The sequence below is a fragment of the Variovorax atrisoli 110B genome, from assembly GCF_000382045.1.
GTDB lineage: Bacteria > Pseudomonadota > Gammaproteobacteria > Burkholderiales > Burkholderiaceae_C > Variovorax > Variovorax atrisoli.
Genome location: NZ_KB907450.1, coordinates 111,143 through 335,889 on the forward strand (window position 1 = coordinate 111,143; position 224,747 = coordinate 335,889).

Annotated in this window: 208 protein-coding genes, 1 tRNA gene and 1 riboswitch (2 of these 210 running past the window's edge); of the genes, 103 read left to right on the forward strand and 106 right to left on the reverse strand. The window is 68.2% G+C overall.

All coding sequences use genetic code 11. The features are described from left to right. Nucleotides 1-200, forward strand: partial view of a 3-oxoacid CoA-transferase subunit B gene (locus tag G369_RS0100530; protein ID WP_019652014.1) — the end only. It extends 439 nt beyond the left edge of the window; the window shows 200 of its 639 coding nt (coding positions 440-639); the start codon falls outside the window, past its left edge; the stop codon is at nt 198-200. A 79-nt stretch (nt 201-279) separates the two neighbouring features. After that, nucleotides 280-1,662: a CoA transferase gene (locus G369_RS0100535; protein ID WP_019652015.1), complete on the forward strand. Its 1,383-nt coding sequence runs from the start codon at nt 280-282 to the stop codon at nt 1,660-1,662. On the opposite strand, the gene G369_RS0100540 is transcribed toward G369_RS0100535, so the two are convergent. Together G369_RS0100540 and G369_RS0100545 are read right to left on the reverse strand one after the other, a co-directional pair. Next, on the reverse strand, nt 1,659-2,828 hold the full coding sequence (locus G369_RS0100540) for a pyridoxal phosphate-dependent aminotransferase (RefSeq protein ID WP_019652016.1): 1,170 nt from the start codon (nt 2,826-2,828) through the stop codon (nt 1,659-1,661). The genes G369_RS0100535 and G369_RS0100540 overlap by 4 nt on opposite strands. A gap of 41 nt (nt 2,829-2,869) precedes the next feature. Then, nucleotides 2,870-3,829: a LysR family transcriptional regulator gene (locus tag G369_RS0100545; protein WP_019652017.1), complete on the reverse strand. Its 960-nt coding sequence runs from the start codon at nt 3,827-3,829 to the stop codon at nt 2,870-2,872. 160 nt (nt 3,830-3,989) lie between these two features. On the opposite strand from G369_RS0100545, the gene G369_RS0100550 reads away from it, so the two are divergent. The 4 genes from G369_RS0100550 (at nt 3,990) to mmsB (ending at nt 8,968) form a co-directional block, all read left to right on the forward strand. Beyond that, nucleotides 3,990-5,513, forward strand: coding sequence for a CoA-acylating methylmalonate-semialdehyde dehydrogenase (locus G369_RS0100550; protein ID WP_019652018.1), 1,524 nt, complete (start codon nt 3,990-3,992; stop codon nt 5,511-5,513). Nucleotides 5,514-5,616: 103 nt separating this feature from the next. Next, a complete protein-coding gene (locus tag G369_RS0100555; RefSeq protein WP_019652019.1) occupies nt 5,617-6,771 on the forward strand; it encodes an acyl-CoA dehydrogenase family protein in 1,155 nt (384 codons plus the stop codon). A 64-nt stretch (nt 6,772-6,835) separates the two neighbouring features. Then, nucleotides 6,836-7,951 (forward strand): enoyl-CoA hydratase/isomerase family protein, encoded by a 1,116-nt coding sequence (locus tag G369_RS0100560; RefSeq protein WP_019652020.1) that lies wholly within the window; start codon nt 6,836-6,838, stop codon nt 7,949-7,951. Nucleotides 7,952-8,071: 120 nt separating this feature from the next. Further along, the gene (mmsB, locus tag G369_RS0100565; RefSeq protein ID WP_019652021.1) at nt 8,072-8,968 is read left to right on the forward strand and encodes a 3-hydroxyisobutyrate dehydrogenase; all 897 of its coding nucleotides are present in this window, start codon (nt 8,072-8,074) and stop codon (nt 8,966-8,968) included. Between the two features lie 24 nt (nt 8,969-8,992). On the opposite strand, the gene G369_RS38385 is transcribed toward mmsB, so the two are convergent. Together G369_RS38385 and G369_RS0100575 are read right to left on the reverse strand one after the other, a co-directional pair. Continuing rightward, nucleotides 8,993-9,157 (reverse strand): hypothetical protein, encoded by a 165-nt coding sequence (locus G369_RS38385; protein ID WP_157773606.1) that lies wholly within the window; start codon nt 9,155-9,157, stop codon nt 8,993-8,995. Beyond that, a complete protein-coding gene (locus G369_RS0100575) occupies nt 9,154-10,431 on the reverse strand; it encodes an MFS transporter (protein WP_157773607.1) in 1,278 nt (425 codons plus the stop codon). The genes G369_RS38385 and G369_RS0100575 overlap by 4 nt, the downstream gene beginning before the upstream one ends. A gap of 154 nt (nt 10,432-10,585) precedes the next feature. On the opposite strand from G369_RS0100575, the gene gcvA reads away from it, so the two are divergent. The 3 genes from gcvA (at nt 10,586) to G369_RS35245 (ending at nt 12,974) form a co-directional block, all read left to right on the forward strand. Beyond that, complete coding sequence (gene gcvA, locus G369_RS0100580) at nt 10,586-11,569, forward strand: transcriptional regulator GcvA (protein ID WP_019652024.1); 984 nt, start codon at nt 10,586-10,588, stop codon at nt 11,567-11,569. A gap of 29 nt (nt 11,570-11,598) precedes the next feature. Then, nucleotides 11,599-12,237: a DUF1345 domain-containing protein gene (locus G369_RS0100585; protein WP_019652025.1), complete on the forward strand. Its 639-nt coding sequence runs from the start codon at nt 11,599-11,601 to the stop codon at nt 12,235-12,237. Nucleotides 12,238-12,395: 158 nt separating this feature from the next. Then, a complete protein-coding gene (locus tag G369_RS35245; RefSeq protein WP_019652026.1) occupies nt 12,396-12,974 on the forward strand; it encodes a hypothetical protein in 579 nt (192 codons plus the stop codon). 24 nt (nt 12,975-12,998) lie between these two features. On the opposite strand, the gene G369_RS0100595 is transcribed toward G369_RS35245, so the two are convergent. Continuing rightward, nucleotides 12,999-13,925, reverse strand: a complete 927-nt coding sequence (locus G369_RS0100595; RefSeq protein WP_019652027.1) for a LysR family transcriptional regulator — start codon at nt 13,923-13,925, stop codon at nt 12,999-13,001. 109 nt (nt 13,926-14,034) lie between these two features. Between G369_RS0100595 and metE the strand changes: the two genes are divergently transcribed. From metE to G369_RS0100615, 4 genes are all read left to right on the forward strand, one after another. Beyond that, the gene (gene metE / locus G369_RS0100600; protein ID WP_019652028.1) at nt 14,035-16,380 is read left to right on the forward strand and encodes a 5-methyltetrahydropteroyltriglutamate--homocysteine S-methyltransferase; all 2,346 of its coding nucleotides are present in this window, start codon (nt 14,035-14,037) and stop codon (nt 16,378-16,380) included. Nucleotides 16,381-16,497: 117 nt separating this feature from the next. Further along, the gene (locus G369_RS0100605; protein WP_244164261.1) at nt 16,498-17,310 is read left to right on the forward strand and encodes a hypothetical protein; all 813 of its coding nucleotides are present in this window, start codon (nt 16,498-16,500) and stop codon (nt 17,308-17,310) included. Nucleotides 17,311-17,411: 101 nt separating this feature from the next. Beyond that, a complete protein-coding gene (locus G369_RS0100610; RefSeq protein WP_019652030.1) occupies nt 17,412-18,380 on the forward strand; it encodes a Bug family tripartite tricarboxylate transporter substrate binding protein in 969 nt (322 codons plus the stop codon). A 328-nt stretch (nt 18,381-18,708) separates the two neighbouring features. Continuing rightward, entirely contained in the window at nt 18,709-19,062 is a 354-nt protein-coding gene (locus G369_RS0100615) for a hypothetical protein (protein WP_019652031.1), read from the forward strand. Between the two features lie 86 nt (nt 19,063-19,148). Here the strand turns inward: G369_RS0100615 and G369_RS0100620 are convergent, their stop codons facing one another. Then, the gene (locus G369_RS0100620) at nt 19,149-19,733 is read right to left on the reverse strand and encodes a DNA-3-methyladenine glycosylase I (protein ID WP_019652032.1); all 585 of its coding nucleotides are present in this window, start codon (nt 19,731-19,733) and stop codon (nt 19,149-19,151) included. Between the two features lie 64 nt (nt 19,734-19,797). Between G369_RS0100620 and G369_RS0100630 the strand changes: the two genes are divergently transcribed. Further along, entirely contained in the window at nt 19,798-21,537 is a 1,740-nt protein-coding gene (locus G369_RS0100630) for a dipeptidase (RefSeq protein ID WP_019652033.1), read from the forward strand. Here G369_RS0100630 and G369_RS35250 read toward each other — a convergent pair. The 9 genes from G369_RS35250 to G369_RS0100675 all read right to left on the reverse strand — a co-directional run bounded on the left by G369_RS35250 (nt 21,491) and on the right by G369_RS0100675 (nt 29,723). Continuing rightward, nucleotides 21,491-22,006, reverse strand: coding sequence for a MerR family DNA-binding protein (locus tag G369_RS35250; protein WP_019652034.1), 516 nt, complete (start codon nt 22,004-22,006; stop codon nt 21,491-21,493). The two genes, G369_RS0100630 and G369_RS35250, sit on opposite strands and share 47 nt — an antisense overlap. Nucleotides 22,007-22,133: 127 nt before the next feature. Then, entirely contained in the window at nt 22,134-22,451 is a 318-nt protein-coding gene (locus G369_RS0100640) for a chaperone modulator CbpM (protein ID WP_019652035.1), read from the reverse strand. A 2-nt stretch (nt 22,452-22,453) separates the two neighbouring features. Continuing rightward, a complete protein-coding gene (locus G369_RS0100645; RefSeq protein ID WP_019652036.1) occupies nt 22,454-23,416 on the reverse strand; it encodes a DnaJ C-terminal domain-containing protein in 963 nt (320 codons plus the stop codon). Between the two features lie 59 nt (nt 23,417-23,475). Next, complete coding sequence (locus G369_RS0100650; RefSeq protein WP_019652037.1) at nt 23,476-24,123, reverse strand: histidine phosphatase family protein; 648 nt, start codon at nt 24,121-24,123, stop codon at nt 23,476-23,478. Between the two features lie 23 nt (nt 24,124-24,146). Then, on the reverse strand, nt 24,147-26,549 hold the full coding sequence (locus tag G369_RS0100655) for a penicillin acylase family protein (RefSeq protein WP_019652038.1): 2,403 nt from the start codon (nt 26,547-26,549) through the stop codon (nt 24,147-24,149). Nucleotides 26,550-26,643: 94 nt separating this feature from the next. Next, a complete protein-coding gene (locus G369_RS0100660; RefSeq protein ID WP_019652039.1) occupies nt 26,644-27,225 on the reverse strand; it encodes a glutathione S-transferase family protein in 582 nt (193 codons plus the stop codon). 34 nt (nt 27,226-27,259) lie between these two features. Further along, a complete protein-coding gene (locus tag G369_RS0100665; protein ID WP_019652040.1) occupies nt 27,260-27,898 on the reverse strand; it encodes a CDP-alcohol phosphatidyltransferase family protein in 639 nt (212 codons plus the stop codon). A gap of 148 nt (nt 27,899-28,046) precedes the next feature. Continuing rightward, on the reverse strand, nt 28,047-28,790 hold the full coding sequence (locus G369_RS0100670; protein WP_019652041.1) for a glutamine amidotransferase: 744 nt from the start codon (nt 28,788-28,790) through the stop codon (nt 28,047-28,049). A 33-nt stretch (nt 28,791-28,823) separates the two neighbouring features. Next, entirely contained in the window at nt 28,824-29,723 is a 900-nt protein-coding gene (locus tag G369_RS0100675; RefSeq protein WP_019652042.1) for a LysR family transcriptional regulator, read from the reverse strand. A gap of 129 nt (nt 29,724-29,852) precedes the next feature. On the opposite strand from G369_RS0100675, the gene G369_RS0100680 reads away from it, so the two are divergent. From G369_RS0100680 to G369_RS0100705, 6 genes are all read left to right on the forward strand, one after another. After that, nucleotides 29,853-31,013 (forward strand): CaiB/BaiF CoA transferase family protein, encoded by a 1,161-nt coding sequence (locus G369_RS0100680; protein ID WP_019652043.1) that lies wholly within the window; start codon nt 29,853-29,855, stop codon nt 31,011-31,013. Then, the gene (locus tag G369_RS0100685; protein WP_019652044.1) at nt 31,006-31,950 is read left to right on the forward strand and encodes a hydroxymethylglutaryl-CoA lyase; all 945 of its coding nucleotides are present in this window, start codon (nt 31,006-31,008) and stop codon (nt 31,948-31,950) included. Before G369_RS0100680 ends, G369_RS0100685 begins: the two co-directional genes overlap by 8 nt. A gap of 58 nt (nt 31,951-32,008) precedes the next feature. Continuing rightward, nucleotides 32,009-32,983, forward strand: a complete 975-nt coding sequence (locus G369_RS0100690; RefSeq protein ID WP_019652045.1) for a Bug family tripartite tricarboxylate transporter substrate binding protein — start codon at nt 32,009-32,011, stop codon at nt 32,981-32,983. Between the two features lie 102 nt (nt 32,984-33,085). Continuing rightward, complete coding sequence (locus G369_RS0100695) at nt 33,086-33,556, forward strand: DUF4124 domain-containing protein (protein WP_026346114.1); 471 nt, start codon at nt 33,086-33,088, stop codon at nt 33,554-33,556. A gap of 11 nt (nt 33,557-33,567) precedes the next feature. Then, nucleotides 33,568-34,041, forward strand: coding sequence for a ribonuclease HI family protein (locus G369_RS0100700; RefSeq protein WP_019652046.1), 474 nt, complete (start codon nt 33,568-33,570; stop codon nt 34,039-34,041). A 56-nt stretch (nt 34,042-34,097) separates the two neighbouring features. Beyond that, nucleotides 34,098-34,346 (forward strand): DUF3297 family protein, encoded by a 249-nt coding sequence (locus G369_RS0100705; RefSeq protein WP_019652047.1) that lies wholly within the window; start codon nt 34,098-34,100, stop codon nt 34,344-34,346. Between the two features lie 13 nt (nt 34,347-34,359). Here the strand turns inward: G369_RS0100705 and G369_RS0100710 are convergent, their stop codons facing one another. After that, nucleotides 34,360-35,382, reverse strand: a complete 1,023-nt coding sequence (locus G369_RS0100710; protein ID WP_244164262.1) for a DUF2272 domain-containing protein — start codon at nt 35,380-35,382, stop codon at nt 34,360-34,362. Nucleotides 35,383-35,425: 43 nt separating this feature from the next. Then, nucleotides 35,426-36,655 carry an FAD-dependent oxidoreductase gene (locus G369_RS0100715; RefSeq protein ID WP_244164263.1) on the reverse strand — a complete coding sequence of 410 codons (1,230 nt, stop codon included), beginning with the start codon at nt 36,653-36,655 and terminating at the stop codon, nt 35,426-35,428. Nucleotides 36,656-36,709: 54 nt separating this feature from the next. Between G369_RS0100715 and G369_RS0100720 the strand changes: the two genes are divergently transcribed. Next, nucleotides 36,710-37,549 (forward strand): AraC family transcriptional regulator, encoded by an 840-nt coding sequence (locus G369_RS0100720; protein ID WP_026346115.1) that lies wholly within the window; start codon nt 36,710-36,712, stop codon nt 37,547-37,549. A gap of 21 nt (nt 37,550-37,570) precedes the next feature. Here G369_RS0100720 and G369_RS0100725 read toward each other — a convergent pair whose 3' ends face one another. The 6 genes from G369_RS0100725 to G369_RS0100750 all read right to left on the reverse strand — a co-directional run bounded on the left by G369_RS0100725 (nt 37,571) and on the right by G369_RS0100750 (nt 44,285). After that, nucleotides 37,571-38,347, reverse strand: a complete 777-nt coding sequence (locus tag G369_RS0100725; protein WP_019652051.1) for a DeoR/GlpR family DNA-binding transcription regulator — start codon at nt 38,345-38,347, stop codon at nt 37,571-37,573. Between the two features lie 154 nt (nt 38,348-38,501). Further along, nucleotides 38,502-40,709 carry a phosphocholine-specific phospholipase C gene (locus G369_RS0100730; protein ID WP_019652052.1) on the reverse strand — a complete coding sequence of 736 codons (2,208 nt, stop codon included), beginning with the start codon at nt 40,707-40,709 and terminating at the stop codon, nt 38,502-38,504. A 49-nt stretch (nt 40,710-40,758) separates the two neighbouring features. Continuing rightward, on the reverse strand, nt 40,759-40,956 hold the full coding sequence (locus tag G369_RS37425) for a hypothetical protein (RefSeq protein ID WP_019652053.1): 198 nt from the start codon (nt 40,954-40,956) through the stop codon (nt 40,759-40,761). Between the two features lie 52 nt (nt 40,957-41,008). Then, a complete protein-coding gene (locus G369_RS0100740; RefSeq protein WP_063827398.1) occupies nt 41,009-43,114 on the reverse strand; it encodes a LamG-like jellyroll fold domain-containing protein in 2,106 nt (701 codons plus the stop codon). A gap of 249 nt (nt 43,115-43,363) precedes the next feature. Beyond that, nucleotides 43,364-43,900: an SRPBCC family protein gene (locus G369_RS0100745; protein WP_019652055.1), complete on the reverse strand. Its 537-nt coding sequence runs from the start codon at nt 43,898-43,900 to the stop codon at nt 43,364-43,366. 37 nt (nt 43,901-43,937) lie between these two features. Then, nucleotides 43,938-44,285, reverse strand: coding sequence for an ArsR/SmtB family transcription factor (locus G369_RS0100750; protein ID WP_019652056.1), 348 nt, complete (start codon nt 44,283-44,285; stop codon nt 43,938-43,940). Between the two features lie 174 nt (nt 44,286-44,459). Between G369_RS0100750 and bla the strand changes: the two genes are divergently transcribed. Next, entirely contained in the window at nt 44,460-45,347 is an 888-nt protein-coding gene (bla, locus tag G369_RS0100755) for a class A beta-lactamase (protein ID WP_019652057.1), read from the forward strand. A 12-nt stretch (nt 45,348-45,359) separates the two neighbouring features. Here bla and G369_RS0100760 read toward each other — a convergent pair whose 3' ends face one another. From G369_RS0100760 to G369_RS0100795, 8 genes are all read right to left on the reverse strand, one after another. Beyond that, nucleotides 45,360-46,247 carry an amidohydrolase gene (locus G369_RS0100760; protein WP_019652058.1) on the reverse strand — a complete coding sequence of 296 codons (888 nt, stop codon included), beginning with the start codon at nt 46,245-46,247 and terminating at the stop codon, nt 45,360-45,362. Between the two features lie 58 nt (nt 46,248-46,305). Further along, nucleotides 46,306-46,734 (reverse strand): hypothetical protein, encoded by a 429-nt coding sequence (locus G369_RS0100765; RefSeq protein ID WP_019652059.1) that lies wholly within the window; start codon nt 46,732-46,734, stop codon nt 46,306-46,308. Between the two features lie 60 nt (nt 46,735-46,794). Next, nucleotides 46,795-47,712: a bestrophin family protein gene (locus G369_RS0100770; protein ID WP_019652060.1), complete on the reverse strand. Its 918-nt coding sequence runs from the start codon at nt 47,710-47,712 to the stop codon at nt 46,795-46,797. Between the two features lie 37 nt (nt 47,713-47,749). Beyond that, the gene (gene trhA, locus G369_RS0100775) at nt 47,750-48,373 is read right to left on the reverse strand and encodes a PAQR family membrane homeostasis protein TrhA (RefSeq protein WP_019652061.1); all 624 of its coding nucleotides are present in this window, start codon (nt 48,371-48,373) and stop codon (nt 47,750-47,752) included. 43 nt (nt 48,374-48,416) lie between these two features. After that, nucleotides 48,417-49,874, reverse strand: coding sequence for a glycerophosphodiester phosphodiesterase family protein (locus G369_RS0100780; RefSeq protein ID WP_019652062.1), 1,458 nt, complete (start codon nt 49,872-49,874; stop codon nt 48,417-48,419). Nucleotides 49,875-50,025: 151 nt separating this feature from the next. Continuing rightward, nucleotides 50,026-50,796 (reverse strand): class I SAM-dependent methyltransferase, encoded by a 771-nt coding sequence (locus G369_RS0100785; protein ID WP_019652063.1) that lies wholly within the window; start codon nt 50,794-50,796, stop codon nt 50,026-50,028. Nucleotides 50,797-50,814: 18 nt separating this feature from the next. Then, nucleotides 50,815-52,563, reverse strand: coding sequence for an IlvD/Edd family dehydratase (locus G369_RS0100790; RefSeq protein WP_019652064.1), 1,749 nt, complete (start codon nt 52,561-52,563; stop codon nt 50,815-50,817). A 39-nt stretch (nt 52,564-52,602) separates the two neighbouring features. Then, complete coding sequence (locus G369_RS0100795) at nt 52,603-53,118, reverse strand: O-acetyl-ADP-ribose deacetylase (RefSeq protein ID WP_020722898.1); 516 nt, start codon at nt 53,116-53,118, stop codon at nt 52,603-52,605. A gap of 165 nt (nt 53,119-53,283) precedes the next feature. Between G369_RS0100795 and G369_RS0100800 the strand changes: the two genes are divergently transcribed. Further along, nucleotides 53,284-54,270, forward strand: a complete 987-nt coding sequence (locus G369_RS0100800; protein WP_019652066.1) for a sialic acid TRAP transporter substrate-binding protein SiaP — start codon at nt 53,284-53,286, stop codon at nt 54,268-54,270. On the opposite strand, the gene G369_RS0100805 is transcribed toward G369_RS0100800, so the two are convergent. The 3 genes from G369_RS0100805 to G369_RS0100815 all read right to left on the reverse strand — a co-directional run bounded on the left by G369_RS0100805 (nt 54,271) and on the right by G369_RS0100815 (nt 58,094). Then, on the reverse strand, nt 54,271-55,695 hold the full coding sequence (locus tag G369_RS0100805; protein WP_019652067.1) for a GTPase/DUF3482 domain-containing protein: 1,425 nt from the start codon (nt 55,693-55,695) through the stop codon (nt 54,271-54,273). Next, nucleotides 55,692-57,104 (reverse strand): DUF2868 domain-containing protein, encoded by a 1,413-nt coding sequence (locus G369_RS0100810; protein WP_019652068.1) that lies wholly within the window; start codon nt 57,102-57,104, stop codon nt 55,692-55,694. The genes G369_RS0100805 and G369_RS0100810 overlap by 4 nt, the downstream gene beginning before the upstream one ends. Before the next feature lie 384 nt (nt 57,105-57,488). Then, nucleotides 57,489-58,094 (reverse strand): TetR/AcrR family transcriptional regulator, encoded by a 606-nt coding sequence (locus G369_RS0100815; RefSeq protein ID WP_019652069.1) that lies wholly within the window; start codon nt 58,092-58,094, stop codon nt 57,489-57,491. A 70-nt stretch (nt 58,095-58,164) separates the two neighbouring features. On the opposite strand from G369_RS0100815, the gene G369_RS0100820 reads away from it, so the two are divergent. Beyond that, nucleotides 58,165-58,593, forward strand: coding sequence for a VOC family protein (locus G369_RS0100820; protein WP_026346116.1), 429 nt, complete (start codon nt 58,165-58,167; stop codon nt 58,591-58,593). 110 nt (nt 58,594-58,703) lie between these two features. Here the strand turns inward: G369_RS0100820 and G369_RS0100825 are convergent, their stop codons facing one another. Continuing rightward, nucleotides 58,704-60,560 carry an ABC transporter ATP-binding protein gene (locus G369_RS0100825; RefSeq protein ID WP_019652071.1) on the reverse strand — a complete coding sequence of 619 codons (1,857 nt, stop codon included), beginning with the start codon at nt 60,558-60,560 and terminating at the stop codon, nt 58,704-58,706. An 82-nt stretch (nt 60,561-60,642) separates the two neighbouring features. Continuing rightward, nucleotides 60,643-61,563: a LysR family transcriptional regulator gene (locus tag G369_RS35255; protein WP_038113894.1), complete on the reverse strand. Its 921-nt coding sequence runs from the start codon at nt 61,561-61,563 to the stop codon at nt 60,643-60,645. A 117-nt stretch (nt 61,564-61,680) separates the two neighbouring features. Between G369_RS35255 and G369_RS0100835 the strand changes: the two genes are divergently transcribed. Next, on the forward strand, nt 61,681-62,508 hold the full coding sequence (locus G369_RS0100835) for a DODA-type extradiol aromatic ring-opening family dioxygenase (RefSeq protein ID WP_019652073.1): 828 nt from the start codon (nt 61,681-61,683) through the stop codon (nt 62,506-62,508). Between the two features lie 31 nt (nt 62,509-62,539). On the opposite strand, the gene G369_RS0100840 is transcribed toward G369_RS0100835, so the two are convergent. Next, on the reverse strand, nt 62,540-64,006 hold the full coding sequence (locus G369_RS0100840; protein WP_019652074.1) for a glycosyltransferase family 2 protein: 1,467 nt from the start codon (nt 64,004-64,006) through the stop codon (nt 62,540-62,542). A gap of 147 nt (nt 64,007-64,153) precedes the next feature. Here G369_RS0100840 and G369_RS0100845 point away from each other — a divergent pair, with 147 nt between their 5' ends. Next, complete coding sequence (locus G369_RS0100845) at nt 64,154-64,714, forward strand: cytochrome b (RefSeq protein WP_019652075.1); 561 nt, start codon at nt 64,154-64,156, stop codon at nt 64,712-64,714. Then, nucleotides 64,705-65,550: an alpha/beta fold hydrolase gene (locus G369_RS0100850; protein WP_019652076.1), complete on the forward strand. Its 846-nt coding sequence runs from the start codon at nt 64,705-64,707 to the stop codon at nt 65,548-65,550. The genes G369_RS0100845 and G369_RS0100850 overlap by 10 nt, the downstream gene beginning before the upstream one ends. 39 nt (nt 65,551-65,589) lie before the next feature. Here G369_RS0100850 and G369_RS0100855 read toward each other — a convergent pair whose 3' ends face one another. Both G369_RS0100855 and G369_RS0100860 read right to left on the reverse strand, forming a co-directional pair. Further along, nucleotides 65,590-66,606 (reverse strand): Bug family tripartite tricarboxylate transporter substrate binding protein, encoded by a 1,017-nt coding sequence (locus G369_RS0100855; RefSeq protein WP_020722899.1) that lies wholly within the window; start codon nt 66,604-66,606, stop codon nt 65,590-65,592. 5 nt (nt 66,607-66,611) lie between these two features. Continuing rightward, the gene (locus G369_RS0100860) at nt 66,612-67,607 is read right to left on the reverse strand and encodes a Bug family tripartite tricarboxylate transporter substrate binding protein (protein WP_019652078.1); all 996 of its coding nucleotides are present in this window, start codon (nt 67,605-67,607) and stop codon (nt 66,612-66,614) included. A gap of 155 nt (nt 67,608-67,762) precedes the next feature. Here G369_RS0100860 and G369_RS0100865 point away from each other — a divergent pair, with 155 nt between their 5' ends. The 7 genes from G369_RS0100865 to G369_RS0100895 all read left to right on the forward strand — a co-directional run bounded on the left by G369_RS0100865 (nt 67,763) and on the right by G369_RS0100895 (nt 75,974). Then, on the forward strand, nt 67,763-69,223 hold the full coding sequence (locus G369_RS0100865; protein ID WP_019652079.1) for an FAD-dependent oxidoreductase: 1,461 nt from the start codon (nt 67,763-67,765) through the stop codon (nt 69,221-69,223). Nucleotides 69,224-69,316: 93 nt separating this feature from the next. Then, nucleotides 69,317-70,162, forward strand: coding sequence for an IclR family transcriptional regulator (locus G369_RS0100870; RefSeq protein ID WP_019652080.1), 846 nt, complete (start codon nt 69,317-69,319; stop codon nt 70,160-70,162). Nucleotides 70,163-70,215: 53 nt separating this feature from the next. Further along, entirely contained in the window at nt 70,216-71,511 is a 1,296-nt protein-coding gene (locus G369_RS0100875) for an aconitase X (protein ID WP_019652081.1), read from the forward strand. A 61-nt stretch (nt 71,512-71,572) separates the two neighbouring features. Next, on the forward strand, nt 71,573-72,028 hold the full coding sequence (locus tag G369_RS0100880; RefSeq protein WP_019652082.1) for an aconitase X swivel domain-containing protein: 456 nt from the start codon (nt 71,573-71,575) through the stop codon (nt 72,026-72,028). Continuing rightward, complete coding sequence (ilvD, locus tag G369_RS0100885; protein WP_019652083.1) at nt 72,025-73,734, forward strand: dihydroxy-acid dehydratase; 1,710 nt, start codon at nt 72,025-72,027, stop codon at nt 73,732-73,734. Before G369_RS0100880 ends, ilvD begins: the two co-directional genes overlap by 4 nt. A gap of 129 nt (nt 73,735-73,863) precedes the next feature. Then, nucleotides 73,864-74,997: a porin gene (locus tag G369_RS0100890; RefSeq protein ID WP_019652084.1), complete on the forward strand. Its 1,134-nt coding sequence runs from the start codon at nt 73,864-73,866 to the stop codon at nt 74,995-74,997. 14 nt (nt 74,998-75,011) lie between these two features. After that, nucleotides 75,012-75,974, forward strand: a complete 963-nt coding sequence (locus tag G369_RS0100895; protein ID WP_019652085.1) for a Bug family tripartite tricarboxylate transporter substrate binding protein — start codon at nt 75,012-75,014, stop codon at nt 75,972-75,974. On the opposite strand, the gene G369_RS0100900 is transcribed toward G369_RS0100895, so the two are convergent. Next, entirely contained in the window at nt 75,961-76,899 is a 939-nt protein-coding gene (locus G369_RS0100900) for an aldo/keto reductase (protein WP_019652086.1), read from the reverse strand. The two genes, G369_RS0100895 and G369_RS0100900, sit on opposite strands and share 14 nt — an antisense overlap. Before the next feature lie 90 nt (nt 76,900-76,989). Between G369_RS0100900 and G369_RS0100905 the strand changes: the two genes are divergently transcribed. Further along, nucleotides 76,990-77,904, forward strand: a complete 915-nt coding sequence (locus tag G369_RS0100905; protein WP_026346119.1) for a LysR substrate-binding domain-containing protein — start codon at nt 76,990-76,992, stop codon at nt 77,902-77,904. Here the strand turns inward: G369_RS0100905 and G369_RS0100910 are convergent. Next, the gene (locus tag G369_RS0100910) at nt 77,893-78,501 is read right to left on the reverse strand and encodes a 2-hydroxychromene-2-carboxylate isomerase (protein ID WP_019652088.1); all 609 of its coding nucleotides are present in this window, start codon (nt 78,499-78,501) and stop codon (nt 77,893-77,895) included. The two genes, G369_RS0100905 and G369_RS0100910, sit on opposite strands and share 12 nt — an antisense overlap. Next, nucleotides 78,498-79,334: a CmcJ/NvfI family oxidoreductase gene (locus tag G369_RS0100915; RefSeq protein WP_019652089.1), complete on the reverse strand. Its 837-nt coding sequence runs from the start codon at nt 79,332-79,334 to the stop codon at nt 78,498-78,500. Before G369_RS0100915 ends, G369_RS0100910 begins: the two co-directional genes overlap by 4 nt. 184 nt (nt 79,335-79,518) lie before the next feature. On the opposite strand from G369_RS0100915, the gene imuA reads away from it, so the two are divergent. The 4 genes from imuA to G369_RS0100935 all read left to right on the forward strand — a co-directional run bounded on the left by imuA (nt 79,519) and on the right by G369_RS0100935 (nt 86,035). Continuing rightward, a complete protein-coding gene (imuA, locus tag G369_RS0100920; RefSeq protein ID WP_019652090.1) occupies nt 79,519-80,325 on the forward strand; it encodes a translesion DNA synthesis-associated protein ImuA in 807 nt (268 codons plus the stop codon). Next, nucleotides 80,294-81,667, forward strand: a complete 1,374-nt coding sequence (locus G369_RS0100925) for a Y-family DNA polymerase (RefSeq protein ID WP_019652091.1) — start codon at nt 80,294-80,296, stop codon at nt 81,665-81,667. The genes imuA and G369_RS0100925 overlap by 32 nt, the downstream gene beginning before the upstream one ends. Continuing rightward, nucleotides 81,660-85,031: an error-prone DNA polymerase gene (locus tag G369_RS0100930; RefSeq protein ID WP_019652092.1), complete on the forward strand. Its 3,372-nt coding sequence runs from the start codon at nt 81,660-81,662 to the stop codon at nt 85,029-85,031. The genes G369_RS0100925 and G369_RS0100930 overlap by 8 nt, the downstream gene beginning before the upstream one ends. 77 nt (nt 85,032-85,108) lie before the next feature. Continuing rightward, entirely contained in the window at nt 85,109-86,035 is a 927-nt protein-coding gene (locus G369_RS0100935) for a hypothetical protein (protein WP_019652093.1), read from the forward strand. 36 nt (nt 86,036-86,071) lie between these two features. Here G369_RS0100935 and G369_RS0100940 read toward each other — a convergent pair whose 3' ends face one another. The 4 genes from G369_RS0100940 to G369_RS0100955 form a co-directional block, all read right to left on the reverse strand. Beyond that, nucleotides 86,072-87,103 carry a phosphotransferase enzyme family protein gene (locus G369_RS0100940; protein ID WP_019652094.1) on the reverse strand — a complete coding sequence of 344 codons (1,032 nt, stop codon included), beginning with the start codon at nt 87,101-87,103 and terminating at the stop codon, nt 86,072-86,074. Nucleotides 87,104-87,139: 36 nt separating this feature from the next. Next, complete coding sequence (locus G369_RS0100945; protein ID WP_019652095.1) at nt 87,140-87,661, reverse strand: 2'-5' RNA ligase family protein; 522 nt, start codon at nt 87,659-87,661, stop codon at nt 87,140-87,142. A 21-nt stretch (nt 87,662-87,682) separates the two neighbouring features. After that, nucleotides 87,683-87,910 (reverse strand): hypothetical protein, encoded by a 228-nt coding sequence (locus G369_RS0100950; RefSeq protein WP_019652096.1) that lies wholly within the window; start codon nt 87,908-87,910, stop codon nt 87,683-87,685. A gap of 102 nt (nt 87,911-88,012) precedes the next feature. Beyond that, complete coding sequence (locus G369_RS0100955) at nt 88,013-89,293, reverse strand: SGNH/GDSL hydrolase family protein (RefSeq protein WP_019652097.1); 1,281 nt, start codon at nt 89,291-89,293, stop codon at nt 88,013-88,015. Nucleotides 89,294-89,400: 107 nt separating this feature from the next. Here G369_RS0100955 and G369_RS0100960 point away from each other — a divergent pair, with 107 nt between their 5' ends. Beyond that, on the forward strand, nt 89,401-90,300 hold the full coding sequence (locus G369_RS0100960; protein WP_019652098.1) for a LysR family transcriptional regulator: 900 nt from the start codon (nt 89,401-89,403) through the stop codon (nt 90,298-90,300). 16 nt (nt 90,301-90,316) lie between these two features. Here the strand turns inward: G369_RS0100960 and G369_RS35260 are convergent, their stop codons facing one another. After that, nucleotides 90,317-92,566 carry a DUF6351 family protein gene (locus G369_RS35260; RefSeq protein ID WP_157773608.1) on the reverse strand — a complete coding sequence of 750 codons (2,250 nt, stop codon included), beginning with the start codon at nt 92,564-92,566 and terminating at the stop codon, nt 90,317-90,319. An 85-nt stretch (nt 92,567-92,651) separates the two neighbouring features. Here G369_RS35260 and G369_RS35265 point away from each other — a divergent pair, with 85 nt between their 5' ends. Further along, complete coding sequence (locus G369_RS35265) at nt 92,652-93,431, forward strand: Crp/Fnr family transcriptional regulator (RefSeq protein ID WP_244164264.1); 780 nt, start codon at nt 92,652-92,654, stop codon at nt 93,429-93,431. Here G369_RS35265 and G369_RS0100975 read toward each other — a convergent pair. Both G369_RS0100975 and G369_RS0100980 read right to left on the reverse strand, forming a co-directional pair. Then, a complete protein-coding gene (locus tag G369_RS0100975; protein ID WP_019652101.1) occupies nt 93,417-94,022 on the reverse strand; it encodes a hypothetical protein in 606 nt (201 codons plus the stop codon). The two genes, G369_RS35265 and G369_RS0100975, sit on opposite strands and share 15 nt — an antisense overlap. Before the next feature lie 123 nt (nt 94,023-94,145). Next, a tRNA-Gly gene (locus G369_RS0100980) sits at nt 94,146-94,219 on the reverse strand. A gap of 231 nt (nt 94,220-94,450) precedes the next feature. Here G369_RS0100980 and G369_RS0100985 point away from each other — a divergent pair. Continuing rightward, nucleotides 94,451-94,798, forward strand: a complete 348-nt coding sequence (locus tag G369_RS0100985) for a hypothetical protein (RefSeq protein WP_019652102.1) — start codon at nt 94,451-94,453, stop codon at nt 94,796-94,798. 6 nt (nt 94,799-94,804) lie between these two features. On the opposite strand, the gene G369_RS0100990 is transcribed toward G369_RS0100985, so the two are convergent. The 4 genes from G369_RS0100990 to G369_RS0101005 form a co-directional block, all read right to left on the reverse strand. Next, nucleotides 94,805-95,380, reverse strand: a complete 576-nt coding sequence (locus G369_RS0100990) for a hypothetical protein (RefSeq protein ID WP_157773610.1) — start codon at nt 95,378-95,380, stop codon at nt 94,805-94,807. Between the two features lie 120 nt (nt 95,381-95,500). Then, nucleotides 95,501-95,998 (reverse strand): hypothetical protein, encoded by a 498-nt coding sequence (locus G369_RS38390; protein ID WP_157773612.1) that lies wholly within the window; start codon nt 95,996-95,998, stop codon nt 95,501-95,503. Between the two features lie 116 nt (nt 95,999-96,114). Further along, nucleotides 96,115-96,849 carry a hypothetical protein gene (locus tag G369_RS0100995; protein WP_020722901.1) on the reverse strand — a complete coding sequence of 245 codons (735 nt, stop codon included), beginning with the start codon at nt 96,847-96,849 and terminating at the stop codon, nt 96,115-96,117. 250 nt (nt 96,850-97,099) lie between these two features. Beyond that, nucleotides 97,100-97,408 (reverse strand): helix-turn-helix domain-containing protein, encoded by a 309-nt coding sequence (locus G369_RS0101005; RefSeq protein WP_157773613.1) that lies wholly within the window; start codon nt 97,406-97,408, stop codon nt 97,100-97,102. A gap of 243 nt (nt 97,409-97,651) precedes the next feature. Between G369_RS0101005 and G369_RS0101010 the strand changes: the two genes are divergently transcribed. The 3 genes from G369_RS0101010 (at nt 97,652) to G369_RS0101020 (ending at nt 99,959) form a co-directional block, all read left to right on the forward strand. Then, complete coding sequence (locus G369_RS0101010; RefSeq protein WP_019652107.1) at nt 97,652-98,578, forward strand: SDR family oxidoreductase; 927 nt, start codon at nt 97,652-97,654, stop codon at nt 98,576-98,578. A 362-nt stretch (nt 98,579-98,940) separates the two neighbouring features. Further along, nucleotides 98,941-99,378, forward strand: coding sequence for a hypothetical protein (locus tag G369_RS0101015; protein ID WP_019652108.1), 438 nt, complete (start codon nt 98,941-98,943; stop codon nt 99,376-99,378). A 281-nt stretch (nt 99,379-99,659) separates the two neighbouring features. Next, nucleotides 99,660-99,959: a hypothetical protein gene (locus G369_RS0101020; protein ID WP_019652109.1), complete on the forward strand. Its 300-nt coding sequence runs from the start codon at nt 99,660-99,662 to the stop codon at nt 99,957-99,959. A 492-nt stretch (nt 99,960-100,451) separates the two neighbouring features. Here G369_RS0101020 and G369_RS0101025 read toward each other — a convergent pair whose 3' ends face one another. Together G369_RS0101025 and G369_RS0101030 are read right to left on the reverse strand one after the other, a co-directional pair. Further along, complete coding sequence (locus G369_RS0101025) at nt 100,452-100,766, reverse strand: hypothetical protein (protein WP_019652110.1); 315 nt, start codon at nt 100,764-100,766, stop codon at nt 100,452-100,454. 186 nt (nt 100,767-100,952) lie between these two features. Continuing rightward, on the reverse strand, nt 100,953-101,777 hold the full coding sequence (locus tag G369_RS0101030) for a ferritin-like domain-containing protein (protein WP_019652111.1): 825 nt from the start codon (nt 101,775-101,777) through the stop codon (nt 100,953-100,955). 263 nt (nt 101,778-102,040) lie between these two features. On the opposite strand from G369_RS0101030, the gene alaS reads away from it, so the two are divergent. The 20 genes from alaS (at nt 102,041) to G369_RS0101130 (ending at nt 124,509) form a co-directional block, all read left to right on the forward strand. Next, complete coding sequence (gene alaS, locus G369_RS0101035; protein WP_019652112.1) at nt 102,041-104,665, forward strand: alanine--tRNA ligase; 2,625 nt, start codon at nt 102,041-102,043, stop codon at nt 104,663-104,665. 35 nt (nt 104,666-104,700) lie between these two features. Then, nucleotides 104,701-105,717: a 2-dehydropantoate 2-reductase gene (locus G369_RS0101040; RefSeq protein WP_019652113.1), complete on the forward strand. Its 1,017-nt coding sequence runs from the start codon at nt 104,701-104,703 to the stop codon at nt 105,715-105,717. Between the two features lie 51 nt (nt 105,718-105,768). Then, the gene (locus G369_RS0101045; RefSeq protein ID WP_019652114.1) at nt 105,769-107,028 is read left to right on the forward strand and encodes a D-amino acid dehydrogenase; all 1,260 of its coding nucleotides are present in this window, start codon (nt 105,769-105,771) and stop codon (nt 107,026-107,028) included. 180 nt (nt 107,029-107,208) lie between these two features. Then, entirely contained in the window at nt 107,209-108,192 is a 984-nt protein-coding gene (locus G369_RS0101050) for a Bug family tripartite tricarboxylate transporter substrate binding protein (RefSeq protein WP_019652115.1), read from the forward strand. A gap of 31 nt (nt 108,193-108,223) precedes the next feature. After that, nucleotides 108,224-109,039 carry an SDR family oxidoreductase gene (locus tag G369_RS0101055; RefSeq protein ID WP_019652116.1) on the forward strand — a complete coding sequence of 272 codons (816 nt, stop codon included), beginning with the start codon at nt 108,224-108,226 and terminating at the stop codon, nt 109,037-109,039. 45 nt (nt 109,040-109,084) lie between these two features. Further along, a complete protein-coding gene (locus G369_RS0101060) occupies nt 109,085-109,633 on the forward strand; it encodes a cupin domain-containing protein (RefSeq protein WP_019652117.1) in 549 nt (182 codons plus the stop codon). A gap of 113 nt (nt 109,634-109,746) precedes the next feature. Beyond that, nucleotides 109,747-110,604 carry an alpha/beta fold hydrolase gene (locus tag G369_RS0101065; protein WP_019652118.1) on the forward strand — a complete coding sequence of 286 codons (858 nt, stop codon included), beginning with the start codon at nt 109,747-109,749 and terminating at the stop codon, nt 110,602-110,604. A 40-nt stretch (nt 110,605-110,644) separates the two neighbouring features. After that, nucleotides 110,645-111,490, forward strand: coding sequence for an IclR family transcriptional regulator (locus tag G369_RS0101070; RefSeq protein WP_019652119.1), 846 nt, complete (start codon nt 110,645-110,647; stop codon nt 111,488-111,490). Nucleotides 111,491-111,500: 10 nt separating this feature from the next. Then, nucleotides 111,501-112,337, forward strand: a complete 837-nt coding sequence (locus G369_RS0101075; RefSeq protein ID WP_019652120.1) for an SDR family oxidoreductase — start codon at nt 111,501-111,503, stop codon at nt 112,335-112,337. Further along, nucleotides 112,330-114,030 (forward strand): thiamine pyrophosphate-binding protein, encoded by a 1,701-nt coding sequence (locus tag G369_RS0101080; protein ID WP_019652121.1) that lies wholly within the window; start codon nt 112,330-112,332, stop codon nt 114,028-114,030. Before G369_RS0101075 ends, G369_RS0101080 begins: the two co-directional genes overlap by 8 nt. A gap of 14 nt (nt 114,031-114,044) precedes the next feature. Next, the gene (locus G369_RS0101085) at nt 114,045-114,848 is read left to right on the forward strand and encodes an aspartate dehydrogenase (protein WP_019652122.1); all 804 of its coding nucleotides are present in this window, start codon (nt 114,045-114,047) and stop codon (nt 114,846-114,848) included. A gap of 14 nt (nt 114,849-114,862) precedes the next feature. Further along, nucleotides 114,863-116,341 carry an aldehyde dehydrogenase gene (locus G369_RS0101090; protein ID WP_019652123.1) on the forward strand — a complete coding sequence of 493 codons (1,479 nt, stop codon included), beginning with the start codon at nt 114,863-114,865 and terminating at the stop codon, nt 116,339-116,341. Between the two features lie 150 nt (nt 116,342-116,491). Beyond that, nucleotides 116,492-117,463: a VOC family protein gene (locus G369_RS0101095; RefSeq protein WP_019652124.1), complete on the forward strand. Its 972-nt coding sequence runs from the start codon at nt 116,492-116,494 to the stop codon at nt 117,461-117,463. Between the two features lie 17 nt (nt 117,464-117,480). Continuing rightward, nucleotides 117,481-118,476, forward strand: coding sequence for a Bug family tripartite tricarboxylate transporter substrate binding protein (locus G369_RS0101100; RefSeq protein ID WP_020722903.1), 996 nt, complete (start codon nt 117,481-117,483; stop codon nt 118,474-118,476). Between the two features lie 28 nt (nt 118,477-118,504). Continuing rightward, nucleotides 118,505-119,668 (forward strand): FAD-dependent monooxygenase, encoded by a 1,164-nt coding sequence (locus G369_RS0101105; RefSeq protein WP_019652126.1) that lies wholly within the window; start codon nt 118,505-118,507, stop codon nt 119,666-119,668. A 34-nt stretch (nt 119,669-119,702) separates the two neighbouring features. Beyond that, nucleotides 119,703-119,927, forward strand: coding sequence for a recombinase-like helix-turn-helix domain-containing protein (locus tag G369_RS0101110; protein ID WP_019652127.1), 225 nt, complete (start codon nt 119,703-119,705; stop codon nt 119,925-119,927). An 18-nt stretch (nt 119,928-119,945) separates the two neighbouring features. Continuing rightward, entirely contained in the window at nt 119,946-121,001 is a 1,056-nt protein-coding gene (locus G369_RS0101115) for a Rieske 2Fe-2S domain-containing protein (protein ID WP_019652128.1), read from the forward strand. Between the two features lie 19 nt (nt 121,002-121,020). Then, nucleotides 121,021-121,989 carry a PDR/VanB family oxidoreductase gene (locus G369_RS0101120; RefSeq protein ID WP_019652129.1) on the forward strand — a complete coding sequence of 323 codons (969 nt, stop codon included), beginning with the start codon at nt 121,021-121,023 and terminating at the stop codon, nt 121,987-121,989. Between the two features lie 44 nt (nt 121,990-122,033). Next, on the forward strand, nt 122,034-123,140 hold the full coding sequence (locus G369_RS0101125; RefSeq protein ID WP_019652130.1) for a porin: 1,107 nt from the start codon (nt 122,034-122,036) through the stop codon (nt 123,138-123,140). Nucleotides 123,141-123,174: 34 nt separating this feature from the next. After that, nucleotides 123,175-124,509, forward strand: a complete 1,335-nt coding sequence (locus tag G369_RS0101130) for an MFS transporter (protein ID WP_019652131.1) — start codon at nt 123,175-123,177, stop codon at nt 124,507-124,509. 213 nt (nt 124,510-124,722) lie between these two features. Here the strand turns inward: G369_RS0101130 and G369_RS39685 are convergent, their stop codons facing one another. Beyond that, entirely contained in the window at nt 124,723-124,857 is a 135-nt protein-coding gene (locus G369_RS39685; RefSeq protein WP_019652132.1) for a hypothetical protein, read from the reverse strand. Between the two features lie 309 nt (nt 124,858-125,166). Between G369_RS39685 and G369_RS0101140 the strand changes: the two genes are divergently transcribed. Both G369_RS0101140 and G369_RS0101145 read left to right on the forward strand, forming a co-directional pair. Beyond that, on the forward strand, nt 125,167-127,407 hold the full coding sequence (locus G369_RS0101140) for a M1 family metallopeptidase (RefSeq protein ID WP_026346128.1): 2,241 nt from the start codon (nt 125,167-125,169) through the stop codon (nt 127,405-127,407). A gap of 79 nt (nt 127,408-127,486) precedes the next feature. Beyond that, the gene (locus G369_RS0101145) at nt 127,487-127,900 is read left to right on the forward strand and encodes a hypothetical protein (RefSeq protein WP_019652134.1); all 414 of its coding nucleotides are present in this window, start codon (nt 127,487-127,489) and stop codon (nt 127,898-127,900) included. Between the two features lie 10 nt (nt 127,901-127,910). Here the strand turns inward: G369_RS0101145 and G369_RS0101150 are convergent, their stop codons facing one another. Continuing rightward, the gene (locus tag G369_RS0101150; protein WP_019652135.1) at nt 127,911-128,663 is read right to left on the reverse strand and encodes a transporter substrate-binding domain-containing protein; all 753 of its coding nucleotides are present in this window, start codon (nt 128,661-128,663) and stop codon (nt 127,911-127,913) included. Nucleotides 128,664-128,962: 299 nt separating this feature from the next. Between G369_RS0101150 and G369_RS0101155 the strand changes: the two genes are divergently transcribed. The 4 genes from G369_RS0101155 to G369_RS39315 all read left to right on the forward strand — a co-directional run bounded on the left by G369_RS0101155 (nt 128,963) and on the right by G369_RS39315 (nt 134,929). Further along, a complete protein-coding gene (locus G369_RS0101155) occupies nt 128,963-129,592 on the forward strand; it encodes a biliverdin-producing heme oxygenase (RefSeq protein WP_019652137.1) in 630 nt (209 codons plus the stop codon). A 103-nt stretch (nt 129,593-129,695) separates the two neighbouring features. Then, nucleotides 129,696-131,951 (forward strand): ATP-binding protein, encoded by a 2,256-nt coding sequence (locus G369_RS0101160; RefSeq protein ID WP_244164266.1) that lies wholly within the window; start codon nt 129,696-129,698, stop codon nt 131,949-131,951. Beyond that, nucleotides 131,944-132,402 carry a response regulator gene (locus G369_RS0101165; RefSeq protein ID WP_019652139.1) on the forward strand — a complete coding sequence of 153 codons (459 nt, stop codon included), beginning with the start codon at nt 131,944-131,946 and terminating at the stop codon, nt 132,400-132,402. Before G369_RS0101160 ends, G369_RS0101165 begins: the two co-directional genes overlap by 8 nt. Next, entirely contained in the window at nt 132,395-134,929 is a 2,535-nt protein-coding gene (locus G369_RS39315) for a response regulator (protein WP_157773615.1), read from the forward strand. Before G369_RS0101165 ends, G369_RS39315 begins: the two co-directional genes overlap by 8 nt. Before the next feature lie 42 nt (nt 134,930-134,971). On the opposite strand, the gene G369_RS0101175 is transcribed toward G369_RS39315, so the two are convergent. The 3 genes from G369_RS0101175 to G369_RS0101185 form a co-directional block, all read right to left on the reverse strand. Continuing rightward, on the reverse strand, nt 134,972-135,838 hold the full coding sequence (locus G369_RS0101175; RefSeq protein WP_019652141.1) for a substrate-binding domain-containing protein: 867 nt from the start codon (nt 135,836-135,838) through the stop codon (nt 134,972-134,974). 99 nt (nt 135,839-135,937) lie between these two features. After that, the gene (locus G369_RS0101180; protein WP_019652142.1) at nt 135,938-136,150 is read right to left on the reverse strand and encodes a type II toxin-antitoxin system antitoxin; all 213 of its coding nucleotides are present in this window, start codon (nt 136,148-136,150) and stop codon (nt 135,938-135,940) included. Nucleotides 136,151-136,190: 40 nt separating this feature from the next. Next, nucleotides 136,191-137,090 (reverse strand): SPFH domain-containing protein, encoded by a 900-nt coding sequence (locus G369_RS0101185; RefSeq protein WP_019652143.1) that lies wholly within the window; start codon nt 137,088-137,090, stop codon nt 136,191-136,193. A 224-nt stretch (nt 137,091-137,314) separates the two neighbouring features. Here G369_RS0101185 and G369_RS0101190 point away from each other — a divergent pair, with 224 nt between their 5' ends. Then, entirely contained in the window at nt 137,315-137,809 is a 495-nt protein-coding gene (locus G369_RS0101190; protein WP_019652144.1) for a Spy/CpxP family protein refolding chaperone, read from the forward strand. A gap of 13 nt (nt 137,810-137,822) precedes the next feature. On the opposite strand, the gene G369_RS0101195 is transcribed toward G369_RS0101190, so the two are convergent. The 3 genes from G369_RS0101195 to G369_RS0101205 form a co-directional block, all read right to left on the reverse strand. Then, nucleotides 137,823-138,593 carry a TIGR04325 family methyltransferase gene (locus G369_RS0101195; protein WP_026346132.1) on the reverse strand — a complete coding sequence of 257 codons (771 nt, stop codon included), beginning with the start codon at nt 138,591-138,593 and terminating at the stop codon, nt 137,823-137,825. A gap of 90 nt (nt 138,594-138,683) precedes the next feature. Beyond that, nucleotides 138,684-139,580, reverse strand: a complete 897-nt coding sequence (locus G369_RS0101200) for a response regulator transcription factor (RefSeq protein WP_019652146.1) — start codon at nt 139,578-139,580, stop codon at nt 138,684-138,686. Then, nucleotides 139,558-142,962, reverse strand: a complete 3,405-nt coding sequence (locus tag G369_RS0101205) for a hybrid sensor histidine kinase/response regulator (RefSeq protein ID WP_019652147.1) — start codon at nt 142,960-142,962, stop codon at nt 139,558-139,560. Before G369_RS0101205 ends, G369_RS0101200 begins: the two co-directional genes overlap by 23 nt. Before the next feature lie 241 nt (nt 142,963-143,203). Between G369_RS0101205 and urtA the strand changes: the two genes are divergently transcribed. From urtA to G369_RS0101250, 9 genes are all read left to right on the forward strand, one after another. Further along, complete coding sequence (urtA, locus tag G369_RS0101210; RefSeq protein ID WP_019652148.1) at nt 143,204-144,469, forward strand: urea ABC transporter substrate-binding protein; 1,266 nt, start codon at nt 143,204-143,206, stop codon at nt 144,467-144,469. A 152-nt stretch (nt 144,470-144,621) separates the two neighbouring features. Next, on the forward strand, nt 144,622-145,536 hold the full coding sequence (gene urtB, locus G369_RS0101215) for an urea ABC transporter permease subunit UrtB (RefSeq protein ID WP_019652149.1): 915 nt from the start codon (nt 144,622-144,624) through the stop codon (nt 145,534-145,536). 94 nt (nt 145,537-145,630) lie between these two features. Further along, the gene (gene urtC, locus G369_RS0101220; protein ID WP_019652150.1) at nt 145,631-146,830 is read left to right on the forward strand and encodes an urea ABC transporter permease subunit UrtC; all 1,200 of its coding nucleotides are present in this window, start codon (nt 145,631-145,633) and stop codon (nt 146,828-146,830) included. Nucleotides 146,831-146,845: 15 nt separating this feature from the next. After that, nucleotides 146,846-147,589: an urea ABC transporter ATP-binding protein UrtD gene (gene urtD / locus G369_RS0101225; protein ID WP_019652151.1), complete on the forward strand. Its 744-nt coding sequence runs from the start codon at nt 146,846-146,848 to the stop codon at nt 147,587-147,589. Between the two features lies 1 nt (nt 147,590). Further along, a complete protein-coding gene (gene urtE / locus G369_RS0101230) occupies nt 147,591-148,292 on the forward strand; it encodes an urea ABC transporter ATP-binding subunit UrtE (RefSeq protein ID WP_019652152.1) in 702 nt (233 codons plus the stop codon). 39 nt (nt 148,293-148,331) lie between these two features. Next, nucleotides 148,332-149,564, forward strand: coding sequence for a formamidase (fmdA, locus tag G369_RS0101235; RefSeq protein ID WP_019652153.1), 1,233 nt, complete (start codon nt 148,332-148,334; stop codon nt 149,562-149,564). A 22-nt stretch (nt 149,565-149,586) separates the two neighbouring features. Beyond that, the gene (locus tag G369_RS0101240; RefSeq protein WP_019652154.1) at nt 149,587-149,928 is read left to right on the forward strand and encodes a zinc ribbon domain-containing protein; all 342 of its coding nucleotides are present in this window, start codon (nt 149,587-149,589) and stop codon (nt 149,926-149,928) included. 200 nt (nt 149,929-150,128) lie between these two features. Further along, entirely contained in the window at nt 150,129-150,479 is a 351-nt protein-coding gene (locus tag G369_RS0101245; RefSeq protein ID WP_020722905.1) for a hypothetical protein, read from the forward strand. A gap of 141 nt (nt 150,480-150,620) precedes the next feature. Then, complete coding sequence (locus tag G369_RS0101250; RefSeq protein WP_019652156.1) at nt 150,621-151,916, forward strand: aspartate carbamoyltransferase; 1,296 nt, start codon at nt 150,621-150,623, stop codon at nt 151,914-151,916. Nucleotides 151,917-151,946: 30 nt separating this feature from the next. Here G369_RS0101250 and G369_RS0101255 read toward each other — a convergent pair whose 3' ends face one another. Continuing rightward, entirely contained in the window at nt 151,947-152,297 is a 351-nt protein-coding gene (locus G369_RS0101255; protein ID WP_019652157.1) for a VOC family protein, read from the reverse strand. Between the two features lie 189 nt (nt 152,298-152,486). Here G369_RS0101255 and G369_RS0101260 point away from each other — a divergent pair, with 189 nt between their 5' ends. Next, on the forward strand, nt 152,487-152,846 hold the full coding sequence (locus G369_RS0101260) for a hypothetical protein (RefSeq protein ID WP_019652158.1): 360 nt from the start codon (nt 152,487-152,489) through the stop codon (nt 152,844-152,846). A 19-nt stretch (nt 152,847-152,865) separates the two neighbouring features. Here the strand turns inward: G369_RS0101260 and G369_RS0101265 are convergent, their stop codons facing one another. From G369_RS0101265 to G369_RS0101305, 9 genes are all read right to left on the reverse strand, one after another. After that, nucleotides 152,866-155,172, reverse strand: a complete 2,307-nt coding sequence (locus G369_RS0101265; protein WP_019652159.1) for a glycoside hydrolase family 3 N-terminal domain-containing protein — start codon at nt 155,170-155,172, stop codon at nt 152,866-152,868. A 249-nt stretch (nt 155,173-155,421) separates the two neighbouring features. Continuing rightward, nucleotides 155,422-156,375: a T6SS immunity protein Tli4 family protein gene (locus tag G369_RS0101270; RefSeq protein ID WP_019652160.1), complete on the reverse strand. Its 954-nt coding sequence runs from the start codon at nt 156,373-156,375 to the stop codon at nt 155,422-155,424. Nucleotides 156,376-156,412: 37 nt separating this feature from the next. Further along, complete coding sequence (locus tag G369_RS0101275) at nt 156,413-158,272, reverse strand: esterase/lipase family protein (RefSeq protein WP_026346134.1); 1,860 nt, start codon at nt 158,270-158,272, stop codon at nt 156,413-156,415. Beyond that, complete coding sequence (locus G369_RS0101280) at nt 158,272-160,863, reverse strand: type VI secretion system Vgr family protein (RefSeq protein WP_019652162.1); 2,592 nt, start codon at nt 160,861-160,863, stop codon at nt 158,272-158,274. Before G369_RS0101280 ends, G369_RS0101275 begins: the two co-directional genes overlap by 1 nt. A gap of 199 nt (nt 160,864-161,062) precedes the next feature. After that, the gene (gene tcuB / locus G369_RS0101285) at nt 161,063-162,289 is read right to left on the reverse strand and encodes a tricarballylate utilization 4Fe-4S protein TcuB (RefSeq protein ID WP_019652163.1); all 1,227 of its coding nucleotides are present in this window, start codon (nt 162,287-162,289) and stop codon (nt 161,063-161,065) included. Continuing rightward, nucleotides 162,273-163,700, reverse strand: coding sequence for an FAD-dependent tricarballylate dehydrogenase TcuA (gene tcuA / locus G369_RS0101290; RefSeq protein WP_019652164.1), 1,428 nt, complete (start codon nt 163,698-163,700; stop codon nt 162,273-162,275). Before tcuA ends, tcuB begins: the two co-directional genes overlap by 17 nt. Before the next feature lie 82 nt (nt 163,701-163,782). After that, nucleotides 163,783-164,709 (reverse strand): LysR family transcriptional regulator, encoded by a 927-nt coding sequence (locus G369_RS0101295; protein WP_019652165.1) that lies wholly within the window; start codon nt 164,707-164,709, stop codon nt 163,783-163,785. Between the two features lie 128 nt (nt 164,710-164,837). Further along, on the reverse strand, nt 164,838-165,605 hold the full coding sequence (locus G369_RS0101300; protein WP_019652166.1) for a class II aldolase/adducin family protein: 768 nt from the start codon (nt 165,603-165,605) through the stop codon (nt 164,838-164,840). Between the two features lie 159 nt (nt 165,606-165,764). After that, nucleotides 165,765-166,358: an HD domain-containing protein gene (locus G369_RS0101305; RefSeq protein ID WP_019652167.1), complete on the reverse strand. Its 594-nt coding sequence runs from the start codon at nt 166,356-166,358 to the stop codon at nt 165,765-165,767. A gap of 143 nt (nt 166,359-166,501) precedes the next feature. Here G369_RS0101305 and G369_RS0101310 point away from each other — a divergent pair, with 143 nt between their 5' ends. Next, nucleotides 166,502-167,224, forward strand: a complete 723-nt coding sequence (locus G369_RS0101310; protein ID WP_019652168.1) for a Crp/Fnr family transcriptional regulator — start codon at nt 166,502-166,504, stop codon at nt 167,222-167,224. Between the two features lie 15 nt (nt 167,225-167,239). Here the strand turns inward: G369_RS0101310 and G369_RS0101315 are convergent, their stop codons facing one another. Together G369_RS0101315 and G369_RS35270 are read right to left on the reverse strand one after the other, a co-directional pair. Then, nucleotides 167,240-168,415, reverse strand: a complete 1,176-nt coding sequence (locus G369_RS0101315; protein ID WP_019652169.1) for an ABC transporter substrate-binding protein — start codon at nt 168,413-168,415, stop codon at nt 167,240-167,242. Between the two features lie 86 nt (nt 168,416-168,501). After that, nucleotides 168,502-170,250 (reverse strand): ATP-binding cassette domain-containing protein, encoded by a 1,749-nt coding sequence (locus G369_RS35270; RefSeq protein WP_019652170.1) that lies wholly within the window; start codon nt 170,248-170,250, stop codon nt 168,502-168,504. A gap of 116 nt (nt 170,251-170,366) precedes the next feature. On the opposite strand from G369_RS35270, the gene G369_RS39320 reads away from it, so the two are divergent. Next, nucleotides 170,367-170,669: a hypothetical protein gene (locus G369_RS39320; RefSeq protein ID WP_244164267.1), complete on the forward strand. Its 303-nt coding sequence runs from the start codon at nt 170,367-170,369 to the stop codon at nt 170,667-170,669. A 301-nt stretch (nt 170,670-170,970) separates the two neighbouring features. Here the strand turns inward: G369_RS39320 and G369_RS0101325 are convergent, their stop codons facing one another. From G369_RS0101325 to G369_RS0101350, 6 genes are all read right to left on the reverse strand, one after another. Beyond that, a complete protein-coding gene (locus tag G369_RS0101325) occupies nt 170,971-171,381 on the reverse strand; it encodes a VOC family protein (RefSeq protein ID WP_019652172.1) in 411 nt (136 codons plus the stop codon). A 35-nt stretch (nt 171,382-171,416) separates the two neighbouring features. Then, nucleotides 171,417-171,872: a helix-turn-helix transcriptional regulator gene (locus tag G369_RS0101330; RefSeq protein ID WP_019652173.1), complete on the reverse strand. Its 456-nt coding sequence runs from the start codon at nt 171,870-171,872 to the stop codon at nt 171,417-171,419. A 70-nt stretch (nt 171,873-171,942) separates the two neighbouring features. Then, nucleotides 171,943-172,698 (reverse strand): tRNA (guanosine(46)-N7)-methyltransferase TrmB, encoded by a 756-nt coding sequence (gene trmB, locus G369_RS0101335; protein ID WP_019652174.1) that lies wholly within the window; start codon nt 172,696-172,698, stop codon nt 171,943-171,945. After that, entirely contained in the window at nt 172,698-173,660 is a 963-nt protein-coding gene (gene gluQRS, locus G369_RS0101340; RefSeq protein ID WP_019652175.1) for a tRNA glutamyl-Q(34) synthetase GluQRS, read from the reverse strand. The genes trmB and gluQRS overlap by 1 nt, the downstream gene beginning before the upstream one ends. Nucleotides 173,661-173,670: 10 nt before the next feature. Next, on the reverse strand, nt 173,671-174,798 hold the full coding sequence (locus G369_RS0101345; RefSeq protein ID WP_019652176.1) for an NAD(P)/FAD-dependent oxidoreductase: 1,128 nt from the start codon (nt 174,796-174,798) through the stop codon (nt 173,671-173,673). A 149-nt stretch (nt 174,799-174,947) separates the two neighbouring features. Further along, the gene (locus tag G369_RS0101350) at nt 174,948-175,901 is read right to left on the reverse strand and encodes a LysR substrate-binding domain-containing protein (protein ID WP_019652177.1); all 954 of its coding nucleotides are present in this window, start codon (nt 175,899-175,901) and stop codon (nt 174,948-174,950) included. 161 nt (nt 175,902-176,062) lie between these two features. On the opposite strand from G369_RS0101350, the gene G369_RS0101355 reads away from it, so the two are divergent. The 4 genes from G369_RS0101355 (at nt 176,063) to G369_RS0101370 (ending at nt 179,037) form a co-directional block, all read left to right on the forward strand. Then, a complete protein-coding gene (locus tag G369_RS0101355; protein WP_019652178.1) occupies nt 176,063-176,764 on the forward strand; it encodes a pirin family protein in 702 nt (233 codons plus the stop codon). Nucleotides 176,765-176,851: 87 nt separating this feature from the next. Then, nucleotides 176,852-177,271 carry a DoxX family protein gene (locus tag G369_RS0101360; protein WP_019652179.1) on the forward strand — a complete coding sequence of 140 codons (420 nt, stop codon included), beginning with the start codon at nt 176,852-176,854 and terminating at the stop codon, nt 177,269-177,271. A 139-nt stretch (nt 177,272-177,410) separates the two neighbouring features. Continuing rightward, nucleotides 177,411-177,962: a flavodoxin family protein gene (locus tag G369_RS0101365; protein WP_019652180.1), complete on the forward strand. Its 552-nt coding sequence runs from the start codon at nt 177,411-177,413 to the stop codon at nt 177,960-177,962. Nucleotides 177,963-178,113: 151 nt separating this feature from the next. After that, a complete protein-coding gene (locus tag G369_RS0101370; RefSeq protein ID WP_019652181.1) occupies nt 178,114-179,037 on the forward strand; it encodes a pirin family protein in 924 nt (307 codons plus the stop codon). 78 nt (nt 179,038-179,115) lie between these two features. Here G369_RS0101370 and G369_RS0101375 read toward each other — a convergent pair whose 3' ends face one another. From G369_RS0101375 to G369_RS0101395, 5 genes are all read right to left on the reverse strand, one after another. Continuing rightward, on the reverse strand, nt 179,116-180,684 hold the full coding sequence (locus tag G369_RS0101375) for a tripartite tricarboxylate transporter permease (RefSeq protein ID WP_019652182.1): 1,569 nt from the start codon (nt 180,682-180,684) through the stop codon (nt 179,116-179,118). A 4-nt stretch (nt 180,685-180,688) separates the two neighbouring features. After that, nucleotides 180,689-181,219, reverse strand: a complete 531-nt coding sequence (locus G369_RS0101380; RefSeq protein ID WP_019652183.1) for a tripartite tricarboxylate transporter TctB family protein — start codon at nt 181,217-181,219, stop codon at nt 180,689-180,691. A gap of 155 nt (nt 181,220-181,374) precedes the next feature. Then, the gene (locus G369_RS0101385) at nt 181,375-182,979 is read right to left on the reverse strand and encodes a sensor histidine kinase (protein ID WP_019652184.1); all 1,605 of its coding nucleotides are present in this window, start codon (nt 182,977-182,979) and stop codon (nt 181,375-181,377) included. Then, nucleotides 182,930-183,646 (reverse strand): response regulator, encoded by a 717-nt coding sequence (locus G369_RS0101390; protein ID WP_019652185.1) that lies wholly within the window; start codon nt 183,644-183,646, stop codon nt 182,930-182,932. Before G369_RS0101390 ends, G369_RS0101385 begins: the two co-directional genes overlap by 50 nt. Before the next feature lie 33 nt (nt 183,647-183,679). After that, a complete protein-coding gene (locus G369_RS0101395) occupies nt 183,680-184,465 on the reverse strand; it encodes a sulfurtransferase (RefSeq protein ID WP_019652186.1) in 786 nt (261 codons plus the stop codon). Nucleotides 184,466-184,600: 135 nt separating this feature from the next. Between G369_RS0101395 and dnaE the strand changes: the two genes are divergently transcribed. Together dnaE and G369_RS0101405 are read left to right on the forward strand one after the other, a co-directional pair. Further along, nucleotides 184,601-188,119, forward strand: coding sequence for a DNA polymerase III subunit alpha (gene dnaE / locus G369_RS0101400; protein ID WP_019652187.1), 3,519 nt, complete (start codon nt 184,601-184,603; stop codon nt 188,117-188,119). A gap of 104 nt (nt 188,120-188,223) precedes the next feature. Continuing rightward, nucleotides 188,224-188,634 (forward strand): YgiW/YdeI family stress tolerance OB fold protein, encoded by a 411-nt coding sequence (locus G369_RS0101405; RefSeq protein ID WP_019652188.1) that lies wholly within the window; start codon nt 188,224-188,226, stop codon nt 188,632-188,634. Nucleotides 188,635-188,656: 22 nt separating this feature from the next. Here the strand turns inward: G369_RS0101405 and G369_RS0101410 are convergent, their stop codons facing one another. From G369_RS0101410 to ribD, 11 genes are all read right to left on the reverse strand, one after another. Then, the gene (locus G369_RS0101410) at nt 188,657-190,387 is read right to left on the reverse strand and encodes a peptidoglycan D,D-transpeptidase FtsI family protein (protein WP_019652189.1); all 1,731 of its coding nucleotides are present in this window, start codon (nt 190,385-190,387) and stop codon (nt 188,657-188,659) included. An 86-nt stretch (nt 190,388-190,473) separates the two neighbouring features. Continuing rightward, complete coding sequence (gene tolA / locus G369_RS0101415) at nt 190,474-191,391, reverse strand: cell envelope integrity protein TolA (protein ID WP_019652190.1); 918 nt, start codon at nt 191,389-191,391, stop codon at nt 190,474-190,476. A gap of 3 nt (nt 191,392-191,394) precedes the next feature. Continuing rightward, the gene (locus G369_RS0101420; protein ID WP_019652191.1) at nt 191,395-191,832 is read right to left on the reverse strand and encodes an ExbD/TolR family protein; all 438 of its coding nucleotides are present in this window, start codon (nt 191,830-191,832) and stop codon (nt 191,395-191,397) included. A gap of 15 nt (nt 191,833-191,847) precedes the next feature. Then, nucleotides 191,848-192,567, reverse strand: a complete 720-nt coding sequence (gene tolQ, locus G369_RS0101425; RefSeq protein ID WP_019652192.1) for a protein TolQ — start codon at nt 192,565-192,567, stop codon at nt 191,848-191,850. After that, nucleotides 192,564-193,022, reverse strand: a complete 459-nt coding sequence (ybgC, locus tag G369_RS0101430; RefSeq protein WP_019652193.1) for a tol-pal system-associated acyl-CoA thioesterase — start codon at nt 193,020-193,022, stop codon at nt 192,564-192,566. Before ybgC ends, tolQ begins: the two co-directional genes overlap by 4 nt. Next, complete coding sequence (locus G369_RS0101435) at nt 193,019-194,215, reverse strand: pyridoxal phosphate-dependent aminotransferase (RefSeq protein ID WP_019652194.1); 1,197 nt, start codon at nt 194,213-194,215, stop codon at nt 193,019-193,021. Before G369_RS0101435 ends, ybgC begins: the two co-directional genes overlap by 4 nt. Nucleotides 194,216-194,267: 52 nt before the next feature. After that, nucleotides 194,268-194,822 carry a transcription antitermination factor NusB gene (gene nusB, locus G369_RS0101440; protein WP_019652195.1) on the reverse strand — a complete coding sequence of 185 codons (555 nt, stop codon included), beginning with the start codon at nt 194,820-194,822 and terminating at the stop codon, nt 194,268-194,270. Further along, entirely contained in the window at nt 194,819-195,286 is a 468-nt protein-coding gene (gene ribH, locus G369_RS0101445) for a 6,7-dimethyl-8-ribityllumazine synthase (RefSeq protein ID WP_019652196.1), read from the reverse strand. The genes nusB and ribH overlap by 4 nt, the downstream gene beginning before the upstream one ends. A 5-nt stretch (nt 195,287-195,291) precedes the next feature. Next, nucleotides 195,292-196,449, reverse strand: coding sequence for a bifunctional 3,4-dihydroxy-2-butanone-4-phosphate synthase/GTP cyclohydrolase II (ribBA, locus tag G369_RS0101450; protein ID WP_019652197.1), 1,158 nt, complete (start codon nt 196,447-196,449; stop codon nt 195,292-195,294). After that, nucleotides 196,446-197,102 carry a riboflavin synthase gene (locus G369_RS0101455; RefSeq protein WP_019652198.1) on the reverse strand — a complete coding sequence of 219 codons (657 nt, stop codon included), beginning with the start codon at nt 197,100-197,102 and terminating at the stop codon, nt 196,446-196,448. The genes ribBA and G369_RS0101455 overlap by 4 nt, the downstream gene beginning before the upstream one ends. A 44-nt stretch (nt 197,103-197,146) precedes the next feature. Beyond that, a complete protein-coding gene (gene ribD / locus G369_RS0101460; RefSeq protein WP_019652199.1) occupies nt 197,147-198,268 on the reverse strand; it encodes a bifunctional diaminohydroxyphosphoribosylaminopyrimidine deaminase/5-amino-6-(5-phosphoribosylamino)uracil reductase RibD in 1,122 nt (373 codons plus the stop codon). A gap of 204 nt (nt 198,269-198,472) precedes the next feature. Here ribD and G369_RS0101465 point away from each other — a divergent pair, with 204 nt between their 5' ends. The 6 genes from G369_RS0101465 to G369_RS0101490 are packed head-to-tail and all read left to right on the forward strand — an operon-like array spanning nt 198,473 to nt 204,695. Further along, entirely contained in the window at nt 198,473-198,973 is a 501-nt protein-coding gene (locus G369_RS0101465) for a GspH/FimT family pseudopilin (RefSeq protein WP_019652200.1), read from the forward strand. Then, nucleotides 198,967-199,524, forward strand: coding sequence for a type IV pilus modification protein PilV (pilV, locus tag G369_RS0101470; RefSeq protein ID WP_019652201.1), 558 nt, complete (start codon nt 198,967-198,969; stop codon nt 199,522-199,524). Before G369_RS0101465 ends, pilV begins: the two co-directional genes overlap by 7 nt. Next, nucleotides 199,521-200,327, forward strand: coding sequence for a PilW family protein (locus G369_RS0101475; RefSeq protein WP_019652202.1), 807 nt, complete (start codon nt 199,521-199,523; stop codon nt 200,325-200,327). Before pilV ends, G369_RS0101475 begins: the two co-directional genes overlap by 4 nt. 2 nt (nt 200,328-200,329) lie before the next feature. Further along, nucleotides 200,330-201,031: a pilus assembly PilX family protein gene (locus G369_RS0101480; RefSeq protein WP_019652203.1), complete on the forward strand. Its 702-nt coding sequence runs from the start codon at nt 200,330-200,332 to the stop codon at nt 201,029-201,031. Nucleotides 201,032-201,049: 18 nt separating this feature from the next. Continuing rightward, a complete protein-coding gene (locus G369_RS0101485) occupies nt 201,050-204,223 on the forward strand; it encodes a PilC/PilY family type IV pilus protein (protein ID WP_019652204.1) in 3,174 nt (1,057 codons plus the stop codon). Nucleotides 204,224-204,233: 10 nt separating this feature from the next. Next, nucleotides 204,234-204,695 carry a type IV pilin protein gene (locus G369_RS0101490; protein WP_019652205.1) on the forward strand — a complete coding sequence of 154 codons (462 nt, stop codon included), beginning with the start codon at nt 204,234-204,236 and terminating at the stop codon, nt 204,693-204,695. A 39-nt stretch (nt 204,696-204,734) separates the two neighbouring features. Here G369_RS0101490 and nrdR read toward each other — a convergent pair whose 3' ends face one another. The 3 genes from nrdR to G369_RS0101505 all read right to left on the reverse strand — a co-directional run bounded on the left by nrdR (nt 204,735) and on the right by G369_RS0101505 (nt 207,511). Beyond that, nucleotides 204,735-205,178, reverse strand: a complete 444-nt coding sequence (nrdR, locus tag G369_RS0101495; protein WP_007836918.1) for a transcriptional regulator NrdR — start codon at nt 205,176-205,178, stop codon at nt 204,735-204,737. A gap of 42 nt (nt 205,179-205,220) precedes the next feature. Beyond that, a complete protein-coding gene (glyA, locus tag G369_RS0101500; protein WP_019652206.1) occupies nt 205,221-206,465 on the reverse strand; it encodes a serine hydroxymethyltransferase in 1,245 nt (414 codons plus the stop codon). Between the two features lie 41 nt (nt 206,466-206,506). After that, nucleotides 206,507-206,630, reverse strand: a riboswitch (ZMP/ZTP riboswitch). 41 nt (nt 206,631-206,671) lie between these two features. After that, nucleotides 206,672-207,511, reverse strand: coding sequence for a lytic transglycosylase domain-containing protein (locus G369_RS0101505; RefSeq protein WP_019652207.1), 840 nt, complete (start codon nt 207,509-207,511; stop codon nt 206,672-206,674). 670 nt (nt 207,512-208,181) lie between these two features. Here G369_RS0101505 and G369_RS0101510 point away from each other — a divergent pair. Both G369_RS0101510 and G369_RS0101515 read left to right on the forward strand, forming a co-directional pair. Further along, nucleotides 208,182-212,018 carry a DUF748 domain-containing protein gene (locus G369_RS0101510; protein WP_026346138.1) on the forward strand — a complete coding sequence of 1,279 codons (3,837 nt, stop codon included), beginning with the start codon at nt 208,182-208,184 and terminating at the stop codon, nt 212,016-212,018. Between the two features lie 254 nt (nt 212,019-212,272). Further along, entirely contained in the window at nt 212,273-215,125 is a 2,853-nt protein-coding gene (locus G369_RS0101515) for a DUF349 domain-containing protein (protein WP_019652209.1), read from the forward strand. Nucleotides 215,126-215,210: 85 nt separating this feature from the next. Here the strand turns inward: G369_RS0101515 and G369_RS0101520 are convergent, their stop codons facing one another. The 6 genes from G369_RS0101520 to G369_RS0101545 form a co-directional block, all read right to left on the reverse strand. Next, nucleotides 215,211-215,807, reverse strand: a complete 597-nt coding sequence (locus G369_RS0101520; RefSeq protein ID WP_019652210.1) for a hypothetical protein — start codon at nt 215,805-215,807, stop codon at nt 215,211-215,213. Between the two features lie 94 nt (nt 215,808-215,901). Continuing rightward, nucleotides 215,902-216,693 (reverse strand): M90 family metallopeptidase, encoded by a 792-nt coding sequence (locus G369_RS0101525; RefSeq protein WP_019652211.1) that lies wholly within the window; start codon nt 216,691-216,693, stop codon nt 215,902-215,904. Between the two features lie 17 nt (nt 216,694-216,710). Then, entirely contained in the window at nt 216,711-217,493 is a 783-nt protein-coding gene (locus G369_RS0101530; protein WP_020722910.1) for a UDP-2,3-diacylglucosamine diphosphatase, read from the reverse strand. Nucleotides 217,494-217,539: 46 nt separating this feature from the next. After that, complete coding sequence (locus G369_RS0101535) at nt 217,540-218,052, reverse strand: peptidylprolyl isomerase (RefSeq protein ID WP_019652213.1); 513 nt, start codon at nt 218,050-218,052, stop codon at nt 217,540-217,542. 54 nt (nt 218,053-218,106) lie between these two features. Beyond that, nucleotides 218,107-218,700 (reverse strand): peptidylprolyl isomerase, encoded by a 594-nt coding sequence (locus tag G369_RS0101540; RefSeq protein ID WP_019652214.1) that lies wholly within the window; start codon nt 218,698-218,700, stop codon nt 218,107-218,109. Nucleotides 218,701-218,786: 86 nt separating this feature from the next. Beyond that, the gene (locus G369_RS0101545) at nt 218,787-219,377 is read right to left on the reverse strand and encodes a tetratricopeptide repeat protein (RefSeq protein ID WP_019652215.1); all 591 of its coding nucleotides are present in this window, start codon (nt 219,375-219,377) and stop codon (nt 218,787-218,789) included. 216 nt (nt 219,378-219,593) lie between these two features. On the opposite strand from G369_RS0101545, the gene cysS reads away from it, so the two are divergent. The 5 genes from cysS to G369_RS0101570 all read left to right on the forward strand — a co-directional run. Then, nucleotides 219,594-220,970 carry a cysteine--tRNA ligase gene (gene cysS, locus G369_RS0101550; protein ID WP_019652216.1) on the forward strand — a complete coding sequence of 459 codons (1,377 nt, stop codon included), beginning with the start codon at nt 219,594-219,596 and terminating at the stop codon, nt 220,968-220,970. 17 nt (nt 220,971-220,987) lie between these two features. Then, nucleotides 220,988-221,638 carry a DNA-3-methyladenine glycosylase family protein gene (locus G369_RS0101555; RefSeq protein WP_020722911.1) on the forward strand — a complete coding sequence of 217 codons (651 nt, stop codon included), beginning with the start codon at nt 220,988-220,990 and terminating at the stop codon, nt 221,636-221,638. A gap of 153 nt (nt 221,639-221,791) precedes the next feature. Beyond that, a complete protein-coding gene (locus tag G369_RS0101560; protein WP_019652218.1) occupies nt 221,792-222,772 on the forward strand; it encodes an acetyl-CoA carboxylase carboxyltransferase subunit alpha in 981 nt (326 codons plus the stop codon). A gap of 19 nt (nt 222,773-222,791) precedes the next feature. Further along, nucleotides 222,792-223,769 carry a tRNA lysidine(34) synthetase TilS gene (tilS, locus tag G369_RS0101565; RefSeq protein WP_019652219.1) on the forward strand — a complete coding sequence of 326 codons (978 nt, stop codon included), beginning with the start codon at nt 222,792-222,794 and terminating at the stop codon, nt 223,767-223,769. Between the two features lie 55 nt (nt 223,770-223,824). Beyond that, nucleotides 223,825-224,747 carry the 5' portion of an aspartate kinase gene (locus tag G369_RS0101570; protein ID WP_019652220.1) on the forward strand. 346 nt of this gene lie beyond the right edge of the window, so 923 of the gene's 1,269 nt are visible here — the first part of the coding sequence; it begins with the start codon at nt 223,825-223,827; its stop codon lies beyond the right edge, outside the window.

Below are 224,747 nucleotides of genomic sequence, written 5' to 3' on the forward strand. Positions count from 1 at the left end.
AGAAGAAGGACGGCACCGAGGACTTGAAGATCCTCGAGAAGTGCACCCTGCCGCTGACCGGCGTGGGCGTGGTCGACCGCATCATCACCGACCTGGCCGTGATGGACGTGGTGCCCGAGGGCCTGAAGGTCGTCGAGCTGGCGCCGGGCGTCACCTTCGACGCGCTGCAGGCCAAGACTGGGGCCAAGCTGATCCAGTAACTGGGCGGACGGCAAACGCAACGACAACAAGAGGCAGGGTCGCGCAAGCGGACCTGCCTTTTTGCCTTGGAGCATGGAAATGGTGAATTCGAGCGAGGTTCTGGGCGGCATCTGGCGGCAAGCCGGCTTGCCCGAAGAGGCCTTGCAGTTCGCGCGGTTCACCGGTGCGGAACCTGTGCTGCCGTCTTCCTTCGCGGTAGGCACTGCAGCGCAGGGCACCATCGCTGCTGCGGCCCTCGCGGCCTGCGAACTGGGGCACCTGCGGGGAACGCCACGGCAGCAGGTGGGCGTCGACATGCTTCATGCGGCCCTGGAGAGCACGGGCTGGTTCAGCCTGGACGGCCAGGTACCACCGCAATGGGACGAGTTCTCGGGGCTCTATCGCTGCGCCGACGGCTGGGTGCGCTTGCACGCGAACTTCGCGCATCACCGCGACGGCGCGCTGCGGCTGATGAATCTCGACCCGGCCACCGCCACCCGCGCGGACGCGGAGCGGGCGATGGCCGCGTGGCCCGCGCTCGACTTGGAAGATGCCGCGGCTGCGGCCGGGCTGGTCGTGACGGCGCTGCGGCGCTTCGACGAATGGGACGCCTCGCCTCAGGGCCGCGCAGTCGCCGCGCAGCCTCTCTTCACCATCGAGCGCATCGGCGATGCGCCGCCGCTTGCACTGCCGCCCCTGCGCGAAGACGAGCGCCCCCTGTCGGGCCTGCGCGTGCTCGACCTCACGCGGGTGCTTGCCGGGCCGGTCGGTGGACGCGCCCTTGCGGCCTATGGCGCGGAGGTGATGCTCGTGAACTCACCGAACCTGCCGAACATCAGTGCGATCGCCGACACCAGCCGGGGCAAGCTCTCGGCGCATGCCGACCTGCAGACCGAGGAGGGGCGGACGGCCCTGCGGCGGCTGGTGGTCGATGCGCATGTGTTCGTCCAGGGCTACAGGCCGGGCGGCATCGAGGCGCGCGGCTTCGGACCGGCAGCGCTGGCAAGCATGAGGCCCGGCATCGTCTGCGTATCGCTCAGCGCCTACGGCACCAAGGGGCCGTGGGCAAGTCGCCGGGGTTTCGATTCGCTGGTCCAGACCGCGATGGGCTTCAACCACGCCGAGGGCGAGGCCGCAGGCGACGGCAAGCCCAGGCCGCTGCCCATGCAGATCCTCGACGAGGCCACCGGCTACCTGATCGCCTTCGGCGCAGCCGCGGCACTTTGGCGCCAGCAGCGGGAGGGTGGAAGCTGGCACGTGCAACTGTCGCTGGCGCAGACGGGACAGTGGCTGCGCAGCCTCGGGCGCGTGCAGGACGGGCTCTCGGCTGCGAAGCCCGATCTGAAGCCGTATGTCGAAACCTCCGACTCCGGGTTCGGCCGGCTGGCGGCGCTGCGACACAGCGCGCAACTGCAACGCACGCCCGCCGAATGGGTGCGGCCTTCGATGCCGCCGGGAAGCGATCCGCCGAGGTGGCCTTAAGCCCCGAGCGCCGACCGCACCTTGTCTCCCAACCCCCGCAGCCGCTCCACCGGCTCGTTGGAAAACACGAAGCGCAGGTACTGCGCCCCATGCGTCTCGCCCCAGCCCTTCATCGCGGTGGCGCAGACGCGCTGCGCGAGCAGGCGCTCCGACAACGTCTGCCCGTCGATGCCGAAATCGCTCGTGCGCAGCAGCAGCGACCAGCCACCGCCCGGCACGCCGACCGGCAGGCCCTTGAGCTCCTCCAGCACCGTGTCGCGCCGCCGCTCCAGTTCCGCCACGTAGGGCGCGAGCGTGCGCGGCGATTGCTCCAGCGCGGTGGCCACCGCGTCCTGAGCGATACCGACGGGCACCACCACATTGGCGAGCGACACGGCCACGAGGTCGGGCATGTAACTCTCGGGCGCCACGGTCCAGCCCACGCGCCAGCCGATCATGCGCAGTTCCTTGGCCGACGAGCCCACCGTGATGGTGCGCTCGGCCATGCCGGGCAGGCCCGCGGGATGGATGGGCTTGCGGCCGTCGTACAGCAGGCGCTCCATCGCGGTGTCGAGGATCAGCGTGATGTCGTGCTGCACGCACAGCGCGGCGATGGCGCGCCAGTCTTCCTCGTCGAAGCAGCCGCCCGAGGGCATCGAGGGCGACATCAGCAGCATGGTGCGCACGCGCGGGCCGACTGCCTGTTGCAGCGCTTCGCGGTCGAGCTCCCATTCACCGCCGGGTGTGAACCTGAAGGGCACGTACTTCGGTGTGCCGCCCGCAAGGCGGATGCGGTTGAGCAGGCCTGCGTAGGTCGGGTCGGTCACCAGCACTTCGTCGCCGACCTCGACGGTCGCGAGCAGCGCATTGAGGATGCCCGAGAGCCCGCCCGCCGAGATCACGCAGTTGCGCGCGCCGCTGTACGCCACGCCCGAGAGCGCCGACACATGCCGCGCCGCCACGTCGCGCAGCCGGGACTGGCCGACGAAGGGCAGGTAGCTGTTGTCGGGGTCGAACGATGCGGCCTGCACGGTGCGCGCGACGGCTTCGGGGTCTGGCGGGATGTCGACGTCGAGGTTCTCCAGCCGCAGGAACGGCGGGCCGCTCGCGTCGTCTGCGATGGCGCCCATGCGGTCGACGCCGATGCCGGCGATGTGTTCGAGTCGGGCGGGGCGGTGGCGTGGCATGGGCGTTTCTCCTGTCTCCGTCTGGGGGAGCGGGTCGATCGTTATGGGGTGGGCTTGCGCTGGCGGGCCGGCCGTTGTGGCGGGCCGCTCGACTCATTCTCTTCGCCAGGCGGCTGCAGCAGCAAGAGCGACTGCCGCTCCTGCACCGTCTCGCGCAGGAAGTTCCACACCGCCTGCATGCGCGCGAGATGCTTGGTCTCCGCCGGCATCGACATCCAGAAGGTGCGCGTGAAGTTCGCCTGCCCGGGCAGGACGGGGCGCAGCGCGCTGTCGTGTTCGGCGAGGAACGCCGGCAGCACCGCGATGCCCGCGCCCGCAGCCACCGCGCTGTGCTGCGCGAGCACGCTGGTGCTGCGCAGCGCGAAGGCGTCGGGGCGGTGCAGTTCGTCGAGGTACTGCAGCTCCTTGCTGAAGAGCAGGTCGTCCACGTAGCTGATGAAGGTGTGGCCGCGCAGGTCCTCCCGGGTGCGGATCGGCTTGTGCGCCGACAGGTATTGCCTGGATGCGTACAGGCGCAGCGTGTAGTCGGTGAGCTTGGCGACCACCACCGGCCCGCGCGCCGGGCGTTCGAGCGAGATCACGATGTCGGCCTCGCGCCGAGACAGGTGCACGAGACGCGGCATCGCGAGCAGGTCGATGGTGAGCTTCGGGTGCCGCACCGCGAACGACGCGAGCTGCGGCGCCAGCACCACCGTGCCGAAGCCTTCGGTCGCGCCGATGCGCACCAGGCCCGAAAGGCCTTCCTGCGATGCCGGCGCGGTGCTCTCCACCGCCAGGAAGGCGCTCTCCATCGCCTCGACCTGCGGCTGCAGGCGCCGGCCCGCCTCGGTGAGCCGGTGGCCGCCCGATTCGCGCGAGAAGAGCGGGGCGCCGACCTCCTTCTCGAGCGCCTGGATCCGCCGCGCCACAGTCGTGTGGTCGACCTCCAGCCGCCGTGCCGCGCTCATCAGCGTGCCCGAGCGGGCCAGCTCCAGGAAGTACCGCAGGTTGTCCCAGTCCATGTGCTTTCGTGCTTCAGGTCGTATCGGGTGGAAGGCTTTGCATTTTTGCAAAGTCGTCGCGCAATTTTGTCTATTGTCATGGCAAATCTGCAAAGCTAGGATGCGTGACCGACCCGGTTCGCCCGGCGCCGCTTTCACAGATTCACAGGAGACAAAACCCATGGACGCCACCACCACGCCCTCGACCCAGGTCGCCACCGTCAAGCTGCTGATCGGCGGAAAGCTGGTCGAATCGAAGACCACCGAATGGCGCGACGTCGTCAACCCGGCCACGCAGGAAGTGCTGGCGCGCGTGCCCTTCGCCACGCAGGCCGAGCTCGACGCCGCCGTCGCTTCCGCCAGGGAAGCCTTCAAGACCTGGCGCAAGACGCCCATCGGCGCCCGCGCGCGCATCTTCCTGAAGCTGCAGCAGCTCATCCGCGAGAACATGAGCGAGCTCGCCGCGATCTTGACGGCCGAGCAGGGCAAGACGCTGCCCGACGCGGAAGGCGACGTGTTCCGCGGCCTCGAAGTGGTCGAGCACGCCTCGAACATCGGCAACCTGCAGCTCGGCGAACTGGCCAACAACGTGGCCAGCGGCGTCGACACCTACACGCTGCTGCAGCCGCTGGGCGTGTGCGCCGGCATCACGCCGTTCAACTTCCCGGCCATGATCCCGCTGTGGATGTTCCCGATGGCCATCGTCACCGGCAACACCTTCGTGCTCAAGCCTTCCGAGCAGGACCCGATGGTCACCATGCGCCTGTGCGAACTGGCGCTCGAGGCCGGCGTGCCCCCCGGCGTGCTGAACGTGGTGCATGGCGGCGAGGCCGTGGTCAACGGCATCTGCGACCACAAGGACATCAAGGCGATCAGCTTCGTCGGCTCCACCAAGGTCGGCACGCACGTCTACAACCGCGCCACGCTGGCCGGCAAGCGCGTGCAATGCATGATGGGCGCGAAGAACCATGCCATCGTGATGCCCGACGCCAACAAGGAGCAGACGCTCAACGCACTGGCCGGCGCGAGCTTCGGCGCCGCGGGCCAGCGCTGCATGGCGGTGTCGGTGGCGGTGCTGGTGGGCGAGGCGCGCAACTGGGTGCCCGAGCTGATCGAGAAGGCGAAGACGCTGAAGGTCGGCGCCGGCACCGACAAGGGCGTGGACGTGGGCCCGCTGGTCTCGTGCGCCGCCTACGACCGCGTGAACAGCCTCATCGAGCGCGGCGAAGCCGACGGCGCGAAGCTGGTGCTCGACGGCCGCAAGCCGACGGTGCCCGGCTACGAGAAGGGCAACTTCGTCGGCCCGACGATCTTCACCGGCGTGAAGCCCGGCATGACGATCTACGACCAGGAAATCTTCGGCCCCGTGCTGTGCGTCGCGGACGCCGAGAACATCGACGAGGCCATCGAGCTGATCAACAGCAACCCGAACGGCAACGGCACTGCGATCTTCACGCAGTCGGGCGCGGCGGCGCGTCGCTTCCAGGAAGACATCGACGTGGGCCAGGTGGGCATCAACGTGCCGATCCCGGTGCCGGTGCCGATGTTCTCGTTCACCGGCTCGCGCGCTTCGAAGCTCGGCGACCTGGGCCCGTACGGCAAGCAGGTCGTGCTGTTCTACACGCAGACCAAGACGGTGACGGCGCGCTGGTTCGACGACAGCACCGTCTCGCACGGCGTGAACACGACCATCAGCCTGAAATAAGCTCGCCCCCAGGCTCCCGGGGCCACATCTGCGATCCGGCAAGGCCGGCTGCGCGATGTCCCCGGAAAGAGGACTCGAGAAATGATCTGCTGTGGGGCATCAATTGGACTTTGAACTTTCCGAGGAGCAGCGCGCCTTCGCCGAGACGGCGCGCGATTTCGCTCAGGCTGAATTCGCGCCGCATGCGGCGCAGTGGGATGCGCAAGCCATCTTCCCCAGGGAAGCGATCGCCAAGGCTGGCGAGCTGGGCTTCTGCGGCCTCTATGCGCCCGAGCGCATCGGCGGCCTCGGCCTTCCGCGCCTCGACGCCGCGCTGGTGTTCGAGGAGATGGCGGCGGTCGACCCTTCGACGACGGCCTTCATCACCATCCACAACATGGCGACGTGGATGCTGGGCACCTGGGCGACCGACGAAGTGGCGCAGCAGTGGGGCGAGGACCTGACGAGCGGGCGCAAGCTGGCGTCGTACTGCCTGACCGAGCCGGGCGCCGGATCGGACGCGGGTTCGCTCAAGACGCGCGCCGAACTGCAGGGTGCCGAGTACGTCATCAACGGCGGCAAGGCCTTCATCTCGGGCGCAGGCTCGACCGACGTGCTGGTGCTGATGGCGCGCACGGGCGGCGCGGGAGCGAGCGGCATCTCGGCCTTCGCGGTGCCGGCCGACGCGCCGGGCATCAGCTACGGCAAGAAGGAACACAAGATGGGCTGGAACAGCCAGCCCACGCGCACCATCAGCTTCGACAACGTGCGCATTCCCGCGCAGAACCTGCTGGGCAAGGAGGGCGAGGGCTTTCGCATCGCCATGAAGGGGCTCGACGGCGGGCGCATCAACATCGCGACCTGCTCGGTGGGCGCCGCGCAGGGCGCGCTCGATGCGGCCCGCCGCTACCTGCACGAGCGCCAGCAGTTCGGCAAGCCTCTGGCCAGCTTCCAGGCGCTGCAGTTCAAGCTGGCCGACATGGCGACCGAGCTGGTCGCTGCGCGGCAGATGGTGCGGCTCGCAGCCTCGAAGCTCGATGCCGGCCATTCCGACGCCAGCACCTACTGTGCAATGGCCAAGCGCTTCGCGACCGACGCCGGTTTCAACGTCTGCAACGATGCGCTGCAGCTGCACGGCGGCTACGGCTACCTTGGCGAATTCCCGCTGGAGCGCCTGGTGCGCGACACGCGCGTGCACCAGATCCTCGAAGGCACCAACGAGATCATGCGCGTGATCGTTGCGCGAAAATTGCTGGAAGGGGACAGCGACATCCGCTGAAACCTGCGCGTTCTCAGCGTGCTGTCCCCGCATCCGATCCAGCCCAGTCTCACCTCAGCTTCACATGACCGACTCAGTAGTTCTTTTCGACGAAATCAAGACCGCCGGCGGCCAGCGCTTCGCCGTTGCCACGCTCAACGCGCCGGCTTCGCTCAACGCGCTGTCCGTGGACATGGTGCGGTTGCTCACCCCCAAGCTGCGCGAATGGGCGAGCGACGCCGGCATCGTCGGCGTGCTGCTGCAGGCCTCGGGCGAGAAGGCCTTCTGCGCCGGCGGCGACCTGCGCCAGCTCTACCAGACGCTGCTCGACTGCGGCCCCGAACGCAATACCTACGCCGAGGACTTCTTCCGCGAGGAGTACGAGCTCGACTACCTGATCCACACCTTCCCCAAGCCCTTCCTGTGCTGGGGCCACGGCATCGTGATGGGCGGCGGCGTGGGCCTGCTGGCGGGCGCCTCGCATCGCGTGATGACGCTGCAAAGCCGCATCGCCATGCCCGAGATCAACATCGGCCTGTACCCCGACGTGGGCGGCAGCTGGTTCCTGCGCCGCACGCCGGGCCGCACCGGGCTGTTCCTCGCGCTCACTGCCGCGAACATCAACGCGGCCGACACCATCTTCTGCGGCCTTGCCGACGTGCTGGTGCCGCAAGAGCGCAAGAGCGAAGTGCTCGAAGCCATCGCCGCCACCCAATGGGCCGGCGAGAACAAGTCCGACCGCGCCACGCTGTCGCGCATCCTCGCCAAGGCGGGCGAAGGCGCCGAGATGCCGGCATCGAAGGTGCGCGAGCACTACGACACCATCAACGCGCTGATGGCGGGCGACGACCTGCTCGACATCGCCGGGCGCCTGCGCGAGCTGCAGAGCGACGACGCGTGGCTGCAGACGGCAGCCAAGACCTTCGCCAAGGGCGCGCCCAGCTCGGCTGCGCTGAGCTTCGAGCTGTGGCAGCGCGTGCTGCGCATGTCGCTGGCCGAAGTGTTCCGCCTCGAGTACTGGGCCTCGCTCGGCTTCTGCGCGCACAAGGACTTCGCCGAAGGCATCCGCGCGGTGCTGGTCGACAAGGACCGCAATCCGCGCTGGAACCCGGCCACGCTCGAGGAGATCACGCCCGCCTTCATCGAAGACCACCTGCGTCCGCGCGGGGAGATGCCGCCGGAGCTGGCATCGCTGGCCTGAGAGAGAAAGAAGCGGACAGCCGGGCGCAGAGGGAGCGAAGGTTCCGCGAAGGACGCGAAACCTTCGCGTCATCTGCGTCCTGATCCGGCATTCGTGTTCACGCAACCCAGGAGACATCAAATGAAGATCGCATTCATCGGCCTAGGCAACATGGGCGGCCCGATGGCCATGAACCTGCACAAGGCCGGCCACACGCTCGCCGCCTTCGACCTCTCGAAGGAGGCCTGTGCGAAGTTCGGTGCCGACGGCCTGCCGATCGCAAATTCGGCCGTCGAGGCGGTGGTGGATGCCGAGGTCGTCATCAGCATGCTGCCGGCCAGCGCGCACGTTGAAGGACTGTTCCTGGGCGGCGCTGGCAAGCCCGGGCTGCTGGAGAGCATCCGCGCAGGCTCGCTGGTGATCGACAGCAGCACCATCGCGGCCGCGACCTCGCGCAAGGTGGCCGAGGCGGCTGCGGCGAAGGGCATCGCGATGATCGATGCGCCCGTATCGGGCGGCACCGGCGGCGCCATCGCGGGCACGCTGACCTTCATGGTTGGCGGCGAGACGCAAGACCTGGAGCGTGCGCGCCCGGTGCTCGAGAAGATGGGCGCCAACATCTTCCATGCCGGCGCGGCAGGTGCGGGGCAGACCGCGAAGATCTGCAACAACATGCTGCTGGGCATCCTGATGATCGGCACCTCCGAGGCGCTGGCGCTGGGCGTGGCCAACGGGCTCGATCCGAAGGTGCTCTCGGAGATCATGCGCCGCAGCTCGGGCGGCAACTGGGCGCTGGAAAAGTACAACCCGATGCCCGGCGTGATGGAGACGGCGCCCGCTTCGAAGAACTATGCCGGCGGCTTCGGCACCGACCTGATGCTCAAGGACCTGGGGCTGGCCCAGGAAAACGCCACCGCCGTGCGTGCGGCCACGCCGCTGGGCGGGCTGGCGCGCAGCCTGTATGCGGCCCACAGCCTCGCCGGCCATGGTGCGCTCGATTTCTCGAGCGTGCTGAAGCTGGTGCAGAAGGCTTCCTGAGCCCGCTGCGTCGATCGATCCGGCTCAGCTGTAGCGCGACTGCAGCAGCCACAGCAGGCCGAGCACCACCACGAGCAGCACGGCGAAAAGAACCCAGGCGCGGGTGAACGCCTGCGTTTCGGTGAGTTCGGCCTGCGAAGCCATCGCGGGAGGCGCGCTGGCGGTTACGTCGGGTTGCGGTTGTGTCATTTCCCCACTGTACAGCGCAGTCCGCCGGCCGGGGCCAGCTTTGCATTGGCATCCATCCGCGACATCGACCACATGATGGCGGCTGCCACCAGGTTGGCTCCGACGCTGAACAGGATCGGCAGCAGGTAGCTGCGGCTGATGTCGAAGGCATAGCCCGCCGCGGCCGGACCTACCAGCGTGCCGAAGGCCACGCTGGTGTAAAGCACGCCGATGATCGCGCTGATGTTGCGCCCGCCGAAGTAGTCCATCACCAGCGCCGGCAGGAGTGCGACGAAGCCGCCATAGAACGCGCCGTAGAAGAAGGCGAACACCGCCAGCCCCCGGAAGCCGCCGGACGTAGCCCACACGAGCAGCGACAGCGCCATGCCGGTGGACATCAGCAGCATGGTCTGCGCGCGCCCCATGCGGTCGGCCAGCCCGCCCAGGAAGAAGCGCCCGGCCGTGCTGCCCACGCCGATCGCGCCCAGCAGCAGTACAGCGGACGCGTTGGGCACTCCATGGTCCAGCGCATAGGGCACCAGATGCACGAAAGGCACGAACAGGCCGAACGAGCTGATGAGGCAGGTCACGTACAGCCCGGCGAAGCGCCGGGTGCGCACGGCATCGCGCACCGTGAAACCCTCGGGACGGGCCGTCGCGGCCTGCGGCAGCGGCGAATCGCCGTCGGGGCCCAGCCCTCGGTCGCGCGGATCGTTCTCGATCAGCAGGGCCATGCCGACGCCCACCACCATCGCCAGTGCGCCCAGCGCCAGGTAGGCGTTGCGCCAGCCCAGTGTCTCGATGAAGAGCGATGCGAGCGGCGGCATCGCCAGTGTGCCGACGCCGATGCCGCTCACCGCCAGCCCCGAGGCGAAGCCGCGCCGCCGGACGAACCAGCGCTGCACCGCGCCGAGCACCGGCACGTACGAGGCGCCCACTCCAAGGCCCACGCCCAGACCGTAGGCGAGATAGATCTGCGTGAGGCTGCGCGCCTGCCCCGCCAGCGCCAGCCCCAGCCCAACCAGCACCATGCCGGCGACGGCCAGCCGCCGCGAACCCCAGCGGTCGGCCAGCGGTCCGCTGACCACCCCGAGGCCGAAGTAGAGAAAGCCCGCGAGCGAGAACACCAGCGAGACCGAGCCGCGCGAGGCGCCGAAGTCTTTCTGCAGCGAATCGAGGAAGGCGCTGAAGGTGTAGGCGCAGCCGAAGCCGACGAAGGTCACGGCGAAGGCGCCCGCGACCACCAGCCAGCCACGGAACAGGCCTGCGCCTTGCGATGGGGAAGGGGTGTTCATCATGTGGATGTCTGGATCAGAATATCTAATGCCGTGGTCCCGGGCATTCGAGGCCGGGTGCTCTCTTTCGGCGAAGCCAAGATGGATGTTCCGGCTTCCAGGCCTCCACGGCAAACCAGAATTTCTGCCTCTTTCAGTTCAGAACGGCTAAACGATGGAACACCAGCTCCCTCCGCTCAACGCGCTGCGCGCCTTCGAGGCCGCTGCCCGCCATCTCTCGGTGAAGAACGCGGCGGACGAACTCTGCGTGACCCCGGGGGCAGTGAGCCAGCTCGTCAAGACGCTGGAGCTGCACCTCGGCGTGCAGCTGTTCCGCCGCGTCAACCGGGGCATCTTCCTGACCGATGCGGGACAGGCCTACCTGCCACCCGTGCGCCATGCGTTCAGGCAGATCAGCGACGCCACGCAGAAGGTGGCCGTGCCCCCGCAGACCGGCCTGCTCACCGTGAGCGCCACGCCGTTCTTCGCTTCCGCCTGGCTCGTGCCGCGCCTCAAGTCCTTCCAGGATGCGCATCCCGACATCGACCTTCAGGTGCTGACGGGCAATGCGCTGGCCGATTTCTCGCGAGACGGCGTGGACGTCGCCATCCGCCATGGCATGGGCCAGTACCCCGGGCTTGCCAGTCAGCGCGTGCTGACGGTCGAGATGGTGCCGGTCGCCGCACCCGCGCTGGTCGCCGGGCACGGCAAGCCGAAGCAGCCGGCCGACCTGCTGCGGTGGCCGCGCGTGAACGACGCCGATCGCAAGGGCTGGCGCCTGTGGTTCGAGGCGCAGGGCATCCTTGATGCCGGCCCGGCGCGCGGGCCTTCCTTCGGCGATGCCGGCCTGCTGCTGCAGGCGGTGCTCGCGGGGCAGGGCGCGGCCCTGCTGCCCGCCGCCATGATGGCTCCCGAGATCGCGCAGGGCCGGCTCGTCCAGCTCTCGAACGTGACATGGCTCGAAGACTTCGCGTACTACCTCGTGTGCCCCGAAGCCAGCCGCGACTGGCCGAAAGTCGCGGCATTCCGTGACTGGCTGCTCGATGCGGTGCGCGAGAAAGGCGCTTCGTCAGGTAGCCGCAAGAGAGGATCGCCCACAGTCGCGGGTCAGCCCATCGCGCCGCCACGTCGTCGGCGCGCCGCGGCCGGTCCTTCATGAAGCTCCAGCGACACAGATTCCTCCGCCAGATGGCCGCCCGGCCGCGCCTGTTCATTGCTACCGCCATCGCCATCGCGACCGGCGTGCTGTGGCCTCCGTCCATCGAGGCCCACCTCGTCACGCGTCTGCTGATCGCCTGGAACACCGGCGCATGCCTTTACGTGCTGCTCGCCGCGATCATGATGACGCGCTCTTCGCAGCAGCACATGCGCTACCGCGCGCAGCTCCAGGACGAGGGTCGCATCGTCATCCTCGTGCTGGTGGTGGTGTCGGCCATTGCCAGCCTGGCGGCCATCGGCGGCGAACTGGCGGTGGTGAAGGACATGCACGGCATCGAGAAGATCGCGCACATCGCGCTGGCCGGGCTCACGGTGATGTCGTCGTGGGCCTTCACGCAGGTCATGTTCACCTTGCACTACGCGCACGACTACTACGCCGGCACGGCGCGGGGACGCAATCCCGGCCTCCAGTTTCCGGACGACGAGCCTCCCACCTATGGCGATTTCTTCTACTTCTCCGCGGTGATCGGCACCTCGGGGCAGACGGCGGACGTGTCCTTCGTGTCCAAGCCCATGCGGCGGATCGGCTCGGTGCACTGCATCCTGGCGTACCTCTTCAACACGACGGTGCTCGCGTTGCTCATCAACATCGGCGCGAGCATGTTTTGAGCGCACGGGCACGCCATCTCAGATTCGCCGCTGCGGCACTCCTGTGCGCCGCCGCGACCGCGTGGGCGGACGAAGAGCCGGCCGAACTGCCTTTCAAGCTCACTGTGGGGGCCTACCGCGTTTCCGGCGGGGGCCTACCCCCGGGGCCGGGGCTGGACATGAACCTGCGCTACACCTACGGGGACGGCACCGTCTGGATAGGCTGGTTTCGCTCGCCGGTACTCGATTTCGCGCAGCCGCGCGTGGGCTGGGACCACACCTTCACGCTGGGGCCGGTGCGGGTGCTGCCTTCGCTGCAGGCCGCCTCGGGCGGATTCGTGGGCGGCAGCCTGGCGGTGGAAACAGGCGACAGCTGGTTCGCCGGCGCGGGCCTGGGCCGCACCAACCTGCGCAACTATGCGAACCTGAACTTTGATCCGAACGACTCGTACACGGTGTATGGCGGCTACAAGTGGACGGACGGAAAGGCGCTGTCGCTCTCGCTGATCCGCGACAACCGGCTGAACCCCGATCAGCAGGACGTGCATCTCGTCTATCGCATGCCGCTGCCCGATCGGCAACGCCTGACCGTCGACCTGCTGGCCAAGCAGGGCACGGTCGAGGGCCGATTCATCCGCCGTGCCGGCCTGACCGTGACCTACGACTGGCCGCGGTGGTTCGTTCGCGCAGCCTATGACCCGAAGGTGAACTTCACGTCGCAGAACATGGTGCGGTTGTCGGTAGGCACGCGATTCTGAAGGGCGCAGGAGCGACCGAACTGTTCAGAGCAGCTCGATCCCCGGCAGGCTCTTGAAGCAGCTCTCGCGTGTGATGCGCACGAAGTCGGCCAGCCAGGGCCGTGCCGAGGTGGCCTGCGTGCAGGCCATGTAGAGCCGCCCGGTCAGCCCCTTGCTGCCCACGCGGCGCGCGGTGACGTAGCCTCGGTCGAGATAGTTCTGCACCGCCCACAGCGGCAGCGTCGCCACGCCGCGTCCGCTGGCCACCAGCTGCAGCATCGCGACCGTGAGTTCGGTCGTGCGGCGGTGCGCGGGCTCCACGCCAGCGGGGTCCAGCACCTGGCGAACGATGTCGAGCATCTCGTCGGGCACCGGGTAGGTGATGAGCGTCTGGTCGGCGAAGTGCCGCGCCGTGAGGTACGGCTTGGCCGTCAGCGGGTGGTCGTTGGCGAGCAGCGCCATGATCTCGAAGCGGAAGAGGGCGTGGTAATCGACGGTTTCGCCGGGGTCCTGCTCGGACACGATGGCCACTTCTGCGCGGTTCTGCATCACCAGCGCGATCGGGTCGGGGTGGAAGCCCGAGACGATGTCGAGCTCGATCTCGGGCCAGCGCTGGCGGAAGGCGTCCATGGCCGGCATGAGCCAGTCGAAGCAGGTGTGGCACTCGACCACGATGCGCAATTGGCCGCTGCGCCCCAGCGCGAGCCGTGCCACGTCGCGCTCGGCTTCCTCGATCAGCGGCAAGGCGGTGTCGGCCAGTTGCAGCAACCGCAGGCCGGTGGTGCTGAACTGCGGCGGCACCGACTTGCGCTCGAAGAGCTGGGCGCCGTAGCGGTCTTCGAGCAGCTTGACCTGGTGCGACAGGGCCGACTGGGTGAGGTTGAGCAGCTGCGCCGCGCGCACGAGGCTGCCGGTGTCGCGCAGCGCGACGAGCGTGCGCAGGTGGCGGATTTCAAGTATCGATTGCTGCATGAAAAATATTCAATCGAAAGAGCAAAAGGTTTCGTTTGAATCATATGCCTCAAACGCCGACCATCGCTGGCTCACAAGATTTCCAAGATCAGCGACCGGATTACCTGAAATGACCACCCGTACCCACACCCTCGGCTTTCCGCGCATGGGCGCCCACCGGGAACTCAAGTTCGCCCTCGAGAAGCACTGGCGCGGCGAGATCGACCGTGCCGCACTCGAAGCCGTCGGTGAGCAGCTGCGCGCCCGCCACTGGCAGGCCCAGCGCGACGCGGGGCTCGACTTCGTGACGGTGGGCGACTTCGCCTACTACGACCACGTGGCCAACCACATCCAGCTGCTTGGCTGCGAGCCGGAGCGCTTCGGCTTCCATGGCGACGAGCCCGAGCTCTCGCGCTATTTCAAGATGGCGCGCGGCGTGGAGAGCGAAGCCGGCCACGTCCACGACGAGAGCTGCAACCACGGCACCGAAGGCACTTTCGCGCTGGAGATGACCAAGTGGTTCGACACCAACTACCACTACCTCGTGCCCGAATTCAAGGCGGCCACGCAGTTCAGGCTCGCGTCGACGCGCCTCTTCGACGAAGTGGCGCAGGCGCAGCAGGCCGGCCACGGGGTCAAGGCCGTGCTGCTGGGGCCGCTGAGCTTCCTGTACCTCGGCAAGGAAAAGGAGGCCGGCTTCGACCGCTTCTCGCTGCTCGATTCGCTCCTGCCGGTGTACGAACAGGTGCTGGTCCGACTGAAGCGGCAGGGCGTGGAGTGGGTGCAGATCGACGAGCCCATCCTGGGCCTCGACCTGCCCGATGCATGGCGCAACGCCTTCGAGCGCGCCTATTGGCAGCTGGCCCGCAGTGCGCCGAAGCTGCTGCTGGCGACGTATTTCTCGCCGCTGTCGGACAACCTGCGCCTGGCCTGCCAGCTGCCGGTGGCAGGCCTGCACGTCGACGCGGTGCGTTCGCCGCAGGAGCTCACCGGCGTGGCCGATTGGCTGCCGGCGCACAAGGTGCTGTCGGTCGGCGTGGTGGACGGGCGCAACATCTGGCGCACCGATGTCGATGCCGCGCTCGCCAGGCTCAAGCCCGTCGCCGAGAAGCACCAGGGCGAGCTGTGGATCGCGCCGTCGTGCTCGCTGCTGCACGTGCCTTTCAGCCTCGCGGCGGAGACGAAGCTCGATGCCGAGCTGAAGTCGTGGCTCGCCTTCGCCGTCGAGAAGCTCGACGAGCTGCGCGTGCTGCGCGCGGCCATCGATGGCGGCGAGGCCTCGGTCGCGGCCGAGCTGGCGGCCGCCCGCTCGGCGGTTGCGGCACGCCGTGCCAGCCCGCGCGTGCACCGTGCCGACGTGGCCCTGCGCCTCGCGCGCAGCGTGGCCGGCGACGACAGCCGCGTCTCGTCCTTCGGGATGCGCCAGCTGGTGCAGCGCACGCGCTTCGCGCTGCCCGCGCTGCCGACCACCACCATCGGATCGTTCCCGCAGACCGCCGACATCCGCGCCGCGCGCGCCGCCTTCAAGCGAGGCGAACTCGACGCGGACGGCTACCGCGAGAAGATGCGCGCCGAGATCGCGCTGGCCGTGCACAAGCAGGAGGAACTCGGCATCGACGTGCTGGTGCATGGCGAGGCCGAGCGCAACGACATGGTCGAGTACTTCGGCGAACAGCTCGACGGCTTCGCCTTCACCGCCAACGGCTGGGTGCAGTCGTACGGCTCGCGCTGCGTGAAGCCGCCGGTGATCTACGGCGACGTGGCGCGTCCCGCGGCTATGACGGTCGAGTGGACCGCCTACGCGCAAAGCCTCACGAAGCTGCCGATGAAGGGCATGCTGACCGGCCCCGTCACCATCCTGCAATGGTCCTTCGTGCGCGACGACCAGCCGCGCGCCACCACCTGCGAGCAGATCGCATGGGCGATACGCGACGAGGTGGTCGACCTCGAAAGTGCGGGCATCGGCATCATCCAGATCGACGAGCCGGCCATCCGCGAGGGACTGCCGCTGCGCCGCGCCGGATGGCCCGCGTACCTGAAGTCGGCCACGCGCGCCTTCCGCATCAGCGCCTCGGGCGTGCGCGACGAGACGCAGATCCACACGCACATGTGCTATTCGGAGTTCAACGACATCCTGCCGGAGATCGCGGCGATGGACGCCGACGTGATCACCATCGAGACCAGCCGCTCCGACATGGAGCTGCTGCGAGGCTTCGGCGGCGACGGCAACGTGGGCGGCTTCCGCTATCCGAACGAGATCGGCCCGGGTGTCTACGACATCCACTCGCCGCGCGTGCCCTCGGTCGAGGAGATCGTGCGCCTCATGCGCAAGGCTGCCGACGTGGTGCCGCCCGCCAACCTGTGGATCAACCCCGACTGCGGCCTCAAGACCCGCGGCTGGCCCGAGACCGAGGCGGCGCTGTCGAACATGGTGGCGGCGGCGAAGCTGCTGCGTGAGGAACTGGCGCAGGCCTGAGAAGTGTGGAAAAGACCGGGGCAACCGGGGCCGGCAGGAGGGTGAGGGGAAGGCCGGCGCGCCAATAATGGCGCCATGCTTTCCCCGAAACGTCTCCTCTTCTTCCGTTTCTCCCTGTTGCTTCTCCTGCTCCCGACCCCCCTGATGGGCTGGGCCCAGAGCCGCGCGGAAGCGCTGCTGCAGTTCGAAGGCGTGCAACAGCGCTACCAGGCCTCCTACGGGCCCGGTGCCGTCTCGCGGGGCGCCAGGGAACTGCTCGATCCCGACGATCAGGCCATCGCCGACAAGGCGCTCAAGGCGCTGGATACGGCGGCGGCCCGCGCATTCAACACGAACGCGTCGGTGGCCGCCATCCAGCAGGAAGTCGCATCGGCGGGCACCGGAGGTGCGGCACCCGGCCCGCAGCTGCTCGCGGCCGTAGCGCACTTCGTGAAGCTGCGCACCGACTATGCGGCGATGAGCGATGCCGGAAAGGCGGAGTTCTTCAACCGCGAGCGCGCCAAGCCCGTGGACCCGGCGCGCGCCGAGCTGCTGGAGCGAATGGCCGTGGCCGACGTGCGCGAGATCGACTTCTCCAGCCAGTTGCTGATGAGCGCCGTCGTCAAGCAGCTGGCGCGCGGCAATGGCGGCCAGTTCAGCTCGCTGCCCGACCGCACGCTCGACATGGCCCTCGACACGCTCTGGTCGCGCGGCGTGACCTCGACGCGCCCGCGCAACCTGATGCTCGTGGCGCGTGAATTCGAGAGGCAGGTGACGCAGGCGCAGCTCGCCGCGCTGCCCGACGCCGACGTGGCCGCGTTGCTGGCATGGCGCAACGATCCGCAGGCCGCCGCCGAGCGCGAGGCGCTGGTGGGCACCTACCGCGCCGAGGTCAAGGGCAGCGGCGGCGTCGCGCTGCGCACCCTGATCCGAGCCTGGCCGCGCTCCTGACCGACAGGCCGCTGGGAGAAATCCCGAGGCCAAAGCCGCTCCGGGAGCGTGCAATGTGCGATGTATCCGACAACGACTCACAACACACAGGAGAACTTCGCATGACTTCCAACCGCATCGCATCGCTCGCCGTCGGGCTGGCCGTGTCCGTCCTCGCCCAGGGGGCCGCTGCGCAGGCCTGGCCCACCAAGCCGATCAGGCTGGTCGTTCCCTTTTCCGCAGGAGGCGCCAACGACCTGATGGCGCGAGCGGCGGCCGAAGGCGCGTCGAAGCAACTGGGGCAGCCGGTGATCGTCGACAACAAGCCCGGCGCGGGCGCGGTCCTCGGCGCCGACGTGGTCGCCAAGAGCGCTCCCGACGGCTACACCTTCCTGGTGAGCGCGGCAGGCGTGGTGTCGAACAGCATGATCAAGAAGAGCATGCCGTACAAGGACGAGGCGCTCGTGCCGGTGGCCATGATCGGGTTGGCGCCCTCGGTGATCGTGGTGCCGGCCAATGCGCCCTACAAGGACCTGAAGGAGTTCGTCGCCGCCTCCAGGAAGTCGGCCAACGGCTTCCACTGGGCCACCGCCGGCACCGGCAGCACGCCGCACTTCGTCGAGGGCATCCTGCAGACGAAGTACGGCGGCAAGCTCGACGTGGTGCCCTACAAGAGCGGCTCGGAGTCGATCACCGCGGTGCTCGGCAACCAGGTCGAGGCGACCTCGGAGGCCAGCATCGTGGTGCTGCCCTACGCGAAGAGCGGCAAGCTCAAGGCGCTGGCGGGCACGTGGACCCAGCGCATCTCGGCCTATCCCGAGCTGCCGACGGCGGCGGAAGAGGGCTTCCCCGAGATCCGCATCGCGCACTGGGCCGGCGTGCACGCGCCGCGCGGTACGCCCGACGCGATCATGGACAAGATGGCCGCGGCCGTCGACGCCGCGATGAAGTCGCCCGAGATCGCGAAGCGCCTGAAGGACATGGGCATCGAGCCCATCGGCGGCACGCGAGCGAGCTTTTCCAAGTTCGTCGACGAGGAGCGCGCGCGGCTCGCAAGCGTGGTCAAGGCCACAGGCATGAAGGAAGACTGAGCCGGGCCGGCTGCCCCGGAAGTGAGCACGGTCGCTGGCATGCAACGTGCATGTGATTCGCGAGTCTCTAAAGAGCGCCGCCGCGTCGGTACCACCTTTTATTGAAAGATGAAGGGCACCGAGGGGGCTGTGCTTGACGGTCTAGTGACAAAGTATGCAAACTGCCGTGGTTTTCGGCCGTTGAAAGGACACTTGGATTAGCGTCGACAAAAAGTTCCGGTCTATTGTTTCAATTTCGTGAACACTGCGATTCGTTCTCCATAGGGTTTGCCCTAGGTTTCGTGGTGCACACTAGCGGCACCAAAAGCCCAATGAAGAAGGAATTGAAATGAAGACCTCGAACATCCTCGCCGCCGCCGCTCTGTCCCTGCTCGCCGCCGCTGGCGCCCACGCAGAAACCTACGAAGGCGTTCAGCCCCTGACTTCCGGCTACAGCCGCGCCGACGTGGCGCCCCAAGCCGCAGCAGCCGCCCGTGCCGGCAACGCCTACGGCGACAACGAAGGCGCCGCTTCGACCGCCACCCCCGCTCTGGCCGCTTCGGTCGACCGCGCCACCGTCCGCAGCCAGGCCGTCGCCGCCGCAAACGCTCCGGGCCAGAACCTGCGTCCCGAAACCTTCGCCGGCAGCGTGATCCCCGCGCAAGCCAAGGGCCTGACCTTCACGCGTCAAGCCGGCCTGTAATTCGAAGGCGGCGCAAGCCGCTTTTCATCGAATCACAAGTCACACATCAAGAGAAACCGGACCTGCGAAAGCAGCGTCCGGTTTTTTCATTGGGGCTTCGGTTTGTGCTTCGCCCCGTGGCGATGGCAATCGTGCGCATGGTCGTCCACGATGCCCGTGGCCTGCATCCATGCGTAGACGATCACCGGCCCGACGAACTTGAAGCCGCGCTTCTTCAGTGCCGCCGAGATGTCTTCCGACAGCGGCGTCTTCACCGGCACGCTTCCGGTGCGGTTCACGATGGGCTTGCCGCCCGCCATGCCCCAGATGAATTCAGAAAAGTCCTCGCCCTTGGCCTGCATCGCGAGGTAGGCGCGGGCGTTGCCGATGGTGGCCTCGATCTTCGAGCGCGAGCGCACGATGCCGGCATCCTGCATCAGCCGCTCGACGTCGGCCTCGGTGAACCTGGCGATCTTCTCGGGCAGGAAGCCCTTGAAGGCCTTGCGGAAGGCATCGCGCTTTCGCAGGATGGTGAGCCACGAGAGCCCGGCCTGGAAGCCGTCGAGCATGAGCTTTTCCCACAGCGCGCGGCTGTCTCGCTCGGGCACGCCCCATTCGGCGTCGTGATAGGCCATCAGCAGCGGGTCGGTCTGGGCCCAGGCGCAGCGGATCTTGTCGGTGCTGTTGCTCATTGTTCGTTCGATTCTTCGCTCGGCTATCGTCGCGGGATGTTTTCAGAATGAGGGGGAGACCCTGATGCAGCAATCTCGATTTTCATTGTCGGCGCTTTCGCTGGGCCTTGCGCTCGCGCTCGGCTCGCCGGCGCATGCCGACACGATCAGGAAACCCGAGCTCGATCAGCTCGCCGCCGCGTGGCACGCCGGCAAGGCTCCCGCCGACTTCGATGCCTTCCTCGTCCAGGCGGCGAAGAGCCAGCCCACGCTGCAGGGCAGCGTGGATGCCTACCGCGGCAGCAAGGCATCGCTGGCGGGTGACGATCTCGTCAACGTCGCGCGCCTGCTCGGCCTCTACAACCGTCTTAAGAACCAGCAGGCCGTGATCGCGAGTATCGGCACCATGGTGGCGATTCCGACGGTGCGCAACGTACAGGTGCCGCCCCACGAAAGTGCGCCGATCATCGAGTTCGGCCAGCTGGTCGAGAAGATGTCGCGCGACTTCGGGCTTGCGTACCGCAACGTAGACAACCGCATCTTCGAAGTCAGCCTGAAGGGCAGGGGCTCGGAGGAGTTCGGCATCCTCACCCATGCCGACGTGGTGCCCGCGGTGCTCTCCGAATGGGTGCTCGACGACGGCACCCGGCTCGACCCTTTCAGGATGACGCGCGTGGGCGACTTTCTCTACGGCCGCGGCACCATCGACGACAAGGGCTCGATCGCGGCGGTGCTCTACGCGATGAAGGCCGTGAAGGAAAGCGGCCTGCCCATCGAGCGCAGCATCCGCCTGATGATCGAGACCACCGAGGAGACCGGCGGCGACGCGATGCAGTACTACCGCACGAAGACGCAGCTGCCGGCCTACAACATCGTGCTCGACAGCAAGTACCCGGCGGTGGTGGCGGAGAAGGGCTCGGGCGCGCTGAAGGTGCTGTTCCCTGCTGAAGCGGCCGACCCGGCATCGACCGCGATCACGGCGATGACGGGCGCCGCGTCGGCCAATGCGATCTCGCAGACGGCCACCGCCACGCTCAAGGGCGGCGACCTGGCCGCCGCGCTCGCGAAACTCGAGGCCGCGAAGCCCGGCTTTCTTAAGAAGTACGAGGGCCAGGGCGGCAAGTTCGCCATCGACATCGCACGCGGTGCCGACAGCATCGAACTGAAGGTGACCGGTGTATCCGCCCATGGCTCGCGACCCGAGGAGGGCGTGAACCCGCTGCCGCGGCTCGCGCTGTTCCTGCAGGAATCGGGCGTGCCGCTGGCCTCCAACCACTATCTGAAGGCCGCGAGGTACATCGATGCGCTCTACGGCACGGGCTATCTCGGCGAGAAGCTGGGCCTCGGCTATGCCGACGACTTCATGGGCCCCCTGACCTTCTCGCCCAACCTCGTGCGCATGGGCAGCGACGGCCGGCTCGAGGTGACGGTCAACGTGCGCATGCCTCGCGGGCGCACGCCCGAGGAGCTCAAGGCCCAGGTCACGCGGAAGATCGATGCCTGGGCCGGCGCGAGCGACGTGAAGCTCGAGATCGCGTACGACCAGGGCAACTGGATGGCGCGCGACCCCAAGGGCGCATGGCTGTCCACGCTGCTGAACATCTACGGCGACACCACCGGCCTCGAAGCCAGGCCCGTGCCCACGGCCGGCAGCACCACCGCGAAGCTGATGCCCAACGCCATCAACTTCGGTCCTGCGATGCCCGGCAAGAAGTACACCGCGCACAACGCCAAGGAGTACAAGGAAGTGCCCGACCTCGATGCCGACATGCAGATGTTCACCGAGATGCTGGTGCGTATCGGCAATCTGAAGCAGATGCAGTAGCCGGCCCGAAGGCGAAGCCCCTGAGCTCCAGCAGCTCGTCGAGGATGGGGCAGGCGGGCTGGTGGTCGCCCAGGCACAGGCCCGCGAGGCGCTCCAGCACGCGCTTCGTTGCCTGGAGTTCCTCGATGCGCGATTCGAGCTCCTCGGCGCGCGTCAGCGCCACGCTCTTGACTTCGGCGCTCATGCGGTGCTCGTCCTGTCTCAGCGCGAGCAGCCTGGCGATGTCGCCCATGCCGAAGCCCAGTGCGTGCGCCCGGCGGACGAAGCGCAGCACGCCGATGTGCTCGTGGCTGTATCCGCTGCCGAAGGCGCCCAGGACCAGCCCTCGGGCTTCGCACTGGCGCAGCAACCGTTCGGAGATGCCTGCACGGGCGATGGCCTCTTCCATGCCGAATCGCGGTTCGGGCTGCGCTGCGGTTGCCGATGCCGATGCCGAATCCGGCGTGCCTTGGTGGCGAGGGTTCTTCATGCGAGCTCCTTCGTGTCGAGAAGGCTCGCAGTCTTCGGCTTCGCACGGTGTCAAGGTCAAGCGGGCGGGCCGCTTTTCCCTTTGGACGGGAGGGCGAAGCGGCCTCCCGCCGGGCTGCCTGCGCCGCCTATCGAAGGCCGTGCGCGTGCAGGGCCGCCTTGAGGCGCCGCACCTCGTGCTGCAGGTCGAGGATCAGCGCGGCGGCATCGAGGTTCACGCCGAAGTCGCGCTCCAGCCTGCGCGCCTCGAGTGCGCACTGCAGGTCGGTGCTCGAGAACTCCCAGCGCTCGGGCGGCGCCTCGGCTGCTTCGATGCGCAGGATGCCGACTTCGACCAGTTGCACGACCCAGGCGGTGTCGGCGCCGACGGCATGCGCCAGTTCGCTCGCCGCGAGCGGCTGCGATGCACTGATGGCGGTGGTGCTCGTGAGGGTGAAATTCACCATGCTCAGACTCCCAGATGCTGGCGTGGGTTGAAGGATGAGGTGGCCTGGGCCAGTTGCTCGTAGGCCTTCCGGGCGTCGTCGCTGTCGGCGGGCGGCACCGCGACTTCGATCAGCAGGTACAGGTCTCCCGGCGTCTTGCCTGCAAGCCCGCGGCCCTTCAGGCGCAGCTTCAGGCCGCTTCGCGCGTTGCGCGGCACGGTCACCTCGACCACGCCGCCGGTCGGCGTCGGCACCTGAACCTGCGCGCCCAGCGCGGCCTCGGTGGGCGTGACGGGCAGCGTCATGTACAGGTCGCGCTCCTCCACGCGGTAGAGCTTGTGCGGGGCGATGCGCACTTCGAGGTACAGGTCGCCCGGCGGCTCGCCTCCGTGGCCGGGCATGCCTTGGCCGGCCAGTCGGATGAACTGGCCCGGGTGGACGCCTGGCGGGATCTTCACGCTTAGCGTGCGGTTGTTCCACTGCGGGTGGCCCTGCGCGTCGATGGTCTGCGCGCGCAGCGTGATCTCGCGCTCGGCGCCGTTGAGGGCGTCTTCCAGGGTGATCTCGATCGCCGCATGGTGGTCTTCGCCGCGCGCGCGGAAGTTCTGCCGCGCGGCGCCGCGTCGCTCGGCCTCGCCGAAGAGCGAAGAGAAGAAGTCGCTGAAGTCGGCATGGTCGGCCGGACCCTGGCGCGGGCCGCGGTGGAACTCGAAGCCTTCGTCCCAGCCCGGCGGCGGACGGAAGTCGCCCTCGGGGCTGCCGCCGCGTGCGACGCGGTCGGCCAGCGCGTCATAGGCGGCGCGCTTCTCCTTGTCGCCCAGCACGTCCTTGGCCTCGTTGATGTCGCGCATGCGCTGCTCGGCATCGGCCTCGGTGCTGACGTCGGGGTGGTACTTGCGGGCGAGCTTGCGGTAGGCCTTGCGCACCTCGTCGTCGGACGCGGTGCGGTCGATGCCCAGTGCGCTGTAGTAGTCCTTGAATTCCATGGTGCGTGGTGGTTCGTTGGGTGGACGGCATCGAGGTGGGGAAAGATCCCCGGCAGCTACTAGGCCAGGGCCGCGTCGCCGTCGGCGTGCCGCAGCAGCGGCGTCACGGCCCATATGGGGCCGCGGCGCTCGAAACGCAAGGGCTGGGCGTTGCCGAGCAGGCCGAGGTCGACGGGCACGCCCAGCAGGGCGGCCAGCGCGTAGAGCGTACCGCCGTGCGCCACCACCAGCACCGGGGCCGGCAGCCGCAGGGCAGTGTCGATGGCCTCTCGCGTGCGTGCGATGAACTGCGAAAGCGTCTCTCCGCCCTCGGGCTCGCAGGCCCAGTCGATGTTGGCGGACGAGGTGCCGATGAGCGCGCCGAAGTTGCGCTCGCGCAGCGTGGCCTGCGCGGCCGGCACCAGCTTGAGCGCGGTGGCCACCGCATAGGCGGTGTCGTTCGCGCGCCGCGCGTCGCTGCACACCACCGTGCGGATCGGCTCGCCCGCCAGCAGCGTGGCGGCGCGCGCGGCCTGCTGCAGGCCGAGCTCGCTCAGCGGCTCGTCCACCGCCTGGAAGATGCGCAGCGCGTTGCGGCCGGTCTGCCCATGGCGCAGGAAGTAGAAATGGTCGCAGTCGGGCGAGAGCGGCTGGTCCGCGGCGATGCGGATCAGCTGGTCGAGCCCGCTGGGTCGGGTGTGGGCGGGGGTAGCGGTCTGTGTCGACATGGATGGAAGGTGGTATCGATCGGTCAGTAAGCGAGCTGCAGCGGCGCGCCCACGCGCTGCGCCTGCACATCGGCGCGGTGGAAGGGCAGCGGATGCCACTGCTTGGCCGCGAACAGCGGCAGCTGGTCGTAGGCGCGCGGCGAGGCGGGGTCGCTGCTCTGGCCGTATGTCAGCAGGCCCTGGGCGACGGGGCCGTTGGCGTCGAAGCTCACGACCTGCATGTAGCTGCTGCCGTAGTTGACGTTGTAGCCCTTCGGGTCGATCAGCGACTGGCCCTGCGACTCCAGCTTGTTGAGCACGCCCTCGAACTCGTCGCCGCCGTGCAGCGCGATCTTCTGGCCGCGCACCAGGCGCGACTGCGGCACGCCCAGCGGCACGTCGGCCGCGAAGCCGGCGGTGCGCAGGATGCCGACGGCCTCGCCCAGCGCCTTGAACACGGCCTCGCGCGTGACCGGCGTGGCCATGTCGAGCCCGGCCGGCGTCGCCACCGGCTGCGCGGGGTCGAAGGGCAGGCGCCAGACCTTCGGGATGTCCTTGGCCTTGCGCCAGAACTCGCGGAAGAGCGGTGCGCCCTTCGAGTCGGCGTTGCTGGTGCGGTCCCAGGCTGAGAGCACGCGGCAGCCCAGCGCCTGGTCGGTGTCGAGCGCGCTGCCGGCGGCGCGGCAGGCTGCCTGCAGGTCGTCCATCACCAGCATGCCAGCGAGGTTCCTGTCGCGGAAGATCACGCTGCGCAGCTCGGCCGCGCCCATGCGGTTGCCGGGCAGGCCGTCGGTGCCCGCCAGGCGGCTGCGGATCTCCAGGATGCCGCTGCGCGTGCGCAGCCGCTGGGGCACGCCGACGGGGCCCACCAGCGGCGAGATGCCCGCCGCCGGTGCGACGTCGGGGTTGCTGAGCCAGAAGCTGTCGTTGCTGTTCTGCACGTAGTCGGGCGTGACGAGCACCGGCATGCGTGCCGGCGCGATGATGCCGGGCGCGGCGGCGGCGCTGTCGCGGTTCCAGGCGCAGGCGCTGCGCGAGCCGTCGAGCACCGCCAGACCGGCCGCGTTGAGCAGCGCCGCGGCGGCGGGCGAGGGCGCGCAGCTCCTGAGCATCTCGGCCGACACGTCGGGCACCACCGACAGGTCTGCGTACATCGCGTTGCCGTCGCGGTCGGCGGCGATGGTGTTGATCCACGGCATGCCCTGGTTGCCCATGGCGGCGCGCAGCTCGGTGACGTTGCGCGCCAGCGCCATCTTCATCCACGCGTCGGCCGATCGCACGTTGAGCGTGTTGGCGTCGCGGATGGCGTAGGCCTTCTGCGCGGTCCAGCCCAGGCCGGCGCGCGGCAGCGAGATCACCGGGCCCCAGTCGGTGGAATAGAAGGTGTGCTGTGCCTGGGGCGCGCTGCCGCCCGTTGCGGCGGCGGGCAGGGTCACGGTGCGCGCGAGCATCTTGCGCGGCTGCCCGTCGACCAGGTACGTGGTCGGATCGGCGGGGTCGAGCTTCAGTTCGTAGAGCGTGAAGCGCTTGCCGGTCGAGACGGTATGGGTCCAGGCCACGTCCTTGTTGAAGCCGATCGCCACCACGGGGCTCAGGCCGCCGGTCGCGCCCATCACGTCGAGCTTGCCGGGGATGGTCAGGTGCATCTGCCAGAAGCGGTTGGTGCCGTTCCACGGGAAGTGCGGATTGCCCAGCAGCAGGCCGCTGCCGTCCGGCGTGGCGTTGCGCCCGAAGGCCCAGCCGTTGGAGCCGAGCTCGCCGCCCTCGGGGTTGGCGTTGAAGCTGTGGCGGCCGATCTCGGCGACGGCTTCCTTCAGTTCGACCGGCGCGGCGCCGGTCTTCGCTCCGGGCGCGGGCGGCACTGCGGCCAGCACGGCGCCGGCCAGTGCGCCCAGGCCGCCCTGGATCATCGACATCTCGGTGGCGCGCGACAGGTCGGCGGCCGTCATCGGGCGCACCCAGGGCTTGCCGCGGCAGGCTTCGGGCAGGCCATTGTGGCCGGCGTCCTGCAGGTAGCGGTTGTAGCCGGCCACGTAGCCGCGCAACGCGGCCTGCACCTCGGGGCTGGTGGTGGCGCCCGCGCGTGCCAGCGCGGCGTCGTCCATGTGATAGCGGATGAACAGGTCGATCTGCGCGTTCGGCGCGCGGCCCAGGCCCAGCTCGCCGGTGTTCTGCGCGCCGAGGAACTGCGAGCGCTCGCCGCGCAGCGTGAGCAGGTGCTCGGCCGTCTGGCAGACGTTGTCCTGCGCATGCGCGTAGGCGCTGCCGTAGGCCAGGCCCTCGTAGTCGGGCGCGGTGATGTGCGCGATGCCGAAGGTGGTGCGCTCGATGGTCACGCTGCGCCCGCCGGGCGGCGGCGTGCTCGCGCAGGCGGTAAGCAGGGCGGCCAGGCCCAGCGAAAGGGCCGTGAGCGGAAACCGGGAGGGCGTTGCGTTCTTCGATGTCATGCGGGCGTCTCTCTTCTTGGATGGGAACAAGCAAGCCGATTAAAGGACGTGCCTTCGCCGCGCGTTGTCACCAGCGCGGCACGCCGCGCCGGGTTCAGCCGAACTTCATGCCCTTGGGACGGGCCTGCAGGCGGTGGATGTACGCATCGATCTTCGGGCGGTTCGAGCGGCCGCCGAATGCGCGGTGCCAGATGAACATCGAGCCGATCATGACGTCGGCCGCCGTGAACTGTGCCCCGAAGAGGTAGGGGCCGTCGCCCAGCTCGCGTTCGACCGCGTCCTTGGCCGCCTCGAAGTCGGTCCAGCCGCGCGCGCTGTTGTTGCTGCGGATCTTCAGGATGGCGTCGCCCATCGCGGGCTCGAGCTGCGAGGTCGAATAGACCATCAGCGACAGGTAGCGGCCCCGCTCGGGCGAGCCGACGGGCGGCGCCAGCCGCTTGCCGGGAAACTTCTCCGCCACGTACATGCAGATCGCCGCGTTCTCGAAGATGCGCGTGCGGCCGTCGACCAGCGCGGGCAGCTTGCCGGCCGGGTTGATCTTGAGGAACTCTGGCGTCTTGTGCGCCTTATCCCGGATGAGGGTGGGCACGATCTCGTAGTCGACGCCGGCTTCGTCGAGCATCCACTTCGCCACCTGCGCCCGGCTGTGCGGGTCGAAATACAGCTTCATGGTCATGAGTGTGTCTCCTGCGGCCTCGACGGGCGAACGGTCAGAACTTGGGAATGCGCAGCGTCTTGCTGATCATGAGCGTGCCCGAGAGCGCGAACAGCAGCGCCAGCGGATGCAGCTGCCAGGGCCCGACGACCCATGCGCCGCCCCACACGTCGGCGCCGATGCGGCCCTGCCATGCGGCATACGCCAGCACGGCCACCAGCACCACGCTGGTCGGGATGGGCGTGCCCTCGAAGTACTTCACCTTGTCGGAACCGGCCGAAAGCGTCTCGGCCGTCACGTTGAAGCGGGCGAGCCGGCTCACGCCGCAGCAGACGAAATAGACCAGGATGGCGCAGTCCCAGCCGCCATCGAGCCCCGCCGCGAAGCCGAGCGCCGCGGGCGCCACGCCGAAGGAGATCACGTCGGCCAGCGAGTCGAGCTCGCGCCCGAGGGCCGACTGCGTCTGCCGCCAGCGCGCGATGCGGCCGTCGAGCACGTCGAAAACGAAGGCCGTGGGCGCGAGCGCTGCGGCCCACATGAACTGCGCGAGCGAATGGCTCGCCATGAAGGCCATCGCCAGGAAGACCGCCCCAACGCCGCACGCCGCATTGCCGAGCGTGAACACGTCGGCGAGGTGGAACTCCCGGATCATCGAGAAATGCTTGCGGCCCGGCACGGGGGATGGTGTGGTCATGAAGAGCGAAGGAAGAAATAGGACTGGCTGGCGGCCGATGGACCGCACCTTAACCGAAGCGGCGGGCGCAGCCTGTAGTCGCGGTCCGACGCGCGGGCGCCACCTGTCGGACAGGCCGGGGCAGGCCGGGACAGGGCAGGACAGGCGTTCAGGCCTGCCGGTGCGCCTCGACGATGCGCGCGAAGCGGCCGAGCACGCTGGCGGCCGCATCGGTGTCGACCACGCCATCGCGCAGCGCGGCCGCGTCGGCGCCCTTGGCGGCCAGCTCGCCGGCCAGCATGCCGATGTAGCCGCGCATGGCGTCGGCGCTGAATTCGGGGTGGAACTGAACGCCCCAGGCGTGCCGGCCGACACGGAAGGCGTGCACCGGCTCATGGTCGTTGCGGGCCAGCGGCACGGCGCCTTCGGGCAGGCGCAACGCGCTCTGCCAGTGCACCGCATGCGCGGGGAACTGCGCGGGCAGGCCCTGCAGCAGCGCGTCGGTGGCGGCGGCCTCGCCGAGCGTGACGGTGACGGTGCCGACTTCGGCGCCCTGCGGATGGTCGCCGGCTTCGCCGCCCAGGGCATGCGCGAGCAGCTGGTGGCCGTAGCAGATGCCCAGCACCGGCGTGTCGCGCGCGACCAGCTGCGCAAGCCAGGCGGCGGTGGCTTCGCTCCAGGGCTCGCGGTGCGACACCATCGAATGCGAGCCGGTGACCACTGCGCCGGCCACGCCGGCGGGGTCGGGCAGGGCGTCGCCCCGGCGCGGATCGATCACCAGCAGCGGCAGCGCGTGTTCGCCGAGCCCGTCGGCGATCCAGTGTTCGAAGTCGCCGCCCTGCTGCGCGCGCAGGGCCTCGAAGGTGCTTCCCAGCTTGACGATGACGAGGGGACGCGGTCGGGAGATGTCCATTCCGCGATCATGCCGCAGAGCGAAAGCTCGGTTTCAGCGGGCGGCTTCCCGGCTGTGCAGCAGGTCCATGAAGGCCCGGCTCACCGGCGAGGGCGAGCGGCCCGCCCGCGTCACCAGCCCGATGGGCCGCGACATGACCGGCCTCTGCAGCGGCACCGTCACCAGATCGTCGTTGTGCGCGAGCTGCAGCGCCAGCCGGGGCAGGGCTGTGATGCCCAGCCCTGCCGCGACCAGCGCGCCCGCGGCAGCCACGCTCGGGTACTCCAGCGCCGGCACCACCTGCAGCCCGCGCTGCAGGAAGGCCGCGTCTGTGATCGGGCGGATGCTGCTGCGGAACCCACTGGCGATGAAGGGCCGCGTCGCGAACACCGACCACGCGACCGAGGCTCGCGACGCGAGCGGGTCGTCGCGCCGGCACAGCAGCATGAACGGGTCGTCGATGAGATGTCGATAGAGCATCGGCTCCTGCGGCCCGGGACGCACGCTGATGCCGAAGTCGGCCTTGCCTTCGTCCACCGTGGAGCGCACCAGCTCCGCCGGCCCCTCGACGAACGAGAACGCCACCTGCGGATGGCTGCGGCGGAACTCGGCGATCGCATTGGGCAGCAGGGCCACGCCGGTCGATGGCAGCGCCGCGATGGTCAGGTGCCCGCTGCGCCCCTCCAGGAACTGCGACAGCTCGCTGAACGAACTGTTGAAGTTCTCCAGGATGCGCAGTGCGATCGGCAGCAGCTCGCGCCCGGCGGGCGTGAGTTCGACATGCCGCGTGTCTCGGTCGAAGAGCCGTGCGCCGGCCAGGTCCTCGACGATGCGGATGGTGCGGCTCAATGCCGGCTGCGACACGTGCAGCGCCGATGCGGCGGCGCGGAAGTTCGAGGTCTTCGCGACCTCGGCGAAGGCCTCCAGCTGCTGCAGCGTGATGTCGACTCGCAAGGCACTTCCTCGGGAATTGATCCGCTCAAGTTATCACAGATATAGAAACATTCGTCTTCCCAGATCAGTGAGCGGAGGCCAGACTTCGAGCCATCTACAACGGAGACAACCCCCTGCGGGGCACGAGTCATGCAAGGAATTCTGGAAGGCATCCGGGTGCTCGAACTCGGACAGGTGCTGGCCGGCCCGTTCGCCGGCGCCATCCTCGCGGACCTTGGCGCCGACGTGGTGAAGCTCGAACGCATCGAAGGCGGCGACGACGCGCGCCACATGGGCCCGGCGTTCCGGCACGGCGACGCGCTCAACTTTCACGTGTTCAACCGCGGCAAGAAGTCGGTGGCCATCGATCTCAAGAGTGCCGAGGGCATGGCCGTGTTCGAGCGGCTCGCAGGGGAGGCCGACATCCTCATCCACAACCTGCGCCCGGGCGTCACCGAGTCGATGGGCATCGACGGGCCATCGCTGTGCGCGCGCCATCCGCGCCTCGTCTACTGCGGCATTTCCGCCTTCGGCCATACCGGGCCGCTCGCAATCCAGCCGGGCTACGAGCCGCTCATCCAGGCCTTCAGCGGCCTGTCGAGCATCAACGGCGGACCGGACGACCCGCCCATGCGCACCGGTGCCTCGGTGTGCGACCAGGGCACCGGCATGTGGGCGGTGATCGGCGCACTGGCGCTGCTGCAGCGGCGCCATGTCACAGGCAGGGGCGGCGTGGTGAGTGCCTCGCTGCTGGAGACCGCGCTGGTCTGGACCGGCCAGAAGTCCGACGCCTATGCCAACGAGGGCCGCCAGCCCGATCGCCATCGCTCGGGCCACCCAGGCTTCGTGCCCTACGAGGCTTTCGACACCGCCGACGCGCCGCTGCTGGTGTGCTGCGGGAACGACCGGCTCTTCGCCAAGTTCGCGCACGAGCTCGGCCGCGACGACTGGATCGCCGACGAGTGTTTCGCCACCAACCGCATGCGGCTGCGCCACAAGGCCGAACTGCTCGCACAGATCGGGGCGCTGCTGCGCGCAAGCACCCGCGACGAGTGGAGCGCGCGTTTCGCCGCGGCCGGCGTGCCCTGCGCGCCGGTGCACACGCTGCCCGAGGCCATCGCGCATCCGCAAGTCGAGGCGCTCGGCATGCTGCAGGGCGTGCCGGGAGAAGACTTCAGGCTCACCGCGCTGCCGTTGTCGATCGATGGCCAGCGGCCGTCGCACCGCTCGGTCGCGCCGCGGCTGGGCCAGCACAATGCGGAATTCGGCGCGCCCGCCGTGCCGTCGAAGGAAGGGAGCACGCATGCCTGATCTGCCGCGCCGCGTCCATCTGCACGAGGAAGGCCCGCGCGAGGGCTTCCAGATCGAGGCCGGCCCCATCGCATCCGCCGACAAGGTGCGCTTCATCGAGGCGCTGGCCGAAACCGGGCTGGAGGAGGTGCAGTGCGTCTCCTTCGTGAACCCCGAGCGCGTGCCCGGCATGGCCGACGCCGAGGAGGTCGCCCGGGCCATCCGCAAGCGCGAGGGCGTGCGCTACACCGGCCTGTGGCTCAACCTGCGCGGCATGCAGCGCGCGATGCGCACGCAGCTCGACATCGAAGGCACCATCGGCACCAGCGCGTCGGAAGCCTTCTCGGTGCGCAACAACGGCAAAGGCCTGGACGCGCTGCGGGAGTCGCAGCGCGAGACGCTGGCCTTCTGCGTCGACCACGGCGTTGCGGTGACGCGCGGCATCGTCACCACGGCCTTCGGCTGCAATCTCGAAGGCGCGATCGCCCCGGCCACCGTGGTGGAGCGCGTGGCGCAGATGCTCGAGGTGATGGCCGAGTTCGGCCTGCACCTGCCGATCCTGCGGCTGGCGGACACCGTGGGCTGGGCCCAGCCCAACGCCATCGCCTCGGTGGTGGGCGCGGTGCGCGAGCGCTGGCCCGATCTGCGGCTGGGCCTGCACCTGCACGACACGCGCGGCACCGCGATGGCCAATGCGCTCATGGGCCTGCAGATGGGCATCGACACCTTCGACAGCGCCTGCGCCGGCCTGGGCGGCTGCCCGTTCGCAGGCCATACCGGGGCGGCCGGCAACATCTGCACCGAGGACCTGGCCTTCATGTGCGAGGAGATGGGCATCGAGACCGGCGTGGACCTCGATGCGCTCATCGGCTGCGCGCGCATGGCCGAGGAGATCGTCGGTCACCCGCTGCCGGGCAAGCTCATGCGGGCGGGCACGCTCGGGCGCTTCCGCCACTGATCGCTGCCGCCATCCGGCGAGCCGAAGAAGAAAACAAACCACAGAAAGAGACAACACCGTGCCGACCTTCGCTTCCCGACTCCGCGCAGCCACGGCGCTCTGCGCGGCCGTGCTGACCATCGCCTCGGCCCATGCCCAGCCGTACCCCGCCAAGCCCATCACCATCGTCGTGCCCTTCGGCGCGGGCAGCGGCACCGACCAGCAGGCGCGCAGCATGGCGCAGGCGCTGGGCGCCGAGTACAAGGTGCCGGTCATCGTGGACAACCGCGCCGGCGCCAGCGGCTTCATCGCCGCGCAATACGTGGCCAAGGCCGCGCCCGACGGCTACACCGTGCTCATGACCACCAACACCACGCACGCGGCCAACGAACACCTCTTCAGGAAGCTGCCCTACGACCCGGTGAAGGATTTCACGCCGGTCACGCTGCTGTCCAAGGGCCACATGCTGCTGCTGGTGAATGCCGATTCGCCGATCAAGTCGGTGGCCGACCTCATCGCGGCCGCAAAGAAGTCGCCTGGAAAGCTCAACTTCGGCAGCGGCAGTTCGTCCAGCCGTGTGGCCAGCGAACTGCTCAAGCAGATGGCTGGCATCGATGTGGTGAACGTGCCCTACAAAAGCAATCCTCTGGCCATCACGGACCTGCTGGGCGGACAGGTCGATTTCATGTTCGCCGACGCGCCGACGGCGCTGCCGCAGGTGAGAAGCGGCAAGCTGCGTGCGCTGGCCGTCAGCGGCAGCAAGCGGCTCGAGGCCGTGCCCGCGCTGCCCACCGTGGAGGAGGCCGGCGTGAAGGGCTACGACATGTCCTACTGGACGGCCGTTTACCTCCCGCCAGGCGCACCGGCCGCCATCACGCAGAAGCTCAACGAGATGATGGTCAAGGTGTCCGCTGCGCCCGCCGTCGTCGCCTATCAGGCCACCACCAGCGGCGAAGCAGCCACCAGCACGCCAGAGGGGCTGGCCCGGTTCCAGGCGGCGGAATCGCAGAAGTGGGGGCAGGTGATCCGCGCGGCCGGCATCCAGCCGGAATGACGACGCCACGGGTGGGGCCGGGTGCCGGGGGGCTCGCAAGCGGATCGGGGTAGGGCTACAGTCGGCCTGTTTCCAATCCTTTCCGGGCAACCGACCCATCCGATGCGTTCCCTGGCCATCTTCCTGTCGATCTCCGCCGCTGCGCTCGGTGCGCACGCCGCCGAGGTGGTGCGCTGCACCGATGCCAGCGGGGCCGTGTCGTACACGAACGTGGCCTGCCCGCCGGGCAGCAAGCAGTCGCGGCAGGTGCCGATCCTCGAATCGCCTCCGCCCGACCCGGCCCGGCGCGACTACACGCCGCCGCAGGCCTCGCCGACACCTCCGGTCGCGCCGCCGAGCCGGGTGGCGGGCAATCCGCCCTCCGGGCCGGCCATCATTCCGCGCTATCCGGAAGAGAGCCTGCCGCAGGCCGCGGCGGATCCGCCGGGTGTGGTCATCCTGAGCCCCGACCCGTACTACGACGGCGTGCGCCCCATCCGCAGGCCGCGTCCGCCGCATGCGCAAGACCCCGGTCCGCCGCCCGGCCAGCGGCCTTGCCAGAACCTCGCCGGCATCAAGCGCAACAACTGCTGAAGACCGACCGGATGAGTGCTGGGGACGAACAGGAGGCCGGCAGCGCGCCGTGGGTCGTGCATTGCGACGGCAGCGCCATGCCCAATCCGGGCCGAATGGGCATCGGTGCCGTCATCACCGCGCCGGACGGCAGCCGCCACACGCTCTCGCAGGCCACGCACACCACGGGCTGCAACAACGAGGCCGAACTGCTGGCGCTGACGCTCGCGCTGCGTGACCTCCGCGAGCGCGGTGCGACGGCGGTGCGGGCCTACAGCGACAACAGCATCCTGGTCGAGCAGCTTGGCGCGACCGGGCCCGAGCCCGCACCCATCGTCCGCCTGGCCGGCCTCTTCGACGAAGCCCGTGCACTGCTGGGCAGCTTCGACGACGTGCGCCTGCACTGGATTCCGCGCCATCGCAACGGCGAGGCCGACGCACTGGCGCGCGCCGCCTTGGGGTTCGGCCCCAAGCCGCCACCGCGCCGGCACCGCAAGCGCCGGTAGGCGCCGACGGGTTCCGGAAAAGGGAACCCGTGCCGGAGCCCCTATCATCACGCGCCATGACAGAAGCCACCTCCCGCCCACCTCTCCCCGACCATCTCTCCATCGACCCGCGCAGCCCGCACCACGTGGCTGCCGCCTTCGAGCACGACATCGGCATCCGATTCAACGGCAAGGACCGCCTCGACGTCGAGGAATACTGCATCAGCGAAGGCTGGATCAAGGTGCCCGCCGGCAAGACGCTCGACCGCAAGGGCAAGCCGCTGCTGATCAAGCTCAAGGGCGCCGTCGAGGCGTACTACAAGTAAGAGACACGGCCGCTCATCGCCACTGCAGAAGCAGCGACCAGGGCTGCCGGCTCATGTGGCGATCGATGCAGCCCGGCGTGCCCGAAGCGCATCCCTCGGGCAGGTAGCTCGGGTCCAGCCACCGCGTGCCCGGCGCGAAATCGAGCCGGCGCCGCGTGACCGACTGCAGCACGTTGCCGCCCACGGTATCGAAGCCCGTGGCATCCACCGCCACCACCACGTCGCAATGCATGGGAAGCGGCTCGCCGCCGGTGGTCCGCGCGGCCAGCACCTCGCCGATCTTGTCGAAGGTGTCGAGCTCGGCGCCTGTTCCGCGCGCCTGGCAGACCAGGTCGCCGACGCGCGGCGGCGTGCGCCTGAGGTCACAGGCCCGCAGCGCATAGCGCGTGCCGCGGCCGAAGCCTTCGTCGACACCGGCCTGCCACGCGGCTCCCGCGTAGTCGGCATGTGCTTCGGAGAACACGAATTCCTCTTCGGCCAGTCCGGCCTGCCGTGCCAGCCAGCTGATGAAGGCTGCGGACCAGGGCGTGTCGATCACCGCGGTGCGTGCCAGCGCTGCCTGCACGGCGCGCAGTTCGGATGAATCCAGCCCCTCGTCGGGACCCACGCCCATGCCTTGCAGGCGTCCGGCCGTCGCCTCGTTCAGCGCCTGCATCAGCAGATGGCGGTCGGCCGGCCGCAGGGCGCCGAAGCGCACCTGCGAGGGCAGCCGCGGGTCGACCGCCTTCCAGTAGCCCAGCACGCGCTGCCACGGCGCGAGTCCGGGCACGGTGCGGCGCGTGTCCTCGGCTTCGGAGTCGCCGGCCTCGGTCATGCGGCCTTCGGCATCCATCGCCTGGCCGCCGAACGCTTCGTGCTCCTGCATGGCGAAGCTGGCCATGGCGAGGGCGCGCGCGGGTGGCGGGTCCTGCGTGGCGGTGTCGAGGCAGACCGGCGCGGCGAGTGCCGGTACAGGCATCAGGGCGCCGCACAGCAGCGCTGCACGCAGCGAAGAAGAAAAAGCTGGGAGCTTGGCGGAGGCGTCGTGTCGCGGCATGTGGTCGCGCAGCATAGCCCGGCGACCGCGTGCCGGCATGCCTTCAGTTGCCGTGGAGCGTGCCGGTATCGAACAGGCTGCGCGCACCGTCGTTGGAAGCCGTGATGGCGGCCCTGGCCCATGCGCGCATCGCGGTCTCGTAGGCGGAAACGGCAGTGAGCGACGAGCGCTCGCCGGCCATGGCACGGGCGAGCGCCGCGGCGTCCCGCAGCGCCGTGTTGGCGCCGACGCCTCCGGCGGGGCTCATGGCGTGGACCGCGTCGCCGAGCAAAGTGACGGGACCGGGGCTCCATGCCGCGATTTCCGGCGGCGAGCTGCGCACCGGCAGCACCGCGAGGGTGCGGATGTCGCCCTGTGCGAACAGCGTGCGAAGCCGGGGATGCCATTGCCGCACGACCGCCTCGACGAGCGCGGGCAGCCGTGCCTGATCCGGCAATTGCCCGGGACCCAGCCCGAGCCTTGCGCGAGGACCGATGAACGCCCAGTAGAGATAGTCGTCGACAGGCTCCAGCGAGCAGGCGGGTGCAAGCGTCGCCGCCATGGCTGGCAACGGCTGCTGGAACAGCATCGGGTCCAGGATCACCGCGAAGCCGTCGGCGAAGACCACGGAGGTGCCCGCCCAAAGGTCCGCGCCGAGGCTCTCGCGCAATGCGGCTGTCGCGATGGTCTTGCCGTAGATGCAGGCTGCGCCGGTGTCGACGGGCTCGGCGCCGGGAGCGAGCTGTCTGCGCACGGCCGAGTTCGCTCCGTCGGCGCCGACCAGCAGCGTCGACCTCGCTTCCCTGCCGTCCTCGAAGACGATCCGCGCGTCGTTGTCGTCGAGGGCCTCGAAGCGGCGGAAGGCCTTGCCGAAGTGCACGCGGCCTTCCAGTCCGCACAGCAGGATCTCCCGCAGCGTCTGGCGGTTCGCGCTGAGATCGTGGGGTCGGGAAGGCGCATTGCCGGAGTCAGTGGCGCGCCAGCTTCTGGCGGGGCGTCCTGGCACCGGCTCCAGGTCGCTGCCGACAAAGCGGACGCCGCCCGAGCTGCCGCCACAGCTGCGCCGGAACAGTTCGTAGAGCTCCGGCGACAGGCACCGTGCCAGCGCGGCCTGCCCGTCGGCGTCGATCCTGATCCGGTAGCCCTGGCTGCGGCTGGCGGCAGCCGGATCACGCTCGTAGACGTCGAAAGCAATGCCCGCGCGCCGCAGGCCCTGGGCGAGGCAGAGGCCGCCGAGGCCCGCGCCGATGATCGAGACATGTGATTGCTGGTGCATCCGTTGTTTCTCCTTCATTCGAGGCTAAGTGCCGGATGCGGTGGCCTGATAATTTCATCGGGACGAAAAACAATGAGAAACGGCCAACATCGACCAACGTCGGCCCGAGCGGGCACGAGCGCATCTCCCGACCCCAGCGAGCGTGCCGACGGGCCGGTGCTCTTTGCCTTCTGGGGCAGCGACGAGCCTGAAAGCGAATTCCGGCTCGGCACCCGCGAATACGACTGGCACAGCCACGTACGCGGCCAGCTCTTCTGCATCGATCGTGGATTGGTGCGCGTGCGCACCGCGCGCGGCGCATGGCTGCTGCCGCCGCACCGCGCCGGATGGATTCCGCCCGGTGTCGATCACAAGGTGAGCGTGAGCGGCGCCCTGAGCGGCTGGGGCGTGATGCTCCGGCCCGACGCCGGCACCGGCCTTCCGGATGAGCCCTGCGTGATGGGTGTCGGCGAGGTGCTGCACGCCCTGGTGCGCCGCGCCGCCAGCTGGAGCGGCAGCGAACATCTGCAGCCCGAGCAGGAGCGCCTGGTCGCGGTGCTGCTGGACGAGATCCGGCTCGGTCCGCGCGAGCCGCTCGGCCTGCCGATGCCGACCGAGCGCCGTCTCGTGACGATGGCCAATCTCCTGATCGAGCATCCTGAAGACCCGCGAACGCTCGACGAGCTCGCGGCATGGGCAGGCCTCTCGGCACGAAGCGCGCGCCGCCACTTCGTTGCGCAGACGGGCATGAGCTTCATCCAGTGGCGCCAGCAGGCGCGGCTTGCGACGGCACTCGAGAGGCTTGCCAACGGCGAGTCCGTCGCGGGCGTCGCCGATGCGCTCGGCTATGCGACGCCGAGCAACTTCATCGCGATGTTCCGCAAGGCCTTCGGGGAATCGCCCGGCCGCTATTTCTCGCGGCGAGGCGGCTGAGCTCGCCGCTCAGCGCCGGCATCAGGCCAGGATCACCCGCTCGCAGGCCTTGCGCAGCCCCGAAAGGCCGGGCAGTTCTCGCGCCTTGGCGTCGGTGACGACCACGTCGACGTCCGCCGTGCGCGCGTACGTCACGCGGCTGGCCTGGCCGATCTTCGCGTGGTCGGCCAGCAGTACCAGCTGCTGCGCCTGCTCGGCCATGGCGCGTGCGACGGTGGCCTCGTGGTGCTCGAAGCTCATGGCCCCGTGCTTCGCATGCAGGCCCACGGGCGACAGCAGCGCGATGTCGGCGCGGTAGCGGTGGATGGCTTCCACCGTGGTGTCGCCGAAGGTGGCCTGCGCCTTCACGTCGATCTGGCCGCCCAGCAGGATGGTCTGGTTGCCGGTGAGCCGGCCTTCGCCCGCGCCCGCGAGCTTGAGCGCGATGCTCAGCGAATTGGTGATGACCGTCATGCCGCTGAGCGTGGCGATTTCTTCCGCGCAGATCGACATGGTGCTGCCAGCGTCCATGAAGATGGTCTGGCCCGGCTGCAGCAGGGCGACAGCGGCCTTGGCGATGGCGCGCTTCTCGCGCTGCCGCGCCACCAGCCGTACCGCCAGCGGCGGTTCGGGCTCCGCCTTGACCGCGACTGCGCCGCCGTGCACGCGCCGCAGTTCGCCCAGGCTCTCGAGTTCGACCAGGTCGCGCCGCACGGTTTCGCGCGACACGGCAAGGTCCTGGACGATGCGCTCCACGCTCAGCCGCGAGAAGGTGGCCAGCAGGCTGCGGATACGCAGGAATCGTTCTTCTTGGAGCATGGAAACGCGGCTTGAGGGAAGAAGTGAAAAAGGCGGCGTCGCGAGACGGCCGCCCCGGGCAGGCGCGAAAGCCGCGCCATTGTGCCCGTGTGCCCGAGTACGCCCATGCGGATGCGCGATCAACCGACCGCACACCCGCACGCCTATGCCGCCCTCAGAGGTCGATCAGGCCCATGGCCGGGTCGCTCACCGAGTGCCTGCCGGTTTCCACGCGGCCGGCGAAGCGGCGGTAGAAGGCCGGGTCGGAGTCGCAGGTGACGGCGAAGTCGTACCACTGCCCGCTGCTGGCCAGCACCCAGGCCTGCTCGGCCTTGGCGCCGCCGTTGACCGTGGCGGTCCACGGGCCGTCGTCGCGGTAGGCCTTGGCGCGCACCGTGAACTTCGCGGCACCGCTGCCGCCGTTGAGCATCTCCACCGAGACGTTGCCGTTGGTCACGTCGTAGCACACGCGCACCTCGGGGTTGGGCGAGCCGCCGGCGCGCAGCTTGTTGAGGTCGCCCTTGAAGTGGCGGTGGAAGCCGTTCGGACCGAGCACCCAAAGGTCGTAGAAGCCGCTGTTGTCGCTGGCGGGGCTCCAGGTGTCGTCGAGCTGCTTGCCGGGTTCGACCATGTAGCGGCGGGGCAGGCGGTCGAGGTTGAGCTTGTCGTAGACGTGGAACACGGCAGCGGCCTTGCCGCTGTTCTTGAAGATCAGCCGCATCTGGCCGTTGACGGCATCGGCGCGGCCGCTCACGTGCAGCTCGTAGGGCAGGGCGCGCGAGGGGCGCGTGCCGGTGGCCTGGCGGGGCAGTTGCGGGTCGAGGGGCAGCGCCACCTGTGCGAGCGCCTGCTGGTCGGCACGCAGCTTGTCGGCTGCGTCCCTGGTGGTGCGCCCTGCCAGCGTGGGCAGCGCTTCGCTGTTGGGCGTCGCGAAGTTGAACGCGCTCGTGAGGTCGCCGCACACCGCACGGCGGAACGGCGAGATGTTCGTCTCCTTCACACCGAAGCGCGCCTCGATGAAGCGCAGCACCGAGGTGTGGTCGAAGGCCTGCGAGTTGACCCAGCCGCCGCGGCTCCAGGGCGAGATGACGTACATCGGCACGCGCACGCCGGGTCCGTAGACGCGGCCGTCGGGTGCGGGCTGACTGCTGGTGCCCGGCGGCTTCGGGTGGGTGAAGCGTTCCACGGCGAGGTCGGACTCGGGCAGCGTGGTCTTGCCGGCCATCGTGCCGTCGGGGTTGAGCGAGGGCGCTGCCGGCGAGGGATAGTGGTCGAAGTAGCCGTCGTTCTCGTCGAAGTTGATGAGCAGCACGGTCTTGCTCCACACCTCGGGCACGGCGGTGAGCGCGTCCAGCGCCTGCTGGATGTACCAGCCGCCTTGCACGGGGCTCGACGGTCCGGGGTGCTCGGAGTAGGTGGCCGGCGCGATGATCCACGACACCTGCGGCAGCTTGCCGTTCTTGATGTCCTGGCGGAACTGCTCGAGGAAGCCGCCGTCGGGCATGGTGTTGGCGATGCCCTTGTAGAGCGGGTTGCCTGCATCGTCGCTGGCCGGGTCGTAGGCGGGTGACGCCGTGTCGTTGCTCACCGGCTTGCCCGAGGCCTCGTTGGCCTGGCGGTATTGCTTGAAGCCCGCCAGCGGGTTGTCGGTGAAGTTGTCGGGCATGTTCTGGTAGATGAACCAGCTGACCTTGGCCTCCTGCAGGCGCTCGGGGTAGGTCTTCCACTCGTAGCCGCTGGTCGAGGGGCCGATGTCGTCCCATTCGTTGACGACCGAGGCCACGCCCGCGACGCCCGTGCCGACCTGGCCCGAGGGGCCGTTGGTGCCGGTCCAGTGGAACATGCGGTTGGAGTTGGTGCCCGTGTGCATGCTGCAGTGATAGCCGTCGCACAGCGTGAAGGCGTTGGCCAGCGCGAACTGGAAGGTGACTTCCGCTTCCTTGAAGTAACCCATCGACGCGTTGTTCTTGTAGCGCGGCCACTGGTAGGCGCGGCCGCCGTCCCAGGCGTTCTGGCCGTCGCTCCACGAATGCGGCGTGCCGCTCACGCGCTGGGCGTTGCCTTTGCGGCTGTCGAGGTGGTAGGGCAGGATGACCTTGCCGTTGGCATCGCTTTGCTGCCACACGTTCAGGCCCTTGGGCAGCGGAATGGTGAAGCGGTCGCCGAAGCCGCGCACGCCCATCAGGGTGCCGAAGTATTGGTCGAAGGAGCGGTTCTCCTGCATCAGGATGACGATGTGCTCGACGTCCTTGATCGTTCCGGTGGCGTTGTTGGCCGGAATGGCCAGCGCGCGGCGGATGCTGGGGGGAAAGGCCGAGAGTGCGAGGGCGGCGGCGCCGGTGGTGGCGGTGCCGGTGAGGAACTTGCGACGTGAATTCGTCATGGGTTTGTTCTTCTCTTGTTGGGGCATGGCTTGGGGCTGGATGTGGGGCTCAGGGTGCGCAACTCTTCACGGGAGCGGCGCCGGTATCGGGTTGCGTGGGCGTGGCAGGCGTGGTGGGCGTGCCTGGAGTCGTCGGCGTGCCGCCGAAGAAGCCGCTGCCGCCGCTGCCGCCACCGCAGGCGGACAGGACGCAGGCCAGGACGAGCGCGGGTGCGAGTCGCGCGAGGAGAGACGAGTGAAGTTGCATGGTTGATGTCCTCTGTGGGCGTTGTTGTCTTGGGGCTGAAGGTGATCTGGGCTCAGGGCAGGCTCGACAGCGGCTGGCCCGACTTGAAGATGCTGTTGAGCTCGGCGCTCGTGAGCGCACGGTTCCAGATCGCGAAGTCGTTGAAGTCCATGGCGCCGCGCGGCGAACTGCTCTCGCGCTGGTAGTAGAGGCCGGTGCCGTCCTCGTTGAGGCCCAGGCCGTTGCCGAGGCCGCCGAGCTTGTCGACCAGCGCGGTGGTGATGGCGGTGCTGTTCGTCTGCACGCCGCGCACGGGGTCCATCACGTAGCCGCGCATGGTGAGCGCCGCCTTGTCGACGACCACCGCCACGTAGGCCCACTGGCCTGCGCTGAGGCTGTAGCCGTTGCTGTCCGCGCGCGCGCTGCCCGTGCCGACGTTGAAGCGGATCTCGCAGCTGCCGAACAGGCCGATGGCCAGGCCCGCGTTGCCGCCGGTGGTGTAGTTCTTGTTGCCGATCACCGTGCCGCCGTTGCTCACCCCCTGGCTGCAGGTGGCATCGGTGCGCACCCAGAACCCGATGGTGAATGCCGTGACCGCGGCGTTGGTGGTGACGTCGTTGTTCTGCACGAGCCGATAGCCGGCCATGCCGCTGGCGTTCTTCACCGTGCTGTCGACGCGCAGCGCCTTGGCCTTGTAGGGCGCGCTGTATCCGTCGTCGACCAGCGAACCGCCGTTGGCGTCGGACGCCCACGGCGCTAGCGTGGAGGCGTTCTTGGTGTCCACGCCGGGCAGGGCGTCGAGCGGGTAGTAGTTGACCAGTCCGTTCGCCAGCGTGGGTGCAAGCGTCACCGGCGCCTCGGGCGCGACATACGAGATCTGAGCGGCAAGCGCCACGCTGGCTTCGCCCGCGACGACCGTGTACTGGAAGGCGTAGAGCCCGTCGCTCGCCGCGACGATGGGATCGGTGTAGGCGGTGGAGCCGGCCGGCAGCGTGGCCACCACCTTGCCGTCGCGCAGGACCTGCACCGCGGCGCTGGTGTTGCCGGCAAGGGTCCACGAGAGTTCGATGCTGCGCTTGTCCGCGCCCGTCTTCGCTGCAAGGCTGCGCAGCGAGGTGCTGGCCTGCAAGGCCTGGCCGGCGAAGCGGTAGTCCGTCGCCGCAGGCAGCGCGCCGAGGTGGCGCAGCACCGTCGGCGCGATGTCGGTGGCGGCAGCGAGTGCGAGCAGCGTGGCATCTGCCGGAGCAGAAGCGCCGACGCCCGGCAGGGCTGCCAGGGTCTTGTTGCTCGCGATGAAGACCGTCTTGTTGCCGTTGTCCTGCACGCCGGTGGCGCTGTCGAAGGCATCGAGGCCATGGCCCGTGGTGAGGATCACCAGCCAGTCTTCCTTCGGGTCGTTGGCAGAGCGCTGTGCGACGCGTGCGAGCAACTGGCCGATGCCTGCCGCGGTGTCGGCGATCGAGCGCTGGTAGGCGTCGCTCTTCAGCCCGTTGCCCGCGGCTGCTGCCGGTGCGCCGTACTGTGCCACCAGCAGGTCGTAGCCGGCGTCGATGAGCTGCGAGGTGCGGTCGGTGACGCAGGCGTCGGCACCCGCGCAGTCGATGGCGCTGTCCACCGTGCCGGCTTCGTTCGCCAGCAGCAGCGGGTACAGCAGGCTCGAGGTGACCGATGCCGTCCTGTAGCCGGCCGCCTTGTTGTTCTGCCTGGCCAGCGCGAAGACGGAAGGTGCGAGCTTGACGTCGATGCGCTGGTCGGCCGTGTCCCAGCGCACGCCGTGGCGCTGTGCCCAGGTGCCGGTCATCAGCGTGGCCCAGCCGGGGCCGTCGGTGGTGCGCTGCTCGCTCGGTGTGCCGTTGGCGCCGCCGGTCCAGGCCGGCGCAACGCGCAGCGATTGAAGGGCCGGGACCTTGTTCTGCGCCATCGCATCGCGAAGCGCCGAATGCGTGAGGCCGTCGATCTCCACGACCAATGCCTTCGGTCCGCTCTTGCCCTGGTTGACCGGCGGCGGCGCGTTGCTGCTGCCGGCGCTGCCACCACTGCCGCTGCTTGCCGGTGGGGTACCGACGAGCGGGAAGCTCGCGCCGCCACCTCCACCACCCCCACCGCAGGCCGCAAGAAGCAGCAGCGTGCAAGCGCTTCCCCACGCACGCGCATGGCGAGCGTTCAATCCTCTGATCATGATTCCCCTCGAAGTGTTGAGATGCCGGCCCGTGGCTCCGACCATGGGCTTGCGTGTTCCCGCATGTGGTTGTGCAAGGAAATGCATTTGCAACAAAACGCACAAATGCTCCGAATGCCTCAGATATTGAGCTTCGCGGGTGACAACGGTTTGACAGGACCGTGAAGGTCGACGGCCAAGAAAAACGGGGCCCGAAGGCCCCGCGGAGAGAAACGCAAGAGAAGGGAGTGGGCGAAAGAGCGCGCAGCCTCAGTCGATGTGCGCCTCGTACTCCTGCCCGAGCGCGAGCAGATTCGTCCAGAAGCCCTGCGGCTTGCCGCCCGCCAGGGTTTCGATGAGCACGTCGACATGCGCGTGCCAGCCGCTCGCCACGCTGAGCATGCCCTTGCGGTTGGCCAGGCGGCTGTGCGTGAGCACGAGCCGCGTGGTGTCGCCCTGCGGCGTGAGTTCGAAGGTGACTTCCGATGGTGCCGCGCCTCCCTCGTTCCAGCTGATCGCCAGCAGCCTGGGCGGCTCCATGCGCAGGAGCCGCGACTTCTGCAGGATCGGTTCTCGGCACTCGGCAAAGCGATCGGGCGCCACTTCACCGGTGAGGCTGGTGTGGTCGAAGCGCAGTTCGAAGAGTTCGCCTGGCGCCGGAGGCAGCGCGCCGCCGGCCAGCCAGGTGGCGCGCTTGTCGGAGTCGGCGAGGTAGGCCCATACGCGCTCGATGGGCGCGGGCAGGATGCGCTCCATGCGCAGGGTGGTGGCGTCGACCTGGGCGCCCAGGTTGTGCTTGGTCGTCATTTGCTGATGCTCCTTGGGTTGGATGGGGGAGAAACGCTCACTTTCGGGCCTGCGAATCGCGCCGCAGCTCCTGCTCCAGCGCATCGAGGCGATTGCTCCAGAAGCCTTCGTAGTAGCGCAGCCATGCATCCGCCATGGCCAGCGCCTCCGGCTCCAGCCGGCAGACATGTGCGCGGCCCTGCACGGTGCGCGACACCAGGCCCGCGCGCTCCAGCGTCTTCACGTGCTTGGACGCCCCGGCGAAGGACATGTGGAAGGGCGCGCCCAGTTCGCCCACGCTGCACTCGCCATGGGACAGCAGTTGCAGCATCGTGCGGCGCGTGCTGTCGGCGAGGGCGTGGAACACGGCGTCGAGCCGTTCGTCTGCGAGTTCTAGTTCAACCATGTGGTTGAATATAGACGCGATCCCGCTGATGTTCAACTAAATGGTTGAATAAAAATGTCAGTTACACCGGATACACCCGGGACGGGAAACGCCGGCATCAGGCTGGATCGGAGCAGAGGGCACTCCTAGGATTCGTCTCGTTCCATCCACTCGCAAAAAGAAAGAGAAAACGAAATGACATCTCCCATCCAGCGCCGCACCCTGTTGCTCGCCGCCTCCGTCCTGCCGCTTGCCGGCGCCTGCACAGCGTGGTCGGGCGCGGGCTCCCAGTCTTCCGCCGAAGCGCAGCTCGCAGAGCTGGAGCGCGCATCGGGCGGTCGCCTGGGCGTGGCCGGTTTCAACACGGGCAGCGGCGTGCGCCTGCAGCACAGGGCGCACGAGCGCTTTCCTCTGTGCAGCACCTTCAAGCTGATGCTGGCCGCCGCGGTGCTCGAGCGCAGCACCAGGGACAGCAGCCTGCTGTCGCGCAACCTGAGCTACGGCAAGGGCGACCTGATCGACCATTCGCCGATCACCGAGAAGCATGTCGCCACCGGCATGACGGTGGCCGCCATGTGTGCTGCCACCATCCAGTACAGCGACAACGCCGCGGCCAATCTGCTGCTGAAGGAGCTGGGCGGCCCGGCCACGGTCACCGCCTTCGCGCGCGGCATCGGCGACCAGACCTTCAGGCTCGACCGCACCGAGCCCGAACTCAACACCAGCATCCCGGGCGATCCGCGCGACACCACGACGCCGTCGGCCATGAGCGACAGCATCCAGCGCCTCGTGCTCGGCGACGCCCTGGGCGCGGCGCAGCGCGATCAGCTCAAGACCTGGCTGCTGGGCAACACCACCAGCACCGAGCGCTTCCTGGCGGGCGTGCCGGCGGGATGGAAGGTGGGCGACAAGACCGGCTCGGGCTCCTATGGCTCGACCAACGACGTCGGCGTGCTGTGGCCGCCGGCCGGTGCGCCCATCGTGCTGTCGGTGTACCTGACCTTCCCGCAGAAGGATGCGAAGGGCCGCAACGACGTGATCGCCTCGGCCGCGCGCATCGCTGCCACCGCGCTGGCCGGTTGAGGACCCGCGGCGTCAGCGCAGGCCGAACAGTCCGGCCGCGTTGCTCCAGGCGATGCGCTGCGCCACGTCCTCCGGCAGGTCGCCGAGCCAGACCCGGTAGCCGCGCATCGTTTCGTCGTAGTTGCTCCAGCGCTGGTTGATCCAGGTGTCGGAGCCGACCATGAAGCGGCCCGGGTGCTTGAGGATCAGCGCGCGCCATTCGGGGCAGAGCCTGCCGCCTTCGCAGGTCAGCCCCGGCCTGTACGAGAGCTCGCCCATCAGCAGCGGATAGCGCTCCAGCATCGCCTGCACCCGCTCCACCGGCGTGCCGCCGATGCCCGTGTGGGCCCAGATGAGGCGCAGCGACTGTCCCTTCGAAGGCGCATTCGCCATCAGCAGGTCGACCGCCACGTCGTCGACGTGCGCGAGCACCGCGAGCTTCTCGCGCTCCGCCAGCGCGACCAGCTTCTTCGCGACCGGACCGTTGGCGTTGGCGCTCTCGTAAAGGTGGAACTCGCCCAGGCCGCGATAGGGGCCGCTGGCCGTGCCGCGCGCAAGCTCGGCTTGCACCATCTCGTAGATGGTCTCGTCGCGGAACCAGTTGGTGTAGTCGTCGCGGTTGCGGTAGAGCCGCACGAAGGGAACCACCGTCACGCCCGCCGCACGCGTCTCGCGAGCCGCCGCCAGCGTCTGCGTGCCGGCATTGGGGCGCGAGTTCGCGATGATCGCCTTCACGTCGTTGCGCTGCATGCGCGCCAGCGCCTCCGAGGGGGGGAAGGGGCCGGTGTTGCCATCCCAGGCTTCCTGGTTGTAGTGCAGGTGCGTGTCGAACAAAGGGCCCTTGTACGGAGCCGGCGTCCCCTGCGCGAACGCCGTGCCGGCGGCCAGGAGCATGGCGATGGCGGATGCGGCGGCTCTCATGCGTACCCCTCGTGATGAAAGGAGCCGGATTATCCGGGCCTGGAGGCGATGCCGGGCACTAGAGCTTCTTCCAGGTGAGGCCATCGGCAGAGCGATAGGTGCCGCCGCTGGCGCAGCAGCCGCCCGCGCCGAAGGCACGTCGACCGAGCCTTGCCGTGACCTGCCCCGCATCGAAGCTCAGCGACTGGCGCTCGCACGCGGTCGGAAGCGGATACGGTTCGGGAGCCAGCATGCTCGTCCATTCGAGCCGGCCCTGCGGGCCTTGCCGCACGCGAAGCACTTCGCAGTCGTGCACCACCAGATGGACCGGCTGGCCGGCGAGCGTGCCCTGGAACACCTGCTCGGCAGGCGCGGTGCGGATGGCGATTTCTTCGGCGGTGGGTTGCGCGGCGGTGTCGACGCGCTCGCATCCGCCGAGGAGCGCGACCACGGCGCCCGCCACGATCGCGAGCATGGCGTGCAGCGGATGCCGGGGCTTGGACAGCATGGGAGGTTCCGGGAATGTGCTCGAGGAATTGCAGGCTGCAGGTGACAGGCCGCTCGCTCCTCAGGTCTGGATGTACCCCGCGGGCCCGGCCGTGGGAGACGGCGCCACCTGCGGCTCCCCCAGCATCTCGCGCACCGTCGATTCGATGGTGCGGGACATCGCATCCAGCGCCAGATCGTTGGGCTGCGTGCCGAAGGGCTCCTCGATCTCCGCGCCCAGCGCCTCCAGCGCGAAGAAGGTGTAGGCGATGAAGGCGACCACCACCGGCGTCATCGGGCCGATCGCGTCAACCAGCCCGAAGGGCAGCAGCACGCAGTACAGGTAGATGGTGCGGTGGATGATGACCGAGTACGTGAACGGTATCGGCGTGCCCGCGATGCGCTCGCAGCCGCCCAGCGCTTCGGTCAGTCGGCCCAGCGGGTGCTCCATGGCCTGCGCCAGCGTCGGGTCGAGCCGGCCGTGGCGGCGCTGCTCGCGCAGCCATTCGCCCACCATCAGCAGGAGCACGGCGGGCTTGAAGCGCGCGGCCCGAAGGCGTGCGCAGTCTTGTGCGGGCAGCAGCCGGGCGAGGTCGGCCGAAGCGTCGGTGCCGCGCAACTGATGGCGCAGCGCGTGGACGAAGGCGACCAGGCGCATGGCCGGCGTGGATGCCTCAGCGGGCGCATCCGTCAGGGTGAGCACTTGCCGGACCAGCGTGCGCGTCTCGTTGAGCAGCGTGCCCCAGAGGGTGCGCGCCTCCCAGTAGCGCGAGTAGCTCGTGCCGTTGCGGAAACCCAGGAAGATGGCAAGCGTCAGCCCGATGAGCGAGAAGGGCACGAAGTTCAGCGGCACCTTCCACTGGAAGAGCCGGCCGTGCAGCACCGTCACCAGCACCGCGAAGGCGGTGGTCCACAGCAGCTGGGGCGCGATGTCCGACAGGACGGAGCCGCGCCATACGAAGAGCATGCGCAGCCAGTGGGGGCGGGGTCGGACGATCATCGGTGGGGGATTATCCCCGCGCCCGCCGACTCGAAGCTCAGAGCACGAACCAGCCCACCGCCACGTAGTGGCTCGTCGTTCCCGCCAGCACGAACAGGTGCCACGCCCCGTGCGCGTGCCTGAAGCCCGAGCGGTTGCGATAGAACACCGTGCCCGTCGTATAGAACACGCCGCCGATCAGAAGCCACACGAGGCCTGCCGTATCGAGCCTTGCAGCCAGCGGCACGGCAGCCAGCACCACCAGCCAGCCCAGGCCGATGTAGATCGGCAGCGACGGCTTCTTCGGCGCGCCATTCCTTGCCGGAACCAGCTCGCGCCGGATGCCGAAGGCGGCCGCGGTCCAGATCGTCGCGAGCAGCAAGAGCCCCCACGGGCCCTGCATCGTGACCAGCGCGAAGGGCGTGTAGGTACCGGCGATCAGCAGGAAGATGGCGCAGTGGTCCGCGCGCTCCCACATGCGCTTGAGGCGCCCGCGCGTGCTGTGAAAGAGGGTGGAGGCGGCATACAGCGCCACCGCCGAAAGGGAGAACACCAGCGCGCCCACGATGCGGGCGGGATCGCCGGTGGGCAACGTCTTGGCGAGCAGCAGGGCCATTGCCGGCAGCGCGAGCAGCAGGCCCAGCAGGTGGCTGTATCCGTTGAGCCGTTCGCCCGGGTACATCGTGCCTCGCCGGAATTCGCCTGCCTGCCTCGCGTGCCTTGCTTCAGCGCCCCGTTTCCTTGAGGTAGGTCTTGCGCGCCGCGAAGGCGGTGTTCGCGAAGTCCGAGAACACGCCGTCGACGCCCGCGCGGAAGAACGCCAGGTACTCGGCCGTCGGGTCGCCCTTGTAGACGCCTGCCAGGTACTTGGCCTCGTTGCGGAAGGTGTAGCTGTGCACGAAGAGGCCGGCCTTGTGCGCGTCGGCGATCAGGCTGGTGGGCTTGACGGTGTTCACGTCGGCCAGGCCCTTGCCTGCGACGAAAGGCACGATGGTGTGCGCCATGACCTGCGGCTTCCACGGCCCGATGCCGTCGGCGTAGGTCTTGACCTCGGCCAGGCCCGCCGGCGTGAGCATCTCGCCGAACCACTTCGGGTTGCCGGCCAGCGTCCAGCTGTACGGGCGGCCGTCGACGAAGGTGTAGACGTCGTTGGTGACGTAGATCATCTCGCCCGTCTGGTAGTTGACGTCGTTGCCGTCGATCAGCTGCACCGCGCGCGCCTTCATGCCGGCCGAGCGCAGGTACTTCAGGCTCTCGGGCTCGAAGCTCTGCACGAAGATGGGCGCATCCTTGCGGTTGAGGTCGTTGAAGTTCATGACCTTCAGCAGCGCGTCTTCCAGCGGATGGCTGCCGGCCGGTCCGCAGCCGTTGGCGATGGCCTGGGCGTTGTTCCAGATCGGGTTCTTGGTTTCCGGGTACACGGTGAGCGTGCGGCCGGTGGCGGCGCTCTTGGCCTTGGCGATGTCGATCAGTTCCTGGAAGCTGATGATGGGCAGCTTGCCGTTGAGGTCGGTGGGGCGCTGGTCCCGGGCGTCGTAGGTGGTGCCGCGGATCCACTGGCGCAGCTCGTCCATCGTGAAGTCGGTGATGGACCAGTCGTTGGTGTGGTCCTCGCCGTCGACGATGAGCGACTTGAGCACCGACTTCGGATCGCTCGGGTCGGTCAGGTCGCTCAGGTATTGCGCCGGGCCGTTGGCTGCGATGGGCGGGTACTTCACGTCGACCAGCACGCCCGGCACGGTGCGCTTGCGGCCGGCGACGGTGGTGTTGGTCTTGGCGACTTCCGCGATGTTGGTGTTGTCGCTCAGCCAAGGGTTGTGGCGCGCGACGAGCACGCAGTCCTTGGTGAGGTGCAGGTCGGTTTCGAGCGAATCGGCGCCGGCGTCGGCGGCGGCCTCGTAGGCGGTCTTCGTTTCTTCCGGATACAGGCCTGGCAGGCCGCGATGGCCGATGACCAGGGGGACGGAACCGTCGAGCGTGCCCAGCGGCGCTGGCGCGGGCGGAGCGGGCGTGGGAGCCGGTGCAGGGGCGGGCGCCGGTGCCGGCGGAAGCACCGGCAAAGAGATGCCGCCGCCGTTGCCGCCGCCGCAGGCCGTCATCAGGATGCTTCCGCCGATGGCGGTGATTGCGGCGATGGTCGCGAGGACGGGACGGTTCGCAGACGCGGGAACGCTCTTTTTCATATGTGGTTTTCAGGTGTCTGTTGATGAAGAAGCGAAAGCCGGCGGATGCTAGGTTTGCCCCGTGACGGGACAGTGACCGGCATGCGCCCCCGCGACTTCCCCTGCAACAGCCTGAAAACCAGCGTCGGATCGACGCCCGGGCGGCTTCTTGTCAGGGCCGCGTGCCCACCAGCACGGGCTGGAAGAAGGCACCGTCGATGCGCCGCACGTCCTTGAGGCCTGCTTCCTGCATGAGCTCGCACAGCCTCGCCGTCGAGATGGCGTAGTAGCGCGATCGCATCACGCGCGTGCTCACCGCCTGCGTCGCGAGATCCTCGGTGACGAAGAAGAAGCCGAGGTCGTAGTGATCGCCACTGCCGCCGTCGTCGAAGTCCCAGACCTGGAAAAGCACATGGCGCCTGCCGTCGTCCAGGCGGGCGCCGTAGTGCTTCACGATGTTGCTGCCGCGCTCTTCCTTCGCGTAGTCGCGCACGCTGACCACGCAGCCACCGCCGGGTCGCAGGCAGGCGCTCATCTGGCGCAGGGCCGTGAGCAGGTCGGCGTCGGTCTGCAGGTGCGGCATGGAGTTGTCGCACGACATCACGATGTCGAAGCCGCCGCCGTGATGCGTGTGTGCCTCGCGCATGTCGCACACCGAGAAGGCGATGTCGAGGCCGCGCTGGCCGGCTTCCCTTTTCGCGCGCTCGATCTCATCGGGCGACAGGTCCGACGCCGTCACTGCATGGCCCAGCGCCGCGAGCCCCAGCGCCTGGGTGCCGATGCCGCAAGACACGTCGAGCACCCTGCGGCGCGCTTGGGTGCAGGGCCATTCGGCCTCGATGAGCTGCGAGAGCTTCTCGCCCTGTACGCGGATGCTCTCGTTCCAGTCCGGATAGATCAGGTGATAGAGCGGTGCGAGTTCGTCGTAGAAGTCGTTGGTCATCCGCGCATTGTGCGGTGGCTAGCGCGGCACCTTGCCCGCGTTGCCCGGCGCGCGGAGGAAGTCGAAGTCCACGCCCTTGTCGGCCTGCGTCACGGCCTGCAGGAAGAGCTTGCGGTAGCCGCGCTCGGCGGTCGGCACCACGGCTGGCGACTCCTTCGCGCGGCGTGCCAGTTCCTCGTCGCTCACCAGCAGCGAGATCTCGCGGTTCGCCACGCTGAGCCGGATGCGGTCGCCGTTGCGCACATGGGCCAGCGGCCCGCCGATGGCCGACTCGGGCGTCACGTGCAGCACGATGGTGCCGAAGGCGGTACCGCTCATGCGGCCGTCGGAGATGCGCACCATGTCCTTCACGCCGGCCCGCGCGAGCTTGCGCGGGATCGGCAGGTAGCCCGCCTCCGGCATGCCCGGCGCGCCCTTGGGGCCGATGTTCTTGAGCACCAGCACGTCGTGCGGCGTGACGTCGAGCCCGTCGCCGTCGATGCGGCGGGCCAGGTCCTCGGCGTTCTCGAAGACCACGGCGCGGCCTTCATGCTCCATCAGCGCCGGGTCGGCGGCCGACTGCTTGATGATGGCGCCGCCCGGTGCCAGGTTGCCCCACAGCACCGCGATGCCGCCCTGCGGGTAGATCGGCTGCGCCGCCGGGCGAACCACGTCCTGCGCGAAGCCGGGGCCGGCGGCCTCGATCTCCTCGCCCAGCGTGCGGCCCGTGACGGTGAGGGCGTCGAGATGCAGCAGCGGCCTGAGTTCGCGCAGCAGCGTGGCCATGCCGCCCGCGGCGTGGAAGTCTTCCATGTAGTGCCGGCCCGAGGGCTTCAGGTCGAGCAGCACCGGCGTCTCGCGGCCCATGCGGTCGAGCGCGTGCAGGTCGATGTCCAGGCCCATGCGGCCGGCGATGGCCGCGAGGTGGACGATGCCGTTGGTCGAGCCGCCGATGGCCAGCAGCACGCGCATCGCGTTCTCGAAGGCGGCGGGAGTCAGCACCTGGTCGATGGTGAGGCGCTCGCGCGCGATCCGCACCGCCTGCGCGCCGGTCTGCTCGGCGATGCGGATGCGGTCGGCCGTGACTGCGGGCGGCGAGGCCCCGCCCGGCACCGTCATGCCCAGCGCCTCGGCGATGCAGGCCATGGTGCTGGCCGTGCCCATGACCGAGCAGGTGCCCACGCTCGCCACCAGCTGGTCGTTGACGTCTGCGGTCTCCTGCGCGTCGATCTCGCCCGCGCGATAGCGGGCCCAGTAGCGCCGGCAGTCGGTGCAGGCGCCCACGCGCTCGCCGCGATGGCTGCCGGTGAGCATCGAGCCGGTGATGAGCTGGATGGCCGGCAGCCCGGCCGACGCCGCGCCCATGAGCTGTGCCGGCACGGTCTTGTCGCAGCCGCCGATGAGCACGACCGCGTCCATGGGCTGCGCGCGCACCATCTCCTCGGTGTCCATGGCCATGAGGTTGCGCAGGTACATGCTCGTCGGCGCGGCGAAGCTCTCGTGCACAGAGATGGTCGGGAACTCCATCGGCAGCCCGCCCGCGAGCATCACGCCGCGCTTCACGGCCTCGACGAGCTGCGGCGCGTTGCCGTGGCAGGGGTTGTAGGCGCTGCCGGTGCTGGCGATGCCGACCACCGGGCGGTCGAGCGCGGCGTCGGTATAGCCCGCGCCCTTGATGAAGGCCTTGCGCAGAAAGAGCGAGAAGCCGCGGTCGCCGTAGCTGGTGAGGCCCTTGCGCATGCCGGCGTTGTCGTCGCTGTCCTCGGACTGGAGCTTGGATTCGGACATGGGGTGTGGGGTTGGTTTTTCTTCAGGGCCGATGCCGGATCAGGCCAGCACCGCTTCGTAGATGGCAAGGTCCCCGGCGGAGAAGCAGCAGAAGACCACTTCTTCCACCGGCGATGCGGCATCCGCCAGGGCTTCCCGCACCGTGCTCACCGCGAGCCTTGCCGCCGGCTCCACCGGGTAGCCATAGATGCCGGTGCTGATGCCCGGAAACGCGATGCTGCGAACGCCCTGTGCCGCCGCGAGCGCCATCGACCGCCGGTAGCACGAGGCCAGCAGCTCCGGCTCGCCCGACCCGCCGCCGCGCCATACGGGTCCGACGGTGTGGATGATGAAGCGGGCGGGCAGCCGGTAGCCCTTGGTGAGCTTCGCATCGCCCGTCTTGCAGCCGCCCAGCAACCGGCATTCGTGCACCAGTTCGGGCCCGGCCGCGCGATGGATCGCTCCATCCACGCCGCCGCCGCCGAGCAGCGAGGAGTTGGCGGCGTTGACGATGGCGTCCACCCGCAGGGTCGTGATGTCGGCGCGGATGGCGCGCAGCTTGGTCGTATCGGTCATGTGCAGAGGCATCGTAGGCGCGTCGGCCGCAGTCGGGCAAACCCGGTTACGAATAAGGTTTCAAATACTTACGATCCCCGCGCCGGACATGCTGCCCGGCACCGCCCGCCGCCATGGCGTCGATCTTGCATGGGGCCGGGCTGTTTTCAACCCGAGGGAGAGTCGATGAAAAGCTTGTTGCCGTGGCGCCGCGCCGGTGTTTTTCTTTGCATGGCGTTCGCGGGCGCGGTGGCTGCGCATGCGCAGACGCTGCAGTTCAAGTGGGGCCACGTCTACGAGCCCATGAGCATCTTCCACCAGCAGGCCGAGCTGGCGGCGCGCAAGATCGCCGAGCAGTCCGAAGGCAAGATCAAGATCGAGGTGGTGCCTTCCTCCAAGCTGGGACAGGAGGGCGACTATCCGCTCATGCTGGCCAACGACTCGATGCAGATCGCCTACGTCGGCCAGGCCACGCTGGCCGAGGGCTATCCGCCGCTGAGCCTGGCGAGCTATCCCTTCGCCTTCAAGGACCTCGACCACATGCGCAAGTACCTGGCGAGCCCGCTGCTGGCCGAGCTCATGAAGGGCTACAACGAGAGAAGCGGCAACCGCATGGTCGCCTCCGTCTACTACGGCGCGCGCCAGGTCACATCGGCAAAGCCGCTGGCCAGGCCCGAAGACTTCCGCGACCTGCGCCTGTACGTTCCCACTGCCGCGGCCTACCAGCTCTTCGCCACCGCGGTCGACGCCAAGCCGGTGACGCTGCCCTTCATGAGCCTGTATGGCTCGCTCAAGAAGAACGAGGTCGAGGCGCAGGAAAACCCGCTGGACATCGTCAAGTCGAAGAAGCTCTACGAAGTGCAGAAGTACGTGCTGCTGACTTCGCACGTCTACGACACGCTGGGCATCGTCATCGGCAAGGCGGCGTGGGGCAGGCTGAATCCGCAGCAGCAGGCGATGGTCGAGAAGGTGCTGGCGGACACCGCGAAGTGGACCAACGTCGGCGTGATCGCCGGCGAGCTGGAAGACGAGAAGTTCCTGCGCGACAAGGGCATGACCGTGTCGCCGGCCAACCGGCAGCTGTTCCAGGAGCGCGTCGTCAAGCGTTCCACGCCCGAGCAGCTGGGCGCGCGGCCGGGCGACTATGCGCGGCTGCAGGCGCTGGTGAACTGACTAGGGCTGGGGCGCCGCTTCGAAGGCGCGCTGCAGCGCCGTCGACAGCTGCGCCACCAGGGCCTCGCGCTGCGGCGAAGGACGCCAGAAGCTGCGGGAGGTGATACCGGCGGCTTCCCATTCGGGATGGTTGCGCGCCGGCTGCGCGGCGCGCACCGCGGCGGCGGCAGCGCGCGTGGGCGCATCGCCGTCCTCGGGCGATTCGGCGGTGATGCGCTGCGTGGCTGCGTGCCCGCGCAGTTCCAGGGCCTGGGTCAGCTTCAGCTGCCACGCGGCCAGCGTGAAGAGCACGCCGTCTTCCACGGTGAGCTCGTGCACGTCGCGCAGCTTGTTGGCCAGCTTGCGCCCGAGCGGCCCCAGACCCTGCGACACCGCGCCGCCGATGGCGCCGCCGAGCGCCGCGCCAGCCCCGAGCGAGATGCCGGCCACCGCGAGGTCGGCCACCACGCCCACCGCCGCGCCGATGACGGCACCCTTGCCTAGGCGCAGGCCGGCATCCTTCATCGCCTCGGGGCTGAAGAAGTCCAGCGTCCAGCGGCCTTCGATGATCGGAAGCGGCGCCTCGTCGGCATCGCCCTGGCGAAAGCCGTAGAGCGCGAGCAGGTCGTCGGTGCAGCGCTGGGCCTTGTCGAACACCTCCTTCTGCAGCGCGGCAACGAGGGCCTTGCGGCGCGCGTCGTCGGCGAACTCGGTGGACGGCACCGTGCGCCGCACCGCCGCGGCATCGACCAGCAGGCTGGCGATGCGCGAGCACGCCGATTCGCGCCGACGTGCGGCTTCGGCAGCCAGCGAATCGACCACGCCGCGCAGCAGCTCGCGGCGATCGCGCAGCAGCGTGGCGAGGTCGCCGTACAGGTCGCGCTCGGCGCCCACGAAGGGGGCCGCCGCGTCGAAGCGCACCTGCACGTGCAGGCCGTAGGCCGAGAGCAGTTCCTTCCACGCCGGCTCGCGGCTGGCGGCGTCGCGCACGAAGTTGAGCACCGGCAGCACAGGTCGCGCGCAGGAGTTGAGCAGTTCGATCTCGTCGCGGAACTTGGGCAGCACCGGCTCGCGCACGTCGATGACCAGGAAGGCGGCGTCGATGTCGAGCATGGTGCGCAGAACCTTCGCCTCCTGCTCGAACACGCCGTGCGCCTCGGGCCCGCGCAGGAACTGGCGGATGCGCTCCGGCGGCGTGGCCTGCGCGTCGAAACCGGCGGCCAGGTGCTCGCGCAGCGCGACGGCGTCTTCCAGGCCCGGCGTGTCGAAGAAGCGCACGGCGGCTTCGCCATCCACGTCGAGATCGACCGACTCCACATGGCGCGTGGTGCCCGGGCGCTGCGACACCTCGCCGAAGTCGACGCGGCGCGTGAGCGTGCGCAGCAGCGAGGTCTTGCCCGCGTTGGTGTGGCCGACGACGGCGATGCGGATGGGCTGCTGCGTCATGGGGCGATGGCGCTTTCGGGCAGGGCGGCTTCGAGGCGTTCGCTGGCGGCGACGCGCTCCAGGCCGGTGTCGCGCAGCCAGTCGAGCCAGCGCTGCGTGGCGTCGGCCCCGGGCGAGTCGGCCAGCCACAGGCGGCATTCGCCGCAGTGCGCCAGCAGCTCGCGAAGGAAGCGCTCGGTGCCGCGGTCGGGGCTCGAGGCTGCGTGGCAGACCATCAGCACGGTGCGCGGATGGATTCGGGCCAGTTGATCGAGCACGGCGCGCCGCGCGGGGGCGCTGCCGTCGATGCGCTGCGCCTGCGCTGCAATGGCCGCGGGCAGCGCGGCCGGCGGCCAGGGCATGTCGGGCGGCAGCTCGAAGCCGAGGACGAAGAGGGCGTCGTGCAGTTCCGAGGCCGGCAGGCCCGATGGCGTGGCGCTGCGCAGGCGGCCCGGGTCGGCATCGACGATGGCTGCCGGCGCCATCGCGGCGAAGCGGGCCAGCAGCTTGCGGTAGTAGGGCTCGCGCCAGTCGGGCTGCAGCGCCTTGCGGCGGCTGTGCAGGATGGCGCCGCTCAAAAGGGTCAGCACCAGCCGGGGCAGAAAGCCGTAGACCAGGATGCAGCCGGTGAGCCACAGCGCCCAGGTGCGCTGCCCGGCCGCATTCACCGAGCCAGGGGAGCCGGGGGCGGCCATCACGGTCGCGGCATCGGGCACCGGAAAACCCAGCTTCGCCGGAGCCCAGCCGAGCGCCTGCACCGCATGCACGAAGAATTCCGGCTCCAGGATCGTCGTCTCCCAGCTCAGCGTGTAGCTGCGGAACGCGAGCGCGAAAAGCATCGCGGCCAGCACCACCGCGAAAGACAGCGACCAGATCCCGTGGCTCACGAGTCCGAAGGCCCAGGGCAGCAGCCTCGCGCGCGAGAGCAGCCCGGTGGCCGCGCGCACCAGAACCGGCGCCTGCCCGCGCTTGCCGCCGGCCACGCGTGCGGTGAGAGACAGCCAGATCCAGCCCAGCGAGGCGGTGCTGAAGGAACCCAGCGGCAGCCACAGCCCGGCGAGCCACAGCACGAGCGTCAGCGCATGCAGGCCGAGCAGGCTTGCGAGCGCGACGATCACGTTGATGTGGCGCTCGCCCCCGCCGACCACGTTGCCCGCGAGCCCGAGGCCGGCGATGACGATCAGCGCCGAAAGGCCGATCAGCACCCAGGGCGCCCACTGCCGCGCACGCGCGAGTTCAGGCTGCAGGCCGATGCGTTCTCCGAGCAGCAGCGCGCGCTCGGTGACCTGGCGGTGCGGATCTGTCGTGCGGGAGGCCGCGGTGCGCAGCGCCTGTGCATCGTCGAGCGGCCCGCTCTGCTCGGTCCATCGGATGGCCTCGGTGATCACCGCGTCGGTAAAGGCGGGGTCGCGCAGCGCGGTGTTGGTCAACAGGGTCCCTTTGAAGCCGATCTGTATCCGGATGAGTCGATGAGGCCCTGCGCAACGGGCGCGACACGGTGGTCGAGCGGGGCGGGGCCGCGCAAATTATGCCCGGCGGGTTCCGGCGGATTCCCGCGAGGGCACGACGAAGAACGGGGCCGCGAACGGCCCCGTTTGAAGGGATGAGCAGGGCTCGTGGATCAGCGCAGGCCGAAGAACGAAAGAACGGCAACGACCACCACGACCAGACCGACGATGTAGATGATGGAATTCACGCGATTACTCCTCAGTGTTGACGATGGCTTCAGCATCGCGCCGGTATCGCGGCGCCACTGTCGGCAGGGGGCGGCGGGTGGTGTAGGCGGGTGTGAAGCGCCGAGCCGGAGCGAGCCGTCAGGGTTGACGAGCGGGCCCGAGCGCGCGCTCCAGCAGCCACAGCATCGCGGTGCGGGTTTCCTCGGCGTCCGCGCCTGCGTCGATGGCCAGCGCGGCGCGGTCGAAGGCGGCCGAGAGCAGTGGGGTGAGCGCGTCGAGCGAGGCCTCGTCCCTGCCCACGCCGGCGCGCTCCAGGCCCTGGCGCAGCGACGCGGCCGAGGTGGTGTCGTCCAGCGCCATGATTTCTTCCATGCCGAGCACGGCGGGCCCGTCGATCAGCAGCAGCCGCGTCCGGCCCGGCGCCGTCATCGCGTTCAGGTAGGCCTTGCTGCCTTCGAGCAGCGCCTTGCGCGGCGAGAGCTGCTCGGGCGCGGCCGCCTCGATGTCGGCCGCCACGGCTTGGCTTTCGCGCTGCAGCACCTGGCGGAACAGGTCGCGCTTGTCCTCGAAGTGGTGGTACAGCGCCCCGCGCGTAATGCCCGCGGCCACCGCGATTTCGGGCGTGGAGGTGTCGGCGTAGCCCTTGCCGACGAACAGGGCACGCGCCGCGTCCAGCAGGGCGAGGCGGGTGGTTTCCGTGCGCTCGCGGTTGGTCCTGACGGTCGCCGATGTGGTCTTGCTCATTTACATGCAGCCTGTCTGTAAGTTATATTCAATTTACATGCAGTCTGTATGTTAAATGAAAGGGCCCATCGTGAAAGTGACGAGCTACTACCCCGTTCTCATGACCGCCGACGTCGCGGCGACCGCGGATTTCTACAAGACGCACTTCGGCTTCATGCCGCTCTTCACGAGCGACTGGTACGTGCATCTGCAGATGGCGGATGAGCCCTCGGTGAACCTCGCCGTGCTCGACAGCCGCCACGAGACCATTCCCGCAGCCGCGCGCGGCCAGGTGGCAGGCGGCACGCTGCTGAACTTCGAGGTGGACGACCCCGACGCGGTGCACGACCGGCTGAAGGCCGCCGGCCTGCCGATCCTGCTGCCGCTGCGCGACGAGGCCTTCGGCCAGCGCCACTTCATCACGCGCGATCCGAACGGGGTGCTGATCGACATCATCAAGCCGATCCCGCCGAGCGGGGAGTTCGTCGCCCAATACGAGGCCGGTGCCTTGCCGGGCTAGGTTCTCCCCCAGGCTTCGCGCACTTCGTGTCGCTACGCCAACCCCCTTCCGGGGGGCAACACCTGTGGCCCGGCAAAGCCGGTTCCACGGTGTTTCGCGGAGAAGGCTCCTCAGGCGCGCAGCGCCTCGTCCTCTTCGAGGCTGTCGCCCAGGAAGCCACCGCTCTGGTGGGCCCACAGCCGCGCATAGAGACCGCCTTGCGCCATCAGCGTGCGGTGATCGCCTTCTTCCACCACGCGGCCTTCGTCGAGCACGATGAGGCGGTCCATCGCTGCGATGGTCGAGAGCCGGTGCGCGATCGCGATCACGGTCTTGCCTTCCATGAGCGTGTAGAGGCTCTGCTGGATGGCGGCCTCCACCTCCGAGTCGAGCGCGCTGGTGGCTTCGTCGAGCAGCAGGATCGGCGCGTCCTTCAGCATCACGCGCGCGATGGCCACGCGCTGGCGCTGGCCGCCCGACAGCTTCACGCCGCGCTCGCCCACGTGCGCCTCGTAGCCGCGCCGGCCGGTCGCGTCGCCCAGGGTCTGGATGAAGTCGTGCGCCTCCGCGCGCCTGGCCGCAGCCTCGATCTGCTCCTTCGTCGCATCGGGCCGGCCGTAGGCCACGTTGTCTGCCACCGAGCGGTGCATGAGCGACGTGTCCTGCGTGACCATGCCGATGTGGCTGCGCAGCGAGTCCTGCGTGACGTGCGCGATGTCCTGGCCGTCGATCAGGATGCGGCCGCTCTCCAGGTCGTGGAAGCGCAGCAGCAGGTTCACCAGCGTCGACTTGCCCGCGCCCGAACGGCCGACCAGGCCGATCTTCTCGCCGGGCCTGACCGTCAGCGTCAGGTCGTCGATCACACGGCGGCCCGCATCGCCGTAGCGGAAGCTCGCGTGCTCGAAGCGCACCTCGCCGCGCGGCACCTCCAGCACCCTGGCGTCGGGCGCGTCGAGCACTGCGCGCGGGCGCGAGAGCGTCTTCATGCCGTCCTGCACCGTGCCGATGTTCTCGAACAGGCTGGTCATCTCCCACATGATCCAGTGCGACATGCCCTGCAGCCGCAGCGCCATCGCCGTGGCCGCCGCCACCGCGCCCACGCCGACCGCGCCGTGCGACCACAGCCACAGCGCCACGCCCGCCATGCCGGCCGTGAGGCCCATGCTCAGCGTGTGGTTCACGATCTCGAAGGCGCTCACCAGTCGCATCTGGCCGTAGCCGGTCTTCATGAACTCGCGCATCGCGTCGCGCGCGAAGCCGGCCTCCCGCTGGGTGTGCGAGAACAGCTTGACGGTGGCGATGTTGGTGTAGGCGTCGGTCACGCGGCCGGTCATGAGCGCACGCGCGTCCGCCTGCTCCTTGCCGACCTTGCCCAGGCGCGGCACGAAGTAGACGAGCGAGCAGACGTACAGCACCAGCCAGATCAGGAAGGGCCAGACCAGCTGCGTGTCGAGCAGGCCGACCAGGATGATCATCGTGGCCACGTACACGCCCATGGCCACCAGCACGTCGGCCAGCACGAAGATGGTGTCGCGCACCGCCAGCGCGGTCTGCATCACCTTGGCCGTGATGCGGCCGGCGAACTCGTCCTGGTAGAAGGCCATGCTCTGGCCCAGCATCAGCCGATGGAAGTTCCAGCGCAGGCGCATCGGCAGGTTCACCGCGAGCGTCTGGTGCTTCACGATGGTCTGCAGCGCCACCACCACGATGCTGATGACGAGGAAGGCGGCCAGCCACATGAGCGTGCCGCCGCGGTCCTGCCACAGGCGCGAGGGCTCCTGGCCCGCGAGCCAGTCGACGATGCGCCCGAGGATGGCGAACAGTGCCGCCTCGAAGATCGACATCGCGGCGGTGAGCACCGCCATCACCGCGATCTTGCCGCGCACGCCGTGCGTGCAGGCCCAGAGGAAGGCGAAGAAGCCCTGCGGCGGCATCGCGGGCTCGGCGGCAGGGTAGGGGTGGAGGAGTTTTTCGAAGAATCGGAACAAGGGCGCAGTCTCCCGGAGAGCTCAGGACTTTAGCCGCGCATGCATGACCTTGCCCCGAAAAGGTGCGTTCTTCAGCAAGCGTTCAGCGGGCCGCGCGGCCTCCCTGGGCGGCCGCCGGCGGGCCCAGCCGCTCGCCCAGGAAGTCGATGAAGGTGCGCAGCTTGGGCGCCATGTACTGCCGGCTGGTGTAGACCGCGAAGAGCGTCACCGGCGTGGCCTCGAAGTCCGGCAGCAGCCTCAGCAGCCGGCCCTGCGCGATGTCCTCGTCGATCAGCCAGGTGGGCATGTAGGCGATGCCCATGTCCGCGCGCACCGCGTGCAGCGTGAGCGTGGTGTCGTCCGAGCGCATGGCCGGCGCCAGCCGCAGCGGAAACATCCGCCCGCCCGGGCCCCTGAGTGCGAGGTTGTCCAGGTTGACGTAGCTGGGCACGATGGCGCCGAGCTTCGCGAGGTCGGCCGGCACGGCGGGCACGCCGCCCATGCGCTCGAGATAGGAGGGGGTGCCGGCGAGGAAGAAGGGCACCTGGCACAGCGGGCGCGCGATCAGCGCGGGCGAGGGCTCCTGCGTGGCGCGCAATGCGAGGTCGTAGCCGTCGGCCGCGAGGTCGACCTTGCGGTTCTCCAGGTGCATGTCGACCAGCACTTCGGGGTATTTCTCGCGGTAGTCGGCCAGCACCCGGGCGAAGCGCGGCGTGGCGCACCACACGGGCGCGCTCACCTTGAGCAGGCCGCGCGGCACGTCGCTGGTCTGGCCGATGGCGGCCTCGGCCTCGTCGAGCAGGTCGAGCGCGCGGCGGCTCTGCTCGTACCAGGCGGTGCCGGCCTCGGTCAGGCTCAGGTGCCGGCTGGAGCGGTGCAGCAGCCGCGCGCCCAGCGACTTCTCCAGCTGCGCCACGTGCTTGCTCGCCATCGGCGGCGACATGCCCAGCCGTTCGGCCGCCGCCACGAAGCTGCCCGCCTCCACGACTTCGCGGAACACCCGCAGGCTGGTCATCCGGTCCATGTGCGCATCCTTGTCGAAGATTTCCTGGCAGGAACTGATCCGATGCATCGTAGCCTGTCGATTTCCTCCAAGGAAATGTCTACAGTCGATCCAACGCTTTCATCGAGGAGCATCGACTTGACCCACGACAACACTTCCGCTTCGCCCCGCCTGCCCACCTACTTCATCTCCCACGGCGGCGGCCCCTGGCCCTGGATGAAGAAGGAAATGGGCCCGACCTACGACCAGCTCGAGGCCTCGCTGGCCGACATGCCGCGCCAGATCGGCCGCACGCCCGCCGCCATCCTCATGGTCTCGGCGCATTGGGAGGCACCCGTCTTCACCGTGCAGGGCAGCGCGAAGCCGCCGATGATCTACGACTACGGCGGCTTTCCCCCGCACACCTACGAGGTGCACTACGACTCGCCCGGCTCGCCCGAGCTGGCGCAGCGCGTGCAGTCGCTCATCGCCGCCGCCGGCCTGCCGGCGCAGATCGACCCCCAGCGCGGCTACGACCACGGCATGTTCTCGCCGATGGCGGCCATCTATCCCAAGGCCGATGTGCCGGTGGTGCAGCTGTCGCTGCGCCGCGGCCTCGACCCCGCCGAGCACCTCGCGCTGGGCCGCGCGATCGCACCGCTGCGCGACGAGAACGTGCTGATCGTCGGCAGCGGGCTGAGCTACCACAACCTGCGCAACTTCGGTCCGCAGGCGCACGGCGTGTCGAAGGCCTTCGACGACTGGCTCGACGCTGCCGTGGTAAAGAGCTCCCCCGGCGAGCGCAGCGCGCAGCTGCTGCAGTGGGATTCAGCTCCCGCGGCGCGCATGGCGCATCCGCGCGAGGAGCACCTGATTCCGCTGATGGTGGCCGTGGGCGCGGCCGAGGGCGAAGCCGGCGAGCGCGTCTATCACGAGGACGCCTTCATGGGCGGGCTGGTGGTGTCGAGCTTCCGGTTCGGGGCCTGACGCCAGAAATAAGAGACAAGGGGACGGGCGCTCAGCCGCGCCGAGCCCCGTCGGCGTCGACCAGCCCCACCCGCGTCTGCCGGCCCCAGGTGCCGCGCCCCGTCAGGAACGTCCACCAGCCCCACGCCGCACCCGTGTGCCGCAGGATCTGGAAGGTGAAGGGCTCGACCAGCGCGGCCGCGAAGGCCTGCGCGAATCCGACCTTGGCGGCCTCGCCGGCGGCGCCCAGCCAGCGGCGGTACAGGTGCACCGACCACAGGTGGAAGACGAGGTCGAGCACGATCTTCGCGCCGATCACGCCGGCCACGGGCGCCAGCACGCCGAGGTTGCCGCGCACCAGGTACACCAGCAGCAGGCCGAACGCGGCCAGACCGTAGAGCGGCTGCAGCGTGTCGACGGCCTTCACCGGCAGCATTGCGACGCCGAGCCAGCCGTAGCGCCGGTCGCCGACCATGGCGCGGTACCAGAACTGCGTCTGCAGGAAGCCGCCGAACCAGCGGCGGCGCTGGCGCAGGAAGGCGCCGGTGCTGCTCGGCGCGTCGGTGTGCGCCTGCGCGTCGCCGAGCACGCGCACCGTCCATGGCAGGCCATGGGCCTGGGCGTGGCGGTGCAGGCGGTGGATGAGTTCGTAGTCCTCGACCAGGCAGTCGGTGTCGAAGCCGCCCACCGCGCGCACGGCCTCGGTGCGAAAGCCCGCGAAGGCGCCCGAGATCAGCAGCAGGCCGTTGACGCGCATCCATGCGTAGCGCGAGAGGAAGTTGCGGATGTACTCGTAGGTCTGGAACCACTGGAAGCAGCGGCCGGCCAGCGTGCGGCTGCACACGGGCGTGATGACGCCGGTGGCGGCGACGAGCTCCGGCTCCTGCGAGAACGCACGGCGCACGGCGCCGATGGCGCGGCTGTCGAGCAGGGTGTCGCCGTCGACCGTGAGCACGATGTCGGTGTCGATGCACAGGATGGCCGCGTTCAGCGCCACCGCCTTGCCGCCGTGCGGCAGCCGCAGCCAGCGCAGCGACGGATGCAGAGAGCTGGGAGCGCTCAGCTCGCCGAGTCCGGGAGCGACGAGGCCGTAGCGCGTGGTGAGCAGCTCGGCCGTGCCGTCGCTCGAGCCGTCGTCCGCGATCACGATGCGGTCGGGCAGGTCGGTCTGGGCGAGCAGGGCGGCCAGCGTCACCGGCAGCACGGCGGCCTCGTTGTGCGAGGCGACGATCACGCCCAGGGAGTCGCGCCGCGCGGCTGCCGCGGGCGAAGGCGCCGGCCGTGGCCGCAGGATCGGCAGCGTCATCCACGCGACGAACAGCAGCAGCACCGTGTCGTACAGCACGTAGGCCACGCCCACGGACCACGCCCCGACGTCGACGGCCTTGAACGCCATGGCGAAGAGCAGCACCCACAGCACAAGCACGCCCCCGTGGATGAGCCAGCTGCGCAGCGGCGTGGCGGGGGGAGACAGGCGCGGCGACGCGGCCAGGAAGGCGCTTTGTAGAGGATCGTTCAAGGAAAGTGGGCCAGGGCGGCTGTCGATCGGTCGGTCGGAGGTTCGTGATACGCAAATACTCGGCCTGCGGTTTCGAAAAGCCCGGGGAATGCCCGGACAATCGCACGCGCTTCCGACTGAGTCGGCACCCGCCCGAAAATTCCCCGCATGCTCGCACAAACCCGCTACACCCGAACCGCGATCGCGCTGCACTGGCTGATCGCGGTCCTCATGATCATCAACATCGCGCTGATCCTGCTGGTCGACCGCTATCCCGACGAGTGGGTGCGCCCGGCCGTCGACACCCACAAGTCCATAGGCATCACGGTGCTGGGCCTGGTCATCATGCGCATCCTCTGGCGCGCCACGCACAAGCCGCCGGCCATGCCGGGCTCCTACGGCGCCTTCGAGCGCTTCGCGGCCCACCTGGCGCACGGTGCGCTGTACGTGCTGATGATCCTGCTGCCGCTGTCGGGCTGGATGCACGACTCGGCCTGGAAGGACGCCGCCACGCACCCGATGCAGCTCTTCGGCCTGTTCGAATGGCCGCGCATCGGCTGGATCATGGCGATCGAGCCGACGGTGAAGGAGACCTGGCACACCGTGCTGGGCGGTGTGCACGAATGGGCCGGCTACGTGCTGTACGTGCTCGTCGGCCTGCACGTGCTGGCCGCGCTGAAGCACCAGTTCCTCGACGGCGAACGCGAACTGCAGAGGATGTGGCCTTGAACGCCGACCTCATCGCGCGCATCGACGCGCTCTCGACCCATCACGACGCGGTGCACGAGGGCGTGCGCGTGCGCTGGCGCCGCTTCGGCTCGGACGCCAGCCGTCCGCCGCTGGTGCTGCTGCACGGCGGCCACGGCAGCTGGATGCACTGGCTGCTCAATGCCGAGGCGCTCTCGGCCGGCCGCACGCTGTGGCTGCCCGACATGCCCGGCTTCAACGAATCGGACGCACCGCCGCGCGCGGCACCCGGCGAAGACCCGCTGCGGCCGCTGCTCGCCGCGCTCGGCGGCACGCTCGACCAGCTCGTCGGCGCGGGCACCGTCATCGACCTCGGCGGCTTCTCCTTCGGGGGGCTCACGGCGGCGCGCTTCGGTGCCGGACGCGGGGCGGTCCGCCGCCTCGCGCTGATCGGCAGCGGCGGCCACGGCACGCTGCGGCGCATGACGGCGCAGATGATCAACTGGCGCGCCGCCCCCGACCGCGAGGCCGAGCGCGCGGCGCTGCTGCACAACCTGGGGGCGCTGATGCTGCACGACGCCGCCGCCATCGACGAGCTGGCCTTCGCCATCCACGACGTCTCCTGCCATGGCACGCGCTTCCGCAGCAAGGAGGTGTCTCAGTCGGGCGGGCTGCAGCAGGCGCTGGCCACGATGGGTGTGCCGACGCTGCTGCTGTGGGGCGAGTTCGACGTCACGGCCGATCCGCGCCCGCTGGTGGCGCAGCTCGCTGCCGAAGGCCCGGGGCGCGAAGGCGTGGTGATCGACGGCGCGGGGCACTGGGCGCAGTACGAGCGCGCCGACGAGGTCAACGCGCGGCTCGTGGAGTTCTTTCGCTGAGCCTCGCTGCGGCCGCGATGGCGGCTGCCATTGAAGCTGCTATTGCTGCTGCTTCACCAGCCCCAGCTTGCGGATGATGTCGCCCCACTGGTCGTAGGTCGAGCGCGTCAGGTCGGCCAGCTGCTTCGGGCTCGACGATTCGGCTTCGTATGCGCCCTGGCGGAAGAAGTCGCGCGTGGCCGGCATCGCCAGCACCTGCGCCAGCGCGGCGTTGAGCTTCTCCACCACCGGCGCCGGCATGCGCGCCGGCCCGTAGAAGCCCAGCCAGCTCGGCATGTCGACGCCGCTCACGCCCTGTTCGCCCATGGTGGGCACGTCGGGCAGCATCGGGCTGCGCTTGGGCGCGGCCACCGCCAGCATGCGGACCTTGCCGGTGGCGGTGTTCTGGATGGCGTTGGGCGCGGCATCGAAGTAGTACTGCACGCGGCCCGCGAGGAAGTCCTTGGCCGCGTCGGCGCCGCCCTTGTACGGCACGTGCACCACGTCCAGCCCGGCCTGCCGCGCGAAGGCCTCGCCGTAGATGTGCGAGGAGGTGCCGGTGCCGAAGGAGGCGTAGCTCATCTTTCCCGGGTTGGCCTTGATGTACGCCACCAGCTCCTGCACCGTGCGCGCCGGCACGCTCGTGTGCACGGTCAGCACCAGCGGGCCGCGCGCGCCGAGCGAGATCGGCGTGAGGTCCTTGAAGGGGTCGTAGCGCACCTGCGCCAGCGTCTGCGGGTTCTGCGCCACCACGGAGGAGGGCGCGTACATGAAGGTGTAGCCATCGGGCGCGGAGCGGATCACCTCCTCGGTCGCGAGGATGAAGCTCGCGCCCGGCCGGTTCTCCACGATCACCGGCGTCTGCAGCACCTCGCCGAGCTTGTTCGCTACGAAGCGCGCCTGCGCGTCCGAGGCGCCGCCGGCCGCCAGGCCCAGCACGATGCGGACGGTGCGGCCCTTTTCCGGGAAGGGCGCGGCGGCGCGGGCCGGCAGCAGGGGGCTTGCGGCGCCGAGCGCGAGCCAGGCCGCGAAGCGCCGGCGCTGCAGCGAAGAGGAGAAGGAGGAAGAAGCCGTCATGTCGCTCATTGTTTGACCAATCCGACCTGCTGCACCATCGCGCCCCAGCTGTCGTAGGTCGAGCGCGTGATGCTCGCGAACTCGGCCGGCGTGGTGGCGCCAGCCTCGTAGCCGCCGCTTCGATAGAACTCCTGCACCTGCGGCATCGCCAGCACCTTGGCGAGCGCCGCGTTGAGCTTTTCCACCACCGGCGCCGGCATGCGCGCCGGGCCGTAGAAGCCCAGCCAGCTCGGCAGGTCGAGCCCGGCGTAGCCCTGCTCGGCGAAGGTGGGCACGTCGGGCAGCGCCGCGATGCGCGAGCCGGCGGCCACCGCGAGGATCTTCACCTTGCCGGTGGAGGCGGTGATGATGGCCGAGGAGGCCGAGTCGAACATGTACTGCACGCGCCCGCCGATCAGGTCCTTCGCCGCGTCGGAGCCGCCCTTGTACGGAATGTGCACCGCGTCGATGCCGGTCTTCTTCACGAAGGCCTCGCCGTAGATGTGCGAGGAGGTGCCCGCGCCGAACGAGGCGTAGCTCACCTTGCCGGGGTGCGACTTCACGTAGGCCACCAGCTCCTTCACGTTGTTCACCGGCACGCTGGTGCTCAGCGACAGCACCAGCGGCCCGCGCCCGCCCATCGAGATGGCGGTGAAGTCCTTGAACGGGTCGTAGGGCACCTGCGCGAAGGTGTGCGGGTTCTGCGCCATGGTGGAGGAGGGCGCGTACAGCAGCGTGTAGCCGTCGGGCTGGGCGCGCGACACCTCGTTGGCCGCCAGCATGGTGCTGGCGCCGGGCTTGTTGTCGACGATCACGCTGGTGCCCAGCACCTCGCCGAGCTTCTGCGCAACGATGCGCGCCTGCGCGTCGGTGCCGCCGCCGGGGGTGAAGCCCACGACGATGCGGATGGGCTTGCCGCGCGCCGGGAAGTCCTGCGCCATGGCCAGGGGGGCGAGGCCCAGAAGCACTGCGGCGCCGATGGCCGAGCCGAAGGCACGGCGGGTGCCGTGAGGTTTCTTCATCGATGTCTCCGTTGGAATGCTTTTTAAATATTGATCTTCAAATCCATAAAAATCCATATTTACTAGGGAATACCCCGAACAATCGGCTTTTGAGTTTGACAAAATGGAAAGTGAAATCAAAATACGACGAAACAAGCCAAGCCGAGAACGCATTCATGAAAACTGTCGTCCGCACCGACGAGCGCATCCTGACCTCCGACATCTTCGACCGCGACAGCCGCGTCAAGCGGCCTGACCACGGCAGCTGGGCCGAGCCCGGCAAGAGCATTCCGGTCTATCACCGCTGCGGCGTGCTGGTGGTGGGCGGCGGCCCCTCGGGCACCGCCGCCGCGGCCGCCGCGGCCCGCGCGGGCGCCGACGTTGCGCTGCTGGAGCGCTACAACCACCTGGGGGGCCTGTCGACCGGCGGCCTGGTCATCTGGATCGACCGCATGACCGACTGGGAGGGCAAGCTGGTGATCCGCGGCTTCGCCGAAGAGCTGTTCGACCGCCTGCCGGCCGAGGCCATCGCCGGCCCGGCGCGCGAGGACTGGGGCTCGCAGGACACGGCCAAGGCCGCGCACTGGTCGCAGCGCACCGCCGCCTACCACGGCGTCGTCACCTGGTCGCCCACCATCGACCCCGAGCGGCTGAAGCTGCTCTCGCAGGAGATCGTGCTGGAGCGCAAGGTCAAGCTCATCTATCACTCGTGGGCCGCCATTCCCATCGTGCAGGACGGCGCGGTGAAGGGCGTGGTGTTCGAGAGCAAGGAAGGCCGCATGGCCATCATGGCCGACGTGGTGGTCGACGCCACCGGCGACGGCGACCTGTTCGCCCGCGCCGGCGCCGAGTACGTGAACGACATCGAGGAGGCCGACGTGCATCACTGCATGAACACCTCCTGGCTCTTCGGCGGCGTGGACATGAACCGCTGGATCGAGTTCAAGGCCGGCCAGCCCGAGGCCTTCACCGCCTTCATGGCGGGCGGCCGCGAGCAGTGCGGCCTGTTCGAGCGGCCCTTCGTCTCGTGGCGCAACGACGTGGCGCTCTTCATGGGGCCGCGCCAGTCGGGCTACTCCGCGCTCGACGTGGACGACCTCACCGCCGTGGAGGTGCGCTCGCACCGCGCCATGGCCGCGCACCTCGACTACTTCCGCGCCCATGCGCCGGGTTTCGAGAACGCCTATTTGATGCTGAGCGCGCCGCAGATCGGCGTGCGCCATGCACGGCGACTCGTCGGCGTGGGCTCGGTGCTGCGCAGCCAGTGGCCCGACGGCGTGCCGCTGGCCGACGAGATCGGCGTGTCGCCTGCCGTCTCGCCCAAGTTCCCGAACATCTCCATCCCCTACGGCGCACTGGTGCCGAAGCAGCTCGACGGCCTGCTGGCCTGCGGGCGCCACATCTCCTGCGACCGCAACTCGCACGGCTTCATGCGCGAGATCCCGCAGTGCTGGATCACTGGCCAGGCGGCCGGCGTAGCCGCGGCGATCGCTTCGCGAGGCGGCATCGCCCCCCGCTTCGTCGACGTGGGCGCGCTGCAGTCCGCGCTGCTGGAGCAGGGCGTGTACCTGCGCGCCGGTGCAGGCCAGGGCCAGGGCGCGGCGGCTTCGCCCGCCACGGCCGAGGCCGGCGCCTGATGGCACTGCGCGGCCATGAACCCGGCAACCCTCCGTCCGCGAGCCTCTACATTCTGGAGTCCCGATCCTGAGAGTCTTGCGAAGGGTTCCTCCATGTCCACCGAAAAGAACGACACCTCTTTCCCCCAGGCCGAACAGCAGGCCGACGCGCGCGGCGAGCGCTCCGACACCGTGAGCGCGCTGGAGCGCGGCATCTCGGTGCTGCGCTGCTTCAGCGAAGACCGGCCCGTGCTCGGGCACGCCGATGTGGCGCGCATGACCGGCATTCCGCGCGCCACCGTCAACCGGCTGGTCGCCACGCTGCTCTCGCTGGGCATGCTCAAGCCGGCGCAGGCGCCCGACCGCTTCATGCTCGGCCCGGGCGTGGTGTCGCTGTCGCGCGTGTTCCTCGGCAGCCTCGACGTGCGCGCCGCCGCACGGCCCAGCATGCAGGCGATGGCGGAGGAGGTCGGCGCCTCGGTCTACCTGGCCGTGCGCGACGGCATGGAGATGGTGCTGATCGAAGCCTGCCGCCCGCGCTCGTCGATGCTCTCGGCGCGGCTCGACGTCGGCTCGCGCGCACCCCTTGCCAACTCGGCGCTCGGCCGCGCGTACCTCTCGGCACTGCCCGAGGCGCAGCGCAACCAGCTCGTCGATTCGATGCGCCTCCTGCGCGGCCCCGAATGGGACAGCATCGCGCCCAGCATGAACCGCGCCATCGGCGAGTCGAAGCGGTTGGGCTACTGCCTGTCGCTCGGCGAATTCCACCGCGAGATCAACTCGGTGTCGGTGCCGCTCATCGGGCCCGACGGCGAGGTGATGGCGCTCAACGGCGGCGGCGCCGCCTTCGTGTTCACGGAAGACCGGCTGCGCAACGAACTCGCGCCGCGCCTGCACGACATCGCGCTGAGCATCGCGCGCGACATCGGCGGCCACGTACCCACGCCCTCGCCGGGCTAGCAGCCCGGCCGGGGTTCATTCCCCATGACGACAGAAGAACGGAGACACAGGTCATGCACCTGAGCGATGAAGAAAAAGCCATGTACGACGGCCGCGACGGCCCGGCCGTGCAGAAGGCGATGGACCTGCTGGTGCGCTACGGCGAAGCATTGGGCGCCGAGCGGCTGGTCGAGACGCGCAACGTGTGCGCCACCATCACATCGACCACGCCCTTCCAGCGCGATTTCGCGCTCGCCAAGGGCGGCGGCATGGACGCGGTGTTCTCCGAATTCAGCCTCGACAGCCAGGAGACCGTCGAGATCCCGAAGTTCAAGGTCTTCACCAGCCACCTGCAGCTGGGCTTCGACCCCGGCCAGCCCGAGCGCATGGGCGTGAGCGAGGAGATCGTGCGCTTCTACGAGAAGAGCGAGCGCCATGCCGCCGGCCTCGGCGCTCAGATCATGAACACCTGCACGCCCTACCAGGTCGGCAACATTCCGACGCGCGGCGAGCACTGCGCATGGATGGAGTCGTCGGCGGTCGTGTACTGCAATTCGGTGCTGGGCGCGCGCACCAACACCGAAGGCCGCGAGAGCACCGGCGCTGCCATGCTCACCGGCCGCATCCCTTACTGGGGCTATCACCTCGACCAGAACCGCCATGCCACGCACGTGGTCGAGCTCGACATCGAGGTCGAATCGGTGCAGGACTGGGGCCTGCTCGGCTACTACATCGGCGAGCACGTGCAGGAGCGCGTGCCGGTGGTGCACAGCCGGCGCGGCATCTCGCGGGTGCCGAACCTGCCGAGGCTCAAGCACTTCGGCGCGGCGGCCTCGTCCTCGGGCGGCGTGGAGATGTATCACATCGCGGGCGTCACGCCCGAGGCGCTCACGCTCGAGCAGGCGCTCGGCGCAAGGGCGCCCGTGGAGGTGCTGCGCTACGGAGAGGCCGAGCGCCGCGCCACCTACGAGAAGATCAACATCACGGCCAGGGACGCCGAGGTTCAATACGTGATGCTGGGCTGCCCGCACTACACGATCGAGCAGATCTGGGAGGCCGCGCAGCTCATCGAAGGGCGCAAGGTGCACCCCGACTGCGAGCTGTGGATCTTCACGCCGCGCGCCATCAAGGCGCTGGCCGATCGCAACGGCTACACGAAGATCATCGAGGACGCGGGCGGCATCATCATGGGCGACAGCTGTTCCGCCATGAGCCGCGCCGTGCCCAAGGGCACGAAGACCGTCGCGCTCGATTCCGCCAAGCAGGCGCACTACCTGCCCGCCATCCTCGGCGTGCAGGCCTGGTTCGGCAGCACCGCCGAATGCATCGACGCGGCCTGCACCGGGCGCTGGAACGGAGGCTATGCATGAGCGACGCGCCGGGCCGCCCCAAGCAAGCTCGCACCGCAGTGCGAAGCACGGAGGTATTGCAATGAACACCGCAGTCATTACCGAACAACAGACCCTCGTCATCCGCGGCCGCAAGGTGGTGGGCGGCGTTGCGGAAGGCGAGGCGCTGGTCACGCGCGACCGCATCTCGGGCTGGGGCGGCATCGATCCGCGCACCGGCACCGTCGTCGAGACGCGGCACGAGCTGCGCGGGCAGAGCTTCGCGGGCAAGGTGCTGGTGTTCCCGGGGGCCAAGGGCTCCTCGGGCTGGTCGGCCATGTTCCACATGACGCGGCTCATGAACTCGGCGCCGGCCGCGTTCCTGTTCAACGAGATGACGACCAAGATGGCGCTGGGTGCCGTGGTCACGCACTCGCCCGCGATGACCGACTTCGAGCGCGACCCGCTCGAATGCATCGAGACCGGCGACTGGGTGCGCGTGGACGCCGACCGCGGCGTGGTAGAGATCACGAAGAAGAAACAGGAAGGTGCCGAATGACCCGCCCACTGCGCAGCAACTTCCCGCGCGGCTCCTACCTCTGGTCGGTGCGCAACGCGCACTGGCGCGCGCTCGGCATTCCCGAGGAGGACTGCGAGAAGCCCAAGATCGCCATCGTCAACAGCTCCTCGGAGCTGGCCGCCTGCTTCAGCCACCTCGACCGCGTGGCGGCGGAGATCAAGGAAGCCATCCGCGCGGCGGGCGGCGTGCCCTTCGAGATCCGCACGGCCGCGCCCAGCGACTTCATCACCGGCGCGGGTGCGCGCGGCGCCTACATGCTGGCGGCGCGCGACCTCGTCACCAACGACATCGAGGTGGCCGTCGAAGGCGCGCAGCTCGACGGGATGGTCTGCCTCACCTCCTGCGACAAGACCGTTCCGGGTCAGCTGATGGCCGCCGCGCGGCTGAACATCCCGACGCTGCTCGTGCCCTGCGGCTATCAGCCCAGCGGCGAGTACAAGGGCCACCACATGGACATCGAGGAAGTGTTCATCGGCGCGATGCATGCGGTCACGGGCAACCTGCCGGTGGAGGAACTCGTGGGCATGAGCCGCGAGGCCATCCGCGGCCCCGGCGTGTGCTCCGGCCTGGGCACTGCCAACTCGATGCACGTCGTCTGCGAGGCCCTCGGCATGGCGTTGCCCGGCAGCGCGCCGGTGGCGGCACTGAGCCCGAAGATGATGGCCGACGTGCGCGCGGCCGGCACTCGCATCGTGCAGATGGTGTGGGACGACCTTAAGCCGCGCGACATCCTCACGCCCGGCGCCTTCGCCAATGCGGTGCGCGCGGTGCTGTCGATCGGCGGCTCGCTCAACACCGCCAAGCACCTGCAGGCGGTGGCGACCGAGGGCGAGACCGGCGTCGACGTCTACGGCATGTTCGAGCGCCTGGGCCCCGAGACGCCGGTGCTGGCCGGCGTGCGTCCCATCGGAAGCGATTCCATCGAAGCCTTCGAGGCGGCCGGCGGCTGCCGCGCGCTGATGAAGCAGCTGGAGCCGCTGCTCGACACCGGCGTGCGCACCGTCACCGGCGGCACGCTCGCCGACAACCTGCGCGATGCCGAGGTGGCCAATGCCGAAGTGATCCGCCCCATCGGCCGGCCCGTGGCGCCGCTGCCTGCCATCGTGCTGCTGCGCGGCAACCTCGCGCCGGAGTCGGGCCTCATCAAGACCGGCATCGCCGAGCGCAAGGTGCGCCGCTTCACCGGCCCGGCCGTGTGCTTCTGGACCTCGGACGCAGCCATCGCCGCGCTGAAGAAGGGCGAGATCGTGCCCGGCCAGGTGATCGTGATGCGCGGTGCCGGTGCCTGCGGCGGTCCGGCGATGGGCGGCGGCGCGTCGCGCGTGGTCTTCGCGGTCGACGGCGCGGGGCTCGGCGACCAGGTCGCGCTGCTGACCGACGGCCACCTGTCGGGCCTGGTCTGCAAGGGCCTCGTGGTGGCCGAGGTGTCGCCCGAAGCCGCGCTCGGCGGGCCGCTCGGGCTGGTGCGAGACGGTGACCTCATCACCATCGACCTCGACGCACGCCGCCTCGACATCGACCTGAGCGACGCAGAACTCCAGGCGCGACGCGACTGCTGGCAGTCGCCGCCGCCGGTGAACGACACCGGCTGGCTGCAGCAGTACCGGCGCAACGTGGGGCCGCTGTCGAAGGGCGCCGTGCTCGTGCGTACCGAGCGCATCGAGCGCACCGCGCCACCGGGCTAGACCTCTTCCAACCCCGGCTTTCGCCAACCGGTGCGCACACCCGAGCGCATCCGGTGGCGCAGCCCTGCGCGCCTTCGTTCGTTCGACAGAGTTTTCAACCCAAGAAAAGAAGCAGGAGACAAGCAAACCATGAAGAGAATCTTGATGTGGTCGGCGCTGGGGCTGGCCGGCACCGGCGTGGCACAGGCGCAATCCAGCGTCACCGTGTTCGGCGTGATGGACCTCGGCATCCAGTACACGAACGGCGCGGGCCCGGGCGGCGGCTCGGTGAAGGCGTTGTCGAACGGCGGTCTCTCCACCAGCCGGCTCGGCTTTCGCGGCACCGAGGACCTCGGCGGCGGCCTGCGCGCGGGCTTCTGGCTCGAAGGCAGCCTGAACCCCGACACCGGCACCGGCCGCCCGAGCAATTCCAACAACCAGGCGAGCGGCGCGGGCACGGCGGGCCCGATCACCTTCGACCGCATGTCCTTCGTGAGCCTCTCGTCCGACACGCTGGGCGAGCTGCGGCTGGGCCACGACTTCATTCCCACGCACTACAACAGCATCTACTTCGACCCCTTCAACGCCAACGGCGTGGCGCGCGCGGGCAACCTGACCTTCGCGTCCGTGGGCACGGGGCCGCTGCCCACCACCATCACCGGCAGCAACACCGTGAGCTACTGGCTGCCGCCCAACATCGGCGGCTTCTACGGCATGGCAATAGTGGGGACCGGCGAGAACGACTCGACCCTGGCGAACCGCCACGACGGCAACTTCGCCGGCGCACGCCTCGGTTTCGCATCGGGCGCCTTCGATGTGGCGGCGGCGGTCACGCGCTCGAAGTTCAACGCCACCGCCACCGTCGGCAACTACACGCACGCCAATATCGGCGGCTCGTGGGACGCGGGCTTCGCCAAGTTCTTCGCGCTCTACAACAAGGTGACGGTGAAGCTGGCGGCCGGCACGGTGCGCAAGAACACGGCCGAGATCGGCGCGCACATCCCGGCCTTCGAGGTCGGGCGCATCCGCATCAGCTACGCCTACCTCGACGACCGCAGCGACGAGAACCTGCGCAACGCCAACGGCATGCCGCGCAACCGCGACGACGCGCGGCAGTTCGGCATCGGCTACGTGCACAACCTGTCGAAGCGCACCGCGCTCTACGGCACCTATGCGCGGCTGATGAACAGCGGACAGGGGCGCTACGTGGTCAGCGGCGGCGTGGCGCCGGCGGCCGGGCATCGCTCGACCGGCTGGGAATTCGGCGTGCGCCATCTGTTCTGAAACGGAGGCATCTCATGCGACGCAGAACCCTGACCCTGGCGGCCCTCGCGGCCGCGGCACTGCCCGGTGCGGCGGCATGGAGCGCCGATGCGTTCCCCAACAAGCCGCTCAAGCTGATCGTGGGCTTCGCGGCCGGCGGCGGCGCCGACGTGCTCACGCGCATCATCGCGGAGGGGCTGGCCAAGCAGCTCGGCCAGCAGGTGATCGTGGAGAACCGCCCCGGCGCCGACGGCGTGCTCGCCGCGCAGGCCACCTCGTCGGCCAGGCCCGACGGCTACACGCTGCTGATGGGCACCAACACCGCGATGGTGGCCGCGCCCACGCTGCGGCCGACGCCGCCCTACGACCCCTTCAAGGCCTTCACGCCGATCAGCTCGGCCGGGCAGTTCTCGATGTTCCTGGTGGTGCCGGCGAGCCTGCCGGTCAAGAGCGTGAACGAACTGCTCGCGCTCGTGGCATCGAAGCCGGGGGCGCTCAATTCGGCGTCGAGCAACAGCGCCTCGGAGCTCGCGATGCTGCAGCTGCTGGGCGACCGCAAGGTGGTCAACGCGCGCTACAAGGGCGACATGCAGGCCATGACCGACCTGCTCGGCGGGCAGATCCAGATGATGTTCACTACCGGCACGCTGGCGCCGGGCTTCGTCAAGGAAGGGCGCATCCGAGCGCTGGTGACGCTGCTGCCGCAGCGCAGCGCCCTGTTGCCCGACGTGCCCACCGGCGGCGAGCTGGGCCTGGGCAAGCTCACCATCACGCCGTGGGCCGGCTTCTTCGGTCCGCCGGGGCTGCCTCAGGCGATCACCGACCGGCTCTCGCAGGAACTGCAGAACACGCTCAAGCGCCCCGAGGTGCACTCGCAGCTGGTGCAGCAGGGCTTCGAGGGCTACGGCATGAGCCCCGCGAAGTTCACCGAGTTCTTCCATACGCAGTACGACGCCTTCGGCGCCACCGTGCGCGAGCACAACGTCAAGTTCGAATAGCGGCGGCCTCGCGGCGCCAGAAGTCCGCATCGGGAAAGCTGCCCGTGCCGGCCGCCGCGTTGTCCGCCATGTGTTCGCGGCGGCTGGTGCCCGGTATGGCGCAGGTCACGGCCGGGTGGCTCAGCACGAACTTCAGGAGCACCTGCGCCCAGCTGGTGCAGCCGATCTCTGCGGCCCAGGGCGGCAGCGGCCTGTCGCGCAGCCGGCGCAGCAGTCCGCCGCCGCCGAAGGGCATGTTGACGATCACCGCCACGCCGCGCTCGGCGGCCAGCGGCAGCAGGCGCTGCTCGGCCTCGCGTGCGTCCAGCGAGTAGTTGATCTGCAGGAAGTCGAGCTTCTCCGCCTTCAGCACGGCCTCGACGTCGCCGTAGGCCGAGGCGGTGTAGTGCGTGATGCCGATATAGCGCACGCGGCCCTGTTCCTTCCAGCCGCGCAGCGTGGCGAGGTGCGTGCGCCAGTCCACGAGGTTGTGCACCTGCATCAGGTCCATGCGCCGGGTGCGCAGCCGCGAGAACGACTGCTCCATCTGCGCGATGCCGGCCTCGCGGCCCGAGGTCCAGACCTTGGTGGCGAGGAAGGCCCTGGCCTGCTGTTTCGACGTGGCCAGCAGCTCGCCGGTGGTTTCCTCGGAGCGGCCGTACATGGGTGAGCTGTCGATCAGGGTGCCGCCGGCCGCGAAGAGGGCATCGAGCACGCCTGGCAGGCGCGCGTATTCCTCGCTGCCTGGGCGCTGGTCGAAGCCGATCCAGGTGCCGCAGCCGATGACGGGCAGCGCTTCCTTGGTGGAGGGGATGGGGCGGGTGTTCATCGTGGGCTTGGACTGGGTTTGGGCAAGGGCCGGTAGCGCGGCGCCGGCGCACAGCGCGACGCCCAGGCGCAGCAGTTCGGCGCGGGTGAGGGCTGGAAAGTCGTTCCGGGGTGGCATCCGGCCCAGTATCCGGCGGCGCGGCGCCGGGCGCGATGCCCCACCCTGTGCTCCAATCCGCCTTTTCGCTGCCTCATATTCACCATGGGAATGCCACTCTCCCTGCTTCGCATGCCCTCTCTGGACCTGGTGCGGGGTTTCGTCGCGGTGGGCCGGCGCATGAGCATCTCGCTCGCGGCGCAGGACCTGTGCCTCACGCAGTCGGCGGTCAGCAAGCAGATCCACGCGCTCGAATCTCTGCTCGGCGTGGCGCTGCTGGTGCGCGGGCACCGCTCGATCTCGTTCACGCCCGAGGGCGAGCGGCTCTTTCGCAGCGCCGACGGCGCGGTGCAGCAACTGCAGGACGTGATGGGCGGCATCCGCCAGTCCGGCGAGCAGCGCCCCGTGACGCTGAGCGCGAGCATCGGCATGACCGGGCTGTGGCTGCTGCCGCGGCTGGGCAGGGTGCAGAAGCTGCATCCGGGCGTGGACGTGCGGGTGTCCTCCAACAACCGGCTGGCCGACCTGCGCAACGACGGCATCGACCTGGCCATCCGATACACCACGCCCGCGCTGGCGCCGGCCGGCGCGGTGCGGCTCTTCGGGGAGACGGTGGCACCGGTGGCGCATCCCTCGCTCGGGCTGCGCTCGCTCGATGGGCCCGGTGTGCTGTCCGGGCAGTGCCTTCTGGCCTTCGACGATCCACAGCACCCCTGGCTGCAGTGGAAGGACTGGCTCGCGTCGGTGGGCTGGGCCGACGCGAAGCCGCAGGCGGTGCTGCACTTCAACCAGTACGACCAGCTGATCCAGGCCGCGCTGGCCGGGCAGGGCGTGGCGCTGGGGCGGCTGGAGCTGATCCAGCCGCTGCTCGACGACAGCAGGCTGGTGCGCATCGCGGCGCCCTCGCCGGCGCAGCCTTCGGGCCACGCCTACTGGCTGATCCAGGCCGAGGAGTCGCCGCGCGAGGACGTGCGCCACGTCGCCGAATGGCTGGTGGACGAGGCGCGAAGGTCGTCAGTCGGCTGAGGCCTGCGCCTTGCAGAACGCGATCGCCTCGTCGAGCCGGTCGTTGCCCCAGAACATCTCGTCGTCCACGAAGAAGGTGGGCGCGCCGAAGATGCCTTTCTCGGCCGCCGTCTCGGTCTGCCGCCGCAGCCGCAGCTTGTTGGCGTCCGACAGCGCCTCTTCGATGACGCGGTGCGCCGGCAGGCCAAGGGAGCCCAGCAGCTCGTGCATGGCCTGGGGCGAATCGATGTCGCGGTCCTCGGCGAAGTTCATCGACATGGTGCGGCGGCAGAACTCGCCCATCCACGGCTGCGAGGCGCCCACCAGCGCGATGCGAAGCGGCAGCACGGCAGGGCGCGGAAAGTGGCTCGGCCGCTGCCACGGCAGGCCGTACTTGCGGCACTGGCGGGCCATGTCCTTCCAGGTGTAGTCGCCCTTTTCCTTCTGCAGCACGAAGGGCGACGACTCCCAGCCGAAGGAGCGGAAGATCGGCCCCAGCAGGAAGGGCCGCCAGCGGACGGCGATGCCGTGCGCGGCGGCTTCGGCCTCGATGCGCATGGTGCTCAGGTAGCTGTAGTTGCTACCGAAGTCGAACCAGAACTCGATGGCGGCGCTCATTCGAACACCACCAGGCAGCGGGCCTCGATGCTCTCGCGCAGCGGCGCGTCGGCAGGCGTTTCGGGATGGTCGAAGGCAGCGTGCGGGGTGTAGCGCGAGACGCCGCCGAGCTGCGAGTCGTACTGCTTGAAGACCAGCGCCTCGTGCCGGTCCATCGCGGAGAAGTACGACCAGCGGTGCGTGGGCGAATGCGTCGCCAGGTAGATCTCGCCGGTGCGGCGCGGATAGCGCACCTCGGCGCTGACCAGGTCCTTCGCCATCACGGAACGCGCGTCGCACACGGCCAGCGGCGTGTCGAGCACCGGGCCCTTGATCGAGCGCCAGACATTGACGATGCAGTAGCGGCGCACGGCCGCGGCCTCTTCGGGATCGGTCAGCACCAGTGCGAGCCTGCGGCGGCCGGATTCCTCGGTGTAGTCGTTGTGGATGCGGCCGTTGGCAGCGGCCCGGCCGTCGGTCGCGCGGCGGCCGAAGCTTAAAGCGGTGCGGTCGGCCTCGCGCCGGCGCACCAGGTGGTCGAACACAAAGGCGCGTGCGCCGCCGGTGACGGCGCGCGCCAGCTCGGCCACCTCGCGGTGGTAGACGGCGGTGACCTCCGCGTCGTCGAGGAAGTCGCGCACTGCCGTGGGCGCGTCGCGCAGCACGAAACCCTCACGCTCGATGTCGGGCGGCGTGGCGGCGGTGCGCGCGTCGGCGATCGGCATGGGGCGCAGTTCGTAGCTGCCGCTTTCCCAAGGCGTGTCTGGCGGCGGCTGGAAGGTGTAGCTGAAGGGGCGCAGGGCGGAAGGCTGGAGGTAGTTCAGGCCTGCGGTGACGGTGCTCTGGGTGGTCATGCAATGGCTCCTTTGGATGGGTCCATTGGAGCGAGGCAGCGCCTTGGGCTCAAACGACTTTTTGGCGCCTTCGCATGAGCATCGGGAATGTGAAAGTCGGCTGTAAAGAAGAAAAACAGGGAAAGCGGCGTTCCTGTTGTAGGCTGCGAAATACTGTATGAAAATACAGTTAACAGTCATCACCATGGGCCTTCCTTTCCTCGATTCCTTTTCCGCTGCCGCGGGCCGTGGCGTCTGGCACGCCGACGAACTCGGCCTGGCCGACGCTCAGGTCGTCGCCACCGGCCATGCGGCGCTCGACGCCGAGCTGCCGGGCGGCGGCTGGCCGGTCGGTGCGATGACGGAACTGCTGCTGCCCGCGCCGGAGGCCCATGTCTGGCGGCTGCTGCTGCCGGCGCTGGCACAGGCGGTGGCCACCCGGGGCGGGCCGGTGGTGCTGATCGGCGCGCCCTACGAGCCCTGCGGCGCCTCGCTCGCGGCGCAGGGGCTTCCGGTGGAGGCGCTGATGTTGGTGCGCAGCGAGGCCCCGGCCGCGCGGCTGTGGGCCTGCGAACAGGCGCTGCGCTGCGCCGACGTGTCCGCCGTCGTGGCCTGGCTGCCGCAGGCGCGCGTGGGCGAGCTGCGTCGGCTGCAGCTGGCGGCCGCGCAGCACGAGGTGCTGCTCTTCGTGTGCCGGCCCGAGTCGGTGGCGCTGTCGGCATCGCCCGCGCGGCTGCGCATCCAGGCCGACCGCAGCGAAGCCGACGTGTCGCAGATCGAGCTGCACATCCTCAAGCGCCGAGGCCCGCCGCTGGCCGCGCCGGTGATGCTGCCGGCTCGCAACGAGCGCATGACCGCGCTGCTGGCCGCCGCCCGGCTGCGGCGCAAGCTGCGCCTGCAGCAGCAGGGTGTGGCCCCTGCGGGCGAGCCGGCAGCCTCGGCCACGGTGGTGCGCATCGACGCGTGGAAAGGAGGCCCGGATGCACTGGATCGCCTTGCGGTGGTTGCCTGAAGCCGGTACGACCGACACGCCCGAAGCCCTGGCGGCGATGCCCACGCCCGAGTCCCTGGGCTGGTGGGCCCTGAAGTACACGCCCCACGTCGCCTGGCTCGACGAAGCGCTGATGCTCGAAGTCTCCGCCTGCGAGCGCCTCTGGGGCGGGCGCATGACGCTGATGCGCCTGCTGCTGGCCGACAACCCCGTGCCCGACGCGCGCATGCTGGGCGCACAGGGCGCCACCAGCCTGATCGCGCTGGCGCGGCTGCGCCTGTTCGCCCGCGACGAGAAGCGGCCGAAGGAGATACCCGCCGGCCTGCCGCTGGACACCTTGACCGCCGCCCATGAGCACCTCGACCTGCTCGCGCGCCTGGGTTGCCGCAGCTGGGGCGATGTGGCTGCGCTGCCGCGCGGCGGACTCACGCGGCGCTTCGGCACCGGTCTTCGCGAGGCGCTCGACATCGCCTGGGGCCTGCGCCCCGAAAGCCATTCGTGGCTCACGCTGCCCGACGTGTTCGAGCAGAAGCTGGAGCTGCCGGCGCTGGCCGAGACCGCGCCCGAGCTCATGTGGTCGGCCAATCGGCTGCTGACCTCGCTGCAGTTCTGGCTGCGTGCCCGCCAGCGCGGCGCGCGTGCGCTGGAGTTGCAATGGACGCTCGACCTGCGGCGCCTCAACGGCGTGAACCTGCCGCCGCACGAGCAGCTCACCGTGCGCACGGCAGAACCCACGCAGGACATGGCGCACCTGCGCCGGCTGCTGTCCGAAAAGCTGGCCCTCGCCACGCTGGCCGCGCCTGCGAGCTGGATCAGGCTGCGCACCCTCGAGACCGATCCTTGGGCCGGCGCCAGCACCAGCTTCCTGCCGGAGGACAACCGCAAGGGCGACAGGCTGCACGAGATGGTCGAGCGGCTCAGCGTGCGGCTCGGGCCGCAGCAGGTGGTGGTGCCGTCGGCGCGGGCCGACCACCGGCCCGAGCGCAAGCAGGCATGGCGGCCTGCATTGCAGAAGGAGAAGGAAAAGGAGAAGCCGGCCGGCGACAAGAGCCGGAAGGAGGCTGCCGCGGCAGCTTCGCAGCCCGACGCCGTCTACCCGCCATGGCTGCTGCCCGAGCCACTGCTGCTCGAGATGGACGGCGAGCGCCCGTGCTATCGCGGCCCGCTGAGCCGGCTGATCGGCCCGCAGCGTGTCGAAACCGGCTGGTGGGGCGACAAGGAAGAGGGCGGCCAGCCCGCGATGCGCGACTACTACGTCGCGGAAAGCCCCGAGGCGGGGCTGGTGTGGATCTTCCGCGAGCGGCCCGCCGCGCGCTTTTCTTCCGGCGAGGTCCGCTGGTACCTGCAGGGCTTCTATGCCTGAGCTGAGCGACAAGCAGGAGAGCAGGCGGCAGCCCGCCAAGGTGCATGCGCTGCCGGTGCCGTTGCGCAAGGCGCCTTCGCTCGAGTTGCCCGACTACGCGGAGTTGCACTGCCTGACCAACTTCAGCTTCCAGCGCGGCGCTTCGACGCCCGAGGACATCGTGGACCGGGCCTACCAGCTCGGCTACAAGGCGCTGGCCATCACCGACGAGTGCTCAGTGGCCGGCATCGTGCGGGCGCATGTCTGCCTGCGCGGCATGGAGCACAAGCTCGACGAATACGAGCGCGAGAACCCCGACGAGCCGAAGATCCCGCGCAACCCGACCTTCCGCCTGCTGTTCGGCAGCGAGTTCCGCTTCGAGCGCTTCAGGCTCGTGGTGATCGCGGACGACACCGAGGGCTGGGGCAACCTCTGCGAGTTCATCACCGCCGCGCGCAACACCGAGCTGCCCAAGGGCGAGTACCGCGTGAGCTGGGAAGAAAGCGACGTGGCCTCGCTGCAGCATTGCCAGGTTCTTTTCGTGCCCGACCGCAACCCCGGCGGCGCGATGGACTCCGCCACGCTGCACGAAGACCTGCTGGCCGCCAAGGCGCTTTACGGCGGGAACCTCTGGCTGGCGGTTGAACTGTTCAACGAACTCGACGACGACCTCTGGCTCGTCTCGCTGATGCAGGCGGGCGAGGACGCGGGCGTGCCGCTGGTGGCTGCCGGCGACGTGCACATGCATGCGCGCTCGTGCAAGCCGCTGCACGACATACTGACGGCGGTTCGCGAAGGCAGGACGGTGGCCGAGTGCGGCTTTGCCCTGCAGTCGAACGCCGAGCGGCACCTGCGCCCGCGCATGCGGCTGGCCGAGCTCTATCTGTCGCGGATGCTGGAGAACACGCTGGTGGTGATGGAGCGGTGCAGGTTCGATCCGGAGGTGATCCGGGAGACCTACAAGTACCCGCTGGAGACCGTGGGCAATGATGAGACGCCTGCGCAGACGCTGGTGCGCAAGACGTGGGAGGGGGCGCTCGACAAGTACCCGCTCGAAAGATATGCCTCGGGCATTCCGGAAAGCGTCTGCAGGCAGGTCCGCAAGGAGCTCGACCTGATCCTGGAGCTCGAATACGAGATGTTCTTCCTGACGGTCGAGAACGTCGTGAGCTTCGCCAAGTCCCGGGGCATTCTTTGCCAGGGGCGCGGCTCGTCGGCCAACTCTGCGGTCTGCTTCTGCCTGGGCATCACCGCCATCAACCCTGACAAGGGAACGCTGTTGTTCGAGCGCTTCCTCAGCCGCCACCGGCGCGAGCCTCCCGACATCGACGTCGACTTCGAGCACCAGCGGCGCGAGGAGGTCATCCAGTACATCTACGAAAAATACGGCCGCGAACGTGCCGCCATCGCCGCCGTCGTCATCTGCTACCGCTCCCGCAGCGCACTGCGCGACGTGGGCAAGGCCATCGGCATCGACGAGCGGCTGATCGACGAGTTCGCGAAAGACCACTACTGGTTCGACGACACCGTGCTGAGCGAGCAGCTGCAGCGGGCGTCGGAGCGGGCGGGCGTGCGGGAGGACGAGCTCAAGCTGGAACACTGGATCGAGATGACGCGGCGGCTCAAGGGCTTTCCGCGCCACCTGAGCCAGCACGTGGGCGGCTTCGTGCTCACGCACACCAGGCTCACGCGGCTGGTGCCGGTCGAGAAGGCGTCGATGAAGGACCGCTCCGTCATCCAGTGGGAGAAGGACGACCTCGAAGCCATGGGCATGCTCAAGGTCGACGTGCTCGCGCTCGGCATGCTCAGCGCGATCCGCCGCGGGCTGGAGCACATGAACCGCTGGCGCGGCTCGACGCTGCAGATGCACCAGATACCCGGCGACGACCCGAAGGTGTTCGACATGATCTGCGACGCCGACACCATCGGCGTGTTCCAGATCGAGAGCCGCGCGCAGATGTCGATGCTGCCGCGCCTGAAGCCGCGCAGCTACGAAGACCTTGTGATCGAGGTCGCCATCGTGCGGCCGGGGCCCATACAGGGCGGCATGGTGCATCCCTATCTCAAGCAGCGCGAGCGCAAGAGGAAGGGGCTGGAGATACGCTACGAGAAGGACGAGCTGCGCCCCGCGCTGGAGCGCACGCTGGGCATCCCGATCTTCCAGGAGCAGGTGATGCAGATCGCGATGATCGCGGCGAAATTCACCGCCGACGAGGCCGACCAGCTGCGCCGCGCCATGGCCGCCTGGAAGCGCAAGGGCGGCCTTGGCAAGTTCCACGACAAGCTGGTGGACGGGATGGTGCTCAACGGCTACAAGGCCAGTTTCGCGGAAGCCATCTTCAAGCAGGTCATGGGTTTCGGCGACTACGGCTTTCCCGAGAGCCATGCCGCCAGCTTCGCGCTGCTGGTGACGGTGAGCAGCTGGCTCAAGAACTACGAGCCGGCCTGCTTCCTGGCGGCACTGCTCGATTCGCAGCCGATGGGCTTCTACAGCCCCTCGCAGCTGGTGCAGGATGCCCGCCGCCATGGCGTGGAGGTGCGCCCGGTCGACGTCACGCGCAGCGATTTCGACACCACCCTCGAAGCCCGCGACCCCCATGCCCCACGCATGCCGCCCGGCACTGACGAGCGCTATGCCGAACGCCTGGGCAACGAGAACCAGCCCGCGGTGCGGCTGGGCCTGAACCGCATCGCGAGCCTCAGCGAAGGCGGGGCGAAGCGTCTTCTCGCAGCCCGCGCGCAGGCACCCTTCACGAGCACCGAAGACCTCGCCCTGCGCGCCGAACTCGAAGGCAAGGACATGGCGGCGCTGGCCGCGGCCGATGCGCTGATGTCGCTCTCGGGCCATCGGCGCCAGCAGGTGTGGGACGCCACCGCGCAGCGACGAGCACCGGCCCTGCTGCGGGGTGTGCCGATCAACGAGCAGGCGCTGCTGCTGCCAGCTGCGTCCGAGGGCGAGGAGATCGTGGGCGACTACGCGGCGCTGCGGCTCACGCTGCGCCGCCATCCGCTCGCGCTGCTGCGCCCGAGACTTGCGCGCATGAAGCTGATGAGCGCCGCCGAGCTGCGTTCGCTCTCCAGCGGACAGACCGCGCGCGCCTGCGGCATCGTCAAGGGACGGCAGCGCCCGCAGACGGCCAACGGCACCATCTTCGTCACGCTGGAGGACGAGACCGGCAATGTCAACGTGATCGTCTGGAGCCATGTCATCGAGGCCTGGCGCGAGCCGCTGCTCAAGTCGCACCTGCTCGCGGTGCAGGGCACCTGGCAGCGCGACGACGACAGCGGCGGCAAGGTGCAGCACCTGATCGCCACCGGCTTCAAGGACCTGACGCCGCTCATGGGCCGGCTCGCGCAGACCAACACCAGCCGGGACTTCCATTGACCCCGCGAAAGCCCCGAATGCAACCGATCGTTTTGCGCCTCGCGCCTTCCGGGACTTTTCGCTAACCTGTTTCCTCCATGTCCGAATCCGCCGTTCTCGCACTCGCCGTCGCAGGCCCCATCGGGCCACCGCCTCCCGCGCCCGACGTGCCCATTCCCGTGCCTCCGCCGCACCAGCCTCCGATGCCGCCGCCGGAGGGCGATCCGCCCCCTGCAGAGCCGCCCGTGACCGACCCGGGCTTTCCGCGTCCGGTCACGGAGCCGCCGCCGATGCAGCACGCAGAGGCGGGTGTGCCCTTCGGCAAGCTGCATGCGCGTCGCCTGCGCGAGATCTACCGCTCGGCCGGCTGGCCGTGCTGCGACACCATCGAGGTCGAGCTGCTCGCGGGCGGCTATCTGGAGCGCGTTCGCACGGCGCATGGCCACGAGACGCTGCGCGTGACCGACGCCGGCATCGCACGCATCGCGACCACCCTCACCATCAACCGCGCCGCGCTGTCGCCGCACGAGGCGCTGGTGGAGCGCGTGGCGCGCGAGATGACTCGCGGCGGCCGCATCGCATGGCGCGGCCTGGGCCTTCGGGCCCGCCTTCCGCCGTTGGAAGAAGGTGGCAAGCCGCGCTGGTGCATGGCCCGGCCCGACGTGTTCTCGATCCGCAACACCAGCGTGGAGGCCTATGCCCATCCCATCGTGCACGAGGTGAAGGTGAGCCGCGCCGACCTGCTGGGCGACCTGCGCAAGCCCGACAAGCGCGCGGCTTACCTCGACCTGGGTGGCGAGTGCTGGTACGTGCTGGGCAACGACGCTAAGGGCCGCTGCATCGCGAAGCCCGAGGAGATACCCGCCGAATGCGGCGTGATGGTGCTGGAGGGAGAACGCCTGGTGGTGGCGCGCGCCGCGGTGCATCGCGCCTTCGAGCGCATTCCGTTTGCGGTGTGGCTGGCGCTGGCCAAGGCCCAGCCGATCCCGGGCTTCGAGGACGACGCGCAGGACATGCTGGTCTGACCAGCGCTGCACTTGCGGTGCGCCGGCGCGGCACCGTCAGGTGATGGCGTCGTAGCTCCGGTGCGCGATGGCGACCACGTCGTCGGGCAGGAACTGGGTCTGCATCTGGCGAAGGCCCACTTCGCGGTCTTCCGCGCTGGCGGTGCCGTCGAATATCCGGTCGCAGGACTCCAGCAGGCTTTTCACGATGCGCTCGTGGCGGTAGTAGGCGAGGGCCACCGCGTCGATGTCTTCCTTCTTCGCACCGTAGCCTTCTTGGAACAGCGCCTCTTCCCGCTGCTGGTTCCATGCGTGGCCGACACCACCGCCGATGAACATCAGGTCGCGCTCCTTCGGCGCGAGGATGAGCGCGTTCCAGCCGACGATGGCCAGGCGGTCGCCTTCTCCGTCGATATCGCCGACGAGCACGTTGCCCGCGTGGAGGTCGGCGTGGCAGGGCACCAGCTCCGGCCGGCGCTCGAGGAGGATGGAGGCGAGCTGCTCGCTGCGGTAGACGATGTTGTCGATCTCTTCCGCGTGCTCTTCGCAGAAGGCGAGGAAACGCCTGGCGATGTCGTCGCCCTTCACGTCGTTGATGAACCGGCGCTGGTAGCGGCGCACGCCTTCGCGCCAGCGATGGTCGTAGCGTTCGCGGGGAAGCGCGGCCGAGAGTGATTCGGGCAGCTCGGTGCGATGGATGGAGCCCAGCGCCGCGCCGAGCTTGACCCACTGGCCGTCACTCAGCGCGCGTTCGAAGCCGTTGCGGCCATCGAAATAGGGGTAGAGCACCCAGTCGAAGCCGTCGCCTCGCACGCTCAGCTCGCGGCCTGTTGCGGGCAGCGGTGCCATCACCGCTTCGATGCCTTTCTCGTGATGCAGGAAGGCCGGCACCGCGACCACGCTCTGGTCAAGACCGTTGCGGTGCAGCTTGAGGAAGTAGGCGGCGCCGTCGCTCGCATCGATGCGGAAGGCCGCGGAGTTCGCTTCGGCACCCAGCGGCAGGAATTCGGCGCGGATGTCGTGCAGTCCGTAGGCACCGGCAAGAAGTTGGGTGATGGCTTCTTGCGGCAGGTCGGGAGGTGTGAGCATCCGGGGACGGTAGCGCCGTCGGATGATGGGCGCGCCTCAGTGCAGCGGGTAGGCGCCCAATGGTTCGTGGCGGAAGGGGTAGGTGAAGTGCGAGCGGACCAGGCGGAACTCGGTGGCCGTCCAGCGGATGGGTTTCAGCGAGCGGGGGGCTGCCGCCTGTCCGGAATTTCGTGCGATCGTGATGTGCGGCGTCCAGCCCCGTTCGCCGACCCGCAAAGCGAAGCCGGCTTGCACCAATGCGCGGCTGATGTCGTGCTGAAGGCGCCGCAGGCCTTCGTGCTCCGAAGGCTGGACCACCGAGACATCGTTGGCCCACGTGCAGGAGCTGTCGAGCGTGAGCTGCAGCGGCTGCATCGACACTGCGGCGAGCGCCGTGCGCAGGCACTGTTCGGCGTGGCCTTGCTGATCATCGATGTACTGCAGCGTCAGGTGCATGCGCTCCACTGGTGGAAAGGAACAGCCCTTCGGCCACAACCAGTCCTTGCGGTGCGCTTCGATTTCAGCCTGCACCTGCGTGGTGGGGAAGAGTCCGACGAGAAGTCGATTGCGCTCGGCCATGGTGTGCTCCTTGGGGTGGTTTCAGGATTCCGGCGGCCACCAGCTTTCTGCCGTGGTCCGGATGACCCGCGCCGCCTGAGCGCGGATGTCGTTGGTGCCGTCTCGCCCATCGTCGTGGTCCTTGTCGCGGGCCACCTTGAAGGGCCAGGTCGAGATCCGGCCTGTGCGGGTGCGGGACGGCTGCAACCGGTGCAGCCTGGAGAAGAAAAGAACCTGCGCGGTGGGCGCAGGCGGACTGGCGGTGGTCATGGGCGTCGCCTCGATGTTGTTCTTGGAGACGAGGAATTCTAGAGAAATACTGTATGCATGTACAGTATTTCGGGCGACCGCAAACCCTTGAGAAAAAGGTCTTCAAGGCTGCGCCAGCGTACCGAGAAGTGCCTCGAGGTCGACTGCCGCCGCCATCGCCCTGTAACCGGCATCGCCCGGATGCAGGTGGTCGCCGGAGTCCATCGACGCCTTGAGCCGCGAGGGGTTGGCCGGGTCTCGCAGCAGGGCGTCGAAGTCGACCACGGCATCGAAGGCGCCGCCTTCGCGGATCCAGCGGTTCACGGCCTGGCGCACCTTGTCCTTGGCGGGCGAATGGTGGCCTTCGAGCGGCGTGCCTTCCAGCGCCCGTTCGTTCGGCGGGATGGTGCCGGCCATGATGCGGACGTTGTGGGCACGGGCCATCTCCGCGAACTGCCTCAGGCCCTGGATGACGGTCTCGGCGCGCATGGCGGGCTCGTTGGGCGCAAAGGGGCCGCCGGGCCAGCCGATGTCGTTGGTGCCCAGCAGGACGATCATGGCGCGCACGCCCGGCTGCGCGAACACGTCGCGGCCCGCACGCTCCAGCGCCGAGCGGCCCATGCCGTCCTTCAGCAGGCGGCCGCCGGAGATGCCGGCGTTGAGCACCCCAACGTTCCGCGCTGCCAGCCGCTCGGCCAGGGCGTCGGGCCAGCGGGTATTGGCGCCGGGCGTGGAGCCGTTGCCGTCGGTGATCGAGTCGCCGAGTGCGACGACGGTGGCCGGCGGCCGAGGCGTCTCGACGACCAGTCCGCTGAAGTAGACGCGGGTGCTCCATTGCGTGGCGGTCGCGGGCAGCCGTGCCGCGCCGGTCAGGTCGCCGTCGGCGACGTAGGCCGTCTGGCGCGCGTCGAAGTGGAAGCCCGAGGGCTGGCTGGGCCGCGGCAGGTAGAGCGACACGGCAAGCTCGGCGAGCGCGGGCAGGGCGATGTCCACCGGGTCGCTCACGAGGCGCGCACCGGGCGGCACGGTCACGTCGGCGTGCCCGCCGAAACGCAGCGGCCGGTCCGTGCCCTCGACGATGGCCGAGCCCTCGCCATGGCGCGCTACGTGCGCGGCGCCGATGTACAGCGGCGCAGTGCCGCCTTCGTTGCTGATCACGACACGCAGCCGCGATCCGCCGATGCTCAGTCGCGCGACCTGCCGCACGGTCTGGCCGTTGAACTGGAAGGGCAGGCCGGTGGGCAGCACGAAATCGCCGCCCCAGACGGGCTGGGTGCTGGCCATCCAGCTGGGGCTCCAGTAGGTGGCGGCAGCGGGTTCGGCGGCCGGTGCTGCGGCCGAGCCGATCAATGCGAGTGCGAAGGCGCCATGGCGCAGGGCCGAGGCGAGAGCGGATGTGGACATGGAGTTTTCCGGATGAAAGTTGAAGCGAGGCCACGACTTTCATTCATGCTCATCCAGATGGGTAGAAGGCAGAATGGCATCCACGCCATTCCATATCCGAATACATCATGGACACCCTGCGCGCTCTTGAAGCCTTCGTGCACAGCGTCGAACTGGGCAGCCTCTCGGGCGCGGCCCGCGCGCTCGGCACCACGCAGCCGACCGTCAGCAAGCTGGTCGCGGGGCTGGAGCGCTCGCTGGGCGTGCGCCTGCTGCGCCGCACCGCCGTGGGCCTGAGCTTGACCGAGGAGGGCCAGCGCTTCCATGAGCGTTCCCGGCGCGTGCTCGAGGACTACGGCGACGCGGTGGCCGACGCGCGCCAAGGCGTCCAGCAGCCGCGCGGCCTGCTGCGCGTGAGTGCGCCGGTGACCCTGGGGCAGCGGCACCTCAACGCGATGGCGCTGGAGTTCCTGGGCCTGTACCCCGACATCGAACTGGAGCTGGTGCTCGACGACCGCTTCATCGATCCGCTGGAAGGCCGCATCGACGTCTCTCTGCGCGTCGGCGGCACCTTGCCGCCCGACTTGGTCGCGCGCCGGCTGGGCTCATGGCCGCGCGTGCTGGTCGCCTCGCCCGAGTACGTCGCGGCTCGCGGCAAGCCGCGAAAACCGCAGGACCTGATGTCGCACGACTACCTGCGCTATGCCCCGGGCGATGACGGCGTGCTGCTCGACGGCCCCGAAGGCCCGGTCGCGGTGCCCGTGCACAGCCGCTACCGGGTGAACAACGCGGTGGCGATGCTCGATGCCGTGCTGGGCGGCGCCGGCATCTCGCTGCAGCCGACCTGGATGGTGGCCGACCTGCTCGCGCAGGGCCGGCTGGTGCGCGTGCTCGGCCGCCATACCGGTCCTGCGCAGGAGATGCACCTGCTGTATGCGGCGCGGCGCCACCAGCCACAGCGGGTGCGGGTGCTGGTGGACTTTCTCGCCGAAAGGGTGGCGAAGCTGCCGGGGGCGTCGGCAGCCTGAGCTTGCCGAATTCCGATCAGTTCAGCGGCAAGCGCAGGTAGGTGCCGCGCAGCGCCTCCTGGCCGACGCTCGGCTTGCTCCAGTCGCAAACGCCGTTCGGGAAGATGGTCTGCAGCCGTGCCAGATCGGCGCCCGCGATGGTCACGGAATAGTCCGCCGCATTGACCGGCTTCAGCTGGCACTTGAGAACGTCGTTCACCAGCGGCGAGCCGGCCACCATGCGCGGCGTGCTGAAGCGCGGGTAGACCTTGTTGCAGGCGGCGGCTGGATCGCTCGAGGCAGCCTCGTCGATGCGCTTGCCGGCGGCGTCCCAGCAGGCGTCGTTGGCGCCCGCGGGCTTGTTGCGCACCACCTTGTCGATCGATGGCGCGGACGTGTCGGCGGCCATGTTGTCCAGCCACTTGTTGATGAGGTCGAGCGAGGCCGACATGTAGTCGACTCCTGACTTCGAGCCCAGCGTCCAGATGATCTGGTTGTCGCTGCGGCCGTTGGCACGCTGCAGCCTTGCGCGGATGATCAGGTCCTGCATCGTGTCGTGGATGTCCCCCACCGAATCGGCGTTGCCGCGCTGCGTGACGATCGGGATGTTCGCCAGACCCGGCCCCTTGAAGCTGTTCTTGAAGCCGCCCGAGTAGGTGGCCTTCAGCGCGTCGAGGTCGGCCTCGGAGCGCGCGGCCTGGGTGTTGCCGTCGCCGTCGTAGCCGCCGACTTTCTCGTTGAGGTCGAGGAACTCCTTCACCGAGATCGCGCCGCTGTTGAGCGCAGCCAGGCCGTACTGGACGCCGGTGTTGTCGATGGGGCGCCGGGCCTCCTGCGTGCCTGCGCGCTTGCCCAGCAGGTTTACGTTGGTCTGGAACAGGTCGCAGCGGATGCCGTTGGGGTTGGTCGCGCGGTTGAACACGTTCGACGCGTTGGCCGCCTCCAGGAAACCGCAGCCCGGTGCGTTGTCGGACTTGATGATGCTCGCGAACGAGAGGTCCCATGCCACGCAGGTGTTGGTGTTGAAGCCGTTCACCGCGTTCTGCTTGGCCGTGGTCCAGGTGGCCGTGTCGAGCTTGTAGACGTTGTTGAGCAGCCGGCACTCCATCACCTCGGGCATCAGCGTCTCGGGGAACGAAACGATCGGCTGGATGCCGTCGAGCAGGCCCGGGTAGAGCTGCGCGATCAGGTATTGCTGGATGGCGCCGCCCGAACCGCCGAAGCCGACGGTCCACTTGGGCACGGCGCCGAATTCCTCGATCACGTGCTCCTTCAGCATCATCAGCGTCTCGCCCTGCAGGTGCGGGTTGGCGTGCTGGTTGTTCCAGAGCTCGGTCGAGTTCATGAAGGCGAAGCCGCGAGAGAGCTGGATGTGGCCCGCGTCTCCGAGGATCGATTCGATGGGGTGCACGCCCTGGTTGTACTGGGCGGAGCCACAGCAGTCGAAGTACACGACCAGCTTCCTGTTCCATCCGGGGCCCGGCTTCCAGGTTGCAGGAGCGTTCTTGGCGGGGTTGTCGAGCACCGCGAGCCGGTACACGCCGCGGTTGATGGTGCCGGACTCCACGCGCACGATGTAGGGCACGGTGTTGCCGTCGTTGGTGGTCGTGGTCGCGAGGTCGGCAGGGCGCGTGCCCGTCGGGTCCGAAAGCGGTTTGAAAGCATTGGAGGTGCTGCGGTAGTACCAGACCACCTGCGTCGCAGCCGAACAGTCGGCATCGAGCGGCGCGCCCAGGCCGTTCTGCACCGTGCGGCATTCATAGGGCGAGATGTGCGGGCCCGAAAGGATCGGGCCGGTGATCGGGTAGTTGACCAGCTTGACCTCGGTGCGCTGCGCACTGTTGTCGGCATTGCTCACCACCAGTGAATTGGTGCTGCCGGTGCTGCTAGACGCATCGGTCGTGAGCCCGGTGACGAGGCCGCGCAGCACGCGGGCCGTGCTGTCTGCCACCGGCACCTGCGCGCTCACGTCCTTGCCGTTGAGGCTCACGCGCACCTTGTCGAGCGCGACGCCCACGGGTGCCGTGATCTCGAGCAGCGTGTCGCCACCGCTGATCATGTCGGGCGCCGACGAGAGCGTCTTCACCTGGAAGGCCGCTGGCGTCGGCGTCGAAGGCGGCGGGCTGGCGCCGGGAATGAACGAGAAACCGGGGCCGCTGTCGGAGCCTCCCCCGCATGCGGCGACCAGCAGTGCGCCGGCCATCGCGACGAGCCCGGCCGCAACGGCACGGGAGGGGCGAGGCCACGGAAAAACCCGCTTGCGCGGGCGGCGGGGTGTAGCGAACATGAACGTCTCCTGTGTTGTATGTCCTTGAAAGAATACGAATGGACGTTCCGGGCCGCGGTCGTTGCGACGACAGATGACGCGCGAATTGCTACAGGTAATCCCTGATCCCCACGATCCCGCCGGCGAGCCTGCCGCCCTGCAGGCGATGGAGGAGATGGTGCGGCGCTCCAGGTGGGCGTCGGCTCTTTCGCACGCCGATCTGGAACATGTGCTCGGCAGCATGCAGGAGCGGCAGTTCGCGCGCGGCGGCTGCATCGCGCGTGCGGGGGAACTGGTCGAGCACTGGATGGCGCTGATCGACGGCTTCGCCAAGATGTCGGTGGCCTCGGAAGACGGGCGGGTGTCGACGCTGACCGGCGTTTCGGCTGGCGTGTGGTTCGGCGAAGGCTCGCTCTTCAAGCACGAGGCCCGCCGCTACGACGTGTTCGCGCTGCGGCCCGCCCGCGTGGCACTCATGCCGCGCCGGACCTTCGAATGGCTGCGTGGCACCAGCGTGCCTTTCAACCACTACTTGCAGGACCTGCTCAACGCACGCCTCAGCCTCTTCATCGGAGCGCTGGAGCACGAACGCCTGCTCGACACCGACGCGCGCGTCGCGAACTGTCTGGCGAGCCTGTTCAATCCTGAGCTCTATCCCCATGCGCCTCGGTTCCTCGAAGTGGGGCAGATCGAGATCGGACTCCTCGCGAACGTGTCGAGGCAGCGCGTGAACGTCGCGCTGCAGCGATTCCAGGCGCTGGGGCTCATCCGGCTCGAAAAGCGCGGGCTGACCGTGCTGGACCCCGCAGGCCTGCGCGGCTACAGGGCAACGTGCAACTGTGCGCTCGCCGAAGAGGGCGGGCGCCACGGCTCAGGTGCTGCGTAGCTGGCGCGTGCCGACGGGCGTCTCCGGCCCCGTGCGCACGTTGCGCTCGATGAACTCCCGCGCAATCGCCTCGACGTTCGCCGGCGGCGGTGTGTTGAAGGACATGCGGTACTTCAGCAGCTTGCCGTTGCGCACCGCGAGGTAGGTGAACGAGTCGTAGGCCTTGCCGTCGCGCGCATGCACGAGGCGGAACGAGACACTGCGAAAAGTCAGCCCTTCGATGCGGACGTCCCTCGTCGGGCCGATCCGCGCGCTTGCATACACGCCCTGCGCTGCGGCGCGCTGCACCTCGGCGATGGTGCTTCGGAAGTGATCGTCGAACTGCGAATCGCCGACGCCCGGCTGCCAGCTGCGGTTCATGTCGTAGACATAGACGTCGATCCAGCCCAGGCTGCTCTCGAATCGATGGCTGTTGCCCAGTCCGGCGTTCAGCGCTTCGTACGACTTGGAGTTGATGTAGCGCCACTGCACCTCGGTCGGCTGGGCCGGCGCCGACTCGGTCGCGGCATCCGTGGCTGAAGGCGTCGTACCCGGAGCGCTGGCACATGCGCACAGGAGCGCGGAGAGGAACAGAGCGAACAGCAGCCTCATGAACTGGCTCCGAAGAAGGTGAAGCCGGATGCTACGTGATCGGGAGGCTGGACGAAGGCGTACTAGCGCGAGGCTTCGTGTGCGGTTGCCACCTTGCGTGGGCAATGCTCAGGGAGCATGGACTGGAGCGGGTGAAGGGAATCGAACCCTCGTATGAAGCTTGGGAAGCTGCCGTTCTACCATTGAACTACACCCGCATTTCATAACCCGTTGATTTCTAACGAGTTATCGGCCTAAGTGCCTGATTCTACAGAGGAAAGAAGCCTTTTCGACTTCGACCGTGTTCCCAACGTCATCCGGTCACGACGACAGCCGGGAGTATAGGGGCATGTTGTTCGACGTTCGTGCTGCCAAGCAGCTCAAGCGTGGCGAGCATCTCGTCGTGGAGGGTTGCGAGGGGCTGCGCCTCGTCACATCCGCCTCGAGGGATGACATGGACCTACCGCTACAAGCAGCCGGAAACGGGACGGATGAAGCAGACCTGGATCGGGCTGTATCTGATCGTCGCTCGGGACGTCAATGATGCATTTGCTGGCGGCCCGTATTTCTGGTCCTTTACTGTGGAACCGCGACTGGAAGACTGGGTGCATAGCTACTCGGAACTTGGTCCCTCCGGTCCCGACATTGCCAGCGCGCCAATTGATCGCTTCCACATGAGGACGCTTCGGGCCAATGAGATCAGGCCGCTCGATTTGACGGCTGACCTTCAGCGGCTCTCTGACTTCCTGAATCTCCGAGATCACGGGTTCCATTTCTACCACCTACCCAACGGCTGAACGCGCTCATTCGAAATCGACCTCAGCCTCCTCGTAGTTGCCTTCATCATCGAACCGGATCACCACCGTCGAGGCACCGTAGAAGGCCTGAGTCGCATCGCGGCACTCAAGATATCCGCCGTCGGGAAAGCTGATGCAAAGTACCTGCGGCTCCATCGCCGCTGCGGCGGAGTCCAACTCACTTGCATAGCGGCGACGATCTTCTTCACTCGCCTCCGATCCCGCTGCTTCTGCTATCTCATCCGCAGCCTGTCGTCTGAGTTGTGCTTCGTTCTTCAACACCTTGGGCAGCAGCGCCTTGGCGTAGGCGATTGATTCGATCTGACGCTCCCGGGAATGATCTTCCTCGTCGAGGTCGATGAGCAGGCGGACGTGGTGCGTACCGACCTGAATGTCGCCCACCCATTCGGAAGTCTCCCAGAAAAGACTGCCGAGAACCGGGTCGAGGTTTTCGGCGAGAAGTTCTTCTGCGTGCGCCATATTCAAGTGCTCGTCTGATTGCTGATTGGGGCGGCGGCTCGTTGCCTGTGCCTTCGGGCGGGAATGTTGCCACCCGGGTTGCTCGACCGGTCCGCGCTGCATGAATCCCTCACCCAAAAACATGCCGGTTCGATGGCGGCCCCGGGAACGAAAAAGCCCGCTTGGGGCGGGCTAAGACGCAGGCTGGCAGCCAGAGTTCAACAATGGTGAACCGTCCGCTGCTCAAAACTTGCGCTCAGGGTCTTGCTTGATGCAAGTTCCATCCGCCACGACTCTCAGGTGCTGCGTCTTCTTGATGGCCCCTCGTTGGGTAAACGAAAAAGTACCACTTAGCCGATTGATTCGCACAGAAGTCTGCAACGAGATTTGGCGATCTTTCAGATTACCGTTGCTGACCAAGTACCACTCATGATCACGGCTAAGGTTCTTGCCAGTCATCTTGGCCTCGCCGTTCTCCATGTCTCTTGACATCAACACCCCAGCAACATCGCGACCGGCGACGTCGATATTGAGCCTCCCGTCTTCGTCCACTACTTCAACAGCTACTGTTTCTGCCACTGGCTTCTCGTCATCATTGAATGCGATGAAACCTTTTACGTCGCATCTCAAAAACACTGACTCCGAAGCCGTGGCAGCTGAGCTGGCTACAGCGCAAGCGACGACGAGCATGGCCTGAATGCGGAAGACTCTGCTCATAAAACGACGGCAGTTGATTGACATGTTGTCTGATGGATGCTGGTTGGGTATCGAGGCTCGTGCGGAATGAGCTGCGATAGAGAGCGCTCGGCACGCAGGGTGGGGCAATGGCAAAGGCCGTCTTGCCGGCGACCCTCGTGCTATGTGCGCCTGTCCTCTAGAACTCGAAAGGTGATGTTGTCGCCCGACACCTGCTCAATCGACATCTTCAAGTTGCGGAACGTGATGGTCGAGGCGTTGCGTGGGTAGGTGAGGTTCTGAAAGAACGCCACGCGCGCCAAGCCTTCGGGACTGAACTCGCGATATGTAAGGTTTATCGCGCTGTCAGTGATGCCGGTGAACAATATTTCGTAGTTAACGAATCCCTTGTTGGTGTTCACCCTGGTCCTGGGCTGGCGAATGAGTGTGCCATCCGGTGGCGAGATCTGCAGTGTGTAGATCACCATGACGTGATCCCCGTTCAGACCGGGGTTGGTGGCAACAACTCGTGGAAGGAGCTTGCCGTCATCGCCGAGAAGAGCCGCTTGGTATTGGATGGGGTTAGCTTGATTCGCGACTACTTGGTAGTCTTTCCCCTCAACAGCCATGCGCCCCTTTACTTGGTAGCTTTGCCCTTCTAGGAAAGCAAGGTTTACTGGGCCGCCGGTCATCGTGAATGACTTGTTGGGTGTGGCGGATGGCTCTTCGAAAGAGTCCTCCCAGTAGTCCTGAACCTTCACCATGGGGTCGCCGACATTCACGGTGAGCGGTTTGCCAACCTCGTAGTTGCTCTTGAGCACGTGTTGATTACCCAGATGCCGCACCCCCTCAGGGCGTAGCGGCGCAGTGCATGCCGTCAGGGCCACGGTCGCGGCCAGAATTCCAAGTACCTTCATTTCCTCTCTCCACTAATGCTGTGACTATAACTATCCGTTACAGCGCCTCACAGAGCGGGAACCCTGCTGTTTCGGTTGAGGCGGGAAGAATCGCTCGACGACCGCGGTGGTCTGCTCGATGAGCGCCGTGTCCTCCGTGTGCTCGCCCAGATCCACCAGCAGGTTGGCCAAATTCTTTCGAAGAGTCGGCCGCTGCTGAGCGGCGATCTGGGCCAGGTACTCCACCAGCGCTCGCACTGACGGCTCGGCATCAGCTCCGACGCGCTTGAGCGGCGCTCGCTCGGTCTTCGGCCCTTTGCCAGTCTCCAGCCATTCCGGCGAGACCCGCAGGCGCCCTGGCGATGGACACGAGTTCCCGCGGGCGTTGCCTCAGGCCGGACTCGATGTTGCCGATGGCGCTCTGCGCCACACCAGCCTCGTTTGCCAGCCGAACCTGGCTCCAGCCAATCTCGCATCTCTGCTCGCTGATGCGACTGCCGATGGACATCGTCGCTACCGCTTCGCTTTGCTGAGTCCGCGTGCCATCGCGAGCATCGCGGCCTGCTGCGAGCGTGATCATGTTCAGGCCGGCCTCCAAGGTCTCCGGACCGTCACCCGACGGGCCGCGGCTACACTCCACACGTCGAAATGGCAGGCTTGGTCTGGGTAGGCCCAAGCCCTTTCCTTCTCTTCAAAGGAAAGCTCTGGCCGCGCACGCAGTGCGTGACCCCCGACAGTCCCGCGCCGCCGTGCGCTTTGCGGGCCTGTCCAGTGCCATTGACGGTGAGTGGCTCGTTCAGGTCCTTGTTGACGGAGCCATTCCATGACCATCCAGCATCCCTCCAAACCCATCGTTCTCATTCACCTGGCCGCCAGCGTACAGGGCCGTGCCGTCGTGCGCGCCGCGCTGGCTCGGGGGTTCCGAGTGCGAGCTCTGGTGCGTGACCGCGCCCGAGCCGACGCGTTGCCATCGGGCCCAGTCGAATGGGTCGAAGCCGACCTCGACGATTCAGAGGCCTTGCGCGCCGCCAGTGCCGGAGTGGGCCATGCCGTGCTGCAGGTGCCGACCGGCCCTGCCGACACGATGGCCGCCCAGGCGGCCCGTGCCGCCACCGCGCTGGTCGATGCTGGCCTGCGTTCCATCGTGCTCAAGCTGGCCAGTGCGAGCAGGCCCACTCAGTGCGCCGAACCGAGTTTCGTCGGCAACGCCCGCGTCGAAGATGCCGTGCGGCGAGCCGGTCTGGCCTGCGTCACGGTCCGGCCCACGATGTACCTGGACAACCTGCTCAAACCGTCGGCACGCCGGGAGATCATCGAAGACGGGGTTTTCGCACCGCCGATCGCAGCCTCTCAGCGCATTGCCTGGACATCTGTCGATGACTGCGCCCGTGCAGCGGTTGAGTTGTTGGAGTGCAGCGCCACGGGCGACTACCGCATCGCGGGGCCGCAGAGTCTTGATGGCGATGAGCTTGCGGCCTGTATCTCCGCAGGTCTTGGCCGACCCGTCGCCTACCGCGCACAGGCCATTGACGTGTTCGAACGTGAGGTAGATGCCACCATGGGCGCGGGAATGGGGAAGCGCATTGGCTCGAAGTTTCGATATTTCGAGGCCCACCCTGAAGAGGCGGACTCGATCCTGTCCCGGCCTTGCACGCCTCAAAGTGGCTTGGAAGAATTCAAACCCACCGACGTGCAGACATGGATACGTCTGCACCAGCGGGACTTTCTTTGCGATGGCGAGCCCCAATAACCAATTGCCGCGATGATGACTGCGCCGTCGGCGCACAAGGAGGCTCAGGCAGGCGGCAATGCTGAAAGCCAGAAGCGCAGGCTTGATGCGGCGGTCAGTGAGCGTGATCGATACAGGTCCCGCGATTGACGACGCAGCGCCCGCGGCGGAAGAAGAGCCAGCCGAGGCCTGATTCTTGGCGTAGGTTTTCAGTGAAACTGCGGTGTTCTCACCGGCGGGTGTGCTCTTACCATCGAACTGCACCCGCATCTGACAAGCCGCCGATCGAAAGCCTGCCGTCGACGACAACCTGGAGTACAGATGCATGTCGTTCGAGGCTCGCGCTGCCGCGCGGGCCATTCGACCCAAAACGCCCACCGAGCATGAACCCCAAGTCCGCAAAAATCGCCCTTAAAGCCTTCTTCGTCCTCTCCACGGGCTCGGCCTTCGCTGGCAGCATCACATGCACTCCTGCTCCTGCCGGCGCAGGCCCGGCCTCCTGGATCCGCCGGATCGCCATCGACGACCACTCGCGCACGGTCAACATGGACGTGGTGCGTCAAAGGACGAAGGACGCGGACACCATGGGCAAGATCAGGGCGGACCTGCTCGGCATCGAGGAGGCCCCGGGCGGGGAGCCTGCCTACGTGTTCAACGCGATTGCCGCTGACGGCGCCGAAGTCACGCATCTCTTCAGGCTGCACAAGGCCGGCGAATGGCGGCTGGCGAGTGCGGGTGTCGTGTTCGTCGGCAAGGTGCCGACGTTGCGGACGATCGAGCCCGGCAAGGTCTTCGACTGCAAGCGCTCAGAGCTCGGATAAGCGCTTCTGCGCTCGCCCTCGAAATATTTTTCGAACGCTGCCTCTTTGGTGGGCACCGTGTTGCAGGCCACGCCCAGCAACGCTTCCGAGCGATGCACACACAGTTTTCCACAGCATTGTCCCCATCGGAACGGGAAAACCCGTCATCGGCTTGTGCTAGGCGATCTGGGCGGGATCGAATGCTGGAAAAGGTAGGTGCAGGGTAGGCGGGCGCCGACAGACTGCGCTGCCCTCGGGGAGGAACATGCAATTCACCGCATCCCTGCGGAAAGGAGCGTGAAATGACGTTCGACTTCCTGTTTCGACCGAATCACACCGCGTACCTGCGGCGCGCGGCAGCCCTCCTGGAAGAGGCGCAGATGGCGCGCATCGAGCACCAGGCTGCGGCGGAGCACCACAGCGCGCTTGCCAGGATGTACGCCGAACGCGTCCGGCGTCTTGAGAACGAGCTCTATCGCCAGCCTCAGGGCGCGGCGCATGGGGCAGGGCCTTCGGCTGAAGCTGGTGGCTCCCCGGACGAGCGGCCCCAGCTGTATTCGCTGGACGGGAGCCGGAAGCCCGGCCTGAGCTCGGCGATCTGAGCACTGCGGGCCGGCGCAGGCACGCCAGGCACCCGGCATGGTCGGGGCGTTGGTTGCGTGCGCCTGTCACGCATACCCGCACGGGCAAAAAAATACCCGCCGGAGCGGGTTGCGAGTGCCCCTCGGGGGCATGCTCTAAGTACTGACAGAGAGCTCTTCTTTTATGCGGCCCTGTTGCGTGACAGCATCGGTATCGTCGTTGCCGGCCTTGACAGGCCGTGTCAGCCGGGAGCAGGCAGTCGCCGTAGGACACTCCTCAGACCGTGAACTAGTTGGCAGTTTTGCGGGGTTGCCCAGCCCTCGAATGCCCATCAGCCGGACTAGTCGCTCCGAAGTGTCGGTCCCGTCCGACAAGGCTGCGGCACATGAAGCCCTAGATTTTGTGGGCTCGCTTGAAGTGCGAGTTCTCTGTGCGTGACAGCACTCAAGAGGTTCAGCCCAGCCTTCGCGCTGGGTTTTTTTTGCGTGGCGCCTTCGTTCTCCCTTCTCCTTTCAGAAAAGTTCGAAGCGGAAGGTGGTCGTCTGCGGCTGGCTCAGCAGCGGGGTCGCGACCTCGCTCGCATGCTCCCAGGCCTCGCGCCAGATGCGGGCATGGGTGATCTGGGTTTCGCTCATCGAATCGATGCCGAATTCGAGCAGGTTCTGCCATGCCCGGTGGCATTTCAGGAGGCGCGAAGAGGGCCCGATGCGCTCTTCGAGCAACCGCAGGAACGTGAAGCGCACCTCCATCAGGTCGCGAATGGTGAGGTTGGCGCCCTCCAGACGGACGGTGTAGAGCTGCTCGCGGTTGGCTGTGTGATCGAACATCGGACGCGCATGCAACAAGGCCGCGAGCGGACTTGCCGGGAGCGCATGCGACCGCGCTTGTCCGAAGGTCTCAGGCCTTGCCTCTGTCTGGATAGAAGGGGGCCGGAAATATTAGCCAAGCGCCTGTTGAGCGAAATGGAATCGGCGTTCCGGTTTGTCGCCATGCGCGACCCCCCCGCGCGGCAGTCAGCGGAGGAACACGTGCTCCATGAACTGCCTTATCGGGTACTGGATCACGGTCTGCACCTTCGCCGGCAGTTCCAGCGGTCGCATCAGCATCTTGAGCGTGGTGCCCGGACTCAGGTGGGTGCGGATGGTGCCGTTCATGTCGGCGCTCAGCCGCTGCACGTAGGCGATGTCGTCGGCGCGCTCCGGCGAACGCGTCCTGACCACATGGCGGATCGCGCAGTCGGCGTCCTCGCTCTTGAGCTCCAGCGTGCGCCGGCCGATGGTGCCCAGCACGCGCAGGCGGCCCAGCTTCTCTTCTTCTCGGTAGCGCCGGTAGTAGCGGTAGAAGTGCTTGTAGTGGTTGACTTCGTCGGTGGCGATGCGGGTCGCAAGATCCTGCAGGACCGGCTCGTCGGTGCTGCGGGCCATGGCCCGGTAGTAGGTGGCGGTGCCGGTCTCGACCACGCAGCGGGCGGTCATCTCGAGGCCCCGGGTGGGGGCGAGCAGTTCGACCTTGCAGTAGGTCGCGTACTCCTCCAGGAAGTTGCGGTAGGCGGTGTCCCAGTCGAATTCCGGCCACACGTGGCGCACGTAGGCGCGAAGGGCCTTGCCGTGCTGCAGTTCCTCGAGCTCCCAGTGCTGGGAGAGCCAGTCGGTGACCTCCTGGTCGCCCTTGAAGAAGTCGACCAGGTTGTGCGTGTACAGGTCGGAGCCGCTCTCGATGAAGGAGGCGGAGGTCACCAGGTAGAAGAGGTTCTCGTCCGGGCGTACCTTGTCGAGCGCAATGCGCGAGAAATCCAGGTCTTCGATCGTCCAGTGCCTCTCGGCATCTTGGCTTGCCATGCGAACTCCTTGATCTTTTTGTCCGTACAAGTACGGATGGCGCAGACCGTCGTTGGTTCTCGTTTTTTGCGCCAGGACACATATTAGCCTTGGAGCGCGGATCGTGGTGTCGTCCGGGAGCCCTTGCCCGGCGTGGGCGGCATGGCCAAACCTATAATCGTTTGTTCAAGCAAATCAAGCAGTTAGGCCGGTTCGCCGCAGTGGGTTCGACATGAGGGTCGCCATCGCCGCGCCGCCCTCGACGGCAGAAGACGAATCCAAAGATGAGCCAGCCCACATTCACGGTCGCGGACATCCGCAAGACCTTTATCGATTTCTTCGCTTCCAAGGGCCACACGGCGGTCCCGTCGAGCCCGCTCGTGCCGGGCAACGACCCGACGCTGATGTTCACCAATTCGGGCATGGTGCAGTTCAAGGACGTGTTCCTCGGCACCGACAAGCGCCCCTATAAGCGCGCAGCCTCCGTCCAGGCCTGCCTGCGCGCCGGCGGCAAGCACAACGACCTCGAGAACGTGGGCTACACCGCCCGCCACCACACCTTCTTCGAGATGCTGGGCAACTGGAGCTTCGGCGACTACTTCAAGCGCGAATCGCTCAAGTGGGGCTGGGAGCTGCTCACGCAGGTCTACAAGCTGCCGGCCGACAAGCTCCTGGCCACCGTCTACCACGAGGACGACGAGGCCTACGACATCTGGACCAAGGAAATCGGCCTGCCGCCCGAGCGCGTGATCCGCATCGGCGACAACAAGGGCGGCAAGTACAAGTCCGACAACTTCTGGATGATGGCCGACACCGGCCCCTGCGGCCCGTGTTCCGAGATCTTCTACGACCACGGCCCGCACATCCCCGGCGGCCCCCCGGGCAGCCCCGAGGAAGACGGCGACCGCTTCATCGAGATCTGGAACCACGTGTTCATGCAGTTCGACATGCAGCCCGACGGCAGCGTGGTCAAGCTGCCTGCGCCCTGCGTCGACACCGGCATGGGCCTGGAGCGCCTGGCCGCGATCCTGCAGCACGTGCACAGCAACTACGAGATCGACATCTTCGAGGCGCTGATCAAGGCCGCCGCGAAGGCGACCGGCACGCAGGACCTGTCGAACAACTCGCTCAAGGTGATCGCCGACCACATCCGCGCCACCTCGTTCCTGGTGGCCGACGGTGTGATCCCGTCGAACGAAGGCCGCGGCTACGTTCAGCGCCGCATCATCCGCCGCGCGATCCGCCACGGCTACAAGCTGGGCCAGAAGAAGCCCTTCTTCCACAAGCTGGTGCCCGAGCTCGTCAGGCTCATGGGCGAGGCCTATCCCAAGCTGGTGGCCGACGAGAAGCGCATCACCGACACGCTGAAGGCCGAAGAAGAACGCTTCTTCGAGACCCTGGCCAACGGCATGGAAATCCTCGACGCGGCGCTGGCCGGCGGTGCCAAGACGCTGCCTGGCGACGTGGCCTTCAAGCTGCACGACACCTACGGCTTCCCGCTCGACCTCTCGGCCGACGTGTGCCGCGAGCGCGGCGTGAGCGTCGACGAAGCCGGCTTCGCTGCCGCCATGGAAAAGCAGAAGGCCGCGGGCCGGGCCGCCGGCAAGTTCAAGATGGACCGCAACGTCGATTACGCCGGCGCGGGCAACACCTTCACCGGCTACGAGCGCCTGGAAGAAAGCGCCAAGGTCGTCGCGCTGTACGTCGAGGGCTCTGCCGTCGACGAGCTCAAGGAAGGCCAGAGCGGCATCGTCGTGCTCGACACCACGCCCTTCTACTCGGAAAGCGGCGGCCAGGTCGGCGACCAGGGCGTGCTCGTGGCCGAAGGCGTGCAGTTCGGCGTGGAAGACACGCAGAAGATCAAGGCCGACGTGTTCGGCCACCATGGCACCCAGACCCAGGGCACGTTGAAGGTCGGCGACACGGTCAAGGCCGCGGTCGACACCGCCCGCCGCGCCGCCACCATGCGCAACCACTCGGTCACCCACCTGATGCACAAGGCCCTGCGCGAAGTGCTCGGCGGACACGTGCAGCAGAAAGGCTCGCTGGTCGACGCGGACAAGACGCGCTTCGACTTCGCGCACAACGCGCCCGTCACGCACGAGCAGATCCTCGAGATCGAGAAGCGCGTGAACGCCGAGATCCTCGCCAACACCGAGACGCACGCCCGCGTGATGGACATGGAGTCGGCCCAGAAGACCGGCGCGATGATGCTGTTCGGCGAGAAGTACGGCGAGACCGTGCGCGTGCTCGACATCGGCACCAGCCGTGAGCTGTGCGGCGGCACCCACGTGGGCCGCACGGGCGACATCGGTCTCTTCAAGATCGTCAGCGAAGGCGGCGTGGCCGCCGGCGTGCGCCGCATCGAGGCCGTCACCGGCGCGAATGCGCTCTCTTACCTGCAGGACCTCGAATCGACCGTGCAGAGCGTGGCTGCCACGCTCAAGTCGCCAGCCGCCGAACTGCAGGGCCGGCTCTCGCAGGTGCTGGAGCAGGTGAGGGCGCTCGAGCGCGAAGTGGGTGCGCTCAAGGGCAAGCTCGCGTCGTCGCAGGGCGACGAGCTCGTGTCGCAGGCCGTGGACGTCAAGGGCATCAAGGTGCTGGCCGCCAAGCTCGACGGCGCCGACGCCAAGACGCTGCGCGAGACCATGGACAAGCTCAAGGACAAGCTCAAGACCGCCGCCATCGTGCTGGCCGCCGTCGACGGCGAAAAGGTGCAGATCGCAGCCGGCGTCACCGCCGACAGCACGGGCAAGGTCAAGGCCGGCGAGCTGGTCAACTTCGTGGCCCAGCAGGTCGGCGGCAAGGGCGGCGGCAAGGCCGACATGGCCATGGCCGGTGGCACCAACGCGGCGGGCCTTCCGGCCGCGCTGCAGTCGGTGCAGGCCTGGGTCTCCGAACGCGCCTGACGGCCGGCAGCACCACCGGAACGAGCACGCCACCCATGCCAGAAGCGATCCCCGGTGAAGTGCTTGTGATGGGGGCGGGCACCATCGGGTGCTTCATCGGCGGCAGCCTCGCGGCCGCAGGCGTGCCCGTCACCTTCGTCGGCCGTCCGCGCGTGCTCGAGAAGCTCGCCAGGCACGGCCTGACGCTCACCGACATCGACGGCGCGAAGCGCACGCTGCCTGCCGATTCGCTGCGCCTTTGCGGGCAGGTGCCCGCCGGTGCGAAGCCCGCCCTGGTGCTGCTGTGCGTGAAGAGCGGCGCCACGGCCGAGGCCGCGGGCGAACTGGCCTTCTCGCTGCCGGCGGGCACGGCGGTGATCTCGCTGCAGAACGGCATCTCCAACTGCGCGGCGGCTGCGCAGACCGGTCCTTCGCTCAACGTGCGCGCCGGCATGGTTCCCTACAACGTCGCCGAGATCGGCCCGGGCGCCTTCCACCGCGGCACCGGCGGCCGTCTGGCTGCGGAAGACGACGCCGTGCTGCGCCCCTGGGTCCCGGTGTTCGAGCGCGCCGGCGTGCCGCTCGACCTGCATGCCGACCTGCTGCCCGTGCAGTGGGGCAAGCTGATGCTCAACCTCAACAACCCCGTCAACGCGCTCTCGGGCCTGCCGCTGCGCGAGGAGCTGATGCAGCGCGGCTACCGCCGGTGCTTCGCTTCGCTGATCGACGAGGCGCTGGGCGTCCTCAAGGTTGCGGGCATCGCGCCCGCGCAGGTTGCGGCGGTGCCGGCGCACCGGCTGGCCGGCCTGCTGCGGCTGCCCGACTGGATCTTCCGCATCGTCGCGGCGCGCATGCTGCGCATCGATGCCAAGGCGCGCTCCAGCATGGCCGACGACCTCGCGCTGGGCCGCCGCACCGAGATCGACGCGCTCAGCGGCGAGGTGGTGCGCCTCGCGCGCGAGCACGGCCTGAGCGCGCCGCGCAATTCGCGCATGGTTTCGCTGCTCGAGGCCTGGCCGCAGCAGCCGAAGCGCTGGACGGCACGGCAATTGCAGGACGCGCTGGGCCTGTAGCTGGGGCCTGTACCCTCGGCTGCATCTCGGCAGTTTCAAGGGGTTGTTCTGATGCAGGTCCTGATTCTCGGCAGCGGTGTCATCGGCACCTCGATCGCTTACTACCTGGCGCGCGCCGGGCACGAGGTGACGGTGCTGGAGCGCCAGCCGGCGCCGGCGCTGGAAACCAGCTTCGCCAATGCGGGCGAGGTGTCGCCCGGCTATTCGGCACCCTGGGCCGGGCCCGGCGTGCCGGTCAAGGCGATCAAGTGGATGCTGATGCAGCACAGCCCGCTGGTCATCAAGCCGATGCTCGATCCGGCCATGTGGCGCTGGGGCCTCTCGATGCTGCGCAACTGCACGCAGGCGCGCTATGAGGTCAACAAGAGCCGCATGGTGCGGCTCGCCGAGTACAGCCGCGATTGCCTGAAGGCGCTGCGCGCGGACACCGGCATCGCCTACGACGAGCGCATGCAGGGCACGTTGCAGCTCTTTCGCACGCAGCAGCAGCTCGACGGCACCTCGAAGGACGTCGAAGTGCTGCAGGCCTCCGGCGTGCCCTACCAGCTGCTCGACCGCGAAGGCTGCGTGCAGTACGAGCCGGCGCTCGCGGCGGTGAAGGGCAAGTTCGTCGGCGGCCTGCGGCTGCCGGGCGACGAGACCGGCGACTGCTTCAAGTTCACGCAGGCGCTGGCGAAGCTGGCCGAGGCCGAGGGCGTGAAGTTCCGGTTCGGCGTGAACATCCAGGCTCTCGAGCACGACGCGGCCAGGGGCGTGACGGCTGTGCGCAGCGACGCGGGCAGCTTCACCGCCGAGCGCTATGTCGTCGCACTCGGCAGCTACTCGCCGGCGCTGGTCAGGCCGCTGGGCATCCGGCTGCCGGTGTATCCGGTCAAGGGCTTCTCGATCACGGTACCGATCACCGATGCGGGCGGCGCGCCCGAGTCCACCGTGATGGACGAGACCTTCAAGGTCGCGGTCACGCGCCTGGGCGACCGCATTCGCGTGGGCGGTACGGCGCAGCTCTCGGGCTTCGACCTGCGGCTCAACGAGCGGCGGCGCGACACGCTCGAACACGTCGTGACCGATCTCTTCCCGCGAGGCGGCAACGTGCGCGACGCCTCCTTCTGGACCGGCCTGCGTCCCATGACGCCCGACGGCACGCCGGTGATCGGCGCCACCCGCGTTCCCAACCTGATGCTGAGCACCGGCCACGGCACGCTTGGCTGGACCATGGCGGCAGGCACCGGTCGGGTGATGGCCGACCTGATCGAGGGCAGGGCGCCTGCGATCGACATGGAAGGCCTCACCGTGGCGCGCTACGGCGGCTGAGGCCTCGTTCTCTCTCTCAATCCAAACAGGGCGGCCCCAAAAGGCCGCCCTGTTTTCGTTGCGATACAGGAATACGGGTTTTCCCTTAGTCATGAAGTTGTCTTCTTCGATATTCTTCGTGGCGTTCCATTAATAAATCGTTGTTTCTTTAGTGAAACAAACCTCGATCAGACGGACACGATGAAACCGACACGCCGCCATGCCATCGCCGCCGCCATTTCCATGGCCGCCGCTTGCGCCTCCGGACTCGCCTGGGCAGCCGACGGCTACCCGGCCAAGCAGATCACGCTGGTCGTCGCCTATCCGGCCGGCGGCGACACCGACGCGCTGGCGCGCCTCTTCGCGGAGAAGCTGTCGGCGCGCGTCGGCCAGACCGTGCTGGTGGACAACCGCCCCGGCGCCAGCGGCATCATCGGCAGCGCCTATGTGTCGAAGGCCGCGCCCGACGGCTACACGCTGCTGCTCGCGCCCAGCACCTTCTCGATCGCGCAGCTGGTGCTCAAGACCAACGGCTCGGGCTACGACGTGCTGAACGGCTTCACGCCGATCGTGCAGACGGGCAGCCAGCCGCTGTTCCTGGTGGCCGGCGGCAACAGCGGCCTCTCCACGCTGAAGGACGCCGTGGCTGCGGCCAAGGGCGGCAAGTCGCTGAGCTACGCGAGCCCGGGCAGCGGATCGCCGATGCACATCCTGGGTGAAATGTTCGCCCGCGCATCCGGAGCCAGCCTTGCGCACGTTCCATACAAGGGCGTGGCACCGGCCATCAACGACGTGCTGGGCGGCCACGTGCCGGTCACCTTCGTCACGCTGGGGCCGGTGGTGCCGTACCTCGCCGGCGGCAAGCTGCGCCCGCTGGCCGTGGCCTCGGCCCAGCGCTCGCCGCTCGCGCCCAACGTGCCCACGCTGGCCGAGCAGGGTTACAAGGACGTCGAGGTGACCGCCTGGAACGGCCTCTGGGGCCCGCGCAACCTGCCGCCCGAGATCGTGAAGACGCTCAACGGCCACTTCAACGAGATCCTGAAGATGCCCGAGATCGTCTCGCGCATGGCCGTGCTCGGCACCACGCCCGTGGGCGGCGACGCCGACGTGCTCGGCAAGACCAACGCCGCCGACTACGCGCGATTCGGCAAGGTCATCAAGGAGCTCGGCATCCAGGCCGACTGATCCGCACGACCGACCCACGCATCTCATTTCCATGACCGAACTCAAAGCCATCGCCGACCCCTCGAGCCTGCAGGCGCTGCTCGCCGAGATGCCCGCCAACCTGCTGGCCGGCCGCCGCGTGCTCGTGACCGGCGGCGCGCGCGGCCTGGGCCTCGCCTTCGCGCAATGCGTCGCCGCCGCGGGCGCGAGCGTTGTGCTGGCCGACATCCTCGGCGAACTGGCCGAGACCGAGGCGAAGGCGCTGCGCGAAGCGGGCCGCAACGCCCACGCGCTGCCGGTCGACCTGGCCAACCCGGGCTCCGTGGTGGCCTGCGCCGACGAGGCCATCCGCCTGCTCGGCGGCCTCGACGGTCTCGTCAACAACGCCGCCATCACCAACTCCGGCGGCCGCGACGCACACCAGCTCGAGATCGACGTGTGGGACCGCGTGATGAACGTCAACGTGCGCGGCAGCTGGCTCATGGGCCGTGCCTGCCGCGCCGCGCTGGCCGAAAGCGGCCGCGGCGCGATCGTCAACCTCGCCTCCGACACCGCGCTGTGGGGCGCGCCCAACCTGCTGGCCTATGCGTCGAGCAAGGGCGCGGTCATTTCCATGACGCGCTCGCTGGCGCGCGAGTGGGGCGGCGACGACATCACCGTCAACGCCGTGGCGCCCGGCCTCACGCTGGTGGAGGCCACCGAATACGTGCCGATGGCGCGCCACCAGAAGTACCTCGAAGGCCGCGCCATCCCGCGCGAGCAGCAGGCTGCCGACGTGTGCGGCGCCACCGTCTTCCTTCTCTCGGGGCTCGCGCGCTTCGTGACGGGCCAGCTGCTGGCCGTCAACGGCGGCTTCGCGATGCACTGAGAGCGAACCCACGCACCCGATTTTTCCGACCAAGGAGTCAACCCGATGAGCGACCTATCCGAACAGCAGAAGATCAACCCCGCGGCCACCAGCACGCTGGCCCAGCCCGAAGGCAGCAGCCTCGCGGAGTGGATGAACACCCGCATCGCCCGCTACGAGACCCGCAAGTACGACTGGGACGCGCTGAAGTTCCAGGCCGACTTCGACCCCAAGTACCGCCGCGCCCAGATGCGCTACGTGGGCACCGGCGGCACCGGCGTCGCCGCCGACGTCAACACCGTGCCCGCCGAGCACTTCACCTTCTCGACCATGGTGATCCCCGCCGGCCACGAAGGCCCGCCGCACCTGCACACCGACGTGGAGGAAGTGTTCTTCCTGATCCGCGGCAAGCTCAAGGTGGTGATCGAGAAGGACGGCGAGCGCTTCGAGACCATCATGACCGACCGCGACCTGATCTCGGTGCCGCCCGGCGTGTACCGCGAGGAGATCAACATCGGCGACGAGGACGCGCTGATGTGCGTGATGCTCGGCGCGAAGAAGCCGGTGACGCCGACGTACCCGGCCGATCACCCCCTCGCCAAGATCAAGCGATAAGGCGAACCCCTCAGGCCCGCCCACTCCGCGCGGCCGCCGCCCCCTTGCAGGGGCGGTACCTGCGGCCCGGCAAGGCCGGTTCCGCGGTATTCCCGAAAAAAGACCCTCAGCCCATGAACCACGCTGCCCATCCTGATGCGCTCCTGCCGGCCTCCGAGCTGGCACGGCTCGACGCCCGCTTTCCGGCGCGCGATGTCGCGGTTGGCGGCGGCGCGGTGGTGTCGGTGCGCGAGTGCGGGCGGGGCGCGGCCATCGTGTGCCTGCACGGCATCGGCTCGGGCGCGGCATCGTGGATCGACACCGCCGCGCTGCTCGCATCGCAGGCCCGCGTGATTGCCTGGGATGCGCCCGGCTACGGAAGCTCCACGCCGCTCGAGGCCGGCGCGCCGACCGCCGCCGACTACGCGGCGCGCCTGGGCGCCTTGCTCGATGCGCTGGAGATCGATTCGTGCGTACTGGTCGGCCATTCGCTCGGTGCCATCACCGCCGCCTCGGCCGCGCGCAGCGATGCGCGCGTCCACCGGCTGGTGCTGGTCAGCCCGGCCGTCGGCTACGGCGCGGCGTCTCGTGCGGAAGCCCGCGCCAGGGTCCGCGCCGAGCGCCTCGCCACGCTCGACGAACTCGGCATCGCAGGCATGGCCGCGAAGCGTTCGGCCCGGCTGGTTTCCGAAAACGCCTCCGAGCACGCCCGCCAGTGGGTGCGCTGGAACATGGCTCGGCTGAACGACCGCGGCTACCGCCAGGCGGTCGAGCTGCTGTGCAACGCCGACCTTCTGGCCGACCTGCCGCCGCCCATGCCGGTGCGCGTGGCCTGCGGCGCGCTCGACGTGGTCACGCCGCCGTCGGCCTGCGAAGAAGTCGCGCGCCAGTGCGGAGTGCCGCTCGAATTGGTGGACGATGCGGGCCACGCCGGCTATGTGGAGCAACCACAGGCCGTCGCCAAGCTGCTGCGCGAATCGCTCGCCGGCTGACCGCAATCACACAGAGACATCCGAGGAAGGAACCACTGGCATGGCCAACAACAACAACGACGGCAACGAAGCGATTGAAGAGGGCGCCGACCGCTACAACGTGCCCGCGCTGGAGCGCGGACTGCGCGTGCTGTGCGAGTTCAGCCGCGAAAGCCGCACGCTCTCGGCGCCTGAACTGGCGCGCCGCTTCGACCTGCCGCGCTCGACCGTCTTCCGCCTGCTCACCACGCTGGAGAACATGGGTTTTCTCGAGCGCACCGAGGGCGGTCGCGACTACCGCCTGGGCCTGGCCGTGCTGCGCCTGGGCTTCGAATACCTCGCCTCGCTGGAGCTCACCCAGCTGGGCACGCCGCTGCTCAACCGCCTGTGCGATGAGCTGCGCACACCCTGCAACCTGGTGGTGCGCGACGGCCGCTCCATCGTCTACGTCGCCAAGGTCGCGCCGCCCACGCCCTTCGCGAGCTCGGTCACCGTGGGCACGCGGCTGCCGGCCCATGCCACGGTGCTGGGCCGCATCCTGCTCGAAGACCTCACGTTGCCGCAGCTGCGCGCGCTCTACCCCGAAGACAAGCTCGAGACCTTCTCGCCGAGCACGCCCAAGACCGTGAACGAACTCTTCGACATGGTGCAGGCCGACCGCCAGCGCGGCTACGTGCTGGGCGAGGGCTTCTTCGAATCGAACATCTCCAGCATCGCCGCGCCGGTGCGCGACCACAGCGGCCACATCGTCGCCGCCCTGGGCGCCACCGTCACCGCCAGCCACATCGAGGAAAGCCGCATCGACGAGATGGTGCAGCGCGTGCGCGGCACGGCCGACGAGATCTCCGGCCTGCTCAATTACTCGCCCGCGCGCACCGCCAAGGTGGTGCCGCTGCGCTCCGCATGACCCTGAAACCATGACAGACCAGGCTCTTCCTTCCTTCTTCGCCGCCGATGCGCTGGCCGGCCGCGTGGCCGTGGTCACGGGCGGTTCGTCGGGCATCGGCCTGGCCACCGTCGAGCTGCTGCTGGGCTGCGGCGCCGCCGTCGCGCTGTGCGGCCGCAATGCCGAGCGGCTCGACGGCGCCGTGGCCGGCCTGCGCAGTCAGTTCCCGGGCGCGAAGCTCTTCGCTCAGCCTTGCGACGTGCTCGATGCCTCCTCGGTGCGCGCCTTCGCCGCCGCCAGCGAAGCCGCGCTCGGCCCGGCCTCGATGCTGGTCAACAACGCGGGGCAGGGCAGGGTTTCGACTTTCGCGAACACCGACGACGAGGCCTGGACCGAAGAGCTGAACCTGAAATTCTTCTCCGTCATCAACCCCACGCGCGCCTTCCTGCCGCAGCTCGCGGCACAACGTGCGGTGCTGGGCGATGCCGCCATCGTCTGCGCCAACTCGCTGCTGGCGCGCCAGCCCGAGCCGCACATGGTCGCCACCTCGGCCGCGCGCGCCGGCCTGCTGAACCTCGTGCGCTCCATGGCGACCGAATTCGCGCCGCAGGGCGTGCGCGTCAACGGCATCCTGATCGGCCTGGTGGAGTCGGGCCAGTGGCGCCGCCGCTTCGAGGCGCGCGAAGACAAGTCGCTCGACTGGGCCGCCTGGAGCGGCCAGCTCGCGAAGAACAAGCACATCCCGCTGGGTCGCCTGGGGCTTCCGACCGAAGCCGCGCGCGCGATCCTTTTCCTCGCTTCGCCCCTCGCGTCGTACACGACGGGCAGCCACATCGACATTTCCGGAGGCCTGTCACGCCATGCATAACCCCAACAACACCGTCACCGTCGGCGCCGTCGTCGCTGCCTTTCTCGAACAGTGCGGCGTCAAGGCGGCCTTCGGCGTGATCTCGATCCACAACATGCCGATCCTCGATGCCTTCGCGCAGCGCGGCACGGTGCGTTTCATCTCGGCGCGCGGAGAAGCCGGCGCGGGCAACATGGCCGACGCCTACGCGCGATCCACCGCCAGCCTGGGCGTGTGCATCACCAGCACCGGGCCTGCCGCGGGCAACATCGCGGGCAGCATGGTCGAGGCCCTGACGGCCGGCGCGCCGCTGCTGCACATCACCGGGCAGATCGAGACGCCGTACCTCGACAAGGGCATGTCGTACATCCACGAGGCGCCCGACCAGCTCACCATGCTCAAGGCCGTGTCGAAGGCCGCGCTGCGCGTGCGCAGCGTCGAGACGGTGCTCGGCACGCTCAAGCGCGCGGTGCAGCTCGCGCTGACGGCGCCGACCGGCCCGGTAAGCGTCGAGATCCCGATCGACATCCAGTCGGCGCTGACCACGATGCCGGACGACCTGTCGCCGCTGCCCGTCGAGCGCGCCGTGCCGTCGGCCGCCGCACTCGACGCGCTGGCCGCGCGCCTCGCCGTTGCAAGGCGCCCGATGCTGTGGGTCGGCGGCGGTGCCCGCCATGCCCGCGCCTCCATCCAGCGCCTGCAGAAACTCGGCTTCGGTGTCGTCACGACGACGCAGGGCCGCGGCACGGTGCCCGAGGACGACGCCGGTTCGCTCGGCGCCTACAACATCCAGAAGCCGGTCGAGGCCCTCTACCAGACCTGCGACGCGATGCTCGTGGTCGGTTCGCGCCTGCGCGGCAACGAGACGCTCAAGTACGAGCTGAAGCTGCCCCGCCCGCTATACCGCATCGACGTCGACGCCGCCGCCGAAGGCCGCTGCTACGCGTCCGAAGCCTTCGTCTGCGGCGATTCCGCGCTGGCCCTCGAAGGCCTGGCCGACCGCCTCGAAGCCGCCAGGTACAAGGCCGACCCGCAACTGCTGGTCGACCTGCGCGCCGCGCACGACCAGGCGGTTGCGGGGCTGCGCGACGGCCTCGGCCCGTACGCCGAACTCGTGCGCCAGCTCCAGTCGGCGGCCGGGCGCAACTTCAACTGGGTGCGCGACGTGACCGTCTCCAACAGCACCTGGGGCAACCGCGAGCTGCGCGTCTTCGAACCGAGCGCCGGCGTGCACGCCACGGGCGGCGGCATCGGCCAGGGCATGCCGATGGCCATCGGCGCGGCCATCGGCGCGGCAGTGACGGGATCGGGCCGCAAGACCTTCTGCCTGGCCGGCGACGGCGGCTTCATCCTGAACCTGGGCGAGCTGGCCTGCATGGTGCAGGAGAAGGCGCCGATGGTGATCGTGCTCATGAACGACAAGAGCTACGGCGTCATCAAGAACATCCAGGACGCGCAGTACGGCGGCCGCCAGTGCTACGCCGAGCTGCACACGCCCGACTACGACCTGCTGTGCAAGTCGATCGCGCTGCCGCATGCCCGCGTGCACGACCTGGCCGAGCTGCCCGCCCGCATCGGCGAGGCGCTGGCGGCCGAGGGCCCGTTCCTGCTTGAGATCGACATGCTCTCGATCGGCAGCTTCAAGACCACCTTCGCCGGCCCGCCGACCAACACGGTCACGCAGATCCCGGCGCTCGGCACGGTGGGCAAGTGAGGGAAGGCCGTTCCATGCCAACGCCAACGCCCACGCGGATCGCACTCGTCGGCTGCGGAGCGATCGGCACCTCGGTGCTCGAACTGCTCCACGGCGATCCCGCGCTGAAGGTGGTGGCTGTCGTCGTGCCCGCCGACGCCATCGCCGCTGCGCAGAAGGCTGCACCCGACGCGCAGGTGGGCAGCGCGGTGCCCGCCGACGGCATCGACCTCATGGTCGAGACCGCAGGCCATGCCGCCATCGAGCAGCACGTGCTGCCCGCGCTGGCGCGAGGCCTGCCCTGCGTGGTCGCCTCGGTCGGCGCGCTGTCGGCCACTGGCCTTGCCGAGAAGCTCGAAGCCGCGGCGGTTGCCGGCAGCACGCAGGTGCAGCTGATTCCGGGCGCCATCGGCGCGATCGACGCGCTCGCTGCCGCCCGCATTGGCGGCCTCGACAGCGTGCGCTACACCGGCCGCAAGCCGCCGCTGGCCTGGAAGGGCACGCCGGCCGAGCAGGGCCGCGACCTGGGCGCGCTGGCGCATGAAACCGTGATCTTCGAAGGCAGCGCGCGCGAAGCGGCCTTGCTCTATCCGAAGAACGCCAACGTCGCGGCCACCGTCTCGCTCGCGGGGCTTGGGCTCGACAGGACGATGGTGCGCCTCATCGCCGACCCGGCCACCGCCGAGAACGTGCACACCGTCGAGGCCGAGGGCGCCTTCGGCAGCTTCGAGCTGACCATGCGCAACAAGCCGTTGGCGGCCAACCCCAAGACATCCGCGCTCACCGTCTACAGCGCCGTGCGCGCGCTGCGCAACCGCGTGGCCGCGCTCGCCATCTGAATCCGCCGTCTTCCATGATCTCCTCCGAACTCCTTCCGATCTGCATCGCCGGCGAATGGCGCCTGGGTGGCGGCGACGTCTACGAAAGCCTCTATCCGGCCACCGGCGAGCCCATCGCGCGCCTGCGGGCCGCGAGCCTGGCCGACGTCGAGGAGGCCATCGCGGGCGCAGACCGCGCCTTCCGCACCAGTGGCTGGGCGCAGCGCCTGCCCCACGAGCGCGCGGCCGTGCTGCACCGCGTGGCGCAGCTGATCCGCGAAGAGGCCGAATCGCTCGCGCAGAAGCAGCGCCTGGACAACGGCAAGCCGATCAACGAGACCCGCAACCTCGTGGCCAGCGCCGCGGGCACCTTCCAGTTCTTCGCGGCAGCGCTGGAGACGCTGGAGGAAACCATCACGCCGTCTCGCGGCGCCTTCGTGACCATGAGCGTGCACGAGCCCATGGGCGTGGTCGCCGCCATCACGCCGTGGAACTCGCCCGTCGCCAGCGAGGCGCAGAAGCTGGCGCCCGCGCTGGCCGCGGGCAACGCCGTGGTCGTGAAGCCCGCCGAGGTCACGCCGCTGATGGCGCTGGAGCTGGCGCGCATCTGCGAGAAGGCCGGCGTGCCCAAGGGCATCGTCAGCGTGCTGCCGGGCAGGGGCTCGGTGATCGGCGACGCGATCACCAAGCATCCGCTGGTCAAGCGCGTGTCGTTCACCGGCGGCACCACCACCGGCAGGCACATCGCCCACATCGCGGCCGACAAGATGATGCCGGTGTCGCTGGAGCTCGGCGGCAAGTCGCCGACCATGGTGCTGGACGATGCCGATCTCGACCACGCGGTGAACGGCGTGCTCTACGGCATCTTCAGCTCGTCGGGCGAGTCGTGCATCGCGGGCTCGCGCCTGTTCGTGGCGCGCGGCATCTACGACGAGTTCCTCACCCGGCTGGCCGAAGGCGCCAACGCGCTGCGCGTGGGCGATCCGGCTTCGGAGCGCACGCAGATGGGTCCGCTCATCACCGCGAAGCACCGCGAGGGCATCGAGCGCTACGTGGAGCTCGGCGTTTCCGAAGGCGGCAGGATTCGCACGGGCGGCGTACGCCCGCATGGCGACGGCTATGACCGCGGCTACTTCTACAAGCCGACCATCATCGAGGGCCTGACAAACGGCGCCCGCATCAGCCAGGAAGAAATCTTCGGCCCGGTGCTGGTGGCCATGCCCTTCGACAGCGAGGAAGAACTGATCGCGCAGGCCAACGACAGCGTCTACGCACTGGCGGCCGGCGTGTGGAGCCGCGACTTCAAGCGTGCCTGGAAGCTGGGGCGCGCGGTGCAGGCCGGCACGGTCTGGGTCAACACCTACAAGCAGTTCTCGGTGTCCACGCCCTTCGGCGGCTGGCGCGACAGCGGCCTGGGCCGTGAGAAGGGCCGCGAAGGCATCTTCCAGTACATGGAGCAGAAGAGCATTTACTGGGGCACCAATGACCAGCCTCTGCCTTGGGCAGCACCATGAAAACCCCCGGGCTTCGCGCACTTCGTGTCGCTGCGCCAACCCCCTTGCGGGGGGCGATACCTGCGGCCCGGCAAAGCCGGTTCCGCGGTATTCCTGGAACGAGATGTTCGGTGCCGCGCGTGTGCCGCTCGGCATGAAAGAAAGATTGAAATGAGCGTACTTGGCATCGACCAGATCACCTACGGCGCGGACGACCTGCCCGCCTGCCGCCGGTTCTTCCAGGACTGGGGCCTTTCCCTGAAGTCGGAGGCCGCCGACGAACTCGTCTTCGAGTGCTTGAACGGCTGCAAGGTGGTGGTCGCGGCACTGGACAAGCCGGGCCTGCCGCCCGCGATGGAGGAAGGCCCGACGCTGCGCGAAGTGGTGTGGGGCGTGGAAAGCGAAGCCGATCTCGACCGCTACGCCGCCGCCATCGCGCGAGACCCGGCGTTCTTCGACGACACGGTGGACGGCGCGCGCCACATCGGCTGCATCGACCCCAACGGCCTGGCCGTGCGACTGCAGGTCAGCCGCAAGCACGCGGTGCAGGTCGACTGCGGCGCCATGAACACCTGGAACGCGAAGCTGCGCATCAACCAGCCGGCGCCCGTCTACGAACGCGCCACGCCCATCGAGGTCGGCCATGTCGTGTTCTTCGTGAGCGACGTGAAGGCCACCGGCGCCTTCTATGCCGATCGCTTCGGCTTCGTGGCCTCCGACAGCTACCCCAACCGCGGCGCCTTCATGCGCTGCGCGGCCGAAGGCGGCCACCACGACCTGTTCCTGCTGCAGATCCCCTCGGGCAAGCGCGGGCTGAACCACGTGGCCTTCACCGTGCGCGACATCCACGAGGTGTTCGGCGGCGGGCTGCACTTCTCGCGTTGCGGCTGGGAAACCCAGCTCGGCCCGGGCCGCCATCCGGTGTCTTCGGCGTACTTCTGGTACTTCAAGAACCCGGCGGGCGGCCTCATCGAGTACTACGCCGACGAAGACCAGCTCACCGCCGACTGGCAGCCGCGCGAGTTCGAGCCTGGCCCCACGGTCTTCGCCGAATGGGCAGTGGACGGCGGCCTCGATGGCAACACGCGCCGCCAGAAGAACGCCGAAGGGCCCAAGGGCGCCTTCATCACCGAAAAGAAATGACTCACCCGACCACCGACATGCAACGACGTTTCTCTCTTTCCGTCCTGTTCGCCGCAGTCGCGGCCTTCACGCTCGCCGCGCCCGTGCACGCGCAGCAGAGCGAGGCGCAGAAGCAGCTCTCGAGCGAGCGCTTCACCATCATCTCGCCGTTCCCGCCGGGCGGGCCGGTCGATACGCTGGCCCGCGTGCTCTCCGACGGCCTGGCCAAGCGCTACGGCCAGGCGGCGGTGGTCGACAACCAGGTGGGCGCGGCCGGCAACATCGGCATGGACAAGGTCAAGCGCGCCAAGGGCGACGGCCACACGCTGCTGGTGATACCGGCGGGCAACGTCACCATCAACCCGACGCTGATGCCCAACTTCCCCTTCGGCATGGCGAAGGACTTCGTGCCGGTCACCATGCTCGCGAAGGCGCCCAACGTGCTGGTGGCATCGCCCGAATCGGGCATCAGGAACGCGAAGGACCTGGTCGCTCAGGCCAAGGCCAAGCCCGGCACGCTCTCGTATGCCTCGCCCGGCGTGGGCAGCGGCCTGCACCTGGCGGGCGAGCTCTTCAAGCAGCAGGCCGGCATCGACATGCTGCACGTGCCCTACAAGGGCACGGCGCCCGCGCTCAACGACGTGCTCGGCGGCACCGTGCCGCTGATGTTCAGCAACCTGCCGGCGACGCTGCCCTTCCTGAAGAACGGCAAGCTGGTCGCCATCGGCGTGACCGAGGCGAAGCGCAGCGCCGCGGCGCCCGACATCCCCACGCTGGCGGAGCAGGGCATCCAGGGCGTGACCGTGACCTCGTGGTACGGCCTGATGGCGCCCAAGGGTACGCCGCCCGCCGTGGTCGAGCAACTCGCCAAGGACGCGGCCGAGATGCTCTCCAAGCCCGACGTGCGCGAGCGCCTGAAGCTGCAGGGCATGACCGACGCGGCCATGAAGCCGGCCGAGTTCGCCGCCTACATCCGCGACGAGACGGCCGTGTGGGCCAAGATCATCAAGGCCCGCAACATCGTTGCCGAGTGAGCCGGCGCAGGAACGAAGGCAAAGTCTCATGAAGACCACCAGCGAATCCACCATCGGCATCGTCGGCGCGGGCATCGGCGGGCTCGTCGCGGCCATCGCGCTGCGCCGCGCAGGCCACGACGTGGTCGTGTTCGAGCAGGCGAAGCAGTTCGCCCGCGTCGGCGCCGACATCAACCTCACGCCCAATGCCGTGCGCGCCCTCGACGGCCTGGGCGTGGGCGAGGCGGCCCGCGTCACGGCGGCGCGCCCCTCGCACCGCATCAGCCGCACCTACGACACCGGCGAGGAGACTTCGCGCCTGGAGATGGCCGACACCGCCGAGCAGCGCTACGGCGCGCCGCAGCTCACCATCCACCGCGCCGACCTGCTGGCGGCGCTGGCCGACATGTTCCCGAACGAGCGCGTCGCGCTCGGCAAGCGGGCCGAGAAGATCGCCGCCGATGAAAGGGGCGTGAGCCTCTCGTTCGCGGACGGCACCGATGCACGCGTCGGCGCACTGATCGGCGCGGACGGCATCCACTCGTGCGTGCGCACCGCGATGTTCGGCGCCGAGAGCCCGCGCTTCACCGGCATCGTGGCCTACCGTGCCGTGGTGCCGGCCAAGCGCGTGGCCGGCGTGCCCAACCTGGGCGCCTTCACCAAGTGGTGGGGCCCGAATCCGCAGAGCCAGATCGTCACCTTCCCGCTGAACCGGGGCAAGGACGTCTTCATCTTCGCGACCACGCCGCAGGACAGCTGGCACCTCGAATCGTGGACCGCGCCCGGCAGCGTCGAGGAACTGCGCGAGCAGTACGTGGCCTACCACCCCGAGGCGCGCGCCTTGCTCGACGCCTGCGACACGGTGCTCAAGACCGCGCTATATGAACGCGACCCGATGCCCGCCTGGACCAAGGGCCGCATGGCGCTGCTGGGCGATGCCGCGCACCCGATGCTGCCCTTCATGGCGCAGGGCGCGGGCATGGCCATCGAGGACGCTGTGGTGCTGTCGCGCCATCTCGAAGGCGTAGCCATGGCCGACTTGCCTGCCGCGCTGCAGGGCTTCGAGACCGCGCGCATCGAGCGGGCCAGCCAGGTCCAGCTCGGCTCGCGCGGCAACAACTGGCTGCGCGAAGGCGGCAACGCGGACTGGGTCTACGGCTACGACGCCTGGGCCGTGCCGCTAGCGACCCCGGCCATGGCGGCCGCCGCCTGAATCTTCAATTCATTCCGCCCTACGGAGGCCCACGATGCAAACCCAAGACCGCTACCTGCAACCGCACCAGGCGCGCCGGCGCCCCGCGACCACCTACGAAGACCTGCTGGGCGACGTGATCGAGCGCGCCTTCGCAGATGGCATCCACGACCTGCCGGGCCTGGTGCAGCGCCTGAACGACAGCGGCCTCGCCACGCCGGGCGGCCAGCAGTGGACCGAAGAGCTCTACCGCAAGGAAATGGCCGCGCTGGCGGCCTGAGAGAGGGAAAGGAACATCATGACCATCGCCATCCAACCCGCCGGCAACGCTGCAGCGGACCCGGTCGACCATCTGCTCGAGATCGGCCTGAAGGACCTCTGGTACCCGATCTGCCCCTCGCACTTCATCAAGGAGAACCCGATCTCCCTGCGCCGCCTCGGCCGCAAGATCGCGCTGTGGCGCGACGGCGAAGGCGTGCTGCATGCGCTGGAAGACCGCTGCCCGCACCGCGGCGCGCCGCTGTCGCAGGGCGTGGTGCTGGGCGACCGGCTCTCGTGCCCCTACCACGGCGTGGAAGTGCGCCACGACGGCGTCGTCACGCGCGTGCCCGGCAGCCCCGGCTGCAAGCTCGAGGGCTCGAAGGCCACGATGCACTTCCACGTGCAGGAGCGCGCCGGCGCGGTGTTCCTCTACAACTCGAAGGAGCCGGTCGACGTGCCGCCGCCGCTGGTGCTGCCCGAGCAGCTGACCGACGATGCCGAGTACAGCAGCTTCCTCTGCTACACCGAGTGGAAGGGCGACTACCGCTACGTGCTCGACAACGTGATGGACCCGATGCACGGCACCTACCTGCACAAGCAGTCGCATTCGATGGCCGAGGGCGATTCGAGCGCCAAGTTCGGCATCCGCCAGACCGACACCGGCTTCGTCTTCGAGAAGGAAGGCCAGCGCAACGTCAACTTCGACTGGACCGAGTGGGCCGACACCGGCATCCACTGGATGCGCCTCGAAATCCCGTACCCGAAGACCGGCGGCCCCGGCGGCAACTTCATCATCATCGGCGCCTTCTCGCCCATCGTGAAGGGCATGACGGCGACCTTCTTCTGGCGCGTGCGCAAGCTGCAGCCGGGCTGGCAGCGCGACACCTGGCGCTTCCTGTACCGCAACCGCCTGGAGGCGCGCCACTGGCATGTGCTGGAGCAGGACCGCGTGATGCTGGAAGAGATGGAGCCCGACGCCAACCAGCACGAGAACCTGTATCAGCACGACCTGGGCATCGTCCGCCTGCGCCGCCACATGCGCAACCTGGCCGTTGCGCAACTGGCCGAGGCAGGCGAAGCCGCCACGGCCTGACGGGGGAGAGAGCTTCGCCATGTCTTCCCCAACGCTCAACGCCCTCGTGCACACCATGCGATACGAGGCCGAAGGCATCGTGAGCGTCGAGTTCCGGCCGGCCACGCCCGCGGTGGACTTCCCCGCCTTCGAGGCCGGCTCCCACATCGACCTGCACCTGCCCAACGGGCTGGTGCGCAGCTACTCGCTGTGCAATCCGTCGAGCGACCGCCAGCGCTACGTGGTGGGCGTGCTCAACGACCGCAAGAGCCGCGGCGGCTCGCGCTACGTGCACCAGCAGCTGCGCGTGGGCATGACGCTGCCCATCTCGGCGCCGCGCAACAACTTCCGGCTGGAGGAGGGCGCCGAGCGCTCGGTGCTCGTGGCCGGCGGCATCGGCGTCACGCCCATCTGGTGCATGCTGCAGCGGCTGGTGGCCATCGGCAAGCCGGTGGAGATCGTCTACTGCGCCCGCACCCGCAAGGAGGCCGCCTTCTGCGACGCCATCGAGGCGCTCGCGAAAGAGAAGTCGGTGCAGCTCACCTGGCATTTCGACGACGAGAAGGGCGCCCCGCCGAACCTCGCCGAGCTGCTGTTCGGCAAGGGCGCCGCCAGCCACTACTACTGCTGCGGCCCCACGCCGATGCTCGATGCCTTCGAGAAGAGCTGCGAGCAGCTGGGCTACGCCAATGCGCACATCGAGCGCTTCGCCGCCGTGCAGGTGGAGGCGGGCGCCGCCTCGCAGGCATGCGTGGTGGAGTGCGCCAGGAGCGGCAAGAGCGTGGAGGTGCCGGCGGGCAAGTCGATCCTCGACAGCCTGATCGATGCCGGCCTCAACCCCGACCACAGCTGCAAGGAAGGCGTGTGCGGCGCCTGCGAGACGGCCGTGCTCGAAGGCGAGGTCGACCACCACGACGGCATCCTCACCAAGATCGAACGTGCGTCGAACAAGACCATGATGATCTGCGTCTCGCGCTGCAAGGGCGCGCGGCTGGTGCTCGACATCTGAACGGGGCCACCGGCCGACAGAAGAAAACCACCCGGGACAACTCAATGAAAAAGTACCTGATCGCGCTGGCTGCGGCCAGCGGGGCTGGCGGAGCGCTGGCCCAGTCTTCCCTCACGCTCTTCGGCGTGGTCGATGCGGCCGTCACCTACACCAGGGGCAGCGGCCCCGGTTCGGCCGGCAAGACGCAGCTGACCAACAGCGGCAACATGTTCAGCCGCCTTGGCTTTCGCGGCACCGAAGACCTGGGCGGCGGCTACTCGGCCAACTTCTGGCTCGAGATGGGCCTGCAGAACGACAGCGCGCAGGGCTTTCCCTCGAACTCCAACAACCAGGCCAGCGGCAACGGCCCGGCCGGCGTGCTGAGCTTCAACCGCCGCTCCACAGTGAGCCTCGCGGGCCCCTTCGGCGAAGTGCGGCTGGGCCGCGACTACGTGCCCGCCTTCTGGAACACCGCCATCTTCGACCCCTTCGGCACGGGCGGCGGCATCGGAGCCAACCAGATCTACTTCTCGGGCCTCGGCGGCCTGGTCGCGCCCACCGGCACGCGCGCGTCGAACAGCATCGGCTACCTGCTGCCGGCCGACCTCGGCGGCTTCTACGGCCAGGTGATGTACGCCATGGGCGAGAACGACTCGAACTCGGTGCTGCCAGGCACGCAGGTGTCGAACAGGCATGACGGCGACCACACCGGCGCACGCTTGGGCTACCAGGGCGGCGGGCTCAACATCGCGCTGGCCACCGGCCGTACCCGCTACGCGAGCGGCGACCTGCGCGTGACCAACCTCGGCGCCTCCTACACCTTCGATGCCTCGCTCATGAACCTCAAGCTCACGAGCGAGCTGTACAGGGAGTCGAAGGGCAGCACCGATGCCAAGGGCGTGCTCGTCGGCTTCCAGCTGCCCATCGGGCCGGGCGAGATCAAGGCCTCGTATGCGCGCTACCGGCTGGAGCCGGGCGGTGCGCTGCTGAAGCCCACATCGTCGAAGCTGGCCATCGGCTACGTGCACAACCTTTCGAAGCGCACGGCGCTCTACGCCACCATCGCGCGCATCAGCAACAGCAACGGTGCGTCGCAGGCCCTCTCGGGCGCGATCACCGCGCCGAACCGTGCCTCCAGCGGCACCGAGTTCGGCATGCGTCACATGTTCTAGGCGCCCCATCACCTTCACCCCGTCAGGACCGGCCATGCAGAACAGCAGCAGCAACAAGAACAGCGGCGCAAGCCTTCGCTGGTACGGCGTCATCACGCTGTTCGTGATCGTCGCCATCTCCTACGTCGACCGCATCAACATCGCCGTGCTGATCACCGATGCGGCGTTCCTGGAGCACGTGGGCCTCGCGGCCACCGACCGCGTGAGCCAGGGCTTCCTGGCGACGGCCTTCATGCTGGGCTACGGCGTGTCGGCCTTCGTGCTCACGCCGTTCTGCTCCGCGCTCTTCGGCGTGCGGCGCAGCCTGGTCTACGGGCTGATCCTGTGGGGCGTGGTGACCTGGGCCTCGCCGATGTTCCACAGCTACGGCCTGCTGCTGGCCTCGCGCGTGCTGCTGGGCGTTTCGGAAGGGCCGCTCTTCTCGCTGGCTTCCGCGTACATCAAGGCGCACTTCCGCAGCGACGAGAACGGCAAGCCCAATGCCTTCGTCAACATGGGCACGGGCCTGGGGCTGGCCATCGGCTATCCGCTCGTCGGCTGGCTGCTCACGCAGTTCGCGTGGGACAGCTCCTTCCACGTCCTCGGCGTCATGAACATCGTGCTGGGCATTCCTCTGGTGCTGGCCTTCGTGCGCATGCCGTCGGGGCACGCCGACGGCGTGAAGCCATCTTCCTTCGGCGAGGCGATGTCGCGCGTCGGCGGCATCGTGAAGGGCGCGCTGCAGACGCGGCACCTGTTCGTCGTCACGCTGCTGACCTCGGCAGCGCTGGCCTACCTCTGGGGCAGCAGCAACTGGCTGCCGACCTACCTGCGCGAGGCGCGCGGCTTCTCGATGCGCGAGATGGGCTGGCTGGCCTCGCTGCCTCAGTACGCCACGGTGCTCGCGGTGTTCGTGGGCGGCGTGCTCATCGACAAGGTGGGCCGCGAGCGGGTGCCCTTCATCTTCATGGGCGCGAGCGTGGGCGTGGCGCTGTCGGTGCTCATGGCCATCAATGCGCATGACCCCTACGTGGCGGCCTGCTGCCTGGTGGCGGCCAATTTCTTCTGGGGGCTGCAGAGCCCGGCCATCCCGAGCACGGTGCAGTACTGCTCGCGCCCCGAGCACACGGCCAGCGCGTTCGGCGTGACCAACGGCGTGGGCAGCCTCGTGGCGGGCTTCATGCCTGCGCTCATGGGCGGCGTGATCGGTGCGATGTCGCATGGGGCTGGTGCCGGCCCGGCGGCGGCAGCTTCATCTGCCTCCGGCTTCTTCGCGGGTTTCGCGCTGCTCATCGGCACGCAGGTGGTCGTGTTCGGCTGCGGCCTCATGCTGTGGCTGCGCGACCGCGCGCGCAGCGCGCACACAGTCTCTGGTTCACAGCTTTCGTAGCTTTTTCGAAGGCTTGTACCTTCGTACTGTCGTGGTCGGGTCACACTGCGGCGACCCGGTTTCCGTCATCTGCGTGAGCAGGTGTTTCGGCGGCTGAACCATCTTCGTATTGCATGGCATGCGTCGCGTGCCATGACGCCATTCGGCCTATCGCGCGCGAACATTTTGAGAAGGAAAAGTTCCGCGGTTCATTGAGCACGCAGCGCCCATCAGCTACAACTGCGTGACATCAATGGACGAGGGAATGCGCGTGAAATCAACGACGAGAGCCGCAGCAAGTCTTGCCATCGCCAACATGGTTTGCACCGTTCCCGCTTCGCGGGTGCGTGTCGCGCCGACGATGCGCATGCATTGACGAAGGCCTTCGCGCCACAAGCCCCGCCTGCCCATCCCATCACCCCGCGATCGACGGGAATGGAACCTCTCACGCCTCGCATCCTGGGACCGCCGCCTCGCGCGCGGTGCGACCCTGCATGACCGTGTGGTCCTGACGAACGAACGAGTTCGCCGGGAGGGCACCGTGTTGCCCGTTTCTCCCCGATTCCCCCGTTGTTCATCTCACTCATCACCGCGCGCGTCTTGCGCATCGCCGGCTATCCGCCGGCGGCTGCGAAGCCGGCGCATGTTTCTTCTTACCAAGAGTACTCAGAGGCGATCATGAAAAGATTCAATACACCCGTGGTCCATCATCTTGCCATCACCGCAGTGACCCTTGCCGTCCTCACGGCTTGCGGCGGCGGCGGAGACGGCGGTGGCTCTTCCTTGGGCGGTGCAGGCGTCGGCCTCAGCGCACCTTCGGACCAGGTCGTTTCCGCTCCCGTGTCCGATCCCACCGCCAAGGCGCCCGACGACGGCGTGCCCAACGCGGCGAACAATGCGGTCGCCGCCGTCGACCGCTCGGCGCGGCCGATGGAGCTGCCCGACACCGTCTGGCCCAGCAACTACAAGCTGTGGTTCCGCCCCGATGCGGCGCTCAAGACCTTCGTGGGCCGCGGCGACGTGGAGATCGAAGTGCTAAAGCCTGTCGATGCCATCGTCGTCGCCGCACACAACCTGAACTTCGCGAGGGGCCGCACCACGCTGCGCAAGGTGTCGAACCCTTCGGAGGCGATTGCGCTGATTCCCACGCCGCAGACGCTGGGCGACTTCGTGCAGCTGCGCCTGAACGACGGCCAGATCGCCAAGGGCAAGTACCTGCTGCACATGGAGTGGGACGGCAAGATCCAGTTCTCCGACGCCGAGTACTGCCCGCCGGCCGAGGTGGCGCGCAACCCGTTCTGCTCGGCGGCCACCGGCATCTTCAAGGTTGGACTCTCCACGCCCGAGGGCGTGAGCAGCGACGCCATCGTGACGCAGGGCGAGACCAACTACGCGCGGCAGTGGTTCCCGGGATGGGACGAGCCGGCCTTCCGCCACACCTTCGAGATATCGGCCGAGGTGCCGGGCGACTGGAAGACGGTGTCCAACGGCGCGCAGATCGAGGCGACGAAACTGCCCGACGGCTACCAGCGCGTGGCCTTCGAGAAGACGCCCTCCATGCCGATGTACCTGACCTTCTTCGGCGGCGGCAAGTTCGACATCCTGGCCGACAAGTTCAAGAACCCGCTCGACGGCAGCGAGATGCCGCTGCGCTGGTTCACGCCGCCGGGCCGCTCCGACTGGGCCAAGTTCGCGATGGAGTGGACCAAGGTGTCGATGGACTACTACTACAACTACACGGGCATTCCGCTGCCGTTCAAGAAGTTCGACACCGTCGCGGCCAACGACAGCTACAACAACAAGCCCAACACCGGCTTCGGCGGCATGGAGAACTGGGGCTCGATCTTCGAGTTCGCCGACTCGGTGCTCACCAAGCCGGGCGACACGCCCACGCTGTACTCGGTGACGGTGGTGACGCACGAGGTGGCGCACCAGTGGTTCGGTGACCTGGTCACGCTCGACTGGTGGGACAACGTGTGGCTCAACGAGTCGTTCGCGCGCTGGTTCGAAAGGCGCACCACGATCAAGTTCCACCCCGAGTACTACAGCTTCTCCGACTACGTCCTCGACAAGCACAACGTGATCGTCGCCGACCTGAAGAACACGGCCGTGCCGGTGCAGCGCAACCTCAATGACGCGGGCTCGTTCGGCTTCATCAGCCCGTCGATCTTCGTCTACAACAAGGGCAGCCACGTGCTGGAGACCATCCAGAACTACATCGGCGAGGAAGCGATGCAGAAGGGCCTGCGCATCTACCTGAAGGACTACGCCTTCGGCAACGTCACGCCGTCGCGGCTGTGGAGTTCGCTGGAGAAGGCCAGCAACGGCAAGAAGGTGAGCGAGATCGGCGACAGCCTGATCCGCCAGACCGGCATTCCGCTGCTCACGGTGGACGCGCAGTGCGCGGGCAACAGCACCTACGTGAACATCACGCAGGAAGCCTTCCCCAACCAGAACCTGTACCCGGCATCGACCTGGACCATTCCCGTGACGCTGGCCTATGGCGACTCGATGGAGCAGCGCAAGACCTTCGTGATGTCGGGCAACAGCACGCAGATCGAGCTGCCCGGTTGCACCGCGGTGCTGGCCGGGCCGACCGGGCAGGACTACTACGTGAGCAACTACAGCGCCCCCTCGTGGAGCGCGCTGCTGGCCAAGGCCCAGAACTTCGCGGGCAACAAGCCGCTGCTGCTGAACATCGAGCGCGATGCGTTCCGGCTGCTGAGCGTGGGCCGCATCACGCAGGCGCAGTACGACCAGATCAAGGGCGTGCTGAACCTGCCCGCACCGCTGCTGGCCAAGACCCAGGTGAGCGAGCAGAAGATGGCTGCGGTGGCCACCGGTGCGGAGAAGGAGGAGTACCCGCACGCACTGCGCTTCCAGGGCAGCCTGAAGCTGCGCGAGAACGAGAAGCGCTGAGCGGCATCACCTGAAACGGCGCGCGCCGTCCTGCATGCGGCATGCAGGGCGGTGCGCGCCCCTTCGACAAGGGATCATCATGAACACAGCACTCAAATGGCTGGCCGCCGGTGCGTCGGCATTGCTGCTCGCCGCCTGCGGCGCTAACAGCGGCGGCGCGCCCGAGGCCGAACTGGTCGGCACCTACGCCGTGAAGCAGAACGGTGCGCTCAAGGAGCTCATCAAGATCGAGAAGCAGGGCGACGCCTACGTGATGCGCGACAAGGTCCGCACGGCCGAGTGGAGCGAGCCGAAGATGACGATGAAGCCGGTGACGCGCAAGCACTGGACGCGCATCACCACCGACAGGGAGAACACCGCCTTCGTCGGCGTGGCGAGCGAGCAGCTCGGCATCTTCAAGGTGCCGGCCGGCTGGAAGAAGAACGGCTTCCAGACCTCGACCGGCTACTTCCTGTTCTATTCGCGAGGGCCGGTGGAGGCGTACAAGCTCTGAACCCGGAGGCTCAGGCGGCCGGCGCCACGCTCGCGCCCTCGATGCGGTGGCGCTTCAGCGCGTCGGCCACGAAGCCGCTGGCCTTCATCTCCTCGACGAAGGCCGCGAGCAGCGCCTGCGCCTGGGCGCCGCGGCTGGCGGGCGTGCCCATGGCCTGCTGGATCACCATGAAGCGCCCCGGCAGCACGCGCACGCCGGGTGCGCGCTGCGCCTCGCCTTCGAGCAGCTGGCGGATGCCGGCCGCCACCTCGACCTCGCCCGAGCGCAATGCCGCAAGTGCGGGCCCCGCGCCCTGGAGGCGGACGATCTCGGCCGCCTTGATCTCGCGCGTGAGGAACAGGTCATAGGCGCTGCCGGACCCCACCGAGATGCGGTTGCCCTTGGCATCGACCTGCGCGTTGTCCTTCAGGGCCGAGCCTTCGGGCACCAGGTAGCTGCCCTCGATCAGCACGTAGGGCGCGGTGAAGAGCAGCCCCTCGCTGCGCGCCGGGTCGATGGCGAAGAAGCCGATGTCGGCCTTCTCGTTCTTGACCGCGTCCACCGATGCGGCGGCCTTCTCGAACACCACCAGCTCGATGCCCACGCCCAGGCGCCGCGCGAACTCGCGTGCCAGGTCGATGGACACGCCCACGGGTTCGCCGGTTGCGGCGTCCTTGTTGGCGAGGATCGGATTGCCCAGGTTGATCGAGGCGCGCAGCGTGCCGCCGGGCGCGAAGGCGGAAACGAGGGAGGGGGAGATCGTCGTCTGCTGAGGCTGTGTCATGGCGTTCGTTCGTCGGCAGGGGAGCGCGCCAGTTTACGGGCGGGCCTGCGGAATTTCCTACCGGATGTAGGGAAGCGCGCTCACCGGCGAGGCCCGGCGGCTCCCGTAGGCTCGGGCATATTCGAAGGTAATCTTTTCTCTTTAACTCCTGCTGTTTCCGCCGTGCCGCTTTCCACCTTTCCTGTCGACGACAACGTCCCCGTCCGCCGCAACCTGGTATCGGCGACGGAGAGCGAGCTATACATTCGCGTGTTCGGCCCCATGATCGACGTGACCGCCAAGCCGGAGGGCCTCCCGCGATGAGCGCCGCCGTCCAACCCTCGATGGCCGAGGTGCTGCGCCCCCTGCGCAATGCCACGCATGCGCTGCACGAAGCGCTCGACAGCCAGCTGCCGATCGCCCGCGAAGATGCCTCGCTGGCCGACTACGCGGATCACCTGCGTGCCCTGCGCCCCTGGCTGGAGGCGGTGCGGCAGGCGCTGGCCGTCCCCGGCGATCCCGGGCTCGACCGCGTGGCGCGGCGCACCGACCGGCGCCTGGCGGCCCTGGCGCTCGATCTAGAGGATGCCGGTGCAGCGCCGGTCGGGGAGCACGCCGGCGCCACGGCCCAGGCATGCCTTGCGCCTCGGCTCGTGGAGGCCGCCGCCGAGCCTGCGTTCGCCTGGGGCCTGGCCTACGTGCTCGAAGGCTCCCAGCTCGGCGGCCTGGCCATGCACAAGCGCCTGGCGCCGAAGCTGGCGCCGCATCCGATGCGCTACTTCCAGCCCGTCGACGCACCCGACGGCCTGCCCGCGCAGTGGAAGGAATTCGTCGCGCAACTGGCTGCGGCGCTGCGCGATCCGGCGGCTGTCGATTCGGCTCAGCGCGGCGCCGTGGCCGGCTTCGAAACTCTCATCCCGCGCTTCGGTTTGCAGCCGGCCGGATTGTAGGAAGCCGCCGACGAATCCCCCGAAGACGCGCTGGCATGATCCTGTCAACCTGTTTCCAGATAACCCAGTGCGGCCGCCGCCGCCTCGCCCGAACTTGACCAACGTGCCGCCGCCCCTGACTCTCACCGAGCCCCAGCCCCAGCCGCAGGCCGGCTCGCGGGCCCTCGAGCCCGTGCCGGTCGACCTGTCCAATTGCGACCTCGAGCCGATCCGCGTTCCGGGCTCGATCCAGCCGCACGGCCGCATGCTGGTGCTCGACGGCGGCTCGCTGGCGCTTGTCGCATGGAGCGAGAACTGGCCCGACGCCGAACTGCCCGCCGCGCTCGAGGCCGTGCGCGGGTTGCGTTTGCCGGCGATGCCGCCGGGCGGCTCCCCGGTGTCGCTCGGGGCGATGAGTCTTGCGCATAACTTCTTCGACGTTTCCGCGCACCGCGGCGGGAACCACCTGATCGTCGAGTTCGAGGCCGCCTCGCCCCCGGGCGGCAACGAGGCGCCCATCTATTCTCTGGGCCGCGTCTTCCTGCCCCGGCTGCAGGATGCAGCCACGGTGGACGAACTGTGCTGCCTGGCCGCGCGCGAGATGAAGCGGCTCACCGGCTTCGGCCGCTGCCTCGTCTACCGCTTCGACGCAGCCGGCCATGGCGAGGTGCTGGCAGAGGCTGCCGAGCCCGGCTACGACAGCTACAGCGGCCATCACTTTCCCGCGTCCGACATTCCGCGCCAAGCGCGCGAGCTGTACCTCGTCAACCACTTCCGGCTGATCGCCGACGCCAACTACCAGCCTGTGCGCCTGCGTGCCAACGACGCGTCGCTCACCGCCGCCGACATCGACCTTTCGCAGGCGCAGCTGCGCAGCGTCTCGCCGATCCACCTCGAGTACATGCGCAACATGGGCACGCTGGCGTCCATGTCGGTGTCGATCGTCATCGATGGCAGGCTCTGGGGCCTGATCTCCTGCCACGACCATGCGCCGCGCTTCCTCGACACGGCGACGCGGCTCGCGTGCGAGCACCTGGGGCAGTTGCTGTCGCTGCAGATCCGTTCGAAGGAAAGCAATGGCGAGGTGGCCGAGCGGCTCGAGCTGCGCAAGCTCACGCTGCAGATCGTCTCGCACCTGTCCAACAGCGACGGCACCCTGCAGCACCTCACGTCCGAGGTCTCGCTGATGCTGCGCGTGATGCGCGCCACGGGCGCCGCCGTGGTGCTCGACGACGAGGTCTGGTGCGTGGGCGACGTGCCGGCGCGCGCGCACGTGCAGGAGCTTGCGGGCTGGATCGCGGGGCTGGGCGTGGAGGTCTATGAGAGCAATGCGCTGGCGGCGCACTTCGCGCCGGCTTCGCAGTTCGTCGACGTGGCGGCGGGCGTGCTCGCCATCTCCATCTCGCAGGTGCACCGGCACCTGATCCTCTGGTTCCGCCCCGAGATCGTGCAGACGGTCCGCTGGGCGGGCGACCCGCAGAAACCGCAGAGCCTGGTCAACGGCCGCATGCATCCTCGCCTGAGCTTTGCGAGCTGGGTGGAGCACATCCGCGGATGCTCCAAGCCCTGGTCGCCGGCCGAGGTCGGGGCGGCCGCCGAACTGCGCCAGGCGCTGATCGGCATCGTGCTGCGCCGCGCGGAGGAACTGGCCTCCGTGGCTTCCGAACTGGGACGCGTCAACAAGGAGCTGGAGGCGTTTTCGTACACCGTGTCGCACGACCTGCGCGCCCCGATGCGGCACATCGCCGGCTACGTCGACCTGGTGGGGCAGACCGAGGGCGAGCAGCTCAGCGAGCGGGGCCGCCGCTATCTTTCGCACGTCAAGGAGGCGGCCGCCTTCGCGGGACAGATGGTCGACGCGCTGCTCGACTTCTCCCGCATGGGCCGCTCCGCGCTTAAGCGGCGGCAGGTCGACAGCGCCTCGCTGGTCGAAGGCCTGGTGCGAGAGCTGACGCGGCTGGAGCCGCAGCGCAAGGTGGAATGGCAGGTCGATGCCGACCTGCCGGCGCTGTATGCCGACCCGCTGCTGCTGCAGGTGGCGGTGCGCAACCTGCTGGCCAACGCGGTCAAGTACTCGCGCACCCGCAGCCTGTCGCGCATCGCGGTGCGCGGCATCCGCAGCGACCTGGGCGACGGGCTCGAAGTGCAGGACAACGGCGTGGGCTTCCAGATGAAATACGTCGACAAGCTGTTCGGCGTGTTCCAGCGGCTGCACCAGGCCGAGGATTTCGAGGGCACGGGCATCGGCCTGGCCAATGTGAAGCGGATCGTGGAGCGCCATGGCGGCACGGTCTGGGCAAAAGGGGAGATCGACGCGGGGGCGAGCTTCGGCTTCATCCTGCCGCGCCAGGGCCCCGACAACGGAGAGGAACATGCTTAAGCCGATCCTGCTTGTCGAGGACGACAAGCGAGACCTCGAACTCACCCTGATCGCGCTGGAGCGCAGCCAGCTCGCCAACGAAGTCGTCGTGCTGCGCGACGGCGCGCAGGCGCTCGAGTACCTGCACCGCCAGGGCGAGCATGCGGACCGCGCCGAGGGCAATCCGGCCGTGATCCTGCTGGACCTGAAGCTGCCCAAGGTCACCGGACTGGAGGTGCTGCAGGCGGTGCGCGCCAATCCGGCGCTGCGCAGCATTCCGGTGGTGATGCTCACCTCGTCGCAGGAAGAGTCGGACGTGCTGCGCAGCTACGAACTGGGCGTGAACGCCTACGTGGTCAAGCCGGTGGCGTTCGACCGGTTCGTCTCCGCAATCGCCGAGCTGGGTGTGTTCTGGGCCGTGCTCAACGAACCGCCGCCGGGCTCCCTGAAGGCTGCGCGCAAACATGAGTAGCGACGGCGGCGCCCCTGCCGCGACCATGCAGCCGACGAGCATCCTGGTACTCGAAGACTCGCGCTTCGACGTCGAGCTGCTGACCGAGGCGCTGGCCCAGACCCTGCCGCTGGCCACGATCCGCGCGGTGCGCGACGAGCGCGGCTTCGTCGAAGCATTGAATGAAGGCGGCTTCTCGCTGATCCTGTCCGACTACGAGCTGCCGGGGTTCTCGGGCGCGCATGCGCTCGAGCTGGCGCGCCGCCTGGCGCCGGAGACGCCGTTCATCTTCGTCTCGGGCGTGATCGGCGAGGACAACGCGGTCGAGCTGCTCAAGAGCGGGGCCACCGACTATGTGAGCAAGGGCCGTCTCGCGCGGCTGCCCGTGGTGCTGGAACGCGCGCTCAAGGAGGCCGCCGACCGGCGCGCCAAGGGGCTTGCGGAGCGCCGGCTGAATGCGGCCAACGCGGCCATCATGGAAGCCGAAGCGCGCCGCCTGGCCCTCATGGAGCTGGGCGACCGCATCCGCGACATGGACGAGCCGGGCGACATCGCCTATGCGGCCTCCGAAATGCTCGGGCGCAGCCTGGACGTGGACCGCGCCGGATACGGCCTGGTGGACACGGCGGCCGAGACCATCGTCATCGCCCGCGACTGGACCGCGCCCGGCGTGGCCAGCCTCGCGGGCCTGCTGCACTTTCGCGACTACGGCTCCTACATCGACGACCTGCGCAAGGGCGTCACCGTGGCCTTCGCCGACGCACGGCTCGACTCCCGCACACGCGACAACGCGCAGGCGCTGGAGGCCATCACTGCGCGCGCGGTGGTCAACATGCCGCTCACCGAGCGTGGCGGGCTGGTCGGGCTGCTCTATCTGAATCATGGCGAAGTGCGGCCGTGGACGCGCGACGAGTTGGATTTCATCCGCGAGGTCGGCGACCGCGTGCGCTCGGCCATCGCCCGGCGCGAGGCGCAGATCGAGCTGATGGCCCTGGCCGAGTCGCTGGAGCGCCAGGTCGAGGCGCGCACCCACGAGCGCGACCGCACCTGGGCCCTGAGCCAGGACCTGCTGGGCGTGGCCAACTCGCAGGGCTTCTTCGTGAGCGTGAACCCCGCCTGGGAAGCCGTGCTGGGCTGGAGCGCCGAAGAGATCTGCGCCATGCCCTTTCGCTCGCTGGTGCATGCCGATGACCTGATCCACACCGAGGCCGAGCTGGAGCGTCTCCTGCAGGGCGAGCGCACCACCGGTTTCGAGAACCGCTACCGCACAAGGAGCGGCGGCTACCGCTGGCTCTCCTGGACCGCCGTGCCCGACAACGGCCTGCTGTACGCCGCCGCGCGCGACATCACCGAGCAGAAGGAGCGCGCCGCCGAACTCGATGCCGCGCGCGAGCAACTGCGCCAGAGCCAGAAGCTGGAGGCCGTGGGCCAGCTCACCGGCGGCCTGGCGCACGACTTCAACAACCTGCTGGCCGCGATCAGCGGCAGCCTCGAACTGATGCGCCGGCGCGGCCTTCAGGGCAATCCGGCGGACATGGAGCGCTACGTGGGCGTGGCGCAGGGCGCGGTCAAGCGCGCGGCCGCGCTCACCCACCGGCTGCTGGCCTTCTCGCGGCGCCAGACGCTGGAGCCCAAGCCGGTCAACGCCAACCGGCTGGTGACGGAAATGGAAGAGCTGCTGCGCCGCACGCTGGGCCCTCACATCTCGCTGGAGACGGTGGCGGCCGTCGGGCTGTGGAACGTGCACGCCGATCCGGGCCAGCTCGAGAATGCGCTGCTCAACCTGTGCATCAACGCGCGCGACGCCATGCCCGAAGGCGGCACCCTGGTGATAGAGACAGCCAACCGCTGGATCGACGCCCGGACCGCGCGCGACCGCGAGTTGCCGATGGGGCAGTACGTGTCGCTCACCGTCAGCGACAACGGCGTGGGAATGCCGCCGGAAGTGGTGGCTCGGGCCTTCGATCCGTTCTTCACCACCAAGCCGATCGGCATGGGCACCGGACTGGGCCTGTCGATGATCTACGGCTTCGCGAAGCAGTCTGGCGGGCAGGTGCGCATCTACTCGGAGGTCGGCAAGGGCACCTCCGTCAGCATCTACCTGCCGCGCCATGACATGCAGGAAGAAGTGTCCGCGGCACCGGCAGTGGCCATGCTCGCGCCGCGCGCCGACCAGGGCGATACCGTGCTGGTGGTCGACGACGAACCCGCGCTGCGCATGATCATCGTCGAGGTGATGCGGGGCCTGGGCTACGCCACGCTGGAAGCCGGGGACGGGGCCGAGGCACTGCGCATCCTCCAGACGCCGCGGCAGCGCATCGATCTGCTGGTGAGCGACGTGGGGCTGCCCGGCGGCATGAACGGCCGTCAGGTTGCCGACGCCGCGCGCACGGCCCGGCCGGGCCTCAAGGTGCTCTTCATCACGGGCTATGCCGAAAACGCCGTGTTGAGCCATGGCCACCTCGACCCCGGCATGCACGTGATGACCAAGCCCTTCGAGATGGACGTGCTGGCGCGCCGCGTGAAGCAGTTGATCGAAGAGCGCTAGCGCCCCGACCGTCGACATGCGCCCGGCCGGGGCTGCGGGAGATCAGCGCGCCGTCAGCGGCTCCAGGCCGGTCTTGGCGATCGTGGGAGCCGCTGCGGGCGAATTGAGATAGCGGATGAGCTGCCGCGCCGCGTCGGGCTGCTTCGAGGCGCTGGCGATGCCGGCGGAGAACACCGTCACGCGCTGCACTTCGGCAGGCAGCGGTCCGATGTAGTCGATGCCCGCGATGGGCAGCAGTTCGCTGACCTGCTGCAGGCCCAGCGCCGCGTCGCCGCGCGCCACCACGGAGCCGACGCGCTCGCTCAGGATGCGCTTGCTCTTGGGCTTGACCTGGTCCTCGATGCCGAGCTTCTTGAGCAGCTCGGTCTCGTAGTAGGTGCCGCTCGCGCTGGCCGAGTAGGCGATCGACGGCGCTGCGATCAGCGTGCGCTTGAGCGCGTCGACCGTGCTGATGTCGGGTTTGGGCGCGCCCTTGCGCACCGCGAAGCCGATGGCCGAGCGCACCAGGTCGACCTGGCTGCCCGGCACCACCTTGCCCTCGGCCACCAGCGCATCGAGCGCGGGGCGCGCGAGGATCACCACGTCGGCCGGCTCGTTGCGGGCGAGGCGGCTGGGGATGGAGTCTTCGGCATTGCCCATCGAGGCGCCGTAGGCGGTCTTCACGCTGCGGCCGGTGCTGCGCTCGAACTCGGGGCGCAGGTCGTTGTAGGCGGCGGTGAAGCCGCCGGAGGTCATGACGTGGATGTCGGCGCCGCCCGCGGGCTTGCTGCTGCTGGTGGTGCCGAGGCTGCCGCAGCCTGCGAGCGCGAGGGCCGCGACCAGCGGTAGCGCGGCGCGGCGGGTGAGGGTGCCGAAGGAAGAGGGGAAGGAAGAGCGGAAAGAAGAGGGGGTCTTGAAGGGCTTCGTCACGATGTCTCCAGGAGGAAGAGGATTGCGGCGCGGTCGCCGCGTGCCGCTGTCATCGTAGAAGCCGGGGCTGTCATTCGGCCTTCAGCGAAGTCGGGGTTATCACTGAGGCGCCTCGGGTGCCTCGGGCTTGTCGGGAGTGCTCCTGCCTGCATCCGCGCCCGGCAGCCGCCCGCGCCGGGCCAGCCCCTCGCGCAGCAGGAACTCGACCTGCGCGTTCGCGCTGCGCAGCTCCTGCGCGGCAAGGCGCTCGATCTCGGCCCACAGGGCCGGATCGATGCGCAGGGGGTAGGCTTTCTTGCCGGGACTGGCCATCGGATGGGTACGGATCGGGAGGGCGTGTACGGTTCGCGCCTCAGGTGTAGAGCGTACCGGTGTTCACCACGGGCTGCGTCTCGCGGTCGGAGCACAGCACCACCAGCAGGTTCGACACCATCGAGGCCTTGCGCTCGTCGTCGAGCACGACGAGGTTGCGTTCCGACAGGCCCTTGAGCGCCGCCTCGACCATGCCGACCGCGCCCGACACGATCTGGTGCCGCGCGCTCACGATGGCCACCGCCTGCTGGCGGCGCAGCATCACCTGCGCGATCTCGGGGGCGTAGGCCAGGTGCGTGAGCTTGGCATCGAGCACCTCGACGCCCGCGCTGGCGAAGCGGCGGTTCAGGTCGTCACGCAGGGCGTCGGCCACGGTGTCGAGGCCGGCACGCAGCGTGGTTTCCTCGCTGGGCAGGTCGTCGCCGCTGTCGTAGGCGTAGAGGGTGGCCAGGTGCCGGATGGCGGCCTCGGACTGGATGGCGACGAACTTGTTGTAGTCGTCGATCTCGAAGACGGCCTGCGCCGTGTCGTACACCCGCCAGACCACCGCCGCGCCGATCTCCACCGGGTTGCCGCGCTTGTCGTTCACCTTCAGCGGGGGCGTGTTGAGATTGCGTGCGCGCAGCGAGATCTTCTGGCCGCTTTGCAGCGGGTTGGTCCAGCGCAGGCCCTCGGAGCGGTCGGTGCCCTGGTACTGGCCGAAGAGCGTGAGGATGATGCCCTCGTTGGGCTGCAGCATGTAGAGGCCGGGGATCAGCACGAGGCCGACCACGATCAGCAGGACGCTCATCGGCAGCGGCATGAGGCGCTGCACGATCGCCCAGACGCCGATGGCGATCAGCAGCAGCACCACGGCGGAAACGCCATAGCCGTTGATCGACCGGTAGGGGCGCTCCATGCGGACCGGTCGCGGATTGATGTTGGGGGTCTTCTCTTGCATCACTGCCTCCGTTGAAAGTGATATCACTCTAATATCTTTTCGGGGCCAGTCAAGATGTTTTGGATGTCCCGGCAAGCGCGCCGGTTTTCCGCCGCCGGCTGCCGGCGCCAAGGTAAAGACGGCGCGCTTTACCGCCGCTTTACGGGCTCGCAACGCAGGCGACAGCCGCCGCGCCTGAAATTCGCGGTGGCCCTTCGGAGGGCCGGCCACCGAGGACTCCAGCCATGACCATGAACCGCTCCCTGCAACGCCTCGCACTTGCCGCCGCCCTCGTCGCCGTGAGCGGCCAGGGGTTCGCGCAATTCGGTGCTGGTGGGGGTGGCCCCGGCATGGGCGGCGGCCGGCGCGGCGCGAGGCCCGACAGCTCCGCCGCTTCGCGCACCGGCGAAGGCCTCACCACGCCGACAACAGCCGCAGGGAAGATTCGCGACAAGCTCTACGACCTGCGACTGCAGCTCATGGTCACGCCCGAGCAGTCGCCGCTGTGGGACCGTTTCTCCGACGCGGTTTGGGAGCTTGCCGGCCGCCCCGGCATGACGGCCGCCGCGCCATCCGACGACCTGAACGCGGTGCAGTTCGTCCAGCAGCGCGCGATGCAGGCACAGGATCGTGCGCACCGCATGCAGGCGGTGAGCGATGCGTTGTCGAAGCTCTACGAGTCGATGACGCCCGAGCAGCGCCACACGGCCGACCAGAACCTGCCGGCGGTCATTCCCTGATCGCCCCGATCAGTCAGTCGATCAGGTCGAAGCAGCAGCCCGCGTAGTAGGGCTTGTCGCCGCCCTCGACGAAAGGCACCTCGATGGGCTTGCCTTCGTTGCGCCACACGTCGCGCTTTCGGTAGCCGGAGCGCGAGAGGTCGGCCAGCAGCTCGTCGTGGTGCTGGATGCGGTAGGGGCACACCGCGATGCCGATGCTGTTGAGCGTGTAGATCGTTCGCTCCGGGTGCACGGCGGTGGTGTTCATCACGATGCGCCGGGGCTTCACCGCGAGCTCGGAAAGGATCGCGTCCATGCGCACCGGCAGGTACTGCAGGCTGCCCGACACGTACAGCACGTCGCAGCCGCTCGCATCGCGGTAGTCGGTGGTGAAGCCCAGCTGCTCGGTCGCCTCGCGCTTGACGGCCATCGCGCGGCCGCTCTCGACCACGCCGGGCACGTCGCACACCGTCCAGCGCAGCGTGGAGGGATAGCTCAGCACGCGGCGGAAGGCGTAGTACTTGATGCCGACGTGTCCGCCGAGGTCGAACACGCGCGTCATGCCCGCGTCGATGGAGCGGCCCAGCCAGAAGAGGCCTGGGTAGTCGTAGAAGTAGATCTGCGGGCTGTAGAGTTCCCCCGCGTCGGCGTTGGCATAGCCCACGGCCTTGCTGGAAGGCGCCCCGGCCTCGGCCGCGGCGAAGCTGTCGAACGAGCCCATGAACAGGTTCTCGTCGGTGTTGTTGAGGAACTTGCGCCTGTACGCGCTTTCGCGGGCAGGAAATTGCAGGAGGCTGTTGAGCATCTCGTTCTCCGTTGGCTCGCCCATTCTGGGCGCAACGGGAGCGCGAAGGCGCTATAGCCCAGTGCGGTTGGGGCAGTTACCCCATGGGGGTTACATACCGCTCGCCAACGCCGCGGCGGCCGCCCGCGTCTCCACGCCCAGCTTCTCGAAGATGTGCTCCAGGTGCTTGTTCACCGTGCGCGGGCTGGTGCCCAGGATCTCGCCGATGTCGCGGTTCGTCTTGCCCTTGGCGAGCCACGAGAGCACCTCGGTCTCTCGCGGCGTGAGCGCCGCATCGGCCAGCCGCGCGGCCGGCCCTTCGCGCTGCACGGCGAACAGCAGCATCGTCTCGCCCAGCGCCGCCGCGCCGAGGTTGCGCACCGACAGCCGCATGCCGGTGGACGTGCCGACGGCGATGACCGCACCCGGCGCCAGCGCCGCTTCGAGCGAGCCCGGCAGCAGGCCCGGCGCCGGCGGCACCTCCAGCGCATGCAGCCACAGCGCGGCCTGCGGCGAGCGCCATGCGATGCGCCCGCGCGTGTCGACGAAGACCACGCCCATGCCCGCCACGTCCACCGCGTCGCGGGCCATGCGGGTGATGCGCGCGTTGCGCGCGTGCGTGTGCAGCCGCGCCAGCACCTCCTGCGCGCGGATCGGCTTCACCACGTAGTCGACGCCGCCGCACTCGAAGCCCTCGACCACGTGCGAGGTCTCCGACAGGCCCGTCATGAACAGTACCGGGATGTGCGCGAGCGCCGGGTTGGCCTTGATGCGCCTGCAGGTCTCGAAGCCCGAGAGGCCCGGCATCAGGCCGTCGAGCAGGATCGCGTCGGGCACCACCAGTTCGAGCCGCTGCAGCGCGGCCTCGCCGTCGGCCGCCACCAGCACGGTGTAGCCGCTGGCCTCGAGGGTGTCGCACAGCATGCCGAGGCTGCTGGGGGCGTCGTCCACCACCAGCACCACGGGGCGTTCGGCCGAAGGCGAATCAGGGAGCGAGGGTGTCTGCATCTTCTGACAGTGCGTTGCGGAGTTTGTCTAGTTCGAAGCGCGCGACCATGCCGCGCAGCCAGGTGCATGTGGCCGCCGCCGAGGGCGAGGAAGCGGCCAGCCGGTCGAGCGCAGTGTGCAGGCCGCGCACGTGGCCCATCTGCGCAAGCCGCATGAGTTCGGCGCGGTCGTCTTCGGGCAGGTCGAGCTGCCTGGGGCGCGGTGCGGTGTCCGCATCGTCGTCGCGGGCGTTCGGCGGCAGGGCGTCGCCGGCCGCCAGCCATTCGAGGCCGAGGTGGCGCTCCAGCGTGGCGATGAGCTCCGACTCGATCACCGGCTTGCCCACGAAGGCCTGGCAGCCCGCCGCGCGCAGCCGCTCGGCCTGGTTCTCGAACATGTTGGCCGAGACGATGATGATCGGGATCTCGCCGAAACCCGAGGCGCGCACCGACGCGGCGGTCTGCCAGCCGTCCATGTCGTCCATCGTCAGGTCGAGCAGGATGGCCGAGGGCAGCTCCTCGCGCAGGCTGTCGAGGCACTCGGTGCCGCTGGCGGCCTCGCGCACCTCGAAGCCCAGCGGCGCGAGCATGCCCGCGAGCATCTGGCGCTGCACCGGCTGGTCGTCCACCACCAGCAGCGTGCGGCGCTCGCCGATGTAGCCCGACACGGGCTGGCGCACGGCACCCGCCTTGCCGGCCTGCGGGCCGGGGTCGGCCACCTCGCGCAGGTATACGCGCACGCTGAATGTGCTGCCCTGCGAGGAGGTCGACGCGAGCTTGAGCTCGCCGCCCATCAGCGAGGTGAGCAGGCCGGTGATGGTCAGGCCCAGCCCCGTGCCCGGCTCGCCGCGCCGGCGGCCCGCCGCGCCGCGCTCGAAGGGCAGGAAGATGCGCTGGTGGTCCTGCGGCGCCACGCCGATGCCGGTGTCGGCCACGTCGAAGCGCAGCACCTCGCGGCGCGCGTCAACGTGCAGCGTGACGGTGCCGCTGTCGGTGAAGCGCACCGCGTTCGTCAGCAGGTTGATGAGGATCTGCCGCAGCCACTTCGCGTCCGCATGCACCCAAGGCGGCAGCCGTCCCGCGTGCGTGTAGACGAAGGCCAGGCCCTTGTTCTCGGCCTGCGGCCGCACCATGTGCACGAGCTGGTCGAGAAAGGCCGGCAGCGCCAGCGGCGCGGGCTCCAGCTGCAGCCGGCCGGCCTCGATGCGCGCGAGGTCGAGCAGGCCGTCGATCAGGCCCAGCATGTGCTCGCCGCTGCGGTGGATGGTCTGCACCGCCTCGCGCGGCGGCTTCACCGAGTCGCCCTTCAGCAGGATCTGCGAATAGCCCAGGATGCTGTTGAGCGGCGTGCGCAGCTCGTGCGTCATGCCGGCCACGTAGCGGGTCTTGGCCTGGTTGGCGGCCTCGGCGGCTTCCTTGGCGGCCTGCAGCGCGGCGTCGGTGCGGCGGTGCGCCTCGATCTCCAGCGCCAGCAGGTTGTTGTGGCGGTTCGATTCCTCCTGCGCCATCTGCCGGCTCTCGCTGCCCAGCACCACCCACCACGCGGCCACGGCCGCCACCACGGAAAGCAGCGCGAACACCTTCAGGAAGGCCGTGGCCATGACCGGGTCGCTGGTGCCCGCCAGCGCTTCCTGTGCATAGACCACGCCCACCACGGTGGCCAGCAGCGCGATGAGCGACGCGGCCACGAGCAGGTAGTGCGCCACGCGGAAGTTCAGGCGCGCCGACAGGGCAGGCGGCAGCAGCGCCTGCAGCCAGCCGCTCATCTGCTCGGCCGCGCGCGAATCGGTCTTGCAGCGGTCGTGGCAGCGCGACTCGAGCGTGCAGCACAGCGAGCAGATCGGCGCGCTGTAGGCCGGGCAGTGCGCCATGTCCTCCGACTCGAAGCTGTTGTCGCACACCGAGCACTTCACGGCCTGGCCCGGCGTCCAGCGCTCGATGTCGTTGCGCGCCAGGTAGTAGCGCCCGTGCGTGCGCCAGGCCAGCAGCGGCGACAGAGCCATGGCGGTGGCCAGCGCGATGAAGGGCGAGAAGGCCTTCGCCCATTGCCCCAGCGTGCCGGAGTACGCCAGCATGGCCAGCGCCGCCGCCACCAGCATCGACACCAGGCCCACCGGGTTGATGTCGTACAGGTGCGCGCGCTTGAACTCGATGGTGCGCGGGCTCCAGCCCAGCGGCTTGTTGATGACCAGGTCGGCCACCAGCGCGCCCACCCAGGCGATGGCGATGTTGCTGTAGAAGCCCAGCACGTGCTCCAGCGCCGCGAACACGCCCAGCGCCATCAGCAGGATCGCGATGGCCACGTTGAACACCAGCCACACCACGCGCCCCGGGTGGCTGTGCGTGAGCCGCGCGAAGAAGTTCGACCATGCCAGCGAACCCGCATAGGCGTTCGTGAGGTTGATCTTCATCTGCGACACCAGCACGAACAGCACCGTGATGCCCAGCACCCAGGCCGGATCGCGCAGCACGTAGGAGAAGCCCGTGAGGTACATCTGCGTGGGCTCGACCGCATGGTTGGCCGGTATCTCGTGCTGCAGCGCGAGGAAGGCCAGGAAGGCGCCGCCCATCATCTTCAGCATGCCCGGCACGATCCAGCCAGGGCCCGCGACCAGCACCGCCGTCCACCAGCGCACGCGGTTGGCGGCGGTCTTCTCGGGCAGGAAGCGCAGGTAGTCGACCTGCTCGCCGATCTGCACCACCAGCGAGAAGGCCACGGTGGCGGCGGCGCCGAACATCAGCGGGTCGAAGCCGCTGCTGTCGGAGGTGCGGCCCACGAGGCCGGTGAAGTCGGCGTAGAGCTCCGGCTTCTTCACCAGCACCGCGACGAAGGGGCAGACGAACAGCACGATCCAGATCGGCTGCGTCCACAGCTGCAGCCCCGAAATGAGCGTGATGCCCCGCGCAACCAGCGGGATGATGACGATCGACGACACCATGTACAGCAGCCACAGCGGCCAGTCGAGGTACATCTGAAGCGCCAGCGCGAGGATGGCCGCCTCCAGCGCGAAGAAGATGAAGGTGAAGCTCGCGTAGATCAGCGAGGTGAGCGTGGAGCCCAGGTAGCCGAAGCCCGCGCCGCGCGTGAGCAGGTCCATGTCCACGCCGTGGCGCGCCGCGTAGTACGAGATCGGCAGGCCCGTGAGGAAGGTGATGAGGCCCACCACGAGGATGGCCCACAGCGCGTTCGAGAAGCCGTAGCTCAGCGCGATCGCCCCGCCGATGGCTTCCAGCGCCAGGAAGGAGGTGGCGCCGAAGGCCGCGTTGGCGACGCGGAACTCCGACCACTTGCGGAAGCTGCGCGGCGTGTAGCGCAGCGCGTAGTCCTCCAGCGTCTCGTTCGCGACCCAGGCGTTGTAGTCGCGGCGGATGCGGAAGATCTTCTGTCCGGAGACGGATTGCATGGCGGGTTCTCGCGGCGGCGGTGGCATGGCGCGGGTACAGCAAGAAGCGCTCCCTGCGTGCTTCCACCGGTTTCTGGCTCGCGAGTCTGCAGGCACGACGGGCCCTCGCCGCTACGTTGAATGACGTATTCGCGCATACGCCGGTGATTTCTAAAGTTCCAGCCATGGTGCTCGGGGCACCGTCCGATGCACTTCGATGGTGCGCGGCCTTCCTTTCCAACAACCTGCCTGGAGTTTCCTGATGTCGCGTGATTCCGATCTTTCCCTCGATGCCATGGCATTGCGCCGCCGCCGCCTTCTGCAGGGCGCCGCCGCGCTGCCCGTGATGGGCCTCAGCGGCCTGAGCTTCGGCCAGGGCCAGTTCCCCACGGCCAAGGTCAACACGACGAAGCTCGCCGTGACGGACACCGAGGTGACGGTGGGCCAGCTGCATTCGTCCACCGGCACCATGGCCATCTCGGAGACCGGCTCCATCCAGGCCGAGCAGCTCGCCATCGACCAGATCAACGCCATGGGCGGCATCCTGGGCCGCAAGATCAAGGTCATAAAGGAAGACGGCGCCTCCGACTGGCCGACCTTCGCCGAGAAGTCGAAGAAGCTGCTGGTCAACGACAAGGTCGCGGCCGTCTTCGGCTGCTGGACCAGCGCCTCGCGCAAGGCGGTGCTGCCGGTGTTCGAGAAGGAGAACGGCCTGCTGTACTACCCGACCTTCTACGAAGGCCTGGAGCAGAGCAAGAACGTGATCTACACCGGCCAGGAGGCCACGCAGCAGATCATCTGGGGCCTGGACTGGGGCGCGAAGGAGAAGAAGGCCAAGACCTTCTTCCTGGTGGGCTCCGACTACATCTGGCCGCGCACCTCGATGAAGATCGCGCGCAAGCACATCGAGAACTTCCAGAAGGGCTCGGTCAAGGGCGAGGAGTACTACCCGCTGGGCCACACCAACTTCAACTCGCTGATCAACAAGATCAAGGTGGCCAAGCCCGACTGCATCTTCGCGGCCGTGGTGGGCGGCTCGAACGTGGCCTTCTACAAGCAGCTGAAGGCCGCGGGCATCACCGGCGACAAGCAGTTCCTGCTGACGCTGGCCGTGACCGAGGACGAGATGACCGGCGTGGGCGGCGAGAACTTCGCTGGCTTCTACTCGTCGATGAAGTACTTCCAGACGCTGGACAACGCGAACAACAAGAAGTTCGTCGAAGCCTTCAAGGCCAAGTACGGCAAGGACGCCGTCATCGGCGACGTGACCCAGGCCGGCTACCTCGGACCCTGGCTGTGGAAGGCCGCGGTGGAGAAGGCCGGCAGCTTCGACGTCGACAAGGTGGTGGCTGCATCGCCCGGCATCGAACTCAAGACCGCACCCGAAGGCTACGTGAAGCTCGACGCCAACCACCACCTCTGGAGCAAGGCGCGCATCGGGCAGGGCCAGGCGGACGGCACCTTCAAGGTGGTGGCGGAGTCGGCCGAGCTGATCAAGCCGGATCCGTTCCCGAAGGGCTACCAGTAACCGTGTCTTTCTCCCTCCCCCTCTGAGGAGGGCAGGGGTGAGGGCAGGCGGCCGTCGATGAAGCCCTGCGCTCGCAGGCGCCGTCTGTTCCCATCCCAACCTTCCCCCAAAGGGGGAAGGAGCCAATACCCCAAACATCGGAATCCGTTGCCATGACTCTGTCGGACATGCTGAACATCGGCCTCATGCAGGGCTTCGCGGGGCTGAGCCTCTTCGCGGTGCTGCTGCTGATGGGGCTGGGCCTGGCGATCATCTTCGGCCAGATGGGCGTGATCAACATGGCGCATGGCGAGTTCATGACCATCGGCGCCTACTCGATCTACCTGGCCGCGCGCGTCACCGAGAGCCTCGCGCCCGAGTTCATGCCGTACTACTTCCCGATCGCCATCGCGCTGGCCTTCGTCTTCGCCTTCATCGTCGGCTGGATCGTGGAGTGGGTGCTGATACGCCACCTCTACAAGCGTCCGCTCGACACGCTGCTGGCCACCTGGGGCGTGAGCCTGGGGCTGCAGCAGATCTTCCGCACCTTCATCGGGCCGAAGGAGGTGAGCCCCACGCTGCCCGAATGGCTCATGGGCTCGTGGACGCCGCACGAGGGCCTGGACATCCCGATCAACGGCCTGTTCGTGCTGGCGCTCACCGCGCTGGTCACGGGCGGCGTGCTGGTCGCGCTGCACAAGAGCCGCTGGGGCCTGAGGGTGCGCGCCACCGTCGCCAACCGAACCATGGCCAACGCCACCGGCATCGACACGAAGAAGACCGACCGCCTCACCTTCGCCATCGGCTGCGGCATTGCCGGCGTGGCGGGCGCGGCCTTCACCACCATCGGCTCGACCGGGCCCACTTCGGGGTCGCTCTACATCGTCGACGCCTTCCTGGTCGTCACCTTCGGCGGCGCGGCCAGCCTGTTCGGCACGGTGGTCTCGGCCTTCGGCATCGCGCAGACGCAGTCGGTCTCGGAGTTCTTCATGACCGGCTCGATGGCCAAGGTGCTGACGCTGTCGCTGATCGTCTTCATCCTGATGCTGCGCCCGCAGGGTCTCTTCGCCGTCAAGGTCCGCCGTTGAAGGCACGCATGAACCTGCTGCGCGATCCGATCTCGCACCGCTCGCTACGGATCCTGCGCGCCTTCAATTCCCTCTTCCTGCTTTGGAGTCATCGATGAATTTCATCAAGGCCTCGATCCAGCGCTACCAGCTCGGCAGCCTGCTGCTGCTGGTGCTGCTGCTCGCGGTGGTGCTGCCGCTGTCGCTCGACATCTTCCGCCTCAACCTCGTGGGCAAGTACCTCACCTACGCCTTCGTGGCCGTGGGCCTCGTCATGGTGTGGGGCTATGGCGGCGTGCTGAGCCTGGGGCAGGGGGTGTTCTTCGGCATCGGCGGCTATGCGATGGCGATGTTCCTCAAGCTCGAGGCTTCCGATCCGGTGTCGACCAAGATCCAGACCACGCCCGGCATCCCGGACTTCATGGACTGGAACCAGATCACCGAGCTGCCCACGCTGTGGCTGCCGTTCAAGAGCCTGCCGGTGAGCCTCGCGCTGGTGGTGCTCGCGCCGATGGCGCTGGCCTGGCTCATCAGCTTCGCGATGTTCAAGCGGCGCGTGGGCGGGGTGTACTTCGCGATCATCACGCAGGCGGTGGCGCTGATCTGCACCGTGCTCATCATCGGCCAGCAGGGCTACACCGGCGGCGTGAACGGCATGACCGACCTGAAGACCCTGCTGGGCTGGGACACGCGCACCGACAGCGCCAAGTACGTCCTCTACTACGTCTGCGTCGGCCTGCTGGTGGGCAGCATCCTGCTGTGCCGCTGGATCCAGACCAGCAAGCTGGGCACGCTGCTGCTGGCGATGCGCGACAAGGAAGACCGCGTGCGCTTCTCCGGCTACGACGTCTCGAACTTCAAGGTCTTCATCTTCTGCCTGGCGGCGGGGCTCTCGGGCATCGGCGGCGCGATGTTCGCGCTGCAGGTGGGCTTCATGTCGCCGAGCTTCGTGGGCATCGTGCCCTCCATCGAGATGGTGATCTTCTGCGCCGTGGGCGGCCGCATGAGCCTGGTGGGTGCGGTGTACGGCGCGCTGCTGGTGAATGCGGGCAAGACGCTGTTCTCGGAGAGCTTCCCCGACCTGTGGCTGTTCCTGATGGCGGCGCTCTTCATCGGCGTGACCATGGCCTTCCCGATGGGGCTCGCCGGGGTGTGGGAAGAGAAGATCCGCCCCTGGTGGAAGTCGCGCCGCCAGGCGCTGCGCGAAGCCGCTGTGAAGCCGCCCGCCGCTTCCGCTGCCGTGCCCGTGCCGTCCGCCACATCGACCCCGCCCGAACCGACGCTGCCCGAAGGCGTCGGCAGCCAGCGCGCCTGACCGGAGCCAGCATCCATGAGCAACACCGACTTCGCGCTCGCCGTGGAAGACCTCACCGTCTCCTTCGATGGCTTCAAGGCCATCGACGACCTGACGCTGTACATCGACCGCAACGAGCTGCGCGTGATCATCGGCCCCAACGGCGCCGGCAAGACCACGCTGCTCGACCTGATCTGCGGCAAGACCCGCGCCAGCGCCGGCAGCATCAAGTTCAGGAACACCGAGCTCACCAGGATGGCGGAGCACAAGCGCGTGCGCCTGGGCATCGGCCGCAAGTTCCAGACGCCGTCGATCTACGAGAACCTTTCCGTCTTCCAGAACCTGGAGGTGTCGTTTCCCAAAGGGCGCTCGGTGTTCGGCGCGCTCGCCTTCAAGTGCGACGACGAGGTCAAGGCCAGGGTGCAGGCGGTCGCCGAGGAAATCGGCCTTGCCGACAGGCTCGATACCGAGGCCGGCCTGCTGAGCCACGGCCAGAAGCAGTGGCTGGAGATCGGCATGCTGCTGATGCAGGAGCCCGAGCTGCTGATGCTCGACGAGCCCATCGCCGGCATGAGTGCGCGCGAACGCGAGCTCACGGCCGAGCTGCTCAAGCGCATCTGCCAGAACCGCGCCGTGATCGTCATCGAGCACGACATGGCCTTCGTGAAGCAGATCGCACACAAGGTCACGGTGATGCACCAGGGAAAGATCCTCGCCGAGGGGCCGATGGAGAAGGTGCAGGCCGATCCGAAGGTCATCGACGTCTACCTGGGACACTGACATGAGCAACATCAACCTCAAGGTCGAGGACCTTCACGTCGCCTACGGCCAGAGCGAGGCCCTGCACGGCATCTCGTTCGACGGACATGCCAACGAGACCGTCGCCATCATGGGCCGCAACGGCATGGGCAAGACCACGCTGTTCAAGAGCCTCATGGGCGTGCTGCCGCTCAAGAGCGGGCGCATCGAGGTGGCGGGGCAGGACGTCTCGCGCGACGAGAGCTTCCGCCGCGTGGCCAAGGGCATCGCCTACGTGCCCCAGGGCCGCATGATCTTTCCGACGCTGACGGTGGAGGAGAACATCCAGACCGGCCTGGAGAACTCGAAGACGCGGCGCATTCCAGAGGAGATCTACGCGCTGTTCCCGGTGCTGTGGGACATGAAGAACCGCAAGGGCGGCAACCTCTCCGGCGGACAGCAGCAGCAGCTGGCGATTGCGCGTGCGCTGGTCACCGACCCCAAGGTGCTTCTGCTCGACGAGCCCACCGAAGGCATCCAGCCTTCGATCATCAAGGACATCGCCAAGGCACTCAACGAGATCCGCAAGCTGCGCGGCATCACCATCGTCGTGTCCGAGCAGGTGCTGAGCTTCGCGATGGACGTGGCCGACCGGCTCTTCGTGATCGAGGGCGGACGCCTCGTGCACGAGACGGCGCGCGACAAGACCGACGTGGAGCGCATCAAGGCCTATCTCTCTGTCTGATTCTTCCGTTCAACACAACCCAACCAGGAGCCACTGCAAATGACGGACACGCTGATCAAGGTCGACCTGACCAAGCCGCCCACCGAGAACGAGATGATCCACAACCGCTGGCATCCGGACATCCCGATGGCCTGCTGGGTCAACCCGGGCGACGACTTCATCCTGGAGACCTTCGACTGGACCGGCGGCTTCATCAAGAACAACGACAGCGCCGACGACGTGCGCGACATCGACCTGAGCACCGTGCACTACCTCTCGGGCCCAGTGGGCGTGAAAGGCGCCGAGCCCGGCGACCTGCTGGTGGTCGACCTGCTGGACATCGGCGCCAAGCAGGACAGCCTCTGGGGCTTCAACGGCTTCTTCTCCAAGAAGAACGGCGGCGGCTTCCTCACCGACCATTTCCCCGAAGCGCAGAAATCAATCTGGGACTTCAAGGGCATGTTCACCAGCTCGCGCCACGTGCCGGGCGTGAACTTCGCGGGCCTCATCCACCCCGGCCTCATCGGCTGCCTGCCCGACAGGCCCATGCTCGACATGTGGAACGAGCGCGAGAAGGCGCTCATCGCCACCGACCCGGACCGCGTGCCCGGCCTGGCCAACCCGCCTTTCGCCGGCACCGCCCACATGGGCAAGATGACCGGCGAGGCGAGGGCGAAGGCCGCCGCGGAAGGCGCGCGCACCGTGCCGCCGCGCGAGCACGGCGGCAACTGCGACATCAAGGACCTGTCGCGCGGCTCCAAGGTGTTCTTCCCGGTGTACGTCGATGGCGCGGGCCTGAGCGTGGGCGACCTGCACTTCAGCCAGGGCGATGGCGAGATCACCTTCTGCGGCGCCATCGAGATGGCCGGCTGGGTGCACATGAAGGTCAGCCTCATCAAGGGTGGCATGGCCAAGTACGGCATCAAGAACCCGATCTTCAAGCCCAGCCCCATCACGCCGCAATACAACGACTACCTGATCTTCGAAGGCATCTCGGTCGACGAGAGCGGCAAGCAGCACTACCTCGACGTGAACGTGGCCTACCGCCAGGCCTGCCTGAACGCGATCGAGTACCTGAAGAAGTTCGGCTACTCGGGCGCTCAGGCCTACTCGATCCTCGGCACGGCACCGGTGCAGGGGCACATCAGCGGCGTGGTGGACGTGCCCAATTCGTGCGCCACGCTGTGGCTGCCCACGGGCATCTTCGACTTCGACATCAACCCGAGCGCCGCCGGCCCGGTGAAGATGATCGACGGCAGCGTGAGCATGCCGCTGTCGCCCGACCTGCGTTGAAGAAAGAGAAAGGCGCGCGTCCATGCCCACCTACGACTACGCCTGCGGGCATTGCGGCGGCTTCGAGGCGCTGCGGCCTTCGGGCCTGCGCGACGAGCCGGCCGCGTGCCCCGACTGCGGCAGCGCTTCGCCGCGCGTGCTGTCGGCCGCGCCGCGTCTCGCGCTGATGGCCTCGGGCACGCGCCGCGCCATCGAGACCAACGAGCGCGCGCGGCACGAGCCCGTGAGCTCTCGCGACTATGCGCGGTTTCGCCATCCGGCGGGTTGCGGGTGCTGCGGATCGGGCAAGCGAGGAGCGACGGTGACCGCGCCCAACGGCGCGAAGGCGGCGCCGTCGAGGCGCCCCTGGATGATCAGCCACTGAAGAACAGTGCCGCGAGCCAGGCAGCAGGAAGGAAAAAGGGGGAAGGGGAGGGATGAACCCCCTATTGACCAGTTTCTTTTCAAGAGGCTGCATTGTTTCAATCCTGTGAACGCCGCGGTTCATTTTGCGAGCGTTTTTTGATGCCGATCAGGATCAAACTTCTCCTCACCAACCAACCGTTTGCCCTGAAGGAGATTGAAATGAATGCCTCGAAGATCCTCGCCGCTGCCGCCCTCTCGCTCCTGGCTGCTGCCGGCGCCCAAGCAGAAACCTATGACGGCGTGCACGTCGTGAACTCCTCGGTGAGCCGCGCCGAAGTCGCTCCGCAAGCCGTTGCCGCCGCTCGCGTCGGCAACGAATACAGCGAAGCCTCCTCCGCTGGCGCCCAGGCCTTCACGTCGACCGCCAACCGCGCCACTGTCCAGGCCGAAGCCGTCGCCAAGGCGCACGACCCGCTCGCCAGCCTCGACCGCCGCGCGTTCTACCGCGACGAAGTGCCGGCTGCGTACAAGAAGCCCAGCGTGTCGTTCACGCGCCAAGCTGGCCTGTAATCAGGCGACACCGGCAGCCGCTGCGGCGGTTGCCTGAAAAGGACGAAGCGGGCCGAAAGGCCCGCTTTTTTCATGGGCGGCCGATTCGCCTTGTTGCCCAAGCGCTTTGAAAATATACGCATTGAGTATATATTCGCGGCCATGAACATGCCGCAACAGGTGCTCCTCCGCGACGCGATGCGTCAACTCAACATGACGCGCGACGCCTTCGCGGAGCGCATCGGCAGCCGAAGAAGGGCGCTCGACGCCTGGCTGCTGCCCGACGAATCCAATGAATTCAGGGCCATGCCCGAGGTTGCGCGGCGCTTCGTGAGCGAGATCCTCGCTTCCGACGGTCGGCGCGGTGAATATACGCAAAGCGCACATGATGGGGCGCTGCGCAGGTCCATGGCGGTCGAGGGCTCGCACCACCTGCTGTCGGTCAGCCAGTTCAACCGCGACGCCATCGACGAGCTGTTCCAACTGGCCGACGTGATGCAGCCCATCGCGCGCCGCCGCAAGGTGAGCCGCGTGCTCGAAGGGGCGGTGCTGGCCAATCTGTTCTTCGAGGCCAGCACCCGCACGCGCGTGAGCTTCGGTGCCGCGTTCTGCCGGCTGGGGGGCTCGGTGTGCGACACCACGGGCTTCACCTTCTCCTCGATGGCCAAGGGCGAGTCGATCTACGACACCAGCCGCGTGATCAGCGGCTACGTCGACGCCATCGTGGTGCGGCACCCTGAGCAGGGCTCGGTGACGGAGTTCGCGCGCGCCACCAACGTGCCCGTCATCAACGGCGGCGACGGCCCGGGCGAACATCCGAGCCAGGCGCTGCTCGATCTCTACACCATCCAGCGCGAGTTCTCGCGTCTGGGCAAGCTGGTCGACGGCGCGCACATCGCGATGGTCGGCGACCTGAAATACGGGCGCACCGTGCACTCGCTCATCAAGCTGCTGGCGCTGTACAAGGGCCTGAAGTTCACGCTGATCTCGCCGCCTTCGCTGGCCATGCCGCAGGAGATCGTCGATGCGGTGAGCCGCAACGGCCACGTGGTCGAGACGGCCGCCACGCCGGCCCAGGGGCTGGCCGGCGCCGACATCATCTACGCCACGCGCATCCAGAAGGAGCGCTTCGCGCACGACGAAGTGCTGGAAGGCTTCGACAACGCCTTCGAGATCAACCGCGCGCTCATCGAATCGGCGTGCAAGCCCGAGGTGGTCGTGATGCACCCGCTGCCGCGCGACAGCCGCCCCGGCTCGCACGACCTCAGCGTCGACCTGAACAACGATCCGCGCCTGGCCATCTTCCGCCAGACGGACAACGGCATCCCGGTGCGCATGGCCATCTTCGCCACGCTGCTGGGCGTGGACAAGCTGGTGAGCCGCTCGATGCGCGACGCCGCCTGGACACCGCCTTCGCACATCGGGCCGGACGACAGCATCTTCCACGGGCTCGACTGAGGCCCGCGGCTGTCGGGCGCGTCAGGCGTGTCAGGTGTGGGAGAGGATGTTGACCAGCTTGCCGAACGGATCGCGCACGTAGAAGCGCCGCACGCCCCAGGGCTCGTCGACCGGGCCGTATTCGATGTCGAAGCCCGAGGCCTTCATGCGTTCGAAGGCTTCGTCCACATCATCGACCTCGACGGACAGATCGGGCACCGCGGTGCCTGAGCCGCCTTCGGATGCGAAGCTCAGCTGCACCGTCATGCCGGCCTGCGAGCCGTAGGTCTGGATCCAGCCGTGGTCCATGAGCAGGTCGAGGCCGAGGATGTCCTTGTAGAACATGGCGGCGCGCGCGGGATCGGGGGTGGCGAAGTTGGCGACCAGGCGTTTGACTTTCATGAGACCGTTGTCTTCCTGATGGTGAAGGTTTCCGAGAGCGAAGCGGCCGAATATAGAGCTTGGCTGCGCCGCACATGCTCACGCGTGCCTAAGCGAACCCTCACCCCAACCTAAGCAGCCCCTCAGCGGCCGATAAGTACCGCGTCCTAGAGTGAATCCGTCGTCATCACTCAACTCAAGGAGACAGCCATGAGAGTTCGAACCATTGCCCTGTGCATCGCCGCCGCGCCCGCGCTGGTGCTGGCATCCCTCGCGCATGCGGGCGGGCGTGCCGATCCGGACTACCCGCAGCTCTCGCATTCCACGCAGTCGCGCGATGCGGTGGCCGACGAGGCCGCGCGCGCGAACAACGGCGTCCATGCGACCGAGGTTGCCGAGTCGCAGCCGGCACCGAGCGTGTCCGGCGCCGATCGCGCCCAGGTGCAGGCCGAGGCGATTCGCGCGAACAACGGGATCCACCCGACCGAGGTGATGGAGTCGCAGGTGGCGCCGCCCGTGGCATCGGCGAACCCGTCGGGTTCGCCGGTCGAGCACGCGATGGGCGAGTAGGACGCGGCGGGGCCGGGCCTCAGTCCCGCGTGAGCACGAAGCGCTTGCGGATGCCGCTCGCGGCCGAAGGCGCCACCCACAGGTCGAATTCGCCAGGCTCCACGATGGGCTTCATGTCGCGGCCGATGAACGACAGGTCGTCGGCCGTGAGCGTGAACTCGACGACTTCCGACGCACCCGGCGCGATGCTCAGCTTGCGGAACCCCTTGAGCTCGCGCACCGGCCGCGTGACGCTCGCGGCGCGTTCGCCGATGTAGAGCTGCACCACTTCCTCGGCCTCCCGGGTGCCGGTGTTGGTGACGGTGGCGCGCACGCGCAGCGTGCCCGACAGCGGCATGCGCTCGCTGCTCAGTTCCACGTTGTCGTAGCGCACGGGTGCATAGCCGAGGCCGAAGCCGAAGGGGTAGAGCGCCTCGTTCGTCGCATCGACATAGCGGGTCTTGAAGGCCATGTCGGGTACGTTCTCGGGCGAGGGGCGGCCGGTGCGCTTGTGGCCGTAGTAGTAGGGCACCTGGCCGGCCGTCTGCGGAAAGCTCACGGGCAGCCGGCCCGAGGGATTGAAGTCGCCGAACACCACGTCGGCGATCGCGTTGCCGGTCTGCACGCCGAGGAACCAGGTCACTAGGATGGCGCGCGCATTGCGCACCGCGCCCTTGAGCGCCATCGCGCGGCCGTTGCTCAGCAGCACGACCACCGGCTTGCCGGTGGCGGCCACTGCCTCGGCCAGGTCCTGCTGCGCCTGCGGCAGGCCGATGTCGCTGCGCGAGCGCGCCTCGCCCGACATCTTCTGGCTTTCGCCGATGGCCAGCAGCACCACGTCGGCATCGCGCGCGGCGGCCACCGCCGCTTCGATGCCGCCGGGCAGCGCCGATTCGATGCCAGAGCCGCGCACCACGTTCACCGACGAATTGGGCCCCAGCGCCGTGCGCAGGCCCTGGTCGATGCCCACCGGCGCCGACTGCCCGGGGAACAGGCTCCAGGCGCCCATCAGGTCGATGGTGCCCTCGGCGAAGGGGCCGATCAGCGCGATCTTCGTGCCGGCCTTTGGCAGCGGCAGCAGCATGCGCTCGTTCTTCAGCATCACGATGGAGCGGCGTGCGCTCTCGCGGGCCAGCGAGATGAATTCGGGGTTCTCGGGGCGCTGTGCGGCGGGCAGGCCGTCGAGGCCGCGCATGGGGTCGTCGAACAGGCCCAGCTTCTGCTTGACGCGCAGCACGCGGCGCACGGCCTGGTCGAGCCGCGACATCGGCACTTCGCCCGAGGCGACGAGATCGGGCAGGTAGCGCATGTACAGGCCGCTCTGCATGCTCACGTCGGTGCCCGCCATGAAGGCCTGCTTGGCTGCCTCGCGCGGGTTGGCCGCGTAGCCGTGCTCCACGAGTTCCTCGTCGGCGGTGTAGTCGGAGACCACGAAGCCGCGGAACTTCCATTCGTCGCGCAGCACGCCTGTGAGCAGCGCGGGGTTGGCGGTGGAGGGCACGCCGCCGATCTCGTTGAAGGCGCTCATCACCGACAGCGCGCCCGCGTCCAGTGCCGCGCGGAACGGAGGCAGGTACACCTCGCGCAGCGTGTGCTCGGAGATGTCGCTCGCGTTGTAGTCCAGCCCGCCCTCGGCCGCGCCGTAGGCCGCGAAGTGCTTGGGCGTGGCCAGCATCGAGTCGGGCCGGGAAAGATCCGGGCCCTGGAAGCCGCGAACCCGCGCGGCCGCGAACTGCTTCGCGAGGAAGACGTCCTCGCCCACGCCTTCGAGGCCGCGGCCCCAGCGCGCGTCGCGTGCGATGTCCACCATCGGCGCGAAGGTCCAGCGGAAGCCGTCGGCCGTGGCTTCCACTGCCGCGGCGCGTGCGGTGCGCTCCGCCAGCGCGGGCTCCCAGCTCGAGGCTTCGGCCAGCGGCATAGGGAACATCGTGCGAAAGCCATGGATCACGTCGGCGCCGAAGATCAGCGGAATGCCCAGGCGCGATTCCCTGGTCGCGATCTGCTGCAGCCTGCGCTTGCCTTCGAGGCCCGCGTTGTTGAAAAGGCCCGTGAGACGGCCGGCGCGAACGTCGGCCGTCTCCTGCTGGGCGTTGCGCCAGCCGGCCTGCGGATTGTTGGGCGTGTCGATGTCGGCGGGCCCGTACAGGCTGAGCTGGCCGGCTTTCTCCTGCACCGTCATGCGGGAGATCAGGGCTTCGATGCGGGCGTCGGCGTCCTGCTGTTGCCGGGACGCAGCCGTCGTCGCATCGGGGGCGGCCGATGCGGAGGGCAGGAGGAGCGCGAAGGAGAGGAGGGCGCAGGCGGGGGCGAGAGAGCGCGCCGGAAGGCGCGGGAGTCGGACGTGCATGGGCTCCTATTCTGCAGATATCGGGAGTCGTCCCAGGACGGTGGGTTTTGGCGCTGGCTGTTGCCTGATGTGACGCTGGCGGCCATCAGGCATTGATCGGGCGCCAGAGCCGGTTCGCGGCCTGCTGTGACGCGAGCCGTGCGATTTGTGCCGATGGGAGGTTGGAAAGCGGCAGTGCGAGCGCGGATGCCAAGGCCTGCAGAGCCTGGCGGCGGGTGGGTGCTTGTGTCTTTGTCATCAGGGGTCGATTCACTTGAGTGCTACCGCACTGGCAGGGGCGCCGGGCACAGCCACTCGGAACTTGAGGCCTTCGAGCAGCTTGTCCCATAGGGCGATGGCTTCCTCGTCTTCGAGCGAAGAAGCCGCGGCAGCGCCCACGCGGTCTGATGCCACCTTGGTGAACATCGCCGCTTGCAGCAAGGCCGGACGTGCGACGTTGCCGGTTTCACCGATGAACATCCACTCGAAGTCGTGCGATCCATCGGCTTCGCGAACCAGCGACTCTTCGCCGTCCCAGCCGTGGACTTTCTTCTTTCCCTCGCGCAGCGTCGTCAGCCTGGGATAGCTGCTGCCGGCGTCCCGCTTGCGGTCGTTGATGAGCTTGAGCAGGCCGTAGCCATTGCTGCCCTTGGTGCTCTGGCTCTGGTTGCTCTGGACGCTGAACACCACGTCGGGCAGCGCCGCCATGTGCAGGCCGGCCTGGGACAGAGCCGGGCCTCGATTGCCGTCGACACGGGTGAAGCCGTATTCATGGCAAAGGCCTTCGTCCGTGGGGACCTCGTCGGGCTCGCGTGCGCGCAGGTTGCCGGCGGTCTCGACGGTATATTGAAGTATGGAGTCCGCAGTTATGTTGTTGCTCTTGGCCGTGGCGTTGCCTCCAACAAAGATGTGTGGGCCCACGACGTAGTAAACGTCAAAGCTCTCCAGTCCGTATTTCTTCGCCGATACGCTCTTGAACGAGCGCATGAGCCAAACATCCGGCGCCGGCCCTTTGCCGAAGTAGGTAATCTCGGCAGTCTTGTCTGCTGACAGTATCTTTGCGCGGTCGGCGGCCATCACTTTCTCGATGTCATTGGCCCGGTTGGGCAGCGTCGGAAAGTCGCGGCCAAACGCCAGCCTCGAATCGACCGGTGCTGTCAGCACATAGCGCCCGAAGCAAAGTAGCTTGGTGTACTCGAACAGTTTCTCGATGCGTCGGTTCATGCAGGCAATCCTCGTCTTCAGTGGTTGGTAGGTGAGTTCAGTTCTTCTCCGACCACCACTGGATGTCGAAGTCGGCGGCGATGCGCACGATGCCGTAGAGCGTGGCTGCGCTGGCATTGGCGTCGCTGTAGCTGCCCTGGTGGTCGTATCCGGCCTGCACGAACTTGGCTTTCGCGCGCACCTTGGCGGCGCTGCGTTCCACGGGTACTGTGCCGTCGCTGGGCGTCATCGGCGGTTGGAGCTTGAGCTTGAGAACTTCGCCTCGATCGCCTTTCACGCGCAGCAAACCCTCGCCGTTGTCTCCCTCGTGTCCGGGCAACAGGGTCCAGGTCAACGGGTCGCCGGCGATGACAGGGTCGCCATTGACCACGCGCCACACCAAGTCGTTCCAAGCCGGCTGGCCAGGGTCGCTGCCGTAGTGCGCATAAGTGCGTGGATGGAACGTGTCCCGGATAGAGTCCGCAAATCTCATGGCATCTTCAATCCGGGTCGTCGTGGCTTCCAGACCTATTTGTTCCGTCGGCTTTCCTCCTTCTTCCTTGGGTTTTCCGGCCTGCCCCGCCGGATCAATCCAATCCGGATTGATCAACCTCCACCACTTGTCCCGATCGAGCGTGTAGATCTCGCTCACTGCGTCACTACTGGGCCATTTCGCCAGGAACTTGCCGTTGTCGTCCTGCACCTGCAGCCACTGCGTGCCGTAGGCGGCTGCCGGCAGCAGTTCCAGGCCGCCTTGCGCATTGGCCAGCACGGCCGTCACTTCCTCGCCGTTGTCGCCCAGGACGCCCTGCGTGATGCCACCTATCAACCGGGACTTCAGATGCCACCAGGGCTTGTTGCTGCCCTCGAAGCCCGCGCGCATGCGCTTGTATGCGGCGGCCGCGCCGGTGGTGGGCATCACCCCGTGCACCACGCCCAGAATGCGATGCCTGATGTCGCCGTAGTCCGCATGCATCATCGCCCGCGCCAGGATGCCGCCCATGCTGTGCGTGACGATGATGACGCCGGGGCAGTCGAAGCCGTTGTGGTTGTAGGTGTCGATCAGCAGCTCGATCTTCTTCGCGAGCTGCTTTCCTTCCTCGCCGTTGCTCCTGAGCCAGTTGTAGCCGAAGGCGTGCACCGGATACCAGCAGTTGCCGATCCTGCGGATGTCGTCCTCGCTCAGCGGCTGCGCGTCGTGAACGCCGAAGCTCGATGGTGACCGTCCGATGAGCGCTTCGGGATTGCTCTTGTCAACCCATGCCGGCGACACGACGAGCTTGTTCTCCTCGCGGCGCAGCATGTCGTTGAGCAGGCGTTCCATCGACTGCAGGATGCTGCCGTAGGCGTCGAACATCACTTCGCTCCAGCCGCGTGCACGGGCCTTCTGGGCAGCGGTGAAGCATTGCCGATTGCTCGCCAGCGGGTGCGTCGGATCGGCCTTGGGATCGGTGATGAGCAGCTTGCTGATGTCGCCAAGGTCATCGGGCACGTTGTCGTGGCGCTTGTCGGAGCTGATGGTCGTATCGCCCGTGGCATCGAAGCGGCGGCGTTTCTTGCCCTCGATCTTCTCGTCGGTGACGTTGTAGCGGTCGACCTCCACCTCGTCGGGGTCCAGCCGCATCTGGCGGGCCGCCGCGCTTGCGTTGCGCCGCGAGAACGCATCGCCTTTCTTGTCGGGCCACCAGGCGAGGTTGTCGCTTCGTTTGAGCAGCTCCTGCCGCTCGCGGGACAGGCGGAGGTTGCTGCCCATGATGCCGGGCAGGAACACGATCGGGATCAGCTTGCCCGGGGGCACGCGCACGCGGACCTTTCTCCTGTCGTCGAGCGGCGTCGTCACGGCGGTGACCTCCGCGAAGCCGTCCAGGCCCAGGCTGAAGTCCAGCCAGATGTCCTCTTCTTCTCCCTGCACTGCCATCAGGAGACACTCCCGAGCCATGCAACCTTGTACGACTCGGGGCCGTCAGAGCGCTGCTGCCGCGTGGTGCCGTCGTTGCTGGTGACGTCGCCAACGGGTGCTTCCTGCGCAAGTGTCCTGCCCGAAGGGGCGGGCGTTGCCGCGCCTTCGCTGTCACGCATCAGCTCGAACAGCTGCCTTGCCGCAGGCGTGTCCTCCTCGTCGATGTGATGAAACAGCACCTCCTGGTCGAACCGCGTCTGCACATCCCGGTTCATCTTGTCAGGCGTGCGGCTGTCGGGCCCGATGAAGCTGTGCTTCGCCGCGTGCGCCCGCCATGCTCCGCGCGTGCCATGCACGATCCCCGAGGCGTTCCAGCAGGTGTAGCTCGCCCCGCCGTTGATGACGACTTCTTCCGCTGCAGCGATCGTGATCCGGTTGGCCTCCTGGCGGATGTTCATCTTCGCGAGCACGCTGATGCTGTTCTTCAGCGCCGCGATGTCGATGTCGGCGTTGCCCGCCACCAGCTTCATGCCGGCCTTGTAGGCGAACATGCGCACGGCGTTCTTTGCCGAGACCAGAAAGCTCTTCGCAGTGGCCACGCTGGTGTGCCCGCCGCTGGTCAGTGCGTTGTGTCCTGCGCTCGCGAAGTGGCTGGAGCCCTGCGCCGTGGCCTGGATGCCGCAGGGGCTCGCGAGCGTGAGGTGCGGCCGGCTGAACTCGAGGAATTCGCCCTGCGCGGCGTGGTTGCCCTTGCCCTGGATCGCGTCGTTCTGCAGCTTGAGTTCGGCGGCGACCTCGTTCTGGTCACCGCTTTCGTGCGCCTTGGCATCCAGCGCGAGCTGCGACATGCCTTCGTGCACCTCGCGTGCCTGCGTGAGCCGCGCAACGGTCTCGCCCATGTCGGTGATGTGCGCCCGTGCGTTCGGCCGCGGTTCAGTGCTCACCAGCAGGCCGCTGGCGGCGCGCAGTGCCCCGTGCCCATCGGTGCGCAGCTCGAAGCCCTGGCCGCGGTCGTCCTTGCGGCCCGTGGTGTCCTCGATGCGGCCTATGTGTCCGAGGCTGAGGCTGCTGCACTGGTGGTCGCTCTTGAGCTGGGCCTGCACCTTGCCCGGGCTGTCGTCGAGTGCCAGGTGGTTTCCGCGCAGGCTGGCTCCGAATTCGCGGCTTCGGATGCCTGTCAGGTGCGTCTGGGCGGGCAGCTTCCACGCCGGCATCTCGTCGGCGTTGTGGAAGCGCCCGACGACGATGGGATGGTCGGGGTTGCCGTTGAGGAAATCGACGACCACTTCCTGGCCGATGCGGGGCAGGGCGGCAGTGCCGAACCGGGCCCCGGCCCACCCGTGAGACACGCGCAGCCAGCAGGAGGAGTTCTCGTCTCTGCCGCCCAGGCGGTCCCACTGGAATTGCACCTTGACGCGGCCGTACTGGTCGGTCCAGATCTCGTCGCTGGCGGGGCCGACCACCACAGCAGTCTGCGGGCCGCCGGTGCGGGGCCTGCGCGTCGTGCGCGGAGGTCGCCAGGCGAAGCTGGTGGGCTGCGCATCGAAGGCGAAGCGCTGGATGGAGCTGCCCGACGTGGCGGCCGTGCCTTCGGTGGCGCGCAGGTTCTCCTGCAGGTGATAGGCCACGCCCAGCACGAGGTACTGGCGGTTCTGGTCGTCGCGAGGATGGCCGGCCAGCCGCAGCGTGTGGCCTGGTGCCAGCGAACGCAGGTTGGAACGGCCGCTGACAAGACTGCGTGCGCTCAGCTGCTCTTCATTGCGGATGCGCGCGTAAGTGTCGCCGTCGCCGTTCAGCAGATAGTGGCCGGGCCATTCGAACACCTCATGGTCGTCGTGATCGTGGCCCGGCGGCATCTGGCGCTGGCTCCGCAGGTCAGCCTTGGGCCTCTCGAAGTCGTAGTCGTCGGTGCAGTGGTGGCCGGAGCGCAGGTCTTCGGCCATCTCCCATGCGTAGATGCGTTCGGCCGGTTCTTCGCCGCCGGTCATGCCGGACTGCTCGTGCGGGTGGTAGCGCACTGTCTCGCCGCCGGGCAGCGGGCCGTGCGAAAGGGCGATGTCGTCCGCGAACACCAGCACATGCTGCGAGGTCTCGTGGCGAAACCAGTAATGGATGCCCTCGTGCTCGCACAGACGCGAGACGAAGTCGAAGTCGCTCTCGCCGTACTGCACGCAGTAGTTCCACACCCGGTAGCTGCGCGTGAGCTTCTGCTCGAAGGGATGCCCGTAGCGGCCGAGTACTTCGGCGACGATCTCGGGAACGCTGCGGTCCTGGAAGATCCTGTAGTCGTGGCGCCTGGTCGCGAGCCACAGCCAGGGGCGCAGCCTCATCGCGTAGAAGCTCTGCCGCGCATCCTCCCGAGCGAGGCCGAAGCGGGTGACGATGCCGGCGAGATGGCGCGTACCGCCGTGCTCGGTCTGCAGCGACACCGTTGCCGTCTTGCCCAGGAGCGCCTTGGGCTCGATGGCGTTGCTGCGGCCGAGCAGGTCGACATCGAAGGCGTAGGCTTGGCTCAGCGCCTCACGGCCGACCAGCCGATGGAATTGCAGCGCCTCGCCGACGGGCGTGGCAATGGTGACGCGACGGCCAGCCAGGATGGGCTTGGTCACGGGATCCTCCCTGAATAGTCGATCGCTCGACCGAAATTAGTTTTTTCGGATTATTCGAGCGCGCGATTCGAGGAGGGTGACCAGTCGCTGAAAGCCAGCCGGTGCGTGAATAAATTCTCAGAGAAAGCGCGTTGGCAGGCCAGTTAAATTCTGAAGGGAATAATTTCAGGATGCCTCCGCGCCACCGGAGATCCAGCGATCAATCCGCGCCCAGCTGCAATCGGCTGGGCAGCCTCTTCTCGATCGCGAACTTCAGCAGCGCCGCCGAGCGGAAGATGCCGTGCGCGAACTTGCCGTAGGGCAGCGTGAGAAAGAGCGCCATCACCACGCCCAGGTGCACCGCCAGCAGCAGCGCCATGAAGCGCGTGTCGCGCCACGCCAGCAGCGCGAGGCCGGTAAGGCTGGTGAGCAGCAGCAGGGCGATGAAGCCGCGGTCCATCGGGCGCTGTGCCGTGTCGCCATGCGCCGGGTCGCGCCGCAGGTTCAGCCACAGCAGGCCCGCGGGGCCGATCAGCAGCCCGAGGCCGCCGGCAGTGCCCAGCAGCACCGGCAGGCTGGTCAAGGCATAGGGAGCATGCAGGTCGAGCAGGTAGTGGTAGAGCGTCGCCACGCAGGTCGATGCGAAGCACAGCATGAAGCCGTAGAAGGTGAAGTGGTGGAAGCGCCTGCGCCACAGGGTGAAGCGGTCGTCCTCGTTGTTGCAGCCTTCGCCGTGGCCGCCGTCGAGGTACTTCAGGCGCAGCGCGTCGTGCGCGGCCTCGACGCTGGCGCCGCCGCGCACGCCCGGCAGGTCTGGCGCGTTCTGCGGATCGTTCGCCGGAGACACCTCGCGCCAGAAGCGGCGCACGCCCATCGCCAGCGCGAGCATCACGAAGAGGAACACCGCGCCGAACACCAGCGCGAGCAGGTTGTGGGGAAAGATCGCGTAGAAGTTGCCCGCCATCGGCTCGTGCATCAGCGAGCCCGACATCGCCACGGCCAGCACCAGGAAGAGGGCGAGCCCGCCCGCCAGTGCCAGTGCGACCGTGAGGCCGGCCCTGCGGTACAGCGCCCCCATCGCGGGCGGCCAGGCGTAGTCGTGGTACGTCTGCATGCGCACCCGCGCCATGGCCTGCGGCACGTTCACCGCGAACTCGTGCGGCGGCGCGTACTGGCAGGCGTGCAGGCAGGCGCCGCAGTTGTGGCAGAGGTTGGCGAGGTAGTGGGTGTCGGCCTTGTTGCCGAAGTCCAGCCGGCGCGTCATGGCCGGGAACACGGCGCAGAAGCCTTCGCAGTAGCGGCAGGCGTTGCAGATCTGCAGGATGCGCGCGACTTCCTCTTCGCCGGCGGTCAGCGGCAGCGCGGGGGCGATGGGAATCACGCGCCGTGATGGCATGCCCTGGGCATCCGCTTGTGCGCGCGCGACGAGATCAGTGAGCTGCTGCAAGCGCGGCCTCCTTGTCGTTCTTCGTGGAGGCCCGCGCGGCTTTCGCTGCCTGCGTGCCTGCGATGCGGCCGAAGGCCGTGCCGATGCTCATGCCGACGCCCGCGGTGTAGCCCTTGCCCAGCACGTTGCCGGCCATCATCTCGCCGGCAACGAAGAGGTTCGGGCTGGGCCGTCCGCCGAATCGCACGGCCGCCGTTTCGTCGACCTTCAGGCCCAGGTAGGTGAAGGTGATGCCGGGCCGCAGCGGATAGGCATGGAAGGGCGCGGTGTCGATGGGGCGTGCCCAGTGCGTCTTGGCGGGTGCGAGGCCCTCGGTGCGGCAGTCGTCCAGCGTGGTGTGATCGAAGCGGCCGACGCGGCATGCGGCGTTGTAGTCCTCCACGGTGCGCACGAAGGTGGCTTCGTCCAGGCCGATCCTGCGTGCGAGTTCGCCGAGCGTGCCGGCCTGCGTGCCGGGAAACACCGGCGGCATGAAGCGCCCGACCGCCTTCTGGTCGATGACCGACCACGCGATCTGCCCCGGCTGCTGCGCCACCAGCCGGCCCCAGATCGCATAGCGCTTGGGCCAGAAGTCCTCGCCCTCGTCGTAGAAGCGCTTCGCCTCGCGGTTGACCACCACGCCCAGCGACACGCAGTCGATGCGCGTGCAGATGCCGCCGTCGTACAGCGGTGCGCGTGCGTCGATGGCCACCATGTGGCCCTGCGACGGGTCGCCGATGCTGTCGGCGCCCGCCTCGATCATGTGCTTCAAGAGCACGCCCTGGTTGAAGCGCGTGCCGCGGATCAGGAAGTTGTCGGCCGGCCATTCGCCGCGCTCGTTCCGTCCCCATGCCTCGCGCAGCCATTCGCGGTTCGACTCGAAGCCGCCGGCGGCCAGCACGCAGCTCCTCGCTTCGATGCGTTCGCCGGCCTCGGTGCGCACGGCCACGAAGCGGTCGCCGTCGAGCTCGACCGAGGCCACGGGCGTGTCGTATCGGATCTGCACGCCGAGCCTTTCGGCGCTGCGGAAATAGGCGTTGACCAGCGCCTTGCCGCCGCCCATGAAGAAGGCGTTGGTGCGCGCGACGTGCAGCGCACCCGACAGCGGCGGCTGGAAGTGCACGCCGTGGCTGCGCATCCAGTCGCGGCAGTTGGACGAGGCGCGGATCACCAGGCGCGCGAGGCGCTCGTCGGTGAGGCCGCCGGTCACCTTCAGGAGGTCCTGCCAGTACTCCTCTTCGGGATAGGCATCGACCAGCACATCCTGTGGCGCGTCGTGCATGCAGCGCAGGTTGCGCGTGTGCTGCGAATTGCCGCCGCGCCATGCCTTGGGCGAGGCTTCGAGCAGCAGCACCGAGGCGCCAGCCTCGCGCGCCATCAGGGCGGCGCAGAGGGCGGCGTTGCCGCCTCCGACAACCAGTACGTCGATCACTCTCACTCGTGGGTCTCCTTGGGATCGGGAGACTGTAGGCAGGCCGGCCTTCAGGCGAAAGGCCGGTTCGGGCAACGGGTGTTCACGTTTCGAGAAGACTGGCGCCGGCCCAGAGGCCGTCGCGCACCAAGGCGCGCGCCGTGTCGGCCACCACCACGCGGGTGGCCAGCGCGGCGGGGGAGAGTTCGTCGTCCGACAGGCTCACGAGCAGGTTGCGCCGGCCCACGTGCGCGTCGGCGATCTGGGTGAGCTGCAGGTCGTCGCGGCCATGCCGCGCGGTGGCGGCGCCGGGCTGGATGGTCGCGCCGTGGCCGGCGCGCACCGCATCCATCAGCAGCGCGAGGCCGTCGACCTCGGCCACGATGCGCGGCGAGATGCGGGCCCGCGTGAAGGCGGCCGTCAGCGTGGAGCGCAGGCCGTGGCTGCCGCTTGGCAGGATGAGGGGCAGCTCCGCCAGCTGCGCGAGCCGCACGCGTGCACCGGTAGGGCGGTGCGCCAGTGTGGGAGAGGCGATCACGAAGAGCTTCTCGGCCAGGAGCGGCGTCACGCTCCAGCGCCGCGGGGTGTCGGTCTGGAACAGCACGGCCAGGTCGAGCTGCCGTGACTGCAGCATGGTCGTGAGATGGCCCGAGAGCGACTCGACCAGGTGCAGCCGCACCTCGGGGTAGCGCTCGCGCATGGCCCGCATGAGCGGCACGCCGAGCACCGTGGCGGTGGTGGGCGCCAGGCCCACGCTCACGTGGCCCGAGAGCCGCGCCTGCTGCGCCGCGAGCACCGCGTCGTCGGCATGGCGCAGAACGAGCTGGGCCTGGTGAAGGAAGGCCATGCCGGCATCGGTGGGCACCACGCCGCTGGCGCTGCGCTTGAGCAGCCGGGTGGAAAGCTCGCCCTCGAGCCGGCTGATCTGCTGGCTCAGCGCCGAGGTGACGACGCCCAGTTCGACCGCGGCGCGGCCCATGCTGCGAAGCTCGCAGACCTTGACGAAGTAGCGCAGTTGCCTCAGTTCCATCGGGCGATCATCGCACCGGCAACGGGTGCCGGCACCCGTCAGCTGCCCCGGCGGGAAGGCAAAAAAATGGCCGCCGGCACCCGTCGCGCAGGCGCTGGCAGCCGTGGAAACCGGGACCGGCGAAGGGCCTACTGCTTGTAGCTGTCGTCGATGCGGTCGAGCTTGCGGATGAGCGCGGGCCAGACGAACTGCCCGCCCAGGCCGCCGGTCTGCACCTTCATGGCCTGGCCCACGCCTTCCACGATGCGCGGGTCCACGTGCGTGAGTTCACTTCCGCCCGACTGCGCCGCGATCTGGATCTGGCAGGTGGCCTCGAAGGTGTACATCGACAGGAAGGCGTCCGCGATGGTCTTGCCGCAGGTCAGCAGGCCGTGGTTGCGCAGCATGAGGAAATTGGCGTTGCCCATGTCGGCCTGCAGGCGCGGCTTCTCGTCGTCGCGGAAGGCCACGCCCTCGTAGTCGTGATAGGCCAGCGAGGCGAGCACGAAGGTCGACTGCTGGCTGATGGGCAGCACGCCGTTCTTCTGCGCGCTCACGGCGATGCCGGCGCGGGTGTGGGTGTGCAGCACGCACTGGATGTCTTCCCGCGCCGCATGCACCGCGCTGTGGATCACGAAGCCCGCCGGGTTCACCGGGTAGGGCGAATCGATGACCTTGTTGCACTGCTGGTCGACCTTCACCAGGCTCGACGCGGTGATCTCGTCGAACATCAGGCCGTAGGGGTTGATCAGGAAGTGGTGCTCGGGGCCCGGAATGCGCGCGCTGATGTGCGTGAAGACCAGGTCGCTCCATCCGTGCAGCGCCACGAGGCGATAGCAGGCGGCAAGGTCGACGCGCAGCTGCCACTCCTCGGCGGAGACCAGCTTCTGGATTTCGGGTTGTGCGAAGGCGTTCATGGTGGGGTGTCCTTTGGAAGTTGTCGAAATCGGGCGGCCGGACGCGGAGGGTGCGAAGGTTGCGCAGAAGTCGCAGGAGGAAGACCAAGAAATGGTTTCCGGTCTTCTCTGCGACTCCTGCGTGGCTCTTGTCTTCCTTGTGCGTTCGGCTGTCGGACTTCAGGCGGCCTGTGCAGCAGGCTGCAGCGCCGATTTGTAGATGCTCTGCTTCGGCTGCGCCATCACGCGGCGCAGCATGGGTTCGAACTCGCTGATGGGCAGGGTCTCGGCCTTGGGGTCGAAGGCGGGGTTGTCGTAGAGCGCGCAGAACTCGGCGGTGCGCTCGTAGTGCGGGTGCCCCTTGAAGTTGTCGCGCATGTCGCGGTCCAGGCCGATGTGGTGGAAGAAGTAGTGGCCCTGGAAGATGCCGTGGTTCTGCACCATCCAGTGGTTGGCCTCGCTCACGAAGGGCTTGAGGATGGCTGCGGCGATGTCGGGGTGGTTGAAGCTGCCGAGCGTGTCGCCGATGTCGTGCAGCAGGGCGCACACCACGTATTCCTCGTCGCGGCCGTCGCGCAGCGCGCGGGTGGCGGTCTGCAGGGAGTGGGTGTAGCGGTCGACCGGGAAGCCGCCGTAGTCGCCTTCGAGGATCTGCAGGTGCTTGATCACGCGAGCGGACAGGCCGCCCGCGAACTGCATGAATTCGCCACCGATCAGCTGCCAGTCTTCGCGCGTGCTTTCCTGCATGCTCTTGAAACTTGCGCGTGCATTCATCGCCGGAGTCTCCGTTCTTTTGAGTCCTGTGGGGGAGCTGGCCACTGTATGCCTGCGCTTGACCATCAACTGTCAAGAATTTGACAATGCGGGGTTCTGGTAAACCCCCGTTCCCGCGTCATTCCCCCGTCATTCCCATCTTCATGGCCGCCTCTTCGAAGCCGCGTCTTTCCGCCGCGCACCGTGCCGCGCTGGAAGGCAACCCGTGGTTCATGAGCATGCCGCGCGCTCAGCGCGAGGCACTGGTGGGTGCGGCCGAGCTGCACCACGTACGCCGCGGCGCGATGGTCTTCCGCCAGGGCGACCCCATCCATGCCACCGACGGCGGCTTCTACGGGCTGGTGGCGGGCACCATCAAGGTCTCGTCGCTGCGCCAGGACGGCCGCGAGGCCATCCTCGCCGTGCTGGAGCCGGGCAACTGGTTCGGCGAGATCACGCTGATCGACGGCTCGCCGCGCACGCACGACGCCACCGCGCTGGAGGCGCTCGACCTGCTGGTGGTGCCGCCCGCGGCCTTCGCGCAGCTGATGCGCGATGTGGTTTTCTCCAACGCCATCGCGGCGATGCTCGCTTCGCGCGTGCGCATGCTCTACGGCCTCGCGGAGGACGCCACCCTGCGCAGCCTGCGCGCGCGGGTGGCGCACCGGCTGCTGGTGCTGGCGCGCGGCGACGCCACGCAGTCGGTGCAGCTGCGCCACGAACTGCAGCTGCCGCAGGAGGCGCTGGCCATGATGCTCGGCGTGACGCGCCAGACGCTGTCGAAGGAGCTCAATGCGCTGGCGGCCGAGGGCGTGCTTTCGCTGGGCTACGGGCGCATCGAACTGCGCTCGCTCGACGCGCTGCGTGCGCTCGTGAGCACCGGCTAGAAGGGCGGTTGCCGCCTACCTCAGCACCCGCCCGTCGGCCGAGATGCTGATCAGGTCGATGTTGCGCACGCTGTCGCGCAGGCCCGGGCGCAGGTTGATGCGGAAGCCCCCCACGTCGTAGTCGGTCATGCCCGACATCACCCGCATGAGGCCCGCGGCGTTCAACCCCCGGCCGGCGCGCTTCACCGCCTCGCCCGCGGCCTTGGCCGCGATGAAGCCCTCCAGGCCTTCGTACGAGGGGTTCTGGTCGGAGTTGTCGACGGCCGCGAGGTACTCCTTGACGATCGGAATGGCCGAGGGGCGCGGCGAAGGCACCACCTGCGAGATCACGATGCCGCCGATGTCCTTGCCGAGCGTGGCGTAGAGCGGGTCGATGCCGACGATGGAGAAGGCCATGAAGCTGCCCGAGTAGCCGCTCTTGCGCAGCTTGCGGATCGCGTTGGCCGTGGTGCCCGAGAGCGACACCAGCACGATGGCCTGCGGCGACTGCTTCTGCACTTCCTTCAGGGCCGCATCCAGCTTGTCGCCGTTGGCCGGCACCAGCGCGCTGGCGACCAGCGGCGTGAGCTTGAGCTCGCTGATGGCCTGCTCCACGGCCGCGAGGCCGGCGCGGCCCATGGCGTCGTCGTCGCCCACCAGCGCCACGCGCGTCTGCCCCACGGTGGCGCACTGCCTCACGATCTTCAGGGCCTCGTCGATCATGCCGGGGCGCACATGGAACACGTTCGGATGATCGGCCCCGCGCAGCGTGTCGGAAGCCGCGAAGGGCGCGAACAGCAGGCTGCCCTGCTGCGTGGCGACGTTCGCGCCGGCCTCGCTGCTGGCCGTGCCGACGAAGCCGAAGAGCATGTCGGCCTTGTCGGTGGTGAGCAGGGTGCGCGCATTGGCGGCGGCGCGGGCCGCGTCGTAGCCGTCGTCGAGCTGCAGCAGCTTGAGCTGCAGGCCGCCGGCCGCATTGCGCTCGTTGAACGCGGTCACCGCGAGGCGGCTGCCGGCCGCGAAGGCGTTGCCGATCTCTGAGGCGCTGCCAGTGAGCGGCACCGATTGCCCCAGCAGCACGACGCGCGCCCCGCCGGCCGCGGCCGCCGCCGTTCGCGCGGTCTGCGCCATGACGGGGTGGGCCATGCCGATGCCGCTTCCGAGCACCAGCGCGCCTGCCTTGCCCAACCATTCCCTGCGTGACGTGTTCATTGGACACCTTCTTTCACATTAGTAAAAAAGTGTAGCAATTTCAGGGCCAGGGTGGAAGGCTGGCATGCCCGCTGAAGGGGCTTCGATCAGTCTCCCTTCACGTAGCCTGCGAGATGCCTGCCTGTGAGTGTCGAGCGCTTGGCGACGAGGTCCGCCGGCGTTCCCTCGAAGACGACGCGCCCGCCCTCGTGCCCCGCGCCGGGGCCGAGGTCGATGATCCAGTCGGCATGCGCCATCACGGCCTGGTGGTGCTCGACCACGATGACCGACTTGCCCGAATCCACCAGCCGGTCGAGCAGGCCCAGCAGCTGCGCCACGTCGGCCAGGTGCAGGCCGGCGGTGGGCTCGTCGAGCACGTAGACGTCGCCTTTCTCGGCCATCTGCGTGGCCAGCTTGAGCCGCTGGCGCTCGCCGCCCGACAGCGTGGTGAGCGGCTGCCCGAGCCGCAGGTAGCCCAGTCCCACGTCGGCCAGCCGCTGCAGGATGGCGTGCGCGGCCGGCGTGCGCGCCTCGCCTTCGCCGAAGAAGGCAAGGGCCTCGTCCACCGGCATCGCCAGCACCTCGGCGATGTCGCGCCCGCCGAAGCGGTACTCCAGCACCGAGGCCTGGAAGCGCTTGCCGCCGCATTCCTCGCAGGGGGTTGCCACGCCGGCCATCATCGCGAGGTCGGTGTAGATCACGCCCGCGCCGTTGCAGGTGGGGCAGGCGCCTTCGGAGTTGGCGCTGAAGAGAGCCGGCTTCACGCCGTTGGCCTTCGCGAAGGCGTTCCGGATCGGGTCGAGCAGCCCGGTGTAGGTGGCCGGGTTGCTGCGCCGCGAGCCGCGGATGGTGCTCTGGTCGATGCTCACCACGCCCGCGCCGGCCGGAATGGAGCCGTGCACCAGCGAGCTCTTGCCCGAGCCAGCCACGCCGGTGACCACGGCGAGCACGCCGAGCGGAATGTCGACGTTCACCTTGCGCAGGTTGTGCGTCGTCGCGCCGCGTATCTCGAGCTTGCCGGTCGGCTTGCGAACCTTCTTCTTCAGCGTCGCCCGGTCGTCCAGGTGCCGCCCCGTGACCGTGCCGCTGCCGCGCAGCCCCTCGACGCTGCCCTCGAAGCAAACGCTGCCGCCGGCCGAGCCCGCGCCCGGGCCGAGGTCGACGACGTGGTCCGCGATGGCGATGACCTCCGGCTTGTGCTCGACCACCAGCACCGTGTTGCCCTTGTCGCGCAGCCGCAGCAGCAGCTCGTTCATGCGCTGGATGTCGTGCGGATGCAGGCCGGTGGTAGGCTCGTCGAACACGTAGGTCACGTCGGTGAGCGAGGAGCCGAGATGGCGGATCATCTTCGTGCGCTGCGCCTCGCCGCCCGACAGCGTGCCCGAGGGCCGGTCCAGCGAGAGGTAGCCCAGGCCGATCTCCACGAAGGAATCGAGGCTCGCCGCCAGCGCCTGCAGCAGCGGCGCCACCGAGGGCTCCTTCAGGCCGCGCACCCACTCGGCGAGGTCGCTGATCTGCATCGCGCAGGCGTCGGCGATGTTGACGCCCCTGATCTTCGACGAGCGCGCCGGCGCCGCGAGCCGCGTACCCTCGCATTCGGGGCAGGTGGAGAACGTCACCACGCGCTCCACGAAGGCGCGCACGTGCGGCTGCATCGCTTCCACGTCCTTCGACAGGAATGATTTCTGGATCGTCGGGATCAGCCCCGCGAAGGTCAGGTTGATGCCGTCCACCTTGATCTTCGTCGGCTCCTTGTAGAGCAGGTCGTGCAGCTCGTTCCTGGTGAACTTGCGGATCGGCTTGTCCGCGTCGAAGAAGCCGCAGCCGCGGAAGATGCGCCCGTACCAGCCTTCCATGCTGTAGCCGGGGATCTTGAGCGCCTTCGTTGAGCGACTTGCCGTCGTCGTAGAGCTCGGCGAGGTCGAAGTCGGTGACCGCGCCACGCCCCTCGCAGCGCGGGCACATGCCGCCGATGCGGTTGAAGCTTTCCTTCACCGTCTTCGTCTTCGCGCCGCGTTCCACGGTGATCGCACCCGCCGCGCTGACCGAAGGCACGTTGAAGGCGAAGGCGCCGGGCGGCCCGATGTGCGGCTTGCCCAGGCGGCTGAACAGGATGCGCAGCATCGCGTTGGCGTCGGTGACCGTGCCCACGGTCGAGCGCGGGTCGGCGCCCAGGCGCTGCTGGTCGACGATGATCGCGGTGGTCAGGCCGTCGAGCACGTCCACGTCCGGCCGCGCCAGCGTGGGCATGAAGCCCTGCACGAAGGCGCTGTAGGTCTCGTTGATCAGCCGCTGCGACTCGGCCGCGATGGTGCCGAACACCAGCGAGCTCTTGCCCGAGCCCGAGACGCCGGTGAACACCGTCAGCCTGCGCTTCGGGATCTCGATGCTGATGTCCTTGAGGTTGTTCTCGCGCGCGCCGTGCACGCGGATCATGTCGTGGCTGTCGGCGGCGTCTTGCGCCTTCGCAGGCGCCGCCGCCCTCGCTGTCGTCTTTGTTGCTGTCTTCGCGGCTGTCTTTGCGGCCGTGGTCGTCTTCTTCGTCGCCTTGGTGCTCATCGGTCCGTCTCTCCGCCTCAGCCCAACTGCTGGATGCGGATCAGGCTGCCCGCGGGGTCGCGCACCGCGCAGTCGCGAACGCCGTAGGGCTGGTCGGTCGGCTCCTGGACGATCTCGGTGTCGCTGGCCTGCAGCTTCGCGAAGGTGCCTTCGAGGTCGGGCGTGGCCAGCAGGATGGCGGCGTAGGTGCCCTTGGCCATCATCTCGGCGATGGTGCGGCGCTCGTCGTCGGTGATGCCGGGGTAGGCGGCCGGCGGCGAAAGCACGATGGAAACCCCGGGCTGGCCCGCGGGGCCGACGGTGATCCAGCGCATGCCGCCGTATCCCACGTCATTGCGGACCTCGAAGCCGAGCAGGTCGCGGTAGAAGGCGAGCGAGGCCTCGGGGTCGTTGTGCGGCAGAAAACTCGCGTGGATGCTGATGTTCATCGTGGTCGCTCCGGTGTGTCGTTGTCGAGGAGCGCTCAGTCTAGGTTCGACCGCGGGGCCGGCGCTTCTCGATTCCTGATCGGTCGCGTGACCTGCTTCGCCACGCACGGCGGCATGCCGTCGGTCTGCATGGCGGCCTCGCGGCGGTAGGCGCTGGGCGACATGCCCACCAGCTCGGTGAAGCGCGTGCTGAAGGTGCCCAGCGACGAGCACCCGACCTCGAAGCAAACCTCGGTGACGCTCAGGTCGCCCCGGCGCAGCAGCGCCATCGCGCGCTCGATGCGCCGCGTCATCAGGTAGGAATAGGGCGCCTCGCCATACGCGAGCTTGAACTGGCGGCTGAGGTGGCCTGCCGACATGTGCACGCCGAAGGCGAGGGCCTCGACGTCCAGCGGCTGCGCGTACTCGCGGTCGATGCGGTCGCGAACCCGGCGCAGCCGGGCGAGGTCGCGCAGATGGAGCTGCTCTGCGTCAGTCTTGTTGCTGGTCATCCGCGGGATCGTGCCATGCCGCGGCGGCAGGCTCAATCCGGCAAGGCCCGCTCGGGCCGATGCGACGGCGTCAGCCCTTGCGCTCGAACACCAGGTCCCACACGCCGTGGCCCAGCTTGATGCCGCGGTTCTCGAACTTGGTCAGCGGCCGGTAGTCGGGCTTGGGCGCGTAACCCTCTGCGGTGTTGCGCAGCAGCGGCTCGGCCGAGAGCACCTCGAGCATCTGCTCGGCGTAGGGCTGCCAGTCGGTCGCGCAGTGGATGTAGCCGCCGGGGCGCAGGTGCTGCGCGAGCTTGGTCACGAACCCGGGCTGGATCAGCCGGCGCTTGTTGTGGCGCTTCTTGTGCCACGGGTCGGGAAAGAATACGTGCACGCCGGCCAGGGTGCCGGGCTGCAGCATGTGGTCGAGCACGTCGACCGCGTCGTGCGCGCAGATGCGGATGTTCGACAGCTGCTGCTCGCCGATGCGCTTGAGCAGCGCGCCCACGCCGGGCTCGTGCACTTCGCAGCAGAAGAAATTGGTGTCGGGCAGCACTGTCGCGATGTGCGCGGTGGCCTCGCCCATGCCGAAGCCGATCTCCAGCACCGTCGGGCCGGCGCGGCCGCCGAAGGTGGCGGTCAGGTCGATCGGCTCGGGCTTGTAGGGCACGAGGAACAGCGGCCCCAGCTCGGAGAAGGCGCGCGCCTGGCCCTCGGTGGTGCGGCCGCCGCGCTTGACGAAGCTCTTGAGGCGGCGGTGCAGCGGATGGGGCTTGTCGGCGCCATCGTCGGCACCCTCGTCATGGCCCGGCGGAAGGTCGTTGGACACGGTATCGGAAAGATTCATCACGGGCGCGAATTGTAGAGAGCACGCCATTCGGGCACCCAGCCGGCCAGCGCCGCAGGGCAGTCGGTGGCCGTGGAAGGGCTCAGGCCCAGCACGCGCGCCGCGGCGTCGAGCGCGGCCAGCGCGGCGGCCGGGGAGCGGGTGTCGATGGAGGTCGCGCCGTTCTGCTTGGAGAGCTTGTCGCCGTCGGCGCCGCGCACCAGCGGCGTATGAAGGTAGCTTGGCGTGGGAAAGCCCAGCGCGCGCTGCAGAAGGATCTGGCGCGCGGTGTTGTCCACGAGGTCCTCGCCGCGCACCACGTCGGTCACGCCCTGTTCGGCGTCGTCGACCACCACCGCGAGCTGGTAGGCCCACGGGCCGTCGGCGCGGCGCAACACGAAGTCGCCGACCTCGCGGCTCACGTTCTGGCACTGGCGGCCGAGGCGGCGGTCGGTGAAGCAGAGTTCGCCGCCAGTGGTCGCATCGCCGGCGTCTTCCTCCCAGGGTACGCCGGGCGTGGGCGGAAGGTCGGCCTCGAATTTCTCGGTGGCGAAGCGCCAGGCGCGCGCGGGTTTGCCGTGCAGCCCGTCGCGGCAGGTGCCGGGGTACACGCGTTCGCCGTGGCGTTCGTGCCGCTGGCCCAGCCTGGCGAGCGCTTCGCTGATGTCCTTGCGTGAGCAGCCGCAGGGGTAGGCGAGGCCGCGCGCCTTCAGCCGCTCCAGGGCGGCCTCGTAACGGTCGGTGCGCCGGGTCTGCCACACGGGCGGCTCGTCGGGCAGCAGGGCGCAGGCGGCCAGCTGCTGGAGGATGTGCTCGCCCATGCCGGGCAGGCAGCGCTCGGTGTCGGCGTCTTCGATGCGCACCAGCCAGCGTGCCTGCGGGCCGCGCGCGCGAACGTCGAGCCAGCTCGCGAGCGCGGCCACCAGCGAGCCCGCGTGCAGCGCTCCGGTGGGCGATGGCGCGAAGCGGCCGGTCTCCCTCATCGCGGCCCGGTCAGATCACGTCGAGCGCGAGCGACAGTCCCGAGAGGAAGGCTTCCTCCACACGGTGGCCAGTGCACCAGTCGCCCGCGACGCCGATGCGAGCCTTGGCGTCCCACAGGTGGGTGGTGCCCACGGGCACCTGGGTCTGGGCTTCGTCCCAGCGGGTCGCCTGCGCATGCGCGGGCGTGGCGTAGATGCCGGTGATCTCGGCGAAGGCGCGCAGCAGCTTGGCTTCCACGCGCGAGGGTGCGTCGCGCAGATGTTCCTCCGACCAGGCGGCGCTGGCCTGCAGCGTCCAGCGCTCGACCGGCTCGCGCCCGGGCTTGGACGATTCGCGCGCCAGCCAGGCGACGCGGTGGTGCGTGCTGCGGGCCGCGTTCCACTGCGGGCCCAGGTGGGACATGTTGGGCTGGTTGGCCTGGGGGTAGGCGATCATCAGCGTCCAGCAGGGCGCGATGCGCACGGGGGCGATCTTGCGGGCCAGCGTGGCCGAGAGCTTGCCGCCGTCGCCCAGCAGGGCACGGGCAGCGGAGGGCGGCACCGCGAGCAGCACGGCGTCGAAGCCCGAATAGACGTGCTGCGAATCGTCGGCACCGGCGGTGCGCAGTTGCCAGCGCTTCGCGTCGAGCGCATCGGGCTCGATCTGCGTGACGCGCGCGCCGGTGACGAGGCTGTCGCCCAGCGGCTCCGCCCAGCGGGCGACCAGCGAATCCATGCCGGGCTGGGCCACCCAGTGCGGCTCGAGAGAAGGCAGCGCAGCCTCGGCCACGCGGCCGTGTGCGTCGAGCACGCGCACGAGGTTGGCGCTCCAGCGCTTGCACACGCCGGGGGTGTTCTCCAGCGCCAGGGCAAAGCGCGGATCGCGCACGGTGAAGTACTGGGCGCCGCTGTCGAAGCGGCCGAAGGCGGTGTCCACGCTCGCCATGCGCCCGCCGGGGGCGTCGTTGCGCTCGAACAGCGTGACCTTGTGGCCGGCCTGCACCAGCGTCCGCGCGCAGGCCACCCCGGCGATGCCGGCGCCTATGACGGCGAAGTGGCGGGGCTGGGCGGGCTGTTTGGGCTGTTTAGGGGCTGGCGGGGTTCGGTGACGGTCGGCGGCGGCCTTGGCCGGTTTCCTTGCAGTTGCGCGAGTGCTCATGAACGGCTCTTTTCTTCTGGACGGAATGCGGATGGATGTGTCTGCACTCTACATCGGTCCGGCAGCCGCTCCGCCTGAGGGCACACCCTTAGCGGCGCCGCGCGATCCTCGGCAATACTCGTCGGCCCCGTCGATGGAGCGCGGCTGCGTCATCGGCCCCGATGGCGCTCCAGCAGCGCGCGCCGCGTGCCTTCGTGCTCGAACTGCGCGAGCCACCATTCGAGCGCGCGCCCCGGCTTGCCGGCGCTCGGCACCCGCCATGCGCAGTGCAGCGATCCCAGTGGCGGCTTGCGCTCCGTCTTCAGCTCGACAAGATGCCCGGCCTCGATGTACGGCCGCGCCATCGGCTCAGGCAGGAATCCACCGCCCAGCCCGTGCAACTGCGCCGCGATCTTGGCCTGCATGCTCGGCACGGTGAGCACGTCCTGTCCACCGACCAGGTTCACCGTCATGCTGGGCCCATGGCGCGCCGAATCGGCCGCCGCCACTGCGCGATGCCGGCGCATCACGGCATCGGTCAGCGGCTGGGTTTCGCGTGCGAGCGGGTGGTGCGGCGCCACCGCATAGACGAAGCACAGCTCGCCGATGAGTCGGCTGCGGATGCCGGTGGCGCTGAAGGCCAGGCTCGCGGCATCGAGCACCGCGCCGATGGCGAGGTCGGCTTCGCCCGTGGTCAGTGCCTCGATGGTGCCCAGCAGGGTCTCGTCGCGCAGTTTCAGCCGGGTAGGCGGCTCCAGCGCGAAGAAGGCGGTGGCCAGGTCGAGCAGCGGGTCGCGGGCGATCACGCTGTCGACCGAGATGGTCAGCATCGCCTCCCAGCCGGTGGCCACGCGCTTCACCCGGTTGGCCACCGCGTCGATCTCGCCGAGCAGCCGCTCGGCCTCGCGTAACAGCTCGGCGCCGGCCTCGGTCATCCGTGCCTGGCGGGTGCTGCGGTCGAACAGCAGCACGTCGAGGGCGTCCTCGATCTGGCGCACCCGGTAGCTCAGTGCGCTGGGCACGAGGTTCAGGGCACGGGCGGCGGCGGCGAAGCTGCCGGTGGCGGCCACCGCCTGGAGCATGGCAAGGGCGTCGGGGGTCAGCACGTCTCTGGGGCTGGGCATGGGGGTTCCATTGATCAAAATATTTGAATGGTGCCATCAAACCGCGGCGTCTTTCGAGCGGGTGCCGAGACCCAAAATTCTTCACATCCGCTGCGCATCCGGCGCGGCATACGAAGAAGGCCCGCACACCCCCCACAGGGCAGGGCAGAAGGAGTCAGACGATGTTGCAAGTCCGTAAATCACAGGAACGCGGTTATGCCGACCATGGCTGGCTGCGCTCCTTCCACAGCTTTTCCTTCGCCAACTACTACGACCCGGCCCACATGGGCTTCGGCAACCTGCGCGTGATCAACGAGGACCGCGTGGCGGCAGGCGCCGGATTCGGCACCCACGGCCACAAGGACATGGAGATCATCAGCTACGTGCTCTCGGGCGAACTGGCGCACAAGGACAGCATGGGCAACGTGGAGAGCATTCCCCCCGGCGACGTCCAGCGCATGAGCGCGGGCCGCGGCGTGATGCACAGCGAGTTCAACCACAAGGCCGACCAGACCACGCACTTCCTGCAGATCTGGATCCTGCCGAAGGAGCGCGGCATCGAGCCCGGCTACGAGCAGAAGAAGTTCAGCGACGACGAGAAGCGCGGCAAGCTGCGCCTGGTGGCATCGCCCGAAGGCAGCGAAGGCTCGGTGAAGGTGAATGCCGATGCGAGCCTGTACGCCGGTCTCTTCGACGGCGACGAGAAGGCCAGCCTCTCGCTCGACCCGAAGCGCAAGAGCTACGTGCACCTGGTGCGCGGCGAGCTCGAAGTGAACGGCCAGAAGCTCTCCGGCGGCGACGCCGCGATGCTCGAAGGCGAATCGCAGGTGACGCTGGCCGGCGGCAAGGACGCCGAAGTGCTGGTGTTCGACCTGGCCGCCTGATCTCCCCCTTGCCGGGCGCTGGCCGCCCGGCTTTTTTTCACCCGTGTCTTTTTTCCAGTCCAGTCAACAACCGAGGAGTTCTCAACCATGGCAACCGCAAACACCGCACCCAACCCCGCGCAGGACACGCTGGCCCTCATCGGCCGCATCCTGATCGCCTACCTGTTCATTCCGGCCGGCATCGGCAAGCTCATGGGCTTCAGCGGCACCGTCGGCTACATCACGTCCGTCGGCCTGCCGCTGCCCGAGGTGGGCGCGGTCATCGCGATCATCGTGGAGCTGGGCCTGGGCATCGCGCTGCTGCTGGGCTTCAAGACCCGCTGGACCGCGATCGTGATGGCGATCTTCAGCATCGCGACCGCGCTGTTCTTCCACAAGTACTGGTCGGCACCCGATGCGATGAAGATGATGCAGCAGATCAACTTCAACAAGAACATCGCCATCGCCGGCGGCCTGCTCGCGCTCGCCGCCTTCGGTCCCGGCCGCTTCAGCATCGATAAAAAGTAAGCTTTCCCCCAGGCTTCGCGCACTTCGTGTCGCTTCGCCGCCCCCTCGCCGGGGGCACACCTGAGGCCCGGCAGAGCCGGTTCCTCGGTGTTCCGCGAAGAGACAGCCTCCCTTCCTTTCTCATTCAGGAGTTCCAAAAATGGCAAACATCGTCGTCGTCTTCCATTCCGGCTACGGCCACACGCAACGCGTGGCGCAGGCCGTCGCCGACGGCGCGGGCGCGCAGCTGCTCGCCATCGACGCGGACGGCAACCTGCCCGAAGGCGGCTGGGAGCTGCTGGCCGCGGCCGACGCGATCGTCTTCGGCTCGCCGACCTACATGGGCGGCGTGAGCTGGCAGTTCAAGAAGTTCGCCGACGCCTCGTCGAAGGTCTGGTTCACGCAGGGCTGGAAGGACAAGCTCTTCGCCGGCTTCACCAACAGCGCCACCATGAACGGGGACAAGGTCACGACCCTGAACTACTTGTGGACGCTGGCGATGCAGCACAGCGGCATCTGGGTCAGCATGGGCATCCTGCCGAGCAACAACAAGGCGGCCACGCGCGACTCGTTGAACTACGTGGGCGGCTACGGCGGCCTGCTGACGCAGGCACCTTCGGACGCCAGCCCGGCCGAGATGTCCAAGGGCGACTTCGACACCGCCCGCGCCTTCGGCGAGCGCATCGCCACGGTGGCAAGATCGCGGGGCTAGAACTCGCCCCCTGGCTTCGCGCACTTCGTGACGCTGCGCCAGCCCCCTCGCAGGGGGGGGCAGCACCGGCGGGCCGGCAACGCCGGTTGCGCGGTGTTCCGCGAACTGGATGCGACGAACGAAGCCGATCAATCACTCACGGAGAAACACGATGACCGACGCCACCCCCGAAACCCGACTGCTCAAGCCGCACGACAAGGACCTCGGAGGCGGCTTCAAGGTGAGAAGGCTGCTGCCCGCTGCGCAGCAGCGCTCGGTCGGTCCGTTCGTGTTCTTCGACCACTTCGGCCCGGCCACCGAGCAGCCGGGCAGCGAGCACGACGTGCGTCCGCACCCGCACATCGGCCTCTCGACGGTCACCTATCTCTTCAAGGGCGCGATGATGCATCGCGACAGCCTCGGCAGCGTGCAGGAGATCCTGCCGGGCGCCATCAACTGGATGACCGCCGGCCGCGGCATCGTGCACTCCGAGCGCAAGCCCGAGCGCCTGAAGGCCGACACCTACGTGAACCACGGCCTGCAGCTGTGGGCCGCGCTGCCGCAGGCGCATGAAGAAATCGAGCCCAGCTTCGAGCACACCCCGGCCGACGCGATTCCCGAACTGACGCAGCAGGGCGCGGCGGTGCGCGTTCTGGTGGGCGAGGCCTTCGGCGCCCGCTCGCCGGTGAAGACGCTTTCGCAGACCGTGTACCTCGACATCGCGCTGCCGGCAGGCGGGCGCTTCGAGCTGCCCGCGCTGGCGCCCGAGCTGGCCGTCTACGCGGTCGATGCCGACCTCGCGGTGAACGGCGAGCCGGTCGAGGTCCACACCATGGCCGTGCTGCCGCACGGGCAGGGCGGCACCATTACGGCCGACGCCGCCGTGCGCCTCGTGGTGATCGGCGGCGAGCCGCTGGACGGCCCGCGCTACATCACCTGGAACTTCGTCTCCAGCAGCCGCGAGCGCATCCTCGAAGCCGGCGCCGACTGGGCAGCGCAACGCATGGGCCATGTGCCGGGCGAGACCGAGTTCATCCCGCTGCCCGGCAAGCCCTTCGGCGTGCGCGAGCCCGATACGGGCACCACGCCGGTCTGAGCCTCGGCAGGCATGCGCAGGTAAACGCCAAAGAAGAAAGGCCCGCGATGCGGGCCTTTCGTTTTCCTGCCGGGCTGCCTACTTGCCGCCGATCGTCAGGCTCTCTGCAGGCGGTGCGCCCTCGGGCGCCTTCGGCAGCTCGAGCACGGCCTTGCGGCTGCCGCGGCCGCGCCATGCGGAGTAGCTCACGCCCAGCAGCAGCAGCGCGCACAAGCCGATGAAGGTGGCGCTGATCGGCCGCGTCACGAACACCGACATGTCGCCGCGCGACAGCAGCAGCGCGCGGCGGAAGTTCTCCTCCACCATCGGCCCGAGCACGAAGCCCAGCAGGATCGGCGCGACCGAGAACTCCAGCGTCATCAGCACCGCGCCGACGATGCCGAACACCAGCACCTCCCAGATCTGGAAGAGGCTGTTCTGCGTGCTGTACACGCCGGTCGCAATGAAGAACATCGCGGCCGGGAACAGGTACTTGTAGGGCACCTTCAGGAGCTTCACCCACACGCCGATCATCGGGACGTTCAGGATCACGAGGATCACGTTGCCGATCCAGAACGAGGCGATCAGGCCCCAGAAGATGTCCGGGTGCTCGGTGATGAGCTGCGGACCGGGCTGGATGCCCTGGATCAGCAGCGCACCGAGGATCAGCGCCATCACCGCGTCGCCGGGAATGCCCAGGCTCATCGTCGGTATGAAGTCGACCTGCGTCTTCGAGTGGGCCGAGGCCTCGGGGCCGGCCACGCCTTCGATCATGCCGGTGCCGAACTTGTTGGGCGTCTTCGACACCTTGCGCTCCAGCGCGTAGGCGATGAAGGTGGTGATGGTCGGGCCCGTGCCGGGCATCGCGCCGAACACCGTGCCCACCAGCGTGCCGCGGATCATCGCGGGGAAGGCGCGCTTGAGCTCTTCCTTGCTCGGGCGCATGTCGCTGAGCTTGAGCGTGCCGGTGTCGCCGATGGCCTTCATGCGGTTCACGTTCAGCAGGAAGTCGGCCACGCCGAACAGGCCCATCGAGATCGCCACCAGTTCGAGGCCGTCGCTCAGCTCCGGCAGGCCGAAGGCGAAGCGGAAGCTGCCGCTGTTCACGTCGGTGCCGACCACGCCGCACAGCAGGCCGAAGAGCGTCATCGCCACGCCCTTGAGCGGCGAGCCGCGCGACATGGTGGAGCCGGCCAGCAGGCCCAGCAGCATGATCGAGAAGATCTCGGTCGGGCCGAACTTGAACGCGATCTGCACCAGCAGCGGCGAGGCGAAGATCATCACGATGATGCCGACGGAGGCCGCGAAGAAGGAGGCGATCATCGTCACGCCCAGCGCGACGCCTCCCTTGCCCTGCTTGGTCATCGGATACCCGTCGAGACAGGTCACCGCGTGCGGCGGATGCGAGGGCATGTTCATCAGGATGGCGCCGATGGCGCCGCCGTACTGCGAGCCGTAGAAGATGCCGGCCAGCATCAGGATGGCCGGCACCGGATGCATCACGTAGGTGAGCGGCAGCAGGATCGAGATGGCCTGCAGCGCGCCCATGCCCGGCAGCACGCCGATGAGGTTGCCCACCAGCACGCCGAAGAAGGACCACATCAGGTTCGAGCCCTGGAAGGCCACGCCGAAGCCGTACCAGAGGTCGTGGAGCGATTGACCGATCATGGCTTCAGCCTCCCCACTGGAAGAGGGGCAGCTGCAGCTTCAGCGCCCACCAGAACACGACCACCGCGATGAAGCACATCGCAAGCGAGAGCAGCAGTGCCTCGGTCAGCGTGTTGTCGCGGTCCCCGAGCGCCGAGATGAACACGATCGCGAAGGTCGCAGGCAGCAGTCCGCCGTATTCGCCGAAGAGCAGGAAGGCGAGGATGCCGAGGATGATGCAGATGCCGCCGCGCAGGTCGGGCATGCCGCCCGGGTGGCCGTGCGAGGCCGCTTCCTCGCTCGCGTCGCCGCCGGACTTGTCGCCGCGTGCGGACACCGCGATCAGCAGGCCGGTCAGTGCCAGCAGCGCGCCGAGGGCGACAGGAAAGAAGCCCGGCCCCATGTGCGCGAGCTCGCCCACGCGGTAGCCGACGCCGGCATAGACGGCTGCCAGCCCGACGACGATCAGCAGGGCGCCGCCGTAGTAGTCCTTCTTGAATTTCGAAGCGGGCCGGGGCGCGTGCGAGGCCGTTTCTTCACCGAGCTGGTGCTGCATATGTCTCCTTCATCTGGAAGGAGCGCAGTCTAGGAAGCGGGGCTTTCAGTCCCCTTTCGGAGGAGGCCTTCACGGCCTTGCGGGCCGCAAAATACGTGTAATCACGTACCGGTGTATCGGGTGAAACCCTTGCGGAAACGGCCTCTGCAAGGCCTTCAGCGGTCTCGCGGAGCGAGCACCGGCAGCCTGAGCGTCGCGCGCAGTCCGCCGCCGTTGGGGCGCTCTGGCGTGTCGGCGTTCGAGAGTTCGATCTCGCCGCCGTTGCGCCGCGCGTAGCCGCGCGCGATGGCGAGGCCCAGCCCCGCGCCTTGCGCCGGACCCGTGGTGGTGGAGCTGTCGCGATGGAAGCGCTCGAACACGCTCTCGCGCCGCTCGGGCGCGATGCCGGGTCCGCTGTCGCAGACCTCGGCCAGCGCATGCGTGGCATCGCGCCGCACGGTCACGGTGATGTTGCCGCCGCGCGGCGTGTACTTGATGGCGTTGTGCACGAGGTTGGAAAGCACCTCGTGCAGTTCGGCCGCGTTGGCAGCCACGGGCAGCACGGGAGCCTCTCCTTCGTCGTCGCTTGATCGGTCCGTGCCGTCTGCTTCTTCCGTGCCGATGTCGCCGCGCGCGTCGACCCAGCCGAGGTCCTGGTCGTTCTCTCGTGCGAGCGGCAGGTACTGCAGCACCACGCCGCGCGCGATGGCGTTGAGGTCGGCCACCGCGGCGCCGGCCGGCGCGGCTTCGTCGCCCGCGGTGGCATGGGCCAGCGCCAGCAGCTGTTCGCTCAGGCGGCGCGTGCGTGCGAGCTGCGCGACGATCGCGTGCAGCGATTCGCGCATGCGCGCCGGGTCGGTCTCGCGCACCGCGTAGCCGGCCTGGATCGACAGGATGCTCAGCGGCGTGCGCAGCTGGTGCGAGGCATCGGCGAGGAACTGCGACTGCTCCGCCACCAGGCGCCGGTGGCCGGCGATGTGGTGGTTGACCGCGTCGACCAGCGGCGCCACCTCGTGGGGGACGCCGCCGGCGTCCAGCGGCGTGAGGTCGTCGCGCGGGCGCTCGCGCAGCGAGCGGCGCAGGCGTTCCAGCGGGCGCAGCGTCCAGGCCACGCCCAGCCACACCAGCAGCGCCATCACCACCACCATGCGCGTGTCGCGCAGGAACTCCTGGCGCAGCGTCTCGGCCTGCGCTTCGGTGCGCGGGCCGGTGCCCTCTGCCGCCTGGATGAGCACGCTGTAGGCCGCGCCGGGATGGACGTTGTCGTACACCGTCTGGCGCAGCGCTGCAACGCGCACCGGGTGCTGCTGGTAGACCGCGTCGTAGAACACGGGAGTGCCGTCGGGCGGGCGATGCGCCGGGCGCGGCAGGCCGGGCACGCCCATGAGGGTGGTCTCGGGCGAGTTCACGTCCAGCGTCTCGCCCTTGGGAATGCGCTGCACGCCGACGTGCAGGTACTTGTAGCGCAGCCGGGTGGACTCGAACATCGCCTGGATCGAGAAGGGTTCCTGCACGCGCACGCTGCCGTCGCTGGCCACCACGATGCCGTTGGCCAGGGCCTGCACCGGCTCCAGCAGGCTCTGGTCGTAGGCGACCACGAGCGAGTCGGTCAGCGCGCGGTAGTCGTTCCAGCTGTCCAGCGCCAGCAGCACGACCAGGCCCGGCAGCAGCAGCGCCAGCAGGCGCGCGCGGATGCCGAAGCGCTGCGGCTGTTGCTGCCGATGCTGCTGCTCAGTCGTGTGCGCCGGGGAATTCGCTGCGGACTGGGGCTGAGGTTCCATCGGCGATGCTCTCCAGCATGTAGCCCAGGCCGCGCACGGTGACGATGCGCACGTCGCTGTCCGCGAGCTTGCGGCGCAGCCGGTGCAGCACCACCTCGATGGCGTCGGGGCCGGCGGTGCTGTCGTTGGTGAACACCTTGGCGAAGAGCTGCGACTTGCCCACCGGGGAGCCGCTGCGCAGCAGCAGGGCGGTGAGCGCGGCCTGCTCCCGCGGCGTGAGCGACAGCAGCGTGCCGCGCAGCGTGAAGGCGCGGCTCTGGCTGTCGTAGGAGAGAGAGGCGCATTGCAGGCGCGGGTGCTGCTTGCCGCGGCTGCGCCGCACCAGCGCCGAGAGCCGCGCCTCGAGCTCCTCCAGCTCGAAGGGCTTGGTGAGGAAGTCGTCGGCGCCGAGGTTCAGGCCGCGCACCCGGTCCTGCAGCGCGCCCTGCGCGGTGAGGATCAGCACCGGCGTGCGGTCGTCGGCGGCCCGCATGTCGGCCAGCACGCTCAGGCCATGCTTGTCTGGCAGGCGCAGGTCGAGAACGATGGCGTCGTATTCGGTGCCGGCCATGAAGGCCTCGGCGGTGCGCGCGTCGGGCGCGTGGTCGGGCACGAAGCCGCTCTGCGTGAGCGCGCGGACCAGCCACGAGGCCATGTCCAGTTCGTCTTCCACCAGGAGGATGCGCATGGGGGCCTGTGAGTCTCGTCGTCGTCGCCGCGGTTACTGCTTGATGGCGAGGTCGGGATCTTCAGACGCCCGGGCGCTGGCGCGTGCCGAGCGCGCGCTCAGGTCGGGCGCCAGGGCCTCGCGGCCGTCGAAGACGAAGCAGTCGCCCTTGTAGTGCGCGCCGCCGACTTCCTCGAAGTACTTGAGGATGCCGCCTTCGAGCTGCAGCACGTTCTCGACGCCTTCCTCGTGCATCAGGATGGCCGCCTTCTCGCAGCGGATGCCGCCGGTGCAGAAGCTCACCACCGTCTTGCCCTTGAACTCGTCGCGGTGCGCGCGCAGGGCGGGCGGGAACTCGGTGAACTTGCCGATGCGCCAGTCGATGGCGCCCTCGAAGCTGCCGTAGTCGACCTCGAAGGCGTTGCGGGTGTCGAGCAGGGCGATCTCGCGGCCCTCGTCGTCATGGCCCTGGTCGAGCCAGCGCTTGAGCGTCGGCGCGTCCACGCCGGGCGCACGGCCGGCGGCGGGGCGGATGGCGGGGTGATCCATGCGGATGATCTCGCGCTTGAGCTTCACCAGCATGCGGCGGAACGGCTGCGCGGCAGACCAGCTTTCCTTGGCCTCGAGGTCGGCGAAGCGGGCGTCGGCACGCAGATGCGCCAGGAAGGCCCGCACGTTGTCGGCCGCTCCGGCCAGGAACATGTTGATACCTTCGGGCGCCACCAGGATGGTGCCCATGAGCTCCAGGGCCTGGGCGCGGGCGCGCAGGTCCTCGCGCAGCGCGGGGCCGTCGTCGATGGCCACGAACTTGTAGGCCGCGATATTCAAAATCTCTTGCACGGGGCGGGATTTTAGGTGCCGCCGGAATATCGCCCGGGTGCGGGGCCTCTGCCGGGCTCCCGCGGGGCGCCGCGGAGGGCGGTTTCAGGGATTGCCAATCCACATCGTGGAGGGCCTGCTTTCTACAATGCAGGCATGTTTGTTCACCTGCGCCTACACACCGAGTTCTCCGTCGTCGACGGCACCACCCGAATCGACGATGTCGTCAAGGCCGCTGCTGCCGACAAGCAGCCCGCGCTGGCCATCACCGACCTGAACAACCTGTTCGGGGCCGTCAAGTTCTACAAGCAGGGGCGCGGCAAGGGCGTCAAGCCGATCGTCGGCGCCGAAGTCTTCGTCGACGGGCTGGGCAAGGAGCCCGGCGCTCTGACCCGCATCGTGCTGCTGGTCCAGAACATGGAGGGCTACCTCAACCTGTCCGAACTGCTGGCGCGGGCCTGGACGCAGAACGTGGGCCGCGGCCAGTCGCAGGCGGCCTGCAAGCTCGAATGGCTGCAGGAGCTTTCGGGCGGGCTGATCGCGCTGTCGGGCGCGCAGGCGGGCCCGCTGGGGCAGCCGCTGCTGCAGGGGCAGGGCGAGCGCGCGGCGGAGCTGGCGCTGCAGCTGGCAGGCATCTTCCCGCACCGCTTCTACATCGAGCTGCAGCGCGCGGGCCGTCCCGAGGACGAGCCTCACGTGGTCGCCGCCGTGCAGCTCGCGGCCCGGCTGCACCTGCCGGTGGTCGCCACGCACCCCGTGCAGTTCGCCGCGCGGGAGGACTACGAGGCGCACGAGGCGCGCGTGTGCATCTCCGAAGGCGAGATCCTCGGCAATCCGCGCCGCGTGCGCCGCTTCACCGAGGAGCAGTACTTCAAGTCGAGTGCGGAGATGAAGGCGCTGTTCGCCGACGTGCCCAGCGCCCTGGCCAACACGGTCGAGATCGCCAAGCGCTGCAACCTCACGCTGGTGCTGGGCAAGCCGCAGCTGCCCGACTTCCCGACGCCCTTCGTCGCCGAAGGCGTGCGCATGCCGATCGACGACTTCTTCCGCCAGGAGTCCTTCGCCGGCCTGGAGCTGCGCCTGAATCACCTGTATCCCGACGAGGCCAAGCGCGACGCCGAGCGCCCGCGCTACGTGGAGCGGCTGGAGTTCGAGATCAACACCATCCTGAAGATGGGGTTCCCGGGCTACTTCCTGATCGTGGGCGACTTCATCCAGTGGGCCAAGAACAACGGCTGCCCGGTGGGCCCGGGCCGGGGCTCGGGTGCGGGTTCGCTCGTGGCCTACGCGCTGAAGATCACCGACCTCGACCCGCTCGAATACAAGCTGCTGTTCGAACGCTTCCTGAACCCCGAGCGCGTCTCGATGCCCGACTTCGACATCGACTTCTGCCAGGGCAACCGCGACCGCGTCATCGACTACGTGAAGGACAAGTACGGCCGCAACGCCGTGAGCCAGATCGCCACCTTCGGCACCATGGCCGCGCGCGCGGCCATCCGCGACGTGGGCCGCGTGCTCGACATGAGCTACATGTTCTGCGACGGCATCAGCAAGCTGATCCCGAACAAGCCCGGCATGTCGGTCACGCTGCAGTATCCGCCCGAGAAGAAGATCGAGGGCGACAAGAACAACTACGCCATCGAGATGGAGCCGCAGCTCGCGGAGCGCATCGAGAAGGAAGAAGAAGTCAGGATGCTGGTCGAGCTCGCGCAGAAGCTCGAAGGCATGACCCGCAACATCGGCATGCACGCCGGCGGCGTGCTCATCGCCCCGGGCAAGCTCACCGACTTCTGCCCGCTCTACCAGCAGCCCGGCAGCGAGTCGGCCGTGAGCCAGTACGACAAGGACGACGTGGAGGCCATCGGCCTCGTGAAGTTCGACTTCCTGGGCCTGGCGACGCTCACGATCCTGGAGATCGCGCGCGAGTTCATCATGAAGCGCCACAAGGGCCAGGAGAACTTCGCGTTCGAGAACATCCCGCTGAACGACGCGGCCACCTACCGGCTCTTCTCCGACGGCAAGACCGAAGCCGTGTTCCAGTTTGAAAGTCGCGGCATGCAGGGCATGCTGAAGGACGCGCGCCCGACGCGCCTGGAAGACCTGATCGCGCTGAACGCGCTGTACCGCCCGGGCCCGATGGACCTGATCCCCAGCTTCGTGGCGCGAAAGCACGGCCGCGAGGACGTGGAGTACCCGCACCCGGCAGTGGCCGAGATGCTCTCCGAGACCTACGGGATCATGGTCTACCAGGAGCAGGTGATGCAGACGGCGCAGATCCTGGGCGGCTACTCGCTCGGCGGCGCCGACCTGCTGCGCCGCGCGATGGGCAAGAAGAAGCTCGAGGAGATGGCCGAGCACCGCGAGAAATTCCGCGCGGGCGCCCTCAAGACCCACGGCATCGAGCAGGACAAGGCCGACGAGATCTTCGACTTGATGGAGAAGTTCGCGGGCTACGGCTTCAACAAGTCGCACGCGGCCGCCTACTCGCTGCTGGCGTACCACACGGGCTGGCTCAAGGTCCACTACACGGCCGAGTTCTTCTGCGCCAACATGACCGTCGAAATGGACGACACGGACAAGCTCAAGCTGCTGTTCGAGGACGCCCAGAAGAACTTCGGCATCACCTTCGAGCCGCCGGACGTGAACCGCGGCAACTACCGCTTCGAGCCGGTCACCAACAAGGTGATCCGCTACGGCCTCGGCGCCGTCAAGGGCACCGGCCAGCTCGCGGTCGAGGCCGTGGTGCGCGCACGGGAGGAGGGCGGGCCGTTCAAGAGCCTGTACGACTTCTGCGTTCGCGTGGACCGCCAGCGCATCAACAAGCGCACGGTGGAAGCGCTGATCAAGGCCGGCGCCTTCGACGCCATCCAGCAGAACCGCGCGGCGCTGGTCGCCTCGCTGGACCGCGCCTTCGAATTCGCCAACGCCACGGCGGCCAATGCCTCGCAGGCCGACATCTTCGGCGACTGCGAGCACGGTTCCGCCACCGCCGAGCCCGATCTCGTCGACGCCACGCCCTGGGGCGTGAAGGAACGCCTGACGCTCGAGAAGACGGCCATCGGTTTCTATCTCTCGGGCCACCTGTTCGACGAGGTCTCGCACGAGGTGCGGCGCTTCTGCAAGCGCGAGATCACCGACCTGCTCGACAGCCGCGACCAGCAGGTCATCGCCGGCATCGTGAGCGACTTCCGCGTGATCAATGGCCAGCGCGGCCGGCTGGCGATCTTCAAGCTCGACGACAAGTCCGATTCCATCGAGGCCACGGCCGACGAGGCGCTCATCAACGCCAACCGCAACACGCTGAAGGACGACGAGCTGGTCATCGTCAGCGGCCGGCTGCAGCCCGCGCGCGGCGGCTTCGAGGCGCGCTTCCAGGTGCAGCAGGTGTGGGACCTGGCCTCGGCGCGCTGCCGCTTCGGCAAGTTCCTGCGCGTGGCCGTGAACGGCAAGGCGCCCGACATCGCGCGCCTGCTGAAGGACTTCCCGCCGCGCACCGAGCAGACCGAGGTGGGCGACCTGATCCAGGGCTTGCCGGTGCGCCTGTCGATGGCGCGCGGCGGCGCGCAGGTCGAGCTGCAGCTGGGCGAGCGCGCCAAGTTCTTCCCGACCGACGCCGCGCTGGCCAGCTGGACCGCGCAGGCCGAAGCGGGCAAGGCGCTGATCGTCTACGACTGACTTTCCTCCGCGCGACGGCAAGTGCCCGGCAGGCGTGGGCTCTTTGGAGCCCTGACTACGATGCCTCCTGCATTTCAACCGTGAAGCACAAGGAGGATTCCGTCATGAAGAAGCAGTCTCTCGTCGTCGCCTCGGCTCTGGCGCTGACCCTGGCATTGCCGTTCGCCGCCTCGGCCCAGTACACCGGCCCGAGCACCCAGCCGGCCGCCGCGTCGGGCACGCCCTATGCCGGTCCGAGCACCGTGCCGGCGATGACAGTCAAGCAGTTGCTGGACACCGGCAAGGACGACCAGTACGTCACGCTGCGCGGCTTCATCGTGTCGCACGACGGCGGCGAGCACTACACCTTCGCCGACGAGACCGGCCGCATCAAGGCGGAGATCGATGCCAAGCATTTCCCGGCGGGCGTGAAGATCGACGACAAGGTGCGCGTGGAGGTCACGGGCGAGTTCGACAAGGACCTGATCGGCAGCAAGGTCGAGCTCGACGTGAAGCGGCTCAGCGTGCTGCGCTGACCTCGGTCCCGGCCAGGCGGCCTCAGTGCGCCATCGGCGTCACGGCGAGGTCGGGCACCACGTTCATGATGCGCAGCGTCTGCTGCACCACCTGGCTGAACACCGGCGCCGCCACGAGGCCGCCGAAGTACTTGCCGGCGCTGGGCTCGTCGACCATCACCGCGACGATGATGCGCGGCTTGTCGATCGGCGACATGCCCGTGTACCAGGCCCGGTACTTGTTGCTCGCGTAGCCCTTGCCCACCTGCTTGTGCGCAGTGCCGGTCTTGCCGCCCACCGAGTAGCCCACCGTCTGCGCGAGCGGCGCCGTGCCGCCGGGCGCGGCCGCCATGTGCATCATCTGGCGCACCTCGCTGGCGACCAGCGGCGAGAACACCCGCACGCCTGGAGGCTCCTCCCCCTGGTTCTTCAGCAGGCTGATGGGGATCACCTCGCCGTCATGCGCGAAGGCCGTGTAGGCGTGCGCGATCTGGAAGAGCGAGGCCGACAGCCCGTAGCCGTAGGACATGGTGGCCTGCTCGATCGGGCGCCATGACTTCCACGGCCGCAGTCGGCCGGTCACAGCGCCCGGGAAGGTGGTCTGCGGCTTCTGGCCGATGCCCACCGCGGTGAGCGAGTTCCACATCTCCTGCGCCGACATGCGCTGCGAGATCTTGGTGGCGCCCACGTTGCTCGACTTCTGGATCACCCCCTCGACCGTGAGCACGCCGAAGTTCTCGTCGTCGTGGATGGTCGCGCCCGACACCGTGATGCGCCCCGGGTTGGTGTCGATGATGGTCTTGGGCGTGACGCGGCCCAGTTGCAGCGCGGTGGCGACGGTGATGGGCTTCATCGTCGAGCCGGGCTCGAACACGTCCGTCATCGCGCGGTTGCGCAACTGCTCGCCCGTGAGGCTGCGGCGGTCGTTGGGGTCGTAGCTCGGGTAGTTGGCCATCGCCAGCAGCTCGCCGGTCTGTGCGTCGACCACGACCACGCTGCCGGCGCGCGCCTTGTTTGCGACCACGGCGTCGCGGATCTTCTCGTACGCCACGAACTGCACCTGGTCGTCGATGCTCAGCTGGATGTCGTGTCCCGGCGTGGGCGGCACCTGGTCCTCGGTGTCCTCGATGATGTGGCCCAGCCGGTCCTTCAGCACGTGGCGCGAGCCGGCCTTGCCGGCCAGCTCGTGGTCGAAGGCCAGCTCGACGCCTTCCTGGCCGATGTCCTCCACGTTGGTGAAGCCCGCCAGGTGCGCCGCCGCCTCGCCCTCGGGGTACTGCCGGCGGTAGTCGCGGCGCAGGTAGATCCCCTTGATGTCGAGCGCCGCGACCTGCTTGGCGATGGGCTCGTCGACCTGGCGCTTGATCCAGACGAAACTCTTGTCCTCGTCCTCGAGCTTCTTGTCGAAGTCCTTCTGCGGCATGCCGAGCAGCTTGGCGGCCTGCTTGAGCTTCTCCTGCGTGGCCGGGTCGTTGCGCTCGATGTCTTCGGGAATGGCCCAGATGCTGGGAGCGGGAATGTCCGATGCCAGGATCAGGCCGTGCCTATCGAGGATGCGGCCCCGGTTGGCAGGCAGTTCCAGCGTGCGCTGGTAGCGGACCTCGCCCTGGTGCTGGAAGAAGTCGTTGGCGAAGATCTGGACGTAGGCCGCGCGTCCGGCGAGCAGCACGAAGCCGAATGCGACGCTGGCCACGATGAACTTGCTGCGCCACACGGGGGTGGGGCTGGCCAGCAGGGGACTGCTGCCATAGCGGATGCGGCCGTTGGGGGTCATGAGCCCTGATTATCGAGTTCCGGGTGACGTGCAAGTCACCCGGAAGGGCCCCGTTTTCTTAGCTGCGCGTTAGGGGCGCAGGGAAATCAGCGCTTGGGCCGCAGCGTGACGATCAGCGACGGGAAGATTCGGCCGTCGGTGTCGCGCGGGAGCTTGTCGGTCTTGCGCAGGCCGCGCTCGGCAGCGTCGTCCCAACCAGGCAGGCCGCTCGACTTGCTGAGCTTCACGCCGACGATGGTGCCGTCGGGCGCCAGGTTCACCTCGAACTCCGCCGCCGGGTTGCCGTTCACGGTGTCGGCATCGGGGAAGGTGATGTTCGGGCGCACCGCTGCGGCGATGCGGCCGGCATAGCCGCTCGACGGACCGGAGCTGCGCTGGGCCGTGCCGCGCGAGTCGTCGCTGCCGGTGGCGTTGGCCAGGCCCTGCATGCGCTTGAGAGCGGCGGCGCGGTCGGCGGCCGCCTGTTTCGCGGCAGCTTCGGCCTTCTTCTGCTCGGCCAGCTTGGCTTCGGCCTCCTGCTGCTTCTTCTGCTCGGCCAGCTTCTTCTGCTGTTCCTTCTTGCGCTCGGCCTCTTCCTCGGCGCGCTGCTTGGCTTCCAGCTCCTTCTTCTTCTGCTGTTGCTGGCGTTCGAGCTCGCGTTCCTGCTGTTCCTTCTGCTCCTTGAGCTTCTTCTCGCGTTCGAGGGCGATGTCCGGGGCCTTGGGTGCAGGAGCGGGCTCTGGCGCCTTCGCAGCCGGAGGAGGCGGCGGCGCAGGGGCGGGCGGCGGCGGCGCGGGAACCGGGGTGGGGGCCGGCGGCGCCTGCAGGCGAGGGGCCGCCTGCTGGACCGTGGACGACCACAGCTCCGCGTCGACCGCGCCTTCGTCGGCGTCGCTGCGCCAGCGCACGCCCCAGGTCAGCGCCGCGATCAGCAGGCCGTGGGCGATGAGCGCCAGCACCAGGGCACGCAGCGTGCCGCGCTGCGGCGGCGGTGCGAACTCGGGGCGATCCAGTGCGAGCGACATGCCTTACTTGCCGCCCGTGGTCGTGACCGACAGGCCCACGCGCTCGATGCCGCTGCGCTTGAGCTGGTTCATCGCCTTCACGACGGTTTCGTACTTCACGGCCTTGTCGGCGCTGATGACCACCGGTCGCTGGTCGTCGCCGCCCTGGGCCTGCTTGGCGGCAGAACCGATCTGGGACATGGGGATCGAGGTGCCGCCCGTGCCGGTGGACGGGTCCTTCTTGATCTGCACTTCGTCTTCGCTCTTGATGACGATCTCGATGGGCTTGTCGGGCTGCTTGTTGGCGCGGTCGACCGAGGGCAGGTTGATCACGCTCGGCGTGATGAGCGGTGCGGTGACCATGAAGATGATCAGCAGCACCAGCATCACGTCGATGAACGGGACCATGTTGATCTCGTTGATCGTCCGGCGGCCGCGGCCGCGGGATGAAACTGCGGGCATGGGCTGCGCCTCCGTTCAGCGGTTGGCCGGAGCCACCGACGATGCACCGCCCGCGTTCGGGTTGGCCGAAAGGTTGCGCTGCAGGATGTTGGAGAACTCCTCGATGTAGGTCTCGAGGGCGATGGCGATCTTGTCGATCTCGCGGGCGAAGCGGTTGTAGCCCACGACCGCCGGGATGGCGGCGAAGAGACCGATGGCCGTGGCCACCAGCGCCTCGGCGATGCCGGGGGCCACGGTGGCCAGCGTCACCTGCGCCAGCGCGGCCAGGCCGGTGAAGGCGTGCATGATGCCCCAGACCGTGCCGAACAGGCCGACGTACGGTGAGACGGAGCCGACGGTCGCCAGGAACGAGAGGTTCTGCTCGGCTGCGTCCAGTTCGCGCTGGAAGCTCGCGCGCATCGCGCGGCGGGCGCCGTCGAGCAGGGTGCCTGCGTCGGTGACGTGGCGTTCGCGCAGCTTCTGGTACTCGCGCATGCCCGAGGCGAAGATGCGCTCCATGGGGCCGGCGAACTTGGCGTTCTGCGCGGCGGAGGCGAACAGCTCGTTGAGGCTGGTGCCCGACCAGAACTCGCGTTCGAAGTCTTCGTTGAGGGCGCGCATGCGCCGCAGAGCGAAGTACTTGCGGATGATCGCGGCCCAGCTTGCGATCGATACGATCACAAGCAGCGCCACCACCAGTTGCACCACGAAGCTCGCATGGAGCAGGAGATTGATGATGGAAAGGTCTTGGTTCATGGCTTGAAAGTTTGAGTCATGGAGCCGCTGTAGCGCTCGAGGGTTCCCGTCACCTGTTTCGGGATGCGTGCTGGCCGCAGCGTGGCTGCGTCCACCCATCCGATGCGGATCGTGCCTTCGCACAGCAGGACGGGTTCGGAGGCCCCCGTTCGCTCCTGCTCTGTTTTCGATAGCACGCGTTGTCCGATTATCAACGAGGCAGTTCCCAACTGTCGAAGTTCGGCAGTCACGAGCAGTTCATCGTCCAGCCGCGAGGGCCGATGGTATTTGAGCTGGGTCTCGCTCACCACGAACTGGCCGCCGGTTTCCTCGCGCAGCTTGCGCTGCTCCACGCCCAGCGAGCGCAGCCATTCGGTGCGGCCGCGCTCCATGAACTTCAGGTAGTTGGCATAGAAAACGATGCCGCCGGCGTCGGTGTCTTCCCAGTAGACGCGGATCGGAAACGCGTAGCTCATCGCGCCCGGTTCTCTGCCATCTCGCGCAGGCGCTCGATGGATTCCTGCAGGTGAGCCATCGAGCTGGCGGTGGAGAAGCGGACGAACTTCGCGGTCTCGGCGGTGCCGAAGTCGCGACCGGGCGTGACGGCGACGTGCGCGCGCTTCATCGTTTCGAAGGCGAAGTCCCAGCTGCCCGAGATGCCGAGCTTCTCGGCGAAGGACGTGCAGTCGGCCCAGGCGTAGAAGGCGCCGTCGGGAACCACGGGCACGTTCAGGCCCAGCGCATTGAGCTGCGGAATGAACCAGTCGCGACGCGCCTTGAATTCGGCGCGGCGGCGTTCGTACTCGGCGATGCTCTCGTCCTCGAAGCAGGCCAGCGCCGCGTACTGCGACACGGTGCTCGCGCAGATGAAGAGGTTCTGCGCCAGCCGCTCGACCACGGGCACCAGCACTTCGGGCACCACCAGCCAGCCCAGGCGCCAGCCGGTCATGTTGAAGTACTTGCTGAAGCTGTTGATGCTGATGACGTTCTCGTCGATGGCCAGCGCGGTCTGCCCGAAGGCGTCGTCGTAGGAGAGGCCCAGGTAGATCTCGTCGATCAGCGTGATGCCACCGCGCTTCGACACCACCTCGTGGATGCGGCGCAGCTCATCTGGCGCAATGGAGGTGCCCGTCGGGTTCGAGGGCGATGCCAGCAGCACGCCGCGCGTCCTGTCGGTCCAGGCGGCCTCGACCTTGGCGGCCGTGAGCTGGAAGCGCTCCTCGGCCGTGGTCGGCAGCAGCACCGCCTTGCCCTCGGCAGCGCTCACGAAGTGGCGGTTGCACGGGTAGCTCGGGTCGGGCATCAGGATCTCGTCGCCCGACTCGATCAGCGCCAGGCAGGCCAGCTGCAGCGCGGCGGAGGCACCTGCGGTGACGACGATGCGGCGCGCCGGCACGTCCACGTTGAAGCGCTGGCGGTACCAGGCGCTGATGCGTTCGCGAAGATGGTCGAGGCCGGTGGCCTGCGTGTACTGCGTGGCGCCGGCACGCACCGCGCGGGCGGCGGCTTCCTGGACCAGCGGCGGGGCGGTGAAGTCGGGCTCGCCGATGTTCAGGAAGATCATCGGCCGGTCGGTGTGCGCGACCTCGCGGGCGAGCACGCCCGCGGCCTTGGCCACTTCCATCACGTAGAAGGGCTCGATGCGCTGCGCGCGCGTGGAAATTCTCATCGCACCCCCTGGCTGCGGCGCTGTGCGCCTGCGGTCGGCCGAGCGGCGCCGCTCATGCCCTTGCTTTTCCGGAAGCCCGGTCGGCTTCGACCTCGAGCGGGCGAAGCTGCGGCGCCAGGCCGTTGAGCACGGCATTCACGTACTTGTGGCCGTCGGTGCCGCCGAATTCCTTGGCGAGTTCGATGCACTCGTTGAGCACCACGCGCCAGGGCACGTCGGGGCAGTTCTGGAATTCGTAGACGCCGATCCACATCACGGCATGCTCGATCGGCGAGATCTCTTCGAACTTGCGGTCGAGCAGCGGGCGGATCAGCGCGTCGAGCTGCTCGGCGCCCTCGATGGAGCCGTGCAGCAGCGCGTCGTAGTGCAGCGCGTCGGCCTTGTGGAAGCCGGCGAGGTCGCGCGTGAAGTGGTCGATGTCGGTCGGGTCGTTGCGGCCCACCAGGTGCTGGTAGAGCGCCTGCAGCGCGAACTCGCGCGCACGGGTGCGGTTCGACTTGGCCGAAGCCTTGCGCGCGCCGGTGCTGGTGAGGCCCACGCGCGACTGCTTGGGCTTTTCGCCGGTGGCCTTCAGGGCCTTGAGGGACTTGGAGCTGTCTTCGGTCATGAAAGGGTGGCCAGCAGTTGCGCCATCTCGACAGCCACGCGGGCAGCGTCGCGGCCCTTGTCGGTCTGGCGGGCGACGGCCTGCTCGAGGTTTTCGGTGGTGAGGATCGCGTTGGCGATGGGCAGGCGGTAGTCGAGCGCCACGCGGCTCACGCTCGCGCCCGATTCGTTGGCCACGAGTTCGAAGTGGTAGGTCTCGCCGCGGATGATGCAGCCCAGCGCCACCAGCGCGTGGTAGCCGCCGCGCTCGGCGAGCGCCTGCAGCGCCACGGGCACTTCGAGTGCGCCCGGCACCTGCACGTGGTGGATGTCGCTGGCGGCCACGCCCAGCGCCTCGAGCTCCGAGAGGCAGGCCGAGGCCAGCGCGTCGGTGATGTCGGCGTTGAAGCGCGCCTGCACGATGCCGATGCGCAGGCCCTTTCCGTTGAGCAGCTTTGCGTCCGCTCCCTTGTTTGCACCTTGCATGGTCTTCAGTCTTTCGTGAGGTAGCCGGCGATCTCGAGGCCGTAGCCCGCTGCCATGCTGGGCATGCGCCGCGGCGTGCCCAGCAGGTTCATCTTGTGCACGCCGCATTCGCGCAGGATCTGTGCGCCGATGCCGTAGCTGCGCAGGTCCATGCGGCCGCGCTCGGGCGCCTGCGCGGGACGGGCGGTGCCGTCGAACTGCGCGAGCAGCTCGCTGGCGGTCTCGCCGCAGTTCAGCAGCACGGCCACGCCCTTGCCCTCGTTCGCGATGTGCGAGAGGCTGGCGTCGAGGCTCCAGGAGTGCAGCGAGCGGTTGATCTCGAGCGCGTCGAGCACCGACAGCGGCTCGTGCACGCGCACCGACACCGTCTCTTCGGGCGCCCACTTGCCGCGCACCAGCGCGAGGTGCACGCCGTTGCTGGGCTTGTCGAGGAAGGCGTGGGCGGTGAAGCTGCCCCAGGCGGTCTGGATCTCGCGGCAGCCGACCTTCTCGACCAGCGATTCGACGCGGCTGCGGTGCTCGATGAGCGCGGCGATGGTGCCGATCTTCAGGCCGTGCTCGGCCGCGAAGACCTGCAGGTCGGGCAGCCGGGCCATGGTGCCGTCTTCGTTCATCACCTCGCAGATCACCGAGGCGGGCGAGCAGCCGGCCATGGCGGCGAGGTCGCAGCCGGCCTCGGTATGGCCCGCGCGCATCAGCACGCCGCCGTCCACCGCCTGCAGCGGGAAGATGTGGCCGGGCTGCACCAGGTCGGCGGCCACGGCATTGGGCGCCACGGCGGCCTGCACCGTGCGCGCACGGTCGGCGGCCGAGATGCCGGTGGTCACGCCCTCGGCCGCCTCGATGGAGACGGTGAAGGCGGTGGAGTGCTTGGCGCCGTTGCGCTGGACCATCGGCGGCAGCTGCAGCCGCTCGCACATCTCGCGCGAGAGCGTCAGGCAGATCAGGCCGCGCGCATGGCGGGCCATGAAGTTGATCGCCTCGGGCGTGATGTGGTCGGCAGCGATGACGATGTCGCCTTCGTTCTCGCGGTCTTCCTCGTCGACCAGGATCACCATGCGGCCGGCGGCGAGCTCGGCCACGATCTCTTCGACCGAGGAGATCGGGGCTGGTGCGCGCGCGGCGCGGGAAGCGGCGCCGATCGGCGTGACGGAGGCGTTCATTTGGAGATGTCCTTGGATGGAGTCGGTGCGAGCACGCCCGCCTGGAGCATGCGCTCCACGTAGCGCGCCACGGTGTCGATTTCGAGGTTGACCTTCGAGCCGGCCTTCAGGCCGCCGAGAGAGGTGTTCTCGACGGTGTGCGGGATCAGGTTGATGCTGATCTCCGCGCCGTCGGCGATGTCCCTGACGCTGTTGACCGTGAGGCTCACGCCGTTGATGGTGATCGAGCCCTTGTAGGCGAGGAAGCGGGCGAGGGCGGCGGGAGCCACCACGCGGAGCTCCCAGCTTTCTCCGACCGGCTCGAAGCGGCTGACGCTGCCGATTCCGTCGACGTGGCCCGAGACGATGTGGCCGCCGAGGCGGTCGCTTGCGCGCAGGGCCTTCTCGAGGTTGATGCGGCTGCCTTCGTCGGTCAGGCCGGCGGTCTTGTCGAGCGATTCGGCCGAGATGTCGATGGTGAACTGCTGGCGCTCGGGAGCGAGCGTGGTGACTGTCATGCAGGCGCCGTTGAGCGCGATGCTGTCGCCGAGACCGACGTCGTCGAGGTAGCCCGCGGGCACCTCGATGCTGAGTCTCTTGCCATGGGAGGAGGTGGTGCCGAGGTCGTGGATGGCGGCGATGCGCCCCACGCCGGTGATGATTCCGGTGAACATCCCGCCATTTTCGCAGAGAACGAAGGGGCCACGCGGTGGGCGGGCTAGAAGGCGTCCCTTCCGGCGACCCGGGCGACGATGCGAAGGTCGGGACCGACCTGCTCCAGGCCGCGGAATTCGAGGGGCAGGGCGCCCGTCAATTCCGTCAACGGCCCACCGGCGTGGATTCCGGACGCGATATCCAGCCCGTCGCCGATCAGCTTCGGCGCCAGGTAAATCAGCAATTCGTCGACAAGACCTTCGCGCAGCAGCGAGCCATTGAGCTTGTGCCCGGCCTCCACGTGCAATTCGTTGACTTCCCGGCGGGCAAGGTCCTTCAGCATCGCCGCCAGGTCGACCTTGCCCTGCGCATTCGGCAGGCAGGTGACCGTAGCGCCGCGCGCCTCCAAGGCGGCGGACTTTTGCGCGTCCTGCGTCGCGGCGTAGATCCAGACCGCACGGCCGGGCATGAAGAGCTTCGCATCCGGGGGGGTCTGCAGCTGGCTGTCGATCACCACCACGTGCGGCTGCCGGGTGGTCTGCACCAGCCGTACGTCCAGGCGCGGGTCGTCTTCCAGCACCGTGCCCACGCCGGTCAGAACCGCGCTGGCGCGAGCCCGCCAGGCATGGCCATCGGTGCGCGCCTGCTCGGAAGTGATCCACTGGCTCACGCCGTTGCGCAGGCCGGTCTTGCCATCGAGCGAGGCCGCCGCCTTGAGCCGCACCCAAGGCGTCTTACGGACCATGCGGCTGAAGAATCCGAGGTTGAGCTCCCGCGCCTCATCCGCGCCAGTCCCCACCTCGACCTGAACGCCTGCTGCGCGCAGCCGGTCGAAACCCTGGCCCGAGACCAGCGGATTGGGATCGGCCATCGCCGCCACGACCCGGCCGATACCTGCCGCGACCAGGGCGTCGCAACACGGACCGGTGCGGCCGTGATGGGAGCAGGGCTCCAGCGTGACCCAGGCAGTTGCCCCTGCCACCGAATTGCCCCGCGCTGCCGCATCGCGCAGCGCCATGACTTCGGCATGCGGACCGCCGACTTGTTGGGTGTGGCCCTCGCCGATCACCGTGCCGTCTGGCGCCACCAGCACGCAGCCGACGCGGGGGTTCGGATCGGTCTCCGGGCCGGCCTGGCGCGCCAGATTCAGCGCCTGGATCATGAAATTCGGATTTTCTTTTGTCATTCTTTTGTTAAATCAAATTCGTTGCAAATGTCAATTCGAAATTGATCGAAAACAATTTGCCGCCAATCCATCTGTTTTGACCGCCCGTCGCGCAATTGACGTTATTGGCCGGTCACTGGGAAATCGGAAAAATAGAATTCGCACCAATTGAAATCAGGGAGGAGCGCCCGCCGGCACGCAGATGCACGCAGCGGGTGGCACGACATGGACAACAACGGATTCTGCGCGTCCGAACGGGGCTTCACGCTCATCGAGATGATGGTCGTGATCGTACTGATGGCCGTGATGCTGGGATTGGCTCTGCCGAGTTTCAACGGCCACATCGAAAGGCGTCGGGTCGAGGGTATGGCCAGGGCGCTGATGGCGAGTGTCAGCGATGCGCGCGCCGAGGCGGCCCGCCGAGGGGTGAAGGTGACCATGCAGCAGCGATCGGAGTGTCTGGGCCGGGACTGGAGCTGCGGCTGGGAGACGCTGGTCGGAAGCGGCGAGGCCGTCGAAATCCTCAAGCGCCAGGATCCCGACGGACGTGTCGCCATCGAGAAGAGCACCGCGGGCGCCATGTCGTTCGACCCGATGGGACACTCGACGGGTGGGGGCCGCTTTCGCCTTCGTCCGGCCGACAGCTCCGGTTCGTCCAAGATCGTCGTGGTGTGCCTTGCCCTTGGGGGCCGCGTTCGGTTGGTGAGGGGGAGCGACTCATGCTGATGCGCCGTCCCCGCGTCAGCCGGGCGCAGCGGGTGCAGCGGGTGCAGCCGGGCTTCTCGATGATCGAAGCGCTGGTCGCGCTGCTCGTGCTCTCGCTGGGCCTGCTGGCGCTGGCCGGCTTCCAGGTTCGCGTGCTGGTCGACAGTGTCGGTGCAAGCAACCAGAACCTCGCAATCCAGCTGGCCGGCGACCTGGCCGATCGCATCCGTGCCAATCCCGCAGCAGCGGCGACGACGCCCAGCCGGTACGTGACAGACTGGTCGGCTGGGTCAACCAACGGGCCCAGGCCTTCTTGCGAGGGGCTCAAGGCCGCCTGCAACGCCGCCGAACTTGCGGCGCACGATCTATGGAACTGGAAGCGCGCGATAGCTGCCGCCTTGCCCGGCGGGGCGGCCGACGTGAGGGCCAGCGCCACGGCGGGCGGCGTGCTGCTCATGCACCTTGCCTGGGACGAGCCGGCGGTGCTCGACCCCATCGCGCCCGATCCGGACTGGCAGTGCCCCACAGGCAAGGCCTGCCTCGAAGTCTCCGTCGCGGTGCCGCAGCCATGAAGAGCCGAGCGCCATCCGGCTTCACGCTGGTCGAGTTCCTCGTCGCACTGGTCGTCGGAATGCTGATCGTGCTGGCCGCCATCGCGGCCATGCTCGGCACGCGCAGTACCGCCATGACGGGCGACGACGTCAACACGCTCAACCAATCGTCGGCGCTGGCTTTCAGGATGCTCGGCCAGCAGATACGGCAGGCGGGCTACATCCCCATCGATCCCACCGAGCCGCTCTACTACTTCAACACCAGCGCCGACCGGGGCACTAACCTGACCGACGAGCAGGCCTTCTTCGCGGTCAAGGGCGTGGAGTCCGCGGACGGCTCCAACGACAAGCTGAAGTTGGGCTACGCGCCGAACCCCGACTATTTCAAGGACTGCCTGGGTCAGGAGCCGGGGCGTTCTTCGGGCGGCGAATACGACCGGACCGAGCCCGAAGCGCAGGGCAACGCGCGGCTCATCACCAGCGAGTTCTCCGTGTCGAACGGCACGCTCAGGTGCCAGGGCAGCGGCAATGCGACTCCGCAGCCGGTCATCGACGGTGTGGAGCGTTTCGACGTCATGTATGGGGTCAGCGCCACGTCCGGAAGCCGGCAGGTGGTGCGCTACGTGACGGCCGACGGCGTCGACGATGGCTTCCGCAACGTCCGAACGGTTCGTATCTGCCTTCAGCTCGCGGGCGCCTCCAGGAGCAATCCTGCGGGCAGCCATGTCGACTGCGACGGGGTTTCGAAGAGGAGCAGCGACGGCAGGCTGCGGCGCGTTTACACGGCAGTGTTCTCGCTGCGCAACGACCTGGGAGCGCTGTGAGCATGACGGAGGCGACGGGGCCCGCGCGCGGGCAGGCCGGCGAACTGCCGGCGCAGCATGGCTTCACGCTCTTCATCGTGATGATCATGCTGCTGCTCTCGGCGCTACTGCTGATAGGCGGGGCGCGCACCGCGGTGCTTCTCGAATCGATGGCAGGCAACCAGCGCGACTACCAGCGCGCCTTCGAGGCCGCCGAGGCAGCGCTGCTGGATGCGGAGCGCGACATCCGGCAACTCGCCTTCGATTCCGCGAGCAAGACCTATGTGGCGTGTACGGCACTCGCCACGGCGCGCTGCCGCAAGTCGGAGGACGGACGCGTCTTTCCCGACCGGGATACGGGCTGGGTCACCGCCTACATGAACGACGGCCCCAACAGCTGCGAGCGGGGCATCTGCTATTTCTCGGAAGCGGGTTCGGTTGCTGCCGCCCACGGCAGCGAGGCCTACCGTTTCTGGCACCGCGATGCATACAAGTCCAAGTACGTCAGGTACGGCCAGTTCACCGGAGCGCTCAAAGCCGGCAGTCCGGCGCTGGATGGCGCCAGGTACTGGATCGAGGTGATCGACCGAAGGAACAGCAAATACCCGCTGTATCGCATCACGGCCACTGCCACCGGGGCGCGCAGCGTCATCGGCAAAGGGGAGGGGACGAAGGTCGAACTGCAGGTGTCGTTCGATCCGGACCCGGTCTCCCGGATCAACTGAGCATTGGGAGAGAAAGAGATGAGGATCAGGAAGTTGCCAGCACGCGCAGTCGTGTCGGGCCTCGTACTTGCACAGACCATCGTCCACGCTGCGCAGTATCCGCTGGCGCAGGTGCCGCGAAATGCCGCGGTCGCAGAGCCCGCGCCGAACGTGATCGTTTCGGTCGACAACTCCGGAAGCATGGACGGCAGCGGCATGGCCACCCTGCGCGCTGCGCTCAAGGAGAACTTTTCCGAGGCCAACATGCCCGATCACCGCATCCGTCTGGCCTGGCAGTCGCTGAACGACGACCACAGCGATCGCAACTGCGCTGCATTCCGAAACGCCGAGCGTCCTTGCCTGATCGGCGGACGCGTCAACGCGAACCTGATGCGTTCGCTGGACCGGACGCACCGAGCCAATTTCATGGCCTGGGTCGACGCCGTCCAGGCGACGGGCGGCACGCCTCTTCACGAGATGATGGCCCGCGCCGGCGAGTACATGCAGACCACCGGCCAGCACAGCCCCTTCTCGGATGAGCCGGGCGTGGCTGGAGCCGCGCAGTCGAGTTGCCGCAGGTCGTTCCATATCTTCATGACGGATGGCGACTATTGGCATCCCACGGGTTTGGAGAGCTTCATGCCCGCGGTTGCCAATGAAGATGGCTCTCGCCGCGTCCTGCCCGATTCCACACGCTACGAGCCGCGTGCACCCTATGCCGACAACTTCGGCAGGACGAAGCGTCCGACGCTCGCCGACTTGAGCTTTCACTACTGGGCCACCGACTTGCAGCCGGGGGTGCCCAACAACCTGAGGAAGATCATTGCCGAGCCCGGCGACGCGACAGTCGGAAGCGCCAAGCTCCCGGAGTACTGGAATCCCAAGAACGACCCGGCCACCTGGCAGCACCTGACGACTCACTTCATCGGCTTCGGTGCCGCGGGCACGTGGTGGTCGTCGCCGAAAATCTCTGCAACTGCATCGCAGCCCAGCTACAGCGGAGACTATGCCCGCCTGGTCGACGGCTCGATCCGGTGGCTGAACCCGTTCGAGGGTAACGACCGCATGGACCTCTGGCATGCCGCCCTCAACAGCCGCGGCACGTTCACGCCGGTTTCCCATGCCCAAGCCTTGAGCGGTGCCTTCAAATCGATCCTCGGACAGGTTCTTGTCAACACCAGCACACCGCTGACGTCGATCTCGGCAAACGCTTCCCGGGTCTCGACCAACACTTCCGTCTATCGGGCCGGCTACGACACGGCCGACTGGTCCGGCAGCCTCAGCGCCACGAAGTTCGGCGCCGACGGCAAGCTCTCTGCCAAAGCCGACTGGTCGGCGCGTGATCTGCTCGATACCCGCATGGCAAGCGCTGGCGCACACGACCGGGATCGCAATGTGCTCAGCTTCTCAGGCACCACGCCTGCGTCGGGTGGGCGTGCGGCGACGACCGGCGCGGGCGTGCCGTTCAGGTGGGCCGCCTTGAGCGACGTGCAGAGAGCCGCGCTCAAGGCCAGCGCCGACACCGGTCCCGAAAGCGCCGCCCTGGGTCGGGCCGTGCTCGACTTCCTGCGCGGGGACCGCAGCAACGAGGGCGCCGGTCGCCAGTTCCGCAAACGCGGCCACGTGCTCGGCGATATCGTGGGCTCCAGCGTCTGGTATTCGGGACAACCGAAAAGCGGCTTCACAGGTAACGCCTATGCCACGTTCGCAGCAGTCCCTCGCGCGCCGATGGTCTATGTCGGCGCCAACGACGGCATGCTGCACGCCTTCAACGCAAGCACTGGCAAGGAGGCGTTCGCCTACGTGCCCGAGGGCCTCTACGGCACGGCGGCGGCGCCGAATCTCAAGCGGCTCAGCGAAGGCGGCTACACCCACCGGTACTACGTCGACGGGAGTGCCTTCGTCGCCGACATCTACATGGGGGCGGCATCCTCGGCCAGGACGACCGACGCGCAGAAGGCGGCCCACTGGAAGTCGCTGCTCGTGGGCACCCTGGGCGCGGGTGGCAAGGGGTACTTCGTACTCGACGTCACGAGGCCCGAGAGCATCGACGAAGGCAATGCCGCCGCCGTGGCGCTGATCGACACGACCGGGCTTGCGGACGATGACCTGGGCCATCAGTTCCAGCAGCCTGCGATCGACGCCTTCTCGGGGCGGGCGCTGCAGGTCGCACAGTTGAGCAACGACCGAAAGGCCCTGATCCTGGGCAACGGCTACAACAGCAGGAGCGAGAAGGCGGTGCTGTGGATCCAGTATCTCGATGGGGACAAGGAGATCCTCAAGATTCCCGCGCCGACCACGCAGGCGAAAGACACGGGCAACGGCCTGTCCGCGCCACGTCCGGTGGACCATGACGGCGACGGCAAGGTCGACCTTGTCTACGCCGGCGACCTGCTCGGCAATCTCTGGAAGTTCGATCTCAGCAGCACCGACAGCCGCCGGTGGAAGGCCACCATGGGGCCCTTCGACAGGCGCCGCGCGGCCGGATCGGAATCCGCCTCCGGCCTCGACGACAAGCCGTTGTTTGCAGCAGGAGCCAGCCAGCCGATCACGGCGGCGCCTGTTGTGGTCGGGCATCCCCACGGGGGCTACATGGTGGTGTTCGGCACCGGACGACTTTTCGCCTCGGGTGATGAAGGCTCGACTGCGGACCAGTACCTGTATGGCATCCGGGACCTGGCCAACGGAAGCTCGGGCACTGCGGCCTTCACCGATCTCGTGGCGCAGACCATCGGCGACGCTTTCGTCACTGAGGGCGACGCCGAACTGCGCACCGTCTCCCGCAATGGCGTGAGCTTCGGCGGTTCGCGGGCCCGGCGTGGCTGGCATCTGAAGCTGCCGGTGGCCGGCGAGCGCATCGTATATCCAGGTGACGTCCTGGGCAGCGGCGTGGGTCTGTTCTCGACAACCATCCCTGGTTCGAGCAGCAATTCGGTCGACTGCGCCGCCGGCACGGGCGACGACGGGTGGTCGCTGCTGATCGACTTCTTCAGCGGCTCCGCACCGGCAGGCATTTCGTACACCACATCCGGTGCGGTGGGCGCCTACGCGGGCTTCAGGAACCGCTCCGGCAGGGACGACCTGGTCCTGCAGCCGCAGAACCGGCAGAAGGGCCAGGACGTGATCTGCAATGCCGCTGGCGACTGCAAGTCACCCATCCGGCCGGACATCGTGCGCCGATTCGGCTGGCGCAGTCTGATTTCGAGCGACTGAAACGGAAACCATGGACAAGAATCCCAGAGCACAAGCCCGCCCGCGGGCTCGTTCGTGCGGCTTCACGCTGATCGAACTCATGATCGTGACGGTGGTTATCGGAATCCTCGCTGCCATTGCCTACCCGAGCTACACCCGCTATGTGCTGCGGGCCAAGCGCGCGGACGCAAAGCAGCAACTGCTGCAGGCGGCGCAATGGAACGAGCGCTACCTGACAGCCAACGGCAAATATCCGCTCGGCAGCGTCGGATTGCCCTCCGGGCTGAAGCAGTCACCTTCGTCCGGGTCGGCCAGCTACAACATAGGCTATGTATCTCGCAGCGAAACCAGCTATACCCTGCAGGCCGTACCTCAAGGCGCGTCAGCCGCAGACGAGTGCGGAACGCTGACGGTGAACCATCGAGGCGTCAAGCTGGCCGCAGGGCGGACAAGCAGCGCGGATTCATTGGTTCAGCTCTGCTGGACCCGCTGAATTCGGGCGGGGAGAGGAGGTAGGGGCGCGCGGTGCGGCTCAGATGTCGCGCAGCAACTGCCTGAACTCGTCCACGTCCTCGAAGCTGCGGTACACCGAGGCGAAGCGCACGTAGGCGACCTTGTCGAGCTTCTTGAGTTCGCGCATGACGAGCTCGCCGACCTTGGTCGAATCGATCTCGCGCAGGCCGCTGGCCAGCAGCTTCTGCTCGATGCGCAGCAGCGCGTTGTCGATCTGCTCGATGCTCACGGGGCGCTTGCGCAGCGCCAGCATCATGGAGGCGCGCACCTTGGTCGAATCGAAGTCGGCGCGGCTGCCGTCCTTCTTCACGACCACGGGAAAGTTGACGTCGGGCCGTTCGTAGGTGGTGAAGCGCTTGTCGCAGGCGCTGCACTGGCGGCGCCTGCGGACGAAGTCGGCGTCTTCTGAAACGCGGGTCTCCACGACCTGCGTTTCAAGATGGCCGCAAAAGGGGCATTTCATGCGGCCAGGTCTTCCTGCTTCTCTCTACGAGCCGACAACAGGTCAGCGGTAGACTGGGAAGCGGCTCGTCAGGGCATGAACCTTGGCGCGCACCGCTTCGATGTTCGCCGCGTCGCGCGGGTTCTCGAGCACGTCGGCAACCAGGTTCGCCGTGATGCGGGCCTCTTCGTCCTTGAAGCCGCGGGTGGTCAAGGCGGGGGTGCCGATGCGCACGCCGCTGGTGACCATGGGCTTTTCCGGGTCGTTGGGGATCGCGTTCTTGTTGATCGTCATGTGGGCGCTGCCCAGCACTGCTTCGGCTTCCTTGCCGGTGATGCCCTTGGAGCGCAGGTCGACCAGCATCACGTGGCTTTCGGTGCGTCCGCTCACGATGCGCAGGCCGCGCTGGGTGAGGGTCTCGGCCACGATCTGGGCGTTCTTGACCACCTGTTGCTGGTAGGCCTTGAACTCGGGCGACATGGCTTCCTTGAACGCCACGGCCTTGGCGGCGATCACGTGCATCAGCGGGCCGCCTTGCAGGCCCGGGAAGATCGCGCTGTTGATCGCCTTCTCGTGCTGCGACTTCATCAGGATGATGCCGCCGCGCGGGCCGCGCAGGCTCTTGTGGGTGGTGGAGGTGACCACGTCTGCGTGCGGCACCGGGTTGGGGTAGACGCCCGCAGCCACGAGGCCGGCGTAGTGGGCGATGTCGACCATGAAGATCGCGCCGACGTCCTTGGCCACCTTGGCGAAGCGCTCGAAGTCGATGCGCAGCGAGTAGGCCGAGGCCCCCGCGATGATCAGCTTGGGCATGTGCTCATGCGCCTTGCGCTCCATCGCGTCGTAGTCGATTTCTTCCTTCTCGTTCAGGCCGTAGCTCACCACGTTGAACCACTTGCCGCTCATGTTCAGCGGCATGCCGTGGGTCAGGTGGCCGCCTTCGGCCAGGCTCATGCCCATGATGGTGTCGCCGGGCTTCAGGAAAGCCAGCATCACGGCTTCGTTGGCCGAGGCGCCGCAGTGCGGCTGCACGTTGGCCGCGTCGGCGCCGAAGATCTGCTTGATGCGGTCGATGGCCAGCTGTTCGGCCACGTCGACGTGTTCGCAGCCGCCGTAGTAGCGCTTGCCCGGATAGCCTTCGGCGTACTTGTTGGTGAGCTGCGAGCCCTGGGCAGCCATGACGGCCGGGGAGGCGTAGTTCTCGCTGGCGATCAGCTCGATGTGGTGTTCCTGGCGTGCGTTCTCGGCTTGAATCGCGGCCCAGATTTCGGGGTCGGTCTGTTCGACCAGGATATTGCGTTGGTACATGGCAGTCCTTTGAAGACGAGGTCCTTGTTCTTCAACCAAACAAGGGCTGCCCAGGCGAACGGCTGAACGCCTGTGTGACCAGGCGGTACGCTTCCCAGTGGTATTCCACGTCAGCGCGTGGCACCTTGACGGGTGCTGCGCCTATCGCCAGTCGCGTACCGCTCGAGTGTAGCTCAGCAGGCCGCACCCGCGCTGCCGAAACTCCTTCAGGAAACGGAAGACAGCAGGGCCACCTTGGCGGGTTCGCCGCCTTCCTCGCGCTTCGCGGGAGGCGCGACCACCGGGATCGGCTGCGGCCGCACGGTCGGCGGCGTGACTGTGGACGGCGCGCGGCCGTTGGCGACCTGCAGCAGGCGCTCGTGCTCCGCCATCACCTTGGCCGCGTAGCCGCCATCGTCCTCGAGGTTGGCCGCTCCCACGTAGTAGCGCAGTCCGCCTTCGAGCGAGCCGGCGCGGGCGATGCATTCCTGCAGCACCTTGACGCCGACGCGCATGTTGGTGACCGGGTCGAAGGCGGTGAGCGTGCCGCCCGCGCTTTCGTACTTGTCGCCGTGAACGCGCGTCATGACCTGCATCAGTCCCTGGGCACCGACCTGGCTCTGGGCGAAGGGGTTGAAGCTGGATTCGACGGCCATGATCGCGAGGATCAGGGTCGGATCGATCTTGGTGCGCTTGCCGATGCCATAGGCCTCAGCCACCAGCACGCTCAGCGGCTCGGCGGCCACGCGGTACTTCTTGCTCAGCCAGTAGGCCACGGCCGCCTGCTGCTTGGGCAGGTCGGCGGGGCTCGCAGCAGTGGTGCGCTCGATGGCCGTGGGCTCGAGGTCCGTGGCTTCGGGCGCGGGCTTGCGCGACTGCAGCCAGCCCATCAGTTCCTCTTCGCCGGTCTTGCGCAGGTCGGGCCGCGCCACCAGGGCGAGGGCCGCGAACACGATGGCCAGGCCGACCAGCGCGAACCCGTTGTGCGTGATTTCAAAAAAGCCGTCTGCCACGTCGGACAAGAAAGTCCGTAGCCCGCGGGCCGTGACATCAAACGCCTTATTCATCGCTCTTCCTTTCTGTGCGGCACCTGGTTCGCAACGCCATGGAAGGCGAGGGATGAAGGCAGCGGCGCTTGGATTGGTACGAATCAGGCTCCGCGCATGGAGTGAAGGGGTTGGTTGGGTGCGCGGTGACCTGATCAAGCCGGGGAACCCGGCAGCGGTTTCAGGTGGCCCCTCTGCGTCGGGCAGTCAGGGCAGCGCGGATTCTAGCGTGGCTAAATACCCGGTCAAGCATAAGCATTTGTTTTCTTATGCTAATAATTGTTTAAAAAGTTGGCCGCCACAGAGGCGTTTCGGCTTAGGGGAAATCCCTTTGTAAAACACGTTTGCAATCGGAGGGAGCCACGCCTAATCTGAACGGGCCTGGATTTTCAGGCGTTCTTCCGAGGCCCGGGAAACCCGAGGTGCAAGTCCGAGGGTTCGGCGGTCGAGGAGCCACGGTGGCAATCTCTTGCTGCCAGCACGGTGGGAACCATCGACTTCCCGTCGCGCGAATCGATGGCATGGGTTTTGGGCCCGCCATCAAGCCCGGTGAGAAGACGCTCGTCGACTCACCGGGCTTTCTTCATTCTGGAAACTCCGCGATGGACTGTCTGCGGTATTTCTCCCGCAGATGCGCGTGCGTCCTTTCTGCGTACGCAGCGCCGGCGCATGTTTGCGGCACACTCCAGCGATGGACGTAGCTTCGATCAAACAGAACAAATGGGTGCGGCGTGGGATCGTCGCTTTGCTTGCGCTCCTGGCCTTCTGGGTCATCGCATGGCTGGCGGTGCCGCCGATCGCCAAGAGCCAGCTCCAGAAGATCGCAAGCGAGAAACTCGGCAGGCAGGTCACCGTCGGCAAGATCGACTTCAAGCCCTGGACCCTCGAACTCACGCTGAACGACCTGCGCGTCGCCACCGCCGACGGCAGCAAGCCGCAGGTGGCCGTCAACCGCATCTACGCCGACGCCGAGCTGCAGTCGATCTTCCGCCTCGCACCGGTGATCGACGCCGTCACCATCGACGGCCCGGCCATCCTGCTCACGCACCTGGCCGACGGCAAATACGACATCGACGACATCCTGGCCAAGCTCTCGGCCGGGCCGCCGCCCGACCCGAACGCCAAGCCTGCGCGCTTCGCCATCTACAACATCGCCATCAATGGCGGCTCGGTCGACTTCGACGACCAGACCGTCAAGCGCAAGCACGAGCTGCGCGACTTCGTGCTGAAGGTGCCTTTCCTGAGCAACCTCGATTCCAAGCGCGACGTCAACACCGAACCCAAGCTCGCGTTCGCGCTCAACGGCAGCAAGTTCGACTCGGCCGCCTTCACCACGCCTTTCGCCGACAGCCGCAAGACCGACGCCCACGTGCAGTTCAAGGGGCTCGACCTGATGCCCTACCTCGGCTACATCCCCGGCGGGCTGCCGGTGAAGCTGCAGGCGGGCAGCCTCGATGCGGATCTGAAGATCGCCTTCGAGCAGGCGGCCACCACCGGCCTGAAGATCACCGGCACCGTGGAGGCCCACGCCACCAAGGTGGCCGACGCGCGAGGCCGCGACCTGCTGGCCTTCGACTCGCTCAAGCTGGGGCTGGCCGACGTTCGGCCGCTGGAGTCGGCGTTTCACCTCAGCGAGGTCGCGCTGGCCAATCCGCAGCTGGCGGTGGCGCGCGACGCGGCCGGCAAGCTCAACCTGCTGGCCACCGACCCGGCCACCGGCGCGGCGGAAAAGGTCGCTGCGCCGCCCGCAGCGGCGGCGAGCGCACCGGCCGCGGCAGGCCAGCCGGCGCAGAAGCCGGCGCTCAAGGTGCAGGTCGACAAGGTCGCACTGAGTGGTGGCCGCATCGGCTGGCGCGACGAGACCGTCAATCCGGCCGCCGCCGTGGACCTCACCGGCCTCGGAATCGACGTGTCGGGCGTCACCTGGCCGATGGAGAAGCCCGCCGAGTTCAGTGGCAGCACCGCCATCGCAGGCGCTTCGCTCAAGTTCAAGGGCAGCGCCACCGACAAGGTGGCCGACGTGCAGACCGAGGTCGAGGCATTGCCGCTCTCGCTGGCGGCGCCCTACCTGGCGCAGAGCCTTGAACCCACGCTCGACGGCAAGCTCAGCGGCCAGATCGACATCGCATGGGCCCAGCCCGACCTGAAGTTCAAGGCGCGCCGCGTCGCCGCCGACGGCCTGGCGCTGACCCAGGGCAAGACCGCGCTGGCGAGCGTCGGTCGCTTCGAGCTCGTCGATGCCGAGGCCGACATGACGAAGCACACGCTGAACGTGGCTTCGTTCACCGCGACCAATCCCAAGATCCGCGTCGAGCGCGACAGCGAGAAGCGCTGGATGTTTGAACGCTGGCTCAAGACACCGGCCGGAGGCGGTGCCACGAAGGAAGCCGAGGCGAAGGTCGCCGCGCCCAAGCCCGCGGCCGCCGAGGCGCCCCAGCCCGGCGCCAACACCAAGCCGTGGGCGCTGACCATCGGCACGCTGGCGGTCGACAACGGCGCGCTCTCCTATTCAGACAAGGCCGGCGCCGCCCCGGTGACGGTGGAAGTCACTGCCTTCAAGCTGCACGCCCAGAAGCTGGCGCCCGAAACCAGCGCGACCTCGCCGCTGGAGGTGTCGGGCCGCATCGGCTCCGGGCGCTCCGACCCGGGCCGCTTCGACTACAAGGGCAACATCGTGCTCAAGCCGCTGGCGGCCGAGGGCAGGGTCGAGATCGCGTCGTTCCCGGCGCACGCCTTCAAGGCCTACTACGCCGACGCGCTCAACATCGACATCCGCCGTGCCTTCGCGAGCTATCGCGGCACGGTGCGCTACGCGACCTCGCCCGCAGGCATGAGCGTGAAGCTGGCCGGCGACACCGCGCTCGACGACTTCCGCGCCAACAGCGTCTCGCTGACCCAGTCGCCCGGATTCGACCGCAACAACAACCAGTTGCTGAGCTGGAAGACGCTGAGCCTGCGCGGACTGCAGGTCAGCATGGCGCCCAATACGCCACCGAACGTGGACGTGCGCGAGACCACGCTGACCGACTTCTTCGCCCGCGTGATCGTCGACCCGACCGGTCGCCTGAATCTGCTGAGCCTGACGAAGAAGGGCGAAGCGGAAGCCGCTGCCGCAGCGGCGGCCGCTGGAGAGGCCAGCACGCGCAAGGGCCCGGATGGGGCGACCACCACGACGACGGCCGCCAAGGCATCTTCGCCGAAGGCTTCCGCCGGCAGGCCGATGTCGGCCGAGGAAATGGTCGGCGCAGGGCCGGAACCCGCGAAGCCGGTGGCGGCCGCGACCGCCGCCGCCCCGGCGGCCCCCGCCGATGCGGGGCTGGCGCCGGTCATCAACTTCGGCCCGATGAGCCTGGTCAACGGCAAGATCGATTTCACCGACCTGTTCGTCAAGCCCAATTACTCGGCCGACCTGAGCGAGCTGACCGGCAAGCTCAGTTCCTTCTCGTCCAACCCGCCAAAGGGCGAGAGCGGCCGGCCTGCGCTGGCCGACCTCGAGCTGCGCGGCAAGGCGCAGCAGACCGCCGCGCTGGAGATCACGGGCAAGCTCAACCCGCTGGCCAAGCCGCTCGAACTCGACATCACCGCCAAGATGCGCGACCTCGACCTGGCGCCGCTGTCGCCGTACTCGGTGCGCTATGCCGGCCACGGCATCGAGCGCGGCAAGATGAGCATGGACGTCAACTACAAGGTCGCGCCCGATGGCCAGCTCACCGCCACCAACAAGCTGGTGCTCAACCAGCTGCAGTTCGGCGACGAGGTGGCCGGCTCCACCAACAGCCTGCCGGTGAAGCTGGCTGTTGCGCTGCTGGCTGACCGCAACGGCGTGATCGACGTCGACCTGCCGCTCAGCGGATCGCTCAACGACCCGCAGTTCAGCATCGGCCCGCTGATCTGGAAGGCAGTGGTCAACCTGGTCGTCAAGGCGGTGACCGCGCCGTTCAGCCTGCTCACGGGCGGCCTGGGCGGCGGCAGCGGCGAATCGAGCGCCATCACTTTCGAGGCGGGCAGCTCCGAACTCAGCGCTTCCGCCAAGGAAAGCCTCGACAAGGTCGCCAAGGCGCTGACAGACCGGCCCACGCTGCAGATGACGGTGGTCGGCACTTCCAGCCTCGAGAAGGAACGCGACGCCTACCAGCGCCAGCGCGTGCGCCAGCTGGCCTATGCCGAGAAGCGCCGCGTCGCGGTGCGCGGCGGCCAGACTGGCACCGACGTGCCGCCCGTGACCGACGCCGAATATCCCGAGCTGCTGACTGCCGTGTACAAGCGTGCCGACATCACCAAGCCGCGCAACATCGTCGGCCTGGCCAAGGACCTCCCGCTGCAGGACATGGAAAAGCTGCTCTTCGCCAGCGTGCCCGTCGACGAGGAGTCGATGCGCCAGCTCGCGGTGGAGCGCGGTGCGGCGGTGCGCGACTACCTGCTGGCCAAGAACGTGCCGAGCGAACGGCTCTTCCTGGGCGCGGTGCGTACCAGTGCTAGCGGCAGCGACTGGAAGCCCGGCGCCGAGCTGAGCCTCACCATGAAGTGAGCCAGGGGAGGGTGCGGGGAGGGCGACGCGCGGTTGGTCGGCGCTTCGTCGCACTCGCCCGGACTTGCCCGCCCCTTGGTTTTTCGCCTGGGCTTGCTATATATGTAGTCCGTCAGCCCCCGGCCCACGGCACCGCGCAGTGCCGCCGTTTCATGGCGGAATTCAGCGAGCGGCGCCAAGTGGGTCAAAATGTCGATCTGCGCCGGCCTTTGCCGGCGCCTTCGCTTTCTCCACCAAGACAACGATTTCGCGCAGTGACCTCTAATTCTTCCAAGCCACACGACATTCAGGCCCTCGACACGCTCACCGGCGGCGCCTTCACCGCGCCGACCTCCGGCGAGCGCGCTGCGCGCATCCGCGACTGGCTCGCGGGCAACCCCGCGCCCGAGCAGATGCAGGAAGTCTTCAAGGAGCTGAGCGGGCGTGACAAGGGCGCCGCACGCCTGCTGCGCGAGAAGCTCGACGAACTCAAGCGCGCCAAGGGCCAGGAGGCCATCGCCGCCGAATGGGCCCAGAAGGCGGAGGCGCTGGTCGCCCAGTCCAAGCTCAACATCGCCGATGCGCTCGCCTGGCAGCGCGATGCCGCCAAGGCCGGCGCGCCCCTGTCGCGCGAGCCGCTGGCGAGCCTGAAGCTCAAGCTGTCGGAGCGCGTCAAGGGCATCGAAGACCTGCAGCACCGCGCGCAGGTTCATCGCGAAGCCGCCGTGCTGCTGGCACAGCGCTTCGAGGTGCTGTCCACCAAGGGCTGGCAGGACGCCCAGGCCGCCGAGGAATCGCTGCGCGCCGACGTGGCGCACTGGCAGCAGCAGGCCGCCGAGATCGTGGCCGATGCCAACTGGAGCAGCCTCGACGCCAAGTTCGCACCCCAGCTCGAAGCCTCGAAGTCGCAGCTGCTCGTGGTTTCCGACGCGTTCCACAGCGCTCTGGCGCAGGCCGTTGCCGCGGCTTCCGACGCTGCAGCGCCGCTGCCGCCGGTGCCCGTGTGGGCTGACGAGTTGCGCGCCGCGCGCGGTGAGGTCGTGGCGCCCAAGCCTGCGGCGCCGGCCCGTCCGGCCGCGCCCAAGGTCGATCCGGCCGTGCGTGCCGCCGCGCAGGAGGCCGTCCAGGCTGCGCTCACCAAGCTCGAGCAGGAAACCGCCGAAGGCCATGGCAAGGCCAGCGCCGGCGCGGCTGCCGCGCTGCGCGCCGTGCTCAAGGAGCACGGCAAGCTGGTCGACGCGCCGCTCGAAGCCCGCGTGCACGCCGCGCTGGTCGCTGCGGGCGAACTCGAAGGCTGGCAGCGCTGGAGTGCCGACAAGGTGCGCGAAGACCTGGTCGCCAAGGCCGAAGGCCTGCTGAAGCGCCCCGAAGGCCAGGCGCTGGGCGGCCGCAAGATGCAGGAAACGCTGCGCTCGCTGCGCGACCAGTGGAAGCAGGCCGACCAGGGAGGGGTGCCGAACCACGCGTTGTGGAAGCGCTTCGATGAGGCCTGCAACGAAGCCCACAAGGTGGTCGAGGCCTGGCTCGAGAAGGTGCGCGCCGATGCGGCCGAGCACCGCGCACTGCGCGTTGCCCTGATCGAGGAGGTCAAGGCCTGGGCCGCCGAACACGCCGGGGCCACCGACCTGAAGGCGCACAACCGCGCGCTGCACCAGTTCGCCGACCGCTGGCGCGATGCCGGCCACGTGGGCGAGAAGGTGTTCGCAGAACTGCAGCCGTTGTGGAACGAGGCTTTCGGCGCCGCCCGTGCCCCGTTCGAGAAGGCTCAGAAGGCCAGCATCGAACGCCGCCAGTCCATGATCGCCGAGGCGGCCGAGCTCGGCGCCCAGCCGGTGCTGCGCATCGATGCCGTCAAGGCGCTGCAGCAGCGCTGGCAGGCCGAAGCTCAGACCGTGCCGCTGGATCGCCGCCAGGAACAGAAGCTCTGGGATGCCTTCCGCGCGCCCATCGACGAGGCCTTCAACCGCAAGACGGCCGAGCGCGAGAAGGCCTCGGCCGCGATGAACGAGCATGACCGCCATGTGCTGGAGGCCTCCAAGGCGCTCGACGCGGCCAATGCCACCGGCGACGCGCAGAAGATCCGCTCGGCCATCGCGCGCCTCGAAGGCGCCCTGCGCGGCGAAGCGCCGCCGCCCGCGCCGAAGGCCGACGGCCCGGCGGTCGGTGCGACCGAGATCGTGGCGCCCGGGCAGGCAGCCGCAGAATTCAGTGAAAGCGCCGAACAAGCGCCGAGCCCGGCTGATGCGGAAGCGTCTCCCGGCACGTTCCACGAAGCAGGCGCGGCATCCGCTGCTGCCGAGGACCTGGTGGCGCCTGCCGACGGTGCCGACGCTTCGGCGCGCGCCGATGCTGCGGCGCACGACACCGGTGAAGCCGCCGCAGCCGTCCAGGCCCCGGCTGCTGCGCCGAAGGCTCCACCCAAGCCCGTCGTTGCGATGCGCGGCGACGACCGCCCGAGCAGCAAGAAGGCCGAGGCGGCGCCTGCCGCGCGTGGCGGTGCCGGTGGCCGCTTCGGCGACCGCCGCGATGGCGGCCGTCCCGGTGCCGGCGGTCCGGGTCGTCCCGGCGGTGATCGCGGCGACCGTGGGGCTCCTCGTGGTGGCGATCGTGGCGTCCCGGGCGGCCGCTTCGGCGACCGTCCTCCGCGCGAAGACCGCGGCCCACGCCTGGGCGACGCAGCCTTCAGGGCACAGCGCGAGGCACTCGAGCGCGCCGACATGGCACTGCGGAAGCTCGCTGCCCAGGCCCATGGCGAGGCCCTGACCCAGGTGCTGGGCGCCTGGGAGCAGCGCGATGCCAGCCGCCTGCCGAGCGTGCAGGAGCTTGGCCGGGCGGTCACGCCGGCCGTGCGCAGCGGCTGGTCGCAAGCCATCGGCTCCGCGCCCACGGCTGCCGCCAACGATGCCGCCGAAGCGCTGCTGCGCCTCGAGATGGCAGCGGAGGTGCCGACGCCAGCCGAACAACTCGAGGCGCGCCGTGCGCTGCAGCTGAAGCTGCTGACGAAGCGCGGCGACCCGGCGCCGTCGCAGACCTGGGGCCAGGACGCCGGCAAGGTGCTCGCCGCTGCGCACGACGCCGCCAGCGCACGCCGCCTGCAGAACGCGCTGAAGGCTCTGCTGCGCAAGTAAGGCGCAGGTCGCTTCCTCCATGAAAAAGGCGCCCCGCGGGGCGCCTTTTCTTTTTCGTTTCAGGCCGGTCGGGACCCGGCCCGGCTCAGACCTTCTCTCCGATGGCCGGCGTCTGCACGGCGCCGGCCTGCTCGGCCAGGTAGCCGTCGCGGATCTTCCGGCGGACCAGCAGCCCGCCGATGCCCAGCAGCAGCGCGAGTGCGCCGACGATCAGCGTGCCCTTGTCGGTCGCGCTCGAGGCGGCCGCCTTGTCCTTCACCTCCATGATCTTCTGCACGTCGGCCAGCGACACCACGGGCTTGCCCTTGAGCGTCACTTCGTAGACCAGGTTGTTGTCCGAGGGATCGACCCTCACCTCGACGGCTTCGTCGATCAGCGGCTCGAGCTTGCTGCGGCCGACCGCGTAGTCGACGCGCCATTTCTCGGTGTTGCCATCGGCCAGTTTCGCGTCGAGCACGAAGTAGCGGCGCGTGCTGGTGCCGCCGCGACGGCGCTTGGTGGTCTCGGTGACCTCGCTGCCGCTGAAGATCGTGCCGCTTTTCGCGACGAGGTCCTCGACGGCCGTGCCGTGCGTATCGGAGCTTGCCTTGAACTGCGCATACGCGGCCCAGCCCAGGATGCCGATGCCGAACACCAGCGCGATCCATGCCTTGCCCGTGAGTTGATAGAGCCAGTCCCTCATGTTGTGTACCTTTTTGGACGAGTTGATAACCCGTCGATGTTAAGGGTTGAATCGCTATCAAATGGATAGCTGACAACTGAGTCTGGGTGTGGGCTTAAGGCTGTTTAGGAAGAAAGAATTCGTCGAAGATCGCCAGCACTCCAGGGAAGTCCCGCGCGAAGTTCGGGCGGTTCACGAAGTAGGCCTCGCAAGCCACCGCGAAGAACTCGCTGATCGAGGTGGCGCCGTAGGCATCGAGCCACGGCGCCTCGGTGCCGAAGCGTTCGGCCTTGATGGTCTGCTCGCGGAAGTCTTCGTAGGCGGGCTGCAGCACGGCCAGCCAGGCCTCGCGGGCCGCGCGCGAGCTGCGCTGACCGGCGAAGCCCGGCGGCAGCGGCGGACAGCCGTTGGCCTCGCCGTTGCGCATGTCGATCTTGTGGGCGAACTCGTGGATCACGACGTTGTAGCCGCGCTCGCTGGTGATGCTGCTGGCCAGCACGTCGTCCCAGCTCAGCATGACGGGGCCGCGGTCCATGGCCTCGCCGGCGACGACTTCGCCGTATTCGTGCACCACCTGCGCTTCGTCGACCACCTTGCGCCGCGCCACCACCTCGGAGCGATGCACGACGATGCCGACGAAATCGTCGTACCAGTTCAGCCCGCCCTTCAGGTGCAGCACCGGCAGCACCGCCTGGGCCGCGATTGCCAGCGCGACCTCGTTGGTGATGGTGAAGCCCTTGGCGCCGTGGAATTCCTTGTCGCGCAGGAACTCGGCCGTGAGTGTGCGCAGCCGCTGGCGGTCGGACTCGGGCAGCGCCCCCAGGAAGGCATAGCGCCGCAGCGTGGCCTGCCAGGCGGCTTCGGGGATCGGGGGCAGGGCGCGCAGGCGGCGCAGCCACTTGAACATCGTCGTCGGCGGCGCGGCTAGCGCAGGTCGACGCGCTGCGCGCCGGCGGGCGAGAGGCACAGCAGCTGCGCGCGCGGAGGATGCGCGGCGGCATCCCAGTCGCTCAGCACGATGCGGCGCAGGCCGTCGCCCAGGTCATGGTCGGCAGGCCGGTGGGTGTGGCCGTGCACCAGCGCGTGGGCATTCGCCTGCCGCAGCCAGTCGCGCGCGGCCGGCGTATCGACGTCGGCCCAGACCATCGACGGGTTGCGCTTGCGGTCTTCGCTCTGCACGCGCATGGAACGCGCGAGCGCGCGGCGCTCTTCGAGGGGGCGGGCGAGGAACGCGGCCTGCCATCCGGGCGTGCGAACCTGGGCGCGGAACTTCAGGTATTCCGTGTCTTCCAGGCAGAGGATGTCGCCGTGACTCAGCAGCCAGCGCTGGCCGTGCAGCACCAGCACGGTCGGGTCATCGAGCAGCGTGATGTTGCATTGCGCCGCGAAGGCGGGGCCGACGAGGAAGTCGCGGTTGCCGTGCATGAAGAACACCGGCAGGCGCTGCGCGGTGCGGCGCAGAAGCTCGGCGCACTGGGCCTCGAAGGTCGCGGGCTCGCCGGGCTGCGCGGCGGAATCGTCGCCCACCCACACCTCGAACAGGTCGCCGAGGATGAAGAGCGCGTCCGCCGGCGTGGTCTGCAGATAGCCCCGCCAGGCCTCGAAGGTGGCGGGGTCGCCGGCCTGCAGGTGCAGGTCGGAGATGAGGTCGACCGTGCGCCACCCGGGCGGCGCCACCAGCTCAGCGAAAGCCGGGTTCGCCGCCATGCTCATGCTGCCGGCGTCGTTGCCGCCGAGCTGGCCCGGTCGAGGATCATTCCGCGGTGACGACGGCCTTCTCGATCACGACGTCCTCGAGCGGCACGTCGTCATGGAAGCCCTTGCGGCCGGTCTTCACGCCCTTGATCTTGTCGACCACATCGGTGCCGTTGATGACCTTGCCGAACACGGCGTAGCCCCAGCCCTGGGCCGTGGGAGCGGTGTGGTTCAGGAAACCGTTGTCGGCCACGTTGATGAAGAACTGGGCGGTGGCCGAGTGGGGCGCGCTGGTGCGGGCCATGGCCACGGTGTAGTTGTCGTTCTTCAGGCCGTTGTTGGCTTCGTTCTGGATCTCGGCGTCGGTGGGCTTCTGCTTCATGCCGGGCTCGAAACCGCCGCCTTGCACCATGAAGCCGGGGATGACGCGGTGGAACACCGTGTTGTCGTAGTGGCCCTTCTTCACGTAGGAGACGAAGTTCTCGACCGACTTCGGCGCCTTGGCGGCGTCGAGTTCGAGCGTGATCACGCCGAGGTTCTTGATGTGCAGTTCGACTTGGGGGTTGCTCATGTTGGGCTCCTGCTTGGGAAGGGAAAAACCGATTCGAAAACCGATGCGATGCGATTACTTCGCCACGACGGTGGCGGACTTGATGGTGACGGCTTCGAGCGGCACGTTCTGCATGCCGCCCTTGTTGCCGGTGGCCACGGCGCGGATCTTGTCGACCACGTCGGTGCCGGAGACGACCTTGCCGAAGACGGTGTAGCCGTAGCCATCGGGGTTGGGCGCGTTGAGCGAGTCGTTGTTCTTCACGTTGATGAAGAACTGCGAGGTCGCCGAGTTGGGATTGCCGGTGCGCGCCATGGCGATCGTGTACTTGTCGTTCTTCAGGCCGTTGCTCGCCTCGAGCGGAATGGGCGCGCGCGTGGGCTTTTGCTGCAGGTCGGCCGTGAAGCCGCCGCCCTGGATCATGAAGCCGTCGATCACGCGGTGGAACACCGTGCCGTCGTAGTGCTTGTCCTTGACGTACTGCAGGAAGTTCTCGACCGTCTTGGGCGCCTTGGCTTCGTCGAGTTCGACCACGATGTCGCCGGCCGTGGTGGCGAGCTTGACGCGCGGCGTGGCCGATTGCGCATGGCCGCTGGCGGCGAGCGCGAATGCGGCGGCCAGGGCGAGGGCGCCGCGGCGGCTGAAGCGAGAGAGGGAATGAATCGTCAAGTGAGGCTCCGTATGCGGATGGAGGAACGGTGCCGCGCCGTGCAGACCATGGCGGTGCCGCGGCGGCGACGGATTGGATGACCTGGCTACTTGCTCGTACGGCCGACCGGCTTGCGGATCACCGCCGGCGCGGGGGGCAGGGCGGCCGCCTCGGCTTCGGTCTTGGGGGTGAAGATCTGGCGGATCAGCGCGAGCTTGGGCGCGACGCTGGCGTTGGTGCTGGCGAACTGCTGCGCACGCACGTATTCCTGCGCAGCCAGGCGGGCATACACGTCGCCGAGGTTCTCGTGCGCCGTGGCGTAGTTCGGGTTGAGCTTGAGGGCCTGTTCCAGCGCGGCGCGCGCCTGGTCGAACTTGCTCTGGGACGCATAGAGCGCCGCGAGGTTGTTGTAGGGCTCGGAAAGCTCGGGGAAGTCCTGCGTGAGCTGGGTGAAGGCGGCAATGGCCTCGGCCTGCTTGTTCTGCTCGGTGAGGATCACGCCGCGAAGGAAGCGCATCTGCGGATCGCGGGGCTTGCCGGCGATGTAGGTGTCGGCCTTGGCGAGCGCCTCGTTCGACTTGCCCTGGCGCAGCAGCGCGTTCACGTCGTCGTATTCGTTCGCGTGCGCGGCGGAGCCCCAAAGGCTGAACAGCAGTGCGAAGGCAATGGAGAGTCTGGAGAAGGCGGCGTGCTTCATGAAGCCTCGGCGGAATTGGGGGGAGATGCGGGGGGCGAGCTCGGGGTGCGGGCTTGGGGAACACCCGGACGCTACCCGACGGCGGCCGTTTATACTTGAGCGGATTGTAACCGAGGGGCTATCTCGACCCCCTCGCGAACACAGTCCCAGCCACCCCTGAAAAACACCGTCTTTCGCCCGTGCCGCACGTGCGCGAAACGACGTTTTCCGAATCTCATGAGTCTGCGCATCTACAACACGCTGTCGCGTGAATTGGAGGAATTCTCCCCATTGCAACCGGGAAAGGTGCGCATGTACGTTTGCGGCATGACGGTCTACGACTTCTGCCACATCGGCCACGCCCGGATGATGATGGCGTTCGACGTGGTGCAGCGCTGGCTGCGCGCGAGCGACTACGAGGTGACCTATGTGCGCAACATCACCGACATCGACGACAAGATCATCGCCCGCTCGGTGCAGCGCGGCATCACTATCCGCCAGCTGACCGACGAGGTGATCGCGGCGATGCACGAGGACATCGGCGCGCTCGGCATCGAGCCGCCCACCATCGAGCCGCGCGCCACCGAATACGTGCCGCAGATGCTCGGCATCATCGAGAAGCTCGAGCAGAAGGGCCTGGCCTACCGCTCCGAGAACGGCGACGTGAACTACGCGGTGCGCAAGTTCCCGGGCTACGGCAAGCTCTCTGGCAAGTCGCTCGACGAGCTGCACGCGGGTGAACGCGTCGCGGTGCTCGACGGCAAGCAGGACCCGCTCGACTTCGTGCTCTGGAAGGCCGCCAAGCCGACCGAACCCGCCGATGCCAAATGGGAAAGCGCCTACGGCACGGGCCGTCCGGGCTGGCACATCGAGTGCTCGGCCATGAGCTGCGCCACCCTCGGCGAGACCTTCGACATCCACGGCGGCGGCGCCGACTTGCAGTTCCCCCACCACGAGAACGAGATCGCGCAGAGCGAGGGTGCCAACGGCAAGCCGCTGTCGCGCTTCTGGGTGCACAACGGCTTCGTGCGCGTGGACAACGAGAAGATGTCCAAGAGCCTGGGCAACTTCTTCACCATCCGCGAGGTGCTGCAGAAGTACGACGCCGAGACCCTGCGCTTCTTCCTGGTGCGCACGCATTACCGCAGCGCGCTCAACTACAGCGACGCGCATCTCGACGACGCGCGCAATTCGCTGAAGCGCCTGTACACCGCGCTCGACCTGGTCGTGCCGGCCGACGTCGAGATCGACTGGACCCAGCCCCATGCCGCGCGCTTCAAGGCCGCCATGGACGAGGACTTCGGCACGCCGGAAGCCATTGCCGTGCTGTTCGAGCTGGCCGGCGAGGTCAACCGCACCAAGTCCGCCGAAACCGCCGGACTGCTGAAGGCGCTGGCGGCGTCGCTGGGCATCCTGCAGGGCGACCCGCGCGCCTTCCTGCAGGCCGGCAGCACGCTCGACGAAGCCACCATCCAGGCCAAGATCGATGCGCGCGCCGCAGCCAAGGCCGCGAAGAACTTCGCCGAAGCCGACCGCATCCGCCAGGAACTCCTCGAGCAGGGCATCGTGCTCAAGGATTCGCCCACGGGCACGACCTGGGCGGCTGCGCAGTGAACGGAACGACGAACCCCATGCCCGCCCCCAGGAAGCCCAGCGTCAAGATCTACACGCCGGACTATTGGGAAGAGGCGTGCAAGCACCTCTCGCGCAAGGACCGTGTGATGAAGCGGCTGATCCCGAAGTTCGGCGACGCCTGCCTGGAGTCGCGCGGCGATGCGTTCACCACGCTCGCGCGCAGCGTGGTCGGCCAGCAGATCTCGGTCAAGGCCGCGCAATCGGTGTGGGACAAGTTCGCCGCGCTGCCGCGCAAGCTGACGCCGGCCAACGTGCTCAAGCTCAAGGTCGACGACATGCGCGGCGCGGGGCTGTCGGCACGCAAGATCGAGTACCTCGTCGACCTGGCCCTGCATTTCGATTCGGGCCTGGTGCACGTCGATGCGTGGAAGGACATGGATGACGAGCAGATCATCGAGGAGCTCGTCGCCATCCGCGGCATCGGCCGCTGGACGGCCGAGATGTTCCTCATCTTCCACCTGATGCGCCCGAACGTGCTGCCCGTGGACGACCTGGGGCTGCTCAACGGCATCAGCGTCAACTACTTTTCGGGAGACCCCGTCAGCCGCAGCGATGCCCGCGACGTTGCAGTGGCGTGGGCGCCTTATTGCAGCGTGGCGACTTGGTATATTTGGCGATCGCTGGATCCCGCTCCAGTCGTGTATTAGCAACACCCCCAGGCTGCGCGCACTTCGTGTCGCTTCGCCAACCCCCTCTAGGGGGCAACACCTGCGGCCCGGCAAAGCCGGTTCCGCGGTGTTCCTGGAATGGATGGTGCGGTGGTTGAGCGGGCAGCAAACTGAAATAAACAGGAGAAGACGTTGGCGAAACGAACCTTCCTCGACTTCGAGCAGCCGATTGCCGAGCTCGAAACAAAGATCGAAGAATTGCGCTATGTGCAGACCGAATCCGCGGTCGACATCTCTGAAGAAATCGATCAGCTCGGCAAGAAGAGCCTTCAGCTCACCAAGGACATCTACAGCGACCTGACGCCCTGGCAGATCACCAAGATCGCGCGGCACCCGGAGCGCCCCTACACGCTGGACTACGTCAACGAGATCTTCACCGACTTCGTCGAACTGCACGGCGACCGGCACTTCGCCGACGACCTGTCGATCGTGGGCGGCCTCGCACGCTTCAACGGCGTGCCTTGCATGGTCATCGGCCACCAGAAGGGCCGCGACACGAAGGAGCGCACCGCGCGCAACTTCGGCATGAGCAAGCCCGAGGGCTACCGCAAGGCGCTGCGCCTGATGAAGACGGCCGAGAAGTTCAAGCTGCCGGTCTTCACCTTCGTCGATACCCCCGGCGCATACCCCGGCATCGATGCCGAGGAGCGCGGCCAGTCGGAAGCCATCGGCCGCAACATCTTCGAGATGGCGCAGCTCGAGGTGCCGATCATCGTCACCATCATCGGCGAGGGCGGCTCAGGCGGCGCGCTGGCGATCTCGGTCGGCGACCAGCTGCTGATGCTGCAGTACTCGATCTATTCGGTGATCAGCCCCGAGGGCTGCGCTTCCATCCTCTGGAAGACCGGCGAGAAGGCTCAGGAAGCCGCCGACGCGCTGGGCATCACCGCCCACCGCCTGAAGGCGCTGGGCCTGGTCGACAAGATCGTCAACGAGCCGGTGGGCGGCGCGCACCGCGACCATCGCCAGATGGCCGCCTTCCTCAAGCGTGCCCTCAACGACGCCTTCCGCCAAGTCAGCGACCTGAAACCGAAGGAACTGCTGGAGCGCCGCTACGAGCGCCTGCAGAGCTACGGCCGCTTCAACGACACCAAGGCCGATACCGGCAGGTGATTCCCGCCCGGGCGCTGCCATGAACTCCGCTTTCGAACGCGCCATCGCCGCGTTCGAGCCGGCGCAATGGCCGCTGGCGGTGGGGTTCAGCGGGGGCGCCGATTCGACCGCCTTGCTGGCTGCCTGCGCGGCGCGCTGGCCAGGGCAGGTGGTCGCCTTCCATGTGCATCACGGGCTGCAGGCAGCGGCCGACGGCTTCGAGCGGCATTGCCGCTCGGTGTGCGAGCGCCTTGGCGTGCCGCTGGTCGTCCATCGCGTCGATGCCCGGCATGCGCCGGGCGAAAGCCCAGAGGACGCGGCCCGCCGGGCCCGCTATGCGGCGTTCGCCGAAATGGCGCATGCCGATGGGGCGAGGGCGGCGATCCGGTCCGTGGCGCTGGGGCACCATGCCGACGACCAGGTCGAGACGCTGCTGCTCGCCTTGTCGCGGGGGGCAGGGCTGCCGGGGCTGGCTGCCATGCCGGCGCTGGCCCAGCGCAGCGGGCTCGACATCTACCGGCCGCTGCTCGCGGTCCCGGGAGCGGAGATTCGCGAATGGCTGGCCGGCCGCGACCTGCCCTGGATCGAGGACCCGACCAACGACGACGCGCGCTACACCCGCAACAGGATCCGCTCCGTGCTCCTGCCCGCTCTGGAGCAGGCCTTTCCGCAGTTCCGAGCCACCTTCGCGCGCAGCGTGGGCCATGCCGCCCAGGCCCAGCAGCTGCTGGGCGAGCTGGCGGCGCAGGACCTGGAAAGCGTCGGCAGCCCACCGCGCATCGCCGCGCTGCAGGCGCTGTCGCGCGCCCGGCAGGCCAACTTGCTGCGCCACTGGCTGATGCGCTCGCACGGATGTGCGCCGAGCGCGGCGCAGCTCGATCAGCTGCTCGACCAGGTTCGGGCCTGCACCACGCGCGGCCATCGCATCCACCTGAAGGTGGCCGCCGGTTTCGTCGAACGCAGGGGCGACTTGCTGCATTGGTACAATGTTGCGCCCTCGCCGAAGACTTCGCTCTGACCGCTTGCAGGGCGCCGCCTATCCAGCGGCCCTTTCCTTTTCTCTGATTTCACCCATGGCATTGATCGTTCACAAATACGGCGGTACGTCGATGGGCTCGACCGAGCGCATCAAGAATGTCGCCAAGCGCGTCGCCAAGTGGGCGCGCGCAGGCCACCAGATGATCGTGGTTCCGAGTGCCATGAGCGGCGAGACCAACCGCCTGCTCGGCCTGGCCAAGGAGCTGGCGCCCAGCAAACCCGGCGTGGCCCATAACCGCGAGCTCGACATGCTGGCCTCCACCGGCGAGCAGGCTTCGTCGGCGCTGCTGGCCATCGCGCTGCAGGCCGAGGGCGTCGAGGCCGTGAGCTACGCGGGCTGGCAGGTTTCGGTGCGCACCGACAACTCCTACACCAAGGCACGCATCGAGAGCATCGACAACGAGCGCGTGATGGCCGACCTGAACGCCAACAAGGTGGTGGTCATCACCGGCTTCCAGGGCGTGGACGACGAGGGCAACATCACCACGCTGGGTCGCGGCGGCAGCGACACCTCTGCCGTGGCCATCGCGGCTGCGATGAAGGCGAACGAGTGCCTGATCTACACCGACGTCGACGGCGTCTACACGACCGACCCGCGCGTCGAGCCCGACGCACGCCGCCTGACGACCGTGAGCTTCGAAGAGATGCTCGAGATGGCGAGCCTGGGCTCCAAGGTTCTGCAGATCCGCTCGGTGGAATTCGCCGGCAAGTACAAGGTGCCGCTGCGTGTGCTTTCGAGCTTCACGCCGTGGGACATCGACATCAATGAAGAGGCCAAGTCCGGCACGCTGATCACTTTCGAGGAAGACGAAAACATGGAACAAGCCGTCGTATCCGGCATCGCATTCAACCGCGACGAAGCCAAGATCTCGGTGCTGGGCGTGCCCGACAAGCCGGGCATCGCGTATCACATCCTCGGTGCAGTGGCCGACGCCAACATCGAAGTCGACGTGATCAT

Coding starts and splice junctions, on each gene's coding strand:
- G369_RS0100535 (WP_019652015.1), top strand. CDS start 280: ATGGTGAATTCGAGCGAGGTTCTGGGCGGCATCTGGCGGCAAGCCGGC.
- G369_RS0100540 (WP_019652016.1), bottom strand. CDS start 2,828: ATGCCACGCCACCGCCCCGCCCGACTCGAACACATCGCCGGCATCGGC.
- G369_RS0100545 (WP_019652017.1), bottom strand. CDS start 3,829: ATGGACTGGGACAACCTGCGGTACTTCCTGGAGCTGGCCCGCTCGGGC.
- G369_RS0100550 (WP_019652018.1), top strand. CDS start 3,990: ATGGACGCCACCACCACGCCCTCGACCCAGGTCGCCACCGTCAAGCTG.
- G369_RS0100560 (WP_019652020.1), top strand. CDS start 6,836: ATGACCGACTCAGTAGTTCTTTTCGACGAAATCAAGACCGCCGGCGGC.
- mmsB (WP_019652021.1), top strand. CDS start 8,072: ATGAAGATCGCATTCATCGGCCTAGGCAACATGGGCGGCCCGATGGCC.
- G369_RS38385 (WP_157773606.1), bottom strand. CDS start 9,157: ATGACACAACCGCAACCCGACGTAACCGCCAGCGCGCCTCCCGCGATG.
- G369_RS0100575 (WP_157773607.1), bottom strand. CDS start 10,431: ATGAACACCCCTTCCCCATCGCAAGGCGCAGGCCTGTTCCGTGGCTGG.
- gcvA (WP_019652024.1), top strand. CDS start 10,586: ATGGAACACCAGCTCCCTCCGCTCAACGCGCTGCGCGCCTTCGAGGCC.
- G369_RS0100585 (WP_019652025.1), top strand. CDS start 11,599: ATGGCCGCCCGGCCGCGCCTGTTCATTGCTACCGCCATCGCCATCGCG.
- G369_RS35245 (WP_019652026.1), top strand. CDS start 12,396: ATGAACCTGCGCTACACCTACGGGGACGGCACCGTCTGGATAGGCTGG.
- G369_RS0100595 (WP_019652027.1), bottom strand. CDS start 13,925: ATGCAGCAATCGATACTTGAAATCCGCCACCTGCGCACGCTCGTCGCG.
- metE (WP_019652028.1), top strand. CDS start 14,035: ATGACCACCCGTACCCACACCCTCGGCTTTCCGCGCATGGGCGCCCAC.
- G369_RS0100610 (WP_019652030.1), top strand. CDS start 17,412: ATGACTTCCAACCGCATCGCATCGCTCGCCGTCGGGCTGGCCGTGTCC.
- G369_RS0100615 (WP_019652031.1), top strand. CDS start 18,709: ATGAAGACCTCGAACATCCTCGCCGCCGCCGCTCTGTCCCTGCTCGCC.
- G369_RS0100620 (WP_019652032.1), bottom strand. CDS start 19,733: ATGAGCAACAGCACCGACAAGATCCGCTGCGCCTGGGCCCAGACCGAC.
- G369_RS0100630 (WP_019652033.1), top strand. CDS start 19,798: ATGCAGCAATCTCGATTTTCATTGTCGGCGCTTTCGCTGGGCCTTGCG.
- G369_RS35250 (WP_019652034.1), bottom strand. CDS start 22,006: ATGAAGAACCCTCGCCACCAAGGCACGCCGGATTCGGCATCGGCATCG.
- G369_RS0100640 (WP_019652035.1), bottom strand. CDS start 22,451: ATGGTGAATTTCACCCTCACGAGCACCACCGCCATCAGTGCATCGCAG.
- G369_RS0100645 (WP_019652036.1), bottom strand. CDS start 23,416: ATGGAATTCAAGGACTACTACAGCGCACTGGGCATCGACCGCACCGCG.
- G369_RS0100650 (WP_019652037.1), bottom strand. CDS start 24,123: ATGTCGACACAGACCGCTACCCCCGCCCACACCCGACCCAGCGGGCTC.
- G369_RS0100655 (WP_019652038.1), bottom strand. CDS start 26,549: ATGACATCGAAGAACGCAACGCCCTCCCGGTTTCCGCTCACGGCCCTT.
- G369_RS0100660 (WP_019652039.1), bottom strand. CDS start 27,225: ATGACCATGAAGCTGTATTTCGACCCGCACAGCCGGGCGCAGGTGGCG.
- G369_RS0100665 (WP_019652040.1), bottom strand. CDS start 27,898: ATGACCACACCATCCCCCGTGCCGGGCCGCAAGCATTTCTCGATGATC.
- G369_RS0100670 (WP_019652041.1), bottom strand. CDS start 28,790: ATGGACATCTCCCGACCGCGTCCCCTCGTCATCGTCAAGCTGGGAAGC.
- G369_RS0100680 (WP_019652043.1), top strand. CDS start 29,853: ATGCAAGGAATTCTGGAAGGCATCCGGGTGCTCGAACTCGGACAGGTG.
- G369_RS0100685 (WP_019652044.1), top strand. CDS start 31,006: ATGCCTGATCTGCCGCGCCGCGTCCATCTGCACGAGGAAGGCCCGCGC.
- G369_RS0100695 (WP_026346114.1), top strand. CDS start 33,086: ATGCGTTCCCTGGCCATCTTCCTGTCGATCTCCGCCGCTGCGCTCGGT.
- G369_RS0100700 (WP_019652046.1), top strand. CDS start 33,568: ATGAGTGCTGGGGACGAACAGGAGGCCGGCAGCGCGCCGTGGGTCGTG.
- G369_RS0100705 (WP_019652047.1), top strand. CDS start 34,098: ATGACAGAAGCCACCTCCCGCCCACCTCTCCCCGACCATCTCTCCATC.
- G369_RS0100710 (WP_244164262.1), bottom strand. CDS start 35,382: ATGCCGCGACACGACGCCTCCGCCAAGCTCCCAGCTTTTTCTTCTTCG.
- G369_RS0100715 (WP_244164263.1), bottom strand. CDS start 36,655: ATGAAGGAGAAACAACGGATGCACCAGCAATCACATGTCTCGATCATC.
- G369_RS0100720 (WP_026346115.1), top strand. CDS start 36,710: ATGAGAAACGGCCAACATCGACCAACGTCGGCCCGAGCGGGCACGAGC.
- G369_RS0100725 (WP_019652051.1), bottom strand. CDS start 38,347: ATGCTCCAAGAAGAACGATTCCTGCGTATCCGCAGCCTGCTGGCCACC.
- G369_RS0100730 (WP_019652052.1), bottom strand. CDS start 40,709: ATGACGAATTCACGTCGCAAGTTCCTCACCGGCACCGCCACCACCGGC.
- G369_RS37425 (WP_019652053.1), bottom strand. CDS start 40,956: ATGCAACTTCACTCGTCTCTCCTCGCGCGACTCGCACCCGCGCTCGTC.
- G369_RS0100740 (WP_063827398.1), bottom strand. CDS start 43,114: ATGATCAGAGGATTGAACGCTCGCCATGCGCGTGCGTGGGGAAGCGCT.
- G369_RS0100745 (WP_019652055.1), bottom strand. CDS start 43,900: ATGACGACCAAGCACAACCTGGGCGCCCAGGTCGACGCCACCACCCTG.
- G369_RS0100750 (WP_019652056.1), bottom strand. CDS start 44,285: ATGGTTGAACTAGAACTCGCAGACGAACGGCTCGACGCCGTGTTCCAC.
- bla (WP_019652057.1), top strand. CDS start 44,460: ATGACATCTCCCATCCAGCGCCGCACCCTGTTGCTCGCCGCCTCCGTC.
- G369_RS0100760 (WP_019652058.1), bottom strand. CDS start 46,247: ATGAGAGCCGCCGCATCCGCCATCGCCATGCTCCTGGCCGCCGGCACG.
- G369_RS0100765 (WP_019652059.1), bottom strand. CDS start 46,734: ATGCTGTCCAAGCCCCGGCATCCGCTGCACGCCATGCTCGCGATCGTG.
- G369_RS0100770 (WP_019652060.1), bottom strand. CDS start 47,712: ATGATCGTCCGACCCCGCCCCCACTGGCTGCGCATGCTCTTCGTATGG.
- trhA (WP_019652061.1), bottom strand. CDS start 48,373: ATGTACCCGGGCGAACGGCTCAACGGATACAGCCACCTGCTGGGCCTG.
- G369_RS0100780 (WP_019652062.1), bottom strand. CDS start 49,874: ATGAAAAAGAGCGTTCCCGCGTCTGCGAACCGTCCCGTCCTCGCGACC.
- G369_RS0100785 (WP_019652063.1), bottom strand. CDS start 50,796: ATGACCAACGACTTCTACGACGAACTCGCACCGCTCTATCACCTGATC.
- G369_RS0100790 (WP_019652064.1), bottom strand. CDS start 52,563: ATGTCCGAATCCAAGCTCCAGTCCGAGGACAGCGACGACAACGCCGGC.
- G369_RS0100795 (WP_020722898.1), bottom strand. CDS start 53,118: ATGACCGATACGACCAAGCTGCGCGCCATCCGCGCCGACATCACGACC.
- G369_RS0100800 (WP_019652066.1), top strand. CDS start 53,284: ATGAAAAGCTTGTTGCCGTGGCGCCGCGCCGGTGTTTTTCTTTGCATG.
- G369_RS0100805 (WP_019652067.1), bottom strand. CDS start 55,695: ATGACGCAGCAGCCCATCCGCATCGCCGTCGTCGGCCACACCAACGCG.
- G369_RS0100815 (WP_019652069.1), bottom strand. CDS start 58,094: ATGAGCAAGACCACATCGGCGACCGTCAGGACCAACCGCGAGCGCACG.
- G369_RS35255 (WP_038113894.1), bottom strand. CDS start 61,563: ATGGACCGGATGACCAGCCTGCGGGTGTTCCGCGAAGTCGTGGAGGCG.
- G369_RS0100845 (WP_019652075.1), top strand. CDS start 64,154: ATGCTCGCACAAACCCGCTACACCCGAACCGCGATCGCGCTGCACTGG.
- G369_RS0100855 (WP_020722899.1), bottom strand. CDS start 66,606: ATGACGGCTTCTTCCTCCTTCTCCTCTTCGCTGCAGCGCCGGCGCTTC.
- G369_RS0100860 (WP_019652078.1), bottom strand. CDS start 67,607: ATGAAGAAACCTCACGGCACCCGCCGTGCCTTCGGCTCGGCCATCGGC.
- G369_RS0100865 (WP_019652079.1), top strand. CDS start 67,763: ATGAAAACTGTCGTCCGCACCGACGAGCGCATCCTGACCTCCGACATC.
- G369_RS0100870 (WP_019652080.1), top strand. CDS start 69,317: ATGTCCACCGAAAAGAACGACACCTCTTTCCCCCAGGCCGAACAGCAG.
- G369_RS0100875 (WP_019652081.1), top strand. CDS start 70,216: ATGCACCTGAGCGATGAAGAAAAAGCCATGTACGACGGCCGCGACGGC.
- G369_RS0100880 (WP_019652082.1), top strand. CDS start 71,573: ATGAACACCGCAGTCATTACCGAACAACAGACCCTCGTCATCCGCGGC.
- ilvD (WP_019652083.1), top strand. CDS start 72,025: ATGACCCGCCCACTGCGCAGCAACTTCCCGCGCGGCTCCTACCTCTGG.
- G369_RS0100890 (WP_019652084.1), top strand. CDS start 73,864: ATGAAGAGAATCTTGATGTGGTCGGCGCTGGGGCTGGCCGGCACCGGC.
- G369_RS0100895 (WP_019652085.1), top strand. CDS start 75,012: ATGCGACGCAGAACCCTGACCCTGGCGGCCCTCGCGGCCGCGGCACTG.
- G369_RS0100900 (WP_019652086.1), bottom strand. CDS start 76,899: ATGCCACCCCGGAACGACTTTCCAGCCCTCACCCGCGCCGAACTGCTG.
- G369_RS0100905 (WP_026346119.1), top strand. CDS start 76,990: ATGCCACTCTCCCTGCTTCGCATGCCCTCTCTGGACCTGGTGCGGGGT.
- G369_RS0100910 (WP_019652088.1), bottom strand. CDS start 78,501: ATGAGCGCCGCCATCGAGTTCTGGTTCGACTTCGGTAGCAACTACAGC.
- G369_RS0100915 (WP_019652089.1), bottom strand. CDS start 79,334: ATGACCACCCAGAGCACCGTCACCGCAGGCCTGAACTACCTCCAGCCT.
- imuA (WP_019652090.1), top strand. CDS start 79,519: ATGGGCCTTCCTTTCCTCGATTCCTTTTCCGCTGCCGCGGGCCGTGGC.
- G369_RS0100925 (WP_019652091.1), top strand. CDS start 80,294: ATGCACTGGATCGCCTTGCGGTGGTTGCCTGAAGCCGGTACGACCGAC.
- G369_RS0100930 (WP_019652092.1), top strand. CDS start 81,660: ATGCCTGAGCTGAGCGACAAGCAGGAGAGCAGGCGGCAGCCCGCCAAG.
- G369_RS0100935 (WP_019652093.1), top strand. CDS start 85,109: ATGTCCGAATCCGCCGTTCTCGCACTCGCCGTCGCAGGCCCCATCGGG.
- G369_RS0100940 (WP_019652094.1), bottom strand. CDS start 87,103: ATGCTCACACCTCCCGACCTGCCGCAAGAAGCCATCACCCAACTTCTT.
- G369_RS0100945 (WP_019652095.1), bottom strand. CDS start 87,661: ATGGCCGAGCGCAATCGACTTCTCGTCGGACTCTTCCCCACCACGCAG.
- G369_RS0100950 (WP_019652096.1), bottom strand. CDS start 87,910: ATGACCACCGCCAGTCCGCCTGCGCCCACCGCGCAGGTTCTTTTCTTC.
- G369_RS0100955 (WP_019652097.1), bottom strand. CDS start 89,293: ATGTCCACATCCGCTCTCGCCTCGGCCCTGCGCCATGGCGCCTTCGCA.
- G369_RS0100960 (WP_019652098.1), top strand. CDS start 89,401: ATGGACACCCTGCGCGCTCTTGAAGCCTTCGTGCACAGCGTCGAACTG.
- G369_RS35260 (WP_157773608.1), bottom strand. CDS start 92,566: ATGTTCGCTACACCCCGCCGCCCGCGCAAGCGGGTTTTTCCGTGGCCT.
- G369_RS0100975 (WP_019652101.1), bottom strand. CDS start 94,022: ATGAGGCTGCTGTTCGCTCTGTTCCTCTCCGCGCTCCTGTGCGCATGT.
- G369_RS0100985 (WP_019652102.1), top strand. CDS start 94,451: ATGACATGGACCTACCGCTACAAGCAGCCGGAAACGGGACGGATGAAG.
- G369_RS0100990 (WP_157773610.1), bottom strand. CDS start 95,380: ATGCAGCGCGGACCGGTCGAGCAACCCGGGTGGCAACATTCCCGCCCG.
- G369_RS38390 (WP_157773612.1), bottom strand. CDS start 95,998: ATGTCAATCAACTGCCGTCGTTTTATGAGCAGAGTCTTCCGCATTCAG.
- G369_RS0100995 (WP_020722901.1), bottom strand. CDS start 96,849: ATGAAGGTACTTGGAATTCTGGCCGCGACCGTGGCCCTGACGGCATGC.
- G369_RS0101005 (WP_157773613.1), bottom strand. CDS start 97,408: ATGATCACGCTCGCAGCAGGCCGCGATGCTCGCGATGGCACGCGGACT.
- G369_RS0101010 (WP_019652107.1), top strand. CDS start 97,652: ATGACCATCCAGCATCCCTCCAAACCCATCGTTCTCATTCACCTGGCC.
- G369_RS0101015 (WP_019652108.1), top strand. CDS start 98,941: ATGAACCCCAAGTCCGCAAAAATCGCCCTTAAAGCCTTCTTCGTCCTC.
- G369_RS0101020 (WP_019652109.1), top strand. CDS start 99,660: ATGACGTTCGACTTCCTGTTTCGACCGAATCACACCGCGTACCTGCGG.
- G369_RS0101025 (WP_019652110.1), bottom strand. CDS start 100,766: ATGTTCGATCACACAGCCAACCGCGAGCAGCTCTACACCGTCCGTCTG.
- G369_RS0101030 (WP_019652111.1), bottom strand. CDS start 101,777: ATGGCAAGCCAAGATGCCGAGAGGCACTGGACGATCGAAGACCTGGAT.
- alaS (WP_019652112.1), top strand. CDS start 102,041: ATGAGCCAGCCCACATTCACGGTCGCGGACATCCGCAAGACCTTTATC.
- G369_RS0101040 (WP_019652113.1), top strand. CDS start 104,701: ATGCCAGAAGCGATCCCCGGTGAAGTGCTTGTGATGGGGGCGGGCACC.
- G369_RS0101045 (WP_019652114.1), top strand. CDS start 105,769: ATGCAGGTCCTGATTCTCGGCAGCGGTGTCATCGGCACCTCGATCGCT.
- G369_RS0101050 (WP_019652115.1), top strand. CDS start 107,209: ATGAAACCGACACGCCGCCATGCCATCGCCGCCGCCATTTCCATGGCC.
- G369_RS0101055 (WP_019652116.1), top strand. CDS start 108,224: ATGACCGAACTCAAAGCCATCGCCGACCCCTCGAGCCTGCAGGCGCTG.
- G369_RS0101060 (WP_019652117.1), top strand. CDS start 109,085: ATGAGCGACCTATCCGAACAGCAGAAGATCAACCCCGCGGCCACCAGC.
- G369_RS0101065 (WP_019652118.1), top strand. CDS start 109,747: ATGAACCACGCTGCCCATCCTGATGCGCTCCTGCCGGCCTCCGAGCTG.
- G369_RS0101070 (WP_019652119.1), top strand. CDS start 110,645: ATGGCCAACAACAACAACGACGGCAACGAAGCGATTGAAGAGGGCGCC.
- G369_RS0101075 (WP_019652120.1), top strand. CDS start 111,501: ATGACAGACCAGGCTCTTCCTTCCTTCTTCGCCGCCGATGCGCTGGCC.
- G369_RS0101080 (WP_019652121.1), top strand. CDS start 112,330: ATGCATAACCCCAACAACACCGTCACCGTCGGCGCCGTCGTCGCTGCC.
- G369_RS0101085 (WP_019652122.1), top strand. CDS start 114,045: ATGCCAACGCCAACGCCCACGCGGATCGCACTCGTCGGCTGCGGAGCG.
- G369_RS0101090 (WP_019652123.1), top strand. CDS start 114,863: ATGATCTCCTCCGAACTCCTTCCGATCTGCATCGCCGGCGAATGGCGC.
- G369_RS0101095 (WP_019652124.1), top strand. CDS start 116,492: ATGAGCGTACTTGGCATCGACCAGATCACCTACGGCGCGGACGACCTG.
- G369_RS0101100 (WP_020722903.1), top strand. CDS start 117,481: ATGCAACGACGTTTCTCTCTTTCCGTCCTGTTCGCCGCAGTCGCGGCC.
- G369_RS0101105 (WP_019652126.1), top strand. CDS start 118,505: ATGAAGACCACCAGCGAATCCACCATCGGCATCGTCGGCGCGGGCATC.
- G369_RS0101110 (WP_019652127.1), top strand. CDS start 119,703: ATGCAAACCCAAGACCGCTACCTGCAACCGCACCAGGCGCGCCGGCGC.
- G369_RS0101115 (WP_019652128.1), top strand. CDS start 119,946: ATGACCATCGCCATCCAACCCGCCGGCAACGCTGCAGCGGACCCGGTC.
- G369_RS0101120 (WP_019652129.1), top strand. CDS start 121,021: ATGTCTTCCCCAACGCTCAACGCCCTCGTGCACACCATGCGATACGAG.
- G369_RS0101125 (WP_019652130.1), top strand. CDS start 122,034: ATGAAAAAGTACCTGATCGCGCTGGCTGCGGCCAGCGGGGCTGGCGGA.
- G369_RS0101130 (WP_019652131.1), top strand. CDS start 123,175: ATGCAGAACAGCAGCAGCAACAAGAACAGCGGCGCAAGCCTTCGCTGG.
- G369_RS39685 (WP_019652132.1), bottom strand. CDS start 124,857: ATGCGCATCGTCGGCGCGACACGCACCCGCGAAGCGGGAACGGTGCAA.
- G369_RS0101140 (WP_026346128.1), top strand. CDS start 125,167: ATGAAAAGATTCAATACACCCGTGGTCCATCATCTTGCCATCACCGCA.
- G369_RS0101145 (WP_019652134.1), top strand. CDS start 127,487: ATGAACACAGCACTCAAATGGCTGGCCGCCGGTGCGTCGGCATTGCTG.
- G369_RS0101150 (WP_019652135.1), bottom strand. CDS start 128,663: ATGACACAGCCTCAGCAGACGACGATCTCCCCCTCCCTCGTTTCCGCC.
- G369_RS0101155 (WP_019652137.1), top strand. CDS start 128,963: ATGAGCGCCGCCGTCCAACCCTCGATGGCCGAGGTGCTGCGCCCCCTG.
- G369_RS0101165 (WP_019652139.1), top strand. CDS start 131,944: ATGCTTAAGCCGATCCTGCTTGTCGAGGACGACAAGCGAGACCTCGAA.
- G369_RS39315 (WP_157773615.1), top strand. CDS start 132,395: ATGAGTAGCGACGGCGGCGCCCCTGCCGCGACCATGCAGCCGACGAGC.
- G369_RS0101180 (WP_019652142.1), bottom strand. CDS start 136,150: ATGGCCAGTCCCGGCAAGAAAGCCTACCCCCTGCGCATCGATCCGGCC.
- G369_RS0101185 (WP_019652143.1), bottom strand. CDS start 137,090: ATGCAAGAGAAGACCCCCAACATCAATCCGCGACCGGTCCGCATGGAG.
- G369_RS0101190 (WP_019652144.1), top strand. CDS start 137,315: ATGACCATGAACCGCTCCCTGCAACGCCTCGCACTTGCCGCCGCCCTC.
- G369_RS0101195 (WP_026346132.1), bottom strand. CDS start 138,593: ATGCTCAACAGCCTCCTGCAATTTCCTGCCCGCGAAAGCGCGTACAGG.
- G369_RS0101200 (WP_019652146.1), bottom strand. CDS start 139,580: ATGCAGACACCCTCGCTCCCTGATTCGCCTTCGGCCGAACGCCCCGTG.
- G369_RS0101205 (WP_019652147.1), bottom strand. CDS start 142,962: ATGCAATCCGTCTCCGGACAGAAGATCTTCCGCATCCGCCGCGACTAC.
- urtA (WP_019652148.1), top strand. CDS start 143,204: ATGTCGCGTGATTCCGATCTTTCCCTCGATGCCATGGCATTGCGCCGC.
- urtB (WP_019652149.1), top strand. CDS start 144,622: ATGACTCTGTCGGACATGCTGAACATCGGCCTCATGCAGGGCTTCGCG.
- urtC (WP_019652150.1), top strand. CDS start 145,631: ATGAATTTCATCAAGGCCTCGATCCAGCGCTACCAGCTCGGCAGCCTG.
- urtD (WP_019652151.1), top strand. CDS start 146,846: ATGAGCAACACCGACTTCGCGCTCGCCGTGGAAGACCTCACCGTCTCC.
- urtE (WP_019652152.1), top strand. CDS start 147,591: ATGAGCAACATCAACCTCAAGGTCGAGGACCTTCACGTCGCCTACGGC.
- fmdA (WP_019652153.1), top strand. CDS start 148,332: ATGACGGACACGCTGATCAAGGTCGACCTGACCAAGCCGCCCACCGAG.
- G369_RS0101240 (WP_019652154.1), top strand. CDS start 149,587: ATGCCCACCTACGACTACGCCTGCGGGCATTGCGGCGGCTTCGAGGCG.
- G369_RS0101245 (WP_020722905.1), top strand. CDS start 150,129: ATGAATGCCTCGAAGATCCTCGCCGCTGCCGCCCTCTCGCTCCTGGCT.
- G369_RS0101250 (WP_019652156.1), top strand. CDS start 150,621: ATGAACATGCCGCAACAGGTGCTCCTCCGCGACGCGATGCGTCAACTC.
- G369_RS0101255 (WP_019652157.1), bottom strand. CDS start 152,297: ATGAAAGTCAAACGCCTGGTCGCCAACTTCGCCACCCCCGATCCCGCG.
- G369_RS0101260 (WP_019652158.1), top strand. CDS start 152,487: ATGAGAGTTCGAACCATTGCCCTGTGCATCGCCGCCGCGCCCGCGCTG.
- G369_RS0101265 (WP_019652159.1), bottom strand. CDS start 155,172: ATGCACGTCCGACTCCCGCGCCTTCCGGCGCGCTCTCTCGCCCCCGCC.
- G369_RS0101270 (WP_019652160.1), bottom strand. CDS start 156,375: ATGAACCGACGCATCGAGAAACTGTTCGAGTACACCAAGCTACTTTGC.
- G369_RS0101275 (WP_026346134.1), bottom strand. CDS start 158,272: ATGGCAGTGCAGGGAGAAGAAGAGGACATCTGGCTGGACTTCAGCCTG.
- G369_RS0101295 (WP_019652165.1), bottom strand. CDS start 164,709: ATGGAACTGAGGCAACTGCGCTACTTCGTCAAGGTCTGCGAGCTTCGC.
- G369_RS0101300 (WP_019652166.1), bottom strand. CDS start 165,605: ATGAACGCCTTCGCACAACCCGAAATCCAGAAGCTGGTCTCCGCCGAG.
- G369_RS0101305 (WP_019652167.1), bottom strand. CDS start 166,358: ATGAATGCACGCGCAAGTTTCAAGAGCATGCAGGAAAGCACGCGCGAA.
- G369_RS0101310 (WP_019652168.1), top strand. CDS start 166,502: ATGGCCGCCTCTTCGAAGCCGCGTCTTTCCGCCGCGCACCGTGCCGCG.
- G369_RS0101315 (WP_019652169.1), bottom strand. CDS start 168,415: ATGAACACGTCACGCAGGGAATGGTTGGGCAAGGCAGGCGCGCTGGTG.
- G369_RS35270 (WP_019652170.1), bottom strand. CDS start 170,250: ATGGAAGGCTGGTACGGGCGCATCTTCCGCGGCTGCGGCTTCTTCGAC.
- G369_RS39320 (WP_244164267.1), top strand. CDS start 170,367: ATGCGGTTGAAGCTTTCCTTCACCGTCTTCGTCTTCGCGCCGCGTTCC.
- G369_RS0101325 (WP_019652172.1), bottom strand. CDS start 171,381: ATGAACATCAGCATCCACGCGAGTTTTCTGCCGCACAACGACCCCGAG.
- G369_RS0101330 (WP_019652173.1), bottom strand. CDS start 171,872: ATGACCAGCAACAAGACTGACGCAGAGCAGCTCCATCTGCGCGACCTC.
- trmB (WP_019652174.1), bottom strand. CDS start 172,698: ATGAATCTTTCCGATACCGTGTCCAACGACCTTCCGCCGGGCCATGAC.
- gluQRS (WP_019652175.1), bottom strand. CDS start 173,660: ATGAGGGAGACCGGCCGCTTCGCGCCATCGCCCACCGGAGCGCTGCAC.
- G369_RS0101345 (WP_019652176.1), bottom strand. CDS start 174,798: ATGAGCACTCGCGCAACTGCAAGGAAACCGGCCAAGGCCGCCGCCGAC.
- G369_RS0101350 (WP_019652177.1), bottom strand. CDS start 175,901: ATGCCCAGCCCCAGAGACGTGCTGACCCCCGACGCCCTTGCCATGCTC.
- G369_RS0101355 (WP_019652178.1), top strand. CDS start 176,063: ATGTTGCAAGTCCGTAAATCACAGGAACGCGGTTATGCCGACCATGGC.
- G369_RS0101360 (WP_019652179.1), top strand. CDS start 176,852: ATGGCAACCGCAAACACCGCACCCAACCCCGCGCAGGACACGCTGGCC.
- G369_RS0101365 (WP_019652180.1), top strand. CDS start 177,411: ATGGCAAACATCGTCGTCGTCTTCCATTCCGGCTACGGCCACACGCAA.
- G369_RS0101370 (WP_019652181.1), top strand. CDS start 178,114: ATGACCGACGCCACCCCCGAAACCCGACTGCTCAAGCCGCACGACAAG.
- G369_RS0101375 (WP_019652182.1), bottom strand. CDS start 180,684: ATGATCGGTCAATCGCTCCACGACCTCTGGTACGGCTTCGGCGTGGCC.
- G369_RS0101380 (WP_019652183.1), bottom strand. CDS start 181,219: ATGCAGCACCAGCTCGGTGAAGAAACGGCCTCGCACGCGCCCCGGCCC.
- G369_RS0101385 (WP_019652184.1), bottom strand. CDS start 182,979: ATGGAACCTCAGCCCCAGTCCGCAGCGAATTCCCCGGCGCACACGACT.
- G369_RS0101390 (WP_019652185.1), bottom strand. CDS start 183,646: ATGCGCATCCTCCTGGTGGAAGACGAACTGGACATGGCCTCGTGGCTG.
- dnaE (WP_019652187.1), top strand. CDS start 184,601: ATGTTTGTTCACCTGCGCCTACACACCGAGTTCTCCGTCGTCGACGGC.
- G369_RS0101405 (WP_019652188.1), top strand. CDS start 188,224: ATGAAGAAGCAGTCTCTCGTCGTCGCCTCGGCTCTGGCGCTGACCCTG.
- G369_RS0101410 (WP_019652189.1), bottom strand. CDS start 190,387: ATGACCCCCAACGGCCGCATCCGCTATGGCAGCAGTCCCCTGCTGGCC.
- tolA (WP_019652190.1), bottom strand. CDS start 191,391: ATGTCGCTCGCACTGGATCGCCCCGAGTTCGCACCGCCGCCGCAGCGC.
- G369_RS0101420 (WP_019652191.1), bottom strand. CDS start 191,832: ATGCCCGCAGTTTCATCCCGCGGCCGCGGCCGCCGGACGATCAACGAG.
- tolQ (WP_019652192.1), bottom strand. CDS start 192,567: ATGAACCAAGACCTTTCCATCATCAATCTCCTGCTCCATGCGAGCTTC.
- ybgC (WP_019652193.1), bottom strand. CDS start 193,022: ATGAGCTACGCGTTTCCGATCCGCGTCTACTGGGAAGACACCGACGCC.
- G369_RS0101435 (WP_019652194.1), bottom strand. CDS start 194,215: ATGAGAATTTCCACGCGCGCGCAGCGCATCGAGCCCTTCTACGTGATG.
- nusB (WP_019652195.1), bottom strand. CDS start 194,822: ATGACCGAAGACAGCTCCAAGTCCCTCAAGGCCCTGAAGGCCACCGGC.
- ribH (WP_019652196.1), bottom strand. CDS start 195,286: ATGCAAGGTGCAAACAAGGGAGCGGACGCAAAGCTGCTCAACGGAAAG.
- ribBA (WP_019652197.1), bottom strand. CDS start 196,449: ATGAACGCCTCCGTCACGCCGATCGGCGCCGCTTCCCGCGCCGCGCGC.
- G369_RS0101455 (WP_019652198.1), bottom strand. CDS start 197,102: ATGTTCACCGGAATCATCACCGGCGTGGGGCGCATCGCCGCCATCCAC.
- ribD (WP_019652199.1), bottom strand. CDS start 198,268: ATGACAAAAGAAAATCCGAATTTCATGATCCAGGCGCTGAATCTGGCG.
- G369_RS0101465 (WP_019652200.1), top strand. CDS start 198,473: ATGGACAACAACGGATTCTGCGCGTCCGAACGGGGCTTCACGCTCATC.
- pilV (WP_019652201.1), top strand. CDS start 198,967: ATGCTGATGCGCCGTCCCCGCGTCAGCCGGGCGCAGCGGGTGCAGCGG.
- G369_RS0101475 (WP_019652202.1), top strand. CDS start 199,521: ATGAAGAGCCGAGCGCCATCCGGCTTCACGCTGGTCGAGTTCCTCGTC.
- G369_RS0101480 (WP_019652203.1), top strand. CDS start 200,330: ATGACGGAGGCGACGGGGCCCGCGCGCGGGCAGGCCGGCGAACTGCCG.
- G369_RS0101485 (WP_019652204.1), top strand. CDS start 201,050: ATGAGGATCAGGAAGTTGCCAGCACGCGCAGTCGTGTCGGGCCTCGTA.
- G369_RS0101490 (WP_019652205.1), top strand. CDS start 204,234: ATGGACAAGAATCCCAGAGCACAAGCCCGCCCGCGGGCTCGTTCGTGC.
- nrdR (WP_007836918.1), bottom strand. CDS start 205,178: ATGAAATGCCCCTTTTGCGGCCATCTTGAAACGCAGGTCGTGGAGACC.
- glyA (WP_019652206.1), bottom strand. CDS start 206,465: ATGTACCAACGCAATATCCTGGTCGAACAGACCGACCCCGAAATCTGG.
- G369_RS0101505 (WP_019652207.1), bottom strand. CDS start 207,511: ATGAATAAGGCGTTTGATGTCACGGCCCGCGGGCTACGGACTTTCTTG.
- G369_RS0101510 (WP_026346138.1), top strand. CDS start 208,182: ATGGACGTAGCTTCGATCAAACAGAACAAATGGGTGCGGCGTGGGATC.
- G369_RS0101520 (WP_019652210.1), bottom strand. CDS start 215,807: ATGAGGGACTGGCTCTATCAACTCACGGGCAAGGCATGGATCGCGCTG.
- G369_RS0101525 (WP_019652211.1), bottom strand. CDS start 216,693: ATGTTCAAGTGGCTGCGCCGCCTGCGCGCCCTGCCCCCGATCCCCGAA.
- G369_RS0101530 (WP_020722910.1), bottom strand. CDS start 217,493: ATGGCGGCGAACCCGGCTTTCGCTGAGCTGGTGGCGCCGCCCGGGTGG.
- G369_RS0101535 (WP_019652213.1), bottom strand. CDS start 218,052: ATGAGCAACCCCCAAGTCGAACTGCACATCAAGAACCTCGGCGTGATC.
- G369_RS0101545 (WP_019652215.1), bottom strand. CDS start 219,377: ATGAAGCACGCCGCCTTCTCCAGACTCTCCATTGCCTTCGCACTGCTG.
- cysS (WP_019652216.1), top strand. CDS start 219,594: ATGAGTCTGCGCATCTACAACACGCTGTCGCGTGAATTGGAGGAATTC.
- G369_RS0101555 (WP_020722911.1), top strand. CDS start 220,988: ATGCCCGCCCCCAGGAAGCCCAGCGTCAAGATCTACACGCCGGACTAT.
- tilS (WP_019652219.1), top strand. CDS start 222,792: ATGAACTCCGCTTTCGAACGCGCCATCGCCGCGTTCGAGCCGGCGCAA.